This window comes from Variovorax robiniae (genome assembly GCF_037889955.1).
In the GTDB taxonomy this organism is placed as follows: domain Bacteria; phylum Pseudomonadota; class Gammaproteobacteria; order Burkholderiales; family Burkholderiaceae_C; genus Variovorax; species Variovorax robiniae.
The window spans coordinates 166449-390541 of the sequence record NZ_JBBKZS010000002.1 but is presented as its reverse complement, the minus strand read 5'-3'; the positions used below and the strand labels follow the sequence as shown (position 1 = coordinate 390541).

General features: G+C 66.8%; 213 protein-coding genes, 2 tRNA genes and 1 other RNA gene (2 of these 216 cut by a window edge). 81 read left to right on the top strand and 135 right to left on the bottom strand.

Going from position 1 to position 224093, the window contains the following annotated elements; translation table 11 throughout:
* Positions 1-974 carry the 3' portion of a DEAD/DEAH box helicase gene (locus WKW79_RS06030; protein ID WP_340334202.1) on the top strand. Its footprint begins 889 nt before the window's first position, so 974 of the gene's 1863 nt are visible here — the last part of the coding sequence; its start codon lies off the left edge, out of view; the stop codon is at positions 972-974.
* Between the two features lie 97 nt (positions 975-1071).
* On the opposite strand, the gene WKW79_RS06025 is transcribed toward WKW79_RS06030, so the two are convergent.
* Positions 1072-1629, bottom strand: a complete 558-nt coding sequence (locus tag WKW79_RS06025) for a GAF domain-containing protein (RefSeq protein WP_340334201.1) — start codon at positions 1627-1629, stop codon at positions 1072-1074.
* 114 nt (positions 1630-1743) lie between these two features.
* On the opposite strand from WKW79_RS06025, the gene WKW79_RS06020 reads away from it, so the two are divergent.
* On the top strand, positions 1744-1968 hold the full coding sequence (locus WKW79_RS06020) for a hypothetical protein (protein WP_340334200.1): 225 nt from the start codon (positions 1744-1746) through the stop codon (positions 1966-1968).
* A 109-nt stretch (positions 1969-2077) separates the two neighbouring features.
* Here the strand turns inward: WKW79_RS06020 and WKW79_RS06015 are convergent.
* Positions 2078-2153: transfer RNA gene (locus WKW79_RS06015), tRNA-Lys, on the bottom strand.
* 223 nt (positions 2154-2376) lie between these two features.
* Between WKW79_RS06015 and WKW79_RS06010 the strand changes: the two genes are divergently transcribed.
* Positions 2377-3084, top strand: coding sequence for an SDR family NAD(P)-dependent oxidoreductase (locus tag WKW79_RS06010; RefSeq protein WP_340334199.1), 708 nt, complete (start codon positions 2377-2379; stop codon positions 3082-3084).
* Between the two features lie 57 nt (positions 3085-3141).
* On the opposite strand, the gene WKW79_RS06005 is transcribed toward WKW79_RS06010, so the two are convergent.
* Positions 3142-3217, bottom strand: a tRNA-Ala gene (locus tag WKW79_RS06005).
* 88 nt (positions 3218-3305) lie between these two features.
* On the opposite strand from WKW79_RS06005, the gene WKW79_RS06000 reads away from it, so the two are divergent.
* The gene (locus WKW79_RS06000) at positions 3306-4175 is read left to right on the top strand and encodes an alpha/beta hydrolase (RefSeq protein ID WP_340334198.1); all 870 of its coding nucleotides are present in this window, start codon (positions 3306-3308) and stop codon (positions 4173-4175) included.
* Here WKW79_RS06000 and WKW79_RS05995 read toward each other — a convergent pair.
* Entirely contained in the window at positions 4168-5145 is a 978-nt protein-coding gene (locus tag WKW79_RS05995) for a GMP reductase (protein WP_340334197.1), read from the bottom strand. The genes WKW79_RS06000 and WKW79_RS05995 overlap by 8 nt on opposite strands.
* A 234-nt stretch (positions 5146-5379) precedes the next feature.
* Between WKW79_RS05995 and WKW79_RS05990 the strand changes: the two genes are divergently transcribed.
* Complete coding sequence (locus tag WKW79_RS05990; RefSeq protein WP_340334196.1) at positions 5380-7824, top strand: UvrD-helicase domain-containing protein; 2445 nt, start codon at positions 5380-5382, stop codon at positions 7822-7824.
* Between the two features lie 132 nt (positions 7825-7956).
* Here WKW79_RS05990 and WKW79_RS05985 read toward each other — a convergent pair whose 3' ends face one another.
* Genes WKW79_RS05985 through WKW79_RS05975 form a run of 3 tightly spaced genes read right to left on the bottom strand, consistent with a single transcriptional unit; the run spans position 7957 to position 10190 of the window.
* Complete coding sequence (locus WKW79_RS05985) at positions 7957-8760, bottom strand: BPSS1780 family membrane protein (protein ID WP_340334195.1); 804 nt, start codon at positions 8758-8760, stop codon at positions 7957-7959.
* Between the two features lie 2 nt (positions 8761-8762).
* A complete protein-coding gene (locus WKW79_RS05980; protein WP_340334194.1) occupies positions 8763-9809 on the bottom strand; it encodes a homoserine kinase in 1047 nt (348 codons plus the stop codon).
* Between the two features lie 6 nt (positions 9810-9815).
* On the bottom strand, positions 9816-10190 hold the full coding sequence (locus tag WKW79_RS05975; protein WP_340334193.1) for a hypothetical protein: 375 nt from the start codon (positions 10188-10190) through the stop codon (positions 9816-9818).
* Between the two features lie 98 nt (positions 10191-10288).
* Here WKW79_RS05975 and polA point away from each other — a divergent pair, with 98 nt between their 5' ends.
* From polA to WKW79_RS05960, 3 genes are all read left to right on the top strand, one after another.
* Positions 10289-13084: a DNA polymerase I gene (polA, locus tag WKW79_RS05970; RefSeq protein WP_340334192.1), complete on the top strand. Its 2796-nt coding sequence runs from the start codon at positions 10289-10291 to the stop codon at positions 13082-13084.
* Between the two features lie 91 nt (positions 13085-13175).
* Positions 13176-14075 carry a ZIP family metal transporter gene (locus WKW79_RS05965; RefSeq protein ID WP_340334191.1) on the top strand — a complete coding sequence of 300 codons (900 nt, stop codon included), beginning with the start codon at positions 13176-13178 and terminating at the stop codon, positions 14073-14075.
* A gap of 64 nt (positions 14076-14139) precedes the next feature.
* Positions 14140-14355 carry a hypothetical protein gene (locus WKW79_RS05960; RefSeq protein WP_340334190.1) on the top strand — a complete coding sequence of 72 codons (216 nt, stop codon included), beginning with the start codon at positions 14140-14142 and terminating at the stop codon, positions 14353-14355.
* An 11-nt stretch (positions 14356-14366) separates the two neighbouring features.
* Here WKW79_RS05960 and WKW79_RS05955 read toward each other — a convergent pair whose 3' ends face one another.
* Positions 14367-15086, bottom strand: a complete 720-nt coding sequence (locus WKW79_RS05955) for a hypothetical protein (RefSeq protein WP_340334189.1) — start codon at positions 15084-15086, stop codon at positions 14367-14369.
* Positions 15087-15203: 117 nt separating this feature from the next.
* On the opposite strand from WKW79_RS05955, the gene WKW79_RS05950 reads away from it, so the two are divergent.
* Positions 15204-16178, top strand: coding sequence for a DUF3616 domain-containing protein (locus WKW79_RS05950; RefSeq protein ID WP_340334188.1), 975 nt, complete (start codon positions 15204-15206; stop codon positions 16176-16178).
* Between the two features lie 67 nt (positions 16179-16245).
* On the opposite strand, the gene WKW79_RS05945 is transcribed toward WKW79_RS05950, so the two are convergent.
* The gene (locus WKW79_RS05945; RefSeq protein WP_340334187.1) at positions 16246-16452 is read right to left on the bottom strand and encodes a dodecin; all 207 of its coding nucleotides are present in this window, start codon (positions 16450-16452) and stop codon (positions 16246-16248) included.
* Positions 16453-16586: 134 nt separating this feature from the next.
* Here WKW79_RS05945 and WKW79_RS05940 point away from each other — a divergent pair, with 134 nt between their 5' ends.
* The gene (locus tag WKW79_RS05940) at positions 16587-17813 is read left to right on the top strand and encodes an FAD-dependent oxidoreductase (protein ID WP_340334186.1); all 1227 of its coding nucleotides are present in this window, start codon (positions 16587-16589) and stop codon (positions 17811-17813) included.
* A gap of 21 nt (positions 17814-17834) precedes the next feature.
* On the opposite strand, the gene WKW79_RS05935 is transcribed toward WKW79_RS05940, so the two are convergent.
* The 8 genes from WKW79_RS05935 to WKW79_RS05900 form a co-directional block, all read right to left on the bottom strand.
* A complete protein-coding gene (locus WKW79_RS05935; RefSeq protein ID WP_340334185.1) occupies positions 17835-19709 on the bottom strand; it encodes a DUF3300 domain-containing protein in 1875 nt (624 codons plus the stop codon).
* Positions 19710-19823: 114 nt separating this feature from the next.
* Entirely contained in the window at positions 19824-20420 is a 597-nt protein-coding gene (locus tag WKW79_RS05930) for a DUF3299 domain-containing protein (protein ID WP_340334625.1), read from the bottom strand.
* 44 nt (positions 20421-20464) lie between these two features.
* Complete coding sequence (locus WKW79_RS05925; RefSeq protein WP_340334184.1) at positions 20465-21727, bottom strand: ABC transporter permease; 1263 nt, start codon at positions 21725-21727, stop codon at positions 20465-20467.
* Complete coding sequence (locus WKW79_RS05920; protein ID WP_340334183.1) at positions 21724-22425, bottom strand: ABC transporter ATP-binding protein; 702 nt, start codon at positions 22423-22425, stop codon at positions 21724-21726. Before WKW79_RS05920 ends, WKW79_RS05925 begins: the two co-directional genes overlap by 4 nt.
* The gene (locus tag WKW79_RS05915; protein WP_340334182.1) at positions 22422-22964 is read right to left on the bottom strand and encodes a DUF2796 domain-containing protein; all 543 of its coding nucleotides are present in this window, start codon (positions 22962-22964) and stop codon (positions 22422-22424) included. Before WKW79_RS05915 ends, WKW79_RS05920 begins: the two co-directional genes overlap by 4 nt.
* A 116-nt stretch (positions 22965-23080) precedes the next feature.
* Positions 23081-23977, bottom strand: coding sequence for a sulfurtransferase (locus WKW79_RS05910; protein ID WP_340334181.1), 897 nt, complete (start codon positions 23975-23977; stop codon positions 23081-23083).
* 22 nt (positions 23978-23999) lie between these two features.
* Complete coding sequence (locus WKW79_RS05905) at positions 24000-24926, bottom strand: DMT family transporter (RefSeq protein ID WP_340334180.1); 927 nt, start codon at positions 24924-24926, stop codon at positions 24000-24002.
* Positions 24927-24982: 56 nt separating this feature from the next.
* Positions 24983-26152: an aromatic ring-hydroxylating oxygenase subunit alpha gene (locus WKW79_RS05900; protein WP_340334179.1), complete on the bottom strand. Its 1170-nt coding sequence runs from the start codon at positions 26150-26152 to the stop codon at positions 24983-24985.
* Between the two features lie 256 nt (positions 26153-26408).
* Between WKW79_RS05900 and xseB the strand changes: the two genes are divergently transcribed.
* Genes xseB through dxs form a run of 3 tightly spaced genes read left to right on the top strand, consistent with a single transcriptional unit; the run spans position 26409 to position 29468 of the window.
* A complete protein-coding gene (xseB, locus tag WKW79_RS05895; RefSeq protein ID WP_340334178.1) occupies positions 26409-26654 on the top strand; it encodes an exodeoxyribonuclease VII small subunit in 246 nt (81 codons plus the stop codon).
* Complete coding sequence (locus tag WKW79_RS05890; protein WP_340334177.1) at positions 26651-27568, top strand: polyprenyl synthetase family protein; 918 nt, start codon at positions 26651-26653, stop codon at positions 27566-27568. Before xseB ends, WKW79_RS05890 begins: the two co-directional genes overlap by 4 nt.
* Before the next feature lie 10 nt (positions 27569-27578).
* The gene (gene dxs, locus WKW79_RS05885; RefSeq protein WP_340334176.1) at positions 27579-29468 is read left to right on the top strand and encodes a 1-deoxy-D-xylulose-5-phosphate synthase; all 1890 of its coding nucleotides are present in this window, start codon (positions 27579-27581) and stop codon (positions 29466-29468) included.
* 58 nt (positions 29469-29526) lie between these two features.
* On the opposite strand, the gene WKW79_RS05880 is transcribed toward dxs, so the two are convergent.
* The 5 genes from WKW79_RS05880 to WKW79_RS05860 all read right to left on the bottom strand — a co-directional run bounded on the left by WKW79_RS05880 (position 29527) and on the right by WKW79_RS05860 (position 34071).
* On the bottom strand, positions 29527-30246 hold the full coding sequence (locus WKW79_RS05880; RefSeq protein ID WP_340334175.1) for an ABC transporter ATP-binding protein: 720 nt from the start codon (positions 30244-30246) through the stop codon (positions 29527-29529).
* Complete coding sequence (locus tag WKW79_RS05875; protein WP_340334624.1) at positions 30243-31028, bottom strand: ABC transporter ATP-binding protein; 786 nt, start codon at positions 31026-31028, stop codon at positions 30243-30245. Before WKW79_RS05875 ends, WKW79_RS05880 begins: the two co-directional genes overlap by 4 nt.
* Before the next feature lie 14 nt (positions 31029-31042).
* A complete protein-coding gene (locus WKW79_RS05870; RefSeq protein WP_340334174.1) occupies positions 31043-31906 on the bottom strand; it encodes a branched-chain amino acid ABC transporter permease in 864 nt (287 codons plus the stop codon).
* Complete coding sequence (locus WKW79_RS05865; protein ID WP_340334173.1) at positions 31903-32784, bottom strand: branched-chain amino acid ABC transporter permease; 882 nt, start codon at positions 32782-32784, stop codon at positions 31903-31905. Before WKW79_RS05865 ends, WKW79_RS05870 begins: the two co-directional genes overlap by 4 nt.
* A 129-nt stretch (positions 32785-32913) precedes the next feature.
* Positions 32914-34071: an ABC transporter substrate-binding protein gene (locus WKW79_RS05860; protein ID WP_340334172.1), complete on the bottom strand. Its 1158-nt coding sequence runs from the start codon at positions 34069-34071 to the stop codon at positions 32914-32916.
* Between the two features lie 194 nt (positions 34072-34265).
* Between WKW79_RS05860 and WKW79_RS05855 the strand changes: the two genes are divergently transcribed.
* Together WKW79_RS05855 and WKW79_RS05850 are read left to right on the top strand one after the other, a co-directional pair.
* On the top strand, positions 34266-35330 hold the full coding sequence (locus tag WKW79_RS05855; protein ID WP_340334171.1) for a TRAP transporter substrate-binding protein: 1065 nt from the start codon (positions 34266-34268) through the stop codon (positions 35328-35330).
* Positions 35331-35336: 6 nt separating this feature from the next.
* Entirely contained in the window at positions 35337-36611 is a 1275-nt protein-coding gene (locus WKW79_RS05850; RefSeq protein ID WP_340334170.1) for an SUMF1/EgtB/PvdO family nonheme iron enzyme, read from the top strand.
* Between the two features lie 55 nt (positions 36612-36666).
* On the opposite strand, the gene WKW79_RS05845 is transcribed toward WKW79_RS05850, so the two are convergent.
* The 3 genes from WKW79_RS05845 to WKW79_RS05835 form a co-directional block, all read right to left on the bottom strand.
* The gene (locus tag WKW79_RS05845) at positions 36667-39492 is read right to left on the bottom strand and encodes a PAS domain-containing hybrid sensor histidine kinase/response regulator (RefSeq protein ID WP_340334169.1); all 2826 of its coding nucleotides are present in this window, start codon (positions 39490-39492) and stop codon (positions 36667-36669) included.
* Positions 39489-40820 carry a PAS domain S-box protein gene (locus WKW79_RS05840; RefSeq protein ID WP_340334168.1) on the bottom strand — a complete coding sequence of 444 codons (1332 nt, stop codon included), beginning with the start codon at positions 40818-40820 and terminating at the stop codon, positions 39489-39491. Before WKW79_RS05840 ends, WKW79_RS05845 begins: the two co-directional genes overlap by 4 nt.
* 149 nt (positions 40821-40969) lie before the next feature.
* Positions 40970-43780 carry a hybrid sensor histidine kinase/response regulator gene (locus tag WKW79_RS05835; RefSeq protein WP_340334167.1) on the bottom strand — a complete coding sequence of 937 codons (2811 nt, stop codon included), beginning with the start codon at positions 43778-43780 and terminating at the stop codon, positions 40970-40972.
* Positions 43781-43928: 148 nt separating this feature from the next.
* On the opposite strand from WKW79_RS05835, the gene WKW79_RS05830 reads away from it, so the two are divergent.
* The 3 genes from WKW79_RS05830 to WKW79_RS05820 are packed head-to-tail and all read left to right on the top strand — an operon-like array spanning position 43929 to position 46203.
* A complete protein-coding gene (locus WKW79_RS05830) occupies positions 43929-44663 on the top strand; it encodes an ABC transporter permease (protein ID WP_340334166.1) in 735 nt (244 codons plus the stop codon).
* Positions 44660-45349 carry an ATP-binding cassette domain-containing protein gene (locus WKW79_RS05825; protein ID WP_340334165.1) on the top strand — a complete coding sequence of 230 codons (690 nt, stop codon included), beginning with the start codon at positions 44660-44662 and terminating at the stop codon, positions 45347-45349. Before WKW79_RS05830 ends, WKW79_RS05825 begins: the two co-directional genes overlap by 4 nt.
* Positions 45346-46203: an ABC transporter substrate-binding protein gene (locus WKW79_RS05820; protein ID WP_340334164.1), complete on the top strand. Its 858-nt coding sequence runs from the start codon at positions 45346-45348 to the stop codon at positions 46201-46203. Before WKW79_RS05825 ends, WKW79_RS05820 begins: the two co-directional genes overlap by 4 nt.
* Positions 46204-46263: 60 nt before the next feature.
* Here WKW79_RS05820 and WKW79_RS05815 read toward each other — a convergent pair whose 3' ends face one another.
* A complete protein-coding gene (locus WKW79_RS05815; protein ID WP_340334163.1) occupies positions 46264-47436 on the bottom strand; it encodes an aromatic ring-hydroxylating oxygenase subunit alpha in 1173 nt (390 codons plus the stop codon).
* 165 nt (positions 47437-47601) lie between these two features.
* Here WKW79_RS05815 and WKW79_RS05810 point away from each other — a divergent pair, with 165 nt between their 5' ends.
* Entirely contained in the window at positions 47602-47985 is a 384-nt protein-coding gene (locus WKW79_RS05810) for a nuclear transport factor 2 family protein (RefSeq protein WP_340334162.1), read from the top strand.
* Between the two features lie 112 nt (positions 47986-48097).
* Here the strand turns inward: WKW79_RS05810 and WKW79_RS05805 are convergent, their stop codons facing one another.
* From WKW79_RS05805 to WKW79_RS05780, 6 genes are all read right to left on the bottom strand, one after another.
* Complete coding sequence (locus WKW79_RS05805; RefSeq protein ID WP_340334161.1) at positions 48098-48610, bottom strand: sulfite oxidase-like oxidoreductase; 513 nt, start codon at positions 48608-48610, stop codon at positions 48098-48100.
* Position 48611: 1 nt separating this feature from the next.
* The gene (locus WKW79_RS05800) at positions 48612-49301 is read right to left on the bottom strand and encodes an ATP-binding cassette domain-containing protein (RefSeq protein WP_340334160.1); all 690 of its coding nucleotides are present in this window, start codon (positions 49299-49301) and stop codon (positions 48612-48614) included.
* The gene (modB, locus tag WKW79_RS05795; RefSeq protein WP_340334159.1) at positions 49301-49954 is read right to left on the bottom strand and encodes a molybdate ABC transporter permease subunit; all 654 of its coding nucleotides are present in this window, start codon (positions 49952-49954) and stop codon (positions 49301-49303) included. The genes WKW79_RS05800 and modB overlap by 1 nt, the downstream gene beginning before the upstream one ends.
* 6 nt (positions 49955-49960) lie before the next feature.
* On the bottom strand, positions 49961-50725 hold the full coding sequence (gene modA, locus WKW79_RS05790; RefSeq protein ID WP_340334158.1) for a molybdate ABC transporter substrate-binding protein: 765 nt from the start codon (positions 50723-50725) through the stop codon (positions 49961-49963).
* Between the two features lie 66 nt (positions 50726-50791).
* Positions 50792-51286, bottom strand: coding sequence for a tRNA (N6-threonylcarbamoyladenosine(37)-N6)-methyltransferase TrmO (gene tsaA, locus WKW79_RS05785; protein ID WP_340334157.1), 495 nt, complete (start codon positions 51284-51286; stop codon positions 50792-50794).
* Between the two features lie 92 nt (positions 51287-51378).
* Positions 51379-52248 carry an SDR family oxidoreductase gene (locus tag WKW79_RS05780; RefSeq protein ID WP_340334156.1) on the bottom strand — a complete coding sequence of 290 codons (870 nt, stop codon included), beginning with the start codon at positions 52246-52248 and terminating at the stop codon, positions 51379-51381.
* Positions 52249-52337: 89 nt separating this feature from the next.
* On the opposite strand from WKW79_RS05780, the gene WKW79_RS05775 reads away from it, so the two are divergent.
* From WKW79_RS05775 to WKW79_RS05765, 3 genes are read left to right on the top strand one after another with little or no spacing between them, the layout of a single operon-like run.
* The gene (locus tag WKW79_RS05775; RefSeq protein ID WP_340334155.1) at positions 52338-52757 is read left to right on the top strand and encodes a winged helix-turn-helix transcriptional regulator; all 420 of its coding nucleotides are present in this window, start codon (positions 52338-52340) and stop codon (positions 52755-52757) included.
* Positions 52757-53608, top strand: a complete 852-nt coding sequence (locus WKW79_RS05770) for a methylglyoxal synthase (RefSeq protein WP_340334623.1) — start codon at positions 52757-52759, stop codon at positions 53606-53608. The genes WKW79_RS05775 and WKW79_RS05770 overlap by 1 nt, the downstream gene beginning before the upstream one ends.
* Before the next feature lie 21 nt (positions 53609-53629).
* A complete protein-coding gene (locus WKW79_RS05765; RefSeq protein WP_340334154.1) occupies positions 53630-54382 on the top strand; it encodes a TOBE domain-containing protein in 753 nt (250 codons plus the stop codon).
* Here WKW79_RS05765 and WKW79_RS05760 read toward each other — a convergent pair.
* Positions 54325-55842: a TIGR01777 family oxidoreductase gene (locus WKW79_RS05760; RefSeq protein WP_340334153.1), complete on the bottom strand. Its 1518-nt coding sequence runs from the start codon at positions 55840-55842 to the stop codon at positions 54325-54327. The genes WKW79_RS05765 and WKW79_RS05760 overlap by 58 nt on opposite strands.
* A 3-nt stretch (positions 55843-55845) precedes the next feature.
* Positions 55846-56505 (bottom strand): DUF4166 domain-containing protein, encoded by a 660-nt coding sequence (locus WKW79_RS05755; RefSeq protein WP_340334152.1) that lies wholly within the window; start codon positions 56503-56505, stop codon positions 55846-55848.
* A gap of 196 nt (positions 56506-56701) precedes the next feature.
* Between WKW79_RS05755 and WKW79_RS05750 the strand changes: the two genes are divergently transcribed.
* Together WKW79_RS05750 and WKW79_RS05745 are read left to right on the top strand one after the other, a co-directional pair.
* Positions 56702-58516: a sensor histidine kinase gene (locus WKW79_RS05750; protein ID WP_340334151.1), complete on the top strand. Its 1815-nt coding sequence runs from the start codon at positions 56702-56704 to the stop codon at positions 58514-58516.
* Entirely contained in the window at positions 58500-59873 is a 1374-nt protein-coding gene (locus WKW79_RS05745; RefSeq protein WP_340334150.1) for a sigma-54-dependent transcriptional regulator, read from the top strand. Before WKW79_RS05750 ends, WKW79_RS05745 begins: the two co-directional genes overlap by 17 nt.
* A gap of 136 nt (positions 59874-60009) precedes the next feature.
* On the opposite strand, the gene WKW79_RS05740 is transcribed toward WKW79_RS05745, so the two are convergent.
* A complete protein-coding gene (locus tag WKW79_RS05740; RefSeq protein ID WP_340334622.1) occupies positions 60010-61131 on the bottom strand; it encodes a helix-turn-helix domain-containing protein in 1122 nt (373 codons plus the stop codon).
* 159 nt (positions 61132-61290) lie between these two features.
* Here WKW79_RS05740 and WKW79_RS05735 point away from each other — a divergent pair, with 159 nt between their 5' ends.
* From WKW79_RS05735 to WKW79_RS05695, 9 genes are all read left to right on the top strand, one after another.
* Positions 61291-61785 (top strand): (2Fe-2S)-binding protein, encoded by a 495-nt coding sequence (locus tag WKW79_RS05735; protein ID WP_340334149.1) that lies wholly within the window; start codon positions 61291-61293, stop codon positions 61783-61785.
* Positions 61786-61800: 15 nt separating this feature from the next.
* The gene (locus WKW79_RS05730) at positions 61801-64245 is read left to right on the top strand and encodes a xanthine dehydrogenase family protein molybdopterin-binding subunit (protein ID WP_340334148.1); all 2445 of its coding nucleotides are present in this window, start codon (positions 61801-61803) and stop codon (positions 64243-64245) included.
* Between the two features lie 20 nt (positions 64246-64265).
* Positions 64266-65054: an FAD binding domain-containing protein gene (locus tag WKW79_RS05725; RefSeq protein WP_340334147.1), complete on the top strand. Its 789-nt coding sequence runs from the start codon at positions 64266-64268 to the stop codon at positions 65052-65054.
* Positions 65055-65187: 133 nt separating this feature from the next.
* On the top strand, positions 65188-66108 hold the full coding sequence (locus tag WKW79_RS05720; RefSeq protein ID WP_340334146.1) for an AAA family ATPase: 921 nt from the start codon (positions 65188-65190) through the stop codon (positions 66106-66108).
* A 10-nt stretch (positions 66109-66118) separates the two neighbouring features.
* On the top strand, positions 66119-67312 hold the full coding sequence (locus WKW79_RS05715) for a vWA domain-containing protein (protein ID WP_340334145.1): 1194 nt from the start codon (positions 66119-66121) through the stop codon (positions 67310-67312).
* Positions 67313-67349: 37 nt separating this feature from the next.
* Positions 67350-67997 carry an SRPBCC family protein gene (locus WKW79_RS05710; protein WP_340334144.1) on the top strand — a complete coding sequence of 216 codons (648 nt, stop codon included), beginning with the start codon at positions 67350-67352 and terminating at the stop codon, positions 67995-67997.
* Positions 67998-68011: 14 nt separating this feature from the next.
* Positions 68012-69025 (top strand): XdhC family protein, encoded by a 1014-nt coding sequence (locus WKW79_RS05705; protein ID WP_340334143.1) that lies wholly within the window; start codon positions 68012-68014, stop codon positions 69023-69025.
* Between the two features lie 166 nt (positions 69026-69191).
* Positions 69192-70145 (top strand): JmjC domain-containing protein, encoded by a 954-nt coding sequence (locus tag WKW79_RS05700; RefSeq protein ID WP_340334142.1) that lies wholly within the window; start codon positions 69192-69194, stop codon positions 70143-70145.
* A gap of 149 nt (positions 70146-70294) precedes the next feature.
* Entirely contained in the window at positions 70295-70876 is a 582-nt protein-coding gene (locus WKW79_RS05695; RefSeq protein WP_340334141.1) for a murein hydrolase activator EnvC family protein, read from the top strand.
* Between the two features lie 11 nt (positions 70877-70887).
* On the opposite strand, the gene mnhG is transcribed toward WKW79_RS05695, so the two are convergent.
* The 21 genes from mnhG to gyrA form a co-directional block, all read right to left on the bottom strand.
* Positions 70888-71277, bottom strand: a complete 390-nt coding sequence (mnhG, locus tag WKW79_RS05690; protein WP_340334140.1) for a monovalent cation/H(+) antiporter subunit G — start codon at positions 71275-71277, stop codon at positions 70888-70890.
* A complete protein-coding gene (locus WKW79_RS05685; protein ID WP_340334139.1) occupies positions 71274-71552 on the bottom strand; it encodes a K+/H+ antiporter subunit F in 279 nt (92 codons plus the stop codon). The genes mnhG and WKW79_RS05685 overlap by 4 nt, the downstream gene beginning before the upstream one ends.
* Positions 71549-72037, bottom strand: a complete 489-nt coding sequence (locus tag WKW79_RS05680; RefSeq protein WP_340334138.1) for a Na+/H+ antiporter subunit E — start codon at positions 72035-72037, stop codon at positions 71549-71551. The genes WKW79_RS05685 and WKW79_RS05680 overlap by 4 nt, the downstream gene beginning before the upstream one ends.
* Positions 72034-73686 carry a monovalent cation/H+ antiporter subunit D gene (locus WKW79_RS05675; protein WP_340334621.1) on the bottom strand — a complete coding sequence of 551 codons (1653 nt, stop codon included), beginning with the start codon at positions 73684-73686 and terminating at the stop codon, positions 72034-72036. Before WKW79_RS05675 ends, WKW79_RS05680 begins: the two co-directional genes overlap by 4 nt.
* Before the next feature lie 38 nt (positions 73687-73724).
* Positions 73725-74087: a Na+/H+ antiporter subunit C gene (locus tag WKW79_RS05670; RefSeq protein WP_340334137.1), complete on the bottom strand. Its 363-nt coding sequence runs from the start codon at positions 74085-74087 to the stop codon at positions 73725-73727.
* On the bottom strand, positions 74087-77044 hold the full coding sequence (locus WKW79_RS05665; RefSeq protein ID WP_340334136.1) for a monovalent cation/H+ antiporter subunit A: 2958 nt from the start codon (positions 77042-77044) through the stop codon (positions 74087-74089). The genes WKW79_RS05670 and WKW79_RS05665 overlap by 1 nt, the downstream gene beginning before the upstream one ends.
* A gap of 66 nt (positions 77045-77110) precedes the next feature.
* A complete protein-coding gene (crcB, locus tag WKW79_RS05660) occupies positions 77111-77488 on the bottom strand; it encodes a fluoride efflux transporter CrcB (RefSeq protein ID WP_340334135.1) in 378 nt (125 codons plus the stop codon).
* A gap of 27 nt (positions 77489-77515) precedes the next feature.
* The gene (locus WKW79_RS05655; RefSeq protein WP_340334134.1) at positions 77516-78829 is read right to left on the bottom strand and encodes a TRAP transporter large permease; all 1314 of its coding nucleotides are present in this window, start codon (positions 78827-78829) and stop codon (positions 77516-77518) included.
* Positions 78830-78838: 9 nt separating this feature from the next.
* Positions 78839-79372 carry a TRAP transporter small permease gene (locus tag WKW79_RS05650; protein WP_340334133.1) on the bottom strand — a complete coding sequence of 178 codons (534 nt, stop codon included), beginning with the start codon at positions 79370-79372 and terminating at the stop codon, positions 78839-78841.
* A gap of 79 nt (positions 79373-79451) precedes the next feature.
* Positions 79452-80420: a TRAP transporter substrate-binding protein gene (locus WKW79_RS05645; RefSeq protein WP_340334132.1), complete on the bottom strand. Its 969-nt coding sequence runs from the start codon at positions 80418-80420 to the stop codon at positions 79452-79454.
* 172 nt (positions 80421-80592) lie between these two features.
* Positions 80593-81108: a ComEA family DNA-binding protein gene (locus WKW79_RS05640; protein ID WP_340334131.1), complete on the bottom strand. Its 516-nt coding sequence runs from the start codon at positions 81106-81108 to the stop codon at positions 80593-80595.
* A 112-nt stretch (positions 81109-81220) separates the two neighbouring features.
* Positions 81221-82402 (bottom strand): lipopolysaccharide assembly protein LapB, encoded by a 1182-nt coding sequence (lapB, locus tag WKW79_RS05635; protein ID WP_340334130.1) that lies wholly within the window; start codon positions 82400-82402, stop codon positions 81221-81223.
* Positions 82392-82730: a LapA family protein gene (locus WKW79_RS05630; RefSeq protein WP_340334129.1), complete on the bottom strand. Its 339-nt coding sequence runs from the start codon at positions 82728-82730 to the stop codon at positions 82392-82394. Before WKW79_RS05630 ends, lapB begins: the two co-directional genes overlap by 11 nt.
* A gap of 36 nt (positions 82731-82766) precedes the next feature.
* Positions 82767-83087 (bottom strand): integration host factor subunit beta, encoded by a 321-nt coding sequence (locus tag WKW79_RS05625; protein WP_213955638.1) that lies wholly within the window; start codon positions 83085-83087, stop codon positions 82767-82769.
* Between the two features lie 138 nt (positions 83088-83225).
* Positions 83226-84914 carry a 30S ribosomal protein S1 gene (rpsA, locus tag WKW79_RS05620; RefSeq protein ID WP_340334128.1) on the bottom strand — a complete coding sequence of 563 codons (1689 nt, stop codon included), beginning with the start codon at positions 84912-84914 and terminating at the stop codon, positions 83226-83228.
* Between the two features lie 190 nt (positions 84915-85104).
* Complete coding sequence (locus WKW79_RS05615) at positions 85105-87114, bottom strand: bifunctional 3-phosphoshikimate 1-carboxyvinyltransferase/cytidylate kinase (RefSeq protein ID WP_340334127.1); 2010 nt, start codon at positions 87112-87114, stop codon at positions 85105-85107.
* A gap of 2 nt (positions 87115-87116) precedes the next feature.
* Complete coding sequence (locus tag WKW79_RS05610) at positions 87117-87995, bottom strand: prephenate dehydrogenase (protein ID WP_340334126.1); 879 nt, start codon at positions 87993-87995, stop codon at positions 87117-87119.
* A gap of 13 nt (positions 87996-88008) precedes the next feature.
* Positions 88009-89133 (bottom strand): prephenate dehydratase, encoded by a 1125-nt coding sequence (gene pheA, locus WKW79_RS05605; protein WP_340334125.1) that lies wholly within the window; start codon positions 89131-89133, stop codon positions 88009-88011.
* Positions 89126-90244, bottom strand: a complete 1119-nt coding sequence (gene serC / locus WKW79_RS05600; protein ID WP_340334124.1) for a 3-phosphoserine/phosphohydroxythreonine transaminase — start codon at positions 90242-90244, stop codon at positions 89126-89128. The genes pheA and serC overlap by 8 nt, the downstream gene beginning before the upstream one ends.
* The gene (locus WKW79_RS05595; RefSeq protein ID WP_340334123.1) at positions 90244-90819 is read right to left on the bottom strand and encodes a DUF2059 domain-containing protein; all 576 of its coding nucleotides are present in this window, start codon (positions 90817-90819) and stop codon (positions 90244-90246) included. Before WKW79_RS05595 ends, serC begins: the two co-directional genes overlap by 1 nt.
* 14 nt (positions 90820-90833) lie before the next feature.
* Positions 90834-93464 (bottom strand): DNA gyrase subunit A, encoded by a 2631-nt coding sequence (gyrA, locus tag WKW79_RS05590; protein WP_340334122.1) that lies wholly within the window; start codon positions 93462-93464, stop codon positions 90834-90836.
* Positions 93465-93688: 224 nt separating this feature from the next.
* On the opposite strand from gyrA, the gene ompA reads away from it, so the two are divergent.
* The 15 genes from ompA (at position 93689) to ntrC (ending at position 108267) form a co-directional block, all read left to right on the top strand.
* The gene (ompA, locus tag WKW79_RS05585) at positions 93689-94336 is read left to right on the top strand and encodes an outer membrane protein OmpA (RefSeq protein WP_340334121.1); all 648 of its coding nucleotides are present in this window, start codon (positions 93689-93691) and stop codon (positions 94334-94336) included.
* Positions 94337-94406: 70 nt separating this feature from the next.
* The gene (gene ubiG, locus WKW79_RS05580) at positions 94407-95126 is read left to right on the top strand and encodes a bifunctional 2-polyprenyl-6-hydroxyphenol methylase/3-demethylubiquinol 3-O-methyltransferase UbiG (RefSeq protein ID WP_340334120.1); all 720 of its coding nucleotides are present in this window, start codon (positions 94407-94409) and stop codon (positions 95124-95126) included.
* Positions 95126-95794: an HAD family hydrolase gene (locus tag WKW79_RS05575; protein ID WP_340334119.1), complete on the top strand. Its 669-nt coding sequence runs from the start codon at positions 95126-95128 to the stop codon at positions 95792-95794. The genes ubiG and WKW79_RS05575 overlap by 1 nt, the downstream gene beginning before the upstream one ends.
* A 12-nt stretch (positions 95795-95806) precedes the next feature.
* Positions 95807-96193, top strand: a transfer-messenger RNA (tmRNA) gene (gene ssrA, locus WKW79_RS05570).
* A gap of 220 nt (positions 96194-96413) precedes the next feature.
* Positions 96414-98009 carry a methyltransferase regulatory domain-containing protein gene (locus WKW79_RS05565; protein ID WP_340334118.1) on the top strand — a complete coding sequence of 532 codons (1596 nt, stop codon included), beginning with the start codon at positions 96414-96416 and terminating at the stop codon, positions 98007-98009.
* A 143-nt stretch (positions 98010-98152) separates the two neighbouring features.
* Positions 98153-98884: a 16S rRNA pseudouridine(516) synthase gene (locus WKW79_RS05560; protein WP_340334117.1), complete on the top strand. Its 732-nt coding sequence runs from the start codon at positions 98153-98155 to the stop codon at positions 98882-98884.
* 75 nt (positions 98885-98959) lie between these two features.
* Entirely contained in the window at positions 98960-99952 is a 993-nt protein-coding gene (locus tag WKW79_RS05555) for a YncE family protein (RefSeq protein WP_340334116.1), read from the top strand.
* Complete coding sequence (locus WKW79_RS05550) at positions 99939-100733, top strand: polysaccharide deacetylase family protein (RefSeq protein WP_340334115.1); 795 nt, start codon at positions 99939-99941, stop codon at positions 100731-100733. Before WKW79_RS05555 ends, WKW79_RS05550 begins: the two co-directional genes overlap by 14 nt.
* Positions 100734-100746: 13 nt before the next feature.
* Positions 100747-101715, top strand: coding sequence for a sterol desaturase family protein (locus WKW79_RS05545; RefSeq protein ID WP_340334114.1), 969 nt, complete (start codon positions 100747-100749; stop codon positions 101713-101715).
* Between the two features lie 16 nt (positions 101716-101731).
* Entirely contained in the window at positions 101732-102616 is an 885-nt protein-coding gene (locus tag WKW79_RS05540; protein WP_340334113.1) for an EI24 domain-containing protein, read from the top strand.
* On the top strand, positions 102613-103413 hold the full coding sequence (locus tag WKW79_RS05535; RefSeq protein WP_340334112.1) for a competence/damage-inducible protein A: 801 nt from the start codon (positions 102613-102615) through the stop codon (positions 103411-103413). Before WKW79_RS05540 ends, WKW79_RS05535 begins: the two co-directional genes overlap by 4 nt.
* Positions 103414-103560: 147 nt before the next feature.
* Positions 103561-104976 carry a type I glutamate--ammonia ligase gene (gene glnA, locus WKW79_RS05530; protein ID WP_340334111.1) on the top strand — a complete coding sequence of 472 codons (1416 nt, stop codon included), beginning with the start codon at positions 103561-103563 and terminating at the stop codon, positions 104974-104976.
* Between the two features lie 128 nt (positions 104977-105104).
* Positions 105105-105605: a hypothetical protein gene (locus tag WKW79_RS05525; protein ID WP_340334620.1), complete on the top strand. Its 501-nt coding sequence runs from the start codon at positions 105105-105107 to the stop codon at positions 105603-105605.
* 5 nt (positions 105606-105610) lie between these two features.
* Positions 105611-106687, top strand: coding sequence for a nitrogen regulation protein NR(II) (gene glnL / locus WKW79_RS05520; RefSeq protein ID WP_340334110.1), 1077 nt, complete (start codon positions 105611-105613; stop codon positions 106685-106687).
* A gap of 23 nt (positions 106688-106710) precedes the next feature.
* Positions 106711-108267 carry a nitrogen regulation protein NR(I) gene (ntrC, locus tag WKW79_RS05515; protein WP_340334109.1) on the top strand — a complete coding sequence of 519 codons (1557 nt, stop codon included), beginning with the start codon at positions 106711-106713 and terminating at the stop codon, positions 108265-108267.
* A 63-nt stretch (positions 108268-108330) separates the two neighbouring features.
* Here the strand turns inward: ntrC and xth are convergent, their stop codons facing one another.
* Both xth and WKW79_RS05505 read right to left on the bottom strand, forming a co-directional pair.
* Positions 108331-109104 carry an exodeoxyribonuclease III gene (gene xth / locus WKW79_RS05510; protein ID WP_340334108.1) on the bottom strand — a complete coding sequence of 258 codons (774 nt, stop codon included), beginning with the start codon at positions 109102-109104 and terminating at the stop codon, positions 108331-108333.
* Positions 109105-109413: 309 nt separating this feature from the next.
* Positions 109414-110685, bottom strand: coding sequence for an MFS transporter (locus WKW79_RS05505; protein ID WP_340334107.1), 1272 nt, complete (start codon positions 110683-110685; stop codon positions 109414-109416).
* A 645-nt stretch (positions 110686-111330) separates the two neighbouring features.
* Here WKW79_RS05505 and WKW79_RS05500 point away from each other — a divergent pair.
* Positions 111331-112809 (top strand): coniferyl aldehyde dehydrogenase, encoded by a 1479-nt coding sequence (locus WKW79_RS05500; protein ID WP_340334106.1) that lies wholly within the window; start codon positions 111331-111333, stop codon positions 112807-112809.
* Positions 112810-112866: 57 nt separating this feature from the next.
* Here WKW79_RS05500 and WKW79_RS05495 read toward each other — a convergent pair whose 3' ends face one another.
* The 18 genes from WKW79_RS05495 to WKW79_RS05410 form a co-directional block, all read right to left on the bottom strand.
* Complete coding sequence (locus WKW79_RS05495) at positions 112867-113592, bottom strand: SOS response-associated peptidase (RefSeq protein ID WP_340334105.1); 726 nt, start codon at positions 113590-113592, stop codon at positions 112867-112869.
* Between the two features lie 116 nt (positions 113593-113708).
* The gene (dhaK, locus tag WKW79_RS05490) at positions 113709-114698 is read right to left on the bottom strand and encodes a dihydroxyacetone kinase subunit DhaK (RefSeq protein ID WP_340334104.1); all 990 of its coding nucleotides are present in this window, start codon (positions 114696-114698) and stop codon (positions 113709-113711) included.
* Between the two features lie 22 nt (positions 114699-114720).
* Positions 114721-115341, bottom strand: a complete 621-nt coding sequence (dhaL, locus tag WKW79_RS05485; protein ID WP_340334103.1) for a dihydroxyacetone kinase subunit DhaL — start codon at positions 115339-115341, stop codon at positions 114721-114723.
* Positions 115342-115363: 22 nt separating this feature from the next.
* Positions 115364-116395 carry an ABC transporter ATP-binding protein gene (locus WKW79_RS05480; RefSeq protein ID WP_340334102.1) on the bottom strand — a complete coding sequence of 344 codons (1032 nt, stop codon included), beginning with the start codon at positions 116393-116395 and terminating at the stop codon, positions 115364-115366.
* A complete protein-coding gene (locus tag WKW79_RS05475) occupies positions 116388-117512 on the bottom strand; it encodes an ABC transporter ATP-binding protein (RefSeq protein WP_340334101.1) in 1125 nt (374 codons plus the stop codon). Before WKW79_RS05475 ends, WKW79_RS05480 begins: the two co-directional genes overlap by 8 nt.
* An 11-nt stretch (positions 117513-117523) precedes the next feature.
* Positions 117524-117730: a hypothetical protein gene (locus WKW79_RS05470; RefSeq protein ID WP_340334100.1), complete on the bottom strand. Its 207-nt coding sequence runs from the start codon at positions 117728-117730 to the stop codon at positions 117524-117526.
* The gene (locus WKW79_RS05465) at positions 117727-118683 is read right to left on the bottom strand and encodes a carbohydrate ABC transporter permease (protein ID WP_340334099.1); all 957 of its coding nucleotides are present in this window, start codon (positions 118681-118683) and stop codon (positions 117727-117729) included. The genes WKW79_RS05470 and WKW79_RS05465 overlap by 4 nt, the downstream gene beginning before the upstream one ends.
* Before the next feature lie 7 nt (positions 118684-118690).
* Complete coding sequence (locus WKW79_RS05460; protein ID WP_340334619.1) at positions 118691-119647, bottom strand: carbohydrate ABC transporter permease; 957 nt, start codon at positions 119645-119647, stop codon at positions 118691-118693.
* A gap of 33 nt (positions 119648-119680) precedes the next feature.
* Positions 119681-121021: an ABC transporter substrate-binding protein gene (locus WKW79_RS05455; protein WP_340334098.1), complete on the bottom strand. Its 1341-nt coding sequence runs from the start codon at positions 121019-121021 to the stop codon at positions 119681-119683.
* Between the two features lie 56 nt (positions 121022-121077).
* Positions 121078-122103, bottom strand: coding sequence for a LacI family DNA-binding transcriptional regulator (locus tag WKW79_RS05450; protein WP_340334097.1), 1026 nt, complete (start codon positions 122101-122103; stop codon positions 121078-121080).
* 217 nt (positions 122104-122320) lie between these two features.
* The gene (locus WKW79_RS05445; protein ID WP_340334096.1) at positions 122321-123391 is read right to left on the bottom strand and encodes a phosphatidate phosphatase App1 family protein; all 1071 of its coding nucleotides are present in this window, start codon (positions 123389-123391) and stop codon (positions 122321-122323) included.
* On the bottom strand, positions 123391-124422 hold the full coding sequence (locus WKW79_RS05440; protein ID WP_340334095.1) for an NAD(P)H-dependent flavin oxidoreductase: 1032 nt from the start codon (positions 124420-124422) through the stop codon (positions 123391-123393). Before WKW79_RS05440 ends, WKW79_RS05445 begins: the two co-directional genes overlap by 1 nt.
* Positions 124419-124913, bottom strand: a complete 495-nt coding sequence (locus WKW79_RS05435; RefSeq protein WP_340334094.1) for a dihydrofolate reductase — start codon at positions 124911-124913, stop codon at positions 124419-124421. Before WKW79_RS05435 ends, WKW79_RS05440 begins: the two co-directional genes overlap by 4 nt.
* 64 nt (positions 124914-124977) lie before the next feature.
* The gene (locus tag WKW79_RS05430; protein ID WP_340334093.1) at positions 124978-125811 is read right to left on the bottom strand and encodes a thymidylate synthase; all 834 of its coding nucleotides are present in this window, start codon (positions 125809-125811) and stop codon (positions 124978-124980) included.
* Between the two features lie 15 nt (positions 125812-125826).
* On the bottom strand, positions 125827-126141 hold the full coding sequence (locus WKW79_RS05425) for a CcdB family protein (protein ID WP_340334092.1): 315 nt from the start codon (positions 126139-126141) through the stop codon (positions 125827-125829).
* 4 nt (positions 126142-126145) lie between these two features.
* Entirely contained in the window at positions 126146-126448 is a 303-nt protein-coding gene (locus tag WKW79_RS05420; protein WP_340334091.1) for a type II toxin-antitoxin system CcdA family antitoxin, read from the bottom strand.
* A gap of 58 nt (positions 126449-126506) precedes the next feature.
* Positions 126507-127928 carry an FAD-binding oxidoreductase gene (locus WKW79_RS05415; protein WP_340334090.1) on the bottom strand — a complete coding sequence of 474 codons (1422 nt, stop codon included), beginning with the start codon at positions 127926-127928 and terminating at the stop codon, positions 126507-126509.
* A complete protein-coding gene (locus WKW79_RS05410) occupies positions 127921-128334 on the bottom strand; it encodes a DUF2069 domain-containing protein (protein ID WP_340334089.1) in 414 nt (137 codons plus the stop codon). Before WKW79_RS05410 ends, WKW79_RS05415 begins: the two co-directional genes overlap by 8 nt.
* A 122-nt stretch (positions 128335-128456) precedes the next feature.
* Between WKW79_RS05410 and WKW79_RS05405 the strand changes: the two genes are divergently transcribed.
* Genes WKW79_RS05405 through WKW79_RS05395 form a run of 3 tightly spaced genes read left to right on the top strand, consistent with a single transcriptional unit; the run spans position 128457 to position 130716 of the window.
* Positions 128457-129653 carry a YihY family inner membrane protein gene (locus tag WKW79_RS05405; protein WP_340334088.1) on the top strand — a complete coding sequence of 399 codons (1197 nt, stop codon included), beginning with the start codon at positions 128457-128459 and terminating at the stop codon, positions 129651-129653.
* A gap of 26 nt (positions 129654-129679) precedes the next feature.
* The gene (locus WKW79_RS05400; protein WP_340334087.1) at positions 129680-130048 is read left to right on the top strand and encodes a thioredoxin family protein; all 369 of its coding nucleotides are present in this window, start codon (positions 129680-129682) and stop codon (positions 130046-130048) included.
* 2 nt (positions 130049-130050) lie between these two features.
* The gene (locus WKW79_RS05395) at positions 130051-130716 is read left to right on the top strand and encodes a Rossmann-fold NAD(P)-binding domain-containing protein (RefSeq protein WP_340334086.1); all 666 of its coding nucleotides are present in this window, start codon (positions 130051-130053) and stop codon (positions 130714-130716) included.
* Between the two features lie 6 nt (positions 130717-130722).
* Here the strand turns inward: WKW79_RS05395 and WKW79_RS05390 are convergent, their stop codons facing one another.
* Positions 130723-131037 carry a hypothetical protein gene (locus WKW79_RS05390; protein WP_340334085.1) on the bottom strand — a complete coding sequence of 105 codons (315 nt, stop codon included), beginning with the start codon at positions 131035-131037 and terminating at the stop codon, positions 130723-130725.
* A 113-nt stretch (positions 131038-131150) separates the two neighbouring features.
* On the opposite strand from WKW79_RS05390, the gene WKW79_RS05385 reads away from it, so the two are divergent.
* The gene (locus WKW79_RS05385; RefSeq protein ID WP_340334084.1) at positions 131151-131774 is read left to right on the top strand and encodes a response regulator; all 624 of its coding nucleotides are present in this window, start codon (positions 131151-131153) and stop codon (positions 131772-131774) included.
* On the top strand, positions 131774-133597 hold the full coding sequence (locus tag WKW79_RS05380; RefSeq protein WP_340334083.1) for an ATP-binding response regulator: 1824 nt from the start codon (positions 131774-131776) through the stop codon (positions 133595-133597). Before WKW79_RS05385 ends, WKW79_RS05380 begins: the two co-directional genes overlap by 1 nt.
* Here the strand turns inward: WKW79_RS05380 and rraA are convergent.
* The 16 genes from rraA to WKW79_RS05300 all read right to left on the bottom strand — a co-directional run bounded on the left by rraA (position 133501) and on the right by WKW79_RS05300 (position 150871).
* Positions 133501-134082, bottom strand: a complete 582-nt coding sequence (rraA, locus tag WKW79_RS05375; RefSeq protein ID WP_340334082.1) for a ribonuclease E activity regulator RraA — start codon at positions 134080-134082, stop codon at positions 133501-133503. The genes WKW79_RS05380 and rraA overlap by 97 nt on opposite strands.
* Positions 134083-134084: 2 nt before the next feature.
* Complete coding sequence (locus tag WKW79_RS05370; RefSeq protein ID WP_340334081.1) at positions 134085-135050, bottom strand: Bug family tripartite tricarboxylate transporter substrate binding protein; 966 nt, start codon at positions 135048-135050, stop codon at positions 134085-134087.
* Between the two features lie 28 nt (positions 135051-135078).
* On the bottom strand, positions 135079-137067 hold the full coding sequence (locus WKW79_RS05365; protein ID WP_340334080.1) for an aconitase family protein: 1989 nt from the start codon (positions 137065-137067) through the stop codon (positions 135079-135081).
* Positions 137068-137147: 80 nt separating this feature from the next.
* Positions 137148-138035, bottom strand: coding sequence for a LysR substrate-binding domain-containing protein (locus WKW79_RS05360; RefSeq protein ID WP_340334618.1), 888 nt, complete (start codon positions 138033-138035; stop codon positions 137148-137150).
* A 49-nt stretch (positions 138036-138084) separates the two neighbouring features.
* Positions 138085-139119, bottom strand: a complete 1035-nt coding sequence (locus WKW79_RS05355; RefSeq protein ID WP_340334079.1) for a phosphotransferase family protein — start codon at positions 139117-139119, stop codon at positions 138085-138087.
* The gene (locus WKW79_RS05350) at positions 139116-140327 is read right to left on the bottom strand and encodes an acyl-CoA dehydrogenase family protein (protein WP_340334078.1); all 1212 of its coding nucleotides are present in this window, start codon (positions 140325-140327) and stop codon (positions 139116-139118) included. Before WKW79_RS05350 ends, WKW79_RS05355 begins: the two co-directional genes overlap by 4 nt.
* 37 nt (positions 140328-140364) lie before the next feature.
* A complete protein-coding gene (phaC, locus tag WKW79_RS05345) occupies positions 140365-141504 on the bottom strand; it encodes a class III poly(R)-hydroxyalkanoic acid synthase subunit PhaC (protein ID WP_340334077.1) in 1140 nt (379 codons plus the stop codon).
* A complete protein-coding gene (locus WKW79_RS05340; protein WP_340334076.1) occupies positions 141501-142517 on the bottom strand; it encodes a poly(R)-hydroxyalkanoic acid synthase subunit PhaE in 1017 nt (338 codons plus the stop codon). The genes phaC and WKW79_RS05340 overlap by 4 nt, the downstream gene beginning before the upstream one ends.
* A gap of 22 nt (positions 142518-142539) precedes the next feature.
* On the bottom strand, positions 142540-143328 hold the full coding sequence (locus WKW79_RS05335; RefSeq protein WP_340334075.1) for an SDR family NAD(P)-dependent oxidoreductase: 789 nt from the start codon (positions 143326-143328) through the stop codon (positions 142540-142542).
* Complete coding sequence (locus WKW79_RS05330) at positions 143325-144968, bottom strand: acyl-CoA synthetase (protein ID WP_340334074.1); 1644 nt, start codon at positions 144966-144968, stop codon at positions 143325-143327. Before WKW79_RS05330 ends, WKW79_RS05335 begins: the two co-directional genes overlap by 4 nt.
* A 3-nt stretch (positions 144969-144971) precedes the next feature.
* Positions 144972-145511, bottom strand: a complete 540-nt coding sequence (locus WKW79_RS05325; RefSeq protein WP_340334073.1) for a carboxymuconolactone decarboxylase family protein — start codon at positions 145509-145511, stop codon at positions 144972-144974.
* A 32-nt stretch (positions 145512-145543) separates the two neighbouring features.
* The gene (pcaG, locus tag WKW79_RS05320; RefSeq protein ID WP_340334072.1) at positions 145544-146170 is read right to left on the bottom strand and encodes a protocatechuate 3,4-dioxygenase subunit alpha; all 627 of its coding nucleotides are present in this window, start codon (positions 146168-146170) and stop codon (positions 145544-145546) included.
* Complete coding sequence (pcaH, locus tag WKW79_RS05315) at positions 146167-146910, bottom strand: protocatechuate 3,4-dioxygenase subunit beta (protein ID WP_340334071.1); 744 nt, start codon at positions 146908-146910, stop codon at positions 146167-146169. The genes pcaG and pcaH overlap by 4 nt, the downstream gene beginning before the upstream one ends.
* A gap of 36 nt (positions 146911-146946) precedes the next feature.
* Positions 146947-148341: an MFS transporter gene (locus WKW79_RS05310; RefSeq protein WP_340334070.1), complete on the bottom strand. Its 1395-nt coding sequence runs from the start codon at positions 148339-148341 to the stop codon at positions 146947-146949.
* A gap of 417 nt (positions 148342-148758) precedes the next feature.
* Positions 148759-149565, bottom strand: a complete 807-nt coding sequence (locus WKW79_RS05305) for an alpha/beta fold hydrolase (RefSeq protein ID WP_340334069.1) — start codon at positions 149563-149565, stop codon at positions 148759-148761.
* Position 149566: 1 nt separating this feature from the next.
* Complete coding sequence (locus WKW79_RS05300; protein WP_340334068.1) at positions 149567-150871, bottom strand: O-acetylhomoserine aminocarboxypropyltransferase; 1305 nt, start codon at positions 150869-150871, stop codon at positions 149567-149569.
* A gap of 144 nt (positions 150872-151015) precedes the next feature.
* Here WKW79_RS05300 and WKW79_RS05295 point away from each other — a divergent pair, with 144 nt between their 5' ends.
* Complete coding sequence (locus tag WKW79_RS05295; protein ID WP_340334067.1) at positions 151016-151471, top strand: CBS domain-containing protein; 456 nt, start codon at positions 151016-151018, stop codon at positions 151469-151471.
* A 48-nt stretch (positions 151472-151519) separates the two neighbouring features.
* Here WKW79_RS05295 and WKW79_RS05290 read toward each other — a convergent pair whose 3' ends face one another.
* From WKW79_RS05290 to WKW79_RS05280, 3 genes are all read right to left on the bottom strand, one after another.
* The gene (locus WKW79_RS05290) at positions 151520-152083 is read right to left on the bottom strand and encodes a hypothetical protein (RefSeq protein WP_340334066.1); all 564 of its coding nucleotides are present in this window, start codon (positions 152081-152083) and stop codon (positions 151520-151522) included.
* 15 nt (positions 152084-152098) lie between these two features.
* The gene (locus WKW79_RS05285) at positions 152099-152797 is read right to left on the bottom strand and encodes a hypothetical protein (RefSeq protein ID WP_340334065.1); all 699 of its coding nucleotides are present in this window, start codon (positions 152795-152797) and stop codon (positions 152099-152101) included.
* A 197-nt stretch (positions 152798-152994) separates the two neighbouring features.
* Complete coding sequence (locus WKW79_RS05280) at positions 152995-154356, bottom strand: homoserine dehydrogenase (RefSeq protein WP_340334064.1); 1362 nt, start codon at positions 154354-154356, stop codon at positions 152995-152997.
* Between the two features lie 342 nt (positions 154357-154698).
* Between WKW79_RS05280 and WKW79_RS05275 the strand changes: the two genes are divergently transcribed.
* Positions 154699-154968: a hypothetical protein gene (locus tag WKW79_RS05275; RefSeq protein ID WP_340334063.1), complete on the top strand. Its 270-nt coding sequence runs from the start codon at positions 154699-154701 to the stop codon at positions 154966-154968.
* Positions 154965-155384 carry a putative toxin-antitoxin system toxin component, PIN family gene (locus WKW79_RS05270; protein ID WP_340334062.1) on the top strand — a complete coding sequence of 140 codons (420 nt, stop codon included), beginning with the start codon at positions 154965-154967 and terminating at the stop codon, positions 155382-155384. The genes WKW79_RS05275 and WKW79_RS05270 overlap by 4 nt, the downstream gene beginning before the upstream one ends.
* Before the next feature lie 7 nt (positions 155385-155391).
* Here WKW79_RS05270 and WKW79_RS05265 read toward each other — a convergent pair whose 3' ends face one another.
* The 7 genes from WKW79_RS05265 to WKW79_RS05235 form a co-directional block, all read right to left on the bottom strand.
* On the bottom strand, positions 155392-160491 hold the full coding sequence (locus tag WKW79_RS05265; RefSeq protein ID WP_340334061.1) for a malto-oligosyltrehalose synthase: 5100 nt from the start codon (positions 160489-160491) through the stop codon (positions 155392-155394).
* Positions 160484-162292, bottom strand: a complete 1809-nt coding sequence (gene treZ, locus WKW79_RS05260) for a malto-oligosyltrehalose trehalohydrolase (protein WP_340334060.1) — start codon at positions 162290-162292, stop codon at positions 160484-160486. The genes WKW79_RS05265 and treZ overlap by 8 nt, the downstream gene beginning before the upstream one ends.
* 32 nt (positions 162293-162324) lie before the next feature.
* Positions 162325-163179 carry a mechanosensitive ion channel family protein gene (locus WKW79_RS05255; protein ID WP_340334059.1) on the bottom strand — a complete coding sequence of 285 codons (855 nt, stop codon included), beginning with the start codon at positions 163177-163179 and terminating at the stop codon, positions 162325-162327.
* Positions 163176-166529, bottom strand: coding sequence for a maltose alpha-D-glucosyltransferase (gene treS, locus WKW79_RS05250; RefSeq protein ID WP_340334058.1), 3354 nt, complete (start codon positions 166527-166529; stop codon positions 163176-163178). The genes WKW79_RS05255 and treS overlap by 4 nt, the downstream gene beginning before the upstream one ends.
* Before the next feature lie 13 nt (positions 166530-166542).
* Positions 166543-168582: an alpha-1,4-glucan--maltose-1-phosphate maltosyltransferase gene (locus tag WKW79_RS05245; protein WP_422823818.1), complete on the bottom strand. Its 2040-nt coding sequence runs from the start codon at positions 168580-168582 to the stop codon at positions 166543-166545.
* A complete protein-coding gene (gene glgB, locus WKW79_RS05240; RefSeq protein ID WP_340334057.1) occupies positions 168575-170473 on the bottom strand; it encodes a 1,4-alpha-glucan branching protein GlgB in 1899 nt (632 codons plus the stop codon). The genes WKW79_RS05245 and glgB overlap by 8 nt, the downstream gene beginning before the upstream one ends.
* Before the next feature lie 126 nt (positions 170474-170599).
* Positions 170600-171820 (bottom strand): polyhydroxyalkanoate depolymerase, encoded by a 1221-nt coding sequence (locus tag WKW79_RS05235; protein ID WP_340334056.1) that lies wholly within the window; start codon positions 171818-171820, stop codon positions 170600-170602.
* 114 nt (positions 171821-171934) lie between these two features.
* Between WKW79_RS05235 and WKW79_RS05230 the strand changes: the two genes are divergently transcribed.
* Positions 171935-172591: a glutathione S-transferase gene (locus WKW79_RS05230; RefSeq protein ID WP_340334055.1), complete on the top strand. Its 657-nt coding sequence runs from the start codon at positions 171935-171937 to the stop codon at positions 172589-172591.
* Positions 172592-172607: 16 nt separating this feature from the next.
* Here WKW79_RS05230 and WKW79_RS05225 read toward each other — a convergent pair whose 3' ends face one another.
* Complete coding sequence (locus WKW79_RS05225) at positions 172608-173282, bottom strand: hypothetical protein (RefSeq protein WP_340334054.1); 675 nt, start codon at positions 173280-173282, stop codon at positions 172608-172610.
* Between the two features lie 325 nt (positions 173283-173607).
* Between WKW79_RS05225 and WKW79_RS05220 the strand changes: the two genes are divergently transcribed.
* Positions 173608-174696 carry a PA0069 family radical SAM protein gene (locus WKW79_RS05220; RefSeq protein ID WP_340334053.1) on the top strand — a complete coding sequence of 363 codons (1089 nt, stop codon included), beginning with the start codon at positions 173608-173610 and terminating at the stop codon, positions 174694-174696.
* Positions 174697-174699: 3 nt separating this feature from the next.
* Here WKW79_RS05220 and WKW79_RS05215 read toward each other — a convergent pair whose 3' ends face one another.
* Positions 174700-175260 carry a methyltransferase family protein gene (locus WKW79_RS05215; RefSeq protein ID WP_340334052.1) on the bottom strand — a complete coding sequence of 187 codons (561 nt, stop codon included), beginning with the start codon at positions 175258-175260 and terminating at the stop codon, positions 174700-174702.
* Positions 175261-175387: 127 nt separating this feature from the next.
* Between WKW79_RS05215 and WKW79_RS05210 the strand changes: the two genes are divergently transcribed.
* The 9 genes from WKW79_RS05210 (at position 175388) to WKW79_RS05170 (ending at position 182949) form a co-directional block, all read left to right on the top strand.
* Entirely contained in the window at positions 175388-176368 is a 981-nt protein-coding gene (locus tag WKW79_RS05210) for a dialkylrecorsinol condensing enzyme (RefSeq protein ID WP_340334051.1), read from the top strand.
* Complete coding sequence (locus tag WKW79_RS05205; protein WP_340334050.1) at positions 176358-177494, top strand: beta-ketoacyl-ACP synthase III; 1137 nt, start codon at positions 176358-176360, stop codon at positions 177492-177494. The genes WKW79_RS05210 and WKW79_RS05205 overlap by 11 nt, the downstream gene beginning before the upstream one ends.
* 2 nt (positions 177495-177496) lie before the next feature.
* Positions 177497-177892: a DarG family dialkylresorcinol biosynthesis protein gene (locus WKW79_RS05200; RefSeq protein ID WP_340334049.1), complete on the top strand. Its 396-nt coding sequence runs from the start codon at positions 177497-177499 to the stop codon at positions 177890-177892.
* Positions 177889-178869 (top strand): BtrH-related acyltransferase DarH, encoded by a 981-nt coding sequence (gene darH / locus WKW79_RS05195; RefSeq protein ID WP_340334048.1) that lies wholly within the window; start codon positions 177889-177891, stop codon positions 178867-178869. Before WKW79_RS05200 ends, darH begins: the two co-directional genes overlap by 4 nt.
* Positions 178870-178873: 4 nt before the next feature.
* Positions 178874-179785, top strand: a complete 912-nt coding sequence (locus WKW79_RS05190) for an ABC transporter ATP-binding protein (protein WP_340334047.1) — start codon at positions 178874-178876, stop codon at positions 179783-179785.
* 6 nt (positions 179786-179791) lie between these two features.
* Positions 179792-180955, top strand: a complete 1164-nt coding sequence (locus tag WKW79_RS05185) for an ABC transporter permease (RefSeq protein ID WP_340334046.1) — start codon at positions 179792-179794, stop codon at positions 180953-180955.
* Entirely contained in the window at positions 180952-181227 is a 276-nt protein-coding gene (locus tag WKW79_RS05180; protein WP_340334045.1) for a phosphopantetheine-binding protein, read from the top strand. Before WKW79_RS05185 ends, WKW79_RS05180 begins: the two co-directional genes overlap by 4 nt.
* A gap of 67 nt (positions 181228-181294) precedes the next feature.
* Entirely contained in the window at positions 181295-182368 is a 1074-nt protein-coding gene (locus WKW79_RS05175) for a beta-ketoacyl synthase N-terminal-like domain-containing protein (protein WP_340334044.1), read from the top strand.
* On the top strand, positions 182365-182949 hold the full coding sequence (locus WKW79_RS05170) for a hypothetical protein (protein ID WP_340334043.1): 585 nt from the start codon (positions 182365-182367) through the stop codon (positions 182947-182949). Before WKW79_RS05175 ends, WKW79_RS05170 begins: the two co-directional genes overlap by 4 nt.
* Here WKW79_RS05170 and WKW79_RS05165 read toward each other — a convergent pair.
* The 6 genes from WKW79_RS05165 to WKW79_RS05140 all read right to left on the bottom strand — a co-directional run bounded on the left by WKW79_RS05165 (position 182946) and on the right by WKW79_RS05140 (position 191207).
* Positions 182946-184106 (bottom strand): acyltransferase family protein, encoded by a 1161-nt coding sequence (locus tag WKW79_RS05165; RefSeq protein WP_340334042.1) that lies wholly within the window; start codon positions 184104-184106, stop codon positions 182946-182948. The genes WKW79_RS05170 and WKW79_RS05165 overlap by 4 nt on opposite strands.
* Positions 184107-184161: 55 nt before the next feature.
* Positions 184162-185568: an efflux transporter outer membrane subunit gene (locus tag WKW79_RS05160; RefSeq protein WP_340334616.1), complete on the bottom strand. Its 1407-nt coding sequence runs from the start codon at positions 185566-185568 to the stop codon at positions 184162-184164.
* Positions 185569-185609: 41 nt separating this feature from the next.
* Complete coding sequence (locus WKW79_RS05155; RefSeq protein WP_340334041.1) at positions 185610-186818, bottom strand: efflux RND transporter periplasmic adaptor subunit; 1209 nt, start codon at positions 186816-186818, stop codon at positions 185610-185612.
* 48 nt (positions 186819-186866) lie between these two features.
* Positions 186867-190067, bottom strand: coding sequence for an efflux RND transporter permease subunit (locus WKW79_RS05150; protein WP_340334040.1), 3201 nt, complete (start codon positions 190065-190067; stop codon positions 186867-186869).
* A 142-nt stretch (positions 190068-190209) separates the two neighbouring features.
* A complete protein-coding gene (locus WKW79_RS05145; RefSeq protein WP_340334039.1) occupies positions 190210-190503 on the bottom strand; it encodes a 4-oxalocrotonate tautomerase in 294 nt (97 codons plus the stop codon).
* Positions 190449-191207 carry a class II aldolase/adducin family protein gene (locus tag WKW79_RS05140; protein WP_340334038.1) on the bottom strand — a complete coding sequence of 253 codons (759 nt, stop codon included), beginning with the start codon at positions 191205-191207 and terminating at the stop codon, positions 190449-190451. The genes WKW79_RS05145 and WKW79_RS05140 overlap by 55 nt, the downstream gene beginning before the upstream one ends.
* Before the next feature lie 127 nt (positions 191208-191334).
* Here WKW79_RS05140 and WKW79_RS05135 point away from each other — a divergent pair, with 127 nt between their 5' ends.
* From WKW79_RS05135 to WKW79_RS05125, 3 genes are all read left to right on the top strand, one after another.
* A complete protein-coding gene (locus tag WKW79_RS05135; protein WP_340334037.1) occupies positions 191335-192063 on the top strand; it encodes an alpha/beta fold hydrolase in 729 nt (242 codons plus the stop codon).
* A 134-nt stretch (positions 192064-192197) separates the two neighbouring features.
* Positions 192198-192419 carry an AbrB/MazE/SpoVT family DNA-binding domain-containing protein gene (locus WKW79_RS05130; protein WP_340334036.1) on the top strand — a complete coding sequence of 74 codons (222 nt, stop codon included), beginning with the start codon at positions 192198-192200 and terminating at the stop codon, positions 192417-192419.
* Entirely contained in the window at positions 192419-192820 is a 402-nt protein-coding gene (locus WKW79_RS05125; protein ID WP_340334035.1) for a PIN domain-containing protein, read from the top strand. The genes WKW79_RS05130 and WKW79_RS05125 overlap by 1 nt, the downstream gene beginning before the upstream one ends.
* A gap of 1 nt (position 192821) precedes the next feature.
* Here the strand turns inward: WKW79_RS05125 and WKW79_RS05120 are convergent, their stop codons facing one another.
* The 11 genes from WKW79_RS05120 to WKW79_RS05070 form a co-directional block, all read right to left on the bottom strand.
* Positions 192822-193376 (bottom strand): GNAT family N-acetyltransferase, encoded by a 555-nt coding sequence (locus tag WKW79_RS05120; RefSeq protein WP_340334034.1) that lies wholly within the window; start codon positions 193374-193376, stop codon positions 192822-192824.
* A 110-nt stretch (positions 193377-193486) separates the two neighbouring features.
* Complete coding sequence (gene gnd / locus WKW79_RS05115; protein WP_340334033.1) at positions 193487-194920, bottom strand: decarboxylating NADP(+)-dependent phosphogluconate dehydrogenase; 1434 nt, start codon at positions 194918-194920, stop codon at positions 193487-193489.
* Positions 194921-195053: 133 nt separating this feature from the next.
* Positions 195054-196031, bottom strand: coding sequence for a tripartite tricarboxylate transporter substrate binding protein (locus WKW79_RS05110; protein WP_340334032.1), 978 nt, complete (start codon positions 196029-196031; stop codon positions 195054-195056).
* 177 nt (positions 196032-196208) lie between these two features.
* The gene (locus tag WKW79_RS05105) at positions 196209-196649 is read right to left on the bottom strand and encodes a DUF6691 family protein (RefSeq protein WP_340334031.1); all 441 of its coding nucleotides are present in this window, start codon (positions 196647-196649) and stop codon (positions 196209-196211) included.
* Positions 196650-196651: 2 nt separating this feature from the next.
* Positions 196652-197083 carry a YeeE/YedE family protein gene (locus WKW79_RS05100; protein WP_340334615.1) on the bottom strand — a complete coding sequence of 144 codons (432 nt, stop codon included), beginning with the start codon at positions 197081-197083 and terminating at the stop codon, positions 196652-196654.
* 19 nt (positions 197084-197102) lie between these two features.
* Positions 197103-197735: a 3'-5' exonuclease gene (locus WKW79_RS05095; RefSeq protein WP_340334030.1), complete on the bottom strand. Its 633-nt coding sequence runs from the start codon at positions 197733-197735 to the stop codon at positions 197103-197105.
* The gene (locus WKW79_RS05090; RefSeq protein ID WP_340334029.1) at positions 197732-198202 is read right to left on the bottom strand and encodes a TfoX/Sxy family protein; all 471 of its coding nucleotides are present in this window, start codon (positions 198200-198202) and stop codon (positions 197732-197734) included. The genes WKW79_RS05095 and WKW79_RS05090 overlap by 4 nt, the downstream gene beginning before the upstream one ends.
* Before the next feature lie 31 nt (positions 198203-198233).
* A complete protein-coding gene (locus tag WKW79_RS05085) occupies positions 198234-198707 on the bottom strand; it encodes a GNAT family N-acetyltransferase (RefSeq protein WP_340334028.1) in 474 nt (157 codons plus the stop codon).
* 1 nt (position 198708) lies between these two features.
* Positions 198709-199572, bottom strand: a complete 864-nt coding sequence (gene fghA, locus WKW79_RS05080) for an S-formylglutathione hydrolase (RefSeq protein ID WP_340334027.1) — start codon at positions 199570-199572, stop codon at positions 198709-198711.
* Positions 199569-200477, bottom strand: a complete 909-nt coding sequence (locus tag WKW79_RS05075) for an alpha/beta fold hydrolase (protein WP_340334026.1) — start codon at positions 200475-200477, stop codon at positions 199569-199571. The genes fghA and WKW79_RS05075 overlap by 4 nt, the downstream gene beginning before the upstream one ends.
* 24 nt (positions 200478-200501) lie before the next feature.
* Positions 200502-201608 (bottom strand): S-(hydroxymethyl)glutathione dehydrogenase/class III alcohol dehydrogenase, encoded by a 1107-nt coding sequence (locus WKW79_RS05070; protein WP_340334025.1) that lies wholly within the window; start codon positions 201606-201608, stop codon positions 200502-200504.
* Between the two features lie 256 nt (positions 201609-201864).
* On the opposite strand from WKW79_RS05070, the gene WKW79_RS05065 reads away from it, so the two are divergent.
* The 5 genes from WKW79_RS05065 (at position 201865) to WKW79_RS05045 (ending at position 206281) form a co-directional block, all read left to right on the top strand.
* Positions 201865-202224, top strand: a complete 360-nt coding sequence (locus tag WKW79_RS05065; protein WP_340334024.1) for a hypothetical protein — start codon at positions 201865-201867, stop codon at positions 202222-202224.
* Positions 202224-203141, top strand: coding sequence for a zinc ribbon domain-containing protein (locus WKW79_RS05060; RefSeq protein WP_340334023.1), 918 nt, complete (start codon positions 202224-202226; stop codon positions 203139-203141). Before WKW79_RS05065 ends, WKW79_RS05060 begins: the two co-directional genes overlap by 1 nt.
* A 133-nt stretch (positions 203142-203274) precedes the next feature.
* Positions 203275-204108, top strand: a complete 834-nt coding sequence (locus tag WKW79_RS05055; protein ID WP_340334022.1) for a shikimate dehydrogenase family protein — start codon at positions 203275-203277, stop codon at positions 204106-204108.
* A 30-nt stretch (positions 204109-204138) separates the two neighbouring features.
* The gene (gene aroQ, locus WKW79_RS05050) at positions 204139-204588 is read left to right on the top strand and encodes a type II 3-dehydroquinate dehydratase (protein WP_340334021.1); all 450 of its coding nucleotides are present in this window, start codon (positions 204139-204141) and stop codon (positions 204586-204588) included.
* 142 nt (positions 204589-204730) lie between these two features.
* Complete coding sequence (locus WKW79_RS05045) at positions 204731-206281, top strand: serine hydrolase (RefSeq protein ID WP_340334020.1); 1551 nt, start codon at positions 204731-204733, stop codon at positions 206279-206281.
* 18 nt (positions 206282-206299) lie between these two features.
* Here the strand turns inward: WKW79_RS05045 and dnaJ are convergent, their stop codons facing one another.
* From dnaJ to WKW79_RS04980, 13 genes are all read right to left on the bottom strand, one after another.
* Positions 206300-207439 carry a molecular chaperone DnaJ gene (dnaJ, locus tag WKW79_RS05040; protein WP_340334019.1) on the bottom strand — a complete coding sequence of 380 codons (1140 nt, stop codon included), beginning with the start codon at positions 207437-207439 and terminating at the stop codon, positions 206300-206302.
* Between the two features lie 84 nt (positions 207440-207523).
* Positions 207524-209467, bottom strand: coding sequence for a molecular chaperone DnaK (gene dnaK / locus WKW79_RS05035; RefSeq protein WP_340334018.1), 1944 nt, complete (start codon positions 209465-209467; stop codon positions 207524-207526).
* A gap of 118 nt (positions 209468-209585) precedes the next feature.
* Complete coding sequence (gene grpE, locus WKW79_RS05030; protein ID WP_340334017.1) at positions 209586-210158, bottom strand: nucleotide exchange factor GrpE; 573 nt, start codon at positions 210156-210158, stop codon at positions 209586-209588.
* 277 nt (positions 210159-210435) lie between these two features.
* Positions 210436-210786 carry an FKBP-type peptidyl-prolyl cis-trans isomerase gene (locus tag WKW79_RS05025; RefSeq protein ID WP_340334016.1) on the bottom strand — a complete coding sequence of 117 codons (351 nt, stop codon included), beginning with the start codon at positions 210784-210786 and terminating at the stop codon, positions 210436-210438.
* 109 nt (positions 210787-210895) lie between these two features.
* Entirely contained in the window at positions 210896-211252 is a 357-nt protein-coding gene (locus WKW79_RS05020) for a winged helix-turn-helix transcriptional regulator (RefSeq protein ID WP_340334015.1), read from the bottom strand.
* 166 nt (positions 211253-211418) lie between these two features.
* Positions 211419-212282 (bottom strand): archaetidylserine decarboxylase, encoded by an 864-nt coding sequence (asd, locus tag WKW79_RS05015; protein ID WP_340334014.1) that lies wholly within the window; start codon positions 212280-212282, stop codon positions 211419-211421.
* Between the two features lie 151 nt (positions 212283-212433).
* Positions 212434-213426, bottom strand: coding sequence for a Bug family tripartite tricarboxylate transporter substrate binding protein (locus WKW79_RS05010; protein WP_340334013.1), 993 nt, complete (start codon positions 213424-213426; stop codon positions 212434-212436).
* A gap of 112 nt (positions 213427-213538) precedes the next feature.
* The gene (locus WKW79_RS05005; RefSeq protein ID WP_340334012.1) at positions 213539-214303 is read right to left on the bottom strand and encodes an SDR family NAD(P)-dependent oxidoreductase; all 765 of its coding nucleotides are present in this window, start codon (positions 214301-214303) and stop codon (positions 213539-213541) included.
* Between the two features lie 99 nt (positions 214304-214402).
* Positions 214403-215698: a TRAP transporter large permease gene (locus tag WKW79_RS05000; RefSeq protein WP_340334011.1), complete on the bottom strand. Its 1296-nt coding sequence runs from the start codon at positions 215696-215698 to the stop codon at positions 214403-214405.
* Positions 215699-215702: 4 nt separating this feature from the next.
* Positions 215703-216191, bottom strand: coding sequence for a TRAP transporter small permease (locus WKW79_RS04995; protein WP_340334010.1), 489 nt, complete (start codon positions 216189-216191; stop codon positions 215703-215705).
* Between the two features lie 121 nt (positions 216192-216312).
* Positions 216313-217290 (bottom strand): TRAP transporter substrate-binding protein, encoded by a 978-nt coding sequence (locus WKW79_RS04990; protein WP_340334009.1) that lies wholly within the window; start codon positions 217288-217290, stop codon positions 216313-216315.
* 39 nt (positions 217291-217329) lie between these two features.
* Complete coding sequence (locus tag WKW79_RS04985; protein ID WP_340334008.1) at positions 217330-218226, bottom strand: SMP-30/gluconolactonase/LRE family protein; 897 nt, start codon at positions 218224-218226, stop codon at positions 217330-217332.
* A gap of 11 nt (positions 218227-218237) precedes the next feature.
* Entirely contained in the window at positions 218238-219059 is an 822-nt protein-coding gene (locus WKW79_RS04980) for an NAD-dependent epimerase/dehydratase family protein (RefSeq protein ID WP_340334007.1), read from the bottom strand.
* Between the two features lie 53 nt (positions 219060-219112).
* Here WKW79_RS04980 and WKW79_RS04975 point away from each other — a divergent pair, with 53 nt between their 5' ends.
* The 5 genes from WKW79_RS04975 to WKW79_RS04955 form a co-directional block, all read left to right on the top strand.
* A complete protein-coding gene (locus tag WKW79_RS04975) occupies positions 219113-219964 on the top strand; it encodes a FadR/GntR family transcriptional regulator (RefSeq protein ID WP_340334006.1) in 852 nt (283 codons plus the stop codon).
* 114 nt (positions 219965-220078) lie between these two features.
* Entirely contained in the window at positions 220079-221050 is a 972-nt protein-coding gene (locus WKW79_RS04970; protein ID WP_340334005.1) for a Bug family tripartite tricarboxylate transporter substrate binding protein, read from the top strand.
* 164 nt (positions 221051-221214) lie between these two features.
* The gene (gene kdgD / locus WKW79_RS04965; RefSeq protein WP_340334004.1) at positions 221215-222132 is read left to right on the top strand and encodes a 5-dehydro-4-deoxyglucarate dehydratase; all 918 of its coding nucleotides are present in this window, start codon (positions 221215-221217) and stop codon (positions 222130-222132) included.
* Between the two features lie 93 nt (positions 222133-222225).
* On the top strand, positions 222226-222678 hold the full coding sequence (locus tag WKW79_RS04960; protein ID WP_340334003.1) for a nuclear transport factor 2 family protein: 453 nt from the start codon (positions 222226-222228) through the stop codon (positions 222676-222678).
* A gap of 77 nt (positions 222679-222755) precedes the next feature.
* Positions 222756-224093, top strand: partial view of an aldehyde dehydrogenase family protein gene (locus WKW79_RS04955; protein WP_340334002.1) — the 5' portion only. Its footprint extends 99 nt past the window's final position; the window shows 1338 of its 1437 coding nt (coding positions 1-1338); its start codon is at positions 222756-222758; its stop codon lies off the right edge, out of view.

Sequence of the window (224093 nt, the reverse complement as noted above, 5' to 3'; positions counted from 1 at the left end):
GCGTGATGCGCGCGCCGCAAAAGGTGCAGATCGATTCGCCGCAAGAGAAGCACGCGAACATCAAGCAGTCGCTGTACTGGGCCGACAACATGGTCCACAAGCGCAAGATGCTCGACCACTGGCTGCGTGACACCACGATCAACCAGGCGATCGTTTTCGCCAGCACGCAAGTCGAGTGCGACGGCCTCGCCAACGACCTGCAGCAAGATGGCTTCAGCGCTGTCGCACTGCACGGCGCCCTGAGCCAGGGCCTGCGCAACCGCCGCCTGATGGCCCTGCGCCAAGGCCAGGTGCAGATCCTCGTCGCGACCGACGTGGCTGCCCGCGGCATCGACGTGCCGACCATCACGCACGTGTTCAACTTCGGCCTGCCGATGAAGGCGGAGGATTACACCCACCGCATCGGCCGCACCGGCCGTGCCGGCCGCGATGGCATCGCTGTCACGTTCGCCGAGTTCCGCGATCGCCGCAAGATCATGGACATCGAGCACTACAGCCACCAGAACTTCAAGGCCGAGACCATTCCTGGCCTGGAACCGCAGCAGCGCATGCCGCAATCGCGTCCGCAAGGCTTCGGCGGTGGCCGTGACCGTGGCGATTCGCGCGACTTCCATTCGCGTGACCGCAAGTTCGGCGGCGGCAATGGCGGTGGCCATCGTGGCGGCCCGAGCGGCGGCTATGCCGGCGCCAGCGGCTTCAACGACCGTGGCGCACGCCCCCCGATGGGTGCCGGCGCTCCGCGCGGCTTCGGCGGCGGTCACAACGCCGGCTTCGGTGGTGATCGCGACCGTGGTGGTGAAGGCAACTACGGCCGCAAGCCGGGCTGGGGCGACAACGCCGCCCCGCGCGGCAACTTCGGCGGCGGTGGCCGCAATGAAGGCTTCGGCGGCGCGCCCCGTGGCCACGGCGGTGGCGGCAAGGTCTTCGTGCCGCGCGACGCGCAGCAGAAGCGCGGCTTCAAGCCCAGCCGCTGATCAGGCGATAGCACCATGACAAAGGCCCGCTTCCGAAAGGAGCGGGCCTTTGTTCATTGGGCATTGGCGACTTTTGCGCCAGGCGCCGTGCCGGCGATCAACGCCGACGGGCGAGTTCCTGTTGCGGTTCGAGCGACCAGTTCGCCATGGCCTTTTCGGCTGCACGTGCGTTCTCCTGGTCGATGCGGCGCGCCGCAAGCTGGGCGGACATCTCCAGCTTCTTCAGGTCGCGTTGCGTGAGTTCGTCGTTGGGTGCGAAGCTGAAGCAGCAGAGCGTGCCGTACACGCGCCCATCGTTCAGGATGACCGGCGTGCTCAGGTGTGCGCCGACCGGGAAGGGCGTTTCGGGCAGGCCGGCCGAGACGACGTAGTCCGCGGTGTTGCTCACCATGCGAGGCAGGCGGCCGTCGATGACGCGCTGGCAGAAGCTTTCTTCAAGTGGGTCAGACTGGCCGACTTCGATGGGGCGCTTGCCCGGTGCTGTCTCCACGCGCCGGAACACGCGCCGGTTGTCCACGAACTCCGAGACGAACACCACGTCCATCTTCAGGTGCTCGCGCAACAGGCGCAGGACATCGGGAACCACGTCGCTGATCAGGTCGTCGCCCCCTTCGGGCGTGGCCACCAGCAGTTCGGAGATGCGGACTTCCAACATGTCCGGTTCGTATCCGTGGTCTTTGGTTAACAAGTTCAATGAAATGGTCCTCAGGCTTGGTCGATCGATCAAGTTTAGACAAGGAAACAATGATTTCGCCAGCATACTGGTGCCGTGGCCCTCGACCTTTTGCACCGATTGTCCGAACTGACGCTGCCTGTTGCCGTGACGCATGGAAGGGATGTGGACGCGGTGCGCGTGCTGGCGCTGGCCGGGCACATCAAGGCAACGATTCCGAAGCCGGTGCGAACGCTCGATGGCTACGATCAGCCGCCCGCAGTCGTCGCCTCGATCACGTCGTTGGGGCGCAGCATGATCAAGCGCTTTCCTCGGCGTTGAGTTCGGGGGGAGGAGTCTTGGGCGGCGGTGGCAACGGCATCGTGGCGACGTTGGCCGCGCCAATGAAAAAAGCCTGCTACCGATGAAGTAGCAGGCTTTTCATTGTTGGTGGTGGGCCCTGAGTGACTCGAACACTCGACCTACGGATTAAGAGTCCGCTGCTCTACCAACTGAGCTAAGAGCCCCTGAGCTCACATTGCTGTGATCAGGTTTGGATGCCAGCGATACATTGCTGTGTCGTTAACTTCCAAGCCCACGAGTATAGCATGACTTTTGAAGGGGTTACGCCTCTTACAAGGTTCGGATCACATTTATCTGACGCGGGAATCCATGCTGCACTGTCGAAGGAGGCGCGGCGCTAGGATGCGCGCCTTCCGCACCTTTGCGCACTTCTCAAGGACACCTCCCATGACCGAGCCTGCTTCCACTCCCGCACATGTCGTGCTCACCGGCGCCGCAGGCGCGCTGGGCCGTGCGGTCGCGCAACAATTCCTCGACTTGGGCGCTCGCATCGCCTTGCTCGACCACCATGCCGACAAGCTGGCCGAGGCCTTTCCCGGGCTCGACAACTCGGCGCACTTGCTGATGGCCTGCGATGTGACCTCCGCGCAGTCGATGGGCGAGACGGCGGCGAAGGTGCTGGCGTCGTTCCAGCACGTCGATGCGGTGGTGCATGTGGCAGGCGGCTTCGAGATGGGAGCGCCGGTGCATGCCTTGGAGCGCGCAAGTTGGGATCGCATGATGAACCTCAACGCCTGGTCCTTCGTCGCAGTAAGCCAGGCCTTCGTGCCGGCGATGATCGAACGCAAGAGCGGTTGCGTGGTCGCGGTCAGCGCCGGGTCGGCCTCGCGCGGGCTGGCGGCGATGTCGGCCTACGTGGCATCGAAGAGTGCGCTGCAGCGCCTGGTGGAAGCATCGGCGGCGGAGTTGAAGCCACACGGCATCCGCGTCAACAGCATCGCGCCGACGATCCTGGACACGCCGGCCAATCGGCAGGCCATGCCGGACGCCAATCCGGCCGATTGGGTGTCGACGGCGGTGGCGGCGCAGACCGTCGCGTATCTGGCGTCGGCGGGCGCGGAGGCGCTGCACGGACAGCATCTCTTGCTGGACTGACCGAAGGGTCCGCCAAAGGAAAAGGCCCTGGCGGATGCCAAGGCCTTTTGGATTCGTTGGTGGAGAGGAGGAGGATCGAACTCCCGACCTCCGCATTGCGAACGCGGCGCTCTCCCAGCTGAGCTACCCCCCCAACGCGGTGCGAGTGTAGCGCGATTCACGCGTATTCGCGTGGCGTGCAAAGATCATGACCCCTTCGTCCGCATCACAAGGAATTGCACATGGCGCCGCATGACGATCCCGCCTGGCTCGACCGCATGTACGACAACCGGGCGCGTGTGCCCGGACATCCCGCGTACTTCGCGCGGTGGGCGGAGTTTTCGGCCCGCGTCCGGGCGGCCCAGCCGGAGGGTGTCGACCTGCGCTACGGCGACGGCGCCAACGAAACGCTCGACGTGTTCCGCGCGGCCGATGCAAACGCACCGGTGCTGGTGTTCATCCATGGGGGCTACTGGCGTGCGCTGGACAAGCGCGACCACTCGTTCCTGGCGCCCGTCTTCAACAAGCGAGGCGTCTGCGTAGTGGTGCCCAATTACGCGCTGTGCCCGGGAGCTGTCGAGCAGCCCGTGACGATTCCCGATATCGCCCTTCAGATGGTGAAGGCGCTGGCCTGGACCTCGCGCCACATCGCGGAACACGGTGGCGATCCGGCGCGCATCACGATCGTCGGCCATTCCGCGGGGGGCCATTTGGCGGCCATGCTGCTGGGCTGCGACTGGAAGGCGCTCGGGCTGCCCGTGCTGACGGTGCGCAATGCACTGTCCCTGTCGGGCTTGTACGAGTTGCTGCCGCTGATGCACACGCCTTCGCTGCAGATTTCGCTCCGGCTGACCGAGGAGGATGCGCGCCGCGCCAGCCCGGCGTTGTGGAAGGCGCCCCGGAACGGACACCTGTACACCGTGGTCGGTGCGGAGGAGAGCGAGGAGTTCCTGCGCCACAACGTGTTGATCCGGCGCGCCTGGGGCCGGCGCGCCGTGCCCGTCTGCGAGGCGCTGCCGGGGCTCCACCACTTCAGCATCGTCGATGCGCTGGCAACGCCGGACCACAGGCTCCATCAACTGGCGATGGAGCTGCTGCTGCAAGCTACATGAGCAGGTGTTCGCCGGCGTTGTCGCCGCCGAGGGTCACGTAGTTGACCTTGCGGATGTCCATCAGCTTCTTGCCGCCGGCGTAGCTGATCGAGCTCTGCACGTCCTGCTCCATCTCGACGAGCGTGTTGGCCAGCTTGCCCTTGATTGGCTCCAGGATGCGCTTGCCTTCGACGTGCTTGTACTCGCCCTTGTTGAAGTCGCTGGCCGAGCCGTAGTACTCCTTGAACAGCACGCCGTCCACCTCGACCGTCTTGCCGGGCGATTCCTCGTGGCCCGCGAACAGCGAGCCGATCATCACCATCGAGGCGCCGAAGCGGATGCTCTTGGCAATGTCGCCATGGTCGCGGATGCCGCCGTCGGCAATGATCGGCTTGGTGGCCACGCGCGCGCACCACTTGAGCGCCGACAGTTGCCAGCCACCGGTTCCGAAGCCGGTCTTGAGCTTGGTGATGCAGACCTTGCCCGGGCCGATGCCCACCTTGGTCGCGTCGGCGCCCCAGTTCTCGAGGTCGATCACGGCTTCGGGCGTGCCGACGTTGCCGGCGATCACGAAGGACTTCGGCAGCTTCTCCTTGAGGTAGCCGATCATGTTCTTCACGCTGTCGGCATGGCCGTGGGCGATGTCGATGGTGATGTACTCGGGCACCAGGCCCTTGGCGACGAACTGGTCGACCGTGTCGTAGTCGGCCTTCTTCACGCCGAGCGAGATGGAGGCGAACACGCCCTTGGCCTGCATGTCCTGGACGAACTTGACGTTGTCGAGGTCGAAGCGGTGCATCACGTAGAAGTAGCCGTTCTGCGCCAGCCAGAGGCAGATGGTCTCGTCGACCACGGTCTTCATGTTGGCCGGCACGACCGGGATGCGGAAGCTGCGGCCGCCCAGCTCGACGCTGGCGTCGCACTCGGAACGGCTTTCCACGCGGCACTTGCGCGGGAGCAAAAGGATGTTGTCGTAGTCGAAGATTTCCATGATGAACCAGGCTCCTGAAAGGATCGTTTGATTGAACGAATGAGCGCTTGGTCCGGCCGGCCTTTGCGACGCCCCGCGAAGGGACGCCCACAAAAAACCGGGCGCAAGAAACTTGGGCCCGGTGTCTGATTCTACGCCATCGCATCGGGGCGGACTCAAAGCGTGTTCGTATACCCCCTATACGCCGCGCAGATGCGCCGCGACCGGGGTGGGCGCGCTTCCTACAATCGAAGGATGCTCACCGAACTTGCGCCACAGACTGGCTCGCCCCTGCTGCAGAACCTCAATCCGGAGCAACTGGCCGCCGTCACTCTGCCCGCGGGCAACGCGCTGATCCTGGCGGGCGCCGGTTCCGGCAAGACCCGCGTGCTGACCACGCGCATCGCATGGCTGATGCAGACCGGGCAGGTGTCGCCGGGCGGCATCCTGGCCGTGACCTTCACCAACAAGGCCGCCAAGGAAATGATGACGCGGCTGTCGGCCATGCTGCCGGTGAACGTGCGCGGCATGTGGATCGGCACCTTCCACGGCCTGTGCAATCGCTTCCTGCGCGCGCACTGGAAACTGGCCGGGCTGCCGTCCACCTTCCAGATCCTGGACACGCAGGACCAGCTCTCGGCCATCAAGCGGCTGATGAAGCAGTTCAACGTCGATGACGAGCGCTTTCCGGCCAAGCAGACGCAGTGGTTCATTGCCGGCGCCAAGGAAGACGGCCTGCGTCCACGCGACGTCGAGGTGCGCAGCGAGGACGATCGCAAGAAGGTCGAGCTCTACCAGCTCTACGAGGAGCAATGCCAGCGCGAAGGCGTGGTCGACTTCGGTGAACTGATGCTGCGCAGCTACGAACTGTTGCGCGACAACGACCCGGTGCGCGAGCATTACCAACGCCGCTTTGCGCACATCCTCATCGACGAATTCCAGGACACGAATCGCTTGCAGTACGCCTGGATCAAGATGCTTTCTGGCGTGACTGTCGAAGGCACTTTCCGTCCCGGCAGCAACAGCGTGGTCGCGGTGGGCGACGACGACCAGAGCATCTATGCCTTCCGCGGCGCGCGCGTGGGCAACATGGCGGACTTCGTGCGCGAGTTTGACGTGCAGCAGCAGATCAAGCTGGAGCAGAACTACCGCAGCTACAGCAACATCCTCGACTCGGCCAATGCGCTGATCGGCCACAACACCAAGCGGCTCGGCAAGAACCTGCGCACCGAGCAGGGGCCGGGCGAGCCGGTGCGGGTGTATGAATCGACCAGCGATTTCGCCGAGGCGCAATGGATGGTCGACGAGATCCGGCAACTGGTGCGCGACGGCATCGACCGCAGCGAGATGGCGGTGCTCTATCGCAGCAATGCGCAGAGCCGGGTCATTGAAACTGCGTTGTTCAATGCCTCGGTGCCGTACCGCGTGTACGGCGGGCTGCGCTTCTTCGAGCGCGCGGAAATCAAGCATGCGCTGGCCTACTTGCGCCTGCTAGAGAACAAGGACGATGACACCAGCTTCCTGCGCGTGGTGAACTTCCCGCCGCGCGGCATCGGTGCGCGGAGCATCGAGCTATTGCAGGATGCGGCGCGGGCGCGCGGGCAGTCGCTGCACGATGCGGTCTCGGCGTTGCCGGGCAAAGCCGGTTCCAACCTGTCCGCCTTCGTCTCCAAGATCGACGTGCTGCGCGAGCAAACGCAGGGCATCTCGCTCAAGGAAATCATCGAGCTGGTGCTGGACCACAGCGGCCTGGTCGAGCACTACAAGGCGGACCGCGAAGGCGCCGACCGGCTGGAGAACCTGGACGAACTGGTGAACGCGGCCGAGAGCTTCGTCACGCAGGAAGGCTTTGGCCGCGATGCGGTGGCGCTGCCGGTGGACGAATTGCGCCAGAGCGCCGCCAGCCAGGGCATCGATCCCAGCCGGCCACTGCTGGACATCCCGCTGGCCGACCTCACGCCCGATGCCGACACCGGCGAGACGTTGAGCCCGCTGGCCGCCTTCCTCACGCATGCGGCGCTCGAGTCCGGCGACAACCAGGCCAAGGCCGGGCAGGACGCGGTGCAGCTGATGACCGTGCACGCCGCCAAGGGGCTGGAATTCGATTGCGTGTTCATCACCGGCATGGAAGAGGGCCTGTTCCCGCACGAGAACTCGATGAGCGACCGCGACAGCCTGGAGGAAGAACGCCGGCTGATGTACGTCGCGATCACGCGTGCGCGCAAGCGGCTGTACCTGAGCCATTCGCAGACGCGGATGCTGCACGGGCAGACGCGCTACAACTTGCGCAGCCGCTTCTTCGAGGAGTTGCCCGAGGGCGCGTTGAAGTGGCTGACGCCGAAGCAGCAGGGCTTCGGGGGATACGGCGGCTCGGCGGGCGCGGGGCGTTCGGGCGGTGGCGCTTCGGGGAATCGCTACGGTTCGGGCTCAGGCTATGGCGGCAGCGGTGGATACGGCAGTGGCGGTTACGGCGGCGGCAGCCGCGCCCCTGAAACCTATGGCAGCGGCCCCGTGCCGGTGCAGAAAGCCGCCCCCTCGCACGGGCTGCGCATCAGCCAGCAGGTGTTCCACAACAAATTCGGCGAAGGCACGGTGATGGCGCTCGAAGGCAGCGGGGACGATGCGCGCGCGCAGATCAAGTTCTCGCGGCACGGGATCAAGTGGCTGGCCTTGTCGGTGGCGAAGCTCACACCGGTTTGACCGCGCCGTTTGAACTCACGAACAGAGCAAGCAACGCCGAACTCTTTTCGTGGGCGCCCGTGGAACCGGCTTTGCCGGGCCACCGGGTGCGCCCCCTTGAGGGGGAGCGCCGAAGGCGCATTCGGGGGTGAGTCAATCCCCTTCGAAAGTGTCGCGAAAGCTGAACCAGGTGGAGCTGAGTGGCATCGCCGCCAGCGACAGCGCGCAGGCGATCATGAGCGCGCCGCCCAGCACCGACGCCGCATCCCCCAGCGCCAGCGCGCCGACACCCACCAGCAGCGTCGCGATCAGCGCAAAGCCAACCGCGGCGATCATGCAGACGCCGAACCAGCACAGCAGGAACATCGCGTAGGCGCTGAAGTTGCGAAACAGCGCCACCAGGCTGAAGAACAAACTCTTGACCGGCTCGACGCCGTGCCAGTGCACGAGCCCCGGCGCATGCCACATGGCCAGCGACAGCGGCAGGTTCAGGCACATCACGAACAACTGGGCCAGCTGGAAGCGCTTGCCGGCCATGACTTCCGGCGTGAGGTTGTTGTTGAGCAGGTAGGCGCCCGCGACCAGGCCGCCATCGATGATCGCGGAAAGCCCGACCACCACCGCGAAATAAAGGGCCGAGATGACGCCCAGCACCATCATCGGCCGCCAGCGCAGGCGCAAGGCCTCGATGGCCGCGCGGAACATGGCGGGGCCGACGGGCTTCGGCGTCTCGGGGTTGCTCGCCACCGAGGCGGCAACCATCATGCCCAGCGTCAGCACCGGGACGAACAGGAAGGGCAGGAAGCCGCCGAGGAAGGGCACCTGCGCGACGATCGAGATCAGCGCCATCAAGGCGAAGAACAGCGAGATGAAGGCCAGCGGCTGACCCCAGAATGTGCGCAGGCCGAGGCGGACCCATTCGACGCCTGAGCGGGCTGGGACGAGGTGAAGTTTCATGGTCAGGCGGCCTGCAATGGGGGCCGCACGTGGATCGGATCGTCAAGTTGCCGGACGCGCTGCCGCAGCACGCGTTCGAAATGCGTGGGGTCGTGCGGCTTGAGCATGCTGGCTTCGCGCGGCAGGTGGAAGTCCCACAGGCGCGAGATCCAGAAGCGCAGCGCGGCGGCGCGCAGCATGGCGGGCAGCAGCTTGCGTTCGGCCGGGTTCAGGGGGCGCACGGCGCAGTAGGCGTCGAGCAGGGCGGCGGTGCGATGCGCGTCGGGTGTACCGGTGGGCAGGTCGATGGCCCAGTCGTTGAGGCACACCGCGAGGTCGAACAGCCAGGTGTCGGTGCCTGCGAAGTAGAAGTCGAAGACGCCGGTGAGGTGCGGATTGCCGTCGTCGTCCACCGAGAACATGGCGTTGTCGCGGAACAGGTCGGCATGGATCGGGCCGCGCGGCAGGGCCTGGTAGGCGGGGGACTCGGCCACGTGGTTCTGGTAGGCCAGTTCGCTCTGCAGCAGGGCGGATTGCGGGGCGTCGAGGTAGGGCAGCACCACGGGCGTGGTTTCGTTCCACCAGGGCAGCCCGCGCAGGTTGGGCTGGATGCGCGGGAAGTCGCGTGCCGCGAGGTGCATGCGTGCCAGCAGGCGACCCAGTTCGTTGCAATGCGCGGCGGTCGGCTGGAGTTCGCTGTGGCCGGCCAGCTTCTGCACCACCGCCGCCGGCTTGCCCTGCACCGTGTGCAGCAGCTCGCAAGGCGCGTTGGCGGCGCGTTCCAGGGCGTGGCCCATCGGCGCGAGGTGGATGGCCGGGTCGGCGGCCGGTGCGGGCACCGGAATGCCGCGTTCGGCCAGGTGCTGCATCAGGCAGAGATAGTAGGGGAGCTGGTCGAAGTGCAGGCGCTCGAAGAGCGTCAGCACGTATTCGCCGCGGTCGGTGGTGGCGAAATAGTTGGTGTTCTCGATACCGCCCTGGATGCCGCGCAGTTCGCGCAGTTCACCCAGGTCCAGGCGCTGGAGCAGCGCGCGCGCTTCGTCCGGCGCGACTTCCGTGAAGACAGCCACGGACGTTCAGAACTTGAAGACGTTCCAGACGCGCGGGCCATTGCCCCCGGCGTCGGACTGGCCAGGCTGGCCCTGCTGCACGCGGGCGCCGGTGCCCGGCAGCACCTCGTACTCGGGCGCGGTGCCCTTGGGCTTGACGGTGATGCTCTGCGTCTGCCCGCCATAGCGGACTTCGTCGACCGTGGCGTTGCCGTCCTCGACGTGGATGTTCTCGATCTTCTGGTTCTGCCGGCCCGATGCGCCGTCCGGGACGGGCCGCTGGTCCGGCGCGGGCTGCGCCGGCGCCGGGGATGGGGTCTGGGCCTGCACTGCGGCCAGCGGCAATACACAGGCGAATACCGCAAGGGTATGGCGAACGGGCGGCAAATGGAGTCGGCGCATGACCCGGATTGTAGGCCGCCGCTCATGCCCGCGTTGCCAGAAGGTGTGGGTGGCGCGCGTCAGCCGGGGACGCTTTCGGCGCCGGGCAAAATGGCCCGATGACCGACAAGAAAACGCTGCTGCTCGTCGACGGATCGAGCTACCTTTACCGTGCCTTCCACGCCATGCCGGACCTGCGCGCCGTGCCCGGCGACGCGACCAGCCCCGCCACCGGCGCCATCCGCGGGATGATCAACATGACCCAGGCGCTGCGGCGCGAGGTTCGGGCCGACTACGCTGCCTGCGTCTTCGACGCGCCGGGCAAGACCTTTCGCGACGACTGGTATGGCGAGTACAAGGCCAACCGCTCGCCCATGCCTGATGACCTGCGCAGCCAGGTGGCGCCGATTTACGAGGTGGTGCGTTTGCTCGGCTGGCCGGTGATGGTGGTGCCGGGCGTGGAGGCGGACGACGTGATCGGCACGCTGGCCCGCACCGCCGCCGACCAGGGCGTGGAGGTGATCGTTTCGAGCGGCGACAAGGACATGAGCCAGTTGGTGGACGAGCACATCACGATCATCGACACGATGAACGGCAAGAAGCGCGACGTGGCTGGCGTGACGGCCGAATTCGGCGTGCCGCCGAACCTGATGATCGACTATCAGACGCTGGTGGGCGATTCGGTGGACAACGTGCCGGGGGTGGAGAAGGTCGGGCCCAAGACTGCTGCCAAGTGGCTGCTGGAGTACGGATCGCTCGATGGTCTGATTGCGCGTGCGGCGGAGGTGAAGGGCCAGGCCGGTGAGAACCTGCGCAAGGCGCTGGACTGGCTGCCGCAGGGCAAGCGACTGGTGACGATCCGCACCGACTGCGATCTGGCCGAGCATGTGAGCGGGCTGCCCGCACTGGACGCGCTGGTGCCCGGCGCACAGCAGGTGGATGAGCTGAAGACCTTCTATGAGAAGTACGGTTTCAAGAGCCTGGTGAAGACGCTGGAAACGCATGCCGTGCCGCCGGAACTCATCGAGGAGAGCAGCAAGGGTGAGAAGGGTGCCAACCCCAATCCGGGCCTGTTCGACGAGCCGGCGATGGCAGCGGCAGAGAAGGTCAGCAACCTGGCCTACGACACCGTCATGACGTGGGAGATGTTCGACGCCTGGCTCGCGAAGATCGAGGCCGCCGAATTGGTCGCGATCGATACCGAGACCACCTCGCTCGACGAGAGCCGCGCCGAAATTGTCGGCATCAGCTTCAGCGTGAAGCCGGGCGAGGCCGCTTATGTGCCGGTCGGTCACAACTATCCCGATGCACCGGCGCAACTGTCTCGCGACGAGGTGCTCGCGAAGCTCAAGCCCTGGCTCGAGAACGGCGCGAAGAAGAAGCTCGGCCAGCACGTCAAGTACGACCGCCACGTGTTCGCGAACCACGGCATCGAGGTGCAGGGCTATGCGCACGACACGATGCTGCAGAGCTACGTGCTCGAAGTGCACAAGCCGCACGGACTGGCGAGCCTGGCCGAGCGCCACCTGGGCCGCAGCGGCATCGACTATGAAGACCTCTGTGGCAAGGGTGCGCACCAGATCTCGTTCAGCCAGGTGGCGATCGACAAGGCGGCCGAATATTCCTGCGAGGACAGCGACCAGACGCTCGACGTGCACCTCGTGCTGTGGCCGCAGTTGCAAGCCGACGAGAAGCTGTCATTCATCTACCAACTGGAGATGGACAGCAGCGAGGCGTTGTATCGCGTCGAACGCAACGGGGTGCTGATCGACGCGGCGCAGCTGTCGGCGCAGAGCCACGAACTCGGCACCCGCATCATGGCGCTGGAGCAGGAGGCCTACGAGATCGCGGGCCAGCCGTTCAACCTCGGCTCGCCCAAGCAGATCGGCGAGATCTTCTTCAACAAGCTCGGCCTGCCGGTGATCAAGAAGACGCCGAGCGGCGCGCCCAGCACGGATGAGGAGGTGCTCGAGAAGCTGGCCGAGGACTACCCGCTGCCGGCCAAGATCTTGGAGCACCGCGGCCTGTCGAAGCTCAAGGGCACGTATACCGACAAGCTGGGCCAGCTCGCGAATCCGCGCAGCGGCCGCGTGCACACGCACTACGCGCAGGCGGTGGCGGTGACGGGGCGCCTCAGCAGCAACGACCCGAACCTGCAGAACATCCCGATCCGCACGCCCGAAGGCCGCCGCGTGCGCGAGGCCTTCGTGGCGCCGGCCGGCAGTGTGATCGCGAGTGCCGACTACTCGCAGATCGAGCTGCGCATCATGGCCCACCTGAGCGACGACGCTTCGCTGCTGCGTGCCTTCACCGACGGCATCGACGTGCACCGCGCGACCGCCGCCGAAGTCTTCGGCAGCACGCCGGACCAGGTGTCGAGCGAGCAGCGGCGTTATGCCAAGGTGATCAACTTCGGGTTGATCTATGGCATGAGCAGCTTCGGCCTGGCGCGCAACCTGGGCATCGAGAACAAGGCGGCCGCGGCGTATATCGACAAATACTTCCAACGCTATCCCGGGGTAAAGGTCTACATGGACGAGACCAAGGCGCTGGCCAAGGAAAAGGGCTACGTCGAGACAGTGTTCGGCCGCCGCCTCTACCTGCCCGAGATCAATTCGCCCAACGGCCCGCGCCGCGGCGGCGCCGAGCGGGCCGCCATCAACGCGCCGATGCAAGGCACGGCGGCCGACCTCATCAAGCTGAGCATGGTCGAGGTGCAGCGTGTGCTCGATGCCGAGCAGCGCGGCACGAAGATGATCATGCAGGTGCACGACGAACTGGTCTTCGAAGTGCCCGAGGCCGAGGCCGACTGGGTTCGCACCGAGATCCCGCGCATCATGGCCGGGGTGGCCGCGTTGAAAGTGCCGCTGCTGGCCGAGATCGGCTTCGGACCGAACTGGGACAAGGCGCACTGAGCCGCTTGACACGATTGATAAGATGAAAACCGTCCGGCATTCGCGCTGAGCGCATTTGAGCCGTCCTTCGGGGCGGCTTTTGTTTTGACCCATGAACCTGATCGCCATCATCGTTGCCACCCTGGTCGCCGGCATCGGCAGCGTCTGGATTGCGGCCCTGCTGCTGCGCCTGGGCGTGCAGCGCAACGACAGCGCCCACGGCGCCCAATACCTGCTGAGCCTGGCGGCCGGCGCACTGCTGGCCACCGCCTTCATGCACCTGCTGCCCGAGGCCTTCGAAAGTGGCCTGGAGCCGGCCACGCTGTTCGCGATGCTGCTGTTCGGGCTGGTGGTGTTCTTCCTGCTCGACAAGGCTGAGTTGTGGCATCACGGGCATGAGCACCATCACGACCACGGCGAGGCGCATCACGACCACGGCCATGGCCATGCCCATGCGCATGCGCACCACCATGACCAGCCGCGCGCGGGCGGCTGGGCCGTGCTGACCGGCGACAGCGTGCATTGCTTCGGCGACGGCGTGCTGATCGCTTCCGCCTTCATCGCCGACCTGCGCCTGGGCATGGTCGCCGCGCTGGCGGTGCTGGCGCACGAGGTGCCGCACCACATTGGTGACCTGGTGGTGTTGCGCCAGACCTCGGCCAACCCGCGTGCCGCGCTGGTCAAGGTGTCGCTGGCGGGCACCATGACGGCCCTGGGCGGGGTGGTCGGCTGGGCGTTGGTCGACTCGCTGCACGGCCTGCTGCCGTACTTCCTCGTGCTGGCCAGCAGCAGCTTCATCTACGTGGCGCTGGCCGACCTGATCCCGCAGTTGCAGAAGCGCCTGACCACGCGCCAGACCGCGGCGCAGATTGCCTGGCTGGCGGTCGGGATCGTCCTGGTCACAGGTGTGAGCCGCCTGGCGCATGGCGGGCATGACCATGACCACGGGCATGGCCATGGCGAGCCGCACGCGGCGTATCGTCCGACGACATCGGAACCTGCTCGGATTTAACCTTTGGAGCCAAATCAGGCGCACCATCGGGGGGTCTGAGAGGAAAAATCCAAGGAGCACGATCATGAGCAGGGCCCCATCCACCCGCCGTACCGTCAAACCGCCCCCTGGCGCGCCCGACGTTCCCATGCTTGGCGATGGCCTGGACGCGTCCGAGGACGACCTGGCCGGCGAACTGGAAGAAGAAACCGGTATCGACCTGAGCGATGCCAGCGAACTCGATGCCGACAATGTGCCGATCGACGAGGAGTTCGATCGCGTGATGCAGGCGCCTGATTAGTTGCCGCGCCCTCAGGCGTTGCGGACCGCCGCGCGCACGGCGGCCTTGACGGAGGGCCGGTCGGCGTAGAAGTGAAGGTCTTCCACGCCTTCCGATGTGGCCTTGGCGGCGTAGGCCGTGATTTCCGCGGCCGTCACCTTGTCCAGTTCGCCGGCCATCGGCACGATGAGGTCGTGTTCGGCGCCGGCTGCCTCCCACAGCCTGATCGAGGTGGCATAGGTGTCGGCCGGGTCGCCGTGCCCCACCTTTCCCTTGGCGCCGCGCCAGCATGCGAGCGGCAGCAGCACCGTCGCATGCGCGAAGAACGCGGCCCAGGGCAGGTGCGGGTGCTGCGCCATCGCGCGGTAGTGCGAGGTCACGCCGAAGGGCCGGCCGTTGGCCGCACTGCTGACGGTCTCGCAGAAACTGGTGGCCAGGTCCGCGAGGCCCGGGCGGTCCCAGTCGCAGGTGGCCTGGCCCGGCGCACCTTCGGGGCCGACGTAGTAGCCGTCGAGGCCGTGCGCGAAGAGTTCGACGGCCCCTTGCGCTTCCCGCATGGCCGGATCCCGCAAGGCCGAGGGCCGGCGCCACGCGTAGACCGCCATGCCCGCCGCGTGGAACACGTCGATGGCCTTGCGCACGTCATTGTCGGTGTGGATCGCCACGCCTGTCGCGCCGTACTGCCGCGCGCTCTCAAGGAAGCCGTTGACGTCGTCGTAGTGGACGACCCAGAGAACCTTTTTTCGAGACATGACAAGGCCGCCCGTCAGCATGGGATGAATGGAGCGTCCAGCGTGCGCGCGCTGGCGCGATTCGGCATCCCTTCTGCTGGGGAGTCCGCGGATATGTCGAGCTCATAGCATTCAAGGATGGCCAAATTCGCCATGCGCGCCGTCTCCCTCGCTCTTGCGGGTGCGGCCACGCTGTGCGTTGCTGCGGCGCCGGCACGGGAGGTGATGGTCTACCGAGGCACCTGCGATGCGTCGGCCGCCTCGGCGCTGGGCCCGGATCACTTCGTGGTGGCGAGCGACGAGGACAACATCCTGCGCATCTACCGCAACGGCCAACCGGAGGCGGTTTCGACCCTTCCGCTGGCCACGTTCCTCGGCAGCAGCGACGAGGAATCCGACATCGAGGGCGCAGCCACGGTCGGCAACCGCATCTATTGGATCAGCTCGCACGGCCGCAACAAGAATGCGAAGCCGCGTCCGGCGCGACAGCGCTTCTTCGCGACCGATATTGATGCGTCGACCACGCCCCCCACGCTGCGTCCCGTCGGCAAGGCCTATGCGGGACTGCAGGCGGACCTGCTGGCGACGCCGGCGGGACAGCAACTGGGCCTGGGACAGGCCGCACAGCGCGCACCGGAAGCGGAGGGCGGCTTCAACATCGAGAGCCTGGCGGCGACGCCGCAAGGGCCACTGCTGGTGGGATTTCGCAATCCATTGATCGGCCGCGATGCGCTCGTGATGCCGCTGCTGAATCCGCTGGAGGTGCTGGAAGGCCGGCCGTCCGCATGGGGCGCGCCTGTCAAGCTGCCGCTGGGCCGGCGTGGCTTGCGCAGCATGGAAACGACTGGCGAAGGCTACCTGCTGGTCGCTGGCCCGACCGCCGACACGGGCACCTTCGCGCTCTTCCGCTGGTCGGGGAAGGCGGCGGATGCGCAGGTGCAATTGAGTCACGTGGACCTCGGCACCTTGCGTCCCGAGGCGCTCTTCACCATCCCGGGCAGCAAGGAGATGCAATTGCTCAGCGACGATGGCGGCCTGACCTCGGGCGGTGTCGAATGCAAGGACCGCCCGCCGGCCGAGCGCACGTTCCGGAGCCTGCGCTTCAGCCCCTAGCAGGGCGTGAAGATCTCGCAGGGAGGGCCCCAAGATCGGGTCGCGGAGCGGAACCGTACTCCAGCGATCACTCGAGGGTGAAGCCGACCTTCAGCGTCACCTGCCAATGCGCGACCTTGCCATCCTTCACATGGCCGCGCGTTTCCAGCACTTCGAACCACTGGATGTTGCGCACCGATTCGCTGGCCTTGGCGATCGCGTTCTTCACCGCCTCGTCGCTGCTGCTCGGGGATGAGCCGGTGAGTTCGATGTGCTTGTAGATGTGCGTGCTCATGGTGTCTCCGTCGGGTTGGAAAGCAGACTCGATCCATCTTATGACCGATGACGCTGTCAGTACATGCCGACAGACAGTTGCCTGGCGTTGCGGCCCAATTCGGCATGACTGCAAGAGACCCCACGGCGACGCCCATGGATCCCGCACGCTGCTGCATCGTCGGCGGCGGGCCGGCCGGCATGATGCTTGGATTCCTGCTCGCGCGTGCCGGCGTGCCGGTGGTCGTGCTGGAGAAGCACAGCGACTTCCTGCGCGACTTTCGCGGTGACACGGTGCATCCGTCCACGCTGGACGTGATGGCCGAACTGGGGCTGCTCGACCGCTTCCTGGCCCGGCCGCATGACGAGGCGCACAAGTTGCGCGCGCATGTCTCGGGGCAGGAGATCGGCCTGGCGGATTTCACGCACCTGTCGACGCGCTGCAAGTTCATCGCGCTGATGCCGCAATGGGACTTCCTGGATTTCATCCGCGACGAAGCTGAGCAGTACGCGGAATTCCGCCTGATGCTGGACACCGAAGCCACCGGGCTTGTCGAGCGCGATGGGCGCGTGGTGGGTGTGCAGGTCATCACTCAGGAGGGTGCATCGCAGGTTGTCTGTGACCTGGTGGTGGCGGCGGACGGGCGCCGCTCGGTGTTGCGCGGTGCGGCCGGGCTGGTGGTGCGCGACATCGGCGCGCCCATCGACGTGCTGTGGATGCGCCTGCCCAAGCGCCCCGACGACCCGGACGGATCGGGCGGCTACATCGACGCGGGTCGCTTCATGGCGACGATCGACCGCAGCAGCTACTGGCAATGTGCCTACGTCATTGCCAAGGGCGGGATCGCGGCGATCCAGGCGCGCGGGATCGATGCCTTTCGCGCCGACGTTGCGGCGATCGTGCCGACCTTCGCCGACCGCATGGACCAGATCGCGAGCTGGGATGACGTGAAGCTGCTGAGTGTGACCGTGGACCGGCTCGAGAAATGGTGGAAGCCGGGGCTGCTGTGCATTGGCGATGCGGCACATGCGATGTCTCCGGTGGGCGGTGTCGGCATCAACCTCGCGGTGCAGGATGCGGTGGCCGCGGCCAACATCCTGCGTGATGTGCTGGCCGATCCGAACGAGGGCACCCATGCCATCACGGCGCTGCTGGCGCAAGTGCAGGAGCGGCGCGAGTTTCCAGCCAAGGTGACGCAAGCGGTGCAGGTGGCGGTGCAGAACCGCGTGCTCGCGCCGGTGCTGAAGGGTGGCGCGGAGAAAGGCCAGCGATTCACGGTGCCGTGGATCTTGCGGCTGGCGCAGCGCTATCCGATCCTGCAGGGCATTCCGGCCTATGCAGTCGGGATCGGCGTGCGGCCCGAGCACGTTCGGAAGGGGTAGGCCGCCGCCGACCGGTCGGCGTCACCGGTTGTTCGGGTCGTCGGGTCGTTGACCGGGTCGGCCCGCGTTGCCGCGCGCCTGCTGTTCCTGCGCACGGTGCTGTTGCGCCTGCTGAGCCTGAGCCTGGCGGGCCTGGGCCAGCTGTTGCGCTTGTTGTTGCGCCTGTTGTTGCTGGGCCTGTTGCTGTCGCAGCTGCTGTTGAGCCGCTTGTTGCTGGCGCTGGGCCTGTTGCTGTTGAGCTTGTTGCTGCATCTGCTGCTGCCGTTGCGCCTGTTGTTGCTGCATCTGCTGCTGACGTGCCTGCTGGGCGTGCTGCTGTTGCTGCCGCGCCTGATCCTGCTGCGCCTGGAGTTGACGCGCCTGCGCTTGCTGAGCCTGCTGCGCCTGTGCTTGCTGGCGGCGTGACTGCTCCTGAAGCTGCCGGGCCTGTTGCTGGCGTGCCTGGTCTTGCTGCTGCGATTCCCTTGCCTGCCGAGCTTGCAACTGTTGCTGCTGCTGTTGCTGCTGTTGCGCCTGTTGCCTGCCCTGCTGCTGCGCCTGCTGTTGGCGAAGCTGCGCCTGTCGAGCGTCGTTCTGCGCCTGCCTGGCCTGTTGCGCCTGCTGCGCCTGGAGTTGGCGTGCCTGCTCTTGCTGCTGGCGCAACTGGTGCTGTTGCTGTCTGGCCTGGGCTTGCTGCGCCTGCGCCTGTTGCCGGCTGGCCTGTTCCTGCTGGGCGCGCTGCAACTGCTGTTGCTGACGCTGCATCGCCGCCTGCTGCTGTTGCGCCTGGGCTTGCTGCGCCGTCTGTTGCCTGCGGATCTGGTCGATTTGCGCCTGTTGCTGCCGCTCCTGGGCCTGTTGTGCCTGCAACTGTTGCGACCTGGCGCCGTTGTTGCCGTTGAAGAAGTTGTTGCGCGTGTTGTTCTGGATCACCGTTTCCGAGCGCGACACGTACGCCGTGCGGTTGTAGACCACGGTCGGTCTCTCATAGACCGGCGCAGCATGGGGCGGACGCGCGCCGCGCGGGTAGGGAGCCGGCCGGCCCCAGTTCATGTTCCAGGCGTTCCAGCCCCAGTCGTGCCGCTGCAGCGCGGAGCCGACCACCACGCCGGCGCCGAACGTCAGCAGGCCGGCGGTGGCGATCTGCGCATTGCTGTAGCGCGGCTCCGCGTACACCGGTGGCGACCAGGCATAGCCGGGGTACACGGGAACCGGTTCGCCATAGATGACTTGCGGGTCGTAGCTCGGCACGTAGACCATGTCAGGTTGGGCGGGCGCGATGGTGATGTAGGCATCGGGCCCCGGTGCGGCGGCGACGCGCAGCTTGGGCGTACTCTTGAGCTTGCCGGCCCGCGACGCGCGCTGGCGCATCGTCTGGATGGCGGCCAGCGTGCCGTCCGGGTCGTTGTAGTAGGCCTGCCCGAGCGCGGTCGTCCACGGCAGGTTGTTCGCCATCTGGTCGAGCACGGGGCGGAAGGCGGTGAGGGACTTGATGCTCGGGTCCCAAGGCTGCAGTTCAGCGGCGTCGGCCAGCGGGCCGGCCTTGAGCGTCCGGTTCTGGTCCAGCCATTGGTCGGCGGCGCTGACTTGGTCGGGCCAGGCGGCGCCGGCGAGGACCTGCGCGACCAGCTTGTCGGGATAGAGCGCGATCGGGGCCACAAGCTGGTCGAGTTGTTCCGCCGTGGGCGGCGTCCAGGCCGGTGGCTGCGCCGGTGCCGCGACGGTGACGGCCTGCGGTGCCGGTGCGGCCGACGGAGGTGCCGCCTCGGAACTCGGGGCAGGCGCCGGCGGCGCGGTGGGATTGGGGACGCCCTTGAGCTTGTCGCAGCCGGCCAGCGTCAAGGCGCCTGCGCAGATGGCCAGAACCAGGAGTTTGGAGGCGGGGGCGCCGGAGAGGGGAGAGGGAGCAGAGGTCATCGCGTCATTCAAGGATGTCGTCGTGGTCCTCCCCAGCTTTCAACGTGGATCCTCCGCCACCGGACGACACGGCGCTGACAGCCGGTGCCGCCGCCCCTTGTCGGCGCAGCGCGACTACTTCGAGCCGCTGGTGTACTTGGTGACGCTGTCGGCCGTGACGTGGTAGCCGCTCACGCCCATCATGGAATCGTTGCGCAGGGTTTCCATCTTGCCGGTGACCCAGATGGTGTCCATCGCGCGCAAGCCCTTGTCGGCCTTGGAGGTTTGCACATGGATGATCTGGTTGGCCGGCGGCGGCGGCGTGTGGATGCAGGCGCCGAAGTAGGGCACCAGCAGGAACTCGCTGACCTGGCCGTTCTTCTCCTCGAGCGGCACCAGGTAGCCCGGGATCTTGACCATCACGCCGTTCATCGCGGGATTGGTGGGCGCGTTGTCGGAGGCCTTCTGCAGCTTCATCAGCATCTCGTTGGCGCGCGGGTCGTTGTCGTCGAGCTTGCTGAAGTCGATGCCCTTGAAGGCCTTCATCGGGTCCCAGTCCTTCGGCACAAGTTCTTCCCAGGCGATCAGGCGCGGTTGACCCGGCGCGACCTTGGCGGGCGCGGCCTTGCCGCCGAGCGGATTGGCGGCGCTGGTGCCCGTGGGCGCGGGGTCGGCGGCCCAGGCGGCGGCGGTGAGCGAAATGAGGAGGGCACTGGCGAAGTGGCGCAGCATGTTGTTCAAGTCAAGGTCAGTGGTTCAGCGGCGTCGCTGGTAGGTCATATTCTTGGAGAGAGGCCATCGGCGAGCGACAGCCGATAGGCGCGAATCCCGGGCAGCAGCCCCGCCAGCCAGCCTGCCAGCAGCAGGCCGCCCAGGAGCCACCATTCGTTCAGTGTAGGTTCCGACAGGTGCAAGGCCAGGCCGAACTGCGATTGCAGCCACGGTGACAGCAGGGCGATGCCCAGTGCGGTCATGAGCACGCCCAGCAGCACCCCGAGCAGTGTGACGATGCCGCCTTCCAGGGCCAGCAGCGCCAGCACGTGGCGCAGTCCGGCGCCGACCGCGCGCAGCACCGCCAACTCGCGCCGGCGCTCATTGAGCCCGGCGAGTACCACCGACACCAGGCCGCCCAGGCTGACCAGTGCGACCAGTGCCGACATCAGCATCAGCGCGTTTTCGCCGACACCCACGACGCGCCACAACTCGTCGAGCGCCACGCCGGGCAGGATCGCCATCAGCGGCTCGTCGGGATAGCCCGACACCCAGCGCTGCACGGCGAACACCGCGGCGCGGTTCTTCAGCCCGACCAGCACGGCCGTCACCGTCTTGGGCGTGAGGTCGAACTTGCGCACCGCATCGGCAGGGATCTGCACGCCCGGCATCGGCGCGCCGCCGGCCCAGTCGAGGTGGATGGCTTCCATCGCGCCCAGGCCGATGTGCACCGTGCGGTCGACCGGCGTGCCGGTGCGCGCGAGCACGCCGACCACGGTGAAGGGCTTGTCGGCATGCGCCGTGGCTTCGAGCTCGCCGCCGCCGTGGGCGAGTGTGATCTTCTCGCCCAGGCGATAGCCGAGTTGTGACGCCACCTCGGCACCGATCACGGCTTCGAAGATCTCGCTGAAAGGCTTGCCTTGACTCAGGACCAGCGGCTGCCTGTCGCCGTAGCGAAAGCGCGTGAAGTAGTCGGGCGTGGTGGCCAGCACCGGAAAGCCGCGATGCGAGTCGCCGAGCGACAGCGGCACGACCCAGGCCACGCCCTTGTGCTCGGCCAGCGCCTGCACGCTCTTCCAGGAAACGTTGCTGGTCGCGGCGCCGATGCGGAACACCGAATACAGGAGCAACTGCGTCGAGCCCGTGCGCGAGCCGACGATGAGATCGGTGCCCGACACCGACGACGCGAAGTTCTGCCGAAGCTCCGTGCGGATGCGCTCCACGCCAAGCAGCAGGCAGGTCGACAAGGCGATCGACAGCAGCGTGAGCGCCAGCGTGAAGCGGCGGTTCCAGGCGCTGCGCCAGGCGATGCTGAACAGCGTGCTCATTGGCTTTCGCTCGCGAGCGCCGCCCGGTTGATGTCGGGGAGCCAGACATGCCGGCCGAAGCGCTCGGCGATGCGCCTGTCGTGGCTGACGAAGACGAGCGCGCTGCGGTTCGCCTCGCAAGCACTCATCAGGGTGTCGAGGAAGGCCTCGCGCCGGTCTTCGTCGAGCGCGGAGGTGGGCTCGTCGGCAATGACAAGTTCAGGATGGCCGATGAGGGCGCGGGCCGCAGCCACGCGCTGTTGCTGGCCGACCGACAGTTGCAGCGCCGGCCGTTGCCACAGCGCCTTGTCCAGGCCCATGCGTTGCAACAGTTGCTCGGCGTGCGCTCGCGGCGTGCCATCAGCCCGCGATGCGCGGCGCGGGGAGAAGCGGCAGGGCAGCAGCACGTTGTCGATCACGCTCAGGTACGACAGCAGGTTGAACTGCTGGAAGATGTAGCCCACATGCGCCACGCGCGTGCGGTCGCGCTGGCGGCGGGTGAGCTTGCCCCAGTCGTGGCCGAGCAGCTTCGCATGGCCCGCGTCCGCCACCAGCACGCCGGCCATCAGCGACAGCAGCGTGCTCTTGCCGCAGCCGCTGGGTCCGTGCAGGAACACCGCTTCGCCGGCATCCACCGACAGCGTCTCGATGTCGAGCATCGGCGCCTCGTGGCGGGGCCAGGCGAAGCGCAGTTGGTCGACGCTGAGGACTGGGATCACTGCCGGCCCCAGCTGAGGCGACTCGAGGGCCGCTTCAGAGTGCGCTGGTACTGGCCATCGGGCGTGGCAATCTGCACGTCGATCTGCCGGATGGCGGGGAAGGCGTCAAACAGCCCGACATCGATGTAGCGCGCCAGCACCGGGCTGCGGCATTCGAAGACGATGTTGCCTTCGAGGTCGCCATGGCCCGCTGCCTGACCCGGCCGCGCCTCGCCGAACCCGAGCGCCGGTGCATCCAGGTCGACCTGGCTCAGCGTGCACGCGGCGACCGGGTCGATCGTGAACAGCTTGCCGGCGGTGCGGAGCTGCGCCAGGGCCTGTTGCGCTGTCTTGCGCTCGGCATCGGTACGCGGCGCACGCTCGAAGCCGACGATGCTGTCGAGCGGGGCATCGACGTGGATCGTGATGGCCTGCACGTCGATGGCGACGTCGAGCTTGACCTGGCCATGCACATGCGCATGGCCGGGTTGCGCCTGCGCGTTCAGCAGGCAAAGCGCGAGCAGGGGCGCCGCTGCGGCGCGAGGAAGGAAACGATTCATGCGGGCTGTGCCTGTCGGCTTGCGTTGATGCGTGACCGCTGTGCGAGTCTCATGCGCCGCAGCCGGTTCCCTCGACCGCGCCGCTGGTTGCAACGCTGACGGTGGCCTGACGTTGCTCAGCCCTTGGCCACCGGCCTTGCGGCGTCGCTGCACCACTCGCTCCAGCTGCCGGCATAGAGGCCGGTCGGTCCATAGCCTGCGACGCGCATGGCCAGCAAGTTCGGCAGGGCGCTCACGCCACTGCCGCATTGATGCACCACGCCGGCCGGATCGCGCCCGGCCAGCAAGGCATCGAACTCCTGGCGCAATTGCGCGGCCGGCTTCATCCGCCCATCGGCGCCGAGGTTCTCAGCGAAGGGCCGGTTCAGCGCACCGGGGATGTGACCGGCCACTGGGTCGAGCGGCTCCACCTCGCCGCGATAGCGTGGCGCGGCGCGCGCGTCGATGACGGTCTGGCCGCTGTCGCCCAAGCGTTGCAGCACCGTGCCCGTCACGACCAGCCGCGCCCGTTCCGGCCCCAGCACGAAGTTGGTCTGGAAGTGCGAAGCCTCCTCGCGCCCGGTGACTTCGCCCCCCGACGACTGCCAGGCCTGCAAGCCGCCATCGAGCACGGCCACCGCCTCGTGCCCCACCCATTGCAGCATCCACCAGAGCCGACCGCAGTAGTTGAGGCCGTTGCGGTCGTACACCACGGCCTGCATGTCGTTGCGGAATCCGACGCTGGACAGCCACTCGGCAAATCGTTCGCGGCTCGGCAGCGGATGGCGGCCGCCCGAGGCCGGCAGGCCCATGTCCGCGGCGATCACCGTGCCACCCTTGCCCGGCACGCCGTGCGGTGCGCTCAGGTCGGTGTCGAGGTTGGCATACACGGCGCCGGGGATGTGGGCCTCGCGGTATTGCTGCGCGCCGGCATGCGGCCGGCCCAGGTCGAAGGTGCAGTCGAACACCATCACGGGCGTGCCGGCGGCCTGCAAAGCCTTCAGTTGCTCGACGGAAATCAGGGTCGTGTACATCGCAATCGGTCCTTCCTTCAATTCAATGTTCTTCTGCCGGCGCCTTCGGCACGGCGCGCTGACGAAGGATAGTCGCGACGATGCCGCTGGCCACGATCAAGGTCATGCCGCCCCAGCCCAGCCCGTCGATGTGGTCGCCGAACAGCGCCACACTGTAGATCGCCGCGAAGACGATGCCGGAATATTGCAGGTTGGCCACCAGCAGCGTGCCGCCCGGCGTCTTGGCGCGCGAGTAGGCGCGCGTCATGCACAACTGCCCGAGGGCGGCCAGCACGCCGACCGGCAACAGCCACATCGCATGCAGGCCGCCCGGCCAGTCCGAGAAACCGGTCACGACCGTGCCCATGCCGCCAGCCACTGCCGAACCCACCGCAAAGTAGAACACCGTGCGCGACTCCGGCTCGCCCAGCTTCGAGAGCGCCACCACCTGCATGTAGGCAAAGGCGGCCGTCAGTCCCGACATCAGGCCGACCAGCCCGGCAAAGGCCTGCCTGTCGCCGATCGTCGGTCGCAGCATCATGACCACGCCGCCAAAGCCGACCACCACCGTAAGCATCAACGCCCCCTGCAGCGGCGGTCGCCGCAAGCGGCCGTCGCGTCCCGGTAGCGGCACCCACGCGAGCAGCGTGCCGCCGATCAGGAACACCGCGATCCACACGCTGCTCATGTAGTTGAGCGTCATCGCGGTGGCCAGCGGCAGGTGTGCGATGGAATAGAACCAGGCGCCCAGCGACACCACGCCGATGAAGCTGCGCCAGGCATGCATGCCGGGGTACTGTGTGCGCAGCGAAACACCCTGGTTGCGCGCCAGCAGCGCCAGGAAGACGATCCCGATGAGGCCGCGGTAGAAGACCAGTTCAGCGGGATTGAACCACTCGGAGGCGATCTTCACGCAGACCCCCATGGTCGCGAATATCAGTGCGGCCAGCACCATCCAGAGCGCTTGCATCTTGCCTCGAACGTAGGGAAAAAAAGGAAAGCGGCGCCGACGGCGCCGCGCAGGGGTCAGGCCGAGAGTGCCTGTTGGGGACGGGTGTCCGCCGGCAACATCGCGCGCCGATACCACTCGTGGAAGTGCTCCATGCCGTCTTCCATCGGGCTCTGGTACGGGCCGCTCTCGTCGTCGCCGCGCAGCATCAGCGCGCGGCGGCCGGCGTCCATGCGCTCGGCGATCTCGTCGTCTTCCACGCAGGTTTCCATGTAGGCGGCCTGCTGGGCTTCGACGAACTCGCGCTCGAAGGCGACGATTTCCTCGGGGTAGAAGAATTCCACCATGTTCAGCGTCTTCTGCGGCCCGATCGGGTGCAGCGTGGACACGGTCAGCACGTGCGGATACCACTCGACCATCACGTTCGGATAGCAGGTGAGCCAGATCGCGCCGTACTTCGGCGGCTTGCCCTCGCGGTACTGCAACAGTTGCTCCTGCCACTTCTGGTAGACCGGACTGCCCGCACGGCCGAGCCGGTTGGCCACGCCCACCGTCTGCACCGAATACTTGTCGCCGAACTCCCAGCGCAAATCGTCGCAGGTGACGAAGCTGCCCAGCCCGGGGTGGAAGGGGCCGACGTGGTAGTCCTCCAGGTAGACCTCGATGAAGGTCTTCCAGTTGTAGTTGCACTCGTGCAGCTCGACGCGGTCGAAGGCGTAGCCGGTGAAGTCGAGGTCGGCGCGCGGGCCCAGCGTGGCCAGGTCGGCCGCGATGCTGCGGCGGCTGCCGCCGGGGCGCGTCTCGAACAGCAGGCCGTTCCAGGCCTCCAGCGGATAGTTGTGCAGGTTCAGGCAGGGGTCCTGCGCGAAATGCGGCGCGCCGATCAGCGTGCCGGTGGTTCGCGGGTCGGCCGCGGCATAGGTCCAGCGATGCAGCGGACAGACGATGTTGCCGCCGGTCTTGGCATCCAGGGCGCCGCGGCCTTGCAGGATCACGGCCTGGCGATGACGGCAGACGTTGGAGATCAGCTCCACGCCCTTGGGCGTGTGCACGAGGGCGCGGCCTTCGTGTTCCTGCGGCAAGGTGTGGTAATTGCCCAACTCCGGCACCGCGAGCTGGTGGCCGACGTAGCGCGGGCTGTCGGCAAAGAGCGTCGCCATTTCGCGGGCGTAGAGCGCCTCGTCGAAATAGGAGGAAACATGAAGAGGGCTGGAGGCCTGCTGCAGTTGAAGACTTAAATCAGACATGAGGACCTGACCAAGCTCCCCACAGGGAGAAAAATGGAAAACGGGAGACGCCGTTGCGGACGAAGAAACGGCCCCAAAAAGCGATCGGCAACCTGCCGGGGCAGGAACGCGGGATTGTACCCGCGGGGTTTCATTCCGGCCTCCGCCGGTCGTACCATGCGGTTCGTCACGCTGTGGTACCGGAGGCGAACGGCTTCGGGTCGGCCCCGATTGCAGCCGCCACCCTAAAATGCCCGGTTTGACCGACGATCCCCGCATGCCCAAGCCAACCTCTCCCGACGCGCCGGCCGCTCCGTTGCCGGCCAGCTACGAAGCCGGCCTGCAGGAACTCGAACAACTGGTGGCCGCCCTCGAATCGGGCCAGCTGCCGCTGGACGAACTGCTCGGCAGCTACCAGCGCGGCGCTGCCCTACTGCAGTTCTGCCGCGAGAAGCTGCAGGCGGTGGAAGACCAGATCAAGGTGCTGGATGCCGGCAGCCTGAAGGCCTGGGCACCCGAATGAGCGTTCAACAACTCGAATCCTGGGACGCAGCCCGCCTGGCCGCTTGGTGCAACCCGTTGCTGGCCGATGTCGAGGCGGCGCTGTCGCGCTGGGTCGGCATCGACGGCCCGCCGCCGCTTGGCGACGCGATGCGCTATGCCGTGCTCGACGGTGGCAAGCGGCTGCGTCCGCTGCTGGTGCTGGCCGCGAGCGAGGCGGTCGGTGGCGAACCGCAGGCCGCCTTGCGCGCCGCTTGCTCGACCGAGCTGATCCACGCCTATTCCCTGGTGCACGACGACCTGCCCTGCATGGACAACGACGTGCTGCGCCGCGGCAAGCCGACCGTGCACGTCAAATTCGGCGAGGCCGATGCGCTGCTGGCCGGCGATGCCTTGCAGGCCCTGGCCTTCGAACTGCTCACCCCCGGCGACGGCAGCGTGGCCGATGCCGTGCAGGCGCGCCTGTGCCGCCTGCTGGCGCTGGCGGCCGGCAGCCACGGCATGGCCGGCGGCCAGGCCATCGACCTGGCCAGCGTCGGCCTGGCCCTGACCGAGCCGCAACTGCGCCGCATGCACCAGCTCAAGACCGGCGCGCTGCTGCAGGCCAGCGTCGAGATGGGCGCGTCCTGTGCCGAAGGCGTTTCCGCAGCAGCCATGAAGGCCCTGCGCGAATACGGCGCGGCACTCGGCCTGGCCTTCCAGGTGGTCGACGACATCCTCGACGTGGTGGCCGACTCGGCCACGCTCGGCAAGACGGCCGGCAAGGACGCCGAGAACGACAAGCCCACGTACGTATCGCTGCTCGGCCTCGATGGCGCCCGCGCCCGTGCGCAAGCGCTGTTGTCCGACGCGCTGGCGGCCCTGGAACGCAGTACCCTGCCGGACACGGCGGCTTTGCGCGCGCTGGCCCACATGGTCGTGGACCGCGACCGCTAAAAGAAAAGACATGGCTCCGCTCCTCCCCACATTGAACGACCCCTCGGCCCTGCGCCGCTTCGACCGCGTCCAGCTCAAGCAGCTGGCCGACGAGGTGCGCGACTGCGTGCTCGACAACGTGTCGCGCACCGGCGGGCACCTGAGCTCGAACCTCGGCACGGTCGAGCTGACCGTGGCCCTGCACCACGTCTTCAACACCCCGCATGACCGGCTGGTGTGGGACGTGGGCCACCAGACCTATCCGCACAAGATCCTGACCGGCCGGCGCGACCGCATGCCGACGCTGCGTCAACTGGGCGGCCTCTCGGGCTTCCCGCAGCGCGGCGAGAGCGAATACGACACCTTCGGCACCGCCCATTCGTCGACCAGCATCTCCGCCGCGCTCGGCATGGCGATGGCGGCCAAGCAGAAGGGCGAGGACCGCCACTCGATCGCGATCATCGGCGACGGCGCGCTCACGGCCGGCATGGCGTTCGAGGCGCTCAACAATGCCGGCGTCTGCGACTGCAAGCTGCTGGTCATCCTCAACGACAACGACATGTCGATCAGCCCGCCGGTCGGTGCGCTGAACCGCTACCTGGCGCAGCTCATGAGCGGCCAGTTCTACGCCGCGGCCAAGAACGTCGGCAAGACCGTGTTGCGCGGCGCGCCGCCGCTGTTCGAATTCGCCAAGCGCTTCGAGCAGCATGCCAAGGGCATGGTCGTGCCGGCCACGCTGTTCGAGAAGTTCGGCTTCAACTATGTCGGCCCGATCGACGGCCACGACCTCGATTCGCTGATTCCCACGCTGGAAAACCTCAAGCACCTCGAAGGCCCGCAGTTCCTGCACGTGGTCACGAAGAAGGGCCAGGGCTACAAGCTGGCCGAGGCCGATCCGGTGGCCTACCACGGGCCTGGCAAGTTCGATCCGTCGGTGGGGCTGGTCAAGCCTGCGACCGCGCCCAAGCAGACTTTCACGCAAGTGTTCGGCACCTGGCTGTGCGACACGGCCGCGAACGACGGCCGCCTGGTCGGCATCACGCCGGCGATGCGCGAGGGCTCGGGCATGGTGGAGTTCGAGAAGCGCTTTCCGGGTCGCTACTACGACGTCGGCATCGCCGAGCAGCATGCGGTGACCTTCGCCGCCGGGCTGGCCTGCGAGGGCCTGAAGCCGGTGGTGGCGATCTACTCGACCTTTCTGCAACGCGCGTATGACCAGTTGATTCACGACGTGGCGATCCAGAACCTGCCGGTGGTGTTCGCGCTGGACCGTGCCGGACTGGTCGGCGCCGATGGTGCGACGCATGCGGGCGCCTACGACATCCCGTTCCTGCGCTGCATCCCGAACATGAGCATCGCCTGCCCGGCCGACGAGGCCGAGTGCCGGCAGTTGCTGACCAGCGCCTACCAGCAGAACCATCCGGTGGCGGTGCGCTATCCACGTGGCGCCGGCGCGGGGACCACGCCGCATCTCACGCTGGATGCGCTGCCCTTCGGCAAGGGCGAGATCCGGCGCAAGGGCGAGCGGGTCGCGATCCTCGCCTTCGGCACCTTGCTCTACCCCGCGATGCAGGCGGCCGAGGCCTTGGGTGCCACGGTGGTCAACATGCGCTGGGCCAAGCCGCTGGACGTCGACCTGTTGTTGCAGGTCGCCAAGACGCACGAGGCCATCGTGACGGTGGAAGAGGGCGCCGTGATGGGCGGCGCCGGCAGCGCGGTGACCGAGGCGCTGAACGCGGCTGGCCTGTTGCGGCCGGTGCTGCAACTGGGCCTGCCGGACCAGTTCATCGAGCATGGCGATCCGGGCAAGCTGCTGGCCTTGCAGGGGCTGGATGCTGAGGGCATCGAAGCCAGCATCCGTGGGCGCTTCCCGAAGCCGCGCCTGGAGTCCGTGCCCTCGGTCGCCGCTCAAAAGGTGTGAAACTTTCGGATGAGGACACCGACTTCGGCGTCCTCACTGCGAAGTCTTCACACCTTTTTCAGTTGCCCAGATAGGCGTCCTGCACGCGAGGATTGCCGAGCAGCTCCCGTCCGCTGCCCTCCAGCACGATCTCACCCGTCTCGATCACATAGGCCCGATCGGCAATCTTCAGCGCCTGGCGCACGTTCTGTTCCACCAGGAAGATCGTCAGGCCCTGCTTGTTGATCTCGCGCAGCGTGCGGAAGATGTCCTGCACGATGATCGGCGCCAGGCCCATCGAGGGTTCGTCCAGCAGCAGCACGCGCGGCTTGGCCATCATGGCGCGGCCGATCGCGAGCATCTGCTGTTCGCCGCCGGAGAGGTTGCCGGCCAGCCCTTCTGAGCGGTCCTTCAGCACCGGGAACAGCGTGAAGATGCGCTCCATGTCCGCGGCCCGTGCTGCCGCCCCATCGCGTCGCGTGTAGGCGCCGAGTTCCAGGTTCTCGCGCACCGTCAGCGTGGTCAACGTGGCGCGGCCCTCGGCCACCTGCACCACGCCGCCCGAGACGATCTTGTGTGGCGCCAGCCCGGTGATGTCTTGGCCATCGAACGTCACGCGGCCGGCGGTCTTCTTCACGAGGCCCGACAGCGCCAGCAGCGTGGTCGACTTGCCCGCGCCATTGGCGCCGACCAGCGTGGTGATCTGGCCTTCATGCAACTGGAAGTCGATGCCCTTCACGGCCTCGACGTGGCCGAAGGAAACCTTGAGCCCCTCGACCTTCAACAGGGGCGCGCTCATGCTGCAACTCCTTCGTTTGTCGCTTCGTCGTCTTCACGACCCAGGTAGGCCTCGATCACCTGCGGATCATTGCGGATCTCCTCCGGCCCGCCGCGCGCGATGATGCGGCCGAAGTTCAGCACGGCGATCTGCTCGCACAGGCCCATCACGAAGCGCATGTCGTGTTCGATCATGAAGATGGTGTAGCCGCGTTCGGCGATGTTGCGGATCTCGTGCATGAGGTCCGTCTTCTCGCTGCTGTTCATGCCGGCGACCGGTTCGTCGAGCAGCAGCAGGCGGGGTTCGGTGGCGAGCGCGCGGGCGAGTTCCAGCTTGCGCTGGTCGCCGTAGGAGAGGTTGTCGGCGAGCTGGTCGGCCTTGTGGTCCAGCTTGACCCAGCTCAGCAGTTCACGCGCACGGTCGCGCGCGCGGCGCTCCTCGCTGCGGAAGATTCCGGTGCTGGCCAGCAGGCCGAAGGCGCCGTAGCGCAGCTTCGCGTCCATGCCGACGATCACGTTCTCGGTCAGCGACATTTCCTTGAAAACGCGGATGTTCTGGAAGGTGCGGGCAATGCCGCCGCGCGTGATCTCGAAGGGCTTGCGGCCGGCCAGGTCCTGTCCGTCGAAACGGATGGTGCCGCTGGTCGGCGGCAGCAGGCCGGTGATGAGATTGAACACCGTCGTCTTGCCGGCGCCGTTGGGACCGATCAGGCCGAACACGCCCTTGTCGGGCACGGCCAGGTTCACGTCCTGCAGGACCTTGAGGCCGCCGAAGTGACGCGAGATGCCCGAGAGTTCGAGCAGGTTGTTGGTCGTGCTCATGCGGCTTCTCCCTTGCGGCCGAACCATTGGCGGAATCGCATCGGATCCCAGATGCCCTTGGGCAGGAACAGCACGATCAGCACCAGCACCAGGCCGTTGACGACCAGGCGGAAGCCGCCGAGGCCGCGCAGCATCTCCGGCAAGATCGTCAGGATCACGCCGCCGAGCACCGGGCCGGTCAGCCCATTGATGCCACCGAGGATGGTCATGGTGAGGATGTCCACGGCGCGGTTGAAGCCGTACTCGCCGGGGCCGATGAAGAAGGTCAGGTGCGCGTTCAACGTACCGGCGAGGCCCGCGATGGCGGCACCCAGCACGAAGGCCAGCATCTTGTGGCGGCCGACGTCGATGCCCATGAGGCCGGCGGCCGTCTCGTCTTCCTTGATCGCCTCGAAGGCCCGGCCCACCTTGGAGCGGCGCAGGCGCCACAGCACCAGCAGCGTGACAACCAGCGCCAGCAGCACATGCCACCACTGTGTGAGTTGCGGAATGCCGTTGAGGCCCAGCGCGCCGCCCGTGAGCGACTCCGTGTTGAGCACCGCGATGCGCACGACTTCGCCAAAGGCCAGCGTCGCCATCGCCAGGTAGACGCCCGACAGGCGCAGCGTCGGCCCGCCCATGATGGCGGCGACCAGCGCCGGCAAGGCCATGCCGGCGACGATGGCAGCCGGATACGGCACGCCGTAATTCAGCGTGAGGATGGAAGAGGCGTATGCGCCCAAGCCCATGAAGGCCGCGTTGGCCATGGACAGCATGCCGCACGCGAGCGTGAGCCAGATGGAAAGCGCCAGCAGCCCGTTGATGCCCAACGAGAGCACCAGGTTGCTGTAGACCGCCCAGAAGTTGTCGAACCCGCTCATACCTTGCGCTCCTGCAGGGAGCCGAACAGGCCCTTCGGCCGCACCAGCAACACCAGGAACAACAAGCCGAAGGCCACCGCGTCGCGCATGCTGGAGCCGATGTAGGCCACCGACAGCACTTCCGCAAAGCCGAGGAACAGGCCCGCCAGCATCGCGCCGCGGATGTCGCCCATGCCGCCCAGGATGATCACGGCGATGCCCTTCTCGAGCATCGGCTGGCCCATCAGCGGGAACAGCGCGTTCGAGTACAAGCCGATCAGCACGCCCGCCAAGCCGCCGAGGCCGGCCGCGATGAACGAGGTCATGTAGAACAGCCCTTCGACATTCACGCCGACCAGGTACGCCGCCTTCGGCGACTCCGCGATCGCGCGCAGCGCACGGCCCATCTGCGTGCGCTTGAGCGCCAGCATCAGCACGCCCATCAGCACGAAGGACACCAGCACGATGCCCAGTTCCAGCACCGTGACGTGGATGCCGGCGAACTCCAGCGCGTCGTCAGGAATGGTGCCAGCCGGGAAGCGCAGGTTCTCCGCGCCGAAGATGGCCTGCACGCCGTTGTTCAGGATGATCGCCACGCCGATGGTCGCGATCATCGGGATCAGGTGGGGCGCATTTCGCTTGCGTAGCGGCTTCAGCACCAGCACGTCGATGACGAGGCCGAACACGCCACTGAACAGGAAGGCGCCGAGCAGGCCCATCCACAGTGGCAGCGAGAACAGGCGCATGAAGGTGGCGGCCGCATAGGCGCCCACCATGAAGATGGCGCCGTGCGAGAGGTTGATGACCCCGAGCACGCCGAAGATGAGGGTGAAGCCGAGCGCGAAGAGTGCGTAGACGCACCCCAGCGAGAGGGCATTGACGAGTTGCTGATCGAGCACGATGGGCTCCTGGCATTCACGGCCGCCGCGTGGGGCCATGACCTGTAAAAAAGAAAACGGCGCAGATGTCTGCGCCAGAAGCAAGGACCGCATGCAGGGCCGCGGAGGCGACCCTGCGGCGAGACGGTCTTACTTTTCGATCTCGAACTGCGTGCCCTTGGTCACGCTGACGATGGCTTGCTGCTTGGCGTCGTAGCCAGCCGGCTTGCCGGCCTTGTCATTGGCGCGGGTGAAAGTGAAGGCACCCGTGGCGCCGGTCCACTTGACGTTGGGCAGCGCGTCGCGCAACGCGGCACGGTCGGCCGGCAGCGCGCCGGTGAGCTTGGTCGCCTTGAGCGCCTGCGCGGCGATGTACATGCCGTCGTAGGCCTGCGCGGCGAACTGGTCGGGCGCGCCGTTGTACTTGGCGGTGTAGGCCTTGATGAACTTGGTGTTCTCCGGCGTCGCGTTGCTGGCCGACCAGGGGCTGCCGACGTAGAGCTTGTCCGATGCGCCCTTGGCCAGGTCGAAGATCTTGACCGAGTTCATGCCGTTGCCGCCGATGAAAGGCACGTTGATGCCCAGCTGGCGGGCCTGCACCATGATCGGCGCGCCTTCGGCGATGAGGGCCGACAGCACGATCGCATCCGGGTTGGTGGCCTTGATCTTGGTCAGCTGCGCCTTGAAGTCGACGTCGCCCTTGGCGAAGGTCTCGGTGGTGGTCACCGGCATCTTCGCGTCTTCCAGCGCCTTCTTGAAGTTGTCGTAGCCGCTCTTGGTGAACACGTCGTCGTTGCCGTAGAGCACCGCGACCTTCTTCAGGTTGGCATGCTTGGTGGCCACGCGCAGCGTCTCGGGCAGCACGTCGGCTTCGGTGACCGAGTTGCGGAACACGTAGTCGCCGATGGAGGTGATGCCGTCAGCGGTGTTCGACGTGCCGAAGGCCACGGTCTTGGCAGCCTGGGCGATCGGGTCGGCGGCCTGGGCCGAGTTCGACAGCGTGGGGCCGAAGACCATCAGCACGTTGTCCTGGAAAATCAGCTTCTTGAAGACGTTGATCGCGTCTTCCTTCTTGCCCTGCTCATCCTCGACCACCAGCACGATCTTGTTGCCGTTGATGCCGCCGGCGGCATTGATCTCGTCGGTCGCCAGCTGGAAGCCGTTGCGAATGGCCGTGCCGTACTGGGCGGCGCCGCCGGACAAGGCTTCAGCGACACCGATCTTGATGTCGGCGGCCTGGGCGGCGCCAACAAATGCGGTGGCGGCGAAGGCCGCGAGAAGCGCAGGTCTGAATCGGGTTGAGTTCATCTTTGATGGCACTTTGGATAGAGTTGAAGATAAGCGGGTTGACATTTTAAGACGTGGCTGTAGACGCAAAGTCTGCAAGCGCACATTCGCAGTGCATGGTTACCCTCGACGCCGGCCCAGCATGGTCCATGATGGCGCGCTGCACTGCCTTGATCACATGGATGGAGAACGATTCGATGGACCGTCGCGGGTTGATGAGAAACGCAGGCGTCGCGGGTGTGCTGGCCGCGGGCCTGGCGCCGGCCGTCCATGCGCAGGCGTCGGTGCGCTGGCGCCTGGCGTCGAGCTTTCCGAGTTCGCACAGCAACCTGTTCGGCGCGGCGGCCGCCTTTGCCGATGCGGTACGCGCCATGACCGGCGGCCGCTTCGACATCTCGGTGCACGCGGGCGGTGAACTCATGACCTCGCAGGGTGTGGTCGACGCGGTGCAGCGCGGCTCGATCGAGATGGCCCACACCTCGACCTCGTCCTTCTACGAGAAGAACCCGGCCTTCGCGATCGGCGGGGGATTGCCCTTCGGCCTCGACGGCGCACAGACGGCCGCCTGGATGCAGGCGGGCAATGGCCGCAAGCTGATGAACGGCTTCTACGCGGCGTATTCGATGGTCGGGTTCGATGCGGGTAACACGGGGCTTCAGATGAGCGGCTGGTATCGCAAGCCGATCCGCAAGGCGAGCGACTTCAAGCTGCTGACGGTGCGCGTCACCGGCGGCCCGATGGATGCGGTCATGGAGCGCCTGGGCGCCGTGCCGGAACTGGTGGCAGTGCCCGAGTTGCGCCAGGCGCTGGCCAAGCGCCGCATCGATGCGGCCGAGTGGCTGGGGCCGAGCGACGACTTGGCCCTGGGCCTGCCGGGCGCGGTGCCGTACTACTACGGTCCGGGCTGGTGGAACGGTGGCCAGAACATCAGCTTCCTCATCAACCAGAAGGCGCTGGCTGCCTTGTCCGCCGAAAACAAGGCCATCGTCGAGGCTGCCGCAGCGCAGGCGGCCGCGGCGATGCGGGCGCGCTACGACGTGTCGAATGCCAACGCGCTGAAGGATCTCGCGGCGCGCCGCATCGCCGTCCAGAACTTCCCGCCGTCGGTGATCCGCGCGGTGTACGCGGCGGCAAGGGAGGTCTATGACGAGAACAGCGAGAAGAGCCCCGAGTGGAAGAAGATCCATGCGGACTACCTGGCTTTCCAGCGCTCGCAATTGCGCCTGGCCAGCCTGGGCGGTGCGCACATGGAAGTCTTGACGTCGAAGAAGCAGCGTTGACCTGCCATGTCCACATCGTCCTTCACCGACCTGCCCGATTCGATCGACTCGCCCTCGATGCGCCGCGCTGGCCGCGAACTGCTGTCGCTCGCATTGATCGATGCGCGCAATCACACGCTGCACCTGCTGTCGCTCTACGAACAGGCGATGGGCACGGCCACGCTGCCGGTCGAGCGCCTCGATGGCGTACTGCCGCCGATCTGGCTCGCGGGTCACGTGGCATGGTTCGCCGAATGGTGGATCGGCCGCAACACGCAGCGCGCCTTCGGCCTGGAGTGCCCGTCGCGGCCCACGCGCCTCGCGGCCATCGACCCGCAGGCCGACGAATGGTGGAACCCGCAGCAGCGCGGCGCCGAAGGGCCGTGGTCGAGCGACATCCCGGACCTGGGCCAGACCAAGGCCTACCTGCTCGAGACGCTGGAGAGCACGCTGGAACTGCTGGAGCGCGCCGCCGAGACCGATGCCGGCCTGTACTTCTACCGGCTCGCGCTGTTCCATGAGGACATGCGCGGCGAGCAACTCGTGGTGATGGCGCAGACGCTGGGCTTGCCGATCGGCGTCGAGCTCGCGCCCGCGCCGCCGCAGCGCGAACCGCTGCTGGTGCCGGGCGCGCGCTGGGAACTGGGCCTGCCCGCGCAGGGGTTTTCATTCGCACAGGAACAGGGCTTGCACGAGGCCGAGGTGCCCGAGTTCGAGATTGATGCGCAGCCGGTCACCTGGAGCCAGTACGCCGAGTTCGTCGATGACGGCGGCTATGACCGCAACGAGCTCTGGTCGCCCGAAGGCTGGGACTGGCTGGCGCGCCATGCCGAGGAAGGCCGGCGCGGGCCGCGCCATGTCGAGCAGATCGGCGTGGAGCGGCATGGCACCGGCGGGCAGGTGCTGCAACACCGCTTCGGCCGCACCGTGCGCGCGGCGGGGCATCAAAGCGCGGTGCACCTGAGCTGGTGGGAGGCCGATGCCTGGGCGCGCTGGTCCGGGCGCCGCATCGCCACCGAGGTCGAGTGGGAGATCGCCGCCGAGACCGCATCGCGCCGCGGCTTCCGATGGGCGGACGTGCATGAGTGGACCGCCGGCACGCTGCGGCCCTGGCCCGGTTTCCGCGCTGACCCGTGGAGCGAGGGCACGCCCTTCGACCCGGTGCCGGCTTTCGGCCAGGCGCGCGTGCTGCGCGGCGCCTCGCTGGCCACGCGGGCGCGGCTGCGTTCGACCCGGGCGCGGGGTTTTGCGCTGCCGGGGCGGGACGAAGGCTTCTACGGGTTTCGCACCTGCGCGCTCTGATCGTCGACGACACGCGTGCAAGAACGCGGCCGCTGGCGGGCGGCCGCGCGGGAGCCTATTCGACCGGCCTGTCTCGCATGGCCTGCTGCACCAGGCTCGCAAAGTCCTCCACCGTGAACGGCTTGGCAATCATCTGCATGCCCGGCGCCAGGAATTCGGCGCGCGTGCGCACGTGCTCGGCATAGCCTGTCATGAAGACCACCGGCAGGCCGGGCCGGAGCCCGCGTGCGATCTCGGCCAACTGGCGCCCGTTGATGCCGGGCAGGCCCACGTCGCTCACCAGCAGGTCGATGCGCGCCGCCGATTGGAGGATGGGAATGGCGCCGGTTCCGTCTTCGGCGCGAAGGGTGCGATAGCCCATTTCATTCAGGACGTCGAGCACCAGGAGGCGGACGGCCGGATCGTCTTCGACCACCAGCACCACCTCGCCCTGGCCTTGGGGGAGCGCGGCATCGCCGGGGACGCAGGCGATGCTGGCGCGGGGGGCACGCTCGCCCGCAGGTGCGCGCGGCAGGTACAGGGTGACCGTGGTGCCAACGCCCGGCTGGCTCTGGATCTGCACGAGGCCGTGCGACTGCTGGGCGAAACCGTAGACCATCGACAGGCCAAGCCCCGTGCCCTGGCCGATCGGCTTGGTCGTGAAGAAAGGATCGAAGGCCTTCGCCAGCACCTCGGGCGTCATGCCGGCGCCACTGTCGGCCACGGAGATGGTGCAGTAGCGTCCGGGCGCCAGGTCGAGGCGCTGCGCCTGCGCCTCGTCGAGCAGGACGGCCGAAGTGCCGATGCGCAACTCGCCGCCGTAGGGCATGGCGTCGCGCGCATTGATCGCCAGGTTGAGGATGGCGCTCTCCAACTGGGCGGCATCGCCGAAGGCGGCGCCCGTGGCCGCATCGGGCGTGATGGAAAGGCGCACCTGCTCGCCCAGCGTGCGGCGCAGCAACTCGTCCATCGATTCGATGAGTTCGTTCACGTTCATCGGCCGCGGGTCCAGCGTCTGGCGCCGCGAGAAGGCCAGCAGCCGCTGGATCAATGAAGCGGCGCGGCGGGCCGACTGCGCAGCCGCATCCATGTAGCGCTCCATGCCTTCGGTGCGGCCCAGGGCCATGCGCCGGCGCATGAGTTCGATCGGCCCGGTGATGCCCTGCAGCAGGTTGTTGAAGTCGTGCGCGATGCCCCCGGTGAGCTGGCCGATGGCCTCCATCTTCTGGCTTTGGCGCAGGCGCGCTTCGGACTCGCGCAGGGCGGTGACATCGCGACCGACCGCGTGCAGCAGTTGGGCATCGGGCACTGCGGTCCATGACACGATGCGATAGCTGCCGTCCAGGTGCCGCACCCGGTTCTCCATGTGCGAGTGCTCGAGGCGGGAATTCGTCCGTCCGGCCCGCAGGCGGCGCAGTTCGGCCACCGCGGTCGCCACGTCGCCCGGGTGCAGCAGGCGCAGGAACGGCCGTCCCAGGAGCTGCGCCTCGCGCCAGCCCAGCAATGCCTGCCAGGCCGGGTTGACGGCCACGATCCGCCCCCGTGCATCGGCCATCAGCATGATGTCGGCCGAGAGCTGCCACAGGCGGTCGCGGTCGCGTGTGCGCTCGGCCACGCTCTGCGCGAGACGGTGCTGTGCGGACTTCTGGTCGTCGATGTCGGTGTTGATGCCGACCCATCGCACCGAAGGGTCCAGCCCATCGCTCTCGTCCGCCGGCTGGACGCGTGACAGATGCCAGCGCCAAGTGCCGTCGTGGCGGCGCAGCCGCGCTTCGTTCTCGTAGGCGGTACGCGTTGCCAGCGCCTGGCGCCATGACCAGGCGCGCGGCAGATCATCGGGGTGAACGATCCGGCTCCATCCGTCGCCGAGCAGATCTTCGAGGCTGAGTCCGGAATAGGCGCTCATGCTCTCGCTGGCCCAGTCGAGCCGGCCGTCGGCCGTGGCCGTCCAGACCTGGTTGGACATGGCCCGCGCCAGCACGCGAAAACGCGCCTCGCTCTGACGCAGCGTGGCTTCGGCTTGCTTGCGATCCGTGATGTCCTGCACCACGCCACGCATCAGCACCGGCTTGCCGGCGCCGTCGCGCACGAATTGGCAGCGGCGATGGATCCAGCGCGGGGCGCCGTCGTTGGCACGCCGGATCGGGTACTCCGCCTCCAGCGGAACCGACCCCTCGACACGCATCGCGCGCGTGGCGATCGGATCGTCCTGGCCCATGCACAGCCGCCCGAACGCGTCGTACGGATATTCCTCGTGCACCGGCATGCCGAAGATGCGGCAGAGCTCGCTCGAGACGCGCAAGGTGTCGCTCTCGATGTCGAGCGAGAAGACCCCGATCCCGCCAGCCTCCTGCGCCATCTGGAGTTGCTCGCCACGCTCGCGCGCCTTCTTCTCGCTGGCCGAGAGGGCCTGCGTCGCGCGGACGCGCTCGGTGGTCTCGGTGGTGATGCAGAGTACGCCGCCGATGCGCCCGTCGTCATCGAACACCGGAGACCATGCGTAGTCGAAGTACGAGGGCTCCAAGGCCCCGCGGCGATCGAGGGTGAAGTGCCTGTCGCGGCCGCTCGCACACGCGCCACGGTGGAAAACCTGGTCGAACCCCGGCTTCAATTCATCCCACAGTTCCTTCGAATACTCCACGGCCGGGCGCCCCAGGTTGCCCGGGTGCTTGTTGCCGATGGTCCTGGCATGCGTGTCGTTGTAAAGGGCGATGTAGTCCGGCCCCCAGTAGACGGCCATCTCGGCCGATGAGCGCAGCAGTACGTCGACGATGCTGCGCAGCGCTCGGGGCCAGCCATCCGGTGCGCCGAGCGGCGTCGAGTCCGGGCCGAGCTTGCGTATCAACCCGGCGCACTCGCCCCCGCACGCGGGCCATTCGCCCGCTTGTTCGAACGCGCTCATGTCACCCCGGACTCCCGTGACGCCTGGCCCGTGCCGATCGTCATCGCATGTTCCCGCAGGGCCGGGTGGTCGTGGATGTCGGTGTTGATGCCGACCCAGCGCACCTTCAGGCCGGTTTCCTCCAGGCTCTGCACAGGCTGCGCGCGCGAGAAGTGCCAGCGAAATTCGCCGTCGTGGCGCCGAAGCCTGGCGCCGACTTCGTAGGGCCTGGTATGGGCCAGGGCCTCGGCCCAGCACCTTTCCACACGTGGCAGGTCTTCCGGATGCATGATGCGACGCCATCCATCGCCGAGCAGCGCCTCGCTCGGGAGGCCGACATAGGCGCACATGCCATCGCTCGACCAGTCCGTCTGCCCGTCCGCGGTCGCGGTCCAGACATGGTTCGGAACGCCCTGGGCCAGGGTTCGAAAGCGGGCCTCGCTCTGGCGCAGCGTGGCCTCGGCCTGCTTGCGATCCGTGATGTCCTGCACCACGCCGCGCGCCAGCAATGCCTTGCCGTTTGCGTCCAGCACGATCTCCGCGCGGCGCCAGATCCAGCGCACCGCGCCATCGCTCGGGCGTCGGATGCGGTATTCGACATCCAGTTGCGCGGTGCCGGCGCTGCGGCTCTCGCGGGTCGACATGGGGTCGTCCGGGTCGACCCGCAATGGCTCGAGCTCTCGCATGGGCCATGTCTCGCGCTCCGGCAGGCCGAAGATGCGACAGAACTCGCTCGACACGCTCAGCGTGTCGGTCGCGCCATCGAGCACGAACACGCCGATGCCGCCGGCCGCCTGGGCCATCTGCAGCCGTTCGCTGAGCTCGCGCGCCTTGCGCTCGCTGGCGACCAGCGTGCGCGCCGCGCGCACGCGTTCGGTGACGTCGACCACCACGCACAGCACGCCGCCGATGCTGCCGTCGTCGTCGAGCACCGGCGACCAGGAGAAGTCGCAGAACACGGTTTCAGGCGTGCCACTGCGGTTGAAGACGAAGGGCCACTCCCGGGCGCTCAGGGTCTTGCCCGACTGGCGAATGCTGTCGAATGACGTTTCCAGCGTACCCGTCAGGTCCGGCGATTGCTCGATGGCGGGACGGCCAAGGTTTGCCGGATGCATGTGGCCAATGTGCAGGGCGTAGGCATCGTTGTAGAAGGCGATAAAGCGTGGGCCCCACAAGACGACCATCTGGAATGTGGAGGGCAGTATCAGGTCGATGGCATTGCGCAATGCCTTCGGCCATTGATCCGGCGGGCCGAGCGGCGTCGACTCGGCCGTCATGTTGCGAATCAGCTTCGCGGCTTCGCCTCCCCACTGCGGCCAGCGGAACTGTCGATCGTTCTTCTTGCTCATGAGCGCGGACCCTCCCTGACTGTTTGGCCCAAGCCTGACTGTATGCCTCCGCGGCAAAGTGTGCAGCCGTGCTTGTCCTGAGTTGTGGGTGCGCCGTGGAGGAGTATTGGAACTTCTTGTATTCGGTGGCGTGTGCATTCGCGCCCGGGTCAGGCAGCGCTCCCGGCCACGCTGTGAATGGCCTGCTGCACCAGGCGCGCGAAATCGTCGATCTCGAAGGGCTTGGAAATCATCTGCATGCCCGGCGCGAGGAACTCGGCCCGGGTGCTTGCATGTTCGGCATAGCCGGTCATGAACACCACCGGCAGGTCGGGCCGGAGCCCGCGCGCGATCTCGGCCACCTGGCGGCCGTTGATGCCGGGCAGGCCGACGTCGGTCACCAACAGGTCGATGCGCGCGGTCGAACGCAGGATCAGGATGGCCGATGCGCCGTCGTGCACATACAGCGTCCGGTAGCCCAGGCCGTCCAGCACATCCAGCACCAGCAGGCGCACGGACGGATCGTCCTCCACCACCAGCACCACTTCGCCCTGGCCCTGGGGCAGGGGCGGGGCGCCGATGGGGCCCGCGGGCGAGGCGCTTTCGTCCGCATGCGCACGCGGCAGATACAGGGTGACGGTGGTGCCGGCACCCGGCTGGCTCTGGATCTGCACGAGGCCGCGCGACTGCTGCGCGAAGCCATAGACCATCGACAGGCCCAGCCCCGTGCCCTGGCCGATCGGCTTGGTCGTGAAGAAGGGATCGAAGGCCTTGGCCAGCACCTCGGGCGTCATGCCGGTGCCGCTGTCGGCCACCGAGATGGCGCAGTAGCGGCCGGGCGACAGGTCCAGCTGTTGCGCCTGCGCCTGGTCGAACAGCACGGCCGAGGTGCCGATGCGCAATTCACCGCCCTCGGGCATGGCATCGCGTGCGTTGATGGCCAGGTTGAGGATGGCGCTCTCCAACTGGGCCGCATCGCCGAAGGCGGCGCCCGTGGCCGCGCCGGGCGTGATGGAAAGGCGCACCTGTTCGCCCAGCGTGCGGCGCAGCAACTCGCCCATGGAGGCGATCCGCTCGTTCACGTTCATCGGCTTGGGGTCGAGCGTCTGGCGCCGCGAGAAGGCGAGCAGCCGCTGGATCAATGAGGCGGCGCGTCGGGCCGACTGCGCGGCCGCATCCATGTAGCGCTCCATGCCCTCGGTGCGGCCCAGGGCCATGCGCCGGCGCATGAGTTCGATCGGCCCGGTGATGCCTTGCAGCAGGTTGTTGAAGTCGTGCGCGATGCCTCCGGTGAGCTGGCCGATGGCGTCCATCTTCTGGCTCTGGCGCAGGCGCGCCTCCGACTCGCGCAGTGCCGTCACGTCGCGGCCGACCGCGTGCAGCAGTTGCGCATCGGGCACGGCGGTCCACGACACGGTGCGGTAGCTGCCATCCACGTGGCGCACGCGGTTCTCGATCCGGGAGTGCATCTGGCCACCCTGGAGTCGCCGCAACTCGGCCACGGTGGGCGCGACATCGCCGGGATGCAGCAGGCGCATGGCGCGCATGCCAAGCAATTGCGCCTCGCTCCAGCCCAACAGCGCCTGCCAGGCCGGATTGACGGCCAGGATCCGCCCCCGGACGTCGGCCATGAGCATGATGTCGGCCGAGAGCTGCCACAGGCGGTCGCGGTCGCGCGTGCGTTCGACTACGCGCTGCGCGAGGCGGTGCTGGGCCGCCTTCTGGTCCTCGATGTCTGTGTTGATGCCGATCCAGCGCACCGACGTGCGCAAGGCGTCGCTGCCCTCCACCGGCTGGACGCGCGCGCGATGCCAGCGCCAGGCGCCGTCATGGCGGCGCAGCCGCGCTTCGTTCTCGTAGGCCGTGCGGTTTGCCAGCGCCTGGCTCCACGCCTGGGTGGCGCGCGGCAGGTCTTCGGGGTGCATGGTTCGCCGCCAGCCGTCGCCGAGCAACTCGGCCTGGCCGAGTCCGACGAAGGTGCACATGCTTTCGCTGACCCAGTCGATCCGGCCATCGGCCGTGGCGGTCCAGACGTGGTCGGGCATCGCGCGCGCCAGGACGCGGAAGCGCGCCTCGCTTTGCCGCAGCCTGGCGTCGGCCTGCTTGCGCTGGGTGATGTCCTGCACGACGCCGCGCATCAGCACGGGCTTGCCTTCGCTGTCCCGCACCAGTTCGGCACGGCGCGAGATCCAGCGCACCGCGCCATCGTTGGCGCGACGGATCGGATACTCCACATCGAGCGGCGCCATCCCGGCGACGAGGCCCGCGCGCGTCGTCATGCGATCGTGCGGGTCGAGGCGCAGCCGGCCGAAGGCGTTGCACGGATGGACCTCGCACTCCGGCACGCCGAAGATGCGGCAGAACTCGCTCGACACGCTCATCGTGTTGCTCTGGATGTCGAGCGAGAACCCGCCGATGCCGCCGGCGGCCTGTGCCATCTGGAGTTGCTCGTCGCGCTCGCGCGCCTTCTTCTCGCTGGCCGCCAGGGCCTGCGTCGCGCGCACGAGTTCGGTGGTCTCGGTCATGATGCAGAGCACACCGCCGATGTGGCCGTCTTCCTCGCGCACCGGAGACCAGGAAAAGTCGAAATACGATTGTTCTGACTCGACCCCGCGCTGGATCGTGAAGGGCATGTCGCGTCCGCTGATGGTCTCTCCCCTCAAGCGGACGCGCTCGAACCCTTCCGCTACCTCCGGCCACATCTCCGGCGCATTGAGGCTGGTCGGTCGGCCCATGGTGCCGGGATGCTTGTTGCCAAGGCTGCGTGCGTGCGCATCGTTGTAGAAGGCCAGGTAGTCCGGCCCCCAGAGCACGACAATCTCGGCCAGCGATGGCAGCATGAGATCGATGACGTTCCGCAGCGCCTTGGGCCATTGGTCCTGCGGGCCCAGCGGCGTTGCATCCGCAGGCAGGTGGCGTATCAGGTCGGCAGCCTCGCCGCCGCAGGCCGGCCAGCGGTTGAATTGATTGCTGGTGCTCATGACGCGCCGCCTCCCTGGCTGTTGCTGGTCCGGACATGACTCTAGGCGTCTGAGGCATCATCCGCAGCCGTGCTTGTCCCGACTTGTGAATGCCTCGCAGAGTGATTAGAACTTTTGAATTCCACAGCGCGCCGGTGGGCGTCCTCGCATGAACACCTTCGCACAGAGCGCGCTGTCGGCGTGGCAACTGGTTGTCTCCGGCGACCCGGTGCTGCTGGCCATCGTCGGACGCTCGCTGGCCGTGAGCGCCAGTGCCTGCGCCATCGCGTGCGGCTTCGGGCTGCTGCTGGGTGCCTGGCTGGGTGTCGCGCGCTTCCGCGGACGTGCGCTGGTGCTGACCTTGCTGAACACCTTGCTCGCGCTGCCCTCGGTAGTGGTGGGGCTGGTGGTGTACCTGCTGCTGTCGCGCTCCGGGCCGTTCGGCGCGCTGGGTTGGCTCTTCACCTTCAAGGCGATGGTGCTGGCGCAGGCCGTGCTGGTCCTGCCAGTGGTGACGGCGCTCACCCGCCAGACCATCGACGATGCCGACCGCGCGCACGGCGAGCAGTTGCGCTCGCTCGGCGCCGGTCCGCTGGTGCGCGCGGTGCTGCTGGTGTGGGATGAGCGCTATGCGCTGGTCACCGTGCTGATCGCCGCGTTCGGGCGCGCCGTGTCGGAAGTCGGCGCGGTGATGGTGGTCGGCGGCAACATCGATGGCTTCACGCGCGTGATGACCACGGCCATCGCGCTGGAGACCAGCAAGGGCGACCTGCCGCTGGCGCTGGCGCTCGGACTGCTGCTGCTCGTGGTGGTGCTGGTCTTGAACGTCCTGGTCGCGCTGGTGCGCACTTGGCGCGAACGCGTGGATGGCGGCGCCGCGGTGGCCATGCGGGTGAGCGCATGACGCGGCTTTATTCACTGGATGGTGTCGACGTGCGCTTCGGTCGCGTCACGGCTTTGCACGGCGCCTCGCTGGCCATCGATGCCGGAGAACGCGTCGCGCTGATCGGCGCCAATGGCAGCGGAAAGAGCACGCTGTTACGCCTGCTGCACGGCCTGGTGCCGCATGCGGCGGGGCAGTTCACCAGCCATGCGCCGCAGCGCGAACAGGCGATGCTGTTCCAGCGACCGCACATGCTCCGTGCGACTTCTGCCACCAATGTGGCGCTGGCGCTGTGGCTGCGCGGGACGCCGTGGCGCGCAGCCCGCGAGGCCGCGGGGCCGGCGTTGGCGCGCGTGGGGTTGGAGGGCGTGCTGGCGCGCAACGCGCGCACCTTGTCCGGCGGCCAGCAGCAGCGCCTGGCGCTGGCCCGTGCCTGGGCCCTTCATCCGCAAGTGCTGCTGCTGGACGAGCCGACCGCCAGCCTCGACCCGACTGCCAAGCGCGAGGTCGAAGCCCTGCTGGCCGAGGCGGCCAACGGCCGCACGCTGGTGTTCGCCAGCCACAATCTCGGCCAGGTCAAGCGACTGGCCAGCCGTGTGGTCTACCTGGAGCACGGCCGCATCCTGGCCGACCTGCCGGTGCATGATTTCTTCCACGGGCCCTTGCCCGAGGAGGCGCGTTTGTTTGTCAAAGGAGAGTTGGTATGAAGGAGTTTTACAAGCGCTTCGGCACGGGCCCGTCGGCGCAGGCGATCGTGGCGGTGGTGCTGCTGGGCGCGAGCATCCTGGTGGCACGGGCGGAGAGCATCACGATGGCCTCGACCACGTCGACCGAGCAGTCGGGCCTGTTCGCCCACATGCTGCCGGCCTTCAAGCAGGCCAGCGGCGTCGACATCAAGGTGGTGGCGGTGGGAACGGGCCAAGCCATCGACATGGCGCGCCGCGGCGACGCCGACGTGCTCTTCGTGCACGACACGGTGGCCGAGGAAAAGTTCGTGGCCGAGGGCTACGCGGCCAAGCGCTGGCCGGTGATGTACAACGACTTCGTGCTGGTCGGGCCGAAGAACGATCCGGCCGGCGTCAAGGGCAACGACATCGTCGCGGCGCTGAAGAAGCTGGCGGCGGGCAATGCATCCTTCGTCTCGCGCGGCGACAAGAGCGGCACCGACGCGGCCGAGCGCCGTCTCTGGAACCAGACCGGCCTTGGCGATGCCAGCCAGCCCCTGGCCAATGACAAGAAGGGCAGCGGTTACAAGGAATGCGGCTGCGGGATGGGGCCGGCGCTGAACATCGCGGCCTCGACTGGCGGCTACGTGCTGTCGGATCGAGGCACCTGGCTCAGCTTCAAGAACCGCGCCGACATGGCCGTGCTGGTGGAAGGCGACAAGCGCCTGTTCAACCAGTACGGCGTGATGGTGCCGAGCGCCGACAAGTTTCCGAAGCTCGACCATGCCGGCGCGCAGAAGTTCGTCGAGTGGGTGATCTCGCCTGCGGGGCAGGCCAACATCGCGGCCTACAAGATCAACGGCGAGCAGCTCTTTTTCCCGAACGCGGTCAAGTAGCCTCCCGCGCTTCGCGCAGCACCCGCTGCGCGAGGCGCGCGAAATCGCCTGCCGGAAGCGCTAGCGCTCCGCAGGCACCAGCGACCCCGCGATGGCTGCATCCACGCCGCGGTGGAACCGCAGCACCTCGCTCTCCAGGCGCCCCGCGATCAACCCCGCGTTGGCCCCGCTCAGCAGGCCCTTCTGGATGCCCACGGCGGTGGCGATGTCCTCCTGCTGGAACACCGTCTTCTCGATCAGGTTGAAGGTCTTCTCCCAATGCGCGTTCCAGTCGTCGCCGGTGCGCTCGGGCGGGACCAGCATCGTGTGCACCCAGCGCACCTCGTCGGGCGCGGGCGAGAACATGCCGATCAGGCTCACGTAGTCGGGGTGCCAGATGAGGAAGGAATTCGGAAACAGGAACTGCGTCGGCGTCGACAGCTTGCACAGGGCGGCGCGGTCGCGCGGCGTCTCGAAGCCATCCAGTGCGGCGCGGCGCGCAACCAGCGAGTCCTGGTGCGGGCCGGCGCGCAGGTTGACGGTGATCGCGTCGGCGAAGAAGGGGTAGATGGTGTCGCGATGCAGCACGCGGATGTGATAGCCCTCGAGGAAGGCGTCGGCGGTGAGCTTCCAGTTGGCGCGGTAGACGTGGTCGACCTTGCGATAGACCTTCATGTCGGCCAGGCCCATCCAATCCATGTGCTGGTCGAGCCCTTGCAGGAAGGCGGCTGCAGAGAACCCCGGGCCGGGCGTGCGCTTCACGAAGATCAGGCCGCCCGCTTCGTCGCAGGGCAGCTCGACCAGGTTCAGCGTGGCGGTGTCGATGCCGTCGAAGGTCTCGGCATGGAGGCGGTGACGCAGGTGGCCGTCGAGTTCATAGGTCCAGCCGTGGTACGGGCAGACCAGGGCCTTGCACGGCGTGGCCTTCGGCGGCGCCGTCCCCTTCTGCGTGATGAGCGCCATGCCGCGATGCCGGCAGACGTTGAAGAAGGCGCGTGCGCGGCCGTCCGTTGAACGTGTGATGACGATGGGCACGCCCAGCGCATCGAAGGGCAATGCCGACCCCGGGGCGAGCTCCGCGCTGTGCGCGGCGGCGATCGGCCAGTGCGCGCGGTCGGTGTAGTGGGTGGCGGGCACGCTGCCCGTTTCCTCGCCGAGTTCACGCGTCCCGTCGCGGCAGACGGTTTCGAAACGAGCGATCAATTGCGCCAGCGTGGCCGGCACGGTGTCTTTGGCCATCGTGAGGTCTGTCAAGTCCGGTGCTCCCAAAACCTCATCGTATGCCGCGGGATGTCACCCGCGCCAAGGCGGATACCCGAGGGACATGACCTCCGGAGTCATCGACGCGACACCCTTCGTTCGCGAACATGCCTTCACCCCGCGACGTTGCGGGCATCCACCCTCGAAAGGATTCGCACCATGAACACCGCCACTGCCACCCTGGACGCCGCCGCAATTGCCCAGCGCTACATCGCGCTCTGGAACGAGACCGATGCCGCACGTCGGCAGCAGATGCTGGAAAGCGGCTGGGCCGAAGATGCCCGCTATGTCGACCCGATGGGCCAGGCCAGCGGACGCGAGGAGATCAGCTCGATGATCGGCGTCGTGCATGCGCACTACCCGGGCTTTCGCTTTGCGCTCGCGGGCAAGGCCGATGCGCATGGCGACAACCTGCGCTTCAGCTGGACGCTGGGGCCGAGCGGCGCGGCCGACCTGATCCAGGGCACGGACTTCGCGCGGCTCGATGACGGCAAGCTGCAATCGGTGACCGGCTTCCTCGACAAGGTGCCCCAGAAGGCGTGAATCTTCCTACTGCGGCCACCGATCTCGGGCTTCCGGTGCTCACCGTACTGGAGTACGGCTCCGCTCCTCAGCCCGACCTCGGCGCCCTCGCTACGGAATCTTCAAGCCTTCTTCAGTCGATGGGGCGTACTTCAATGCGCATCAGGTTGCGCACATGGCGCGGACCGAGGCTGCGGTCCGCTGTCGACAGGAGCGCGATGCGGCCCTCGCGGTCGTCTAGTGGCTTGCCATCGCGCTCGAACAGCACCAGCACGCCCTCGCCGACAGGCGTGTTGCTGAGCTCGGGCCAGGAGAACACGGCGCGATAGCCATCGGTCGCGGTGGCCACGACCATCAGGGTCTTCCAGCCGTCGCGGCCCTTCGTCGCCAGGCTTGCGCGTTCGATGAGCGCGGCCAGCTTGACGCCGCGCACGGTACTCCGGGTCTCGACGCCTTGGGATGTACGCGTCTGCGTGAAGCTGCCGATCTGCTGCGCGTCCGATGCGGCGAGCGCGGCGGCATCGAGCTTGAGCGATTGCTGCACCGCGCCCGACACTTCGAGTTGCATACTCACCTGTGCGAAGGCGCAGGTGCACAGTGCGCAGAGCGCGATGAAGGCCGTGGCGAAGCGAATCCAGCGTGTCATCTCAGGCTCCTGTTGGTTCCGCTGGCACGACCCGGCCATTGTCCAGTTCGATCGTGCTCTGTGCCAGCGCTTCCACATCGTGCGGATCGTGCGTGACCAGCAGCGTCGGCACCCGCACGCGCTCCAGCATCTCGGCCAATTCGGCGCGAAGCCGAGTACGCAGCGTGGTGTCCAGCGCGGACAGCGGCTCGTCCAGCAGCAGCAGGCGCGGGTTCGGCGCCAGCGCGCGGGCCAGCGCCACGCGCTGCTTCTGGCCGCCGGAGAGGTGCCGCGGGTAGGCGCGGGCGAGCTTGTCCAGGTCGAACTGGCGCAGCAGTTCGCCGATGCGCGCCATGGTCGCCGGCGGCACGGCGGCGCCGAGGCGGTGCATGCCGAACAGGATGTTGCGCTCGACCGTCATGTGCGGGAACAGCGCGTAGTCCTGGAACACGAAGCCGATGCGGCGCTCGCGCGCGGGCAGGTCGATGCCGGCCGCGGTGTCGAGCAAGGTGGTGTCGCCGAGTCGCACATGGCCCTTCGCGCCTGGAACGAGTCCGGCGACCGCCAGCAACACGGTCGACTTGCCGGCCCCCGACGGCCCGAGCAAGGCCGTGCGCATCGATGGCGTTGTGAAGCGCGCATGCAGCTGGAAGTCGCGCTCGTCCGAGCGCAAGGCGACATGCAGGTCGACGTCGAGCAGGGCGGTCGTCATCAATGCTTCGCCTGCAACAGCCGGCCCGAAATCACCAGCACCACGATGCACACCACCGAGATCACCGCGGTGAGCCACAGCGCCTGCGCGTCATTGCCGGCCTGCACCGCGTCATAGACGGCGATGGAGAGCGTCTGCGTCTTGCCCGGCAGGTTGCCGGCGATCATCAGCGTCGCGCCGAACTCGCCCATGGCGCGCGCAAAGGCCAGCATCAGGCCGGCCGCGATGCCGCGCACCGCGAGCGGCAGGCTGACACGCAGGAACACTTCCAACTCGCCGGCGCCGAGCGTGCGTGCCGCATGCGCGAAGCGGCTGTCCACGTCCTCGAAGGAGGCGCGCGCCGCCTTGTAGATCAGCGGCAGCGACACGATCGAGGCTGCGATCACTGCGCCCTGCCAGGTGAAGATGAGGTTGATGCCGAACCAGCGGTCCAGGTACTGGCCGAACACGCCGTTGCGGCCGATCAGCACGATCAGGTAGTAGCCCAGCACGGTCGGCGGCAGCACCATCGGCAGCATCAGCACGGCATCGACGATCTCCTGCCCGACAAAGCGCCGCCGCGACATCCACCAGCCCATGCCGACGCCCGCCGCGCCCGCGATCAGCGTGGCGATCAGCGCGACCTTGAGCGTGAGCCAGAGCGGGGCGAGCAAGAGGCGTCAGGGCTTCGAGAAGCCGTAGCGGCTGAGGATCTCCTGCCCCTCGGCGCCGCGCACGAAGGCGACGAAGGACTTGGCCGTTGCCGCGTTCTTGCTGGCGGCCAGTTGCGCGATCGGGTAGCTGATCGGCGTGCTGGTCGGCACGGTCAGGGCGACCTTTGTCTTGTCGCGCTCGATCATCGCGTCGGTGCGGTAGACGAAGCCTGCATCGACCTCGCCGCGCGCGACATAGTTGAGCACCTGGCGCACGCTCTCGCCGTAGATCCATTTCGGTTCCAGCGCGGCGGTGAGGCCGGCTTGCTGCACCGACTCCATCGTGTAGCGCCCGACCGGCACCGAGGCGGGCGTGCCGGTGGAGATGCGCTTGTAGGCATCACCGGTCAGGTCGGCCAGCTTCTGCGGCGGGTTGGCCGCAGTGGCCGGGACGATCAGCACCAGCGTGTTGTGCACGAAGTCGGCACGCGTGCCCTCGGCGATCAGCTTGGCGGTGACGGCGCGGTTCATGGTCTCCTGGTCGGCGGAGGCGAACACGTCGACCGGCGCGCCCTGCGTCATCTGTGCCAGCAGTGCGCCGGAAGCCGCGAAGTTGAAGGTTACCTTGGCGCCGGGCTGGGTCTTCTCGAAGGCCTTGCCGATGTCCTGGAAGGCGTTGGTCAGGCTCGCCGCGGCCGAGACGACGATCTCCTGCGCCTGTGCGGCGATGCTGCCGAGCGAGAGGGCTGCCAGCACGGCGGCGGTACGCAGCCAGCGAGGGGCGGTGGTCATGTGCAGTGGCCTTTCCGATGCGATTTCAACCGCTATTCATGGATGGAATAGCGCATGATCATATCGTCAGGTCATGCGCCGATCGGACAGGGTTGATGCGAGGGCCTCGATCCTTTGGGTGAACCAGCCGATGCGTTCCGTCTCTCGCACGTCGAAGCGCGGCACGTAGGGCTTGATGTCGAGCACCGGCGTGCCGTCGACCATGTCATTGCCGGAGAAATGCAGCACGGACCCCTCGACCCGCAGCAGCCGCACGATCGACAGGCCGAGCCGGTTCGGCCGCGTCGGCGAGCGGGTGGCGAACACGCCGTGCGTCGCGTTGTCGAGGAAGGGCGTGACCTCCAGCGGCTCGCGCGTGCACAGGTGCATGTGCGTGATGAAGATCAGGTAGTCGAAGCCTTCGATGTCGCGCAGGCCGGGGGCGAAGTCGGCGTGGACTTCAAGGCGCGCGATGTCTTGCGACGCGGCGGCCTGGATCGGCATGCCCTCGACCTGCTTGAAATTGCTGAACACGGTGCCGATGGGGCGGCAGGTGACGGTCTCGAGGTCTGTGGTGGTCATGGCGGTTAGAGCCCGCGGATCGACGGGCATTGCAGAAGGCGCCTTCCCGCGGTGCAGGAGCCTGCACCTTCGGGTTGGCGGATCGCAAAAGTTTAGGTGCGGGCGATCGTGCGCGCCAATGCGTCGCCCACGGTGTTCTCGATGGGTGTCGTCATGCGGCCGATCAGTCGGCTCAGTTGCTGGCCATCGTCGTACAGCGCGCCCTTGGCCGCGCCTGCGTCAGAGTCGGCGAGCATGGCCGCGACCGGTTCTGGAAGGGCGAATTGCATCAGCGCGGCCTTGTGCTCCGCCTCGGACATGTTCTTGTAGACCACGACCGTGTCCGTTTGCGAGGTGATTTCGTTGGCGAGTCCGGTCAGGGTGTAGGCATCGTCGCCCGCGAGTTCGTAGATGGCGCCGGCCTGGTTGTCGCGGGTCAGCACCGCGGCGGCGGCTTCGGCGTAGTCGGCGCGTGCGGCCGAGGAGATCAGACCGTCGCCGGCGTTGCCGATCAGCATGCCGAGTTGAAGGACGATGTCCATCGAACGGGTGTAGTTCTCGGTGTACCAGCCGTTGCGCAGCAGCACGAAGGGCACGCCCGATTCCTTGAGCATGACCTCGGTTGCCAGGTGCTCCTTGGCCAGGCCGAGCGGAGACGTGTCGGCCCGCAGGATGCTGGTGTAGGCGATGAGCTTCACGCCGGCCGCCTTGGCCGCATCGATGACGGCGCGGTGTTGCGCCACGCGTTGGCCGATCTCGCTCGACGAGATCAGCAGCAGCTTCTCGGCGCCTGCGAATGCGGTGCGCAGGGTGTCGGGCCGGGTGTAGTCGGCCTCGCGGACTATCACGCCGAAATCGGCGAGGTCCCTCGCGTTGTCGGGACTGCGCGTGGCCGCGACGATCTGGTTGCGGGGAACGACGCGCATCAGCGCCTTGATGACGAGGCGGCCCAGTTGGCCGGTGGCACCTGTGACGACGATCATGATTCGATTTGCCTTGTGATGAGGAGGAGGGAGAGGCAGAATAGCTCTCTAACTCACTTTTTGTAAGTACGCACCAAAAGGTTAGCTAGATGAAATCTTCAAGGCTCGAAACGCCCGGCACGATGGCCGATGTGATCCGGCGCGGCGAACTGCTCTCGGCCGCATGCCCCTCGCGCGAGGTGTTGAAGCACGTGACCAGCCGCTGGGGCGTCCTGCTGCTGGTGGTGCTGCTGGGCGGCACGCATCGCTTCAGCGAATTGCGGCGCAAGATCGGCGGCGTGAGCGAGAAGATGCTGGCGCAGACGCTCAAGTGGCTGGAGCAGGACGGCCTGGTGCTGCGCAAATCCTTCGCCACCGTGCCACCGCATGTCGAGTACAGCCTCACGCCGCTGGGTGTCGAGGCAGGCAAGCGTGTCGAATCGCTGGCCGACTGGATCGAGTTCAACCTGCCGCGGATCATGGAAGTGCGGCAGCAGCAAGGCGAGCCGTTGGAAGAGGGGGTGTCGTGATGCGCTTCGGACTGGTCGCTCATCGCCTGCATCGGCAGCGCGTCGATGGTGCGCTGGTGCGCTGGGCGCGCGCCTGCGAGGCCGACATCCGCACGCTGGGGCTGGGACTGCATGCGGTCGGCGGCACCTATGACGCGTTGGTCGGGCAACAACTGCTGGCGGGCGCGGCCTCGCTGGTGCGGCTGCCTTCCGGCGTGGAAGGCGGCGTGATGCGGCTGGCTTCGTGCATCGCGGGTGGGCTGACGCCGGCGGATGAACTCGACGGCGTCATCTATTTCATCGATCCGGTCGACCCCTCGTCGCTGTACCCTGAGACGCAGGCGCTCAAGCGCCAATGCGTGATCCACGGCAAGCCCTTCATCTCCACTGCGGCGGGCGCGATGGAGTGGGTCGCGGTGGAACTGGCACTCGCCGGCAAGGGCGATACGGGCTTTGCGGCAGCCACAGGCAAGCAGACCGTGGCGTTGATCGCGCACGACGCGCTGAAGCAGCGCATGGTCGAGTTCGCGGCCACGCATTTCGACCTGCTCTCGCGCTTCGCGACGCGTATCGGCACGGGCACGACCGGCGGGTTGCTCAACGACCTGGCCTGGTCGCGCGGCTGGCCAGCCGGCGTGCCCTGGGTCACGCGCTACCTGAGCGGGCCGATGGGTGGCGACGCGCAGATCGCGGAACTGGTGCTGGACCGGTGCTGCGACAAGGTCATCTTCTTCGAGGATCCGCATGTCGCGCGCCAGCACGAGGCCGATATCCAGTTGCTGGAACGCGCCGTCTGCGCCGCAACGCACGACACCACCTGCTTCAACTCGCCGGCCACGGCCGAGCGTTGGGCCTGCGCCGTTGCTTCGTAGCCGACCCGCACAATCCGGGGCATGACAGTCCCCCGTTTCAGCGATGCGCTCGGCCACGGCATGAGCGACAAGCGCATCGACATCCTGCGCGGCATCGGCCGCACCGGCAGCATCTCGCAGGCGGCGCGTGACGCCAGCGTCAGCTACAAGGCGGCCTGGCAGGCCATTGCCACGCTGACCAACCTGGCCGGCGTGCCGCTGGTCGCACGCTCGGTGGGCGGCGCGGGCGGCGGCGGGGCGGTGCTGACGGAGGAAGGCCGGCAACTGCTGGTGCTGGCCGATGCGCATGAGGCGGCTCGGCGCGCGGTGCAGTCGGGCGGCGCCGCATCGACGGCGATGGCGCGATTGGCAATTCGCACCAGCATGCGCAACCAGTTGCCCGCGACGGTCAGCGGGCTGGACGTCACGGGTCGGGTCGTCCGGGTGCGCATGGCATTGCCGAACGGCGATGGCATCGCGGCGCGCATCACGCGGGAGAGCGCCGAGTTGCTCGGGCTCGCCGCAGGCATGGTGGTGATCGCGTTGTGCAAGGCAACGGCGGTACAGGTGCGGCGCGCGGGCGATGGCGCAGTGCCCGGCGGCAACCAGCTGGTCGGCATCGTGGCCCGCGTCGCGCGCGGCAACGACGGCGAATCGGGCGACGAGATCGTGATGGCGTTGGCCGATGGCTTGCAGGTGGTCGGCTTCGCGCCAGGGGGCAGCGGGCTGCGCGCGCGTCAACGCGTGACGGCTGTGGTGGACGAGTCGGCAGTGGTGGTCGCGTTGCCGGGCTGAGGCGCGGCCAGGTCGGCGAACGCGCCTTCGAGCAGCGGATGGCGGAAGGCATAGCCGGCAGCCAATGCGGCACGCGGCACGGCGTTCTGGCCGTCGAGAAGAATTGTGGACATCTCGCCGACGAGCGCGCGCAGCGGTGCCGCCGGCATGCGCAGCCGCACGCGCCGGCCGAAGGATGCGGCCAGCGATCGTGCAAAGCGAGCTTGCGGCGGCGTGTCGGGCGCGACGGCATTGACCGGGCCGCTGAGGCTGTCATGGGCCATCGCGAAGCGGATCAGGCCTACGGCGTCATCCTGGTGAATCCACGGAGCCGGTTGGCAACCGTTGCCAAGCACCGCGCCCAGGCCGAGACGCGCGCTCAAGGCCAGCATCGGATAGGCGCCGTCGCCACGGCCGAGCACGACACCGAAGCGCATCCGCACCACGCGCACCTTCAGCGCCTCGGCGCGGCGCGCCTCATGCTCGATGGCCGCGCACAAGTCGGACTGGGACTGGCCGGGCCGCGCCGGACTGTTCTCGTCGAGTACCTCGAAAGCGGCGGGCTGCGCAGCGCCGTAGTACCCCACCGCCGATGCGCTGACCAGCACGCGCGGCGGCTGTTGCAGGCGCCGCATCAAGTCGACCAGCGCGGCCGTCACGTCGACGCGGCTCGCGAGCAGTTCGCGGCGCCGCCCGGTGGTCCACGGCATGCCGAGGATGCGTGCGCCGGCCAGGTTCACGATGGCGTCGATGCGCGTTTCAGACGGGATGGCGTCGAGGCTCCCGACCACCCACACGTCCGGCCCGAAGCTTGCGCGCGCCTGCCTGCCGTCGCGCGACAGCACGATCAGCCGCCGACCTTCACGCCGCAGTTCGGCCATCAGCGCGCCGCCGACGAAGCCGGTGGCGCCGGTGACCAACACCGCGGGTGCGATCAGGTGACCATGCTGCCGTGCGAGTGCGGATGACGCCGCGCACGCATTCGCGAGCCGGTTCAAGCGGCGCACGGCCAGCGCGTTGCGCACGCTCCAGGCCAGCACGCCGAAACCGCTGGCGCTGAAAAACCAGGAAATCCAGCCGTGCGGCGTCAGGGCCAGTGCCGTGGCCGATCGCGACCAGTCGATCAGCACCGGCGCAAAGAGTCCGATGAACAGCCCGTAGCCGACCGTCAGCACCGTGTGCAGTCCGCGCTCGAAGCGCGACAGCCGTCGCGTGCGGTCTTCTTCGTGGAAGTCCGCCAGGGTGATCGCCACTTCCACCAGCAGCAGCGCGGCGAGCACGAAGCCGAAGAGGCCGCGCCATTCGAACCACGCCAGCCCGATGAACACGACGCCATAGATCGCCTCGCGCGCCGCATGCAGCGCCAGTTCGCGCCGCGCCGAGATCCGCTGCGGCAGCTTCGCCTCCAGCTCGTGATGCCAGAGGTTGTCGAAAGCGCCCATCAGCACCTGGAGAAAGAGCAGGGTGAAGATCGCGTTCATGGTTCAGTTCTCCGTAGCGGCGGGGTCCGTGAAGACACCGGTCTGGCGGAAGGTCTCGCCCCACAGCGGATGCACCATGGTCAGCGTGAAGCGGAAGCGTCCTTCGCCCAGGTCGGTGTGCGCGACGCGGCACACGCCGGGTGTCAGCAGGGCCGGCACGGCGATGCGAACGCGGCCCCACACCAGTTGGAAGCGCCGGCTGCGAAACACCAGCGAGCCGGCTTCCTCGAACACGTCGAGCGACATGCTCAGTCCGCCGTCGGTGCGCTCCAGCAGGCCGCCGTCCGCGCCGATCTCCTTGGTGGAACGCACGATGCGGTCACCGCCGATGCCGCCGCGATGGAAGCTGCGTTCCCACACCACGCCGCCGCGGCCGTTGTCGCTCACGCGCACGGTGGTCGGCACGGCATCGGCATTGATGCGTGTCAACGGGCCGCCGAAGAGATGCGCAACGCGTGCATACAGGCGGCCGATGCGCGAGCAGTGCAGGTCCATGTGGCCGATGTAGGTCACGTCGGCATGGCCTGCGGCGAAGCGGCGTTGCACGGCGGCGGGCAGGCGCGCCCAGCCGGCAGCGCCAACCAGGGCGGGGAGGTCCAGAGGCGCGACGGGAGCGGAAGCGCCGTTGGAACGGAGGGGAAGGCGTGACAGCAAGGCATTCATGTGAGGCTCGATTCAGGTGGTTGTCGACCTCTCCATTGCCAAAACCGGGCCAGCCCGCTGACGCCACGCAAGTCTTTGATTTCATTGGAAATTGCTTTTGAATCTGCATACTTCGTATACAGTCCGCGCAAGCCCGATCGTCAACGCCGTTGACAGGCCCCCACCCGCGTTTCGACCCGCCCGCGAAGCCGCCTTCATGCTCATCCACGCCGTCCTCGCCTTCGCACTGTTCGAGACGCTCGCGCTCGCCGGCGTGCTGCTGGTGTGGGCGGACCGGGTCGCCGGCGCACGCCTGCTCGCGGTGTTCCTGGCGGGCATCGCCGTGTGGATCACGGGCAATGAGTTGCCCAACTGGTTCGGCCCTGAGACCGAGCACACGGCGATCCGGCTGCTGGCGACGGCGCCGCTCACCTCAGCCTTCTTCTTCCACTTCTGCACGGTGTTCTGCCGGGTCGACATCGGCCGCGTCGGCGTCGCGGCCGCTTATGCGCTGGGGGGAGGGGCGACGCTGCTGGCGGAGATCTTCCTGCCGGGCCACATCGTCCAGCAGCGCTACATCGGCTGGATCGCGGTCGCCAATCCGGTCGGCACGGTGGCCAGCCTGGCTTGGGTGATCCTGGGCGTGGGCGGCGTCACGGTGCTGGTGCGATCGCTGATGCGCGCCACGCGGCCGGCTTACAGCCAGATCGCTGCCGTCACTGCGTCCTGCCTCTGGGGCATGGTGTGCCTCAGCGGCTACGGCATGGCGGTGCTCGATTGGCCGGTGTATCCGTTCCCATTGCTGGGCTTGCCGCTCTATCCGCTGATCCTGGTCTACGGCATCCTGCGCTACGGCGTGTTCGTCGCCAACGCCTGGGCCCGGCGCGCGCTGGTATGGGCGCTGCTGCTGGCGCTGGGCGCGGGCATCGTGGCGCTGATGCCGCTGTTGCCGATCGAATCGCGCTGGCTGGGCGGACTGGTGGTCGCGGCCAGTTGCCTGGCGTTGAACGGGCCGGTGCGGCGCTTTGCCGAACGGCTGGTCTATCCCGGTGGCGACGTGTCGGTGGCGGACCTGGGCGAGTGGCGGCGCGTGCTGCAGTCTGCGGAGACGCCGCAGGCGCTGGCGCAGCAGTCCGCCACGCTGCTGGGCGAGCGCATCGGCACGAGGGTGGATGTCCGCGTCGGCGAAGCGCGCAGCGACGACAGCGGCGCGCCGCAATTGATCTGCGTGGATGCAGGTGATGGCTGGCGGTCCGCGCTGAAAGGCTGGGAGGCCGCGCCGCCCGGGTTGCGCCATGTCGCCGAACTGTTCGGCACGGTCGTCGCGGAGGCGGCGATGCGCGTCGAGCAGACGCAGCACATCGCGGCGCGCGAACGCGAGCGGCAGTTGCAGGCGCGTCTCGCGGAACTCGGCTCGCTCGCGGCCACGGTGGCGCATGACATCCGCAATCCGCTCAACATCATCGCCATGGCCGTGGCGGGCGCGCCCAGCGAAACGCGGCGCGAAGTGGCCGACCAGGTGGCTCGCATCTCGCACCTGACGCGTGACCTGCTGGACTATGCCAAGCCGTGGAAGCTCGCGCCGACGCGCATCGACCTCGCCGCCCATGTGCGCACTGCGGCAATGCGCCTGCCCGACGTGAGCCTCGGCGCCGGACTCGAGCAGGCCCTGATGGTGGAGGCCGACCCGCGGCGCCTCGACCAGGCCTTGACCAACCTGTTCGAGAACGCGCGCACTGCCACTGAATCCGGCGCCACCGACATGCCGGCACAAGGCCACGTCCACATCGACGCTGAAATCACCGATGGCGCCGTCCTGCTGCACGTCTGCGACGACGGCCCCGGTGTCCCGCCCGAGATCCGCGACCGCCTGTTCGAGCCCTTCGCCTCCCGCAGCCCCGGCGGCACCGGCCTGGGCCTGGCCATCGTCGCCCGCATCATGAACGCCCACGGCGGCTCGGTCGCGCTGACCGAGCGCCCGCCCTGGCGCACCTGCTTCACGCTGAGATTCCCCCATGTCCGAAACACCTGAATCCGGCCGCGTCCTGCTCGTCGATGACGAGGCCGCCTTCCAGCGCCTGGGCGGCTCCTTCCTTCGCGGCTTGGGCCATGAAGTCTCGATCGCGGGCGATGGCGAGCAGGCCCTGGCCGCCTTTGCCCGTCAGAAGCCGGAACTGGTGCTGCTCGACCTGGCCATGCCGCCACACATGGACCCGGAGATCGGCCTGGAACTGATCCCGCGCTTTGCCCGCGTGCCGGTCGTCGTGCTGACCGGCCACGGCGAGCACGACCTGGCCTTGCGCGCCACCGAACTCGGCGCCTGGGATTTCCTGACCAAGCCGATCGACCCCGACATGCTGCGCATCGTCGTCGCGCGCGCGTTGCGCAAGGCGCGGCTCGATGCCGAACTGATCACGCTGCGCGCCGAGCAGGCCACGGACGACCTGGGCATGGTCGGCCAGGCGCCGGCCACGATCCAGTTGCGCGCCCTGGTCCGCCGCGTCGCGCAGACCACGGTCAGCGTGCTGGTGCTCGGCCCGACTGGCACGGGCAAGGAACTGGTGGCCCGCGCGTTGCATGCCTGCAGTGCGCGCAGTGGCGGGCCCTTCGTCGCGATCCATTGCGGCGCGCTCTCCGCCGAACTGCTGGAGAGCGAGCTGTTCGGCCACATGAAAGGCAGCTTCACCGGCGCCTACCGCGACCAGCCCGGCCTGGTCGAAGCAGCGCATGGCGGCACGCTGTTCCTCGACGAGGTCGGCGAGATGCCGCCGCCGATGCAGGTCAAGCTGCTGCGATTCCTGCAAGAGGGCGCCTTCGTGCCGGTGGGCGGCAGGGCGCAGAAGCATGCCGATGCCCGCGTGGTCGCCGCCACGCACCGCGACCTCGAAGCCATGGTGCGCGACGGCAGCTTCCGCGAAGACTTGTTCTATCGACTCAAGGGCGTGGTGCTGCGCACGCCCGCGCTGTTGGAGCGACCCGGCGACGTGCCTGTGCTGGCGACGCGCTTCCTGCACCGGGTCGCACCGCGCGCCGGCCTGTCCGCCGGTGCCCTGGCTTGGCTCACCACACGGGACTGGCCGGGCAATGTGCGTGAGCTGAAGGCGGTCGTCGAATCGGCCGGCGCGCTGTTGCTGCCCGACCAGCGGGAGGTCGATGCGGAACTGCTGCGCCTGGCCAGCGGCGACATGTCCGAAGGCCCACGCACGGAGCCCGCTTCTTCATCCAGCGAAGGCGCCGGTGCACTCGATGCCGCCATCAACGAACTCGAATTGCGCCTGGTGCGCGATGCGATGGCCGCAGCCGGCGGAAATCAATCAGAAGCCGCACGGCGGCTGGGGATCTCGCGGGTGGGATTGATCAAGAAGCTGACGCGGCTGGGGTTGCGGTGATTCAACGGTGAACAGGCAGGACGGGGGACTGTTGGGGTCCACCTTTCACTGAAACCTCGAACTTCAGCGTTCTGTGAAATTGGAGTCTCCAGTGAATTGTCGGTCGCTCGTTCAACAAGGACCGTCGACAAGTGCGCTATCCCCCGCGCCGCCCCAGCTTGCGATATACGGTCGCCCGGCTGATCCCGAGCACACGTGCCGCCTCGGCCACATTGCCGCGGGCCTCGGCCACGGCCGTTCGGATCAGCGCCGTCTCGACATCGCGCAGCCGCTGGCGCGGCACGGTGTCGCCAGCGGCCGCCATCGCATCGTCATTCCCGCGCCCCACCAGCGGCAGCGCCTGCAAGCGCAAGCCTGACCACAGCGGCACCTCGATCGGCGTTTCGTCGGCGCGGCGCGCGGCGTCCCACAACAAGGTCCAGGGCAGGGCGAACAGGTCGCTGGCGTGCAACGGTGACGAAGAAGCGGCCATCGCGGACTGGTTCACCATCTCCCGCGCCGCCGCGTTGCTGGCCGTCACATGACCGTCACGGTCCAGGCACAGCAGCCCTTCGGATTCCGCATGCCCGCCCCAGCCCGGCCAGTTCAGCCGCACCAGAAGGTCATGCGGTTGCCGCAACACCAGCGCGTTCTCGATGCTGCGTGCCGACAGCGCCGCCAGTTGCTTGAGTTCCGGCCGTTCCACCGCATTCACCGCACTCAGGTCCAGCATGCCGACACAGCTTCCGTCATGCCCGAACAGCGGCGCGCCTGCGCAACTGAACACGCTGGTGTCGTCGAAGAAGTGTTCATTGCGGTGCAGCCACACCGGCTGCAACTCCGACAGCGCGGCGCCGATGGCCGTGGTGCCGACAGCCCGCTCCGAGAGATCGACGCCGATGCGCGCAATGTTGGTAGCCACTCGCTCCGCGTTGGCCAGCAGCCCGCGCGTATCGATCACCACGCCGCGCGCATCCGTCAGGATCGCGAAGTAGCCGGTGTCCGCAATCGCCCGCGCCAGCCGGTCGAGCACCGGCCGCGCCGCGTCGACCAGGCCCCGATTGCGCTCGGCCATGCGACGCGCATGCTGCGCCGACACGGCATCGAAGCTCACCCGCTGCTGCGGCCTGTGGCCGGCCGAAAGGCAACGCTGCCACGAGCGCGAAATCCAGGGGGCGACACGCGGGCTGTCGATGGCGGCGGCGTCGATCACTTCGAGTCGCGCCTGGGCAATCTGCGCGGTGCGCTCAGTCGGCGGAAGGGGAATGGAAAGGTGCATCAAGGGGGACTTTGTAGGCGCGCGCTGTTGCATTTTGAGAATTTCAAAGCAAGCCTGCAATCGTCTAGGGTTTTGCCTAGCAGCCGCCTGCGGACCCGCACCGAAGATTCAGATCGCCGAATTCGGCCATCAGCCATCCCCATAAAAGGAGTCAGCCACATGCAGGTCAAGCTCACGGTCAACGGCCGCGCGGTCACGGTCGACGCGCCGCCCAACACCTTCCTCGTGCACGCCATCCGCGAGCATCTCCACCTGACCGGCACCCACGTCGGTTGCGACACGGCCCAGTGCGGCGCCTGCACCGTCCACGTCAACGGCCGCGCGGTCAAGTCCTGCAACGTGCTGGTCGGCCAGGTCGCCGGCGCCCAAGTCACCACCATCGAAGGCATCTCCCAGCCCGACGGCACCATGCACCCGATGCAGGCCGCGTTCAAGGAATGCCACGGCCTGCAATGCGGCTTCTGCACGCCCGGCATGGTCATGAGCGCCATCGACCTGTGCACCCACCATCCCAAGTCCAGCGAGACCGAGATCCGCTCGCTGCTCGACGGCAACCTGTGCCGCTGCACCGGCTACCAGAACATCGTCAAGGCGGTGCAGATGGGTGGCGAGGCGATGCTCGCCGCGCCCGCCAAGGCCACCGTCTCGGCATAAGCAGGAGCACACGACATGGGTGCTTCCGACTTCTCCAAGCTGCCGCACATCGGCGAGGCGCTGCGCCGCAAGGAAGACTATCGCTTCCTGACCGGCTCGGGCAACTACACCGACGACGTGACCATGGCCAACCAGGCCTATTGCGTCTTCCTGCGTTCGCCGCACGCGCACGCCACGATCAAGTCCATCGACACCTCCGGCGCCGCCGGCATGCCCGGCGTGGTCGGCATCTTCACCGGCAAGGACATCGAGGGAAAGATGGGCGGGCTGCCTTGCGGCTGGCTCATCAACAACCCCGACGGCACGCCGATGAAGGAGCCGATGCACCCGATCCTCGCGATCAACAAGGTGCGCTACGTGGGTGACCACGTCGCCATGGTCGTGGCCGAATCGGTCGAGCAGGCCAAGAACGCGGCCGAGGCCATCAGCGTCGACTACGACGTGCATCCCGCGCTGGTCAGCGTGGCCGACGCCGCGAAGAAAAGCAGCGGCGTCACCCTCCATGACGAGGCGCCCGACAACCAGTGCTACAAGTGGGCGATCGGCGACAAGGCGGCGGTCGACGCGGCCTTTGCCGGCGCGGCGCATGTCACGAAGCTGGACCTGGTCAACAACCGGCTCATCCCGAATCCCATCGAGCCGCGCGTCGCCATCGGCAGCTACAGCCGTTCGAGCGAGGAATACACGCTCTACGTGGCCAACCAGAACCCACACGTCGAGCGCCTGCTGATGTCGGCTTTCGTGCTGGGCCTGCCGGAGCACAAGGTGCGCGTGATCGCGCCGGACGTGGGCGGCGGCTTCGGGTCGAAGATCTTTCTCTACGCGGAAGACGTGTGCCTGACCTGGGCATCGAAGCAGCTCAACCGCAGCATCAAGTGGACGGCCGAGCGCTCCGAATGCTTCCTCAGCGACGCTCATGGCCGCGACCATGTGAGCCATGCCGAAATGGCCATGGACAGTCAAGGCAAGTTCCTCGCCATGCGGGTCCACACCGACGCCAACCTCGGCGCCTACCTGTCGACCTTCGCGACCGCGGTGCCGACCATCCTCTACGCCACGCTGCTCGCCGGCCAGTACGCGACGCCGCAGATCTACGTGGAAGTCGATGCCTGGTTCACCAACACCGCGCCGGTCGATGCCTACCGCGGCGCGGGACGGCCGGAGGCCACCTACTTGCTGGAGCGCCTGGTCTCGCGCTGCGCCTGGGAAATGAACCTCGGCCAGGACGAGATCCGCAAGCGCAACTTCATCACCACCTTCCCGTACCAGACGCCGGTGGCGCTGCAATACGACACGGGCGACTTCCATGCCTGCATGGACAAGTCGAAGGCTTTGGCGGACGTGGCCGGCTACGAGGCGCGCAAGTCCGCGAGCGCGGCGCAGGGCAAGCTGCGCGGCATCGGCTACTCCAGCTACATCGAGGCCTGCGGCATCGCACCGTCGAACATCGCGGGTGCGCTCGGTGCGCGCGCGGGGCTGTTCGAATGCGGCGAGATCCGCGTGCATCCGACCGGCAGCGTGACCGTGTTCACCGGCTCGCACAGCCACGGCCAGGGCCATGAGACGACCTTTGCGCAGGTCGTGGCGGCGCGCCTCGGCATCTCGCCGGAAGCGGTCGACGTGGTGCATGGCGACACCGGCCGCGTGCCTTTCGGCATGGGCACCTACGGCTCGCGTTCGATCTCGGTCGGCGGCGCAGCCATCATGAAGGCGCTGGACAAGATCGAGGCCAAGGCCAAGAAGATCGCGGCCCACCTCATGGAAGCCAGCGATGCTGACATCGAGTTCGCCAACGGCGAGTTCACCGTGAAGGGCACCGACAAGAAGATCCCCTTCGGGCAGGTGGCGCTGACGGCCTACGTACCGCACAACTACCCGCTCGACAAGCTGGAGCCGGGCCTCAACGAAGCCGCGTTCTACGACCCGACCAACTTCACCTTCCCGGGCGGCACCTACATCTGCGAGGTGGAGATCGACAAGGGCACCGGCGAGGTCAAGGTCGACCGCTTCACGGCGGTGGACGACTTCGGCACCATCATCAACCCGATGATCGTGGAAGGCCAGGTGCATGGCGGCATCGTGCAGGGCATCGGCCAGGCGCTGATGGAGAACTGCGTGTACGACAACACGACGGGCCAACTGCTCACCGGCAGCTTCATGGACTACGCCATGCCGCGTGCCGAGGACTTCCCGCAATTCAAGCTCGACACCGTCTGCACGCCCTGCACCCACAACGCGCTGGGCACCAAGGGCTGCGGCGAGGCCGGTGCGATCGGCTCGCCGCCGGCGGTTGTCAACGCCGTGCTGGATGCGCTGGCACCGCTCGGCGTGAAGGACATCGACATGCCGGTGTCGCCGCATCGCGTGTGGGAGGCCATGCAGAAGGGCAGCACCACGCCCACGCAGCAACCCCAAACTCCGTCGCTGGCCGCCAGCACCCAGGGCCGTCCGGCCGCCTGATCAGGAAGGAACCTCACACCATGTACGCCTTCACCCTCGAACGTCCCGCCACCGTCGCCGATGCCGTCAAGCTGGCTGGCGCAGGCGGCAAGCCGCTGGCCGGCGGCCAGACGCTGCTGGCCTCGATGAAGCTGCGCCTGTCGGCACCCGAGCAACTCGTCGACCTCGGCGGCATCGCGGAACTCGCCGGCATCAAGAAAGACGGCAACACGCTCGTCGTCGGCGCCATGTCGCGCCACCTCGACGTGGCCAACAACGCCGACGTCAAGGCCGCCTACCCGGCGCTGGCCAACCTGGCCTCGCGCATCGGCGACCGCCAGGTGCGTGCCATGGGCACCATCGGCGGCTCGGTGGCCAACAACGACCCGGCCGCCTGCTATCCGAGCGCGGTGCTCGGTTCGGGCGCGACCATCGTCACCAGCAAGCGCGAGATCGCGGCGGACGACTTCTTCCAGGGCCTGTTCACCACGGCGCTGGAAGAGGGCGAACTGATCACCGCGATCCGCTTCCCGATCCCGAAGAAGGCGGTGTACGAGAAGCTGCGCCAGAAAGCCTCGCACTTCCCGCTGGTCGGCGTGTTCCTCGCGCAGTACGACAGCGGTGTGCGCGTGGCCGTGACCGGCGCGGGCAACGGCGTGTTCCGGCACAAGGGGCTGGAGAATGCGCTGAGCAAGAGCTTCACGCCGGAGTCGGCAGCCGCCGTGAAGATCGATGCGAGCGAGCTCAATTCGGACCTGCATGCGTCGGCGGCCTATCGCGCCAACCTGATCAGCGTGCTCACGCAACGCGCGGTCCAGGCGCTGGCATAGCCCAGGTCGCTGCGCTTTCGCTCGCGGCTTTCACCCTTCGGCCATGGGAGCACCTGCGGGCCGGCGATGCCGGTCCCGTGGTGTTTCCCGAAGTCCAGAGGGGTTGCGAGCGAACTCGCGGTAAAAAGACAACATGACTCCTGAAACCCCGACCGCTCCCTTTGCCACCATCGACGCGGTCTCGCAGGCCCTGCAAGCCGCGGGCTACTTCGCGGACCGCCGCCTGGCGACCGCCGTGTTCCTGGCGCTCAAGTTGCAACGCCCGCTGCTGCTGGAGGGCGAACCCGGCGTGGGCAAGACCGAACTGGCCAAGGCGCTGTCGAAGGCGCTGGAGCGAGAACTGCTGCGCCTGCAGTGCTACGACGGCCTGGAGCAGCGCGAGGCGCTCTACGAATGGAACTACGCCGCGCAACTGTTGCACATGCGCGCGGCCGAGGCGCATGGCGCGTCGAGCGACATCGAGTCCGAGGTCTACCAACCCCGCTACCTGGTGCGTCGCCCCTTGCTGCAAGCCTTGCAGGCCCCCATCCCGGGCGCCGTCCTGCTGATCGACGAAGTCGACCGCGCCGACGAGCCCTTCGAAGCCTTCTTGCTCGAATACCTCGGTGAATACCAGGTCAGCATCCCCGAACTGGGCACGGTGCGCGCCATCGTGCCGCCGGTCACGATCCTCACCAGCAACCGCACGCGCGACCTGAACGATGCCGTCAAGCGCCGTTGCCTCTACCACTGGCTCGACTACCCCGAGCGTGAACGCGAACTGGCCATCGTGCGAGCCCAGGCGCCGCAGGCAGGTGACGTGCTGTCGGAGCAGGTGGCCGCCTTCGTCGGCAAGCTGCGCTCCACGCCCTACAACAACGCCTTCCAGCGCGCCCCCGGCATTGCCGAAAGCGTCGAATGGGCCAAGGCCCTGGTCGCGCTGGACACGCTGGAACTGGACCCCGAAGTCGTGGTCGACACAGCCGGCATCCTCTTCAAGCAACGCGACGACGTGGCCGCGTTGACCCATGAGCTCGCCACCGACCTGCTGAAGCCGGAGGAGGCAGGGGCATGAAGACGGGAACATGCAGCAACTAGGCGACGCCCGCCGCGGCAAGCTCGCCGGCAACATGGCGAGCTTCGGCCGCGCATTGCGCCGTGCCGGCGTGCGCACCGATTCGGCGCGCATCGCGCTGGCGGCCGAGGCGGTGATGCTGGTCGGCGTCGACAACCGCCTGGACTTCGCCGCCGCGATGGAATCCGTGATGGTCAGCCGCGAGCAGGACCGCATGGTGTTCCGCGAACTGTTCGATGCCTGGTTCCGCGACCCTGAGCTGGCCAAGAAGATCCTGCAACAGATGCTCCCCAGCGCCGAGGGCAAGGCCGAGCCAGTCAAGCGCCGCCCGCGCGTGCGCGAAGCCTTGGCCGCACCGCGCGCCAAGGTCATGCCGGCGAAGAACGAGCGTGAAGTCGAGTTCGACACCACCATGACAGCCAGCGATCGGCAGCGCATGCAGCATGCCGACTTCAACGCGCTCGGCGCCGCCGAATACCGCTTGGTCGAGCGCCTGGCGCGTGACATCGCCTTGCCCGTGCCCAAGCTGCCCGCGCGCCGCCTGCGCGTGGCCACCGGCGCCGGCACGCATTCGCGCATGCACTGGCCCGGCGTGCTGCACCAGGCCGCGCGCTCTGCCGGCGAGTTGATCCGCCTGCCGCGCCTGGAGCGAAGCAAGAAGCCCTTGCCGCTGCTGATCCTGGTCGACGTGTCGGGCTCCATGGAGCGCTATGCCCGCCTGCTGCTGGCCTTCCTGCACGCGGCCACGCGCCGGGCTGGCCAGCGCGACGTGTTCGCCTTCGGCACGCACCTGACGGACCTCACGCCCGCCTTCCGCATCGCCGACACCGACGCCATGCTCGAAGCCGCGAGCGCCGCCATCGACGACTTCGCCGGCGGCACGCGCCTCGGCGGATCGCTGACCCAGCTGCGCCGCAAACACGCCCGGAGACTCGTCGGCCGCCGCACCCTGGTGCTCGTCATCAGCGACGGCCTCGACACCGGCGAGCCGGCCGAACTGGAGCAGGAACTGCTCTGGCTCAAGCGCCATTCGCGCAAGCTGCTGTGGCTGAACCCGCTGATGCGCTACGAGGGCTATGCGCCCCTTGCGCGCGGGGCGGCATTGCTGCACCGCCATGCGGACGCGATGCTCGCGGTCCACAATTTGAGCGCGCTGGAAGAGTTGGCCGCGAGCCTTGCCGCACTCATGCGGGCCAGCCGATAGGCCCGGCCACAACGACAGGACAGAAGAAGGAAACACCATGGAAATGCTCGGCACCCGCCAACTTGGCGTCACTCAACAACAGGCCTGGGAGGCGCTCAACGACCCGGCCACGCTGAAGGCCTGCCTGGCAGGATGCGACAAGTTCGAGCCCGCCGGCGACGACAACTATGTCGTCGGCATGGCGGTCAAGGTCGGCCCGGTGTCGGCCAAGTTCACCGGCAAGGTCGCGCTGACCGAGATCGTGCCGCCGCAGAGCTACAAGCTCTCCTTCGAAGGACAAGGCGGCGTCGCGGGCTTCGGCAAGGGCGCGTCCAGCGTCACGCTGACGCCGAACGCGGAAGGCTGCGAGCTCGGCTACACCGTGCAGGCCCAGGTCGGCGGCAAGATCGCGCAGCTGGGCCAGCGCCTGGTCGATGGCGCCGCCAAGTCGATGGCCGATGACTTCTTCAAGCGTTTCGATGCGCTGATGGCGGAACGCTACCCGGCACCGGCCGCCGCCGTCGCCGCCAACGACGAGGCGGAGGAAGAGGGTGGCACCTCCTTCGGCAGCATCGATTCGCTCGCGCCGCGCACCCGGCCGATGCCGGCCTCGGCCGCACCCGCCGGTGGCTCGAGCCAGAAGTGGATCTGGGTCGTCGTGGCCGTGGTGGTGGCCATCGGCGCCTACATGTACCTGCGCGGCTAGGAGGACAGGCGGCCATGGAAAACCTGGATGTGATGGTGCTGCGGCACCTGCGCGACTGGCGCCTCGCTGGCCGCCGCGCCATGCTGACGACCGTGGTGCGCACCTGGGGCTCGTCGCCGCGGCCGGTCGGCTCGATCATGGCGCTGGCGGAAGACGGCGCGGTGTCCGGCTCGGTCTCCGGCGGCTGCATCGAGGACGACCTCATCGCGCGCTACTCGCGCGCCCACGGCGGGCCCGGCACCATGCCGCACGGCAAGCCGGCGCTCGTCAAGTACGGCATCACGGCGGACGAGGCGCACCGCTTCGGCCTGCCGTGCGGCGGCACGCTGGAACTGCTGCTCGAGTACGACCCCGATGCCGCGTCGCTGCAGGCGCTGGTGGCCGAGCTGGAGCAAGGCAGGCTCATGCAGCGCACCGTGTCGCTGGCCGACGGCAGCGTCAAGCTGGCAGCGGCCTTGTCGCCGGCTGCGCTCTCCGTCGACGAGCGCGAACTCGTCAACACCTTCGGCCCTGAATACCGCATGCTCCTGATCGGCGCCGGCCAGCTCGCCGAGTACCTGGCCACCATGGCGAGCTTCAGCGGCTTTGCCGTCACCCTGTGCGACCCGCGCGACGAATACCGCAGCGAGTGGTCCGTGCCCGGCGTGACCATCACCACCGAGATGCCTGACGACGCCGTCACCGCCTTCCGCCCCGATCGGCGCAGTTGCGTCGTCGGCCTCACGCACGACCCCAAGCTCGACGACCTGGCGCTGCTGGAGGCCTTGCAGTCCGAGGCCTTCTACGTCGGCGCCATCGGCTCGCGCCGCAATGCCGAGGCGCGGCGCGAACGCATGATCGAGCACTTCGACCAGACCGAGCAATCATTGGCACGCCTGCGCGGCCCGATCGGCATCTACATCGGCAGCAAGACGCCGCCCGAGATCGCGGTCAGCGTGATGGCGGAGATCCTGGCCGTCAAGAATGCGGTGACCTTGCCGCGCGAAGCTGAAGTGGCGCATGCCAAGGCGCTGCAGGAAACAGATTGACCCTCAAAATTTCACGGGTTTACGGCTTCGTCTGACAAGCGGGGCGGATTCGGCCGTTCAGCATAGTAAATTTGGCTGGTCTCGCTCGGTGCCAAGCTGAATTGGTGGCGTAGCTCCAGTTCACCTGCTTGTGCCCATGTTCCGCGACCCTCTCCATGATCTATCCGTGACTGTCCCGCCAGCGGTCGATTTCTCGGGCCGCCGTTGGGTGGATTCACGGGACCCCGCCCGCTGGCGCCAGGTTGGCGAGCAGTCGTTTTCCTTTCACCACAACCTCGCCAGCCATCCCCTGTTTGAAATCGATCGACTCGGCTCGCTGGTCGAGAAGACCGTCGACCAGTCCAACTGGATGCGCGATTTCACGCCTGAGCAGCGCAGGCTGGGCCGTGAGACGCTGCGAGACCACCTGCGCGATTCGGTGCTGGACATTGCCGCCAGTGACGAATGGGTGGTACTGAACTTCGTCGACCAGGCCGACCCCGAATATCGGGCCTTGTACGAGCAGGTGCTGGCCGACATCGAGCGGGCCGCGGGCACCGAGTTCCGTCAGCAGATGACCTGGGCCGGGATGAGCATCGTCATCCAGCCGCCCGGCTTCGAGGCACCGTATCACTTCGATCATTCGAACACTTTCATCCTGCAGGTCCGCGGTGCGAAGAACATGCAGGTGTTTCCGAACGAGCGCCACGTCGTCACCGAGGAAGAGATCGAGGACTACTACCGCCACAACCCTCTGGCGGCAAAGTTCCGCAGCGAACTGGACGGCGCCGGCACCGACTACCTGCTGCGGCCTGGCGTGGGGGTCTACAACCCGCCGTTGTCGCCGCGCGTGACCCGCACCGGCGATGAAGTGTCGGTGAGCATCTCGATCCACTATTCGCTGCCCGAGGCCGATGCACGCGCGGCGGTCTACCAGGCCAACTATGTGCTGCGCAAGCTCGGCCTGCGGCCCACGCCGCCCGGCCGCTCGCACAGGCTGGACAAGGCCAAGCGCCGCTTCATCGGCGCGCTGTCGAAGTCGAGGCCGGGCAGCTACGAGGAAGCGATCTTCTCAGGCGTCGACCGCCTGGGCGCGCCGCTTCGAATGGCCAAGAAGATCGTCCGCAAGTTCCGGCGCTGACACGAGGCCGCCGTGCGGCGCGTGATGACAAAGCCTGCGGCAGCGATGTCGGGCGTGCGCATGTTGTGGACCGCAGGGATGGGTTGTGAGGTATAAAACCTTGCTCTTTGTCCCACCAGATCGTCCAGCCATCCAGGCCGGCAGGCACTATGCACCACCCACGCAGTCCTTTCGGTTCTTTCTTCGGCAGCCTCCGCAACGGCCTGTGCGTCGTCGCGGCCCTGGGCCTGGCGGGCTGCGCCACGGAGCGGGTCCCCTTGCCGCCGCTGCCGCCATTGCCCTCTTCGAGCGCCCCGGCGCCACCGGCCGCCCCGGCGGCGCGCCCCGCGCCTGCACCACCCGTCGTTGCGCCCCGCCCAGGAGCCGCCTATGTCCGGCCGGCGCTGGGTCCGATCCTGGCCCGGTACGACCGCGAGCGCAACAAGGGGCTCGACTTCGCGGGCGTCGCGGGTGATCCGGTGGTGGCCGCGCGCGATGGGCGCGTGGTCTTGGTCAGCAGCGCCTTGCCCGAATACGGGACGATGATCGTCGTCAAGCATGACGACACCTTCATCACCGCCTATGCCCACGTGGGCAAGGTACTCGTCAAGGAAGACGACGCGGTCCGCCAGGGCCAGCCGATCGCCGAGATGGGCAGCACCGGCACCAACCGCGTGAAGCTCCATTTCGAGATCCGCAAGCAAGGCGTCGCGCAGGATCCGGAGCCCTACCTCAACGGCGACGTGCGCTGAACGGCGCCCGGTCAGGCGCTGTCCGGTGCGACGGCTTCCGGCGCCTCGCGGCCTTGGGCGGCCGCAGCTTCGGCGGCCACGCGGTCCTCCTTGCGGGCGCGGAACAGTGCCGCACGCATGAGGAAGATCGTCGTGATCGGCGCCGTCAGTGCGACGAACAGGGAGATGAGGCCCGCATGCAGGAACAGGTGCAATCCTTGCACCGAGAAATAGATGCCGGTTGCCAGCGTGATGCACCACACGCCGAAGGTCGCGCCCAGCGTCGGCGCGTGGATGCGGCGGAAGAAGGTCGGCAAGCGCACCAGTCCGAAGGAGCCGATTGCGGCGAAGGCGGCACCGAGCACGGCGAACACCGCGGTCAGCACCTCCGCCCACAGCGGCAATGCATCGCTGGGGTTCATTCGATCACCTCGCCACGCAGGAGGAATTTGGCCATCGCCATCGACCCGACGAAGCCGAACAGCGCGATCAGCAGCGCCGCCTCGAAGTACACGTCGCTCGCGTAGATGATGCCGAGCACCAGCATCATCAGCATGCCGTTGATGTAGAGGCAGTCGAGCGCCATCACGCGGTCCTGCGCGGTGGGCCCGATCAGCAGGCGGGCCAGCGCGCAGAGCATGCCGACCGCGAGCAGGAACAGCGCCGCCTTCAGCGCCCAGAGCAAGACGGGTGTCATTCGAAGATCTCCATCAGCGGGCGTTCGTAGCGCTGCTTGATCAGCGCGATGAAGGCCTCTTCGTCGTCCAGGTCGAACACATGGATCAGCAGCGTCGACCGGTCCAGCGCCAGCTCCGCCCAGGCCGTGCCCGGCGTGAGGCACAGCACCATGGCCAGCATGGCCAGCCCGCTCGGATCGCGCATGTCCAGCGGCACCCGCACGAAGCGCGCCGAGATGGCGGCCGTGCGGCGGGTGAGCAGCAGCCGCGCCACCTCGAAGGCCGACGCCACCAGGTCCACCGCCACGCGGCCCGCCAGCCTGAACAGCAGGCCCGGATGGCGTACCCGCGCCTGGGCGGGTCGCAGGCTCCGGGTCAGCATCGGCACCGCAATGGCCAGCACCGCGGCCAGCAGCAAGGTGGCGGCGTCCACCGACTGGTTCAGCAGCACCCACAGGACGAAGAGGACCACCGACAGCGGCGGGGATGACAGCCAGCGATTCATGGCGCCTGCCTTTCGGCAACGGGGTTGGGCACCTGCCGCGCACCCATCACGGCCTTGCGGTAGGCGGTCGGGGTGAACAGGCCCTTGGCCGTCGCCGTGGCGTGCTGCATCACCGGGCCTGCCTGGGTCGTCAGTGCCACGCAGCAGAACAGCAGCGCCGCGGCCGGCAACACCTCGACGGCGCGCAACGCGGGCGGCGCCTCCACGGGCTGGGTCCAGAAGTGGCGGATGCCGGTGCGGGTCATCGCCACCAGCGTGAAGAAGCCCGACACCAGCAGCAACAGGATGAACATCCATCCCGAGGCCCCCATCTCGCGCGCACCAAGGAGGCCCGAGAGCATCGCGAACTTGCCGAGGAAGCCCGACAAGGGCGGCATGCCCGCGAGCAACAGCGTGCAGCAACCGAAGCCCAGCCCCAGCAGGGCGACGCCCGCCGGAATGGCTCGACCGAGGATCGCCTGCTCCTCGTCGTCGAGGTTCACGCCATCCAGGGGCCGCAGGTCGGGGGCGAGGAAAGGCGCGTGGTCGGCGATCTCGTGCGGCGCGATGCTGGCGCCCAGGTTGCGCCAGCGCTCGATCATGTCGATGAGCAGGAAGAAGGCGCTCACCGCCAGCGTCGAACTCAGCAGGTAGTAGATCGCCCCGGCCCACACGGCGGGCTGTCCGAGGCCGATGGCCGTCAGCAGCGTTCCGGCCGACACCAGCACGCTGAAGCCGGCCAGGTTCGACATGCGCTGCGTGCCGACAATGCCCAGCGCACCGACAAACAGCGTCATCATGCCGAGCGCCATCAGCACGTTGTGGCCGAACTGCGCCGAAGCCCCCGTGTCCGGCGCGAACATCAGCGTCCACAGGCGCAGGATGGTGTAGATGCCGAGCTTGGTCAGCAGCGCGAACACCGCGCTGACCGGCGACACGGCCGCGCTGTAGGCCGGCACCAGCCAGAAGTTGAGTGGCCAGGCGCCGGCCTTGGCCAGGAAGGCGGTGAAGAGGATGGCCGTCGCCGCATGCACCAGTCCGCGGTCGGCCGGCGCGATCTGCGCGATACGCATGCCGAGGTCCGCCATGTTCAAGGTGCCGGTGGCGCCATAGAGCATCGACGCGCCGATCAGGAACAGCGAGGAGGCGGCCAGGTTGATCGCGATGTAGTGCAGCCCTGCCTGCACACGCAGCCGGCCCGAGCCGTGCAGCAGCAGGCCATAGGACGCGGCCAGCATCACCTCGAAGAACACGAAGAGGTTGAACAGGTCGCCTGTGAGGAAGGCGCCGTTCAGCCCCATCAATTGCAACTGCAGCAGCGCGTGGAAGTGCACCCCCGCGCGGTCCCAGCGCGAGGTCGAGTAGATCGAGGCCGCGAAGCCGATCACGCCCGTGAGCGCCACCATCAGCGTCGAGAGCCGGTCGGCCACCAGCACGATGCCGAAGGGAGCGCGCCAGTTGCCCGGCAGGTACACCCCGATGGAACCGGCCCCGCCGCCCACGTCGGGAGCGTTCACCCAGCGCAACAAGGCCAGCGCGGAGATCATCCCGATCAGGCCCGACACCACGCTCAGCACCGCCTTCTCGCGGCGCCGCTTCTCGTTGAGCAGCAACATGAGCGCCGCCGTGAGCATTGGCACGAGGATTGGCACGGCCACCAGGTGCGGCATGGTGGCGTCCAGCAAGCGGTCGAGCAGTTGCGTGACGTTCACGGCTCGGATTCCTCGCTGTCCGCCCGCTTGTCGCCGTCCACATGGTCATTGCCCGCGAGGCCGCGCGATGCCAGCATCACCACCAGGAACAGGGCGGTCATCGCGAAGCCGATGACGATGGCGGTGAGCACCAGTGCCTGCGGCATCGGGTCGGCGGTGTTGGCCAGCGTGGCGCGGATGCCCGGCGTCAGAACCGGCTCGCTGTCGACCATCAGCCGGCCCATGCTGAAGATGAACAGGTTCACCGCATACGACACCAGCGTGAGCCCCATGATCACCTGGAAGGTGCGCGGCCGCAGCAGCAGGTATACGCCCGACCCGGTGAGCACGCCGATGGCGATGGCGAGCACGGCTTCCATCAGCGGGTACCTCCGGCGTCGGCGGATGCGGTGGCAGCAGCGGCCAGGCGCTCCGCCTCCTTTTCCTCCTGCTCCGCCACCCAGCGATGGCTGCGAATCGACTGGTGGGCGAGCGCCAGCAGGATCAGCATGGTCGAGCCCAGCACGATCGAGAACACGCCGACGTCGAACAGCGCCGCGCTCGGAACGTGGATCTCGCCGAGCAGCGGCAGATGCAGGTGGGCGGTGTGTGTCGTCAGGAAGGGATAGCCCAGCAGCACCGACCCGCCGCCGGTCGCCAACGCCACCAGCATGCCGACCGCGATCCACCTGCGCGGATAGATGCGCAGATGCTCCTCCACCCACTCCGTGCCCGACACAATGAACTGCAGCAGCAGCGCCACCGACATCACCAGCCCGGCAACAAAGCCGCCGCCCGGCGCGTTGTGCCCGCGCATGAAGAAGTAGACCGACACCAGCACCGACACCGGCAGCAACAGCCGGATCAGCACCGCCGGCACCATCAGGTAGCCCACGGCCGTGTCCTTCGCGAGCCGCGGGTTCAGCAGGTCGCTGCTGCCGTCATCGCCTTGCTCGCGCTGCTGCGAAGGCAGCGCCATCGACTCGGGCGCGGGCCGGAAGCGCCGCAGCAGCGCATACACCGTGAGCGCCACCACGCCGAGCACCGTGATCTCGCCGAAGGTGTCGAAGCCGCGGAAGTCGACGAGCATCACGTTGACCACGTTGGCCCCGCCGCCCTCGGTCATCGCGCGGTCGAGGAAGAAAGGCGAGATGCTGAGCGGGAAAGGCCGCGTCATCATCAGCCAGGCCAGCAGCGCCATCCCGCTGCCGGCGCAACCGGCCACCAGCAGGTCGCGGCCGCGCCGGCCCCAGAGCCGCAGGCGCGCATGCATCGGTTGCACCGTCGCCTTGCGCAGCGGCAGCCAGCGCAGGCCCAGCAGGATCAGCACCGTGGTCACCGCTTCGACCACCAGTTGCGTCAGCGCGAGGTCGGGCGCGGAGAACCAGATGTAGGTGATGCAGCAGGTGAGCCCCGCGCCCGCCGCCAGCATCAGCGACGCCAGCCGGTGGAACTTCGCCTGCCATGCGGCAGCCACGGCACAGGTACAGCCAATCAACCACGTCATCGCGAACATCGTCGAGAAGGGCAGCAGCTCTCGCGTGCCACGCGATGCCGGCGTCAACCACAGCGCCATGGCTGCCAGCACCATCGCCACCAGGATCAGCAACAGCAACTGCGGCTGCAGGCGGCGCGTGCTCAGCAGCCTTCGGCCGCGTCGCCCCGCCTCGCTCATCCGCGCGATCATGTTCTCGAAGATGCGCTGGCCGTCGAAGTGATGCAGGAACGGCGTGCGTGCCAGCCCGCCTTGATCGCGTCGTCGTCGTTGCAGCATGAACAAGGCAAGGCCGCCCGCCAGCGCGATGAAGCTCATCAGCAAGGGCAGGTTGAAGCCATGCCACAAGGCCAGGCTGTACTCGGGCAACGTGCCGCCCACCACCGGCCGGGCGGCGGCGGCCAGCAACGGACCCACCGACCATGCCGGTGCCACGCCCACCACCAGGCACAGCAGCACCAGCAACTCGACCGGCACGCGCATCCAGTGCGGTGGTTCGTGCGGCGTCTTCGGCACATCGTCGCCGCAGGGCGGGCCGAAGAAGACGTCGAACACGAAGCGCGACGAGTAGGTGACGCTGAAGATCCCGCCCAGCGTGGCGATGACGGGCAGCGTCCATTCGACCCAGGGCGCTGCCTCGACCAGCACCGCCTCGGCGAAGAACATCTCCTTCGACAGGAAGCCGTTGAGCAGCGGCACGCCTGCCATCGCCGCGCTCGCGATGATCGCCAGCGTGCCGGTGATCGGCATCAGCTTGAGCAGGCCGCTGAGCTTGCGGATGTCACGGGTGCCGCTCTCGTGGTCGATGATGCCGGCGGCCATGAACAGCGAGGCCTTGAAGGTCGCGTGGTTCATGACGTGGAACACCGCGGCCACGGCGGCCAGCGTGGAGTTGAGCCCCAGCAGCAGTACGATCAGCCCCAGGTGCGAGATCGTCGAATAGGCCAGCAGCGCCTTCAGGTCACGCTGGAACATCGCGACGAAGCCGCCCAGCAGCAGCGTGATGGCGCCGGCGCCGCCGACCATCCAGAACCATTGGTCGGTGCCCGACAGCACCGGCCACAGGCGCGCCAGCAGGAACACGCCCAGCTTCACCATCGTGGCCGAATGCAGGTAGGCCGACACCGGCGTCGGCGCGGCCATGGCGCGCGGCAGCCAGAAGTGGAAGGGAAACTGCGCGCTCTTGGTGAAGGCGCCCAGCAGCACCAGCACCAGCATCACCGGATACAGCGCGTGCGCCCGGATCTTCGCGCCCGAGGCCAGCACCGCATCGAGATCGTAGCTGCCGACGATGCGCCCCAGCACCAGCACGCCCCCCAGCAGGCACAGCCCGCCCGCGCCCGTCACGGTCAGTGCCATGCGCGCACCGCGCCGCGCGTCCCGGCGGTGGTGCCAGTAGCCGATCAGCAGGAAGGAGAACAGGCTGGTCAGCTCCCAGAAGACCACCATCTGCACCAGGTTGCCCGACAGCACCACGCCCATCATGGCGCCCATGAAGGCCAGGAAGAAGGCGAAGAAGCGCGGCACCGGGTCCGACGGCGACATGTAGTAGCGCGCATAGAGCACCACCAGCGCGCCGATGCCGAGCACCAGCATGCAGAAGAGCCAAGCGAAGCCGTCGAGCCGGAAGACCAGGTCGAGCCCGAGGGAGGGCAGCCATTCGAAGCGCTCGCGGATCACCTCGCCGCCGGCCACGCGAGGGAACAGCCAGGCGACCTGTGCCGCGCAACCCAGCGCAACCAGGCCCGCCAGTGTCGACTCCCGATTGCGCGCGTCCGATGGCATTGCAGCCGCCAACACGCTGGCAATGAAGGGGAGGGCGACGAGGAGGACCAGTGGCATTGCGGTCGATTATTGATCGACCGTTTTGCACTTCAGGGATAAATGCCCCTTGAAAGGCCCGAGGACTTACGCGACGACGGCCTGCACGGTCCGGATACCCAGCCACGTCAGGCACAGCGACCCGCCCAGGTGCAAGGCGATGGTGGCGAAGGCGAGCCCCAGGCGCCCGTTCATCAGCATGGCCACCGTCTCCGCCGAAAAGCTCGAGAAGGTGGTCAGCGTCCCGAGGAAGCCGGTGATGACCATGAGCCGCCAGGCCGGATCGAGATCGGGCATGCCCTGGAAGAAGCCGATCGCGATGCCGATCAGGTAGCCGCCGATGAGGTTGACCGCGAGCGTGCCCCACGGCAACACGCTGCCGGGGTTGAGCCAGGTCGCGAAGCCCCATCGCATGAGAGCGCCGACACAGGCGGCGGAACAGATCACCAAAGCGTTCAGGAACATGCGGGCGATTATCCCCAGCCGACCTGACTACTTCTCCGCCCCCATCACCAGGTCGGGCAGGCTGGTCACGATGCCGGGGAACAGCGTGATCAGCGCGATGCAGACCACAAGACAGAAGAAGAACGGGATCGCCGCCTTGGCAATCAGGTTGCTGTCCTTCCCGGTCATGTTCTGCAGCACGAAGAGGTTGAAGCCGACCGGTGGCGTCACCTCGGCGATCTCGACCAGCAGGACGATGAAGATGCCGAACCAGATCAGGTCGAAGCCGGCCTTCTGGATCATCGGCAGCACTACCGCGCTGGTCAGCACGATCATCGAGATGCCGTCCAGCGCGGTGCCCAGCACCAGGTAGACCAGCACCAGCGCGCCGATCAGCGCGTAGGGCGACAGGTGCATGCTGTCGACCCATTCGGCCAGCTCGCGCGGGATGCCGGTGAAGGCCATGGTCTTGGTCAGGAAGGCCGCACCCGCGAGGATGAACATGATCATGCAACTCGTGCGTGTCGCGCCCATCAGCGCATCCTTGAAGTTCTTCCAGTTCAGGCTCTTGCCCCAGGCGGCAATGGCCAGCGAACCCAGCACGCCGAAGGCCGCGCATTCGGTGGCCGTGGCCCAGCCCGCGATCAGCACCCACACGATGAAGACGATCAACAGCGCGCACGGAATCAGGTTGCCCGAGAGACGGATCTTCTCCATGAACGTCGTCGGCGCATCCGGCGGCGGTACCTTGTCGGGATGGCGCAGGCTCCACCAGGCGATGTAGCCCGAGAACAGCAGCATCAGCAGGAAGCCCGGCAGGAAGCCCGCCAGGAAGATGCGGATGATCGACGCGTCGGCCGCGACGGCATACACCACCATCGTGATCGACGGCGGGATCAGGATGCCCAGCGTGCCGGCCGTGGCGAGCGAGCCGATCGCCATCTGCTCGTCATAGCCTCGGCGCTTCAGCTCCGGCAGCGCCACCTTCGCGATGGTTGCGCAAGTCGCCGCCGAAGACCCGGACACCGAGCCGAACACCCCGCAGCCGAGGATGGTCGTGTGCATCAGCCGGCCCGGCACGCGGTTGAGCCAGGGCCGCAGTCCGTCGAACATCTCTTCGCTCAGCTTCGTGCGAAACAGGATCTCGCCCATCCAGATGAAGAGCGGCAGCGCCGCCAACTCCCAGCTCGCGTTGCTTTCCCAGAAGGACGAGAACAGGTTCTTGGCCGGCAAGGTGCTGGTGAAGAAGGCCTGGCCGACCCAGCCGACGATCGCCAGCGTCATGGCGATCCACACGCCGCCCGCCAGCAGCACCAGCATGATGACGAGCAGCAGCCCGCCCATCCACAAGGTTTCGGTCATGGTGGCGGCCTACACGTCGGAGGAGAAGTCGCCGGCGGCATGGCGCTCCTCGATGGCGCGCTGGTAGCTGGGCTTGTGGCCAAGGACCACGCCAACCAGTTCGTCGACCATCGCAATCAGCAGCAGCCAGCAGCCCACCACGAAGGTCGATTGCGGAATCCAGATCGGGATCACCACCAGCCCGGTCGCCATCTCGGCAAACTCGTAGCTTTCCCAGGTGAAGCTGGTCGCCGAGTAAGTGAGGTAGGCCACAGCCACGGAGGCGATCAGCAGGCAGGTGACATCGAGGGCGCGTCGCATCCTCGGGCTGACCTTGTCGAGCACCAAGGTCACCCGCACGAAGTCGCCGTGCCGGAATGCATGGGCCATCGCGAAGAAGGCAGCCGAGGCGCACAGCCAGGCCACCACGTCATTGAGGCCGCTCACATGCCAGTTCACCTGGCGGCCGACGCCGGCCACGATCATCAGCACGAAGATCAGGAACACGCAGAACGCGGCAAGCGCGCCTGCACCGTCATACAGGCGGTCCAGCAGGCGGCGCATGGTCAGGTCGCTCGCCGCACTGTCGAAGGGGCGTCAGCTCCGTCCGGGGCCGGCAGAAGGAAGGCGGGCGATTGCTTCATCATGGCTTCTTGTAGGCGTCCAGGATCGCGGCGCCATCCGCACCGGCCACCTTCAGCCAGTCGGCCTGCATGATGCCGCCGACCTGCCGCATGTCGGCGTCGAGCTTGGGCGAGGGCTTGTGGATCTTCATGCCCCGCTCGGTGAGCAGGCGCTTGTACTCGCTGTTCTTCTCTTCCGCCACCTTCCAGCCGCGCGCCTCGGCATCGGCCGCCGCCTTGAGCACGCCGGCCTTGGCCGTGGCCTCGAGCGCGTCGAAGGACTTGGCGTTCACCAGCACCGCGTTCTTCGGGATCCAGGCCTGCGTGTCGTAGAAGTTCTTGAGGCTCTCGTAGGTCTTGGTGTCGTAGCCGGTCGAGCCGGAGCTCATATAGCTTTCGATCACGCCCGTCGCCATGGCGGCACTGAGTTCGGCCTGCTGGATCTGCACGGGTTGCGCCCCGACCAGTTCCGCGATCTTTGCCGTCGCCGGACTGTACGCGCGCCACTTGATGCCGCGCAGATCGGCCACCGAGCCGATCTCCTTCTTCGTGTAGATGCCCTGTGGCGCCCACGGCACCATGAAGAGCAGCTTGATGCCCTGTGCGGCCAGCAGCTTCTCGATGGCGGGCTTCGATGCGGCGTAGAGCTTCTTCGCCTCGGGATAGGTGGTCGCGACGAAGGGCACGCCATCGAGCGCGTAGATGGGGTTCTCGTTGGCGAAGTTGGCCAGCAGGATCTCGCCGGCCTGGGCCTGGCCGCTTTGCACGGCGCGCTTGATCTCGGGCGCCTTGAACAGCGAGGCATTGGCATGCACCGCGATCTTGACCTTGCCACCGGTGGCCGCATCCACGTCCTTCGCAAACTGCGTGATGTTCTCGGTGTGGTAGTTGGTGGCGGGGTAGGCGGTCGGGAGGTCCCACTTGGCTTGTGCCATCGACGTGGCAGCGAGGGTGAGGCCGGCAACGGCGATGCTGAACTTGCGAATCATGGGCTCTCCAGAAGCGGATGGGGGTGAATGCATCAGGAGGTTACGTGCAATTACCGGGCCATCGTTGAGGTGTTTCCCTGCCACTTTCGGACTGACGGGTGCCTGATTCACACGGCGCCTGGGCACAAAAAAACCGCCCGAAGGCGGCTTGAGGCGTTCAGCCAGTCGCGGCTTACTTGCTCGCGGCAGCCTTCGCGGCCGGTGCGGTGGCTGCGGATGCGGCGGGAGCGGCCGCCGCGGTGGCGGGCGCGACTGCCGGGGCCACGGCTGGTGCAACCGCCGGCACAACAGCGGGCTTGACCGCAGGGGCTGCGGTCGCAGGTGCTGCCGCGACCGGGGCGGGCGCTGCGGCGGGAGCTGACGCGACGGCGGCCATGGCGTTCTTGTCCTTCTTCGTCTTGCCCTCGCCCTTCGCCATCGGTGTGAAGGCCTGGCCATTGATCGTGAGGCCCTCGTTCGACAGCTTGGTCGCGGACTTCTCCTTCACGCCTTTGACCCGGCTCATGAAGTCGGCCCAATCCTTGAACTCGCCTTGCGCGCGTGCATCGACGATGCGCTTGGACATGGCGGGGCCAATGCCCTTGAGGCCGTCGAGCTCGGCGGCGGTGCCCTTGTTGGCCTCGACCGCGGCAAAGGTCGAGATGGCAAACAGCGCAGCGGCAAACGCTGCCGCAATCTTCTTGAACATGTGAAAACTCCCTGGGATTTGTTGAAATGAAACTGCCGGCGTAACTCGCGCGGCAGCTTCGTTTCAACGGCGCCCGCCGCCGGTGCGTTGACCGGGTGGTGCGCCGCCGGGCCTATAACTCTTCGACGCGCCGCGGCGGATAGCTGTCCCACGCCTGGCACCCGGGGCAGTGCCAGAAGTACTGGTGCGCCTCGAAACCGCAGGCCGCGCAGCGATACCGCATCAGCGGGCGCGTGGCCTGATCGAGCGCGCGCTGCACCTGCGGGTGGAATTGCTCGCGGTTGAATTGTTCCTTGGCGAGCCAGCGCGATGCAGCCACCAGCGAAGGATGGTGCGTCAGATGCGCGATGTAGCCGTCGCGGGGCTCTGGCGGCGTATCCGCAGGCGGGTCCTGGTCTGGCACCTTCGGGCTTCCGCCCATCGCGATGATCGCTTCCAGCACATCGATCGAGGGCGACGCGGCATAGCGCCGTTGCAGCAGCGCGATCGCTTCACCCGTGCGTTGCGAGGCGATGGCGGCTTGCTGCAAGGCCGCCGCGAACAGCGGCAAGGCCAGCGGCGCGATGTCGCAGAGATTGGCCAGCGTATCGAAGGCGGCCGCCGCCTCGCCGTTGCGCAACTGGAGGTTGGCCGTGTCGATGGCCGGCCGCGGCGCCTGCGGGGCAAGTTCCACCGCCTGCCGCAACAGTTCGCCGGCCGCGTCGAGGTCGCCTGCCGCGGTCCGCTCCGCCGCCTGTTCACACAGGTGGTGGGCGCGTCGCGTGGCATAGCTCGCCTGGTCCGATTCGTCGAGCTTCTGCGCCACCGTCGCAGCCTGCGCCCATTCGCGGGAACGCTCGTAGATCGCCAGCAGGGCCAGGCGCGCCTCGGTCTCGTAGCGCGTGCCTTCCAGTTTCTGCAAGGCGGCCTCGGCCCGGTCGAGCAGCCCGGCGCGCAGGAAGTCCTGCGCCAGCGCATGCTGCGCCCGGTCGCGGTCCTCACGGCTCAAGTCGCCGCGGCCCAGCAGGTGCTCATGCACGCGCACCGCGCGCTGGTATTCGCCGCGACGGCGGAACAGGTTGCCCAGCGCGAAGTGCAGTTCCTGCGTGTCGGGGTCGTTCTGCACCGCCTCGATGAAGGCGTCGATGGCCTTGTCCTGCTGCTCGTTCAGCAGGAAATTGAGGCCCCGGAAATACGCCTTGGGCGCCTGGCGGTTTTCCATCTTCAACTGCCGCAGGTCGAAGCGCGAGGCCAGCCAGCCCAGGACGAAGGCCAGTGGCAGGCCGGCCAGCAGCCATGTGTAGTCAAAGTCCATGTTGGCGCACGATCGGCAGGTCGGTGGCAGGAGGCGCGGCTTCGGCGGACGCGGCTGGTGTTGGCTCGGGGACAGAGATGGATGCGGAAGAGGACTCGGCGAGCCGCTGGTTCGCGGCGCTGCTGCGGTGCTTCCACCAGCCCGGGAGCATGCCCAGCGCGCCCACCACCAGCCCGCCCGCGAAGGCGACGAGCACCACCAGCACCAGCGGCGCGCGCCAGTAGGTGCCGAAGAAAAAGTTCACCGTCGCATCGTGCTGGTTGTTCAGCGCAAAGGCGAAGAGGGTAAAAAAAATGGCTGCCTTGAGCAGCCACAGGATGTATTTCATCGGGTTCCCCGTTGGCGGCCCGATTCTAGTTTGGCCTCAGGGTTTGCCGCGCTGCGCCTGGGCATCGAGCTCGGCGGTGCGGGCGTCGACGGCTTCGCGCAGGGCCTTGCCCGGCTTGAAGTGCGGCACGCGCTTCTCGGGCACCTGCACGCTTTCGCCGGAACGCGGATTGCGGCCGATGCGCGGCGGCCGGCGGCTCACCGAGAAGCTGCCGAAGCCGCGGATCTCGATCCGGTGTCCGCGCACCAGGGCATCGCCCATGGCGTCGAGGATGGTCTTGACGGCGTACTCGGCGTCGCGGTGCGTCAGTTGCGCAAAGCGGGCGGCGAGTTCTTCGACGAGGTCGGAGCGGGTCATGTAGTCAGTATCAGCAGAAAACCGGAAGGCAAAAAAAGGGACAGAGCGGCGAGCTTAACGCCCACCAGTCTGTCCCGTCCGACGGCAATCGATTTCTTCTCCGGACCGGCCGCTTGCACGGCCGGTCCGGATTCGAAATTACTTGTTGTCGTTGTTGTCCAGCTTGGCGCGCAGCAGGGCGCCCAGGCTGGTGGTGCCGGCGTTTTCACGCGACGACTGTTGGCTCAGCGTGGCCATGGCGCCTTGTTCGTCGGCCATGTCCTTCTGCTTGATCGACAGCTGGATGTTGCGGGTCTTGCGATCCACGTTCACCACCACGGCCGTGACTTCGTCGCCTTCCTTGAGCACGTTGCGTGCATCTTCCACGCGGTCGCGGGAGATTTCGCTGGCGCGCAGGTAGCCGATGATGTCGTCGCCGAGGTCGATTTCAGCGCCACGAGCGTCCACGGTCTTGACCTTGCCGGTCACGACCTGGCCCTTGTCGTTCACGGTGGTGAACGTCGTGAAGGGGTCGCTGTCGAGTTGCTTGATGCCCAGGCTGATGCGTTCGCGGTCGACGTCGACGGCGAGCACCAGCGCTTCAACTTCCTGGCCCTTCTTGTAGTTGCGAACGGCGGTTTCGCCAGCTTCGTTCCACGAGAGGTCGGACAGGTGAACCAGGCCGTCGATGCCGGCAGCCAGACCCACGAACACGCCGAAGTCGGTGATCGACTTGATCGGGCCCTTGACGCGGTCGCCGCGCTTGGTGTTCTGCGCGAACTCTTGCCACGGGTTGGCCTTGCACTGCTTCATGCCCAGGCTGATGCGGCGCTTGTCTTCGTCGATTTCGAGGACCATGACTTCGACTTCGTCGCCCAGCGAAACGATCTTGTTCGGAGCGATGTTCTTGTTGGTCCAGTCCATTTCGGAGACGTGCACCAGGCCTTCGATGCCGGGTTCGAGTTCGACGAACGCGCCGTAGTCGGCAATGTTCGTGACCTTGCCGAACAAGCGGGTGCCTTGCGGGTAGCGGCGCGAAACGCCCATCCACGGGTCGTCGCCCATTTGCTTGAGACCCAGCGAGACGCGGTTCTTTTCCGTGTCGAACTTGAGGATCTTGGCGGTGATTTCCTGACCGGCTTGCACCACTTCGCTCGGGTGGCGGACACGGCGCCATGCCATGTCGGTGATGTGCAGCAGGCCGTCGATGCCGCCGAGGTCGACGAACGCACCGTATTCGGTGATGTTCTTGACGACGCCGCGAACGACTGCGCCTTCCTTCAGGGTTTCCATCAGCTTGGCGCGTTCTTCGCCCATGCTGGCTTCGACCACGGCACGACGCGACAACACGACGTTGTTGCGCTTGCGGTCGAGCTTGATGACCTTGAATTCGAGGGTCTTGTTTTCGTACGGGGTCAGGTCCTTGATCGGACGCGTGTCGATCAGCGAGCCCGGCAGGAATGCGCGGATGCCGTTGACGAGGACCGTGAGGCCGCCCTTGACCTTGCCGCTGGTCGTGCCAGTGACGAAGTCGCCAGATTCCAGAGCCTTCTCGAGGGCGAGCCACGAAGCCAGACGCTTGGCGGTGTCGCGCGAGAGGATGGTGTCGCCGTAGCCGTTTTCGACGCTGCCGATGGCAACCGAAACGAAATCGCCGGCCTGGACTTCGAGTTCACCCTTGTCGTTCTTGAACTCTTCGATCGGCACGTAGGCTTCGGACTTGAGGCCTGCGTTGACCACGACGTGGTTGTGTTCGACACGCACGACTTCGGCGGTGATGACCTCGCCGGTGCGCATTTCGGAACGCTTCAGGGATTCTTCGAATAGGTCGGCAAAAGATTCAGACATGTATGTTCCTTCCGTCAGGCAGGGTTTGCAGCAGCACCATTGCCACTGGCTTGGATCTGTAGACGGCGGTTGTGGGCTTTGGGGCCCGGTTGAGTTGCAAAAACCAGCAAGCCGATGCGCTGTCGCGCGGCGGGGACCTGCTGGACCGAAATACCCGCCGGCGGACCGGTGGGCTGTACTGACTACCTTTTCAGGGGCTGGCCTTTGTCGGAGCCGCCTGGAAAGGTTGTGCTTGCTGCCACCAGTTCAAGACCTGGTCGACCGATTGCTCGATCGACAGCGTGGAGTTGTCCAGGCGGCGGGCATCTTCTGCCGGCTTGAGAGGCGCGACGCTGCGGGATGAATCGCGCAGGTCTCGTGCTTCCAAATCGGAGCGAAGACTGTCGAGTGTAGTTGAAATTCCCTTTGAAATCAACTGCTTATGCCGCCGCTCGGCGCGCTGGGCGGCGCTGGCGGTCAGGAAGACCTTGAGCGGTGCGTCCGGGAAGATCACCGTGCCCATGTCGCGGCCATCGGCCACCAGCCCTGGCAGCCGGCGGAAGCTGATTTGCAGTTCCGTCAGGGCCGCGCGCACGGCGGGCAGGGCGGAGACGCGGGAGGCGTCCATGCCGGCGGCTTCCGAGCGGATCGCGTCGGTCACGTCCTCGCCAGCAAGCATCGCCTTGCCCGCGTCGAAGCGCAGTGGCAGGGTGCGGGCCAGGTCGGCGATCTGCGTTTCGTGGGCCGGGTCCGCGTCCAGCCCCGCGCGGCGCATGGCCAGCCCGGTCACCCGGTACAGCGCGCCCGAATCGAGGTAGTGGTAGCCCAGTTCATGCGCGACTTCCACGGCCAACGTGCCCTTGCCGGAGGCGGTCGGGCCGTCGATGCAGATCACCGGCACGCTGAGCGGCTTGACCACCGAGAAGAGCGTCTCGAAGTAGTCCGGGAAGGTCTTGGCCACGCAATGGGGGTCGAGGACGCGAACCGGGATCGACGCTGGATTGAAGGCTGCCAGCGAGAAGCACATGGCCACCCGATGGTCGTCATAGGTCTTGATGCTGGCCGCACGCCAGCCGTCGGCGGGCAGCGGGAACACGCGGATGAAGTCCGGCCCGGCCTCGACCTTGGCCCCGAGCTTGGCCAGTTCGTTGGCCATGGCGTCGATGCGGTCGGTTTCCTTGACGCGCCAGCTTGCGATGTTGGTCAGCGTGGTCGGCCCGTCGGCGTACAGCGCCATCACGGCCAGCGTCATGGCGGCGTCCGGGATGTGGTTGCAATCCAGCGTGATCGCCTTCAGCGGCCAGGCGCCGCGCGAGACCTGGAGCCAGTTCGGACCGCTCTGGATCCGCGCGCCCATCTGCGCGGCGGCTTCGACGAAGCGGATGTCGCCCTGGATCGACTCGGCGCCCACGCCCTCGATCCGCAAGCCCTCGCTGGCGATCGCGCCCAGCGCGATGAAATAGCTGGCCGACGACGCATCAGCCTCGACATGGATTTCGCCCGGGGACTGGTACTGGCTCCCGGCCGGAATCGTGAAGCGCTGCCAGCCTTCGCGCCGGACGTGGATGCCGAAGCGCGCCAGCAAGTTGAGCGTGATCTCGATGTAGGGCTTGGAGATCAGTTCGCCGACCACGTCGATCGTGATGTCTCGGTAGCTCGCCAGCGGCAGCGCCATCAGCAAGGCGGTGAGGAACTGGCTCGACACGTCACCGCGCACGCGGATCGGCGCGTCGAGGTGCAGCGACTGCAGCGTCACCGGATGGATGCGAAGCGGCGGATAGCCGGGGTTGCCGAGGTAGTCGATGTGGCAGCCGAGTTGCGTGAGCGCATCGACCAGGTCACCGATCGGCCGCTCGTGCATGCGGGGCACGCCGCTGAGCTCGAAGTCGCCGCCCAGCAAAGACAGCGCCGCCGTCAGCGGCCGCATCGCGGTGCCTGCATTGCCCATGAACAGCTTGGCTTGCGGTGTCGACAGCTTGCCGCCGAGTCCGGTGATCCGCAGCGTGCCGTCGCCCTGTTCGATGCGGCAGCCCAGTTGCGCCAGTGCAGTGAGCATGACGCGCGTGTCGTCGGAATCGAGCAGGTCGTGCACCGTGGTCGTGCCGCTGGCCAGCGCGGCCAGCAGCAGCACGCGGTTGGAAATGCTCTTGGAGCCCGGCAGGCGAACCGTGCCGGCCGCCTCCGTCAGGGGCGGAATGTCGAGAAATTCAGTGGAGAACATGTTCAGTCGGCCGCCGTGGCGCCGCCGGATTGCCATTGGGCACGCACGCGCCGGGCCGATTCGATGGCGTTCTCCAGGCCCTGCGCGTCGCCGGTGGCGACCATGAGTTCGAGGCTTTCGAGCGCCTCGCGAAAGCTTCGGGCCTGGGCCAGCACCTGTTCGCGGTTGGCCAGCAGGATGTCGCGCCAGACGGCCGGGTCGCTGGCCGCGATGCGCGAGAAATCGCGAAAACCCGGCCCGGCCAAGCGCAAGAAGCGATCGCCGTTCTCCTGTCCCGCGATGCCATTGATGAAGGCGAAGGCGATCAGATGGGGAAGGTGGCTGACGGCGGCAAAGGCGCTGTCATGGTCCTCGTGCGTCATCTGGATGACGTCGGCGCCGACGGCTGTCCACGTGCGCGTCGCGGTCTGCACCAGTGAACGCCGCGTGGCCTTGACCGGCGTCAGCACGACCTGCCGGCCCTTGAACAGGCCAGCTTCCGCGTGCTCGATGCCCGAGACTTCCTTGCCGGCGATCGGGTGCGCCGGCACGAAGCAGCCGAACTGCTCCTGCAAGCCGCGCCGCGCCGCCTCGATCACGTCACCCTTGGTCGAGCCCACGTCCATCACCAGCGTGCCATCGGAAATGCCGTGCCGGATCGCCTTGAAGGTGGCTTCGGAAGCAGAGACCGGCACCGCGATCAAGACCAAGTCCGCACCCGACACGGCCAGCAGCGCCGAGGGTGCCGCCACATCGATTGCGCCCAGTTGCTTGGCCCGCTCTGTCGTCGAAGGCGACTTGCTGTAGCCGACGACTCGCTTGACCAGCTTGGCCTTCTTCAGCGCCAGCGAGAAGGAGCCACCTATCAGGCCGCAGCCAATCAGTCCGAGTTGCTCGACCATGAGGAGAAGGGATTCAGGCGGTCACGGGGTAGGCGCCCAGGACCTTGTAGAAGGCGCACAGGGTTCGCAGTTCGGCCAGTGCGGCCGCGACATGCGGTTGCGACGGATGGCCGTCGAGGTCGATGTAGAAGTAGTACTCCCACTGCCCGGTACGCGCGGGCCGCGACTCGAAGCGCGTCATCGACACGCCGTTGGTCTTCAGCGGCACGAGCAGGTCATGCACCGCGCCCGGCCGGTTCGGCACCGAGACGATGAGGCTGGTGCAATCACGCCCCGAAGCCGGCGGCATGGCCAGCGTCTGCGGCAGGCAGATGATGGCGAAGCGCGTGCGGTTGTAGGCATCGTCCTGGATCGCATGGGCCACGATGTGCAGCCCGAACCGTGTCGCGGCGCGCTCGCTGGCCAGTGCCGCCCACGCCGGGTTCTCCGCGGCGAGCCGCGCGCCCTCCGCGTTGCTCGACACGGCACGCCGTTCCACGCCGGGCAGGTGCTTGGACAGCCAGCTCTGGCACTGCGCCAACGCTTGCGGATGGGCCAGCACCGCCTCCACGCCGTCGAGCGAGTTCTCCTTGCGCATCAGGTTGTGACGCACCAGCAGGCTGACTTCGCCGACCACATGCGTCGGCGTATGCAGGAACATGTCGAGCGAGCGCGTGACCACGCCTTCGTTCGAGTTCTCCACGCCGACCACGCCGTACTGCGCACTGCCGCTGGCAGTCGCATGGAACACTTCGTCGAAGTTGGCACAGTAGACCAGGTCGGCCGCGCCGCCAAAGAATTCGATGGCCGCCTGTTCGCAGAAGGTGCCTTCGGGTCCCAGCACCGCCACGCGTTGCGGCGACTCGAGCGCGAGGCAGGCCGACATGATCTCGCGCCAGATGGCGGCCACATGCGGTGCCTTCAGCGGCCCAGGGTTGCTGCGCTCCATCTTGTCGATGACCTGCGCGACGCGGTCGGGCCGGAAGTAGGGCGTGCCCTCGCGCTTCTTGATCTCGCCAACCAGTTCGGCCACATGGGCGCGTTCGTTCAGCAGGGCGAGCAGCTTCTGGTCGAGCGCGTCGATCTGTACGCGCAGCCCGGCGAGGCTGGCAGAGTTGTCGACAGGCTGGGAGGAGGGGGGTGGGGCGTTGTCAGGCATGCGATTGCTCAAATTCTCGCATGCAGTCGACCAGCGCCTGCACGCCCGAGAGCGGCATCGCGTTGTAGATGCTGGCCCGCATGCCACCGACCGACTTGTGGCCCTTCAACTGCAACAGGCCGGCCTCGCGTGCCTTGGCCAGAAAGGCTTCGTTGCGGCTCTCGTCGGCCAGGAAGAAGGGCACGTTCATCCGCGAGCGGCAATCCGGGCTCACCTTGTTCAGGTAGAAGCTGGAACCGTCGATGAAGTCATAGAGCAGCTTCGCCTTGGCGATGTTGCGCTGTTCCATCGCCTCGACGCCGGTGAGCGCGCCTTCGGTCTGCTCGCGCAGCCACTGGAAGGTGAGCCCGGCCATGTAGATGCCCCAGGTCGGCGGGGTGTTGTACATGGACTGGTTGTCGGCCACCGTCCGGTAGTTGAAGGCGCTGGGGCAGATCTTCAGCGCATGGCCGAGCAGATCGTCGCGCACGACGACGATCGTCAAGCCGGCGGGACCAAGGTTCTTCTGTGCCCCGCCAAAGGCCAGGCCGACACGGGTCCAGTCGACCGGGCGCGAAGCCACGTGCGACGAGAAATCGATCGCCAGCGGCGCCTTGCTGCCGAGCGCCGGCAGGTCCGGCAACTCCTGGAATTCGATGCCGTTGATGGTCTCGTTGGTGCAGACATGCACATAAGAGGCATCGGCGCCGAGCCGCCAGCTCGCAGCATCGGGCAGGGCCGTGTGGCCGTCGCCAGCATTGCTCGCAGCGATGCGCGCGTCGCAATAGCGCTGCGCTTCCTTGTGCGACTTGATGCTCCAACTGCCGGTGATCACGAAGTCGGCCTGCGTGCCGCGCGACAGGTTGAGCGGCACGATGGCGTTCTCGCCCAGCCCGCCGCCCTGCATGAACAGGACATGGAAATGCTCGGGGATCGCCAGCAGGGCGCGCAGGTCGCTTTCGGCCTGCGCCAGGATGATGCCGAATTCCTTGCCGCGATGGCTCATCTCCATCACGCCCATGCCGCTGCCGTGCCAGTCGAGCATTTCGTCGGCGGCGCGGCGCAGCACGGCTTCCGGCATGGCGGCCGGGCCGGCGGAGAAGTTGTATGGACGCTTGCCCGTCGCGGGCATCACTTCTTGGCGGGCGCCTTGCCAGCCGCGGCGGGGGCCGGGCCGGTGGGTGCGCCGAGGGCCTTGGCCACGGCGGCATCCAGCGCGCGCATCTTCGGCTCGATGGTCGGCTTGGTTTCAGCCACGAGCTTCTCGGTCAGGGCATTGCGAAGCTTGGGATTGACTTCTTCGTACTTCTTGCTCAGCGGCGATTGCAGCCAGTCGATCAGTTGCTTGAGTTCGGCTTCCGTGAAGGTCTCGCTCAGGACCGGGCCCAGAGCGGCAGGGGCCAGTGCCACGGCCTTGTCGCGCACGTAGGGGTAGGCGTCGTCAAAGTACTTCTTGAGCTCGGCGTCGGCCGCCTTGGCAGCTGCCTCTCGCTTCTCGGCCGGCACCTGCGTCTGCAGGTAGCCCGAGCCGGCTTGCGCGATCTGGGCGCTGGAGTCTTCGACCAGTACGCGTGCCAGCACTTCGATGCCGGGGCGTTGCAGGTCGATGAACTGCTTGACCAGGGCGGCCTTGCTGTCTTGTGCCCAGCCGATGGAGCTGGTGGCGGCCATGGCGGTGGCGAGGATGGCGAGCTTGAGTTTTTTCATTCGGTAAGTTCCGTTCAGGATGTTGGATTGCTATCTTCAGGATTGGAGTCGGCGTCGGTGTTGGCGTCGTTCTCCACGATGCGCTGCAGCCCGCTGAGCTTTGCGCCTTCGTCGAGTCCGATCAGCGTGACGCCTTGCGTGGCACGTCCCAGTTCGCGGATTTCCGCGACCCGGGTGCGCACCAGAACACCCTTGTCGGTGATCAGCATGATCTCGTCGTCGGCATGAACCAGCGTCGCCGCGACGACCTTCCCATTGCGCTCGCTTTGTTGAATCGCAATCATGCCTTTGGTTCCCCGGCCATGACGCGTGTATTCGGTAATGCTTGTACGTTTACCGTAACCATTTTCCGTGGCCGTCAGCACGCTTTGCTGCTCGTCCTCGGCCACCAGCATGGCGATCACGCCCTGGCCGTCTTCCAGCATCATGCCGCGCACGCCGCGGGCATTGCGGCCCATCGGGCGGACGTCGTTTTCATCGAAGCGCACGGCCTTGCCGCCGTCGGAGAACAGCATCACGTCGTGCGCGCCGTCGGTCAGCGCGGCGCCGACCAGATAGTCGCCCGGGTCGAGGTCGACCGCGATGATGCCGGCCTTGCGCGGGTTGCTGAATTCGTCGAGCGTGGTCTTCTTGACCGTGCCCATCGAGGTGGCCATGAACACATACTGGTTGGCCGGGAAGGTGCGCTTCTCGCCCGTGAGCGCCAGCACCACGTTGATCTTCTCGCCTTCCTGCAACGGGAACATGTTGACGATGGGCCGCCCGCGCGAGCCACGCGAGCCCGCCGGCACTTCCCACACCTTGAGCCAGTACAGCCGGCCACGGTTGGAGAAGCACAGGAGGTAGTCGTGCGTGTTGGCGATGAAGAGCTGGTCGATCCAGTCGTCTTCCTTCGTCGCCGTGGCCTGCTTGCCGCGGCCGCCGCGCTTTTGCGAGCGGTACTCGCCCAAGGGCTGGCTCTTGATATAGCCGCTGTGCGAGAGCGTGACGACCATGTCGGTCGGCGTGATCAGGTCTTCAGTGGACAGGTCGAAGGCGCTGTGCTCGACCTGGCTGCGGCGCGCGCCCAGCTTGGTCTGCCCGAACTCGGTCTTGATGGTGCCCAGTTCGTCGCCGATGATGATCGAGACGCGCTCGGGCTTGGCCAGGATGTCGAGCAGGTCCTCGATCTCGGCCATGACTTCCTTGTATTCGACGACGATCTTGTCCTGCTCCAGGCCGGTCAGGCGCTGAAGGCGCATCTGCAGGATTTCCTGCGCTTGCGTTTCCGACAGGCGATAGAGGCCGTCGCTGCCCATGCCGAATTCGGCTTCGAGGCCGTCCGGGCGATAGTCGTCGGCATTGACCACGCCGCCGTCGGCGCGGGTGCGGGTGAGCATCTCGCGCACCAGCTTGCTGTCCCAGCGGCGCGTCATCAGCTCGGCCTTGGCGACCGGCGGGGTCGGGGCATTGCGGATGATCGCGATGAAGTCGTCGATGTTGGCCAGCGCGACCGCCAGGCCTTCCAGCACATGGCCGCGCTCGCGGGCCTTGCGCAGGTTGAACACCGTGCGGCGGGTGACGACTTCACGGCGGTGCTGCAGGAAGACCTGGATCAGGTCCTTCAGGTTGCACAGCTTGGGCTGGCCGTCGACCAGCGCCACCATGTTCATGCCGAAGGTGTCCTGCAGCTGGGTCTGCTTGTAGAGGTTGTTCAGCACGACCTCTGGTACCTCGCCGCGCTTGAGCTCGATCACCAACCGCATGCCCGACTTGTCGGACTCGTCCTGGATGTGGCTGATGCCCTCGATCTTCTTCTCGTGCACCAGCTCGGCCATGCGCTCCTGCAGCGTCTTCTTGTTCACCTGGTAGGGCAACTCGTCGACGATGATGGCCTGGCGCTGGCCGCGGTCGATGTCCTCGAAGTGGCAGCGTGCGCGCATCACGACCTTGCCGCGGCCGGTGCGGTAGCCTTCCTTGATCCCGTTGATGCCGTAGATGATGCCGGCCGTGGGGAAGTCGGGCGCGGGCACGATCTCCATCAGGTCGTCGATGCTGGCGTCGGGGTGGCGCAGCATGTGCAGGCAGGCGTCGACGACCTCGTTCAGGTTGTGCGGCGGGATGTTGGTGGCCATGCCGACCGCAATGCCGCCGGCGCCATTGACCAGCAGATTTGGCAGCTTGCTCGGCAATACCGCGGGCTCTTTTTCGGAGCCGTCGTAATTGTCCTGAAAATCGACCGTTTCCTTGTCGATATCGCCCAGCATTTCATGCGCAATTTTGGCGAGGCGGATTTCGGTATAGCGCATTGCCGCGGCCTGGTCGCCGTCGACCGAGCCGAAATTGCCCTGGCCGTCCACCAGCATGTGGCGCATCGAGAAGTTCTGCGCCATCCGCACGATGGTGTCGTAGACCGACTGGTCGCCGTGCGGGTGGTACTTGCCGATGACGTCGCCGACGATACGGGCCGACTTCTTGTACGGCCGGTTCCAGTCGTTGTTGAGTTCATGCATCGCGTAGAGCACGCGACGATGCACCGGTTTGAGGCCGTCCCGGGCATCCGGAAGGGCGCGGCCGACGATCACGCTCATCGCGTAATCGAGGTAACTGCGGCGCATCTCCTCTTCGAGACTGATAGGTAAGGTTTCTTTGGCGAACGAGGTCATGAGCAGTACGCAGACAGCAAGGAGGCGAAATTTTACGCCCCGGCGGGTGTCGCACCGCCGCAACACAAGGCGCCTATTCGGGCTCCGTCCGGCGATTCCGGGCGCCGCAGCGCCCTGTTTGCCGAGGTCCATGTGGCAGAATCGTCCCAACGTTTTGGGTGGTGGTCACTTAAAGCGTCCTTGATTCGCAGCGCGGCTGCGGCTTTTTCCCCAAGAGGAGAACCATGAAGAAACTGAATAAAGTGGCGATGATGTTTGCAGTCGCTGCGCTCGCCACTGCCGCCGGCGCGCAGACCCGTGTCACCGCAGCAAACGGCGGCCCTGTGATCGACAACTGGCAAGACAGCGCTGGTCAACTGGTCTGGAAGAACGGCACGAACGAACTGTGCTGGCGCGATGCGAACTGGACGCCTGCCACCGCTGCTGTCGGTTGCGACGGTGCCCTGGTTCCCGCTCCCCCGCCGGTCGCTCCGCCTGCTGCGGTCGTGCCGCCGGCTCCGCCCGCACCGCCAGTCGCTTCGAAGGTCACCTTCGCTGCTGACGCATTCTTCGACTTCGACAAGTCCGTGCTCAAGCCGGAAGGCCGCGCCAAGCTGGACGACCTGGTCTCGAAGATCAAGGGTGTGAACCTCGAAGTCATCATCGCCGTCGGCCACACCGACTCGATCGGCTCCGACGCCTACAACCAACGCCTGTCGGTCCGCCGCGCAGAAGCCGTCAAGGCCTACCTGGTCTCGAAGGGCATCGAACGCAACCGCGTCTACACCGAAGGCAAGGGCGAGAAGCAACCTGTTGCGGACAACCGCACCAAGGAAGGTCGCGCCAAGAACCGTCGCGTGGAAATCGAAGTCGTCGGTACCCGCGCCAACTAAGCAAATCCGCAAGGATCTTGAGGAACCCCGCCACGGCGGGGTTTTTTTATGCGCCATTCATAATCACGGGATGACTAATAGCTTGAATGCGGACCCGGCCGAATTGGCCAAGTTTTCGGAACTGGCACATCGCTGGTGGGATCTGGAGAGCGAATTCCGGCCGCTTCACGAAATCAATCCATTGCGGCTCGACTGGATTGACGGAATTTCCCCGATCGGCGACAAGCGCGTGCTCGACGTCGGATGCGGTGGTGGCATCCTGGCGGATTCGATGGCGCGCAAGGGCGCCGACGTGCTCGGCATCGACCTGGCCACCAAGGCGCTCAAGGTGGCGCAACTGCATGCGCTGGAAGCCGGCACGCGCAACGTCAAGTACCGCGAGGTGAGCGCCGAAGCCATGGCGGCGGAGGCGCCAGCCTCATTCGACGTCGTGACCTGCATGGAGATGCTGGAGCATGTGCCGGACCCGGCTTCGGTCGTGAAGGCCTGCGCGACGCTGGTGAAGCCCGGCGGCTGGGTGTTCTTCTCGACCATCAACCGCAACCTCAAGGCATTCATGCTGGCCATCGTCGGGGCCGAATACCTGCTCAACATGCTGCCGCGCGGCACGCACGAGTACCAGAAGCTGATCCGCCCGAGCGAACTCGCCGCGCACTGCCGCGCCGCCGGCCTGGTGCTGCGCGAGACCCGGGGCCTGCAGCACAACCCGATCACGCGCCGTTACTGGCTCAATGACGACACCAGCGTGAACTACATGTTTGCGACCCAACGACCGCCTGCCACCCTGTGATGCCATTCCATGATGTTCAAGCCGTGCTGTTCGACCTCGACGGCACGCTGATCGACAGCGCGCCCGACCTGGGCGCCGCCGCCGACAAGATGCGCACCGACCGTGGCATGCCTTCGCTGGACCCGTTGTTGTACCGGCCGATGGCCGGAGCGGGCGCGCGAGGCATGCTGGGGATCGCCTTCGGCATCACGCCCGAGGCGGCCGAATTCGACGAACTGCGCGAAGAGTTCTATGTGAACTACGAGACGCGCATGCTGGCCAACACTTTCATCTTCGACGGGGTGCCCGAGTTGGTCGAGGCCCTGTGCGCGCGCGGGCTCGGCTGGGGCGTGGTGACGAACAAATCGGAGCGCTTCACGGTGCCGCTGACGCGCGCGATCCCGCTGTTCGCCAGTGCCGGCGCCATCATCAGCGGCGACACGACGCCTTTTGCCAAGCCGCACCCGGAGCCCTTGTTCGAAGCGGCACGCCGTCTCGGCATCGACCCGGCCCGATGCATCTATGTAGGCGATGACTACCGCGACATCCAGGCCGGGCGCGCCGCGGGAATGCAGACCGTCGCGGCCACCTACGGCTATCTGGGCGAGGAGGCCGACGCCACCGCGTGGCAAGCGAATGCGGCCATTGCTTCACCCTTGCAACTGTTGCAGGTACTGAAGCAAGCCTAGAATGGGGGGCTTGGGGCTGCACTGGTTTCGACGTGGGTTCGGAATCGCAGCGGGGCATGTCGAGCTGAATGCGCTCGTAAAACAGATTCAAACAAACTAACTGCAAACGACGAACGTTTCGCACTCGCTGCTTAATTGCCAGTGAGCTTTGCAACAGCAGGCCGATGGGCTGGGCAAGGGGGTGAAGGGGCAACCTGACACCTCCCGGCTGCAAAGATAATTACATGGGCTGGCTCCGATCCGGGTACCTTGGGTCGGGGCGAGAAAATAGGGTGCTGGCGTCCGGTTCAGCGTGTGACTGCGCGGCTCCGGAGGTGAGATTCAAATCAGATCACTAAACATGTAGAACTGCGCGACGAAGGCTTGCGGACGGGGGTTCAAATCCCCCCAGCTCCACCAAACCCCCAGAGGGCCCGGATGATCTCCGGGCCCTTTTTCTTGCCCGAAATCCCGGCGCCACGTTGCGGCTGACCTGGCGTGCTGCGGCTGGAAGCGCTGCGGCAGGTCCGCGAAGTGCCGTGTGGCGGCCATGATGGTTTCTTGACCCGCGGGACTATATTCGGCACTGCCCCGGGCCCGAGCGCTGCCGGCCTGTCTTTCTTCTGCCCAGGAAAATCGCATGCCGGACACCCTGACGACCGCGATCACGAAGTACTACGACGCGGTACCGTACGACTCGCATCCCTTTCCGCAGTCGGCGGCAGAGCACCTGGAAGCGCTGGCGTACCTTTTCGGTCTCGAGGCCGAGCCGCCTCCCGTCGCCCGGGTGCTGGAGTTGGGCTGCGCGGCCGGTGGCAACCTCATTCCCTTCGCGGCGCGGCATCCCGGAGGCAGGGCGATTGGCGTGGACGTTTCGTCGGTACAGGTCGCGCAAGGCGCCGCTGCCATCGACCAGGCGGGGCTGAGCAATATCGACCTGCGAGCCTTCGACATCAACGACATCGACGCTTCCTTCGGCAAGTTCGACTACATCGTCTGCCATGGCGTCTACAGCTGGGTGCCGCCCACGGTCCAATCGGCGATCCTGCGGGTGTGCGCCGAGAACCTTGCGCCCAATGGCGTGGCCTATGTGAGCTACAACGTCTATCCGGGCTGGAAGGCGCGCGAGATCGTGCGCGACGCCATGATCCTGCGCGGCGGGCCGCGCGATGCGCCGGGGGAGAAGCTGTCGTTCGCACGCGGCATGCTGGAGTTCCTGGAGCAATCGGCCAGGAAGGACAGTGTGCTGGAGAAGACGCTCGAGGAGTCGATGCCGATCGTGCGCAATGCGAGCGACGCCTACCTGCTGCACGAGTTCCTCGAACCCTGCAATGCGCCGTGCTACTTCAAGGAGTTCGTCGAGCGCGCCGGCACGCACGGGTTGGCCTACCTGGCGGATGCGGAGCCTTCGACGATGTTCGTGCAGAACTACGGCGAGAAGGTGCGCGAGCCGCTGTTGCGCGAATGCGGCGGCAGCCAGGTCATGATGGAGCAGTACCTCGACTTCCTGATCAATCGCACCTTCCGGCAGACGCTGCTGGTCAAGAAGGAGCGCGTGGGACAGGTCCGCTATCGGCTCGATCCGGTGCGCCTGCGCGCGATGGCTTACGCGGGGGTGTTCCTGCCGGACGATGGCGGCACCATCCGGCTCGACGGGCCCGAGCAGCCATGCACCGCGTTGCGCAACCAGAAGGTCACCTTGCGCCTGCCGGTCCACAAGGCGGTGGCGCAGGTGCTGGATCAGAACTATCCGGCGGCTGTCCTGCCCGAGGAGTTGTTCGACGAGGTGGCCGTGCGCACCGGCGAGCCGCGCGATGCTGTCGAGCCGTTCGTCATGTCGATGCTGGAGGAGTTGCTCATTCTCGGCGCGGTGCGCTTGCGCCGGAGTCCGTTCGGCGCAGCCGCGACGGTGGCGGAAAGTCCGCGCGCGTTGTCGGCCGTGCGCAGCTTGCCAGGTCTTGCGCTGCACACCGGCCCGAGTGCCCAGGCTTGCAACCTGTGGCATGAGAGCGTCGCGCTGTCGCCGCTCGAGCGTTGCCTGTTGCCCCTGCTGGACGGAGGTCACGGACATGCTGCACTGGCAGACCATCTCGTCGAGGAGGCGCGTGCGGGACGCATCCGCTTCATCAAGGATGAGCAGCCCTTGACGGATGAATCGATGTTGCGCGAGTTCGCCGCGCAGCAGGTGGCGCTGGCACTGAAGGACCTGCGTCGCAAGGGATTGCTGGCGGCCTGAATCGGGGGCGCTGACTCTTGCGGGGCCGCCGCGAAATGCTGCGACGCCACCACCCGTGGGCGGGCGACGGCGTCGGCAACAATCGCTGCTTCGGCGGCGCGAATGGATCGCGCCACAACATCGCTCTCCGGATCATTCGAATCGTGCAACTCCAGGAAATTCTTTATTGCCAGGGCTTCGGCACCCGCCGCGTGTGTGCCGGCCTGGTGCAGCAAGGCCATGTGTCGATCGCCGGCGCCGTCGAGACGGATCCGTTCATCGACCTGGAACCCACGGGACTGCACTACAAGGTGCAAGGCACCGAGTGGGCGTTCCACGAGAAGGCCTATCTGATGCTGCACAAGCCCGCGGGTACCGAGTGCTCGCAGAAGCCGTCGACCTGGCCCAGCATCTACACGCTGCTGCCGTCGCCCCTGCGTCTGCGCCCCAACAAGGGTGCGGTGCAGGGCGTGCAGGCCATCGGTCGGCTCGACCAGGATACGACCGGCCTGCTGCTTCTGACCGACGACGGCCAATTCATCCACCGGATGGGCTCGCCCAAGCACCATGTGCCGAAGGTCTACGAAGTCACCGTGAAGCATCCGCTGGACGATGCCCAGGTGCAGAAGCTGCTGGCCGGCGTGGTGCTCGATGATGACCCGAAGCCTGTGCGCGCAGCGGCTTGCGAGGCGGTCGCGCCGCTGCACCTGCGCCTGACGCTGACCGAAGGCAAGTACCACCAGGTCAAGCGGATGGTGGCGGCGGTGGGCAACCGGGTCGAGGGTTTGCATCGCTCGTCGATCGGGCGGCTCGCACTGCCGTCGGACCTGGCGCCGGGCCAGTGGCGCTGGCTCACGGCCGAAGAGGTCGAGTCATTGCGCCAAAAACAGCACTGATTGGGGGTGGATGCTGGTCAGCCGGAGGTCTGCCCGGCCCGTTAAAATTCGATGGCACTCTTACGGAATCTCCCCTTGCGAATTTCTGCTTCCCCGACTGGCCGCATCGCGGCCTTTTTGTTGTCCCTGGCCGCCTCCCTGTCGCCTGCCTTCGGGGCGGAGCCGCCACCGGTCTTCGTGCTGAATTCGCTCGACGCCACGGTCAGCGTGATCGACCCTGTCAGCTGGGCCGAGAAGCAGCGCATCCCGACCGGCAAGGAGCCGCATCACCTGTACCTGACGCCCGACGAGCAATCGCTCATCGTGGCCAATTCGGCCGGCGATTCGCTGACTTTCCTGAACCCGCGCACGGCCGAGGTGCAGCGCGTGGTGCACGGCATCATCGATCCGTACCAGTTGCAGTTCTCGCGCGACATGAAGTGGTTCGTGACCGCCGGCAATCGGCTCAACCATGTCGACATCTTTCGCTGGGACGGCAAAGAGCTGAAGCTGGCCAAGCGCATTGCCACCGGCAAGACGCCGAGCCACATCTGGATCGACAGGACCAGCACGATCGCCTATGTCACCATGCAGGACAGCGACGAGCTGATCGCGGTCGACCTGGCCACCCAGGCGATCAAGTGGCGTACGCCTACCGGCGCAATGCCGGCGGACATCTACGGCATCAACGGCGACAAGACGCTGCTTGTGGGCCTGACCGGCAGCGATGGCGTGCAGGTGTTCGACGTGTCCGGCCCGCAGCCCAAGGCCATCGGCAAGATCCTCACCGGCAAGGGTGCGCATGCGTTCCGCGCGGCGGGCGATGGCAAGTCGGTGTTCGTGAGCAATCGCGTGTCGAACAGCATCAGCCGCATCGACATCCAGACGCTCAAGGTGACCGATGACTATCCGGTGCCGGGCGGCCCGGATTGCATGGACGTGTCGGCCGACGGCAAGACGTTGTTCGTGACCTCGCGCTGGGCCAAGAAGCTCAGCGTGGTGGACCTGGCGGCGCACAAGGTCGTTCGGCAGGTCAATGTGGGTCGCTCGCCGCATGGCGTCTGGACGCTGGACCATGGCGCTCGCTAGGTCCTTGCGTGTTGCCGGCCTGCTGGGTGCGGCCTTCGCAGCCGTCGCCGGTGCGGCGGCCCAAACCTGCGACAAGCCGGTCTACCTGACGGTCGACACCGGTCACATGGGCGTGGCGCCGCTGTTCGCCGACGTGCTGAAGCGGCAGAACGTGCGGGTCACCTTCTTTGCCGCCGCCGAGCGCACGCAGACCGATGGCGACAGCCTCGACAACCACTGGGCGGCCTGGTGGAAGGCGCGGGCCGCCGAAGGCAATGAGTTCGGGTCGCATACCTACGACCACGTCTATTGGCGCGGCGACGAGAAGAGCATCGAGCCGCGCTTCCGCGTTCGGCCGTCGATGGGTGCTTTCGCGGGCCGCGAATTCACCTGGACCGCGGCGCAGTACTGCGAAAACATCACCAAGGCCGCGGATCGGCTGGCCTATGTCACCGGCAAGAAGCCGCTGCCGCTGTTCCGCGCGCCGGGTGGCAAGACCTCGCCGAAGCTGCTAGCCGCCGCCAAGGCCTGCGGCTACGAGCATGTGGGCTGGTCGCCGGCCGGCTTCCTGGGCGACGAGTTGCCGAGCGAGACATACAGCAACGAAAAGCTGCTGGCGCAGGCGCTCGAGCGCATCCGTCCGGGCGACATCCTGCTGGCGCACCTGGGCATCTGGTCGCGCAAGGACCCATGGGCGCCGGCCGATCTGGAGCCGCTGATCGTGGGCCTGAAGGAGAAGGGCTTCTGCTTCCAGACGCTGCGCCAGCATCCCGACTACAAGGCCTGGATCGCTGCGCATTGACGAGACGGCTGCAATGGAATGGCTCACTGACCAATTTGCCGCCTTGCAGCAGTGGCTGTTCGAGGCGGCGGTGCAGCCGCTCGTCTATGCAGTGGGTCTGGGTGGCCTGGTCGAGGATGCGTTCGATGCGACGGGCTGGCTGCTGGTCGGCCTGATCCAGATCGGCATCCTGATTGCGCTGATCGGTCCATTGCAGCGCTGGCGACCGGTCGAGGCGGTGACGGACCGGCATGCGATCCGCGTCGATGTGCTCTACACGCTGGTCCATCGGCTCGGGCTGTTCCGGCTCGGGATGTTCTTCCTGTTGCAGCCGTTGTTCGATGACGTGCTCGGCATGTTGCGCATCGACGGCTGGGGCGCGCTGCATCTGGACGACCTCTGGCCGGGCGTCACCGATATCCCCTGGGTTGCCTTTGTGATCTACCTGGTGGTGCTGGATTTCGTCGAGTACCTGATCCACCGCGGCCAGCACCGCTTCAACTGGTGGTGGGGCCTGCATTCGCTGCATCACTCCCAGCGCCAGATGACCATGTGGAGCGACAACCGCAACCACCTGCTGGACGACGTCATTCACGATGTGATCATCGTGGTGGTGGCGCAGTTGATCGGCGTGGCGCCGGGGCAGTTCATCGCCATCGTCGCCTTCACGCAGCTCAGCGAGAGCCTGCAGCATGCCAACCTGCGCCTGTCCTTCGGCGCCATCGGCGAGCGGCTCTGGATCAGCCCGCGCTTTCACCGGGTGCATCACAGCATCGGCATCGGCCACGAGTCGAATGGCCCGACGACGCTGGGCGGGCACAACTTCGGCGTGCTGCTGCCTTGGTGGGACATGCTGTTTCGCACGGGTGATTTCACGCATCGCTATGAGCCCACCGGCATCCGGGACCAGGTCGAGCCCGGCGCGTCGGGCCGGGTGCGGGAGTACGGGCGCGGCTTCTGGGCGCAGCAATGGCTGGGGTTGCGGCGCATGGCGGGGCGGTAGCGTATCCTCGCCATCGATGCGAATTCTTCTCGATTCTTTCTGGCGCGCGGTGGCGTATTGCTTGCGCCCGCGAGTGATCCTGCTGTCGTTCCTGCCCCTGGTGCTGATGGTCGGGCTGGCAGCGGGGCTGGGCTATTTCTTCTGGGATCCGGCGGTCGCCTGGACGCGTTCGACGCTGGATTCCTGGCCGCTGCTGGCGAACTTCTGGGGCTGGATCGGCAACTTTTTTTCCAGCGATTTCTCGGCCACGCTGGCCCAACTGGTGGTGGTGCTGGCGGCGACGCCGGCCATCGTGCTGGTCTCGCTGCTGGTCGTCTCGGGGCTCATGGCGCCGGCGCTGACGCGGCTGGTGGCCACGCGGCGCTTTCCGGAGTTGGAGCACAAGAAGGGGCCCTCGCTGATCTGGAGCGTGATCCGGTCGCTGGGGCTGACGCTGCTGGCCCTCGTTGCGCTGGTGGTGTCGATGCCGCTGTGGCTGGTGCCGCCGCTGGTGCTGGTCCTGCCGCCGCTGATCTGGGGCTGGCTCACCTACCGCGTGATGAGCTTCGATGCGCTGTCCGAGCACGCCGACACCGAGGAGCGCGCGACGATTCTGCGCACGCACCGGCTGCCACTGCTGGCCATCGGCGTGCTGTGCGGCTACCTTGGCGCCGCGCCGAGCATCGTCTGGGCCTCCGGGCTGCTGTTCGCCGCCGGCTTCTTCATCCTGGCGCCGATCGCGATCTGGATCTACACGCTGGTGTTCGCGTTCTCGGCACTGTGGTTCGCGCACTACTGCCTCGATGCATTGGCGCGACTGCGCGCGGAACGTGCGGCGCTGGCCTTTGCCGTCGCCCAAGGCCCGGCCACCTTGTCGCACGATGCGGACCGGGCCATCCAGACGCAATGGGGAGCTCCATGAATCGGACTTTCGGCCTGATCGTCGTCGGCGACGAGATCCTCTCGGGCAAGCGCCTCGACAAGCACATGCCCAAGGTCATCGAACTGCTGGCGGCGCGCGGCCTGCAACTGGACTGGGCGGAGTACGTCGGCGATACGCGCGATCGCATCACAGCGGTGCTCAAGCGTGCCTTTGCATCCGGCGACATCGTCTTTTCCACCGGCGGTATCGGCGCCACGCCGGACGACCACACGCGCCAGTGCGCCGCGGCGGCGCTCGGCCGGCCGCTGGCTCTGCATCCGGAGGCGGAAGCCCTGATTCGCGAGCGCATGCGCGACACCGCGGCCGAGCAGGGCATCCCCTACGAGCCCGACCGCCCCGATAACGTGCATCGGCTCAACATGGGCGTGTTCCCGGAAGGCGCGACCATCATCCGCAATCCGTACAACAAGATTCCGGGCTTCAGCGTGGCCGACGTGCACTTCGTGCCCGGCTTTCCGGTGATGGCCTGGCCGATGATCGAATCGGTCCTGGAGGATCGCTATGCCGACCTGTTCGCCCACGGGCGCAGCGCCGAGAAATCCGTGATCGTCTATGGGGCGATGGAGGCCACGCTCACGCCCCTCATGGAAGCCGTCGAGCGCACGCATCCGGGCGTCAAGGTGTTCAGCCTGCCGAGCGTCGATCATCCCGAGCACGGCCGCCACATCGAGCTCGGCGTGAAGGGCCATGCGGACGGCCTGGAAGCCGCGTACCAGCAGCTCATCGACGGCCTGCACGGTTTTAATGCACGACTTGGCCCCGAAATGGTGCGTTGAAAAATCGCGCACCAAAAGAGGAGAATAGGCGCCCCGACGGGGCCAAAAGACGTATTCGAGGCCCTTGTCGCATGCGGCGAGAATGGGCACAGAAACTGCATTCCCACCCCCTGAATTTCTAACCACCCCCATCGCAAGGAGAATTTGATGGCAAAGACCGTCGCCGACGTACTCAAACTCGTGAAGGAAAACGAGGTCAAGTTCGTCGATTTCCGCTTTACCGACACCCGCGGCAAAGAACAACACGTTACCGTGCCGGTCTCGCACTTCGATGAAGGCAAGTTCACCGACGGTCACGCCTTCGATGGCTCCTCGATCGCTGGCTGGAAGGGCATCGAGGCTTCGGACATGCAGCTCATGCCCGACCCGAACACTGCGAACATCGACCCGTTCTTCGAAGAGACGACGATGATCCTGACCTGCGACGTGATCGACCCGTCGGACGGCAAGCCCTACGAGCGCGACCCGCGTTCGCTGGCCAAGCGCGCCGAGGCCTACATGAAGGCTTCGGGCCTGGGCGACACGGCCTATTTCGGTCCGGAACCTGAATTCTTCGTGTTCGACGGCGTGCGCTGGAAGAACGACATGTCGGGCTGCTTCGTGAAGATTGATTCCGAAGAAGCGTCGTGGAACACCGACAAGGAATTCGAGCACGGCAACACCGGCCACCGTCCCGCCACCAAGGGCGGCTACTTCCCGGTGCCCCCGGTCGACAGCTTCCAGGACATGCGTTCGGAAATGTGCCTGGTGCTCGAATCGCTCGGCATCCCGGTCGAAGTGCATCACCATGAAGTGGCCAACGCTGGCCAGATGGAACTCGGCACCAAGTTCAGCACGCTGATCCAGCGCGCCGACTGGGTCCAGCTGCAGAAGTACGTGATCCACAACGTGGCCCATGCCTACGGCAAGACCGCGACCTTCATGCCCAAGCCCATCGTCGGCGACAACGGCTCGGGCATGCACGTGCACCAGTCGGTCTGGAAGGATGGCAAGAACCTGTTCGCCGGTGACGGCTATGCAGGCCTCTCCGAGTTCGCGCTGCACTACATCGGCGGCATCATCAAGCACGCCCGTGCCCTGAACGCCATCACGAACCCCGGCACCAACAGCTACAAGCGCCTGGTGCCCGGCTTCGAAGCCCCGGTGAAGCTGGCCTACTCGGCCAAGAACCGCTCGGCCTCGATCCGCATCCCGTTCGTGGCCAACCCGAAGGGCCGCCGCGTCGAAGCGCGCTTCCCGGATCCGCTGATGAACCCGTACCTCGGTTTTGCCGCGCTGCTGATGGCCGGCCTCGACGGCGTCGAGAACAAGATCGATCCGGGCGAAGCCGCGAGCAAGGACCTCTACCACCTGCCGCCGGAAGAAGACGCGCTGATCCCGACCGTCTGCCACAGCCTCGACCAGGCGCTGGAATACCTGGACAAGGACCGCGCGTTCCTGACCAAGGGGGGTGTGTTCACCGATGCGTACATCGATGCCTACATCGACCTCAAGATGCAGGAAGTGACCCGCTTCCGCATGGCGACGCATCCGGTCGAATTCGACATGTACTATTCGCTCTGATCCCCGGGTCAAGCAATGCAAAAAAGGACGGCTTCGGCCGTCCTTTTTCGTTGACGGGGAACATGCGAATGCCCATCGCATCCAAATGCAACGAAAATGTTTCCCAGCCGCGCACTCCCTACATGAACATGAAACCTGTCTCGATCCTGTTGTTGCCCCTGGCCCTGTTGGCCGCCTTGCCGGCGTTGGCCCAGGAGCGGGTCTACCGCTGCGGCAACGAATACACCAACAACGCCACCGAGGCGCAGAAGCGCGGGTGCAAGGTGATGGAAGGCGGCAACGTCACCGTGGTGCAGGGCGGCCGGCCGGCCGCTGCAGCATCGTCGACGGCCGGCGCCGTGAAGTCACCGCCCGGCAGCCCGCGCGTCGAGACCGCCGACCAGCGCGCCCGTGACGGCGAGGCGCGCACGGTGTTGCAGAGCGAGTTGAAAAAGGCCGAGGCGCGCCAGGTCGAACTGCTCAAGGAATACAACAACGGCGAGCCCGAGAAGCAGGGCAGCGAAGCCCGCAACTACCAGAAGTACCTGGACCGCGTGGCTGAAATGAAGGCCAACATCGCCCGCAACGAGAGTGACATCGCCGGCATCCGCCGCGAACTGGGTCGCCTGCCGCCGCCGGCCAATCCGTGATCGCCATGGCCTTCGGCAAGGCCGCGGCGAACAACAAGCGCTTCCAGTCCTTCGACCTGCTCGCCACGATGATTGCCGTGGTGAAGCCGGACGGCTCGGTGCTGTTCGCCAACGCGGCCCTGGAAGACGCACTGGGTACCTCGCGCCGCACGCTCGAGGGTTCGCAGTTCGGCGCCTGCTTCCATGAACCCGCCGTGCTGCGCACGGCCATCGACGGCGCCTGCACGCATGAATTCGCCACCTTGCGCTACGAGGCCTTCCTGCGCCGCGTCAACCATGAGTTGATGCCGGTGCAGGTCACGCTGTCCCGTGCCGACAAGACGGGCGAGTTGATCATCGAGATGCTGGCCATCGAGAACCAGGTGCGCCAGGACCGCGAGGAGCGCCTGATCGACCAGGCGCAGGCCAACAAGGAGCTGATTCGCAACCTCGCGCACGAGATCAAGAACCCGCTGGGCGGCATCCGTGGGGCGGCGCAGTTGCTTCAGATGGAGGTCGAGTCACGCGACCTCATCGAGTACACGCAGGTCATCATCCATGAGGCCGACCGGCTGCAGACGTTGGTGGATCGGCTACTGGCGCCGCATCGTCGCCCGCATGTGGTCGGTGACGTCAATATCCACGAGGTGTGCGAGCGCGTGCGTTCCGTGATCCTCGCGGAGTTCCCGCGCGACCTGCACATCGAGCGCGACTTCGACCCGTCCATCCCGGAGTTCCGCGGTGACCGCGAGCAGCTGATCCAGGCCACGCTCAACATCGTCCACAACGCGGCGCAGGCACTGGCCGAGCGTCGCGCCGCGGGCGATGCACGCATCACCTTCAAGACGCGCGTCGCACGTCAGGTCATCTTCAACAAGCAGTGGTATCGACTGGCACTGGAATTGCATGTCATTGACAATGGACCGGGCGTGCCGGACGCGATCAAGGACCGCATCTTCTACCCGTTGGTATCGGGCAGGGAAGGCGGGACAGGGCTGGGACTGACGCTGGCGCAAACCTTTGTGCAGCAACACCACGGCGTGATCGAGTGCGACAGCGTCCCGGGCCGGACCGATTTCAGGATATTGATACCGCTGCCTTAGCAGCCAGGCCGAACAGGAGTTGCATGAAGCCGATCTGGATAGTGGATGACGACCAATCGATACGCTTTGTGCTTGAGAAAGCGCTGCTGCGTGAAGACATGCCGACACGCAGCTTCACCAATACGCGCGAAGTGCTGGCGGCGCTCGAAGCCGCCAAGGAAGACGAGTCGCAGGGGCCTCAGGTCCTGGTGAGCGACATCCGCATGCCGGGCGGCTCGGGTCTCGAGTTGCTCGACAAGATCAAGCTCACGCACCCCGGTCTGCCGGTCATCATCATGACCGCGTTCTCCGACCTGGACAGTGCCGTGTCGGCCTTCCAGGGCGGTGCGTTCGAATACCTGCCGAAGCCATTCGATTTGCCGCGTGCGGTGGAGTTGATCCGCCGTGCCGTCGATGAAAGCCAGCGCGAGGAAGTGGCCGAGGAACGCATGGTGGCCGCGCCCGAGATGCTGGGCCAGGCGCCCGCGATGCAGGACGTGTTCCGTGCGATCGGCCGCCTGTCGCAGAGCAATGTGACGGTGCTGATCACGGGCGAATCGGGCTCGGGCAAGGAGCTGGTGGCGCGTGCATTGCACAAGCATTCGCCGCGCACCGATGGACCCTTCGTGGCCATCAACACGGCGGCCATCCCCAAGGATCTGCTGGAAAGCGAACTGTTCGGCCATGAGCGCGGCGCCTTCACAGGCGCGCAGACCATGCGGCGCGGACGCTTCGAGCAGGCCGATGGCGGCACGTTGTTCCTCGACGAAATCGGCGACATGCCCTTCGACCTGCAGACGCGCCTGCTGCGCGTGCTGAGCGACGGGCATTTCTATCGCGTGGGCGGGCACAACGCGGTGAAGGCGAATGTGCGCGTGATCGCGGCGACGCACCAGGACCTGGAGCAGCGCGTCAAGCAGGGCAACTTCCGGGAGGACTTGTTCCATCGCCTGAACGTGATCCGGCTGCGGCTGCCGGCGCTGCGCGAGCGCCGTGAGGACGTGTATGCGTTGACGCGGCATTTCCTGCAGCAGAGCGCCAAGCAACTGGGCGTGGACCCCAAGCGCATTTCCGATGCGGCGCTGGCGCAGCTGTCGACCTTCAACTTCCCGGGCAACGTGCGGCAGCTGGAGAACATCTGCCACTGGCTCACGGTGATGGCGCCCGCGCAGTTGATCGAGCCGAAGGATCTGCCGCCCGAGGTGATTGCGGGTGCGCCGGTGGAAGGGCCGGCGGCCACGCATCAACCGCCCGCATCATCGGCTGCGTTGCCCGCCATTGCGCCGGTGGAACACGAGCCCTTCGTCGAAGCGTTCGCCGCGCACGTTGCGACCCCGCCCGCGCCTGCGCTGGGTGAGCCTGTGCCTGCGCCCGTCGGTGGCGGTGTCGAGGCATGGGAGACCGGGCTGGAGCACGAGGCGCAAGCCCTGCTTGCGGCCGGTCGTCACGATGTGTGGGATGCGCTGTCGCGCCGCTTTGAATCCCGGCTGATCCTGACCGCGCTGGCCAGCACGCGAGGCCGCCGCATCGAGGCAGCGCAGAAGCTCGGCATCGGGCGCAACACGATCACGCGGAAGATCCAGGAGTTGGGGATCGAGTAGCTGGGACGGAGGGGGCAGAGCCGCTGAATGCGCCCGACTGTCCGCCCCGCATTCAACAGCCCGTCAAATCTCCAGCACCACTGGCGCGTGGTCGCTCGGCGTCTTCCATTTGCGCGGCACGCGGTCGATCACGCAACTCTTGGCCAACGGCACGAGCGGGGCGCTGACGAGGATGTGGTCGATGCGCAGGCCGCGGTTCTTCTGGTAGCCGAGCATGCGGTAGTCCCACCATGAGTAGCTTTTTTCCGGCTGGTCGAACAGGCGGAACGCGTCGGTGAGGCCGAGCGAGAGCAAAGCCTTGAACTGGTCGCGCTCGGCGGTCGTGTGATGGATGGTCTCGGCCAGGCCAACCGGGTCGAAGCTGTCGCGGTCTTCCAGCACGATGTTGAAGTCGCCGAGCAGCACCAGGTTGGGATGCGCAACCATTTCCTGGCGCAACCATTCGCGCAGCGCGTTCATCCACTTCATCTTGTAGTCGAACTTCTCGGAGCCGGGCGCCTGGCCGTTGACGAAGTAGCCGTTGACCACGCGCACTTCGCCTGCGGGCGTGTCGATGGTGGCGGCGATCACGCGCGATTGCTCGTCGGTGAAGCCGCTGATGTTCTTCACCACGTCGCGCACCGGTTGCAGGCTCAGGATGGCGACGCCGTTGTAGGTCTTCTGTCCGAACACCGCGGCTTCATAGCCGGCCGACTTCAGCACCTCGAGCGGGAACTTGTCGTCGGTCATCTTCAGTTCCTGAAGACAGAGCACGTCGACCGGATTGGCGATCAGCCAGTCCAGCACATGCTGCAGACGGGCGGTGAGGGAGTTGACGTTCCAGGTGGCGATTCGCATGGATGGATCGGGCTGATGTTGGGTGGCGAATGGGCCGGATGGCAGAAGCATCGTCGGATGGCCTTGCGTCCGGCAGCAGGCGAGCGCGCTGCGCCGCCCATTGTGCCTTCCCGCAGGGCTCAACCGGTTTCGCGGCCGTGGTTCGCTGCGAGACAAGTCTGAAGGCGGCTCCCGCGGCTTCGATCTGGCAGGGCTTCTGGCAGGCAAGAAGAAAGAGGACCCGTGGGTCCCCTTGGTGGTGCATGGACTGGTCGGCGCGCGGCGAGTCCACCCAGAAGCGTAGCCTTGTCCCGACGGCCCTTTGCTTCCTCAGCGGGCCTTGGCCAGCTTGAGGATGGACCCCTCCGGATTGACGACCATCCAGCCGATGATGCCGCCCAGGATCATCAGGACGCCACTGACGAAGAAGCCCATCTCGTAGCCACCCGCGCCGGTGCCGGACTGGATCAGCTTGCCGAGGATGGGCGGCGCCAGCAGGCCGGCCAATGCCGCGATGGAATTGTCCAATGCGAGCACGGCGCCGCGCTTCGACCCCGGCGCGACCTGGGCCAGCATGGCCGGGCCCAACGAATAGATGGCGGTCGTGCAGCCCAGCGAGACGGCGAAGAAGCCGATGCGCATGGCGTTGCTCGGGTCCTTGAGCATCATCATCATCATCATGAGAACGCCGGCAATCATCAGTGCCGCGCTGGCGAAACGACCGCGCGCATTGCGCGAACTCCAGCCCTTGTTGAGCAGCTTTTGCGACAGGATCGAGGCGATCAGCACCAGCGGAATGCTCACGCCAACGACGATGCCGTAGATGCGGCCCGCGGCGATGTTGTCGTAGCCCAGGCCCTTCTGGAAGTAGGCCGGCAGCCAGGTCAGCGTGGCAGCCAGGCCCCAGTACGCCACGAAGTGCAGCAGGAAATTGCCCCAGACGGTGCCGTCGATCAGCAGGCGTTTCAGGGGCACGTCGTCATTCTTCTTGACGTCGACCTTCGCGCCTTGCGCGTGCGCGCCGATCGGGCCTTCGGCGCCGATCAGGAGCCACAGGACGCCCCAGATCACGCCGACGGCGCCGAGCACCAGGAAGCTGGCGCGCCAGCCGTAATGGGCCGTGATCAGGGGAATCGTCAAGCCTGAAAGCAGCAGGCCGACGGCGCCGCCCTGCGAGAACAAGGCCACCGGAAGGTTTCGCTTTTCATCCGGAAACCACTTGTAGGCGGCATGGACCGTGACGGGCCACGCCGGACCTTCGCCGATGCCCAGCAGCACGCGCGCGGCGATGATGACAGCGATCGACGAGCTGTATGCCATCGGCAACTGGCACACCGACCAGATCACCGCCATGGCCAGCAGCAGCCACTTGGCCTGGAAGCGATCGGCCAGGAAGCCGCCGGCGATGCCGGAAAACGTGAACAGCCAGAAGAAGCTGCTGCCGATGACGCCGAACTCGGTGGGGGTGAGTTTCAGGTCCTCCATCATCGGGACGGCGACGAGGCCCAGGACGATCTTGTCGGCGAAGTTCACCACCATGAACAGCGTCAACATGGCCGCGATGCTCCATGCGCGCGCGGGCCGGAATTCTTGTGTAGTCAAGTTGTAGTCTCCAGTGTTTTTATGACGAGGCGGAAAGTGGTGCGGCGGGCGGCGGGGTGCGCGGTCGCGCCCGGACCGCGCATGGGGCATGCGGCTTTTTCAAGCATCAGGCTGCCGCCGATCGATGGGGTGTCCTGTGCCGCCGGCAGAAAGCGGGGCCTGCATTTGTCCAAATGCAGCAATGGAAGCTGGGTCGCAATGACCCTCCCTTTTCTTATGTGTCATGGCCTTGACTACTTTTGTTTGGCGCGAGTTTGGGCTCGGAGCGCTTTTGCCGTCTGTCCAAAAACCGACAAATCCTCTAGTGGGAAACCATGATCCCCGTGGCTCCTGCGCCATGCGCGGCGCGTCAGGTCATGGGGACGCGAGCCAGCGTTCTCGACGTGGACAACGCCTTGACGCCACGATCGCAAGGACGCACGATGTTTGATCGAGGCCCCACGCGGGCCTGGTCGTCAGGATTCGACACGCCCTGCCTCGCAAGGTGGCTCGCTACGGCGTCGATGGTGAGGTTGGCAGGATTCCACCTCATATTTGTCGGAGTCGAACCTAGGCATACGGCTGGGTGATCTGGAGAATGCGCCACGTGTCGAGGCGCGCCGACATCCCACCCAGCGCCCATGCCCCTCCCACTGGAGACACTCCATGAACAACGCCCCATTCCAAACCCCCGCTGCGCTCGAAGCCAACGAGCGCGTCGCACGCCTCTTCGCGGCGCAGCAAGCAGCCTTCCGGGCGCAGCCCTATCCCTCGGCCAGCGAGCGCGTGGCGCATGTGAAGGCGATCAAGACGCAGATGCAGCGCTACCAGGACGTGCTGGCCGACGCGATGAGCAAGGACTTCGGCTTCCGCTCGCATGCCGAGTCGAAGATGCTCGACCTGCTGGGCTGCACGATGGAAGCCAGCCATGCCATCTCGCACCTGAAGCGCTGGATGAAGCCGAGCCGCCGCGCGACGGAACTGCTGTTCAAGACCAACAGCGTGTCGGTGCGCTACCAGCCCAAGGGCGTCGTCGGCGTGGTCACGCCGTGGAACTTCCCGATCTACCTGTCGATCGGCCCGGCAATTGCGGCACTGGCGGCCGGCAATCGCGTGATGATCAAGATGCCCGAGGCCACCCCGGCCACCAACGTGGTGCTGCGCAAGATGCTGGCCGAAGTCTTCCCGGAAGACCGCGTGGCCGTGGTCGGCGAGGAACTGGTCGACCCCAGCGTCTTCACCACGCTGCCCTTCAACCACATCGTGTTCACCGGTTCGCCCGCGGTTGGCAAGATCGTGATGCGTGCGGCGGCGGCCAACCTGACGCCGGTGACGCTGGAACTCGGCGGCAAGTCGCCGGCGCTCGTCACGCGCAACTATCCCGTGGCCGATGCCGCCAAGCGCATCACGCACGGCAAGACGACCAATGCCGGCCAGATCTGCGTGTCGCCGGACTACGCGCTGGTGCCGCGCGAGAGCGTCGACGAATTCATCGCGGGCGTGCGCAGTACCGTGCAGGCCTTCTTCAAGGGGAAGGCATCGGGGAACCCCGACTACACCTCGGTGGTCGATGACCGGCAGTTCAAGCGCATCGGCAGGCTGCTGGACGATGCTCGCGAGAAGGGCGCGAAGATCGAATCATGCGGGCCGATGCCGACGGGCGCCGACCGCGCGCTGCCCCTGCAGATCATCACGAACCTGCGGCCCGACATGCTGGTGATGCAGGAGGAACTGTTTGGTCCGCTGCTGCCGGTGGTGCCCTACGACACGATGGAAGAAGCCATCAACTACATCAACGACCGCGAACGGCCGCTCGCGCTCTACTGCTTCAGCCACGACAGCGCCGAGCGCGACCAACTCCTCACGCGCACCCATTCGGGCGGCGTGTCGGTCAACGACTGGGGCTGGCATGTGGTGAACCACGATGCGCCCTTTGGCGGTGTCGGGAACTCGGGGATGGGCAACTACCACGGCGAGGAAGGCTTCCGCGAGCTGTCGCACGCGAAGACGGTGTTCAAGCGGCACCGCTTCTTCCCGGTGGACCTGTTCTATCCGCCGTATGGCAACCTGGCCCAGCGGATCACGATGAAGTACTTCCTCGGGGATGCAGACCCGAGCCTGGGCGGCTCCACAGGCAAGCACTGAGCGTTGGCCGCGGGCACCTTGGCGCAGGGTGCCGGTGCAGCGGCGGTGCTCGGCGCCTCACCAGAGGCTAGGCTGCTGCGGCGGCGCCGGCGGTGGCGTCTGCTTTTTCGGCGGCGGCGCGGGCGCAATGGACGGCGCTCCGATAAACACATCCACCGGCGCGAGGCGCAGCAATTCGGTCGCTTCCTTCACGGTACCGGCCAGCCACTGGTCGACGTCGCCACGCTCGATCGGTATCACGCTGCGCTTGTCCTGCTGGTCGGGGCCGACCTTGGGGTCGGGCTTGTGCATGCGGTTCATCAGCGGATGCGCGTCCGCGTTGATGGTAAGCATGGTGTAGCTCTCGTGCACCTCGCCGGTGAGCTTGTCGGTCCAGACGTTCCACAGGCCGGCCAGGCCCCAGGGCGCGCCGTCGGCGCGGCTGAAGGTCCACCAGACGTTCTTGCCAGTTTCCCAGTTGGGTTCGTCGAAGGTGTTTGCCGGGATGATGCAGCGCTGGCCGCGCGCCCACGGCTGCTTGTAGCTCGCCTTTGCCGACAGTTCCTCGGAGCGCGCGTTGCTGGTGGGGAACTTGAGCTTGGGCTCGGTCGCGAACCAGGGGATCAGGCCCCATTGGCCGACGACGAGTTCGCGCGCGTAGTCCACTTCGTCGCGTGCGCGGCGGATGAAAGGGCCTGGCGAGCGCGGGAAGATCTCGGCGGGCCAGGGCGGCTGGTTGCGGGCGCCGATGAGCCACTCGCGCTCGATGGCGGCCCAGTCGGGCGGGGTGTAGCGGGTGCACATGGGAAAGGGATTGTGCCGCGCGAAGTTGACGGCGTTTTAAAACCGTCGAGGTCTCGCCGGCCTGCATTCCGATCGGGCGGGCGCTGTTGCTGCACAGCGCCCGGAGGGCCGAACGATCAGACGCCCCAGCGCAATGCTGGCGTATGCACCGGCGCATCCCACAGCGCCAGCGTGGCTGCGTCGGCGGCGGTCACCGTCACGGAGCAACCGGCCATTTCCAACGACGTGACGTAAGGCCCGGTCAGGAAGCGTGCGACCTTCAGCCCATGGTCACCCAGGATCTTGCGCACAGAATTCACCATCAGGTACAGCTCCATCAAGGGCGTGCCGCCGAAGCCGTTCACCAGCAGGATCACTTCCTGCCCAGCCTTCAATGAAAGGTCCTTGAGGATCGCGCCGGTCAGTTCCGCCGCGATGTCGTCGGCCGATGCCAGCTTGACCCGGCGGCGCCCCGGCTCGCCATGGATACCGACACCCATCTCCATCTCGTCGGGCCCGATCTGGAAAGTCGGCTTGCCGGCAGCCGGCACGGTGCAGGAGGTCAGCGCCACGCCCATCGAGGCGGTGGCCTTGTTGACCGCATCGCCGAGCGCCTTCAGTTGCTCGAGCGAGTCGCCGCGCTCGGCCGCGGCGCCGACGATCTTCTCGACGATCAAGGTGCCGGCCACGCCGCGCCGACCGGTCGTGTACGTCGAGTTCTCCACGGCCACGTCGTCGTTGACGATGACCGTCTCGTTGTCGCAGTCGACCATCTCCGCGGCCATCTGGAAGTTCATCATGTCGCCGGAGTAGTTCTTCACGATGAACAGCACGCCGGCGCCGGTGTTGACGGCCTGCGCGGCGGCCAGCATCTGGTCGGGCGTGGGGGAGGTGAACACCTGGCCGGGGCAGGCCGCGTCGAGCATGCCATGGCCGATGAAGCCGGCATGCAGCGGTTCATGGCCCGAGCCGCCGCCCGAGATCAACGCCACCTTGCCGGGCTTGGGTGTCTTGCGCCGCACGAACAGGCCGCCCTCGCCGAGCGTCACGATATCGGCATGCGCAGCGGTGAAGCCGTCGAGGGATTCGGTCAGGATGTTGTCGACGTCGTTGATGAGCTTCTTCATTTGGCGAGGGCTTTCTGGCGATTCAGGCGGAGAGGGAAGAGGTCGGCGCGGGCGCGGAAAGGCTGTCACAGATCGCGCCGATGATCAATGCCATCGAACGCGAACCCGGGTCCACATGGCCCAGCGCGCGATCGCCGAGGAAGGAGGCGCGGCCCTTGATGGCGTCCATCGCGGCAGTGGCGTCGGCGCTCTTGAATGCGCAGTCGCGGACGCGCGCGGTGAGGTTGTCGCCGCCCTCGGCCAGCACCTTCTGCACAGGGTCCAGCACGTCGAGCAAAGTCTTCTGGCCGACCTCCGCCTTGCCGAGCCGTGTCAGGGCCTTGATGCCGGCGTCGACCGCGCTGGCCAGTGCGGCGGCGGTGGGTGGGTCGGGCAGTTCCTTGCCGAGCGTGATCATCAGCGTGCCGAACACCGGCCCCGACGAGCCGCCGATGGTGGACATGCAGGTCATGCCCATGGTGCGCAGCGCTTCGTTGAGCGACTGGCCGGCCATGTCGTCGAGCTTGCCCTGAATGGCGAGCGCACCGCGGCGCATGTTGAGGCCGTGGTCGCCGTCGCCGATGGCCTGGTCGAGTTCGGTGAGTTCGTCGACGTGGTCGATCAGTGTTTGCGTGGCGTTGCGGATGAGGTCGGTGTACGGCATGTCTTTCTTCCCTGGTTGTGTTTCATGTGGTGGCGATGCGCTGGCCTTCGGCGTCGAACCAGAGCGGGCGCATCAGTTCGACGCGCACCACATCGTCGGGCGCAAAGCTGTCGCCGCCGGGGGCGGAAACGATCAGTTCCTGGTCGCTGTCGTCGAGGCCGACATGCACCAGGTGCTGGTCGCTGAGGCGCTCGATGCGCTTGACGCGGGCGCTTCGGTGCGCGGTGTTGCTTGCATCGCGATGGATGCGCAGGTGCTCGGCGCGCACGCCCACGGTCACGGCCTGCTGTGGCCCAGCCACGCCCGGCACCAGCGCGCGCGGAAAGAGGTTGATGCGCGGCGAGCCGAGCCGGGCCGCGACATGGCTGCTGCGTGGATCCTCGTAGATCTGCTGCGGCGTGCCGACCTGCACCAGCACCCCGGCATCGAGCACGCCGATGCGCGTGGCCATGGTCATCGCCTCGATCTGGTCGTGCGTGACGTAGAGCATGGTCGCGCCGAGGTCCTGCTGGATGCGCTTGAGTTCGAGGCGCAGGTCGTTGCGCAGCTTGGCGTCGAGCGAGGAGAGCGGCTCGTCCATGAGGTAGAGCGACGGGCTGCGCACGAGGGCGCGGCCGATGGCGACGCGCTGCATCTGGCCGCCCGAGAGCTTCGTCGCGGGGTTCTTCAGCTTGTCGTGGATGCGCAGCATCTGCGCGACTTCCTCGACTTTGCGGCGGACCTCTGGCTCGGGTGTCGGGCGCAGGGGCGATCGCAGGGGGAATGCGAGGTTGTCGAAGACGCTCAGGTGCGGGTAGAGCGAGTACTGCTGGAACACGAAAGCGACATCGCGCAGGGCCGGAGCGAGCGTTGTTACATCGCGCCCGCCGATGTAGACGTTGCCGGCATCTGGCTGCTCCAGGCCTGCGACCAGGCGCAATGTGGTGGTCTTGCCGGCACCGCTCGGGCCGAGCAGCACGAAGAACTCGCCGCTCGGGATGTCGAGGTACAGCCGATCGACCGCCTGGATCGCGCCGAAGCGCTTGCCGATGTGGGTGAGGCGCAGTTCAGCCATGACGGGCTCCCTGGCGTCGTACGGCGTGCGGTTGGTCGTCGCGCGCGGTGCGCAGCGCGCGGCCGGATGCCGCGTCGAACAGCGACACGGCGCGCGCATCGAACGCGAGGCCCACGTGGTCGCCGCGCCGCGCGGGATTCGCGACGTCGACCTTGGCCCGAACCGTGGCACCTTGCGCGGTGGCCAGCGTGACAACGGTGCTGGTGCCGAGGTATTCGGTGCCGAGCACTTCGGCGCGCAGCATGGAGTCGTCGTGGAAGCGCACGTGCTCGGGCCGAACGCCGCACAGCAGGTTGCGCGCGGAGATGTCCTCGCGTGCGGCAGGCACGGCGACCTTCGCGGGGCCGATGTGGATCGCATCGTCACCGCTGGCCATCGCCGCCTCGAAGGGCAGGAAGTTCATCGACGGTGCGCCGATGAAGTCCGCCACGAACACGCTCGCCGGTCGCTCGTACACCTCCAGCGGTGCGCCGAGCTGTTCGATCACGCCCTCGTTCATGATGGCGATGATGTCGGCCATCGCCATCGCTTCCATCTGGTCGTGCGTGACGTAGACGGTGGTGGCATGCAGGCGGTCGTGCAGGGCGCGAAGCTCCTGGCACATGACTTCGCGGAACTCGGCATCGAGTGCGCCGAGTGGCTCGTCCATGAGGAAGGCCAATGGCTGGCGAACGATGGCGCGGCCGAGCGCGACGCGTTGCCGGTCGCCGCTGGACAGGCCTGACACCGGCTTGTCGAGCAGGTGCGTGATGCGCAAGGTGCGCGCAGCCTGTTCCACGGCCTGGTTGACTTCGTTGCGCGGCATGCCTTGCGACACCAGCGGAAAGGCGATGTTGCGGCGCACGTTCATGTGCGGATACAGCGCGAACATCTGGAACACGAAGGCGATGTCGCGTGCCGATGCGCGCTTGAAGCTCACGTCCTCGTCGCCGAGGAAGATCTGGCCGGAGGTCGGCAACTCCAGCCCCGCGATCATGCGCAGCGTGGTCGTCTTGCCGCAGCCCGAGGGGCCGAGCAGGCAGAAGAACTCGCCGTCGTGCACGGTGAAGGTCGAGTCCTTGACCGCCGTGAAATCGGCGAAGGCCTTGTGGAGGTGGTGGACGCGGATGTCGGCCATGTCGACCTCGGCTACTCGGGGAACTTTGACACGACCATGAACAGCAGCGTGCCGAACAGCGTCGTCACGAAGGACCAGGTGTAAAGCACCATCGCCAGCGGCTGCAGCATCATCACCAGCCCGGCCGTGATGACGATGCAGGCGGTGATTTCCATCGGGCCGCGTCGCAGCCAGCGGGGCCAGCGGCGTTGTTCGTGCGTGGCGGTGGGCGAGTTCATTTGCGCACGGCTCCGAATGTGATGCCGCGCAGCAGATGCTTGCGCAGCAGGATCGTGAAGACCAGGATCGGGATCAGGAACAGCGTGGTTCCCGCTGCGACGGCAGGCCAGTCTTGGCCACCCTCGCCGATGATGATCGGAATGAACGGCGGGGCCGTCTGCGCCGTGCCCGACGTCAGCAGCACCGCAAACGCATATTCGTTCCACGCGAAGATCAGGCAGAAGATCGAGGTGGCCACGATGCCCGTTGTCGCCTGCGGCAGCACCACCTTGCGGAAGGCTTGTAGCCGCGTGTACCCGTCGACCATCGCGGCCTCTTCGTACTCGCGCGGAATCTCGTCGATGAAGCCCTTCAGCAGCCACACCGCGAGCGACACGTTGACCGCGCTGTAGAGCAGGATCATGCCCAGCCGCGTGTCGGACAGGCCCAGCTCGCGGTACATCAGGTAGATCGGAATCGCCACCGCGATCGGCGGCATCATGCGCGTCGACAGGATGAAGAACAGCAGGTCGTCCTTCAACGGCACCTTGAAGCGCGAGAAGGCATAGGCCGCCATCACGCCGAAGCCCACCGACAGCACGGTCGAGCCGAAGGCGATGATGAGCGAGTTGATGAAGCGCGGGATGTAGTTCGACGGCCCTGCGATCACCATGTTGTCGGCGCGTGCGACCTTGTCGCAGGTTTCCGTCGCAGGAGGCAGCGCGGCGACGTATTCGGGCGTCTGGCGCGAGCGTGTGGTGAACAGGTTGCAGTAGCCCTGCGGCGAGGGCGTGAAGACGATCTTCGGCGGATAGCTGATCGAATCCGGTGGTGTCTTGAAGCCGGTCAGGATGATCCACACCAGCGGGATCATCGTGACCAGCGCATAGAGCACGACCACGGAGCCCGCGAACCAGCGCGTGCGTGAACTCGGCTCGACGACGGAATGCGCGGTGCTGATGCCTTGGCTCATGGTGACCTCAGCGGTTCTTCACGTGGTTGAGCGCCTTCACGTAGATGTTCGCCAGGCCGAACACCGACACGAAGAGGATGATTGCGAACGCCGACGAATAGCCCGTGCGCCATTTCTCGAAGGCCTCGCGCTTGAGTGTGATCGACGCGAGTTCGGTGGCCGACCCGGGGCCGCCCGAGGTCAGCAGGTTCACCATGTCGAACATCTTGAAGTTCTCGATGCCGCGGAACAGCACGGCCAGCATGATGAAGGGCAGCACCATCGGCAGCGTGATCGACCAGAACTGCCGCCACTTCGAGGCGCGGTCCACCTCGGCCGCCTCGTAGATGTAGTCGGGGATGGAGCGCAGGCCCGCCAGGCAGATCAGCATCACGTAGGGCGTCCACATCCACGTGTCCACGATGATGATGGCCCACGGCGCCAGCTTGACCGATCCGATCATCTCGAAGGAAGACGCCGGCACGCCCGTGAGGAAGGACACCGCGTAGTTGAACAACCCGATCTGCGGCTGGTAGAGAAAGGCCCAGAAGTTGCCGACCACCGCGGGCGACAACATCATCGGAATCAGGATCATCGTCGTCCAGAAACCGTGGCCGCGGAACTTGCGGTCGATGAGATAGGCCAGCGCAAAGCCGATCACCATCTGCAGGAAGATCGTCCAGAACAGGAAGTGCGCGGTGGCCTGCATCGCCAGCCAGATGTCCGGGTCCGTGAGCACCGACACGTAGTTGTCGATGCCCACGTCCAGCACGTTGGCGTTGGGCCGGTTGGCCCGGTAGTTGGTGAACGACAGCTTGATCGTCCAGATCAACGGGAAGATGTTGATCGCCAGCAGGAGCACCATCGTCGGCCCGACGAAGAGCCACGCGATCGCCCGGTCCGACAAGCCGCGCATGCGCATGGCCACGGCCGGTGGCGTGGCTTCGGCAACGCGGGCGACGATTCCTGGTGTCGGGCTCGGCATCGGTGGACGGATGGCGCTCACGGTCGTTGCGCCTTACTTGGACTTGCCATCGTCCTTGAACACCTTGCCCCAGTCAACGACCAGCGCATCCAGTGCCTCCTTGGCGGTGCCCTTGTCGGCAACCACGTAGTCATGCACGCGCTTTTGCATGGCGAGCATCAGTTGCGCGTAGGAAGGCTCTGCCCAGAAGTCGACCACCATGCCCATCGAGTCGAGGAAGGGCTGCGCGAAGGGCGAACTCTTCGGGTAGGCCGGATCGTCCAGCACCGCCTTGGCTGCCGATGAGCCGCCGATGGCCTGCCACTTCTTCTGCACGTCGGGGCTCGCGAACCACTTGATGTACTGCAGCGACTCGTTGCGGTTGGCCGAGTACGACACCACCGAAATCCCTTGGCCGCCCAGCTGCACGCCCTTGGTCTTGTCGGAAGGATTGGTGAAGAAGCCGATCTTGTCGCCGCCCACGTTCGGGTCCTTGTAGAGCCCCGGGAAGAAGGCGAACCAGTTCATCATCATCGCGACCTGCCCGGACTTGAAGGCGTCCAGCCCCTCGCCCATGTACGCGTTGGTCAGGCCGGGCGGGGTGCTGCCCTTGTAGAGCGCCTTGTAGAACTCCAGCCCACGCACCGCGTCGGGCGAGTTGACGAAGCCTTGCATCGCATACGGCTTCTTCGGGTCTTCGTACTTGAAGCCCATCGGGTAGAGCACGTTGGTCACGCCCATGGTGATGCCTTCGGAGCCGCGCTCGGTGAAGATGTAGGCGCCGTAGACCTTCTTGCCGTCGATGGTCTTGCCCTGGAAGAACTCCGAGACTTCCTTGAACTCGGTCCAGGTCTTGGGTGGCGCCAGGTCGCGCTTGTACTTGCCCTTGAACTCGGCCTGCAACTCGGGCTTGGCGAACCAGTCCTTGCGATAGGTCCAGCCCACCGCATCGGCCATGGCGGGGAGGGCCCAATAGTTGGGTGTGTTCTTCGGCCACTCCGCATAGCCCACCACGGTGGCGGGCGCGAAGTCGGTCATCTTGATGCCTTCCTTGGCGAAGAAGTCATTGAGCTTGACGTAGTGGCCCTGCTCGGCCGAGCCGCCGATCCACTGGCTGTCGCCGATGATCAGGTCGCACAGTTTGCCCTTGGAGTTGAGCTCGTTGAGCATGCGGTCGGCGAAGTTGGTCCACGGGACGAACTCGAACTTCATCTTCACGCCGGTCTTGGCGGTGAAGTCCTTCGAGAGTTCGACCAGCGCGTTCGCCGGGTCCCATGCCGCCCAGCACAGGGTGATGGTCTTGTCCTGCGCCTGCACCTGGGTGCTGGTGAGGCCGAGAACGGTGGCCGTCGCCAGGGCGAGCACCCCCGGCAGCATCTTCGAGATCGATTTCATGAGCAGTCTCCAGAAAAACAAGGGGTTTCAAGGACACATACCCGGCTGCCGAGCACCTAATGCAGGTTCTCGGCCGTCAGGATCTCGATGCGCGGCTGAACCACGTTGAGTGCGCCGCGGACGTTCTCGCACAGGGCGCGCAACACGCGCGCCGCCGTCAAAACACAGTAGTGGATGTCCTGGTGCAGGACGTAGCTGAGCGCGTTCGCTGAGAGGAGCGAACCGTGCTCGTCGGTGAAGTCGTGGGCGACCACGCCGGCCTGCAGGCCCGCTTCGGCGAATGCGCGGGCGACACCGGCACTTCCGGAGCCGACGTTGTAGATGCCGGCCACGCGCGCCGGGTCGATGTCGTCCTGCAAGGCGAGCAGCAGGGCGTCGCAGGCGCCGTCGTTGTGCGGCGGCAGGTCGGGCGTGCGTTGCAGCTTCAGCGCGGGGAAGCGCTCCTCGATGACCTGCGCGAAGCCGATGCGCCGCTCGATCTCGGAACTGAGGCGCGTGGCCTGCGAGGACAACAGCAGCGTGTCGCGCTGGCCGCCGCATGCCATGCGCCCGAGCAGCAACCCGGCGGTGCGCCCGGCGGCGCGGTTGTCGGCGCCGATGCAGGTCTCGCGCATGGAGCCGGCCACGTCGGAGAACAGCGTCACCACATGCACGCCGGCCCGCACCAGCTCGTTGATGGCGCGCTTGATGGGCGGCAGGTCTGGCGCCATGAGTGCGATGCCTTCGCAGTCGCCGACCTGGGCCAGCTCCTCGGCGAAGCGTACCGGGTCGGTGGTGTCGATGCGGTGAGTGATCTCCGTGATATGGGCGTGGCGGAAGTCGCCTGCAGCCTGCGCGATCTGGCGTTCGACCAGGTCGACGAAGGGCGATTCGTCGGCCGGCAGCACGAAGGCGAAGCGCGCGTTGGCGCCTTTGCGCGGCCGCCCGGGCTGCTGCGGCGTGCCCACCTCTTCCACCACCTGCATGACGCGCTGCACCGTCTCTGCATTGACGCCGGGGCGGCGGTTCAGCACCCGGTCGACCGTGGCCGTTCCCACGCCGGCGATGCGGGCGATGTCGGCAATGGTGGGGGCGGTGGACATGCTTGATGTCGTATTTGGTTTTTCCATGCTATTAACATCAATAAATAAATCAATCAGGGTTTTGGAGCATTCGACAAGGGATGGCGACGGTCCACCACGGAGCGGAAGGATGGCCGGGGGGAGGGCCGTCTGCGATCGAGGAGCAACCGGCAGAAAGCGTCGAAGCGCGAGAGGTCGCGCCCGACGGTTCTTCGGTTGGTCGCTTGATGTGGGGTGCTCAGCGCGGCAACGCGGGCCATGCCGCGCCGTCGACCAGCACATGCCAGCGCGCCGGGTCCACATCTTGGAAGGCGCTGACGTAGCGGGGCGACTCGCGCGTCTCGTCGGTCACGTCGCGGATGAGGACGGCGACGACGCGCGTGGGATGCCGGCGCGCGAGCTCGGCATAGGTCTCGGGGTCCGACTCGCCCGAGTCGCCGACCAGCAGGAAGCGGCGCTGCGGAAAGTCCTGCATCAGGCGTTCAACGGCGGCCAGCTTGTGCGCCCGCGTGGCATCCGTTGTCAGCAATGTGCGCCAGGTGGTGCTCTCGCGCAGGTGCACGCTGCCCGGCGGAAAAGCACTGTCGCGCAGGAAATCGGCCAGCGGCGGATAGAGTTGGATCGGACTGCCGGAGACGTAGTGGAAACGCGTGTTGGCATCGGCCGCCGACAGCAACCGGAACCTCAGCGCCATGTCGGGCACCGGCTTGAACTGGCGCGCGAAAGTGTTCAGCAGCATCTCGTGCCGGTCGCGCACGTGGGTCTTCTTGATCGTGTCGTCGATGTCCGAGACCACCGACAAGCCTTCCGGCGGAACCAGCAGGGCCTGGCCCTGGAATCGGCGCGAATCACCGACGGCGGTCCATGCATGGAAGCGCACGAACGGGTCCTTGCTGCGGACCTGGGCGGCTGCCACGACGACCCGGGCGTTGCTGCGGCCGTTGTCCTCGGTGCGTGGCAGGGGAAGTGGTTCGGTCGCGCCGTCCAGCACGATGCTGATGTGTCGTTCATCGTTCGACTCGGTGTGGAACAGGCCGGTGCGTTCCTCGAAACGCCCGCGCGCGGCCGGTGTCAATTGCGGCAGGTCGATGTCCAGGAAATGGGCCAGCGCCCTGTTGACCCCCCGGATGCGTGACTTGTGATACAGCCAGGCATGCACGTCGAGTTCGTATTGCCCGTCGGGGAGGACGCGCGCCGTGCCCGGCATGAACAGCACCTGGTCCTTGGGCCGCAAAGGCGCGGCTTGCAGCGCGGTGGCGGCCAGCGCGAGCGCCAAGCAGGCCAGCAGGTGCCTCACGGCAAACCGCATCACGGGATCAGTGAGCGCAGCAATTCAGCCGCCGGAATGGCGCGGCAGCCCGTGGCGTTCTGGCCCGACCACAGCGATGAGAAGTCGTCGCGGCCCAGCTTTTCGGCGGCCGCTTTCAGCGGCGCCAGCGCCGCTGTGGCAAAGGGGAAGGCGGGCGGCGCGTCGCTCAGCGCACCCAGCTCCTTCATGATCCGGTTGTACATCCCGCGTGCCGGCCGGCCGGTGAAAACGTTGGTGAGGGTGGTGTGCTCGGCGCGCGGGCCTTGCAGCGCGGCGCGGTGCATCGGCGTGACCGTCGCCTCGGGGCACAACATGAAGGAGGTGCCGATCTGCACGCCGGCCGCGCCCAGCGCCAATGCGGCCACGACGCCCTGGCGATCGGCAATGCCGCCGGCGGCGATGACGGGCACTTTCACCGCGCGCACCACCTGCGGCAGCAGCGCCATCGTGCCGACCTGCGTCGTGAGGTCGTCGCTCAGGAAGATGCCGCGATGGCCGCCGGCTTCCACGCCTTGCGCGATGACGGCATCGACGCCGTGGGCTTCAAGCCAGCGCGCCTCCTCCACCGTCGTGGCCGAGGCGATCACCTTGGCGCCCCAGCCCTTCACGCGGTCGAGCAGGTCTTGTGGTGGCAGGCCGAAGTGAAAGCTGAGCACGGGTGGCTTGAACTCGGCGATGAGCTCGGCCACCTCGGCCGAGAAAGGCGCACGTCCGCCACCCGTGGGGACGGTCGCCGGGTCGATGCCGAACTCGGCGTAGTAAGGCGCCAGGGCGGCACGCCATTTCGCCTCGCGCGCCGGATCGGGTGCGGTGGGCTGGTGGCAGAAGAAGTTGACGTTGTAGGGCCGCGTGGTCTGCGCGGCGATGGCCTTCAGTTCAGTGCGCAGGCCATCGGGCGTGAGCATCGCGCAGGGCAGGGAGCCGAGGCCGCCGGCGTTCGACACGGCAATGGCCATCGCGCTGGTCTGCACGCCGGCCATCGGCGCCTGGATGATCGGCAACTCGATGCCGAACAACTGCTGGATGTTCATGTCGGGTCACTCCTTTGCAGCGTCACGAAGCTGTAGGGCAGGCCGTTGGTCGAGACGGCCGATTCGCGGGCCACTTCGCGCCAGCCAACGCCGAGTTCCGGCGCATGTGCATCGCCTTCGAAGTCGCGGCCGATCTCGGTGACGACGGCGCGGGTCGCGAGTGGCGCCGCCTCGGCGTAGATCTGGGCACCGCCGATGACCCAGACGTCGGTACCGGCGTCGCAGATCGCCAGTGCCTCAGGCAGGCTCGATGCACGTTGTGCGCCGCTATCGTGCCAGTCCGTCTGGCGTGTCACCACGATGTTGGTGCGGCCCGGCAGCGGCCGGAACTTCGGGGGGATCGAATCCCAGGTTTTCCGACCCATGATGACCGGGCAGCCGACCGTCGTACGCTTGAAGTGGGCCAGGTCTTCGGGCAGGTGCCAGGGCAGTTTGCCGTTGATGCCGATCACGCCGTTGGCGGCGCGGGCGTAGATGAGATTGAGGGTCATGAGGCGCGGCGGATGTTCACGGGGAATCGATTGTGCCCACGTTCATCTGCGCGCCCGCCCGTCGCTACACCGCGACCGGCGCCTTGATCGCCGCATGGTGCTGGTAGTCCAGCACCTCGAAGTCTTCGTATTCATAGTCGAAGATCGACGCCGGCTTGCGCTTGATGTGCAGCGTGGGATACGGATGCGGCGTGCGGCTCAGTTGCAGCGCGACCTGCTCGGCATGGTTGCTGTAGATGTGGCAGTCGCCGCCGGTCCAGATGAAGTCGCCGACGTCCAGGTCGCATTGCTGCGCGATCATGTGCGTCAGCAGCGCATAGCTCGCGATGTTGAAGGGCACGCCCAGGAAGATGTCGGCGCTGCGCTGGTAGAGCTGGCAACTGAGCTTGCCGCGCTCGCCCTCGGCCTGCGGCGGTGCGACGTAGAACTGGAAGAAGGCATGGCAGGGCATCAAGGCCATCTTCGACAACTCGGCCACGTTCCAGGCGCTCACGATGATGCGGCGCGAATCGGGGTTGCTCTTGAGCGTCTTGATGACGTCGCTGATCTGGTCGATGTGGCCGCCGTCGGGTGTGGGCCAGCTGCGCCACTGCACGCCGTAGACCGGGCCCAGGTCGCCGTCCTCGCGCGCCCATTCGTCCCAGATGGTGACGCCGCGCTCCTTGAGCCAGTTGTTGTTGCTGGAGCCGGTGAGGAACCACAGCAGTTCCTGGATGATGGACTTGAGGTGCACCTTCTTGGTGGTGACCAGCGGAAAGCCTTCGTTCAGGTCGAAGCGCATCTGGTAGCCGAACACGCTCTTGGTGCCGGTGCCGGTACGGTCGGCCTTGAACACGCCGTGCGTGTCGACGTGGCGCATGAAGTCTTCGTATTGGGAGCGAATGGGGCGGGGGGTCATGCTGTCGAGGCGTTGTCAATAGGAGCCGAAAAGGGCATCGAGTGCGTCTTGCACCTGATGCTGCTCGCTGCGCAGGCTGGCGATGGGCGTGCGCAGCCAGCCGCGCGGAAATGTTGCCATGGTGGGCGTGTCCAGTACCACGTCGCGCTCCTGGATGCGAAAGAGCGGATGGACTCGTTCAAGGCGGTCGCCATGCAGGCGCGCGTCGCGCAAGGGAATCACGACCCGGGTCTCCACGCCGCTCAAGTGGTCGTTCTGGACATCCAGGATGAAGGGAGTGTGCCGGTGCTCCGATTTTTCCGGATTGGCATAAACGTCGTAGCGCGCCATGTTCTCAGGCAGCCTTTTTCTTGCGCGGCTCCACCTCATCCGCAACACGACCATCGCCAAGACTGCGCGCAAAGGTGCGGTACTTCGCGCCCCAGATGCCATCGCGGCGGATGCGCTCGTTGTATTGCTCGATGGCGCCCTTGTTGCGTTCTGCCCATTGTTCCCAATAGCGGCGCTCGACTTCCTGTGCGAGCAGCGTGTCGACCGTTTGCGAGACGTTCATGCCCAGCTCGCGTGCCATTTCAAGCACCTTGCTGTTCAGTGAAAGGTTGGTTGCCTTCTTGGGCGCATTGTCGAAACGAGGCATTTCGGATTCCTTGCCTGTGAATCATGCGCATAGTTTACGCGCATGATTCCTGTGGCGCTCAAGCCCGCAGCACCCGTCCCGGATTCAGGATGTTCTGCGGATCCAGCCCGCGCTTGATGGCGCGCATCATGCCGAGCGCGACCGGCGACTTGTGCTTCTCCAGCTTGTCGACCTTGAGCGCGCCGATGCCGTGCTCGGCCGAGAAGGAGCCGCCGAACTCGGCGACCGCTTCATACACCAGCGTGTTCACGCGGGCTTCCTCATCGCGCAGGAAGGCCTTCGAGTCGCCATCGGCCGGGGCCTGCACGTTGTAGTGGAGATTGCCGTCGCCGAGGTGGCCGAAGTTGACCAGGCGCACGCCGGGAATCTCGCGCTGCAACAGCGCGTCCGTGGAGGCGACGAAGGCGGGGATGCGCGATACGGCGATCGAGATGTCGTGCTTGATGTTCAAGCCTTCCTCGGCCTGCGCGAGTGGGATGCTTTCGCGGATGTGCCAGAGCTGGTGGGCCTGCGTGAGGTTCTCGGCGACGACGGCGTCGGTGATGCAGCCGTCTTCGAACGCCTTTTCCATGAGTGCTTCGAAGCGTGCGCGGGCATGGTCTTCGGATTCGCTGTCGGAGTTCTCCAGCAAGACGCAGTACGGGGCCGAAGGCTCGCCGGCAAAAGGCACGCGCATCGCAGGGAAGTGCCTCACCACCAGGCTCAGCGCGAACTGGCCCATCACCTCGAAGCCAGTGAGCCCTGCGCCCAGGTACTGGTGCGCGAGGCCCAGCAAGGTCACCGCACGGTCCAGCGATGGCACTGCCGCCCAGGCCGTGAGTTGCGCGGCGGGCATCGGATAGAGCTTCATCGTTGCGGCAGTGATGATGCCCAGCGTGCCTTCGCTGCCGATCAGGAGGTCGCGCAGGTCGTAGCCGGTGTTGTCCTTGCGCAGGCCACTGGTGCCTTCCCAGATCTCGCCCTGCGGCGTGACCACTTCCAGGCCCAGGCACAGGTCGCGCGTGTTGCCGTAGCGCACGACCTGCGTGCCGCCGGCATTGGTCGCGAGGTTGCCGCCGATGGTGCAGCTGCCTTCGGCGGCCAGGCTCAGCGGGAACAGGTAGCCGGCCTTCTCGGCGGCCTCCTGCAGCGCCTGAAGCACGCAGCCTGCCTCGACCGTCACGGTCATATTGGCGCCGTCGATCTCGCGCACCGCGTTCATGCGTTGCAGGCTCAGCACGACCTGCTGGCCGCTCGCATCGGGCGTCGAGCCGACCGCGAGGCCGGTGTTGCCGCCCTGCGGCACCAGCGAGGTGCCGGCGGCCGCACAGGCCTGGACCACATCGGCCACCTGCCGCGTGTTGCCCGGCCGCACCACGGCCAGCGCCTTGCCGCGGTCGCGCTTGCGCCAGTCCTGCTCGTAGGCGGTGAGGTCACCGTCGGTGAGCACGTTGGGCGCGCCAACGATGGCGCGCAGTTGGTCCAACAGCAAGTCACTCATGGGCGGGTGCCTCGTTCAGGGGTTGTTGTTGCGCGGCGGCGTTGCGCAGGCGCAGCCGCACATGCCAGGCGCAGGCGGCGAAGAGGACAAGGCACAGGGCCACTTCCAGCAGCGCCAGCGCGCGGCTCAATGGCAGCACGTCGCTCCAGGCGCGCACCACGCCTTCGGTGAAATAGAGCCAGATCATCAGGCTGACCCAGCGGTAGGTGTACATGCGGTTCTTCATCAGCCCGGCCAGCGGCACGATCAGCGGCAGCACCTTGAGCGCCAGCCAGGAGCCGCCGGGGCGCACCGGCGCCAGCCACATCTCCCAGGCCAGCCCGAGCACGATGAGGCCGACCAGGCTGCCCACGGCCAGGAGGCGGGTCAGGGCGACGGAAGAGGAGGGCGTTGCGGTGGTTGTCAATTCGGGTGCTTGCAGGTGGCCGGCGCTGCTCCAGGAACGCCGCGGAACCGGTCTCGCCGGCCCCGTGGTGTTGCCCCGGTGAGAAGGGGTGGTGCAGTGCCGGGCAGCCGGGAGGGGCACCTATGATACCGGCCATGAATCCCCGGCAGTGGCTGCAAGACCTCTCTCAATTTCCCTGGCGCAACACGGCCGCTGTCCTCGGCAAGCGATTCCGCGAAGACCGGCTGGGCCTGACGGCCAGCAGCCTCACCTTCACCACCACCATTGCGCTGGTGCCCTTCTTCACCGTGGCGCTGGCCCTGTTCACGGTCTTTCCGATGTTCGCGTACATGCGCGGGCGGCTGCAGCGCTGGCTGATCGAGAGCCTGATCCCCGAGAACATCGCTCGCCAGGTGCTGGACTACCTGAACCAGTTCTCCAGCAAGGCCAGCGGGCTGGGCATCGTCGGCCTGCTGATCGTGCTCGCGACGGCGGTGGCCTTGATGCTCACCATCGACAAGACGCTCAACGCCATCTGGCGCGTGCCCCGGCCGCGGCCCCTGGCGCAGCGCGTGCTGATCTACTGGGCGGCCATCACGCTGGGGCCGCTGGTGTCGTCGACGAGCCTCTATGTGTTCTCGGCGCGGACCTTCGTGGGGGCCGATTCGCTGGTCAACCTGGGCTTCGACCTGTTCGAGTTCCTGCTGTTCGCGGGCGGACTGGCGGCGCTCTACCGCTTCGTGCCGAACACCTCCGTCAAGTGGACGCATGCCTGGGCCGGCGGGATCTTCGTGGCGGTCGCAATTGCCATCGCCAAGCGCCTGCTGGCCTTCTACCTGAGCCTGATGCCGACCTACTCGGTGCTGTACGGCGCCTTCGCGATCGTGCCAATCCTGTTGATCTGGATCTACATCGCCTGGGTGATCGTGCTGCTCGGCGCCGTCATCGCGGCCTACCTGCCGAGCCTGATGATGGGCGTGGCGCGTCGCGGCAGCGCGGCCGGCTGGCGCTTCCAGCTGGCGCTGGAGGTGCTGCAGAACCTGCACAAGGCCCAGTCGACCCCGGCGCGCGGACTTGGAGGCAGCGAACTGGTGCAGCGCATCCGCGTCGACGCACTCCAGCTTGCGCCGGTGCTCGAGGCGCTGGTCGCGATGGACTGGATCGCGCGACTGGCAGAGGAATCCGACAAGGACGACCCGCGCTTCGTGCTGCTGGCCGACCCGGATCGCACGTCGCTGGTTCCCCTGATCGGACGTCTGTTGCTGCCGCCCGCGGACAGCTTGCAGATGGTCTGGCAGAAGGCCCCGCTGGCGGAACTGAGCCTGCGCGATGCACTGTAATTTCTCCCGGTCAATAATCCGCTGCCTTGAATGCCGTACTCCAATCCCCCGCCGATGACGCCCTTTGGGTGGTGTGCCTTTGCGCCGAATGGTGCGGAGCCTGCCGCGAATACCGTCCGCTGTTCGAGCAGGTGGCCCGGGCGCATCCTTCCTTGCGCTTCGCCTGGGTCGACATCGAGGACCATGCCGATCTGGCCGACGACTTCGATGTAGAGACCTTCCCGACCATCCTGGTCGCGGGCACGCAAGGTACCCATTTCGTCGGCCCGATGCTGCCGCATGCCGAGACGCTGTCGCGCATGCTCGCGTCGCTGCAATCGGCCCGCGCGGCCGACCCCGAGGTGAACACGCTGCTGGCGGCGTTGCGCGACAAACCCGAACAATTCGAGGTCTGACCATGAAAGTCCTGCTTTTCGGCTCCAGTGGCATGGTGGGGCAGGGCGTGCTGCGGGAATGCCTGCTCGACCCCGACGTGAAGCGCGTGGTGGCGGTGGGGCGCAGTCCGCTCGGCCAGTCGGACCCCAAGCTCGGCGAATTGATCGTCACCGACTTCTACGATTACGCGGCTGTCGAATCGAAGCTCAAGGGCTTCGACGCCTGCTTCTTCTGCCTGGGCGTGTCGTCGGTGGGCATGTCCGAGGCCGAATACCGCCGGCTGAGCTACGACCTGCCGCTGGCCGCGGCCACGGTGCTGGCGCGGCTCAATCCGCAGATGACTTTCACCTTCGTGACCGGCGCGGGCTGCGACAGCAGCGAACGCGGGGCGATGATGTGGGCGCGGGTCAAGGGCGCGGCGGAGAACGCGTTGCTGAAGCTGCCGTTCAAGGGGGCGTACATGTTCCGGCCCGGCATCATCCAGCCGCTGCATGGGGTGCGATCGAAGACGCCGCTGTACCAGACCGCCTATAACGTGGCCGGGCCGCTGTTCAGCGTGATCGGCATGTTCGCGCCGAACAAGGTGACGACCAGCGAGAAGGTCGGCCGCGCGATGTTGGCCGTGGCCAAGCGCGGCGCGCCGTCGCCGTTCGTGGAGATGGCGGACATCAACCGGCTCGGAGGGTGAACGGATTCAGCCCGGCCGAAAGTGCTGCCGGATCCGTTGTGCCACGTTCGCCGGCTGGCGCCGCAGCGAGTCTGTGCGGCAAGGGCCGATGAGCAGGCCGTCCAGGTTGAGCAGCACGCTGGTGAAGTAGTTGTCCAACGATGCGCCGGCATCGAAGAGGCAATGCTCCAGCGACGCAAAGATGCCGCTGTCGGAGGCCAGCTTGGTGTCGCGGGCGAAGGCGCGCACCTGATAGCCGTAGCCGTCCGTCCCGAAGCGCTGGAGTTCGACGACGGGCCTCATCTCGCGACGGGCAGGAGCGGTGGAGGTGGAATCAGGCACGGTGCAATGGTCGCCCGTGGCGGTCTCGGCGTAAATAGTCCATTTGGACCGGGCGCCGCGCCGGCCCCTTGGGCACAATGCGAGGCGCCCGCCGGGCGCTTCGTTCCGACTCCATGCTGCCTCCCAGAATTCTTCTCATCGACGACCACTCGCTGTTCCGTTGCGGGCTGCGCATGGTGCTCGGCGCCGCCATTCCCGGCCTGGAGGTGACGGAGGCGGCTTCGCTGGAAGAGGCCATGCGCTCGCCCATGGCCGATCCCGCGCTGGTCCTGCTCGACATCCAGTTGCATGGACTCAACGGACTGGAGGGCATCGGCCTGGTCAAGCGCAGGTGGCCGGAGGCCGCGGTGGTCATGCTGTCTTCCGTCGTCTCGCCCCAGAAGGTCCGGGAGGCGATGGAGCGCGGGGCGGTCGCTTTCGTTTCCAAGGCCGATCCGGCGGACAAGATCCTCTCTGTGATCGCCCAGCTCCGGCAGGGCCTGCCGGTCGCTGGCGATGCGTCGCAGGAAGTGGCGCGGGCCGACGAGGAGGGCGCGCAGCAACCGTTGCTGACCCCGCGCCAGAGCGAGGTGCTCGACCTCCTGTGCCAGGGCCTGTCGAACAAGGTCATCGGCCGACGCCTCAACCTGTCGGAAAACACGGTGCGTGGGCACGTGCAGGCGGTGCTGGCGGCCTTGCAGGTGTCGAGCCGGTCCGAGGCCGGCTTTGCCGCGCGGCAACGCGGGATCGTGACCTGATGGGCCAGCGCAGGGCCTTGCCCGAGGACCGCATGCTGGTGGAGCAGTTGCGCCTGCAACTGGGCAACATCGGCAGCTCGGTGATTCCGACACTCGTCGTTGCGGCAGTGCTGGTGGGGGTCCTGCACAACGAAGCGAACGAACTGGCGTTGAGTGCGTGGTGCGCGGCCATCGTCATCTTCAAGCTGTTCCTCGCATGGGACGCCCGGCGCCTGCTCGCGTCGACCATCGACCCGGCCGACGCGCGCAGGCTGCTGTGGCGCAAGGTGGGGCTCAACCTGGTCGACGGCGTGGCCTGGGGCGCGCTGGCCTGGGCGGCGCTGGGCAGCACCACCGTGGCCGGCAGCGTGCTGGTGGTGGCGGTGCTGGCCGGTGTCGCGGGCAGCTCGATGTCATCCCTCGCGCCTATCTTCCCGGCCTTCGTGGCTTTCGGCGTGGCCGAACTGCTGCTGCTCTCCAGCAAGCTTTGGCAGATGGACGACCCGGCCTACAAGACCCTGGCCGGTGCGTCGGTCCTGTACATGGTGGCGCTGCTGGGCCAGGCACGCAACGGCTCGCGTGCCGCGCGCCGCGCCATCGCGCTGGGCTTCGAGAACCTGGACCTGGTCGAGCGTCTGCGTGTCGAGACCGACCACGCGCAGGAAGCGCAGCGCGTGGCCGACGAAGCCAACCTGGCCAAGTCCAGGTTCCTCGCCGCCGCGAGCCACGACCTGCGTCAGCCCATCCATGCCCAGGGCCTGTTCCTCGAGGTGCTGGCGCGCAGCAGGCTCTCGCCCGAGCAGGCCGACGCGCTGGCCAACGCGCGCGCCACCTGGCAGGCCTCGGCGGAGATGCTCGACACGTTGCTGGATTTCTCGCGCCTCGAGGCCGGCGTGGTGGAACCGCAATGGCAGGTGTTTGCGCTGCAGCCCCTGTTCAACAAGATCGAGAACGAACTGGCGCCGCAGGCCGACGCCAAGGGCATCGTCTACCGCTCGCGCGAGACCCATGCGGTGGTGCATGCCGACCCGGCGCTGGTGGGCCTGATCCTGCGCAACCTGGTGTCCAACGCCATCCGCTACACCGAGCAGGGCGGCGTGCTTGTGGCCTGCCGCATGCACGGCGAGGAAGCCGTCCTGGAGGTTTGGGACACCGGTGTCGGCATCGATCCCTCGCAGCACCGCGAGATCTTCCGGGAGTTCCACCAACTCGGCAATGCGGAGCGTGACCGGCGCAAGGGGCTGGGGCTGGGCCTGGCCATCGCGCAGGGACTGGCGCGTGCGCTGGGGCAGGAACTGACGCTCGCGTCCGTACCGGGCCGCGGCAGCGTGTTCCGGTTCAAGCTGCCCCTGCAACGCGGCGGCGTCGTCATCGAGGACGGCAGCGGACGCGATGCGACATCGGCGCGCGCCTCCTTCGATGCGCGCGTGCTGGTCATCGACGACGACGAAACCATTCGCACGGGCATGCGGCAACTGTTGCGTGCCTGGGGTTGCGAGTGCGATGTGGCCGATTCCATCGAGGAGGCGCAGGCGCTCGCACGCGTGCACCGGCCGGACATGGTGATCATCGACTACCGCTTGCGCGAACAACGCAGCGGCGCTGGCGCGGCCGCCGCGTTGCGCGCGGAGTTCGGCGACGACCTGCCGATGCTGCTCATCACCGGCGACACCGCACCCCAGCGGCTGCGCGAGGCGCGTGCCACAGGCGTGCCGCTGCTGCACAAGCCGGTGCTGCCGGCACAGCTTCACCGCGCCATGACGGCGCTGCTGCAGGGGCGCGAACTGGACTCGACATTTGCCTGGTTGCGCTCGGCGGATGGGGAGAGGGTCGAAGCCCCCTGAGCGGCCTTCGGCAACACGACGACGCCGTCGCGATCGAGGCAGATGAAGCTGCCCGGCGTGAACACCGCGCCGCCGAAGCGGACTTCGATGTCGCATTCACCGATACCCGATCCGCCGCCGCGCACGGGCACGGAACCGAGGGCCCACAGGGCCAGGTCCATCGATGCCAGCTTGCCGACATCGCGCACGGCGCCGTTGATCACCAGTCCCTGCCATCCGTTCTGGATGGCGAGGCGCGCCATGTGGTCGCCGAGGATGGCGACGCGTTCGGAGGCACCACCGTCCACGACGAGGATCCGGCCTTCGCCCGGCGTTGCCAGTTGCGCCCGCACCAATGCCGCGTCCTCGAAGGTTCGAAGGCATGCGATGGTGCCGGCGGCCTCGCTGCGTCCGCCCCAGGGCCGCAGGGGCGCGCGGCAGACCTGGGCTTCATCGCCGAATCGATCGCAGAGATCCGCCGTCGCGAAGGCGTTTGGGGTCGCCATGCTCAATCCAGCGTCGCGCCGGACTGCTTCACGAGTTTCTGGTGCTTGACCAACTCGGCCTGGAAGAAGGCCGGGGCCTGGTCCGGGCCCATGTTGAGCACCGTCAGCCCCTGCGCCGCGAGCACGGTCTGCGCCTCGGGCGAGGCGATGGCCGCCTTCACCGCGGCGTAGTCGCTGTCGACGATGGCCTTCGGCAAGCCGGCCGGCCCGATGAGTGCGATCCAGGCATCGAAGCTGTACTTGGGCACGCCGGATTCGGCGAGTGTCGGCACATCGGGCAAGGCGGGCGAGCGTGCTGGCGTCGACACCGCCAGCGCATGCAAGGTGCCGGCCTTCACCTGCGGCGCGACCTGCGAGATCGAGACGAAACCCAACTGCACCTGGCCGCCGATCAGGTCGGTGATGAGGGGGCCGGTGCCGCGGTAGGGCACATGCTTCATGTCGATGCCGGTCTCGCTGGTGAGCAATTCGCCCGCAAGGTGCAGCGTGCTGCCGTTGCCCGCGGAGCCGTAGTTCAGCTTGCCGGGGTTGGCCTTGGCATAGGCGAGCAATTCCTTGACGTTCCTGGCCGGCAAGGATGGGTTGACCACCAGCACCAGCGGCACTGTGGCCAGCACGGCGATGGGCGTGATGTCCTTGAGGCTGTCGTAGGGGATGCTCTTGTAGATGCCGGGATTGATCACGTGGTTCGACGAGATCATGCCGAGCGTGAGGCCGTCCTTCGGCGCCTTGACGACCTGGCCCGTGCCGGGGATGCCGCCGGCGCCGACCACGTTCTCCACCACGATCGGATGGCCCGTGGCCTTGCCGAAGCCGGGCGCGATGGCGCGTGCGACCGCGTCGACGGTGGAGCCGGCGGCCAGCGGCACGACGATGCGCAGCGGCTTGTCGGACTGGGCGTGGGCGCCGCCGAGGCAGGCGAAGGCCAGCAGCGCAGCCAGCGCCGCGCGGCGAGAGGTCGTATTCATGGGAAGTCTCCTGTCGTTGTCGATGAGTTCAGGCGTGCCGCTGCTGCAGGGTCTCGAATGAAACGAGCTCGCCGGCAATGGCGCTAGCGGCCACGGTGGGCGGGCTTGCGAGCCACACCTGGCCCGGTCCGCCGCGGCCGGGGAAGTTGCGGTTGATGGCGCTGACGGTGACCTGTTCCTTCGTCGAGGAACCGCCGGGCCCGCAGTTGCCGCAGGCGCCGCAGGACGGTTGCAACATGCGCGCGCCGACCTTTTCGAAAGCGTCCATGTAGCCCTGCGCGATGCAGTGGTCGCGGACCGCCGTGGTGCCGAACTGAAGGAAGAGTTGTACGTTGGGCGCGATCCTCAGGCCGCGGTCGGCGGCCCAGCGAAGCACCGCGTGATAGTGGTCGAAGTCTTCGCGCTTGCCGGCGGTGCAGGAGCCGCCGTAGGCGATGTCGATGCGCACCGGCTCATTTACGTCGTTGAGCGGCAGGCCGTTGCCGGGATCGCCGGGGCGGGCCACCATCGGCCGCACGGCGGCGCCATCGACCTGGAGGGTCGCGGCATACGCGGCGCCATCGTCGCTGCGCATCCACGGCTCCAGCACGAAGTCAATGCCGCGCCGTTCGCGCAGGAAGCGGACCGTCTCCGCGTCGGGTGCGACGATGCCGGTGAAGCCGCCGAGCTCGGCCGTCATGTTGGTCAGCGTGGCGCGCTCGTCGGTGGACATGGCAATGATGGCCTCGCCGCAGAACTCGAACACCTTTCCGACGCCGCCGCCCGCACGGATGAAAGGCAGGGCCAGCAGGTGCAGCACGATGTCCTTGGCGGTCACGCCAGGCGGCAGGTGCCCGTCGAGCACGATGCGCAGCGACTGGGGGACTGTGAGGCGGACGGCGCCCGTCACGAAGGCGTTGGCCATGTCGGTGGTGCCGACGCCGAAGGCCACGCAGCCCAGCGCGCCGCTGTGTGGCGTGTGCGAGTCGGTGCCGACGACCATCTGGCCCGGCAGCGCATAGTGCTCGGCCACCATGGCATGGGAGATGCCGGCGACGTTGCTGCCGTCGTCCTGGCCAGCTTCCAGCTCGGTGAGCGTGCGGTGCGAGCGCAGGCCGTAGGTGGTGGCGAACTCGCGCTGCGCCTGGACCATGCGGTGCACATTGGGCACCAGGCCGCCGCGCACATGGGCAGGGCTCTCCTCGACATAGGAGGTGTGGTCCTCGAACACGATGATCGACGCGGGATCGTGCAGCGCCAGCGGCCGGCCGAAGGTGGCGTGCAGCATGTGCGCGGCCATGCCGGTGTAGTACTCGTGGATGAAGCGCCAGTCGGCGCGCACGAAGGCGCCGTCGCCAGCAGTTGGATGCGCCGACGTGAGTTCGGTGGCGAGGGCATGGCGCGCCACGATCTTCTCGAACAGCGTGCGTGGCTTGGGGGATGGCGCGTCCGGCGCGGCGCTGATGTCGCGCATGAATCGCTGGCCGAAGCGCAGCAGGCCGCCGTTCTGAAGGATGGCCGCGGCCAGTGCGTCGCGGCCTGCCACCAGGTCGTCGAGGGGGATCGCCTTGCCGGCCTGGATGCGATCGATGAGGCTGAAGTCCGTCGATGTGAAGAGGCCGATGTTGTCGGCGTTCTGGCGGTAGATGCGCTCGAAGCTCTCGGCGATCACGAGGCGGACGCCGGCCAGCTTCTCCGCGGCCGGGCTGTGCTCGCGCGAGGAGCCCTTGCCGTAGCGCTTGCCGGCGACGACGACCTCGATCTTGTTGTTGCGGATCGCGTCGGTGCCGATGGGCGTGGCGTCGCCGGCGCGGAAGCCGGTGTAGGGGTAAAGGCCGAGTTTCTCGTCGTAGTGCGTGAGGATCGGCAGTGGGGTGATCTCGTCGGTGGAGACGTCGTCGCGCAAGGGGCTTGCGTCGCCTAGCAACAGTTGCTCGCCATGCAGGCTGCGCTCGACGACGCTGGCCGACTGGCTCAGGAAGAGGACGCGGGGCGCGAAGCTGATCGCTGGGGTGCTGGCTGGCGAGGTGGCTGGCATGGAGCGATCTTCGCGACGTCAGCCATCGCCGAAAAGCGCCGATTGGGCAGACGGGCTCTCGCAAAATGCGAGAGCTGGGTTTACCCGCCCAGGCTGTCGATCAACGCCGCGACAGCCCGCGGTCGCGGGGACTTGCGCAGCGCATACATGCACAGCTGACGATTGGCCCAGGCTTCGTCGAGCGGCCGGCGCACGAAGCGCGGATTGCCCGCATAGGCGGCCGCCGCGCTCTGCGGAATCACCGCGATCCCAAGCCCGGCCTCGACCATGCGGCAGACCGCATCGAAGCTGCTCACCGACACGGTCGGCGCGAAGGACCGGTGCAGCGCGGCGGCACGCTCGTGCAGCGAGCGATCCAGTGCGCCGCCCTGGTGCACGCCGATGAGCGGATGTTCCAGCGCCTGTGCAAAGCCCAGCGACTTGTGGCGAGCCAGCGCATGGCCGGCGGGCAGCACCACCTGCAAGGGATCGGCCGCGAAGGGCCAGGACTCCAGGCCCGTGGGCACCGGCACGTCGACGCCGATGCCCACGTCGGCCCGGTCATCGAGGCAGGCACGGATCACGTCGCGCGTGTCGTTCTCCTGCAGCGAGACCTCGACCTCCGGGAAATCGGCCATGAAGGCGCGCAAGCGCTCCGGCAGGAAGCCGATCACGGCCGACATGTTGGCGTAGAGCCGCACGGTGCCGCGCACCGCGTCGCCCTGGGTCTGCACCTCGCGCACCATTGCCTGCAAGTCCTCGTCGATCTTCTCGCCGCGCGCCAGCACCATGTGCCCGGCTTCGGTCAGCGTGACGCCGCGCGGTGAGCGGATCAGCAGGGGCGTGCCAAAGGCATGCTCCAGGTCGGCGAGCCGGCGACTCAGTGCGGAAGGGGCGATGTGCTCCTGCTCCGCGGCGCGCACGATCGAGCCCGCCCGCGCGGCGGAAACGAACAAGCGGACGCTGTAGGGATCGATGCGGCGGGCCATCATGGGCGAGAGGAGTGGAGCGCCTATTCTTGCAGCGCCCCGCCCCAACTCACCGGGCCTTTTGCGCCTGCCCCCAGGCCAGCTCCGCCACGCGCTCGAACTTCGACGACAGCGCCACCGCCTCGGCGCTCGACGCCGTGCCGCGCAACACACGCCCGCGGATGCCGTGCAGGATGGCAGCGAAGCGGAACATGTTGAAGGCAACGTAGAAGTCCAGGTCGTCGATGCCTTCGCGCCCCGTGCGCTCGCAATAGTTGCGCACATAGGTCGCCTCGTCCGGCAGCTGCGAGGCCGCCAGGTCCACGCCCATGATGCCGCCCAGGATGTCCGGTGGCATGCGGTACATCATCGCGTGGTAGGCGAAGTCGGCCAGCGGATGGCCCAGCGTGGACAACTCCCAGTCGAGCACCGCGATGACGCGCGGCTCGGTCGGGTGGAACATCAGGTTGTCGATGCGGTAGTCGCCGTGGACGATGGAGGTCTCGTCACCTTCCGGGAGGTGCTTCGGCATCCATTCGACGAGCAGGTCCATTTGCGCGTTGCGGCCCGCGGCCTCGTCCTCGAAGTACTGCTTCGACCACCGCTTGACCTGCCGCTCCACGTACGCACCCGGACGGCCATAGTCACCGAGCCCGATCGCGGCATAGTCCACGCGATGCAGTTGCGCCATCGTCGCGTTCATCGCATCGAAATACGCGGCGCGTTCAGCGGCCGGGAGCTTCGACAGCGTCGCGTCCCAGATGATCCGGCCTTCCATCATTTCCATGACGTAGAACCAGCTGCCGATCACCGCATCGTCCTGGCACAGGCCGTAGATGCGTGGCACCGGAAAGCCTGCGCCGTGCAGCGCGTTCATCACGCAGGCCTCCCGCTCGACCGCATGCGCGCCCTTGAGCAAGTGCCCCGAAGGCTTGCGCCGCAGCACGTAGTTGCGCGTCGGCGTCGTGAGCTTGAAGGTCGGGTTCGACTGGCCGCCGGCAAAGCGCTCGGCCGTGATCGGGCCTTCGAAGCCTTCGACGTTGGCCGTCATCCATTGCGCCAGGCCCTCGCCCGTCAGTTCCTGCTGCAGAGACACCTTGCTCATCCGTTTCCCTTTCCCAGCGCATCGCGCTTGATCTTCTTGGCCAGCGACCACTTGTGCACCTCGGTCGGGCCGTCGTAAATCCGAAAGGCGCGCACCTCGCGGAACACCTGCTCCACGATGCTGTCGCGCGTGACGCCCGTGCCGCCCATGACCTGCACGCAGCGGTCGGCGATGCGGAACAAGAGGTCCGACACCGCCACCTTGGTCATCGAGCTTTCCGTCGTGCCCAGCGAGCCCGAGTCGAGCACCGTCGCGCACCAGTCGATCATCAGTTCTGCCTGCTTCAGGTCGATCATGTTTTCAGCGAGCATGAAGCCGACGCCCTCGTGGTCGACCAGCAGCTTGCCGAAGGCCTTGCGACGCACGGCATAGGCGGTGGCGATCTCCTGCGAGCGCACCGCGGCGCCGAGCCAGCGCATGCAGTGCGACAGGCGCGCCGGGGACAGCCGCACCTGCGCATAGCGAAAGCCTTCGTCCACCTGCCCGAGCACCTGGTCGTCGGCGACTTTCAGGTTGTCGATGAGGACCACCGCATGGCCGCCGGGCATCGAGCTGTCGATGGTGTCGAGCACGCGTTCGACGCGGATCGCCGGATCGGGCAGGTCGACCAGGAACATGGTCGCGGTGGTCTTGTCGCCGGTGCTGGTGCGCGCCATGACGATGCCCACCGATGCGCCCACCGCGCCGGTGATGAAGGCCTTGCGGCCGTTGATGAGCCAGCCGTCGCCGTCGCGCACGGCCGTGGTCTGCAGCATCGATGGGTCGGAGCCCGCGCCGCCTTCGTCGGCCGGCTCGGTCATGAAGAAGGCGGACCGCGCCTCGCCGCTGACCACCTTGGCGAGGAAGCGCTCTTTCTGCGCCGGCGACGCGACCTTGCCGAGCAGGAACATGTTGCCCTCGTCGGGCGCGGCCGTGTTCACGGCCGTGGGGCCCAGCGTCGAGAGACCACTGAAGCGCAGCACATGCGCCGTCTCCAGTTGCGTCAGGTGGTCGCCGCCGTCGAGGATGTGCGGCGTGAGCACGCCGGCCTCGCGGGCCTTGGCGCGCAGCTCCTTGACCAGGTCTTCGCTCGGGCCGTGCGGCCCGCAACGTGGGTCGCGCTCGTACGGAATCACGACATCGCGGACGAAGGCCTCGACGCGCTTGCCGATGGCGTGGGCGCGCTCTGTCGGGAGATGGCCGATGTTGGAGGGTGGCTGGGTCGTCATGAGGTGGGCTCCGCGCTGCGCGCCGTGATGCGGGCGCTCATTCTTCCACTCCTTCGTTGCGCTCCTTCAGCCACTTCGCAATCGAAGGCGCCAGCACCTTCTGCGCCTTGCCACCCACGAAGGTCCCGATGTGCCCGCCGGGCACCGACAACTCGCTGTAGTCGTCCGTGCCGAACTCGTCCCCCATGTCGCTGGAGCAGCAGGTCGGCACGACCACGTCGTCCTGCGCATAGACATTCAGCACCGGCATGCGGATGTTGTTCATGTCCACGCGCCGGCCACCGAGCATCAGCTCGCCGCGGATCAGCTTGTTCTCCTGGTAGAGGTCCTTGAACCATTGGCGCAGCACCTCGCCGGGGTGCCCCGGCCGGTCCGCGATCCAGCGCTCCATGTGCAGGAAGCCGAGCATCTTGTCCTCGTCGTCGAGGATGTCGACCAGCTCGGTCGTGTACTTCGTCATGTTAAGCACCGGGCTCATCATGAGGAAGGACAGGCCGACCGATGCACCCGGCGCCACGCCAGTGGTTTCCACCATCAGGTCGATGTCTTCCGGCTGCACCGCACGGGCCCAGAGGTTCATGTAGCCGGAGCCCGGCTCGGGCGGCAGGTCCTTGTCGCCGTGGAAGTCGAGCGGCGTCACCGTGATGACGAGGTTCTTGATCTTTTCCGGGAACAGCGCCGCGTAGCAGGTGCAGAAGACGCCTCCCTGGCATACGCCGAGCAGGTTGATCTGGTCGACACCGTGGCGCTCACGGATCACGTCGACGCAATCGTCCAGGTAGCCGGAGACGTAGTCGTCGATGGTGAGCCAGCGCTGCGCACGCGTGGGATGGCCCCAGTCGATGACGTAGACATCGAGCCCCTCCGCGAGCAGCTTGCGCACGAAGGAACGTTCCGGCTCCAGGTCGATCATCTGGTAGCGGCCGACCAGCGCGTAGGCCAGCAGGATCGGCGGACCCACGGGCTTGTCGACGGTGGGGCGGTAGCGGTAGAGACGCACGGTGTCCTGGCGCCAGACCTCGTCCTTGGGCGTGGTCGCGATGGCCAGCTGGTCCTCGGTGTAGGAGGCCAGGCGCTGGCTGCCGCGCGTGATGTTCTCGCTGACGCGTTGCAGTTCGCGCATCACGCCTTCGGGGGTGAGGCTGATCGGCAGCGTGGCGGTTTTCGTGTCGGTCATGCTTTCTTGCCCTTTGAAGTGGTGATGCGCTTGGCAGCGGCGGGAATGGATCGCGTGCGCTTGGCCGCGGGCTTTGGCTTGGGAGCGGCAAGCGCCGCGCTGGCGGGCGTGTCGACCGTCGCTGGCAAGGGCTTGCGCAGGCGGCGAACCTGCCGCTTGAGTTCCTGGATCTCGCGGTAGGCGTCGTCGACTTCCGCGCGGGTCGGAATGTTCAGCGCCTCGCTGGCGATGGCGACGATGCGCTGTTTCTGCTGCCGGGTGCGCGCACGTGCCCGCACCAGTTCGGCGGTGGCTGCGAGCGCATCCGGCCCCTGCATTGCGCCGTGCATGGCCTGGTCGAGCGCGCGCGCCCACAGCCGCACCAGCTTCAGCAGCGAGTCGACGGACTCGCCGCGCTCGCCCATCTCGCGCAGGTCCTTCAGCAACATGTCGTTGCCCTTGGCCAAAGCTGCGACGACGATGCTCATGTATTGCGCCTGTGCCTGCTGCTTGTCGAGTGAAGCAGCCGCGAGTTCGCGCGCCGCACCCTGGATTTCACGCGACGGCGCGAGGCCGAAGGCATCGGCCAGGCCGCCATAGGCGCGCTCCAGGTTGAGCGACAAGGGTGCCAGCGCGTGGTTGAACATCTCCATGGGCGCGCCGATGAGGCCCACGCCGTCGGTCAACAAGGTCTTGGCGGTCCCGAGGCCCGGCGCCATCGCACTCAGCGCATCCGAGACACTCTGCATCTGCCGGCGCAACATGTCCTGCAGCGAGATGAAGGCCTCGCCCGGGTTCGGGTTGGCCAGCAGCGCCTGGAAGTAGCCCTGATACAGCGGCCCGATGAGTTGCTGCGTGAGTTGCAGCGCCTGCGCCACCTGGCCGACCGGAAAGGGCAGCCCGTTCGCAGCAGCGTCTGCAGCGGCGCTGCCGTTGGGCTTGGCGAGCCCTGCCAGGTTGGCGATCTGGTCGCGCCACCATTCGAAGAGCTGGCCGGCGCCGTTGCGGGGTGCGTTGTCCGTGTCGACAGTCATGTGTGTCTTTCTTGTGCAGTGATCAGAGCGAACTGACGAGGTGCCCGCCGTCCACCGCGAGGATCGCGCCGGTCATGTGGGAGCCCGCGGGGCTGGACAGCAGCAGCAGCGGCCCGTCCAGGTTTTCGAGTTGGCCGAAGCGGCGTGTCGGGATGCGCGCGCGCAACTTCTCGCCGGCCTCGCTCTGGAGGAAGTCGCGGTTCAGGTCGGTGACGACATACCCCGGCAGGATTGCGTTGACGCGGACGTCGTAGCGGGCCAGTTCGAGCGCCATCGCCTTGGTCGCCTGCACCACGCCGGCCTTGGAGATCGCATAGGGCGCGACGCCACCTGCCACGCGCTCGCCGAGGATGGACGCGATGTTGATGATGCTGCCGCCCTTCTTCGCCGCGACCATGCGGCGCGCCGCTTCCTGCGCGACCATCCAGCCGCCCTTGAGGTTGGTGCCGACCACGGCGTCCCAGTCCTCCTCGGTGTGCTGCAGGATCGACTTGGTGACGGTGACGCCCGCGTTGTTGACCACGATGTCGGCCGGCCCACCGCAGGCGCGCTCGAGTTCGTCGAAGCAGGCGACGATGCTGGCGCCGCTGGTCACGTCCAGGCTCAGCGCCGTGCATTGGCCGCCCAGCGCCTGCACCTCTTCGACGAGGGCGCCGAGCTTGTCGGCCCGCCGTGCGACGACAACGACTTCGGCCCCGGCCTTCGCCAGCGTGAGTGCGAAGCGGCGGCCGAGTCCACTCGATGCGCCGGTCACCAGCGCGCGCTGGCCGTCGACGCGGAACATGTTTTCGATGTGGGGTTGGGTGGTCATATCAGGGCTGCCTGTTCGCGCAGGATGTTCTTCTGGACTTTGCCGGTCGCCGTCTTCGGCAGTTCGCCGAACACCACGTTCTTCGGGCACTTGAAGCCGGCCAGGCTGGCACGGCACCACTTGATGATTTCGTCTGCGCTCACCTCGCCCGCATCGGCGCGCAGGGTGACGAAGGCGCAAGGCGTCTCGCCCCATTTCTCGTCGGGCTTGGCGACCACGGCCGCATCCATGACCTTGGGATGGCGGTAGAGCACTTCCTCCACTTCCAGCGTCGAGATGTTCTCGCCGCCGGAGATGATGATGTCCTTCAACCGGTCCTTGATCTCGATGTAGCCGTCGGGGTGCATCACGGCCAGGTCGCCGGAGCGGAACCAGCCGCCCTTGAAGGCTTCCTCGGTGGCCGTGGGGTTGTTCAGGTAGCCCTTCATCACCGTGTTGCCGCGGATCGCGATCTCGCCGACCGTCCTGCCGTCGGCCGGTGCACGCGCGCCGGTGTCGATGTCGAGCACGGCGATCTCCTGCTGCGTCGGCATCGCGACGCCCTGGCGTGCCATCTTGCCGGCGCGCGCGGTCAGGTCGAGGTCGTCCCAGTCGTGCTGCCAGGCGCACAGCGTGGCGGGGCCGTAGGTCTCGGTCAGGCCATAGAGGTGCGTGATCTTGAAGCCGATGCGTTCCATCGCCTCGATCACCGCGCTCGGTGGCGCGGCGCCGCCGGTCGCGACTTCCACGCGATGGTCGTAGCGCTCCTTCGGCAGGGCCGGCGAATGCAGCAGCATGTTGAGCACGATCGGCGCCGCGCACATGTGCGTGATGCGTTCGCTGCCGATGAGTTGGAAGATCTGCGCCGGGTCGACCGTGCGCAGGCACACGTGGGTGCCGCCGACCAGCGTCACGGCCCAGGTGTAGGTCCAGCCGTTGCAGTGGAACATCGGCAGGGTCCAGAGGTACGCCGTGTCCGCTGTCAGGCCGAAGGCCAGCGCGTTGCCCATGGCATTGAGGTACGCGCCTCGGTGGTGGTACATCACGCCCTTGGGGTCACCGGTCGTGCCCGAGGTGTAGTTGAGCGCGATGGACTGCCACTCATCTTCCGGCAGCTTCCATTCGAAATCGGCGTCGCCCTGCGCGAGGAAATCCTCGTAGCTGAGCGTGCCGACCGCCATCGAAGCGCCATGCCCGTCCTTGCCCGTCGCGGTGTCGACGATGTCGATCACCAGCGGCGGCGATTCCAGTCCCTGCAGCGCCTCGCGCATCGGCTTGAAGTAGTCGCGGTCCGCGATCAGCACCTTGGCCTGGCTGTGCTTCAGGCCGAAGCCGATCGCCGGGCCGTCGAGCCGCGTGTTGATGGTGTTGAGGATGGCGCCCGCCATCGGCACGCCGTAGTGCGCCTCCAGCAGCGCCGGCACGTTGGGCGCCATGATCGCCACCGTGTCGCCGAGGCCGACGCCGGCCTTGGTCAGCGCCGATGCAAAGCGCTTGCAGCGCGCATACAGCTCGGCATAGGTGATGCGCCAGTCGCCATGCACCACCGCCGTCTTGTTCGGGTAGACCTTGGCGGCGCGTTCGAGGAAGCTCAGTGGCGAGAGGGGGACGTAGTTCGCCTCGCGACGGGGCAGGCCGTCGTCTTTTGTGGGGGTGGTCATGCGTTATTCCCCGGACGCGTCGATGTCCAGCACGACCAGGAAGCGCGACACCATGTTGTAGCCCGCGATGGTCCCCATCAGCTCGACCAACTGTTGCTCGCCGAACAGCACGCGCGCCTTCTCGATGATCTCCTTGCGCACCTTGACCTGGCGCGTCATGTCCAGCGTCAGCCGCAGGGCGATGCGCTCGTGCTCGTTGAAGAGGGCCGTGTCGTAGCAGGCGGCGGTGACGTCATCCAGCGCGTCGAGCTGCGCTTGCGTGCCGTTGGCGGCCAGGAATTCCGGCGCATGCTGGATCCATTCGTAGTCCGCGTTGTTGAGTCGTGCGACGGCACAAATCGCCAACTCGTTGATGTGACGCGGCACCTGCAACTGGTTGCGAATCGCAGCGAACATCGAATTCCAGCCACGGGCGAAGGCCGGAGAGTGCAGCAGCATGCGGTCCAGGTTGAGCAACTTGCCGCTGGCGCGGCGGTTGCGGATGGTCGAGACCAGTTCGGCGATCTCGGGATCGTCGACGTTGCAGTAATCGATGTTCGGCACAGGGTGTCTCCTGGTATTGGTTTCGTGAATGTTCAGATGTCGAAGAAGACGGTTTCACCGTCGCCTTGCAGGCGGATGTCGAAGCGGTAGACCACTTGGCCGTCGCGCGTCTCGCGCTGCGCGATCAGGGTCTTGCGGCGCACTTCCCATTCAATGAGGTTGAGCACCGGGTCCTTGGCATTGGCCTCGGCCTCGTCGCTGAAGTAGAGGCGCGTGTGCAGCCCCAGGTTGATGCCGCGCGCAACGATCCACAGCGCGATGTGCGGCGCCATCGGCCGGCCCTTGCGGCCCTCCACCACGCCGGGCTTGATCGTCTCGATGGTGTAGACGCCGGTGTCGAAGTCGCTGCACGAGCGCCCCCAGCCGCGGAACGATGGGTCGGGCGACTTGCCGGGCTGCTTGTCGGCGGGATGGTTGTACGCGCCATCGGCATTGGCCTGCCAGGACTCGATCAGCACGTCGCGCACGGGCGTGCCGGAGCCGTCGTACACGATGCCCTCGATGCGGATGCGTTCGCCCTTGGTCTCCGGCGTCGTCAGCACGTTGCCGAAGTTCTTCTCGAAGATGTCGAAGCCGGCCTGGTTGGGCGCGAGGCCGATGTGGACGTACGGGCCGGCGGTCTGCGAGGCGGTCTCGCGCAGGAGTTTGGTGGTGTTCATGCCTTGGCTCCTTGCACGAAGTTCTCGAACAGCGTGGCCCGGTGGCCGCGCAGGGTGATGTCGAACCGGTAGGCGCGGCTGTCCAGTGGCACGAAGGCGCTGGTGTCCTGCATCGCGATCAGGCCGCGGATCTGTTCCTCGCTGGGCACGATGCCCAGGATCGGGCAGGCCCAGATCAACGGATCACCTTCGAAGTACATCTGCGTGATGAGCCGCTGCACCCAGCCGTCGCCCGAGATCGCGTAGTGGATGTGCGCAGGGCGCCAGTCGTTGACCCGGTTGCGCCATGGATAGGGGCCTGGGCGGATCGTGCGGTAGGCGTAGTAGCCGTTCTCGTCGGTCAGCATGCGTCCGCAACCGCCGAAGTTGGGGTCCATCGCGCCGATGTACTGGTCCTTCTTGTGGCGGTACCGGCCGCTCGCATTGGCCTGCCAGACCTCGACCAGCGCATTGCGCACCGGCCGGCCGAACTGGTCACGCACATAGCCGTGCACCACGATGCGCTCGCCGATGGGCAGGCCATCCTTGGAGGCATTCATGATCAGGTCGTTGTCGAGCGGGCCGAGTTCCTCGGGGCGGAACACCGGCGCGGTCACTTCGGTCAGCGACTGCTGCAGCGAGATCAGTGCGTTGCGCGGGCTGCGCAGCACGCTGGTCTTGTAGGCCGGGGCATAGGCCGCGGGATGCGATGCGGTGTCGCGCATCATGAATTCATCGCCGGGTGCGGCGGCATGCGTCATCTCTGTCTCCTTGATGTGGTCGAGGTGATGAGCGCGTCAGGCCTTGCCGCCCGCGATCGCCTGCTCCCGCAGCCGGTCGTATTCGTCCTTGGGCACGGGGATCGCGTTGGGGTTGCCCAGGTCGTTCATGTGGACGCGGTAGGTTTCGCGGGCAGTCCAGGCGGCGATCGCGGCGACGGCGCAGATGGCCAGGGTGATGCAGCCGATCGTGACCGGGATGTTGGTCGCGCCGGGAGGCGCCACGGCGACGAACAGGGCCGGCAGCAGCGCGCTCACGGCGGTGCCGAGGTTCTGCGAGATGGCCATGCCGGAGACGCGGGTGCGGGTCGGGAACATCTCGGGGTAGAAGCTCGGGAACACGGCGTTGTAGCCCTGGTAGACCACGCCCCACATCAGCAGCGAGAAGACGATCGCCAGCGTCACGTTGTGGATGCTGATGGCGTAGAGGTAGCCGAAGGAGAGCAGGCCCGCCAGCAGCGCGCCGACGATGATCGGAATGCGGCGGCCGATCTTGTCGGACAGGTTGCCGACGAAGGGGATCACGATCACGGCCAGGATGTTGCCCATCACCGGGATCCAGAGGTAGACGTCCTTCTCGAAGCCGATGCCGTAGCCCGGTTGCACCGCGTAGGCCGCGCCGAAGATCGTTGCCACCACAGGGATGACGTTCATCAGCGAGCACAGCATCACGCGGATCATGTCGCGCCAGCTTTCGGTGACGGCCTGGATGACGGGCGCCTTGGGCACTTCGCCATGCGCGCCTTCTTCAGTGAAGGCGGGGGTCTCGTCGACTTCCTTGCGGATGATGTAGCCGGCGATGATGACCACGAAGCTCAGCAGGAATGGAATGCGCCAGCCCCAGCTGTTGAAGGCGTCCTTGTCCATGTAGTGCGCGAGCGGCAGGAACACCGCGGCCGCCATGATCTGGCCGGCCTGCACGCCTTGCAGGGTGAAGCTGGCGAAGAAGCCGCGTCGCCCGAAGGGCGCGTGCTCCAGGATCATCGAGCTGGCGCCGGAGATTTCACCGGCCACCGCGAAGCCCTGGATCAGCCGCAGCACCACCAGCAGCGCCGGTGCCCAGAGGCCGACCTGCGCATAGGTCGGCAGCAGGCCGACGGCGATGGTCGAGAAGCCCATCAGGAACATGCAGACGATCAGCACCATCTTGCGGCCATGGGTGTCCCCCCAGTGGCCGAGCACGAAGGCGCCGATGGGGCGGGCGATGTAGCCCACGCCGTAGGTGGCCAGCGACGCGATGATCGCGACCTTGGGGTCGGTGTTCGGAAAGAAGATCTGCGGGAAGATCAGCGACGCCGCGGTCGCATAGATGAAGAAGTCGTAGTACTCGAGCGCCGAGCCGATCCAGCCGCTGGCCGTGGCCTTTTTGGTCTGGTGCCTTGCTTGGGGCTCGTGGGAAGAGGTGCTTGCCATCGTTGTCTCCGGTTGAGGTTGTTGAACTCTTTTGGGGGGCGCCCCGTAAGGTATTCAACCGGCCCTCCGGTCGCAATGAATGCTTTGGCGGCAGCGGCGTTCATCGACCGCCCTGCGCGATGAACGAACGTTTTAATGGTTTCTACTAGGGTTTTCGCTGGACTCGGGCCATGGCCGGCGCTGGGATTTCGGTCGATTTGCGGTCGAATTACCGGTTTTGAGGCGCACGGAAACCTTCTGGACACGATCCGGCGGTCTGGCGTGGTGCAGAGCAGGCAATCCAGCACCGCCGGCCCACGGTGGCGCGAGTCGGTGATTGCGAATGAAGGGTTGCCGCGAGCGGAGTTGGGTCCGCCGCGAGCGGGGGGGGGGCGGGCATTGCGCCCGCAGCGTTCATTTTTCCAGGAGCGCCGGCCCTCAAGCGCCCAGGAAATCCTTCAAGGCGAACAGCGTCTGCTCCGGCGCCTCGGTCATCAACGCATGGCCCGCCGGAACGGTGACCACCTTCGCCCCGCGCGCCTTCGCCGTCAGCAATTTGGCGGCGCGCGGCGGTGTCATCTGGTCCGACTCCCCGAGCACGAACAGCACCGGGCAGCTCACCGCCGCCATCGCCGCCTCGCCGTTCGCGTAGTCGTTGCAGGCCTTGAAGCCGATGTGGAACACGTTCGCCTCGCGGTTGCTCGCGAGCACCCGCCGCATCAGTGCGCGCGAGCCGCCCTGCAGCCAGGTGCCGGGCCCGAGCGAGGAGGGCGGCGGCGCCAGCAGTGAATGCGAGAAGGTGTTGACCATGTCGATGGCACGCTGCGGTGCGTTGATCGCGCCGTCCAGCAAGGCCGGCGACACCGTCATCGGAAACGCGGTGCCGACCAGCGCCAGGTGCGACACGCGCTGCGGCGCCCGTGCCGCCGTCTCCAGCGCGATCAGCGAGCCGAAGCTGTGCCCGACCAGCGCGGCCTTGTCGATGCCCGCCGCATCGAGCAGCGCCAGCACGAATCCGGCTGCCTCTTCCACGCTCGCCGGTGGCTTGCCCTCGCTGCGGCAATGGCCCGGCAGGTCGACCGCCAGCACGTTCCAGCCGTGGTTGGCGAACCATCGGCTTTGCAGGATCCACACGCTGTGGTCGTTGAGCACGCCGTGGATGAACACGACGGTGGGCTTGCCGGCGTCGAAGGACTTGCCGCCGGTGTAGCAGTAGGTGGTGTGGCCGTTGACGGTGTAGTTCATGTCACGCCTTCTCCGCGGCCTTGAGTGCGCGCTTCAGGTCATCGATGAGATCGGCAGGGTCCTCCAGCCCGATCGACAAGCGGATCGTCCCCTGCGAGATCCCCGCACCCGCCAGCGCCTCGTCCGTCATCCGGAAATGCGTCGTGCTGGCCGGATGGATCACGAGGCTGCGGCAGTCGCCCACGTTCGCCAGAAGGCTGAACAGCTTCAGCGCCTCGATGAATTTCTTGCCCTGTTCGCGCGTGCCCTTGAGGTCGAAGCTGAACACCGCGCCCGCGCCCTTGGCCCCATGGCGCAGCAGCTTGCTCGCCAGCGCATGGCTCGGATGCGACTCGATCAGCGGATGCCCGACGTGCGACACGAAGGGATGCGAAGCCAGGAACTCGACCACCTTCTGCGTGTTGTCGATGTGCCGCTCCATGCGCAGCGGCAGCGTCTCGATGCCCTGCAGGATCAGCCAGGCCGTGTGCGGGCTCATCGACGCGCCGAAGTCGCGCAGCCCTTCGCGCCGCGCGCGCAGCAGGAAGGCGCCGACCGTGCTTTCCTCGCTGAACACCATGTTGTGGAAGCCGTCATAGGCCTGGGTCAACTCGGCGAACTTGCCCGAGCGCTCCCAGTCGAAGCTGCCGCCATCGACCACCACGCCGCCGATCACCGTGCCGTGGCCGGACAGGAACTTGGTCGCCGAGTGATAGACCAGGTCCGCGCCCCAGTCGAAGGGCTTGATGAGGTAGGGCGAGGTCAATGTCGAATCGACCAGAAGCGGCACGCCGGCCGCATGCGCGATGTCGCTCACGGCGGGGATGTCGAGCACGTCCAGCCCCGGATTGCCGACCGTCTCGCCGAACAGCAGCTTCGTCTCCGGCCGGATCGCCGCGCGCCAGCCGTCCAGGTCGCCGGGCTTGACGAAGGTGGTCGAGATGCCGAAGCGCCGCATCGTGTAGTGCAGCAGGTTCTGCGAGCCGCCATAGAGCGCGGTGCTGGCCACGATGTGCGAGCCGGCGCCCATCAGCGTCGCGATGCTCAGGTGCAGCGCGGCCTGTCCGCTGGCCGTGGCGATGGCGCCGATGCCACCTTCCAGTGCGGCCACGCGTTGCTCCAGCACCGCGTTGGTCGGGTTGCTGATGCGGCTGTAGACATGGCCGGCGCGCTCCAGGTTGAACAGCGCCGCCGCATGGTCGCTCGACTCGAAGACGAAGGAGGTGGTCAGGTGGATCGGCACGGCGCGTGCGCCGGTGGCGGGGTCGGGCGCGGCGCCGGCATGCAGCGCGAGCGTGTCGAAACCGGGATCGGAATAGCCTGGCATGAGGGTCTTTGGTTGGGGCGGGAAATCGGCATGGCCCGACGACCCCTGCGATGAAGCGGTGGGCCATGCGGGCTGCGGGACGGCCGATGATTGTGGGCTATATTCAATTCGCAATCGCCATCGCCCAGCAGAGGAAAAACCACCATGAAAGTCAGCGACATCCTGCGCGTCAAGGGCAGCACGCTCTTCACCGTCACGCCCGACGAGTCGTTATCGGTGGCAGTCACCACGATGGCCGAGAAGGACATCGGCTCGCTGGTCGTCATGGAGCATGGCGACCTGGTGGGGATGCTCACCTTCCGCGAGGTGATCCAGGCCATCGTGGCCAATGGCGGAACCGTCGGCACGACGCTGGTGCGCAAGGCGATGGACGACCATCCCGTGACCTGCACCATGGAAACCGAACTCGACGAGATCCGCCGCATCATGCTCGAGCAGCATGCGCGCTACATGCCCGTGATGGACCAGCGCATGCTGATGGGCGTGATCAGCTTCTACGACGTGGCCAAGGCGGTCGTCGACAGCCAGAACTTCGAGAACAAGATGCTCAAGGCCTACATCCGCGACTGGCCAGCGGAAGACGCGTCCGGCAGCAACTGATACGACTTCGCCTTCAACCGCATAACTGCGTTGGATCGCCTTGCCGTGCTACAGCACTGTCTGCGGCGCTCCGCCTTGTTCTGCGATTGAATGCAAAGCCGTATGAGCCGGCTGGGTCGTCGGAGACTCGAAGCCGCCGATCCTGTCACGCCCCTTCGCAAGCACTGCCGCGCTCCGGGCGCGAGGCGATGGCAGCCTGAACTTGCCCGCGCACTTGTGGCAGGCACAGTCGGTGGCCACCGACAGCCACATTCCGCCATCGGTGGCGCGCACCGAAATCAGGTCGTTGCACAGCGGGCAGGTCTGGCTCACACCACCGGAGCGGCCGTATTGGGCGATGGCGCGTGCGCTGGCGTCTTCGCAGGCGATTTCCCAGGCGGCCTCGGGCATGGCGGCCTGTTGCTGGAGCTTCTCGGTGTCGGGGCCGGCGAAGCGTGCCAGCAGGGGATAGGCGGACCACACGAGCAGCAACGCCGCCACGTAGCCCATGGCACTCGACGGGTCCAGGTCGCCGGAGCTGCCGCCGACATACCGGTGATACGCGTTCCACCCCACCAGCAGCAGGCCGCTCATCACGGCGCGGCCCAGGGTCTTGGCGATGACTTCAAGCATGGCGGACTGCTCCGTTCAGCCCTGGTCCTTGATGTTGCGCGCCACCCGTTGCGCCAGGCCCTGGATGCCGGCGTCGAGGCTGGCGACGACCTCCGCCGGGCGGTCCACCAGCGATGCGAAGTCAGGGAAGCGGAAGCGCTCGGGCGCGGGCACGCTCCACGAGGCCTCGCCACGCGCATCTGCGCCGTAGTAGATCGACTCCTCATACAGCGAGCCGACATCGCCGCGGCCGACCAGGTTCGCGCTGATGTTGACGCGCGGCTGATAGAAGCTGGACAGCCGGGCGGAATCCATCCCCGTGTCGCCGAAGTAGACGTGCAGGACCGGATCGGTGCCGGGCAGCTTGTCGATGTCGAGCGTATAGGGGTCTTTCGGCTGGTAGCCGAGCACGTCGGCGTCATAGCCTTCGCGGCGCAGATGCTCGACCAGCGCGGCCGTGAGCTTCGGGCCCATGGCCTGGCGCTCGGCGACCATCTTCTCCTCGAAGATGTTGCTCTTGATGCGGTTGGCGACGGCCGATGGAATGGCGGCGAAGCCCAGGACCCAGTTGTTGTAGGTCCAGAAGCGGTCCGGCGGCAAAACCGGCATCACGAGAATCTTCCTGACCACCGGCCGCGGCGCCTCGGGCATGGAGCTGCGCGAGCAGCCCGTCAACGCAACGGCGCCAAGCGCTGCGGCAGCGGCCGACAGCACGAACCTTCTTGTCGAACTCATCTCGTTTTCTTCCCTGAATACGTCCCTGGAGCGGCGATGCTATCGAGGAAGAAGAGGGTTGTGGCACCGTCGCTTGGCAATTGTTCACGGCTGAGACACATTAAGGTGTGAATGTTTCTCGATGGCCGTGCGTGATTTGGAAACTGCCAAATAAGTCACCGGCTGTGGCGCGCGCGACGGCACCCTGTTGTCGCGCGTCAGGCCATCCAGTCCTCCACCCGCAGCGTCGCGACCGGTCCTGTGGCCATCGGATGGGTATGCAGCGCTTGCACCACCCGATCCATGTCGGACTGCTTCACCACATCAGTCAGCACCAGTATCTGGGCGCACACGTCGGGCTGCACGGTGGCGACCTCGACGCGGCGCACGGGCACCTGAAGCGTGGCCAGCAACGCTTCCACGGCGTCGGCTTGATCGACATCAGACACGGGTACCCGGAGGTAGTACGCACCACGCACGTCAGTACGCCGGATGACCGGCAGGTCGCGCACCGCATGCGCCTGGAAGCCGAGGTGCGGCACGCGTTGCGCCGCAAGGGTACCGTCCAGCCGCGCGACGTCCACCAGGTCGGCGATGACCGCGGAGGCGGTCTGCTCGGAGCCGGCGCCCGCACCGTAGTACATCGTGAGGCCTGCCGCATCGCCCTTGACCATGACGCCGTTCATCGAACCGTGCACCTGCGCCAGCATGTGCGTGGCCGGCAGCAGTGCGGGCTGCACGCGCAACTCCACGCCGTGCGCGTGCCGGCGTGCGATGCCCAGCAACTTGACGCTGAAGCCCAGTTGCCCGGCGCAGGCCACGTCCAGGCGCGAGAGCGAGGTGATGCCCTCGACCTGCGCGTCGGCAAACCGGATCGGCATGCCGAAGGCGTTGGCGGCCAGCAGTGCGAGCTTGTGCGCGGCATCGGTGCCTTCGACGTCGAAGGCGGGATCGGCCTCCGCATAGCCCAGCGCCTGGGCTTCGGCGAGCGCGGTCTCGAAGTCCAGCGCCTCGTCGCGCATCTTCGAGAGGATGAAGTTGCTGGTGCCGTTGATGATGCCGGCGACCCATTCGATGCGGTTCGCGGCCAGTCCTTCGCGCAGCGCCTTGACGATGGGGATGCTCACAGCCACCGCGCCTTCGTAGGCGACGGCCACGCCTTGCTGGTGCGCGGCCTCGAGGATTTCCGCGCCGTGCACGGCCAGCAATGCCTTGTTGGCCGTGACGACGTGCTTGCCATGCGCGATGGCCGCCAGCACCCAGTCGCGCGCGGGGCCGGTGCCGCCGGCGACTTCGACGACCACGTCCACGTCGGGATGGCTGGCCACCCGCAGCGGATCGTCGGTGAGTTCAACGCGTTCGCCCACGATCTCCGCCGCCCGGCCCAGGTTGCGCGCCGCAACGATCACGATCTCGATGCCGCGCCCGGCACGCGCGAGGATCTCGCCCTGGTTGCGGCGCAGCACGCGGAAGGTGCCGGCACCGACGGTGCCGATGCCGATCATGCCCACGCGAAGGGGGCGAAGGCTGGCCGGCGATGGATGCTCGGACTGGAAGGACTGGACGGGATCGCGATACATGGACTTCTCCTGGCAAATACAAAAAAACCCGGCTGCCAGAGCTGGGTTTCTTGGGATCGCTGGAGAAGCGGAAGAGACACCAGGTGGCTGCCGAAGCGGCCACCTGCGCGTGCTCAGGTGGCCGCGGCGGTCATGGTGGTAATCATTCGTGCATCCACTGCGCGCGGGAAGGCGCGCGGCATCGCATGGCCTGCGTGGGCGGGGCTGGATGCGAGGGGGAGTGGATGGGACGGCATGAGGGGGCTAGTCTAATGCAGGTTGCGCCGGCCTCGTTGCACGCTTTCGTCAAACCTGCGGTACAACCCAGGGAATCAACCACGCGCACCCGGCAAGGAACAACGTATGACGATCTTTCAATTCAACTTGCCCGACGCCCTGGCCCAGCGCGCGCGCAGCGAAGGACTCCTGTCCGATGCGGGCATCCAGCGCCTGCTGGAAGAGGCCATGCGCCGTCAGGCCGGGCGCCGGCTGATGCAGGTGGCGGAGCGCCTGCACGCCGCCGGCATCGAGCCGATGAGCGAAGAAGAGATCGAGGCCGAGATCCAGGCCAGTCGCGCCGAGCGCCGTGCCCGCCAGGCTGAACAGCCCAAGCCGCCGCACGACAAGCAGTGAAGCTCGTCCTGGACACCAACATCGTTGTTTCCGCGCTGATCTGGGGAGGAGAGCCCTACAAGCTGATCCGTGCAGCCACCGAGGGGGACATCGAGCTGTATACATCTCCCGCGCTGCTGGCCGAGCTTTTGGACGTGCTCGGCCGCGGACACCTGGCCTCGCGACTTGCCGCGCAACGGTCCTCGGTCGAGCAAGCGATCAAGCTCTATGGTGATCTGGCCATCAACGTCTCGCCCTTGGCCACACCCCGCGCGGTTCCCGGCGACCCCGACGACGATCACGTCATCGCGGCAGCCTTGGCCGGCCTGGCCGACCTGATCGTCAGTGGCGACCGACATTTGCTGAGCATGAGCCGTTACCAGGGAATCGACATCGTGAGGGTGGGGGAGGCCCTGGGGCGCATCGCCCACGCATAGTCGTCAGCTACGCCGCAGGCAAGGTGACCAGCGCAGCAGCCGGCAGGCTGGCAAACGCATCGCCGACGCGCACTGATCCGTCCGCGACCGCTAGGACTTCATCGGTCAGCACATTGCGAAAGCGCGTTCCCTCCGGCCAGCCTGGCAGCCTGACCACGGTGTCGCCCCAACTCGCGCTACCCAACGGCAGGCGTTGCTCGGTGGCGGCGGCTGCGTCCTCTTCCAACCCGGCGAACAAGCGCCCGGCAACAACCACCAGCGCCTGACCCCGGTGGTGCCGCGTGTAGGCCACGACGTGCTGCGCCTTCGCGCCCCGGGCGTGCAGCGCCGTGTAGGCACCCTCGCGGAAGAGCACGGGCATTTCCTTGCGCAAGCCCATCAGCCGCCAGGTCAGCCATAGCTTTGCGCGACCATCGTGCGGCGCCTCGGCGAGTCGGCGGACCATCGCCGCGACGCCGGGTTCGCGCGCCTGCGCCGCCAGTGCGGCCAGCCATTCGGATCGCAGCGCGTAGTCGACAGGCCGGCGGTTGTCCGGGTCGACCAGGCTCAGGTCCATCAGCTCGTTGCCCTGGTACAGGTCGGGCACGCCGGGCGACGTGTACTTGATCAGCGTCATCGACAGGCTGTTGAGCGCGCCGAACCAGGCGACCGTGGCGCTCATCGCCTGCAGGTCGGGCAGGAAGGCGTTGTCATCCGCCGGGGTCAGCAGGCGCTGCACGAAGCCGGTCAGCGCAGTTTCGTAGTCGGTGTTGGGATTGACCCAACTGGTGAACTCCTTCGACTCGCGCGCGGCCTTGAGCATGTAGCGTTCGATGCGGGCGATGTACGGCGCACGGGTGTCATCGTCGAGGCCGCCGGCCGGCAGTGTGCCGAGCAGGGTCTGGTAGAGCAGGTACTGGTGCGCCGCGCTTGGCAGGTCCGTGCCCTCGGGCGCCGCGTTCATCTCACGCCAGCGCCGCAGCGCCAAGCGCCAGGCCGCGGGGAATTCAGACAGCACGTTGATGCGGTTGCGCACGTCTTCCGAGCGCTTGTTGTCGTGCGTGGACGTGGCCAGCATGGTGTGCGGCCAGCGCTTCGAGCGGTCGGTGCTGGCCTCGTGGAAGGCCGGCACGGTCATGCCGAAATGCGCGGGTTCGCCGCCGACCTCGTTCAGTGAACTCAGCGGAAAGTAGCGGTAGAAGGCCGTGTCTTCCACGCCCTTGGCGGTGACGGGTGCGCTGAACTGCTGGAAGCGGATGGCGAAGCGCAGCACGCGCTCGCGCAGTTCGGCCGGCGCGCCGGCCACGGCCTCGCCCAGCAGCGTGCGGCGCACGAAGTCGAACACGGAGCCATCGGCCTCGGGGCTCTGCTGCAGTGCCTGTGCGACGGCCTGCTCGATGTAGTGGAAGTCCTGGGCCGAGGGCGCGTCGATGATGTACGTCCGATAGACCTGCAGGCAGGCCGCCACCTCGGCCAGCGCGCGGCGCAGCGTGTTGAGCGTGTAGTCGCGCGTGTGGCGGTCGGCGCGGGCGATGCGCAGCAGCTCGGTCGAGAGCACGTTGAGCTCCGACGACAGTGCGTTGCGCATGATGGCGTGCTTGCCGCGGAAGGCGAGCTGCGCGAAGGAGGCCTCGACATCGGTGAAGCTGCGCCAGATGCGCGTGAAGCGTTCCGCCGCCGCGGTGTCGACCAGCACGCCGTTGACCACCATCGCAAAGCGGTAGCCGGTGGTGCCGTGCACATGCCATTGCTCGGGCACTTCCTCGTGCGAGGCGGCGATCTTTTCCGCGACGACGTAGAGCGGACGTGCCGGCCTTCCGTCCGCGTCCGGGCCCGGCAATGCGAGGCCGGCACGCCGTGCAAAGCCGCGCTGCAGACGCTCGAAATACTGGGCCGGGTCGTAGAGGCCGTCCGGATGGTCGATGCGCAGGCCGTCGACCAGACCGGCCGCCGCCAGGTCGAGCGCCATGCCATGCGTGGCCTCGAACACCGGCTCGCGCTCGATGCGCAGGGCGGCCAGGTCATTGATGTCGAAGAAGCGGCGGTAGTTGATCTCGTCGGCCGCCACGCGCCAGTAGGCGAGGCGATAGGCCTGCGCGTCGAGCAGTTCGTGCAGGGCGTCGCGCTCGCTGGCGCTGTTGAACTCGGCGACGGCCGAGGCCATGGCATGCGCCACGCCGTGCTGGCGGGACACGAGGCGTGCGAGTCGGCTCTTGAGCACCTCCTTGTCGCGTGCGCGCTCGGCCACGGCTTCAGGACTGGTGGCGGTGCGCTCCGGCAGGTGGCCGAACGAGGCCGCGATGCTGGCCAGGCTGGCGCTGAGGTCGGCATCGTCGATGCGGGCCTCGGCGCGCTGCAGCACGCGCGGAAAGGTTTCCGGTGCGAGCGGGAAGCGGTGTTCGTTGTAGTGCAGCGCGAAGGTGCCTGCGTCTTCGTCGAACACCAGCACCAGTTCGCCGCGCGCCAGCACGTCGCCGTAGTGGTCGCCGAGCACGGGCAGCAGCACCTTGTCCTGCAGCTCGATGTTGAGCGGATGCCAGTCGATGTCGAAGTGCTGCGCGTAGAGCGACGACGGGCCGTTCTCCAGCACGTCGCTCCACCAGGCGTTGTCGGCCCCGAGCACGCCCATGTGGTTGGGCACCAGGTCCAGCAACTGGCCCATGCCATGCGACTTGAGCGCGGCGCTGAAGCGCTCGAAGCCTTCGCGACCACCCAGCTCCGGATTGATCTCGTCGTGCGCGACCACGTCGTAGCCGTGCATGCTGCCGGGCCGCGCGCGCTGGATCGGCGAGCAGTAGATGTGGCTGACGCCGAGCCGGGCCAGGTAGGGCAGCACGGCGATGGCGTCGTCGAAAGTGAAGTCCTTGTGGAACTGCAGGCGGTAGGTGGCGCGCGGGATCACCGCCACGGCGCCGCGCCGCGTACCGGCCTGCGGCACCGGATGCGGGCGGATGGCGGCGAGGGCCTCGCACAGTTGCAGCGTCGGCACGTCGGCGGCAAGCTGCGGCAGGTCGAGGCGCAGCTTGCGGCGCCAGTTGGGTTGCGAGTCGGTGGTGCCGGGCATGTTGGCCTGCTCCAGCATGCCGACGGTGTCTTCCAGCTGCACCATCATCACCTGCGACGGCGTGCTCGCGAGGTAGGCGTGGATGGCGGTGACGGTCGCGGTGGACAGCGTCTGCGCGCCGGTGGCCTCGACCACGGCATCGGCCGACAGCAGGCCGGCACGTTGTACCGCGAGCAGCAGGCGAACGCGCTCCTGCGCGCGGTCGAACAGTTGCTTCTCGAAGATGGCCTGGCTCGGGAACAGCCCCAGCGTCAGCCGCAGGCGCAGGTCGTGGCCGGCCCACCAGCCGGTGAGCGTGGCCAGGTCGTGCGTGCTGATCGCCACCAAGGCATGGCGCGGATATTCGGAAGGCGGCTTGAAGTCGCCCTCGTGGTTGCGCTCGAAGTACAGCAGGCGGTACGACAGCACCTGGAAGCGGGCCAGCGCGCCGTGCATCTCGTCGGCCACGGTGCCGAGGTCCTCGCCGATGATCATGCAGCGCTGGCGCTGGCTCTCGATGGCGACGATGGCCAGCATCTCGTGCAGCGCGTAGTGCACGTAGGCGCCATCCTGGGGCGTCTTCTCGGGCGGGATCCAGAACAGGCGCATGAGGCCCATCACATGGTCGATGCGCAGGGCGCCCGCGCCGCGCATGCTGCCGCGCAAGGTCTCGATGAAGAAGCGGTAGCCGGTGGTGCGCAGCCGGTCGGGACGCAGCGGCGGCAGGCCCCAGCCCTGGCCGTTGGGATTGAACTCGTCGGGCGGCGCGCCGACGCTGGCGCCGAGGGCAAACAGCTCACGCTCGCACCAGGCGTCGGAACCGGCGCGGTCGACCGACACGGCCAGGTCGAGGTAGAGGCCGACCGCCATGCCCAGGGCCTGGCATTGCTCGCGCACGTAGCCGAGTTGCCGCGCGGCCTGCCATTGCAGGTATTCGAAGTAGCCGATGCGCTCGACATGCGATTGGGCGAAGGCCGCGACCTCGGGCGTGTCGGGCGAGCGGAAGGCCTCGGGCCACACGGGCCAGCCCCAGGTGGCGGGATCGGCGCGATGGAAGTGCTCCTGCAGCGCCTCGAACAGCGCGTGCTTGCGCAGGGCATCGCCACGCTCGGCGCGGAAGGCATCGAAGGCCGCGGCGCCGGCCGTGGCGTTGGCGATGTGCTGCGTGCGGAAGTGCGTGTAGAGCAGTTCCAGCACCTCGAACTTGGCCGCCGCGACGCCGGGGTAGTCGACCAGTTCGGTGTCGCGCAGTGCCGCGAGGCGTGCCTGGAATTCCGGGGAGCGCACGCGCTGCTGCGCGGGCTCGCATTCGCGGAACTCGTCGATGGCCTCGACGTCGAGGTAGAGCACGTCGAGTTGCACGCGCGAGGACGGGCTGTAGGGACTCGCATGCGCCGGGTTGTGCGGGAACAGCGCATGCAAGGGATTGAGGCCCAGGATGCCGGCGCCGCGCTGTGCGGCCTGCTGCGCGAAGCGGGTCAGGTCGGTGAAATCGCCGACGCCCCAGTTGCGGTTGGAGCGCAGTGCATAGAGCTGCACCGCGGGGCCCCAGACGCGCACGTCCTCCTTCATGGCCGGCGGGTTGTAGCAATGCGGCGGTGCGCTGATGAGCAGGGTGTCGCCGGGCAGGTCGTCCAGCGTCAGGCGGTGGTAGCCCATCGGCAGCGCGAGCATGAAGGCGACGCGGCGCTCGCAATGGGGGACGCCACCGACATCGGTGCGCGCTTCCTCGTGGAAGTCGTGCAGGCGCGCATGGCCGCGGTGCCGCGTGCCGCCTTCTTCCACGATGGTCCAGTGCGCTTCGGCCAGGGCGGCGGGCACGCGCAGCGTGAGCGCCCAGTGCGACTGTCCCGCGTCGATGGCGGCGGCGGGCGGAAGCGCAAGTTTCCATGCGGCCGAGCGCAGTTCGATCAGGCTCTGTTGCAACGGAAGCGTGAGGTCGATCCCGAAGGTGCCGAGCAGCGCGCGCAGGTTGGCGGGCGCGATGACATGCCGGTGGCCGAAGATGTCGTGGTAGTCGGTGGCAATGCCGAAGTGGGCGCACAGGGCATGCAATGCCTCGTGTTCGCCGGGAGCCTCATCCATGGTTCATTTCCTGCAGCGTGACGCAGACCGCGCCAGGTGCCAAGCGTAGCGTTTCGTTGTGGCCGGACGGCACGAGGCCGGTGGCGTAGATGGTTTGTCCCAGGATGGGCTGGACGCCTGTCGCCGGCTTCTTGCCGAAGTTCGCCAGCATGCGCAGGCGGGCGCCGTTGAGCGACCAGTCGAGCCGAAGGATGTCGCCCTCGCACCAGTGCTGTCCGCCGCCGCGCTGCGTGGCCAGGTGCGGCACCACCATGCGCCGGCGGATCGCCAGCAACTCGGAGATGAAGGCGAGGAAGTCGCGATGCGGACCGTGCAGGCGCTCCTGCCAGTTCAGCTTCGATGCCTCGAAGGTCGAGGTCGCATTCGGGTCGGGGATGCGCGCGCGTGCGGCTTCGTCCGCGAAGGCCGCGAACTTACCGAACTCGGCGCGACGACCGGCCGACACCGCGGCCGCGAGCTCGTGGCCGAAGTCGCAGAAGTAGAGGAAGGGCGTCGAGGCCGCGTACTCCTCGCCCATGAACAGCATCGGCACATGCGGCGACAGCAGCAGGCAGGCATAGGCCGCACGCAGCAATGCGGGGTCGGCCAGGGCATCGATGCGGTCGCCGAAGGCGCGGTTGCCGACCTGGTCGTGGGTCTGCAGAAAGGACACGAAGGCGTTGGAGGGCAGGTGCGTGCTCGGCTCGCCACGCAGCTCGCCGCTTCGAAAGGCAGAAGCCTGGCCCTGGAACACGAAGCCCTCCGCGAGTGCGCGGCCGAAGTGGCCGAGGGGATTGTCGGCATAGTCGGCGTAGTAGCCGTCGGTGTCGCCGGTGACCAGCACATGGGCCGCATGGTGCAGGTCGTCGTTCCATTGCGCGGTGGCGGCCAGGGGCTTGCCCGCGGCATCGCGTGCCAGGTAGCGTGCGCCGTTGGCATCGTTCTCCAGCACGATGTGGACGTGGCGCTCGCGGCCCGGTCCATTGCGCAGCGCGCTGCAGATCTCCTCGACGATGTCGGGCCGGCTGTCGTCGCGGATCGCGTGGATGGCGTCCATGCGCAGGCCGTCGAAGCGGTATTCCTCGACCCAGAACAGCGCGTTGTGGACGAAGAAGTCGCGGACCGTGCGCGCCTGCTCTCCGTCGTAGTTGATCGCGGAGCCCCAGGGGGTCTGGTGCGCGGCGTTGAAGAAATGCGGGCTGCCCGCGTGCAGGTAGTTGCCCTCTGGGCCGAAGTGGTTGTAGACCACGTCCAGCAGCACCATCAGGCCGAGGTCGTGCGCGGCGTTGACGAAAGCCTTGAGGTCGTCGGGCGTGCCGTAGGAGGCATCGGGTGCGAACTGCAGCACGCCGTCGTAGCCCCAGCCCCGGTGACCTGGCGAGGCGGCGACCGGCATGATCTCGACCACGGTGATGCCGAGCGCGGCCAGGTCGATCAGGTGCTTGCGTGCCGCGGCGAAGGTGCCTTCGGGCGTGAAGGTGCCGATGTGCAGCTCGTAGATGATCGCCTCGGTCCAGGGGCGTCCGCGCCATGGGTCGTCGTGCCAGGCGTAGCTGCGCGGATCGACCACCTCGCTGGCACCGTGCACGTCGTCCGGGTTGCGGCGCGAGGCGGGGTCGGGCACGCGCGTGCCGTCGGGCAGGCAGAAGCGGTAACGGTCGCCGGCGCGGGCCTGCGCGACATCGAGGCGATGCCAGCCATGAGGCTTGCGCTTCATGACGATCGGCTTTTCGGTGCCGAGTTCGAGCGCGATGTGGGGGGCGTCGGGGGCCCAGTAGCTGAATCGCACGCCAGCATCGAGCACGGTGGCTCCGAAGGGCATGGCGTGGGCAACTTCCAATTCGAGATTCCGATTCAAAGTGGCGGCGGCGGATCGGCGGGGCGGCTCTGGATGAGCGGCCGGCCGCGCGGGCGCAGCGTGGTCACGTGGCTGGTCGCGGTGGCCTGCTCCGGGACGGGCGACGGCGCTTCGAAGGCATCTTCCGCTGCCTGCACCGGCACATCGCGCTTCGGTGTCGTCGTGGGCGCGGGTGGCACGACGCGGTCGCCTTGCGGCCACCATTGCGAGATGCGGTCCGCCGCCCAGTCCTTGCCGGCCAGGCCGAAGGCCAAGGCCAGCGCGAACACCACGCCCGCCAGGATCACCAGGAAGCTCTCGCGCACGATGTCGCCGCCCACCTTCACATGGTCCAGCGCGATCAGCACCACGAAGATCATGATCGCGTACCGCACCACCTTGCCGAAGAAGACGGCGTCCGCCAGCTTGTTGCCGCGGCCGTAGTGGATCACCGCATCGCCCACGAACTTCGCGAAGTAGGAGCCGAAGGCCAGCACCATCATCGCAACGAAGACGTTCGGCACGAACCACATCACGCGCCCGAGCAGGTCGGTGATGTAGGTCAAGCCCAGGCCATTGAAGGCGATGATCAGCGCGGCCAGCAGCACCATGCCGTAGGCCAGCAGGCCGATAAGGTCGCTGGTGTCCTTGTTGAGGCCACCCTGCTTCAGGAAGTTGTCCATGCCCGAGCGCTGCGTCAGCACGCCGAAGTTGGCCGCGCGCAACCCCTTCGTGACGGCGAAGCGCACCACCTTCGCGATGAGCCAGCCGGCCACGATGACCACGGCCGCGAAGAACAGCCGCGGCAGGTAGGCGCCGATCTGGAACAGGAAGGCACGCAGCGGCTCGAGGCTGATGTCAAACTGGTTCATTGCGCAACTCCTCTTGCGATGTCGGTGGCGTTCGTCCCGGCGAGCGATTGCAGGCCCTGCATCGGCACCTGCACCCAGTCGACGCGGTTGTTCAACTCATAGCGAAGCTCGTACATGGCCTTGTCGATCTCGAACAGCGACAGCAGGTCGGTCTCAGGCGGCGGTGCATTGGCCGCGGCCAGCGTGTCGACATAGCCACCGAGGAAGGCCTTGCGCACCTGCTGCTCCCAGTCGGCGGCGGTCACGTCGAGGCGCGCCAGTTCTTCCGGGTTCTGCGCGTTGCGCTTGAGCGCGGACCAGCGGGCGTAGTTGAAGGAACGCAGCATGCCGGCCACGTCGCGCAGCGGGGAGGTCTTGGCACGTCGTTCCTCGAAGCTGCGCGCCGGCTCGCCCTCGAAGTCGATGATGACGAAATCGTTGCGCGAGACCAAGACCTGTCCCAGGTGGTAGTCGCCGTGGAAGCGCGACTTGAAGGCGGCCGGTCCGGCGGACTCAACAGGAAAGGATTCGATGCGTTGCAGCAGCGCCGCCTCGCGCGCCAGCAATCGTGACGCATCCTGCTGCACTTCCGGTGGCAGGCCGTGCATGCGCTCGCGCAGCATGTCGAAGCTGCGGCGCGCCTCGGCGGCGGAACCGTCGCGGAAGGCGGTGCGATCCGCGGCCGCCAGCGGCTCGGGGTCGAAGGCCGGATCGCCTTGGGAGCGGGCGAAGGCCAGGTGCAATTCGGCCGTGCGTTGGCCCAGCACGCGCATCAGCTTGAGGAAGGCGCCATGGTCCACGAGCGCGCCGCCTTCGGGCAGATCGCGCTGCGCCGACAGCGCGCGGTCCAGGTAGTCCAGCGTGTAGTCCCAGGCATCGCCCTGGTTCGGCACATAGGCCTGCAGCAGCGCGAGCGTCATCACCTTGCCGTCCTTGCCGTGGTACTCGATGGCGCCGGCGACAGGAACGCAGTTGGCGAATCGCGCCACCTGAGTGAGGTAGCGGCCCACGTCGAGTTCCGGGTTCACGCCCTCATGCAGGTGCCGATAGCCCTTGAGGAACAACTGGTCGCCCAGCGTGATGACGGTGTTGCTGCTCGCGGCACTGGGCTTGCTGACATCGAGCGCGTCGATGTCCTCGTCCGTCACGTCGACCAGGGCGCCGGTCGAGGTGAAGCGGATCTCGCCCTGCTGTGCAGGCAGCACCAAACCTTGCGCAATTCCAAGCACCACCGCGCGGCAGAAGGACTCGTCATAGAAGGCGTCGCCCATCAGGCCCACCTCGGCCTGCTGGCGCACCTTGGCAATGACGGCCTGCGTGAGCTGCTTCATGCGCTCCTCGTCGTGGTCTTCCCAGGCCAGGGCGAGCGGCATGAAGTAGGTCGAGCGGGCGTCCTCGGTCTGCACGTCGAGCAGCGGCAGCATCCAGCGCATGCGGCCGCGCTCCCACACCGCATGCTCGCCAATGGTGGTGCGCACGATGGCGCTGCCCTTGGATGCGTACCAGCGCTGCGCCTCGATGTGGCGCGCGAACAGGTCGGCCTCGACCTGCTCGCGCAAACGGTCGGCCATGGCCATGCGCCACGGCATCACGCGCTCGCGGAACAGGCTGGTCCAGCCGTCGAAGAGCACCAGCGTGGGCCGGTCGCGCAGGCCCACTTCCTCCTGGTGCCACACCGGCATCGGTGCATCGGTGGTGAGCTTGAACCAGTAGAAGCCGTACGAGGGCATCGTCAGCAGGTACGGCAGCTCGCCGATGGGCGGGAAGGTCGTGCGCCCGAGCATCTCCACCGGCACGCGCGTCTTGTAGGCCGACAGGTCCAGCTCCACCGGCTGCGCCGCGCGCGAGAGGTTGAACACCTGGAGGATCACGTCGTCCTCGAACAGGCTCAGGTAGGCCAGTACCTTGCGGTTGCCGGGCCTGAGGAACACCTTCTTGCCGCGGCCGAAGGCGCTGCTGGTCTTGCGCACGGCCAGCATGCGGCGCGTCCAGTGCAGGAGCGAACTGTTGTCGCGCAACTGGGCCTCGACGTTCACCGACTCGTAGCCGTACATCGGGTCCATGATCGGTTGCAGGTAGAGCCGCTGCGGGTCGGCGCGCGAGAAGCCGGCGTTGCGGTCGGGCGCCCATTGCATCGGCGTGCGCACGCCGTTGCGGTCGCCGACGAAGACGTTGTCGCCCATGCCGATCTCGTCGCCGTAGTAGATGATCGGCGAGCCCGGCATCGACAGCAGCATGCCGTTCATGAGCTTGATGCGGTCCTTGTCGTTGTCCATCAGCGGCGACAGGCGCCGGCGGATGCCGAGGTTGATGCGCGCTCGCTTGTCGGCCGCATAGGTGGTGTACATGTAGTCGCGCTCGCGGCTGGTCACCATCTCCAGCGTGAGCTCGTCATGGTTGCGCAGGAACACGGCCCACTGGCAGCCCTCGGGGATGTCGGGTGTCTGCTGCATGATCTCGACGATCGGGTCGCGGTCTTCCTGCGCGATCGACATGTACATGCGCGGCATCAACGGGAAGTGATACGCCATGTGGCATTCGTCGCCATTGCCGAAGTATTCGCGCACGTCTTCCGGCCACATGTTGGCCTCGGCCAGCAGGAAGCGGTTCTTGTATTCGGCGTCGATGGCGGCGCGGATCTTCTTGATGACGGCATGCGTCTCGGGCAGGTTCTCGTTGCTGGTGCCGTCGCGCTCGACCAGGTACGGAATCGCATCGAGCCGGAAGCCGTCCACGCCCATGTCGAGCCAGAAGCGCATGGTCTTGAAGATGGCTTCCAGCACGGCCGGGTTGTCGAAGTTGAGGTCCGGCTGGTGGCTGAAGAAACGGTGCCAGAAGTATTGCTTGGCCACCGGGTCCCAGGTCCAGTTGGAAGTCTCGGTGTCGGTGAAGATGATCCGCGTACCCTGGTAGATCTGGTCGGTGTCGCTCCACACGTAGAAGTTGCGCTCAGGCGAGCCGGGCGGCGCGTTGCGCGCGGCCTGGAACCACGGATGCGCGTCGGAGGTGTGGTTGATGACCAGCTCGGTGATCACGCGCAGGCCGCGCTTGTGGGCCTCGTCGAGCATCTCCTTGAAGTCGGCCAGCGTGCCGTACTGCGGATTCACGTCCTCGTATTCGGCGATGTCGTAGCCGTCGTCGCGCAGGGGCGAGGGATAGAAGGGCATCAGCCAGATCGTGTTGACGCCGAGGTCCTTCACGTAGTCGAGCTTGGCCGTCACGCCCTTGAAGTCGCCCATGCCGTCGCCGTCGGTGTCGAAGAAGGCCTTGACGTTGAGCTGGTAGATCACCGCGTCGCGGTACCACTGCGCGTCGCCGGCGAGGTCGACTTCGGGGGTTTCCAGGGCGATGGCGGGGACGTTGGCGTTCATGTTCTTCTTGGCCCTACAGGTAGTAGTCGAAGTCTTGCTCGCTGCGCGTGCGGCGGCGCACGACCATGATGTGCGCGGGCGTGTGGTGCGGGTCGAGCCGCACGTAGTGCCAGTCGCCCTGCCACTGGTAGCGCTCGTCGCTGAGCAGATCATGCATCTGCCAGGTGCCGCCCGGGTCCACGCCGATCGAATGCGGCTCGAGTCCGATCCAGCCGTACTGCGCGTTGTGCGGGTCGAGGTTGACCACGGTGACGATGATGTTCTGTCCGTCCTCGGACTGCTTGGCATAGGCCAGCAACTGGTCGTTCTCCACCGCCAGGAAGCGCAGGCTGCGGTTGAATTGCAAGGCGACGTTGTCCCGGCGGATGCGGTTCACGCGCTCGATCAGGGGCGCGATGCTGTCGGGCTGGTCATGGTCCCAGGCTCGGATCTGGTACTTCTCGGAGTCCAGGTATTCCTCGCTGCTCGGTCCGCGCGGCAGGTGCTCCAGCAATTCGTAGGCGGGGCCGTAGATGCCGTAGCTCGCGGCCAGCGTGGCGGCCAGCACCAGGCGCAGCCGGAACATGCCGGGACCGCCGGTCTGCAGTTGCTCGTGCAGGATGTCCGGCGTGTTGGGCCAGACGTTGGGGCGGAAGTATTCGTAGCCCGGGCCCTGCGTGAGTTCGGTGAAGTACTTGGTCAGTTCTTCCTTGGTGTTGCGCCAGGTGAAGTAGGTGTAGGACTGCGAATAGCCGAGCTTGGCCAGCCGGTGCATCACCTTGGGCCGCGTGAAGGCCTCGGCCAGGAAGATCACGCCGGGATGCTCGCGCTTGATCTGCGTGATGCACCACTCCCAGAACGGAAAGGCCTTGGTGTGCGGGTTGTCGACGCGGAAGACTTTCACGCCTTCGTGGATCCAGTGGTCGAACACGCTCTTGAGCTCGACCCACAGGCCCTGCCAGTCGTCGCATTCGAAGTTGAAGGGATAGATGTCCTGGTACTTCTTCGGCGGGTTCTCCGCATATTGCACGGTGCCGTCCGGCCGCCAGCGGAACCAGCCGGGATGCGCCTTGACGTAGGGATGGTCGGGCGCGCACTGGAAGGCGATGTCGAGTGCGATGTCGATGCCGTGGCCGGCTGCGGCAGCGACGAGGTGGCGGAAATCTTCGGCCGTACCCAACTCGGGCAGGATCGACTTGTGCCCGCCCTCGGCCGCGCCGATGGCCCAGGGGCTGCCCACGTCGCCGGGCTCGGTCACGAGCGTGTTGTTCTTGCCCTTGCGATCGATGCGGCCGATGGGATGGATCGGCGGCATGTAGAGCACGTCGAAGCCCATCTTCGCGATGGCGGGCAGGCGGCTCTCGACATCGCGCAGCGTGCCGTGCGTGCCCGGTGCGCCGGTGGAGCGCGGGAACAGTTCGTACCAGGTGCTGAAGCGGGCACGCACACGGTCGACGATGAGCGGCAACTCCGCGGAGGTGGTCTGGAAGCGCCGGTCCGGGTAGCGGCCGGCCAGTTCGGCCAAGTCCCGGTCGAGCGCCTGCGCCTTCAACGCCGTGCCGTCGATGTTGCGGTCCGCTGCATCATGGTCGAGCGACTGGGCCCACTGGGTCAATGCCTGCCGGTCCGCACCCGTGGCGCGGCTCGATGCTGCAGCTACCTCGATGGCGCCGACCTGCACCGCGACGCGGATGTCCTCTTCATCGACGCGGCGCGTGAGTTCATGCCGCCATGACGCAAAGGAGTCGACCCAGGCCACCACGCCGTAGCTGTAGCGGCCGGGTGTTGGCGGCGTGAACTCGGCCTCCCAGATGTCGTTGTTGAGCAGCACCATCGGCACTTCATGCGTGGCGCCGCCGTCGGCGCGCCACAGCAGCAGCACGCGCAGCACGTCGTGCCCGTCGGCGAAGCAATGTGCCTTCACCTCCAGTTTTTCGCCGGCAGTGCGCTTGACGGCAAAGCGTCCGCCGTCGACCACCGGCAACACCGCGTCGATGACCGCGCGCGCATGGCCGTCGTCAGGCATGCCTGGCAGCGTGGGCGTCAGAAGAACGGGTGTGTGCATCTCAGTCATTGGCGGCAGGCCTCAGGATGAGTGTGGACAACGGCGGCAGCGTCAGGGTCAGCGAATAGGGCTGGTGGCCTTCAGGGAGCGGTGCAGCCTGCACGCTGCCCAGGTTGCCCCAGCCCGCACCACCGAACTCCTTCGCATCGCTGTTGAGCAATTCGCGCCAGACACCACCCGTGGGCACGCCCACGCAACGGTTTGTACGCGGCATCGGGGTCAGATTGCAAGCGATGAGCAACGGCGCACCGCCCAGAAGCGGCTTGCGCAGGAAAACGAACACGCTGGTCTCAGCCTCGTCGGCCTGCAGCCATTCGAAGCCGTCGGGCGAAAAGTCGAGCTGATGCAGGGCCGGCTCCTCGCGCAGCACGCGGTTGAGTTGCCGCACATAAGCCTGCAGGCCCGCATGCTCGGCCAGCTCCGTCACCCACCATTCCAGCTCGCCGTCATGCGTCCATTCACGCCGCTGGCCGAACTCGCCGCCCATGAACAGCAGCTTCTTGCCGGGATGCGTCCACATGTAGCCGAACAGCGCGCGCAGGTTGGCGAACTGCTGCCAGCTGTCGCCCGGCATCTTGTTGAGGAGCGAGCCCTTGCCGTGGACCACTTCGTCATGCGAGAGCGCGAGCACGAAGTTCTCGCTGAAGGCATAGATCAGCGAGAAGGTCAGCTGGTTGTGATGGTGCTTGCGGTGGATCGGGTCCTTGGCAAAGTACTTCAGCGTGTCATGCATCCAGCCCATGTTCCATTTCATGCCGAAGCCGAGCCCGCCCATGTCGACCGGCCGCGTGACCAGCGGCCAGGAGGTGGACTCCTCGGCGATGGGCACGGTGTCGGGCTGCTCGCGGTAGATGGCCTGGTTGAGGTCTTGCAGGAACTCGATGGCTTCGAGGTTCTCGCGACCGCCGTGCTTGTTGGGAATCCATTCGCCATGCTTGCGCGCATAGTCGAGGTAGAGCATCGAGGCCACAGCATCCACGCGCAGTCCATCGAGGTGGTAGTGCTCCAGCCAGAACAGCGCCGACGAGATCAGGAAGCTGCGCACCTCGTTGCGGCTGTAGTTGAAGATGCTCGAGTTCCACTCCGGATGAAAGCCTTGCCTTGGGTCGGCGTGCTCGAACAGGTGCGTGCCGTCGAAGTAGCCGAGTCCGTGTTCGTCAGTGGGGAAGTGCGAGGGCACCCAGTCCAGCAGCACGCCGATGCCACGCTGGTGCAGGTGGTCGACGAAGGCCATGAAGTCCTGCGGCGTGCCGTAGCGCGCGGTCGGTGCGAAGTAGCCCGTGGTCTGGTAGCCCCAGGAGCCGTAGAACGGGTGCTCGGTGACGGGCATCAGCTCGACGTGCGTGAAGCCCATATCGGTCACGTACTCGGCCAGGCGGTGCGCGATTTCCTGGTACCCGAGCATCTGGCCGTCACGGCGTTTCCACGAGCCGAGGTGCACCTCGTACACGGACATTGGCGCATCGAGCGCATTGCAGGCGCCGCGCGTGGCCATCCAGTTGCCGTCATGCCATTCATGGTCCAGCGACCACACGCGCGAGCCCGTGGCCGGCGGCGCTTCGCTGCAGAAGGCGAAGGGGTCGGCCTTGTCCACGACGTAGCCGTTGAAGCGCGAGAAGATGCGGTACTTGTAGACCTGTCCCTGCGTGGTCTTGGGTGCGATGGCTTCCCAGATGCCGCTGCCGTCGGGCCGCGGATGCATGCGAAGGGCCGTCTCGTCCCAGCCATTGAAGTCGCCGATGACCGACACGGCCTCTGCGTTGGGCGCCCACACGGCGAAGGTGGCACCACTGCCATCCGCATGCACGTGGCAACCGAGGTTGTCATGCATGCGGGCATGGGTGCCTTCGCGAAAGAGCCAGCTGTCTTGCTCGCCGAAATGCTGATGATGGATTTGCACTGTGTTCCCTGTGACCGGACGGATTGATTCGTCCTTGGGCTTGCGAGCGATTCATTGAAACGCAGGCCCTCGAAGGGCGCAAGGCGCGTCTGCGACTTGTTGTGTCAGACGTTGACTACAGGCGGATCAACGAATGATTTCGGCGGCCGCGTGGATCGTCTCGCGCACCCGCGGATAGATCTGCGTGTTCCATCGACTGCCGCTGAACACGCCGTAGTGGCCCACGCCGGCTTGGAGGTGGTGTGCCTTCAGGTAGGGCCGGATGCCGCTGCACAGGTCCTGCGCGGCCACGGTCTGGCCCACGGAGCAGATGTCGTCGCGCTCGCCCTCGACGGTGAGCAATGCGGTGCGTCGGATGGCTGCGGGATTGATCGTGCGCTCGCCCACCGTGAGCACCCCACGCGGCAGGTCATAGGTCTGGAAGATGCGCTCGACCGTCTCCAGGTAGAACTCGGCCGGCAGGTCGTTCACCGCAAGGTACTCGTCGTAGAACTCGCGGATGTTGTTGGCCTGCGCCATGCGGCCTTCCACGAGGTGCGCGTAGAGGTCGCGGAACTGCTTCTTGTGCCGGTCCATGTTCATGCTCATGAAGGCGCTCAGCTGCAGGAAGCCGGGGTAGACCTTGCGCCCCGCGCCCGCATGCGGCCAAGGCACGCGGCTGATCAGGTTGCGCTTGAACCAGCCGATCGGCCGCTCCGTCGCCAGTTCGTTCACCCGGGTCGGGTTGATGCGGCAATCGACCGGGCCGGCCATCAGCGTCAGGCTGCGCGGCGTGGCGGGATGGTCGTCCTCCGACATCAAGGCCGTTGCGGCAATCGCGGCCACGCAGGGCTGGCACACCGCCACCAGGTGCACACCGGGGCCGATGGCGGCCATGAAATCGATCAGCGTCGTGGTGTATTCGTCGAGGCCGAATTGGCCTTGCCACAGCGGCACGTCCCGCGCGTTGTGCCAATCGGTCACATAGACGTCGTGGTCGCGCAACAGCGTGCGCACGGTTTCGCGCAGCAGCGTCGCGAAGTGGCCCGACAGTGGTGCGGCCAGCAGCACCGGTGGATGCACCGCCTTGGTGTCCTTGCGGAAATGGAGCAGGGTGCCGAAGGGCGCCTTCAGGATGGGCTCCTCGTGCACCGCCGATTCCTCGCCGTCGACCATCACAGTGTCGATACCCCAACGTGGCCGCGTGTGAGTAAGCCGCATGCGCGAGAACACCTCCATCTGCGCCGAGATCTGCCGCACCGCGGTGCGCTCGGAGCCTTCGCTCCACAACGAGGCCCCCAGGAACTGCGCACCGAGCCGCAGCGGAGACAGCATGTCGGTGTGGTTTTGGTAGGCCCGGTAAAGCATGGGAGCCTGAAGGCAAGTTGCGGGCCAAGCAGCGTATCGACCGAAGTGTGTGGCATGGGCCTTGCACGGCCACAGGCCGGAGACCGGCACCACCACAGCCCCAGGAGCATCCCGATGTCCAAACCCGTCCTCACGATCAGCAGCAAGAACTACGGCGCCTGGGCCTTGCGCGGCTGGCTCATGTGCCGGCTGGCCGGTCTCGATTTCGTCGAAAAGGTCATCCCGCCCGACGACCCGGCGATGAAGGCCGAGATGCTGCTGCTCTCCTCATCGATGCTGGTGCCCTCGCTGCAGCACGAAGGGCTCAAGGTGTGGGACACGCTGGCCATCGGCGAATACCTGCACGAGATCAAGCCCAGGGCCGGCCTGCTGCCCACCGATGTCAAGGCCCGCGCCCATTGCCGCGCCATCTGCGGCGAAATGCATTCGGGCTTCGCCAGCATGCGCGGCGCGCTGCCGATGAACGTCAAGGCCCGCTTTCCCAACTTCAAGATCTGGTCGCGCGCGCAGGGCGACATCGACCGCATCGTGGAGATCTGGAAGGAGTGCCTGGCGAAATACGGCGGGCCGTATCTTTTCGGCAAGAAGCCCGGGCTGGCGGATGCGATGTATGCGCCGGTGGTCACGCGCTTCGTCACCTACGACGTGAAGCTGCCACCGGCCTGCGCGGCCTACGTCAAGCACATGATGGCGTTGCCGGAGATGCAGGAGTGGATCGCCGCGGCAAGGGAGGAGCCGGAGGCCATCGACGAGCTGGAAGCGGAGTTCTAGCCCACCGGGGTCCGATCTATCGCGACAACGCGGCCCTTTCGTCGTCTTCCGCCGCAACCGTCCGGATGTGCGGATACGAGGTGTCCGCGCGCTGCGCCTTGACTTGGGTGATGTCACGTTGCCGGCGATTCTCGAGTTCCTTTGCTTCGGCGTCCCGGCGCGACGTCTCGACCAGGTGCGCCTCGATCATCCGCTGGTGCTGGGCTTCCGCGAGCGCCTGCTGCCGCGCGCTTTCACGGGCCCTGACCACGGCGGCCTCGGCGGCGGCCCGGTCGCGCTGGTGCTCTAGGTACCACGCGCCGCCGCCAATGACGGCCAGCAACAGGGCGAAGAGCATGATCGTGCGCGCCCATCGGGATGGCGCCTTGCCCTCGGGATAGCGGATCTCGACCCAGGAGGAAACAACGGGCGCCGACGACACGGCCTGCGCCAGCTTGCGGTCATGCGCGGCACGCATGTCGGGGTTGTGAAGCACCTTGTAGGCTTCCATGACATCCGCCAGTTGCGCGCCTGCGCTCGCATCCGAACGGAGGCGCTCACGCGTGAATGTCGCCAGCGCCTTGTTGAACGCGCGTTCGATCTCCCAAGGCTGCGCGTTGCCCTGGACGCCCAGAACGCGGTATGCAGATCTCATCACTTCCCCCTGCGGGCAAGGACGGTCCCGGCGACCTGCCGCGACATCGATCCGCACCCTGTATCTTATGTATCGCGATGTTACGCGTCGTCCAGGGAGACTGCAATTAGGACGGAGGGCCACACGCCGGCATGGCCGCCGGCGAACCAAGTCGAAAGTCCTAATCGGAGGACTTGTCCATCGTGACGAAATAAGAAGCGACGACAACACCCACGCTCACGAGACAAGCAATGGCGATCGGCATGGTGAACCCTCTCTAATGTTTGACGGAAATTAACATTTTAGGGGTAAACCCTAGAGGCGCCGACGAGGGGAATGGACTTGGGCGCTGGCGTTCGGACACGGGTAGAGAGATACTGTGAATACATCCAGTATTTCAGCCATGACCGAGACCTTCATTCCCGTCCATGCCCTCAAGGGCCGCGGCGCGGCGACGCGCATACCGCATCGCTTCGAGAAGAATGCGCGCGACGCGTACGACGACGGCTGGGGCACGCTGGAGGAAGGTGCTTCGGAAGAAAGATCCGCGCCGCAGACCGAGGTCCGCTTCGAGGATGCCAAATCCGTGATCGGCGAAAACGATTCGCCCGACGTTCCCTTCGACCGCTCGCTCAATCCGTACCGCGGATGCGAGCACGGCTGCATCTACTGCTTCGCGCGGCCGACGCACAGCTATCTCAACCTGTCGCCGGGCCTGGACTTCGAGACCAAGCTCATCGCCAAGCGCAACGTCGCCGAAGTGCTGCGCGCCGAACTCGGCAAGAAGAACTACCGGCCCAGCCAGATCGCGATCGGCACCGCCACCGATTGCTACCAGCCGATCGAGCGCGAATTGCGCCTGACGCGCTCCGTCATCGAGGTGATGAACGAAACGCGCCACCCCTTCGCGATCGTCACCAAGTCGAGCGCCATCGAGCACGACCTGGACCTCATCGCGCCGATGGCGGCGAAGCGTCTGGCTGCCGTCTACATCACCCTGACGACGCTCGACGGCGATCTCGCGCGCAAGCTGGAGCCGCGCGCCGCCGCGCCGCACCGTCGGCTGCGCACCATCCGCACGCTGGTCGATGCGGGCGTGCCGGTCGGCGTGAGCGTCTCGCCGCAGATTCCCTTCGTCAACGAGGACATGGAGAAGGTGCTCGAAGCCGCCTGGGAGGCCGGCGCACGGCGCGCGTTCTACAACGTGATCCGATTGCCTTGGGAGGTCGCGCCACTGTTCAAGGAGTGGCTCGAACTGCACTACCCGCAGCGCGCGGGCCGCATCATGGCGCGCATCCGCGACATGCGCGGCGGCAAGGACTACGACGCCGACTTCGCCACGCGCATGAAGGGCAGCGGCCTGTGGGCCGAACTGATCCGCCAGCGCTTCGAGAAGGCGACCCAGCGCATCGGCTTCAACCGCGAGCGCATTCCCATGGACTTGGAGGCCTTCCGCCCGCCTGGGGCTCTGGGGCAGGGGAGCCTGTTCTGATATTCACAGCACAAACGGGATGAAGCGCCGCGTCCCGCGCATGTACGCCCGGTAGGCCTCGCCGAAGTGCTGCAGGCACTCCTTCTCGTCCCGCAGGGCGGTGATGAACAGCAGCACCGTCGCGGCCAGCACCAGCACCAGTCCGAACCACGAGAACTGCTTGAGGAAGGCGCCCCAGGCCAGGAAGATCAGCGCGGCATACATCGGGTGGCGGATGTAGCGGAAGGCGCCGCTGGTGACCAGGGTGCTGGTCTTCTCGAAGCCGAGCAGGGCCTCGTCCTTGCGCTCCTCCGTCGGCTGGCCAACGCGCTTGAGCAGGCGCACCGCATGCACCGGCAACCATGCGGAGGCGACCAGCAAGACCCACGACAACAGTTGATGCGGTGCCAGCGGATCGTCGCCCCAGACCGGCAGGTTCAGCAGCACCAGCAGCAGGATGCATTCCCAGGCGAAGAAGCGATAGAAGCCGTGCGATCCGGGTTGCCGCAGCGCCCCGCGTGAGACGTGCAGCAGCGCGGCCGATCCGGCGAGGAAGGCCGCTACAAAGGCGGGAGAGAGGAGCATGGCGCCGAATCTACACGCGCCGTCGAGAGGGCAGCAGCGCACCGCAGTGTCGCGCCCTGTGGACGCCACAGAGATTTCACAATGTCACATCCCCTACACTCGGAAGTCCTCCCCGCCTCTTGCCCTTGTGACTTCCCTTCCGCTGAGCGCGACCGCGCCACCCAAGCGTGTGCTCGCCATTCGTTATTCCCAGACGGGGCAACTCGACGCCGTTGCAGACCAGATCCTCCAGCCTCTGCAGGCGGATCCCGGCATCCAGGTGCACGTGGAGACGCTGCAGCCCTTGCAGCCGCTGCCGTTTCCCTGGCCCATCCTGGCCTTTTTCGACGCCTTCCCAGAGACGGCGCACATGCGCCCGCCACCGCTCGCGCCCCTGTCGCTGACGGGGGACGAGGCGTTCGACCTGGTCATCCTCCCATGGCAGGTCTGGTTCCTGGCGCCGTCGCAGCCCATCACCGCCTTCCTGCAGCATCCGGTGGCGGCGCGCCTGCTGAAGGGCAAGCCGGTGGTCACGGTGATCGCCTGCCGCAACATGTGGCTCACGGCGCACGAGAAGCTCAAGACGCTGCTGGCCGCAACCGGCGCGCGGCTGATCGACAACGTGGTGCTGACCGACCCCGGTCCCACCCTGGCCACCTTCATCACCACCCCGGCCTGGCTGCTGTTCGGCCGCAAGCGCGGCTTCTGGGGCATGCCGGACGCGGGCCTCACGCAAGCACAGATCACCGGCGCACGCCGCTTCGGCCTCGCGCTGCGCGACGGCCTGCATGGCGACGCCGAAAAAGGCACGCAACCGTTGCTGGCCGGCCTGGGCGCCGTGGTGGCCGAACCCAGGCTCTACGTCAGCGAGAAGGCCGGCACGCGCAGCTTCTTCCTCTGGGGCAAGCTGATCATGGCGGTGGGGCGGCCCGGCAGCGTGCAGCGCCGGCCGCTGGTGCTGGCCTATGTGCTGTTCCTGTTCGCGCTCATCGTCACACTTGTGCCCGTGAGCCTGGGCCTGCAGGCCTTGCTGCGACCGCTCTTCAGGGGGCAACTGACTAAAATCAAGACCCGCTTTGAGCTGCCCTCGGGCTCGGCCACAGACCGATGCCACCGTTATGACAGTTGATGTATTCCTGACGCGTTCCGCAGCTTATTTGCCCTTCTCGCCGGTCTCCAACGACGAAATCGAAGATGTCCTTGGCCGCATCGGCGGCAAGGATTCGCGCGCGCGCCGCCTGATCCTGCGCAGCAACGGCATCCAGTCGCGCCACTACGCCATCGATCGCGCCACCGGCAAGGTGGCCATGACCAACGCCCAGCTCACCGCCAATGCCGTTCGCGCATTGGGCGAGGACATCGGCCCGGTGGATTGCCTGGCCACCGGCACCACCTTGCCCGACCAGCTCATCCCCAATCACGCGGTGATGGTGCATGGCGAACTGGGCTGGCCGCGTCTTGAAGCGGTGTCCTGCGCGGGCGTCTGCCTGTCCGGCACGGCGGCGCTGAAGCATGCCTGGCTGTCGGTGCGGGCTGGCGATGCGCGGCGCGCCGTGGCCACCGGCTCGGAACTGGTGTCGCCGCTGCTCATGGCCGCGAACTTCGAGGCCGAGCTCGCGCACAAGGTGCAACTGCTCGAAGAGCGGCCCGAGATCGCCTTCGAGAAGGACTTCCTGCGCTGGATGCTGTCCGACGGCGCGGGCGCCGTGCTGCTGGAACGCGAACCGCGCGGGCCCTTGTCGCTGCGCGTCGACTGGATCGAACTGTCTTCCGCCGCGAATGAACTGCCCGTGTGCATGTACGCCGGCGCCGACCGCGATGCCGGCGGCGCGCTGCAAGGCTGGATGCAGACGCCGTCCCAACAATGGCATGCGCAGTCCATCTTCTCCATCAAGCAGGACGTGCGCCTGCTCAACGAGAACATCGTGCGCGCCACCATCGAGGAACCCTTGCGCGACATCATCGCGCGGCGTGGCCTCAAGGTGGAGGAGATCGACTGGTTCCTGCCGCACATGTCCTCGCACTTCTTTGCGCAACCCATCGAGCAGTGCCTGCGGGAAGTGGACCTGCCGATCCCGTGCGAGCGCTGGTTCAGCAACCTCAGGCAGATGGGCAACACCGGCGCTGCCTCGCCCTTCATCATGCTGGATGCGCTGTTCAAGTCCGGCCGCGTGCGCAAGGGCCACAAGCTGCTGATGTTCGTGCCGGAGAGCGGTCGCTTCTCCAGTGGCTTCGTCCACCTGGAAGCCGTGTAGCGATGGACATCGACGCCGTCCCGCAAGAGGGCAATGCGACGCTCAACGGGCATCGCAAGCTCATGTACGCGCGCGACGCCAGCGGTCATACGGTCACCGTCGGCTCGCGTGGCTGGGAGGCGGAGGAGATCGTCACCACGCATGCAGTGGACGCGCTGGTCGCGCAGGCGGAGGATGCGCGTGCGCGCGTGCTCGCGGGCGCGGCGGCCCCGCTGGAGTTCTGGATGTACGAGCGCCGCATGGACGTGGCGCTGTTGTCGCAGACCAGCGGCTTCTGGCAATGGCGCGTGCGGCGCCATCTGCAACCCACTCATTTTGCGGCGCTGTCGCCATCGCAACTGGCGCGCTATGCCGATGCGCTGGGTCTTTCGGTCGAAGCCTTGAAGCGCCTGCCATGAAGTTCGAACACCGGCATGCCGCGCACTGCGAAAGCGGCGTCATCTCCAACATGCTGCGCCACCATGGCGTGCCGATGACGGAGAGCCTCGCCTTCGGGCTCGCGTCGGCGCTGACCTTCGCGTACTTCCCGTTCATCAAGCTGTCGGGGCTGCCGCTCATCTCCTACCGCATGCCGCCGAAGTCCATCATCAAGGGCATGCTGGCGCCGCTGGCCGCGCGCTTCCAGTTCGAGACCTTCGGCAGTCCGCAAGCCGGACAGGCGCGCCTCGATGCGCTGCTGGCCGAGGGCCAACTCGTCGGCGTGCAGACTTCGGTCTACTGGCTGCCGTACTTTCCGCCGCAGATGCGCTTCCACTTCAACGCGCACAACCTGCTGGTGTACGGCAAGGACGGCGACGACTACCTGGTCAGCGATCCGGTGTTCGAGACGCCGATGCGTTGTGCCACTGCGGACATGGCGCGTGCGCGCTTCGCCAAGGGCGTGCTGGCGCCGAAGGGGTTGCTGTACTACCCGCAGAAGATCGAGCGCAAGACCATCGAGCCGCAGGCCATCGTCAAGGCCATCCGCAAGACCGTGCGCACCATGCAGGCGCCGGTGCCGCTGATCGGCGTGCGGGGCATGCGGACGCTGGCGAAGAAGCTGGCGAGTCTGCCTGCGGGCGAAGCGCACACGGTCGACTACATCGGCCACATGGTCCGCATGCAGGAGGAGATCGGTACTGGCGGCGCAGGCTTCCGCTTCATCTACGCGGCCTTCCTGGAAGAGGCGGCGCAGATCGCATCGATGCCCCAGCTGATCGAGTTCTCCAATCGGATGACCGAGATCGGCGACGGCTGGCGACGCTTCGCGCTCAAGGCGGCGCGCATGGTCAAGGGGCGCGAGCCGGTCGACCCGCTCGCGCTGGCTGGCCTGCTGCGCGGCCAAGCCGACCAGGAAGAAGTCTTTTTTCGCGACCTGAAGCGCGCCGTCGCTTAATACCGTGCTCGCGCTCGAACACCTGAGCTACCGCTACTCCGGTGCGGCGCAAGCCGCGCTCGACGATGTGTCGTTGACGGCCCGGCGCGGCAGCGTGCTCGGGCTGCTGGGGCCCAACGGTGCGGGCAAGACCACCTTGATCTCGCATGTGTCCGGCGCGCTCGCCGTGCAGGGCGGGCGTGTACTTGTGGATGGCGAGCCATTGCAGGCCGTGCGTGCGCGCACGCCCACGCGCATGGCCGTGGCGCCGCAGGACCACGCCTTCTATCCGATGCTCACGGTGACGGAGAACCTCGCATGCTTCGCGGGTGCGGCTCGGCTCGACGGTGCGCGCAGGAAGGAGCGCATTGCGGCTTGCATCCACTTCGCACAGCTCGAATCCTTTGCGACGGTGCGTGCCGAGCGCCTGTCGGGCGGACTGAAGCGGCGGCTCAACCTGGCGATCGCCTTGCTGGCGGAGCCCGAGTTGCTGCTGTTCGACGAGCCGACCGTCGGCGTCGACCCGCAGTCGCGCGCCTTCGTGCTGGACGCCATCAAGACACTGGCCGCCAACGGCGCGGCAGTGATCTATGCCACCCACTACATGGAAGAAGTGGAAGCCATCGCCGATCGCGTGGCGATCCTCGACAACGGCCGCGTGCTGCGCGACGACACGCTGGAAGCCCTGCTGTCGGAGGGCGAGCGCGTGCTGACGGTGCGTGCCGAGGGCGTCGATGCCGCGATGCTCGCGCGCTTCGGCGAGGTGGAGCAGGGACCGGACCACTGGCGCGTGCGCCTGGCCGCCGATGCGAGCCCGGCCCAGGTGCTGGCCGCGCTCGATGCATCGGGAGTGATCGTGCGGCAAGCCGAGTTCGGTCGCTACAACCTCGAGCAGTTGTTCATGGCGCTCACCCATCGCTCCCTGCGTGATGCCTGAGGTCGCATGACGATGCTGCTCGCGCTCATCAAGAAGGAACTGATCGCCCTTGGGCGTGACGTGCATGGGCTGGCCGCCTTGTTCCTGATGCCGGTGATCTTCATCGTCGTGATGTCGCTCGCGCTCAAGGACTACTACAACCCGAAGCTAGCGGCCTTGCACTATGCAGTCGACCAACGCGACACCGGCATGCCCGCGCAGTCGATCCTCGCCGACTGGAAGCGCACGCATGGCATGCCGCAGCCCTTGCCGGCCGACTGGCAGGCGCAGTTGACGAACGGACAACTCAAGTACGTGATCGTGCTGCAGCCGGGCTTGTCGGACGCACTGCATGCGGATGCATTGCCGACTGCGGCGCACATGAGACTGCTGGCAGAACCGGGCATCGACGGCAACCTGTTCAATGCCCTGCGCGCCGAACTGGTCGGCGTGGCCGGCGAGGTCAAAGGCCGGCTGGAGGCCACCGTGTCCGGCGGCCCGCCGCCGCCGCCCGGCGCATCGATGGCTACGTTGCTGCAGGCCGAGCGTTTCGCCCCGAGCGGCCCGCGCCCGACCGCGGTGCAGCAGAGCGTGCCGGCCTGGTTGGTGTTCGGCATGTTCTTCGTGGTGGCGTCGATGTCGAGCCTGTTCATCCAGGAGCGCGCGTCGGGCACGCTGGGGCGGTTGCGCAGCCTGGGTGTGCCGACCGGCATGCTGCTGGTCTCCAAGGCCTTGCCCTATCTTGGCGTGAACGCCCTGCAGGCCGCGCTGATGCTGGCCGTGGGCATATGGCTCATGCCCGCGCTGGGCGGCGATGCGCTGTCGCTGGCGGGCGTCCATTGGGGCGCGCTGGTGGTGGCGCTGGCGGCCATCGGCCTTGCCGCTGTGAGCCTGTCGCTGGCGCTGGCCTGCGCGGTGCGCACGCATGCCCAGGCCGCGACGGTCGGCCCGGTCGCCAACGTGCTGATGGCGGCGATCGGCGGGATCATGGTGCCCAAGTTCGTGATGCCCGCGGCGATGCAACATGTCGCCGAATGGTCCCCGATGAACTGGGGCCTGGAAGCGTTGCTGACGGTGCTGCTGCGTGGCGGCGGCCTGGCGGCGATGGTGCAGGACCTGGTGCGACTGCTGGTTTTTTCCGCGGCCATGCTGGCATTGGCCGCCCTGTTGTTTCGAAGACGTGTCGCATGAACGAGAGCCTGTCGCTGCCTGACCTGATCGCCGAGCTGAAAGCGCTCGTGCTCGACGCCGTGGAAAAGTCCGCGCCCGAAGGCGGCCTGTCCGACGACGAGCCCCTGTTCGGCCCCGACGCCCGGCTCGACCTCGACTCGCTCGACGCATTACAGGTGTCCATGGCGATCCAGCAGCGCTATGGCGTGCGCATGCCCGACAGCAAGGAGACGCGCCGCGCGCTGACTTCGATTGCGCACCTGGCAGGACATCTGAACGCGAGCCGGCGATGAGTGCGATGTCGAAGCCAAGCTGTGCCCATCGAGCGGTGCCGAGCGCCGGACGGAGGGGGGTCAGGCGATGACCGCCGCGGTCTATCTCGCGGGCACCGGCCTCGCCTGCGCGCTCGGCCTGGACCTGCCGCAGTCCCTGGCCGCGTTGCGGCGAGGCGGCGTCCCCGCGACGCCCACCACGGTCCCGGGCGGATTCACCTGGCCGCTGCATGCGCTGCCGCCGGCCGAGGGCGACTGGGTGCGGCAATTGCGCCGCACCGTGCGCCGGGTGGTCGCGCAATGCGGCCTGCCGTGCCACCTGGCGGCGCCGGAGATGCCGTTGTTCGTGGCCTCGTCCTCACTCGACGTGGGTTTCGAGGAGCAAGCCGGTTGCTTCGCCGGTGACGTGCAGGTCTTTGCAGACCTGGTGGCCGAGGCGATCGGCTGGCGCGGACCGGTGTTCACCGTGTCGACGGCGTGCACCTCGGCGGTCAATGCGGTGCTGGCAGCCGCCGACCTGATCCGCGACGGCGCCGTGCCGCATGCGCTGGTGTTGGGCATCGAGTTCAGCAACCGCCTCACGCTGGCCGGCTTCGGCGGCATGCAGTTGCTCTCGCCCGATCGCGCCTTGCCATTCGGCGCCGGGCGCGATGGACTGGTGCTTGGCGAAGCGGTGGCCGCGATGGTGTTGAGCAGCACGCCTTCGCGCTGGCGCGTGGCGGGTGGCGCCAACGTGGTGGCTGGCGACACGCCAACCGGCGCCGACGCCGGGGCCATCGTCGCGGTGACGCGTGCCGCGATGCAACGGGCGGGCGTGCGCGCCGAGGACATCGACCTCATCAAGCCGCAGGCCGCCGGAAGCCCGGCCAACGACGCCATCGAGGCCGCGGCACTGAAGACCGTGTTCGCCAGCCTGCCGCCGATGGTTGCACTCAAGCCGCTGATCGGCCACACGCTCGGCGCGGCCGGCGCGGCGGAACTGGTGCTGCTGCTCGGCTGCATCGAGGCCGGTGCGTGGCCCGCCGGGGACTACCCGCTCGATCCGACCCTGGACGTGACGCTTGCCGCGCAGGCACCGACGCGATTGCGGCACATCCTGTTCAGCGCCATTGGATTCGGCGGAGGGCATGCGGCGCTCGTGGTGGAGGACTGCCCGTCATGAAATCGGCACCGCATTTCGTCGACACCTCGGGGGCGCGGGGTGAATCCGCGGGGCCAGGCGTTGCGCCGGCAATGCGCGAAGCCGGTGAATCCGTTCCCGGTTGGCGCCTCGCCGCCCATGTCGTGGCCGACCCGCCGCCGACCGGTTGGCGCGATGCATTGGCCGCGCGGCTCGGTGCGCGCCCGCGTCGCATCGGCGTGTGGGCCGAGCTGGCGCTCTACGGCGCCTGGCAATGCCTGGACGCCGCCGGCGAGTCTGCCTTGCCGCCCGGCGCCCGGCTGCGGGTCGCCAGCCTGAGCGGCCCCCAGACCGCCACGCGCGACAGCATGACGCAACTGCGCACCGGCTTGCCGATGCCTTTCGATTTCATGCAGAGCCAGTCGGGATTGATGCTCGCCGCACTGGCCAAGGGGCTGGGCTGGCAGGGCGACGCCAGCTTCATGGTGTGCCGCGATGTGTCCTTGCTGATGCGCGTGGCTTCCAGTGGCGCGGGGCCGGATGGCTTGTTGCTGGGCTGGATCGAGCAGGACGGCGATGCGCTACGTGGCGAGTGGTGGCGCTGGCTACCGCAACCGACTTAACTGGCGCGAAGATAGCGCTTCGGCAGGCCCGCAACGAAGCGCCGCACCTCATCGGTCTTGCGCTCGAACAGCCACCAGAACACGCCGCCCACCGCCAGCAGCAGCGCCAGCCATCCGGTGAACTGCAGGAGGCCGAACACGTCGGGGCGCAGCCGCGTCGTGCCGTAGCCCAGGGCGCCGATCAGCGCGACCAACGGAAAGTGCGACAGGTACAGCGAGTACGAAAAGGTCGACATGCCGTGGCTCAGCTTCACGAACATCGAATTCATGTTTTTCGGCATCGGCAGGTTGGCCAGGGCCACGCACAGGACGCAGAAGCACAGGCCGATGATCGGGTCCGAGGGCCAGCCGAGGCGTTCCTGCAAGGTGTCCGACTTGCTGTAGCCCAGTGACGCGGCAAAGGCCACCAGGCCCACCACCATCACGATGCGGCGCACGGTGGGCGACAGCCGGCCACGGCTGAAGTAGACGACCAGGCCCATCAGCCAGATCGAGTAGGCGTCGCGGATGTCCTTCGGCAGCCAGTACAGGATCGCGATGGCCAGCGCGCCCGTCAGCACGCGCGGCACGATGGTGGCGGCCTCGCGCCGCACCGACCAGCCGATGGCGATCGAGCACAGCGGGAACAGCACGTAGTACCAGAACTCGTTAGCGAGGCTCCACAACGGCCCGTTGATGCCGAACACTGGCGTCAGGATGGTCTGCAGGAACAGGAGGTTGCCGAGCAGGGTGCGCCAGCTGCTCGAGTATTCGGTGGCATCCACGGGGCCCGAGTTCCAGATCGGCTTGTAGCCGCCGCTCAGCACCTCCGGCGCCATGCTGGCAAGCACCTGGCCGACCACGGCGGTGAGCAGCAGGGCGGGCAGTAACACCACCCACAGGCGCGACAACCGGGCCAGCGCATACCGGCCCCCGTTGAAATTCTCCCCGCTGCGCAGCACGGAGCCACCGACGAAGAAGCCACTCAGCACGAAGAACACCATCACCGACTGATGGCCGAGTCCGGTGGCGACATAGAAGGCCTGTTGCAGCAGGTTCCCGCGCCCGAGTTCGGCGTAGTCGACGATGGTTGCGGCCCGCAAATGGCCGGCGCAAACCGCAATCGCGGACAGTCCGCGAACGAAGTCCAGCCAGACGAATTTGTGTTCAGTGTTCAATGGGGAAAAGCACCGCGAAGGGTGTGCCTGTGTCGAGTTGACATTGTGCCGCCGCCTATCCGCAGCCCGGCGCCGCGTCCCGTGACGTACTGCACCAATCGCCACCCAAAGCCTTCACCAGGAACACCGAAGTGACCAGCCGTTGCCCCAGGACCTGGGCCGCTTGCCGTTCGGTGTTGAGCACGGCCTGCTGTGCGGTGATGACGTCGAGGTAGGTCGAGGCGCCGCCCTCGTAGCGTGTGGTGGACATCTCGAGCACGCGCCGCGACGCGGCCACGGCCGACAGCGCCTGCCGGCCCGCGTTGTCAAGCGCGGCGAGGCCGCTGATGCCGTCCTCGACTTCCTGCATCGCGGTCAGCACGACGCGCCGGTAGTTGGCCACCGTGGCCTCGTAGCCACCCTGCGCGAAATTCACGTTGGCCTTCAGTCGGCCGCCGTCGAACAGCGGCTGCGTGGCCGAGACACCCACTGACCACAGCAGGCTGGGCGCGTCGAACAGCGTCTCGATCATGCGGCTGTCGACGCCGACCGTCGGCGCCAGCGTGACGCTCGGATAGAAGGCTGCGGTGGCGATGCCGATCTGCGCATTGGCCGCCGCCATCGCGCGCTCCGCCGAGGCCACGTCGGGCCGGCGTTGCAGCACTTCCGAGGGCAGGCCCAGCGGAATCGCCGGCGGCGTCACGGGCCGGAGGTCGGGCGCCACGGAGAAGGCCGGCGCCGGCGTGCCGGTGAGCGTGGCCAGCGCATGCTCGTACTGCGCGCGCTGCTTCTTCAGCAGGTCGACCTGGGTCAGCGTGTTCTCCAGCAACGCCTGCTGCTGCGCGACGTCCAGTCCCGACACGGCGCCCAGTTCATGCCGTGCCGTCACAAACTCGAGCGCGCGGCGCTGCAGTGCGATGCTGCGGGTCACCACGTCGAGTTCGATGTCGGTGGAGCGCAGGTTGAAATAGTTGGTGGCCAGGTCCGCGGAGAGCAGGAGGCGCGCATTGGCCAGGTCCGCGGCCGACTGTTCGGCGGCGGCGGTGGAGCCTTCGACCAGCCGCCGCACACGGCCCGCAAAGTCGATCTCGTAGCTGGCCGTGAGGGACAGCGCGAAGTCGTTCTGCACCGTCTCGAAATTGGGCGAGTTGTAGTTCGTCAGCGGCCGGTTCCCGGAGATCTTGAAGCGCTGCGTGCGTGCGCCAATGCCGACCTGTGGATAGCGCGCGGCACTGCTGGCGTCCAGCGTCGCTCGCGCCTGCGTCAGCCGGGCGACGGCGATGGCCACCGTCGGGTTGTCGGCCAGCGCCTTCTGCTGCAGGGCGTCGAGCTGCGGGTCCTTGTAGCGCTCCCACCAGCGGCCCTTGTCCATCGCGTCGCCGGGCTCGGCCTGGCGCCATGGATGCTCGACCTGCCAGGTCACCGGCAGGTCTGGCGTGGTGGGCGGGCGGTAGTCGGGGCCGACGGCGCAGCCGGCGAGCATCGCGGCCACGCCGAATGAGACGGCAGCGCGGCGCAAGGCCTTCACGGGCTTTCCTTGGCCAGCGCCACGACGTCGCCTTCGGCCAGCGAGTCGGACGGGTTGAGCACGATGCGATCGGTCGGCGCGAGGCCGTCGATCAGTTCCACGGTCTCCCCGTAGTTCCGGCCCAGGGTCACCGTGCGCAGGCGCACCGTGTTGTTGGCATCGACAAGCGCGACGCGTGTGCCCTCGGCGCGGAACAGCAAGGCGTTCGCCGGCACGGTGAGCGACTGGCTCGGCGCGAGCGGCAGCGACACCTGCACATAGGCGCCCGGCAGCAGGATGCCTTCGCGATTGGGCAGCGAGACCTCGACCTGCATCATGCGCGTGGCGGCATCGATGGCGCCCGACGAGCGTGCGACCTCGCCCTTGAAGGTCTGGCCGCGCAGTTCGGCCTGCGTCACGACCACCGGTTGCCCGGCCTTGATGAGCTGGGCGTAGGCTTGCGGGACGTTGATGTAGACGCGCAGCGGATCGGTCTGCGAGAGCAGGAACAGCGGCCGGCCGCCGTTGCCTGCGCCGGCGTCGATCAGGTCGCCGACGTCGACATTACGCCGCGTGATGACCCCGGCGAACGGGGCCAGCACGCGCTTGAAGCCCTCGGTCTGCTTCAGGCGCTGCACGTTGGCATCGGCCGCGGCCAGGTTGGCCACCGCGGAGGCGACCGCGGCGCGGCGCTCGTCGAGGTCCTGTTGCGAGACCACGTCCTTCTGGCGCAGCGCTTCCCAGCGTGTGACGGTGCTCTTCGCTAGCGACAGGCCGGCGGCGGCCTGCTCGCGCGCGGCGACGGCTTGCGAGAGTTGCTGGTCGACTTCCGGCGTCTCGATCTCGGCCAGCAGCTCGCCTTGCTGCACACGCGCACCGATGTCCTTGGTCCAGCGCTTGAGGTAGCCGCTGGCGCGCGCATTGATCGGCGACTGCACGAAGCCCTGCAGGGTGCCGGGCAGCGCCAGCGTCTGGCCCGCGGTGGGCTTGGTCGGCAGGGCGGTCTTGACGTATTGCGTGGCGCGCTCGGCGGTGCCGGCCTGCAGTTCCTTCGCATTGGACATGCGCACGAGCACCGTGCGCGTGGCGCCGATGCCCAGCAGCACCAGCACGATGAGCACCAGCCAGCGCGTACGCCGCACGATCTGGCGGCGCCGCAGCAGTTCGTGGTGGTCGTCGGTTTCGCCGCCGTGGATGGACAGGCCGGCGTGGCGTTCCTCGCTCATGACCGGGCCCCTGTCTGGTCGCTGTGGAAAGGCGTGGGCTTCATGACGTCAGTTCTCCTGGGGCGCCACGTTGGCGGGCGGCATCGGATGGGTTTGTTCGCGGGCCGCCTTGCGATGCGCAAGCCGGCTGTGCACGCCGGCGAATACCGCCGGCACGAAGAAGAGGGTGGAGACGGTCGCGAACAGCAGGCCGCCGATCACGGCGCGCCCCAGCGGGGCATTCTGCTCCGCGCCTTCGCCGAGGCCCAGCGCCATCGGGATCATGCCGATGATCATGGCCAGCGCCGTCATCAGCACCGGCCGGATGCGCGTCGCGCCGGCTTCCAGCGCAGCCGACAGCGGCGGCACGGCGGCCGCGAGCCGCTCGCGCGCAAAGGCCACCAGCAGGATCGAGTTGGCCGTGGCCACGCCCATGGTCATGATCGCGCCAGTCAGTGCCGGCACGCTCAGCGTGGTGCCGGTGATGAACAGCATCCATGCAATGCCGGCCAGCGCCGCCGGCAGCGCGGTGATGATGATGGCCGCGTCGATCCAGGACTGGAAGGTCACCACGATCAGCAGGTACACCAGCACGATCGCCATCGCCAGGCCCACGCCCAGGCCGATGAAGGAATCCTGCATCGTCTGCACCTGTCCGCGGATCGTGACCTGGTTGCCGCGCGAGAGCTTCGGCCGCATCTCGTCCACCAGCTTCTTCACCTGTCCGGCCACGTTGGCCAGGTCGGTGCCCTGCACGCTGACGTACACGTCGATGACCGGCTGGATGTTGTAGCGCGACACCACCGTGGGCATGCGCGCCGCGCGTGCGTCGACCAGGTTGCCGAGCAGTTGCGGCTGCTGGCCCGCTTGCCCGGCACCGCCGACGGGAATGTTCAGCAGCGCGTCCAGCGAATCGATGTTGTACTGCGGCGCCTGCACCGCGACGTTGTAGACCACGCCGTTTGCCGGGTTGAGCCAGAAGGCCGGCGCCGTCTGCGAACTGCCCGACAGCGCGATCAGCACGTTCTGCCCGACGTTGGATGCCGTCAGGCCGTACTGCTGCAATCGCGTGCGGTCCATTTGCAGGGCGAGGCTGGGCGCGTCCAGGCGCTGGTGCACGTGCGCATCGACCGCGCCGGGGATCATGCGGATCTGCTTGACAAGCTCGGCCGCGCGGGCGCTGTTGCCGGCCTGGTCGTTGCCGCTGAACTGCACGTCGATGGCGGCGGGCAGGCCGAAGTTCAGGATCTGCGTGACGATGTCGGCCGGCTGGAAGAAGAACTCGGTGCCGGGGAAGCGCTTGGGCAGTTCGGCGCGCAGCAGGGTCACGAATTTCTCGGTCGGCTCGTGGCCCTCCTTCAGCGACATCAGGATCTCGCCATCCAGCGTGCCGATCGTGCCGGCGTTGCTGTACGACAGGTTGATGCCGCTGTTGGGCACGCCGAGGTTGTCGAGGATGGTCTCCAACTGGTCCTTCGGGATCAGTTCGCGGATCGCCTGCTCGACCGCGTCGGCCAGGCGCGCGGTTTCCTCGATGCGCGTGCCGGTGGGCGCGCGGATGTGCAGGCGGATCTGGCCGCCGTCCACGCTCGGGAAGAAGTCGCGACCCAGCACGCCGAACAGCCCGCAGGAGAGCACGCAGAAGCCGAGGAACAGCGCGATGAACGGGCCGCGCCGGGACAGCACGGTCGACAGCACCAGCGTGTAGGCGCGCCGCACGCGCTCGAACTGCCTGTCGAAGCTGCGGTACATGCGCTGCAGCAGGCTGGGCTTCGCAGCGTTGGCGTTGGCCTCATGCACGCCACCCATCAGCAGCATCACCAGCGTCGGCACCAGCGTGCGCGACAGGATGTAGGAGGCGAGCATCGCGAATACCACGGCTTCCGCCAGCGGCACGAACAGGAAGCGCGCCACGCCGGTCAGGAAGAACATCGGCACGAACACGATGCAGATGCACAGTGTCGACACGAAGGCCGCCGCACCGATCTCGCCCGCGCCGGTCTCGATCGCCTCCTTCAGCGGCGTGCCCATGTGCAGGTGCCGCTCGATGTTCTCGATGGTGACGATCGCCTGGTCGACCAATATGCCCACCGAGAGCGCGAGCCCGCCCAGCGTCATGAGGTTGAGCGTCTCGCCGAGCGCGTAAAGCACCAGGATCGAGGCCAGGATCGACAGCGGAATCGTCAGCGCGATGATCAGCGTGCTGCGCCAGTTGCCGAGGAACAGCAGCACCATCGCGGCGGTCAGTGCCGCCGCCAGCGCGGCCTCGGCCACCACGCCTTGCACGGCCGCCTTGACGAAGAGCGACTGGTCGAACAGCGGCGTGATCTTGATGTCCTGCGGCATGCTCTGCGCCGCCGCCGGCAGCAGTGCGCGCAGGTTGGCGACGATGTCCAGCGTGGAGGCGCCGCCGTTTTTCAACACCGACAGCAGCACGCCGCGCACGCCGTCCTGCCGCACGATGTTGGTCTGTGGCGAGAAGCCGTCTCGCACCTGGGCCACGTCGCGCAGGTAGGTGGTGGCGCCATTGACGGTGCGCACCGGCAGGTCGTTGAGCCCGACGATCTCGTCGGGCGAGCCGTTCATGCGCACGTTGTATTCGGTGCCGCCCAGCTTCACGGTGCCCGAGGGCAGGATCAGGTTCTGCGTGTTGACCGCATTCACCACGTCGGCCGGTGACAGCCCTCGCGCCTGGAGCGCCTTGGTGTCGAGGTCGACCGAGATCACCCGGTTCTTGCCGCCGTACGGGAAGGGCACGGCTGCGCCGGGAATGGTGATGAGCTGTGGCCGCAACTGGTTGATGGCCGCGTCGAAGAGGGAGTTCTCGGCACGCGTCGGGCTGGACAGCGCCAGCTGGATCACCGGAATGCTGGAGGCCGAGTACTTGATGACGAGCGGCGGCGTGATGCCGGGCGGCAGCTGGCGCACTTGGGTCTGCATCGATGCCACCACCTGGGCGATCGCGGTCTCGATGTTGGCGGTCGGCTGGAAGAAGACCTTGATGACCGAGATGCCCGCCAACGACTGCGACTCGATGTGCTCGATGTCGCTCACCGTGGTGGTCAGCCCGCGCTCGCTCTGGCCGGAAATGCGCTGGCCCATTTCCTGCGCCGGCAGGCCGCCGTAGTTCCAGATGATGCTGATCACCGGAATGTTGATTTCCGGAAAGATGTCCGTGGCCATGCGCAGCAGCACGAAGGGCGTGGCCAGCACGATCAGCATCGCCATCACGATGAAGGTGTAGGGGCGGCGCAGGGCGAGTTGGACCATGGAAACCAATTGTTACGTCATTCGATGACGGGCGCCATCATACGGACGGCATGCAGCACTCTTTGTGCCCGCCGTCAGCTTTACGTTCCCGAAATAAATCCACCCCGAATGAGTCGCGGGTCACGCGATTGCGTGATCAGCTTCAGCCGCCCGGTGGCGGCGGGTCGCTCCAGAGCGTGCCGCCGGTGGCCCAGTCGTGCTTGGCGATGTCGTAGAAGAGGATGTCGACCGAGCCGGGCGACCCGCCGAGCGTGCGGACGGTGGCTTCGGTCAGGGCCGCGGCAAGGGCGCGCTTCTGCTCGACGGTGCGGCCTTCGAAGAGTTCGACGCGGATGGTGGGCATGTTTTTTCTCCTGTGGATGTGTGGGTGTGAGTGTCCGATCAATCGCGATACCCCGGGTCGCTGCGGTCCAGCCGACGCAGCAGAGCCGGCCATTCGACATCGCCGTCCCACTCGCTGCCGTCCCCCACCCATTCGGCGTAGGTGCGCGCGGCCAACGTGTCGCTGACGACATGGACCGCGCAGCCCGTCGCTGCCATCGCGCGCAACTGCGCCTTGGCGGCGCGCTCCAGCAGGTGCATCAGCATCCAGGCCTCGGCGACGGTGCGCCCCACGAGCAGCGTGCCGTGGTTCTCCAGGATCAGGCCGTCGAGCGCGCCGAGGTCGGCGACCAGCCGCTTCTGCTCGTCCGCGCCGAGCGCCAAGCCTTCGTAGGCGTGGCGGCCGAGCCGGTTGTACAGGCGCATCGCGTACTGGGAGGTCGGCTGCAGTCCGCCAGGCAGCATCGACAGGGCCACGCCCCAGGGCGTGTGCAGGTGGATCACGCATTCGACCTCGGGCCGCGCCGCATGCACCGCGCCGTGGATTGCGAAGCCGCTCGGATTGACGCGCGCGCCCGAGCCGTCGACCACCTCGCCGCGCACGTTGACCTTGACCAGGCTCGATGCGGTGATCTCGTCGAAGGTGGCGCCGAAGGGGTTCAGCAGGTAGTGGCCGGGCTCGCCGGGCACGCTGGCGGAGAGGTGCGTGTAGACGGTGTCGTCCCAGCCGTTCTGCGCGGCCATGCGGTAGGCGGCGGCGAGGTCGGTTCGGACTTGCTGCTCGGTGCGGGCCGGGCGTTGGCGGCTGTCGGGGTTCATGCGAGGCAGGCGGTCACATGGCGAAGGGAGCGCCACTTTAGCGCCGCGCCGCGGCACGCGCGCGCCGAGCGCATTCGGGTCGATTCCCGTACGATTTCCCCCGCTCAAAACCACAACGGAGACATGCATGCCTGACACCTATGTTCTTGTCCACGGCGCCTGGCACACCGGCGCCGAGATCGAAGCCGTCGCCGAAGTCATGCGCGAGGCCGGCCACACCGTGCTGTGTCCGACCGTCGCCGGCAACCGGCCCGGCGACGACCGCGCGACCACCGGCCTGGCGCAGGCGATCGATTCGATCGTCGCCTTCATCGAGGAGAAGAACCTGAGTAACGTCCGGCTCGCCGGCCACAGCTACGGCGGCATGGTGATCTCCGGCGTGGCCGACCGCATCGCGGCGCGGCTGAAGCGGCTGGTCTACATCAACGCCTTCGTGCCGCTCGACGGCGAGTCGCTCAACGACATGGTGCCGCCGCACTACGTCGCGATGTTCGACGCCATCGCCGGCGCCGGCAACAACGCGGTCAACCTGCCCTTCGAGATCTGGCGCGACGCCTTCATCAACGACGCCGACATGGTGACCGCGCAGGCCGCCTATGCGAAGCTGAACCCGCATCCCTACGCCACCTTCACCGACAAGATCAAGCTGAGCCAACCGCTGGCCGCGCTGGCGCTCGGCAAGTCCTACGTCAATTGCCAGCAGGACATCGCGCTGCCGCACAGCATGCCGTGGCATCCGCGGCTGTCCGAGCGGCTGGGACTGTTCAGGCTGGTGGAATGCCCGGGCAGCCACGAGATGTTCTTCTCGAATCCGAAGCGGCTGGCGCAGGCGATCCTGGAGGCGGGGCGGGATTAGGGGCTGGCGGGCAAGTCCAGTTGCAGCCGGACTCGCCGGTGCGGCCCCTGGGCACCCTGAGAATTGGCAAGCCCTGCTCGTTGCCGGGCTTGCCAGTATTCCTTACAATTAGATAAAAAGTAAGGATAACATCAATGACTGAGTCCACCATTACCGCCAAGGGTCAGACAACCGTCCCTGCCGACGTCCGGGCGCTCGTCCATGCCACGGCTGGAACGCGCCTGGTCTGGTCGGTGATGCCCGATGGCACCATCATTGTCCGGGCCAAGACCAAGTCCATTCTCGACATGGCCGGCATGCTGAAGGCCCCGAAGGGCAAGCGTGTCAGCATCGAAGACATGAACCCCTGGCGCTGATGCCGGCACTCGACACCAATGTCCTGATCCGATACCTCGTGCAGGACGACGAGGCGCAACTGGCGGCGGCGAGGAAGCTCATTCGCAAGTGCGTCAGGGAAGGGCGGACACTCTTCGTGCCGGTGACGGTCGCGCTCGAATTGGAGTGGGTGTTGCGTTCCAGCTTCGAGTACGCGAAAGATGAAGTGATGGAGGCCTTGTCGAGCCTGTTCTCGGCCGCGGAGCTGACCTTCGAGTCCGAGCGCGCGCTGGAGGCAGCCTTGCAGTTGTACCGCGGTGGCTCCGCCGACTTTGCGGACTGCCTGCACATTGCGCTGGCAGCACAGGCGGGAGAACTGCCGCTGTGGACCTTCGACAAGCGTGCAGCCAAGGTCAACGGGGCGCAGCAGCCAGGTTCATAAGCTACGCGCGTCCGGAATCACCCCTCAGATCCAGCCGTAGCCTGGTCACATTCGGATCGCCCGGATCGCGCTGCGCCTTGAACCCCAACTTGCGCGCCAGCGCCAGCATGCCGCGGTTGTCGTAGAGGGTGATGTCGGCCAGTCGCTTGACGCCGGCTTGCTCTGCTGCGGCAATGAGGCGGCGCATGAGTTTCTCGGCCAGGCCGCGGTGCTGCCAGGCGTCGGCGATCACGATGGCGAACTCGGCGGTGTCGAAGGTCTCGGGCGTGTCGCCGCGCACGTAGCGCGCGACGCCGACTTCATGCACCTTGCCGTCGGCTTCTTGCGCCAGCGCGATCAGCGCGAGTTCGTGTTCATAGTCGACGTCGGTCATGCGGCGCAACTCGGGCTCTTCCGGGATGCGCGGCGACAGCAGCCGCGCGAAGCCGGTGGCCGGCGACAAGTGGTGGACGAAGTCGGTGTGCAGCGCCAGGTCGTTGGCGCGGATCGGCCGGATGCGGCACTGCGTGCCGTCGGCCAATTGGAAGTCTTCCGAGAGGTGACCAGGATAGTCCATGCTGCCTCCATGCCAGAAACACCGAGGGACCGGATTCGCCGTGCCGCAGTCGGAGGACCCGGCGAGAGGTGGGCGGCCTATTTGAAGCGAGGCCGCCCGGGGCATTCAGGTCAGCCGATGACCTCGGGCCAGTCGGTATGGAACCACTGGCCTTCAGGCTTGTCAGTGCGTTCGTAGGTATGCGCACCGAAGAAGTCCCGCTGCGCCTGCAACAGGTTGGCCGACAGCCGCGCCGAGCGGTAGCTGTCGTAGTAGCCCAGCGATGCGCTGAAGGCCGGCACCGGAATGCCGTTGGTGACAGCCAGCGCCACCACCTCGCGCCAGTTCTGCTGCGTGCGGTTCAGCAGGTCCTTGAAGAAGGGCGCGAGCATCAGGTTGGCCAGTTGCGGGTCGCTGCGCCAGGCCTCGGTGATGCGGTTCAGGAAGCGCGCGCGGATGATGCAGCCGCCACGCCAGATCGACGCGATGCCGCCGTAGTCCAGCCCCCAGTTCTTCTTCTCTCCCATGGTCTTGATGAGGTCGAAGCCCTGCGTGTAGCTGATGACCTTGGAAGCGTAGAGCGCGTCGTGCACCTTGGCGACGAGTTCCGCCTTGACCTTGTCGAGCGCCGGCTTCGGGCCTTGCAGTTGCGTGCTGGCCGCCACGCGCTGCTTCTTCTGCGACGACAGCACGCGCGCCTCTACGGCGGCGTTGATGGTGCTGATGACGACCGCGTTCTCCGCCGCATTGAGCAGCGTCCACTGGCCCGTGCCCTTCTGGCCCGCCTTGTCCAGGATCAGCTCGACCAGGGGCTTGCCGGTTTCCGCGTCGATCTGCTCCAGCGCCTTGCCGGTGATCTGGATCAGGTAGCTTTGCAGCTCGCCTTCGTTCCACTCGTTGAAGATTGCGGCCATCTCCGCGTTCGTGAAGCCGGCCGCCTTGAACAGGCTGTAAGCCTCGCAGATCAACTGCATGTCGCCGTACTCGATGCCGTTGTGGATCATCTTCACGTAGTGGCCCGCGCCGCCGGGGCCGATGTGGATCACGCAGGGCTGGCCGTCCACCTTGGCCGCGATGCTCTCGAAGATCGGCTTCATCACTTCCCAGGTGGAGGCGGGGCCGCCCGGCATGATGGCCGGGCCCTTGCGCGCACCTTCCTCGCCGCCGGACACGCCCGCGCCGATGAAGCGCAGGCCCTTGCTGGTCATGTACGCGTCGCGGCGCTCGGTATCGGTGTAGAGGCTGTTGCCGCCGTCGATGACGATGTCGTCCTGTTCCAGCAACGGAATGAGTTGCTCGATCACCTGGTCGACCGGCGCGCCGGCCTTGACCATGATCTGGATCTTGCGCGGCCGGGCCAGGCTCTGCACGAAGGACTCGAGCGTGTCGCAGCCGACCAGCTTCTTGCCCGGATGCTTCGCCACGAACTCATCGGTGATGGTGGCGGTGCGGTTGTAGACGCTGACCTGGAAGCCGCGGCTTTCCACGTTCAACACAAGGTTCTGGCCCATCACGGCCAGGCCGATCAGGCCGAAGTCGCTCTTCTTGTCAGTGCTGCTGCTCATGTTGTCCCTAGTGAGTTGGGCAGGTGCCCGTTGGTTTGCGTAGAGCCGAGCATTTTGCCGGGCCTTGCGCCGCCGTGCCTCACCGGGGTCGAGCGCGCGCCGCCGTTCGATCCGGCAGCGGCCCGCCTTCGCCTTATTGCGGCTGCAGGTTGATCGCCTTGGCGATCGCGCGATAGCGGGCGGTTTCCGCCTCGAAGAACTTCGCGGCTTGCGCGACCGAAACAGGTGCCGAAACCGTCTGCATCTGCACTGCCATCTGCGAACGGACGGACTCGTCCTTCAGCGTGGTCTGGATGGCCGCATGCAGGCGGTCGACGACGGCGTCCGGCGTGGCCTTGGGCACGAAGAAGCCGCTCCAGATCGTGTATTCCAGCTTGGGGAGCTCCTTGCCTTCCGAGGCCGTGGGCACGTTCTTCAGGAAAGGCGAACGCGTGGCGCCGAGCTGGCCGATGATCTTGAGACGGCCCTGTCCAGCCAGTGCGCCCATGGCCGAGCTGTAGACCAGCACCGCGAAATCCACTTGCCCGCCGCCCAGGTCCTGCAGCAGGGGCGCATTGCCCTTGTACGGCACATGGCTCAGCTTGACGCCGGTGCGCTGTTGCACGTCCTCGAGGATGAAGTGATAGAGCGAGCCGATGCCCACGCTGCCGTAATTGAGCGGCTTGTCGGCCGACTTGCGCGCCAGCGCGATCAGTTCGTCGACGCTGTTGGCTGGCAGGTCCTTGCGCGCGACGAACACCATCGTGGCGTCGGTCATGGGGTGCACCAGCCGGAATTCCTCGGCCTTGAGCTTGATGGCCGCATTGGCCAGCGACGCGAGGATCACCTCGTTGGGGCTGCCCTGGAAGATGTAGCGCCCGTCGGCCGGCGCAGACAGCACCTTCTGCGCCGCGATCGAGCCGCTGGCCCCGCCCAGGTTCTCCACGATGACCTGCTCCTTGAGCGCGTTGCCGAGCGGCACGCTCACGATGCGGGCCGCGGAATCCGACGGTCCGCCCGCCGGATACGGCACCATCAGGTTGACGGGTTTGCCGGTGCCTTGCGCGTTCACGGCGCCCACGGCCAGCAGCAGCCCTGCCAGCAGCGCACCGAGTTTCTTGAGATGGGTCATGTATTGCCTCCTGAGTGAGTTTTAGTTGGATTGCCATGCTGATGCCAATGCAAAGTTTTCGATGCATTCCACGATGACGTTCGCGAGGATATGAGTGAAAAACCGCATGGGCCAGCGGATAAACGCGATGCCGGTCAGGCGCGGCTCAGCTTGGCGCGGGGCGGGAGGGCAGAGCCGTTATGTCGCCGTCGTTTCGATGTTCCGGCGGCGCAACCATTCCAGCACTTCGAAGCCGGCCATCCCCAGCCCCATCGCCAGCACGAAGACCAGCGCCTTGGGCTCGCCCAGGCCCAGCGCCACCAGGCCGGGACCGGGGCAGAAACCGGCAATGCCCCAGCCCACGCCGAAGACCAGGCTGCCGACGACCAGCCGTCGGTCGATGTGCCCGGCGGCGGGTAGCTTCATGTCGGCGCCCAGCACGGACCGGCCGCGCCGCCGCGCCGCCAGGAAGCCGAGCGAAGCAACCGCGATCGCGCCACCCATCACCAGCAGCAGCGACGGATCCCAGCGTCCGAACAGGTCGAGGAAGCCCAGCACCTTCGCCGGATTGGCCATGCCAGACACCAGCAGTCCGATGCCCAACACCAGGCCCGCGATGAACGAAGCCAATGCCTGCATGTTCAGCCCCAAAGGTGCCGCAGTACGAACACGGTGACAAAGCCGGCCGCCGTGAAAGCCAGCGTCGCGACCATCGAGCGCGGCGACAGGCGCGACACGCCACACACGCCGTGCCCGCTGGTGCAGCCCGACCCATAGCGCGTGCCGATGCCCACGAGCACGCCCGCCACGGCCACGCCGACGAAGCCCATGTCGACCTGCACCGGCGTCGCTGCGCCGAAGAACGTGAAGACGAGCGGCGCGACGACCAGCCCGAGCAGGAAGGCCAGCCGCCAGCCGATCTCGCCGCGCGCGGGACGGAACAGCCCGCCCATGATCCCGCTGATCCCGGCGATGCGGCCATTGAACAAGGCGAACATGCCGGCGGCCAGCCCGATCAATGCGCCCCCGGCCAGGGCATGCCACGGCGTGAACGCGGCCCAATCGATGGCAATGCGGAGGTATGACATCGCGTCAGCCTTGTACCGCCGAGGCGGACGGCGCCGGCCTCAGCCCCAGCGCCTCGTACACCCGCATCGCCGCCCAGGCATCGTTTGCCGCATAGCGGAGCTGCCCTTCGCTCAGGTGGCGGGTGGACCAGTTCGAGGTGCTCTGCTTGCGCGACTTGGTGAAGCGCTGACTGAACACCAGCGCCACCGCGGTCTTCACGCCGACCGAGTTCTTGTAGCCGCGCCGCCGGAACACCGTGTCCAGGTCGATCACCGCCTGCGGCTCCACGCCGAGCTTCGCGCGGATCTGCGTGCGGTCACTGGAGAGGCCGAAGCCGACCTTGGTCAGCGCGCTCGATGCCAGCAGGCTCGCGGCGGCGGCGCGGCAATCGGGATCGTGCAACTGGAACACCCAGGCATGGTCGAGCGTGGCCAGTTGCAAGGTGTGCGGACCGGTCGACGCCTCGTTCTTCTGGAAGGTGGGCTTGGATTCGGTGTCGAAGCCGACCACGTCGAAGCGGCCCAGCGCGGCAAGTGCGCGGGCCGCGTGTTCCGCGGTGGCGACCAGTTCGATGTCGGGCATGTCGAGCGCGGGGAACTCTTCGAGCAGCGCAATTTCCTCGCGGGTGGGCAGCGGGGGCGGCGGTGCGAGGCTCATCGGACGGCGGCCTTGCGAGGCATCTTGGCGGCCGTCGTGGTCTTCGTGCGCTTTGGGGCCTTTTTTGTGGTCTTTGTGGTCGCGATCTTCGCAGCCTTGGTGGTCGTCGCCGCTTTCGGCTTCCGGGCGCTCCTGGCCTTGGGCACATGGCCCGACCGCAACGCTGCCTCCCAGGCGAGGCGGCCCCAGGCCGCCGCTTCCTCGCGGTCCTCGAACACGTCGGCCGGCGCCTGCCGGTAGGACGTCTGCATCATCTTGCCGGCCCGGAGGTATTCGAAGTGCGGCAGGTGCAGCCTGTCGAAGTGCGCGACGTTGTCGGCATCGGACTTGAGGTAGAGCGTGTCGGCGATCACCAGGCCGATCATCCGGCCCTCGTGAAAGACACCGTGGCCGCCAAACATGCGCCGCGCCTCGATGCGGCCGAAGCGCTCGAAGACTTCATGCAGGCTGGAAACAAACTCGCTCATGCACGGATCCTTGCTGCGGTGAATGGGCGCGTCATCGCTCGCCCGGAACGCAATGGTAGGCAACCCGCGGCACGCCGGTGCCGGGGTGCCGGTCGATCGCGCCGGGCGTCAAGCCGCAATGCGCGTAGAAATGCTGTGCCTTGACGTTGTCCAGGGCCACGTGCAGCTTCCAACCTTCCGGCATGCGGCGGCTGGCTTCGTCGAGCAACATGCGCCCGAGCCCTTGGCCTTGCACGTGCCGATCCACATACAACTGCGCGACATAGCGGTGTGCCGTGTGCAGCACCATGAATCCCAGCACCTGCTTCTCGCGTTCGACCAGCAGAAGTTCGCTCGGTGGTTCGAATTCCGCCTTGACGCGCCCGAGCCAGTGGCCGATCGGCTCCACCACCATCGCATCGTGGCGCGCCGCGGACCACGCGCGGCGCCAGATGCCGGCCACGGCGACGGCTTCCTCGTGCGTGAAGCGGCTGTCGCGGATCTGGCAGGTGGGCGCCGGTGTCATGTCATGCCGGCGTGTGCAGTGCCCGCGCATGATGCGCCAGGTGGTCGGCCATGAAGCTCTGGATGAAGTAGTAGCCATGGTCGTAGCCTTCATGCCGGCGCAGCATGAGCGGCTGGCCGATGGCGGCGCAGGCCCCTTCCAGCAAGTGCGGATGCAACTGCTCCGGCAGGAATTTGTCGGCCAGGCCCTGGTCGATGAGGATGCCGCCGGGGTAGGGTGCGACGGGCTGGTGCTGCATCAGCACGGTCGCGTCATGCTCGATCCAACGCGTGCTGTCGGCGCCCAGGTAGCCGGTGAATGCCTTCTCGCCCCAAGGGCATTGGGTGGGTGCGCAGATGGGGGCGAAGGCCGACAGCGACTTGAACAGGCCCGGATGCCGCAAGGCCAGCGTCAGCGCGCCATGGCCTCCCATCGAGTGGCCGAAGATGCCGAGCCGCTGCATGTCGAGCGGCAGGTGGGCGCCGAGCAGCGACAGCAACTCCTTGATGAGCCAGCTCTCGATCCGCCAGTGCTTCGCCCAGGGGGCTTCGGTGGCGTCGAGATAAAAGCCGGCGCCCACGCCGAAGTCCCAGCTGTCGGCCTCGCCCGGCACGTTGGCGCCGCGCGGGCTGGTGTCGGGCGCGATCAGCGCGATGCCGAGGTCGGCCGCCATGCGCTGGGCGCCCGCCTTGACCATGAAGGTTTCCTCGTTACAGGTCAGGCCCGCCAGGTACAGGAGCGCCGGCACCTTGCCGATCGCGGCCTGCGGCGGGAGGTAGATCGAAAAGCGCATCGGCAGGCCGATCTCACGCGATTCGTGTTCCAGGAAACGCTGCATGCCGCCGAAGCAGCGGTGTTCGGAGATGAGCTTGAAGGGAGAGGTCATGTGTGAAGGGCGGCGAGTTCCAGGACGGCATCGGCGAAGACGCGCGGTGCTTCCTGCGGCATGTTGTGGCCGACGCCCGGCACGATGTGGTGCGAGCGCGGGCCGGTGAAGCGGGCGGCATGCACCGAGGCATCCGACGGATCGCGCACACCGTCGTCGGCGCCGTCGAAGGTGATGGTCGGCACGGTGATGGCGGGTTGCGCGGCAAGCCGGCGTTCGATCTCGGCATAGGCCGGATCGCCCGGCGCCAGGCCGAAGCGATGACGGTAGGACTGGATCACCACGTCGACGAAATCCGGGTTGTCGAAGGCCGCGGCGCTGCGCTCGAAGGTGGCGTTGTCGAAGTGCCAGGTCGGCGACCAGAGCTTCCACAGCAGCCTGGTGATGCCGCGCCGGTCCTTGGCCAGGCCGGCCCGGCCGCGTTCGCAATGGAAGTAGTACTGGTACCAGAGGCGGTGCTCGTTCACCGCCGTGTCCGGTTCCATGCCGCGCGCGATGTCCTGGATGTTGTAGTTGTTGTACGAGACCAGTCCCGTGCAGCGCTCCGGCCACAGCGCCGCGACCACGCAGGCCGCGCGGCCGCCCCAGTCGTAGCCGGCCAACACGGCGCGAGGGATCTGCAGCGCATCCATCAACGCGAGCAGGTCGGCGCCGAGCGCGGCCTGCTCGCCGGAGCGCGGCGTCGCGGTATCGAGGAAGCGCGTGCCGCCATAGCCGCGCAAGTACGGCACGATGACCCTGCAATTGGCCGCCGCCAGCATCGGCGCCACATCGATGTACGCGTGGATGTCGTACGGAAAGCCGTGCATGAGGAACACCGGCCTGCCGTCGGCTGGGCCGGCCTCCACGTAGGCGATGTCGAGCACGCCGGCCTCGATGTGCTTCAACGGTCCCAGTGTTTCCATCCAACGATCCTCGCAGGGCGCGAGTCAGTAGATCACCACGCCCCGGATCGACTCGCCGCGCTTCATCAGGTCGAAGCCCTTGTTGATGTCCTCCAGCGGCATCGTGTGCGTGATCAAGTCGTCGATGTTGATCTTGTTTTCCATGTACCAGTCGACGATCTTCGGCACGTCGGTGCGCCCACGTGCGCCGCCGAAGGCCGAGCCTTCCCACTTGCGGCCGGTGACGAGCTGGAACGGCCGCGTGCTGATCTCCGCGCCCGCCTCGGCCACGCCGATGATGATGCTGCGGCCCCAGCCCTTGTGCGTGCATTCCAGCGCCTGGCGCATCACCTGCGTGTTGCCGATGCATTCAAAGCTGTAGTCGGCGCCGCCGTCGGTCAGTTGCACGATCGCGTCGACCACGTTCGGCACGTTCTTCGGATTGATGAAGTGCGTCATGCCGAACTTGCGTGCCATCGCTTCGCGTTCGGGGTTCAGGTCGATGCCGATGATCTTGTCGGCGCCCACCATCTTCGCGCCCTGGATCACGTTGAGCCCGATGCCGCCCAGGCCGAACACCACCACATTGGCGCCGGCTTCCACCTTGGCCGTGAAGATCACCGCGCCGATGCCGGTGGTCACGCCGCAGCCGATGTAGCAGACCTTGTCGAAGGGCGCGTCCTCGCGGATCTTGGCCATCGAGATTTCCGGCGCGACCGTGTAGTTGCTGAAGGTGGAGGTGCCCATGTAATGGAAGATGGGCTTGCCGTCGAGGCTGAAGCGGCTGGTGGCATCGGGCATCAGGCCCTTGCCCTGCGTGCCGCGGATCAGCTGGCACAGGTTGGTCTTGCGGCTCAGGCAGAACTTGCACTGGCGGCATTCCGGCGTGTAGAGCGGGATGACGTGGTCGCCCTTCTTCAGCGTGGTCACGCCGGGACCGACGTCGACGACGATGCCCGCGCCCTCATGGCCCAGGATGGCCGGGAAGATGCCTTCCGGGTCGGCGCCGGAAAGGGTGTAGTAGTCGGTGTGGCAGATGCCCGTGGCCTTGATCTCGACCAGCACTTCGCCGAACTTCGGCCCCTCCAGGTCGACGGTTTCGATGGTCAGCGGGGCGGCGGATTTCCAGGCGACGGCGGCTTTGGTTTTCATGGGTGATGGGGCGGTTGGGCGGTGGATGACAGCGCCGACTATAGAGGGGAGTTCCTGTCGGCATGACGACGCGCGGGCGAAAAAGGAGCCCCCGCTTGGCTCTGACTTGGGCGGCTTCGAAGCTGAAGGGCTTCGTGCGCTTGCTCTTTACAGATTGCAAACTAATGTGTCTAAATGTGTCTTAGTGCACACAGCGAACCGGCCATCGAATGGCACGATTCCCGTCAACCCAACACCGCGTATTCCGCAACCCGCGATGACCACCATCTCCGAGCGAGCCCTTCTGGAGCGTGCCCTGATCGCCATCGAGCAAGTCATGGCCCGTAACAATGCGACCGGCCGTGCGGCCGATACGCCCGCCCGCCAGGCGATCGAGATGTGCCTGACCTCCGCCGCCGCGCTGGTGGACGTCGCGCAGGCGCTGCTGCGCGACGCCGCATCGCGCTCGCCCGAAGCCTTGGCCAGCGAGTGGCAGACCTTGATCGGCCACACCAAGACGGCCAGCCGCACGGCGCACCAGGCGGTGCTGGTGCTTTCGGCACAGCGGGATCTGGTTGCCGCGCAGGATGGCGTCCGAATCGCCGGCGAGTCGGCGGTGCCCGAGCACGCGCACTGATGGCCCTGGTCTGCCCGGCTTGCGGGACGGAAAACCGCTCTGTCGCCAAGTTCTGCATCGAGTGCATCGGCGCGCTGCCGGTGGGCTTCGAGCCGACGCAATTGGCGTCCCGGCCTGGCCCCGACGCTTCGGACGGCATGCCTTCGGCGCTGGCTGCATTCGCGGCGACTCCGTCACTACCGCCGTCGCAGGGCAGGGTGGATGCCGCTGTGCCACCTTCGGCGCGGGACAGGCTGAGTGCTGCCGCGCCGCCCCCGATGCATGAGACGAAGGGCCGCAAGGGCCTGTGGGTCAGCGTCGGCGCGTTGGCCATCGCGCTTGTCGTCGGCGCAGCGGGCTGGGCCGCCGCGGGCGCGGGGGGCTGGTACATCTACAAGGAGAAGGGCGGCAACGGGGGCGAGGAGCGCGAGCCGGTAGCGATTGTGACGACACCTTCCATTGCCGAACCAGCGCGTGCGCCGATCGCCATTGCCACAACCCCGGAGGCTTCGGCGCCATCCGCCAGGCCCGTCGTCGCATCTGCATCCGTACCTGCGCCGACCGCTTCGGCACCGGCCAGCGCCGCGCCAACTCCCTCCGTGCCGACGGTCGCATCGTCACTGTCGCCTGGCGAGGTGCTGGTCGCGGCGTCGCCAGAGGCAGGGCAGAACGTCGCGCCGCAGATTGAAAGACATTCGGGCACACCCGTCGCAACGGCTCCGGCGCGCGTTGCGCACAAGCCGCAAGCGGCACCGGCATCTGCCCCGCCCGCTTCCTCGCTGGCCAAGGCATGCGGCGACATGAACTTCATCGCCTCCGCGCGCTGCAAGGTGGCCGAATGCGCCAAGCCCGCGTTGCGCCAGACGGCCGAATGCAGGGTCGTGCAGGCGCAGCAGCGCCTGATGGAAGAAAAGCGCAACCCGACCCTGTCCAATTGAAGGGGTAAACCCCAAAAAAGATCGATAAACGATCAGTCACTTGCGCTGATCGATCGCCATGTGAACTGCCGGTGTGTACGTCGTGGAGCGAGCCTCCTAAAGTTGCGCTCCTACCAATCGGAGACACAACACCATGATCAGCGGCAAGACCACCCTCATCGCTCACATCGGCTACCCGACCGAGTCGTTCAAGGCGCCGATGATCTACAACCCATGGTTCGACGCCAAGGGCATCGACGCCGTGGTGATGCCGATGGGCGTCAAGCCCGACGACTACCCGGCCTTCCTGAAGACCCTGGCCACCGTGACCAACCTGCGCGGCGCGCTGGTCACGATGCCGCACAAGGTCACGACGATGAGCCTGGTCGACGAGGTGACGCCGACGGCGAAGATTGCCGGCGCCTGCAACGCCATCCTCAAGCGGCCGGACGGCACGCTGCTCGGCGACCAGTTCGACGGCGCCGGTTTCGTGCGTGGTGTCGAGCGCAAGGGCCGAGCGCTCAAGGGCACGCGCGTGCTGGTCTCGGGTGCTGGTGGTGTCGGGTCGGCCATCGCGGCCTCGCTGGCCGGTGCCGGTGTGGCCGAGTTGTCGCTGTTCGACATGAACACCGCCTCGGTCGAGGCCCTGGCCAATCGCCTGCGCGAACACTATCCGCAACTGGTGGTGAAGACCGGCTCCAAGGACCCGGCCGGCTTCGACGTGGTGGTCAATGCCACGCCGCTGGGCATGAAGGAGGGCGACCCACTGCCCTTCGACATCGACCGCATCGCGCCCACGACCTTCGTCGGCGAGGTGGTGATGAAGAGCGAATACACGCCGCTGCTGCAGGCCGCCAAGGACAAGGGCTGCGCGATCCAGGTCGGTACCGACATGCTGTTCGAGATGATCCCGGCGTACCTGGAGTTCTTCGGCTACGGGACCAGCACGCCAGACGAGTTGCGTGCCACCGCGCAGATTCAATATTGAGCAGAGACGACCACCCGACAATCAACGACCATGAAAAAAATCCTCGTCCTCAACGGCCCCAACCTCAACCTGCTCGGCACGCGCGAACCCGCCCAATACGGCTATGAAACGCTGGCCGATGTCGAGCGCATGTGCGCGGAGGCTGGCGACAAGCTCGGCGTCGCGATCGAATGCCGCCAGTCGAACCATGAAGGCCAACTGATCGACTGGATCCATGAGGCGGGCCGCGAGATCGCCGCTGGCAACATGATCGGCGTCGTGATGAACCCCGGCGCCTACACGCACACCTCGATCGCGCTGCACGACGCCATCAAGGGCGCGAGCGTGACGCTGATCGAACTGCACATCTCCAACGTGCATGCGCGCGAGGAGTTCCGCCACCACTCGTACATCTCGCCGGCCGCGCGCGGGATCATCGTCGGGCTGGGCGTGAAGGGCTATCCGCTGGCGATCGAAGCGCTGGTTCGCCTGGCTTCCTAATGCAAGTGGGGACTTGCTGCCGTCCGACGCAAGCCCTATGCACGTTGGCTGAATTGCGCCGGCCGCTTCCCGGCTGAAAAATCCCGGCTCGACCCGTGATCCCGGCGAACCCCGCCGGCGACGCGTGGCCCGGAGGGCCGACATGACGACACGACTGCGGCAACGTCGCGAGTTCCTTGGCGCCCTGGCAGCCTTCGGGCTCGTGGGATGCGGTGGAAGCGGTGGGCACAACCAGTTCGTTGTCGCGAACAGTTCCGCCGATGACGCGAGGCTCCAGGCCGCCGTCGACCAGATCGACGGCATGGCCAATGCGCTGATGCAGAAGTCGGGCCTGCCCGGCATGGCGGTCGCGGTGGTGCGCGGGGATCGGACGATCTATGCCAAGGGTTTCGGCACCCGGGTCGCCGGCACGCAGGCGCCGGTGGATGCCGACACGGTGTTCCAGCTTGCGTCGATGTCCAAGTCGATCGGCGCTTCCGCCGTGGCGCAGCAGGTCGGGCTGGGCGGCATCGCCTGGGACACGCCGGTGCGGCGCAACCTGCCGTGGTTCGAACTGAAGGATCCGGCCGTGAGCGCGCAACTCACCATCGGCGATCTCTATTCGCATCGTTCCGGCCTGCCCGAATTTGCCGGCGACCGGCTCGAGGACATGGGCTACGACCAGTTGCAGGTGCTCCAGCGCCTGCGCTACCTGCCGCTCGACCCGTTCCGCAACACCTACCACTACACCAACTTCGGGCTCACGGCCGGGGCCACCGCCGTTGCGACCGCGGCCGGCATGGACTGGGCGAGCTTGTGCGAGCGGGCGATCTACACGCCGCTGGGCATGAGCCGGACGAGTTCGCGTTTCGCCGACTTCCAGACACGGTCGAACCGCGTGGTGGGGCATGTCAAGGCCAACGGCGTCTATGTGCCGGGGCCTGTGCGGATGCCGGACGCGCAGGCGCCGGCCGCGAGCGTCACCTCGTCGGTGAACGACGTCGCGCGATGGCTGTCGATGATGCTGGGCCAAGGCGTCTACGCGGGCAAGACCATCGTCGACGCCTCGGCGCTGGCGGCCGCCGTGTCGCCGCAGATTCAGACCTCGCCCGCCAGCGCGGACCGTCCGGCGGGGCACTACGGCTTCGGCTTCAACGTCGGCACGACGGCGGCGGGCCATGCCTCGTTCAGCCACTCGGGCGCATTTGCGCTCGGGACGGGAACCGCCTTCACGGTGGTTCCGGCCACCGGCGTCGGCATGGTCGCGTTGACCAATGCCACGCCGATCGGCATCCCCGAGACGCTGGTGGCGCAGTTCTTCGACCTGGTGCAGTTCGGCTCGATCCAGCGGCCCTGGGCAGACATCCTCACCAACGCGTTCGCGCCATTTGCCGAGCCGGAAGGCTCGTTGGTCGGCATCGCGCGACCGACCCAGCCTGCGCCGGCGAAGGCGTTGTCAGCCTATGCCGGCACCTACGGCAACGCGTACCACGGCCCGGCGCAGGTGGTGCAGGAGGGTGGCGGCCTGGTGCTGGTGCTCGGCCCGACGCCGCTGCGGCTGCCGCTGACACATTGGGACGGCGACGTCTTCACCTTCACACTGTTCAACGAGAACGCTACGCCCGGCACGATTTCGAAGGCCAGCTTCGCGGGCGACCGCGTGACCTTGGAATACTACGACCGCCAAGGCCTCGGAACCTTCGTGCGCGGCTAGCGCGCCGCGCACGTCCGATCAGCTGAAGAACTCTTTGGCGCGATCGAACCAGCCCTTGTCCGTCGGGCTGTGCTTGTTCCCGCCCTTCTTCAGCGACTCGTCCAGTTCCTTCACCAGCTTGCGCTGGTGCTCGGTCAGCTTCACCGGCGTCTCGACGCGCACGTGGCAGTACAGGTCGCCCGGATAGCTCGAGCGCACGCCCTTGATCCCCTTCCCGCGCAGCCGGAACTGCTTGCCGCTCTGCGTGCCTTCGGGAATGTCGATCGCTGCCGCGCCCTTCAGCGTCGGCACGTTGATCTCGCCGCCCAGCGCCGCCGTCGTCATGCTCACCGGCACCACGCAGTGCAGGTCGTCGCCTTCGCGCTCGAACATGTCGTGCTTCTTCAGGCGGATCTCGATGTAGAGATCGCCCGGCGGGCCACCGTTGGTGCCGGGCTCGCCGTTGCCGGTGCTGCGGATGCGCATGCCGTCGTCGATGCCGGCCGGGATCTTCACTTCCAGCGTCTTGTTGTTCTTGAGCTTGCCAGCGCCGTGGCAGGTCGCGCACGGCTCGGGAATGATCTTGCCGCTGCCGTGGCATTGCGGGCAGGTCTGCTGCACGCTGAAGAAGCCCTGGCGCATCTGCACCGCGCCCTGCCCGTGGCAGGTGGTGCAGGTGATGGGCTTGGTGCCGGGCTTGGCGCCGCTGCCGTGGCAGGTGCCGCATTCGTCCCAGCTCGGGATGCGGATCTGCGAGTCCTTGCCTTCGGCCGCTTCCTCGAGCGTGATCTCCATCGCGTAGCTCAGGTCGCTGCCGCGGAACACCTGGCGCCCGCCGCCGGCGCGTCCGCGGCCCGCACCGCCGCCGAACACGTCGCCGAAGATATCGCCGAAGGCTTCCGCAAAGCCGCCGAAGCCTTCCGCGCCCGGCCCGCCGCGCATGTTGGGGTCGACGCCGGCATGGCCGTACTGGTCGTAGGCCGCGCGCTTCTGGCTGTCCGACAGCATTTCATAGGCCTCTTTCACCTCCTTGAACTTGATCTCGGCGTCCTTGCTGTCGCCGTGATTGCGGTCCGGGTGGTGCTTCATCGCGAGCTTGCGATAAGCCTTCTTGATTTCATCCTCGCTCGCGTTCTTCGGGACGCCGAGGGTTTCGTAATAGTCGCGTTTGGTGGCCATGTTCTGTCCGTGCGGGCTTCTCTACAAGCGGAAAAGGCTGGACCACCTTGGAGGGTGTTCCAGCCTTGATTCGGGGCTGCGGAATCAGCCCTTCTTGACTTCCTTGACTTCAGCGTCCACGACGTTGTCGTCGGCGGGCGCGCTGTTCGCGGCGTGCTGTTCCGCACCAGCGCCCGGACCGCCGGCGGCACCGCCGGCAGCGGCTTGCGCGTCGGCGTACATCTTCTCGCCGAGCTTCTGGCTCGCGGTCATCAGCGTGGCGGTCTTTTCCTCGATCGCGGCCTTGTCTTCACCCTTCAGGGCTTCCTCGACATCCTTGATCGCGGCTTCGATCTTTTCCTTCTCGCCGGCTTCCAGCTTGTCGCCGTGCTCGCCGAGCGACTTCTTCACGCTGTGAACCATGGCTTCGCCCTGGTTGCGGGCCTGCACCACTTCGACCTTCTTCTTGTCTTCCGCGGCGTTCAGCTCGGCGTCCTTCACCATCTTCTGGATCTCGTCTTCCGACAGGCCCGTGTTGGCCTTGATGGTGATCTTGTTTTCCTTGCCGGTGCCCTTGTCCTTGGCGCCGACGTGCAGGATGCCGTTGGCGTCGATGTCGAAGCTCACCTCGATCTGCGGCGTGCCGCGCGATGCCGGCGGGATGCCTTCGAGGTTGAATTCACCGAGCAGCTTGTTGCCCGAGGCCACTTCACGCTCGCCCTGGAACACCTTGATCGTCACGGCCGGCTGGTTGTCTTCCGCGGTCGAGAAGGTCTGCGCGAACTTGGTCGGGATCGTGGTGTTCTTCGTGATCATCTTGGTCATCACGCCGCCCATCGTCTCGATGCCGAGCGACAGCGGGGTCACGTCCAGCAGCAGCACGTCCTTGCGGTCGCCGCTCAGCACCTGGCCTTGAATGGCGGCGCCGACGGCCACGGCTTCGTCAGGGTTCACGTCCTTGCGCGGTTCCTTGCCGAAGAATTCCTTCACCTTTTCCTGCACCTTGGGCATGCGGGTCATGCCGCCGACCAGGATCACGTCGCTGATGTCGCTCACGCTCACGCCGGCATCCTTGATGGCGGTGCGGCAGGGGGCGATGGTGCGCTCGATCAGTTCGTCGACCAGCGATTCGAACTTGGCGCGCGTCAGCTTGATGTTCAGGTGCTTCGGACCCGAGGCATCGGCCGTGATGTAGGGCAGGTTGACGTCGGTGGCCGGGCTGTTCGACAGCTCGATCTTGGCCTTTTCCGCGGCTTCCTTCAGGCGTTGCAGCGCGAGCACGTCCTTGCTCAGGTCGACGCCCTGTTCCTTCTTGAACTCGCCGATGATGTAGTCGATGACGCGCTGGTCGAAGTCCTCGCCGCCCAAGAAGGTGTCGCCGTTGGTCGACAGCACTTCGAACTGCTTCTCGCCGTCCACGTCCGCGATCTCGATGATCGACACGTCGAAGGTGCCGCCGCCGAGGTCATACACGGCGATCTTGCGGTCGCGCTTGTCCTGCTTGTCCAGGCCGAAGGCCAGCGCCGCGGCGGTGGGTTCGTTGATGATGCGCTTGACGTCGAGGCCGGCGATGCGGCCGGCATCCTTGGTGGCCTGGCGCTGGCTGTCGTTGAAGTAGGCCGGCACCGTGATCACGGCTTCGGTCACGGTCTCGCCGAGGTAGTCTTCGGCGGTCTTCTTCATCTTGCGCAGGATCTCGGCGCTGACTTGCTGGGGCGCCAGCTTCTTGTTGCGGGCTTCGACCCAGGCGTCGCCGTTGTCGGCCTTGATGATGGCGTAGGGCATCAGGTCGATGTCCTTCTGCACTTCCTTCTCGTCGAACTTGCGGCCGATCAGGCGCTTGACGGCGTACAGCGTGTTCTTGGGGTTCGTCACGGCCTGGCGCTTGGCCGAGGCGCCGACCAGCACTTCACCGTCTTCCTGGTAGGCCACGATCGACGGCGTGGTGCGCGCGCCTTCCGAGTTCTCGATCACACGCGTGGTGTTGCCTTCCATGATCGACACGCACGAGTTGGTGGTGCCGAGGTCGATGCCGATGATTCTGCCCATTTGATAGCTCCTGAAATCTGTAAGAGTGAGGTTGTGTAGAACGTGTGGATAACCGCGCGGGATTCAAGGGATGAAGCGGGGGTTTCCTGTGGATTCGTCTGTATGGAACGGCGTCGGGTCAGCCAGCCTGGCTGACCGTGACGAGCGCGGGGCGCAGCACGCGCTCGGCGATCGTGTAGCCCTTCTGCAGCACCGTGACCACGGTGTTGGCTTCCTGCTCCGGCGCCGGCACGACCGAGATGGCCTGGTGCTGGTGTGGATCGAACTTGCTGCCGGCGGCCGGCGCGATCTCGATGACCTTGTTGCGCTCGAGCGCGCTCTTCAGTTGGCGCAGCGTGGCTTCGGCGCCTTCGCGCATCTGCTCGGGGGTCGCGTCGGCATGCGACAGGCCGGCTTCGAGGCTGTCGGTGACGGGCAGCAGGCTTTCGGCGAAGGCCTCGACCGCGAACTTGCGCGCCTTGGTGATTTCTTCGTCGGCGCGGCGGCGGGCGTTCTGCACGTCGGCCTGGGCCCTCAGGACCTGGTCCTTCATCGTCGCGTTTTCTGCTTGCAGCGCGGCCAGCTCGGCCTGTGCCACGGTCAGGGCGTCTTGCGCCTCGGCGGCGGTCGCGGCCTGAGCGGCTTCAATCTCTTCGGGGCTGGGTTCGCCCGTGAGCTGATAGGGATCGATGGGGGTTGTTTCTGCTGACATGGTCTAAAAACAGTGGATTCCGCCCGAAGTGGGGCCGTTTGGGGCCGTTTCAAGCGAAAAAATGCGTTGTGAGACGCTTTTTGGGCCGGCGGACCTGGCTTTCCAGAAACGCCGCCGAAGCGGCTTGGCCGGGCCACAGGTGACGCCCCGGCAGACGAGGGCGACACGCAGTGGCGGGAAGCTTGGCGGACGAGCGATGGATCGCCGGGCCGCTGTGATTGCTCCGGGCGGGAGAAGTGGCGACCCCGAGAGTCGCGATGCCCGGGGCGGGCCTGGTTCAGTGTGCGTCGAGCAGCTCGACGTCGAACTTCAGCGTGGCGTTCGGCGGGATCACGCCGCCGGCGCCGTGTGCGCCATAGCCCAGCGAAGCCGGGATGATCAGCGTGCGCTGGCCGCCGATCTTCATGCCGGCCACGCCTTCGTCCCAGCCCTTGATGACCTGGCCCGCGCCCAGCGAGAACGCGAAGGGGTCGTTGCGGTCGCGGCTGGAGTCGAACTTGGCGCCTTGCACGCCGTCGTTGTAGAGCCAGCCGGTGTAGTGCACGTGCACGTGGTGGCCAGGCTTGGCTTCGGCGCCGTCGCCGGTCTTGGTGTCTTCGAATTGAAGGCCGGAGGGGGTGGTAGGCATGGAGGTCTCCTGGACGGTCGGAAAATGCGGAACCGCGCAGTTTAACGGCCTCAGGTGCCAGTTCCTGCCGCTTGCCCCCGAGGGCAGCGGCTTCGGTGCCGTGTCGCGTTTACTTGAGGAGGGGGGCGCTGCTGGTCGCTGCCGCTGCGGCCGCGGCAGCCGCCTTTTTGGCCGGTCCGCCCTGCCACTTGCCGGCGAAGGCCTGCAGGTCCGACAGGCGCTTGAGCAGATCCTGCCCGATCAGGGTGAGGCTGTAGCCGTCGCTGCCGTGGTGAACGATGCCGGCCTCGCGCAATTCCTTGATGCGGGTGTTGAGCGTGTTGGGGGTGATGCCGCCGACGCTGTCCTGCAGCAGGCGGAAGGTTTGCGCGTGGCCGTCGCGCAGGGCCCAGAGCACGCGCAGTGCGTAGCGAGCCTCGAGCAGCGCCAGCAACTGGCTGACGGCTGCGTTTTCCTTCATGCTCATCGGCACTTGTCTCCTTGGGAAAGGCGGTCTGCTGGCGGTGCTCACTCGCTGGGCCGCGCATCTCCGCTGCCCGGACCGGACGGGGACTATATCCCGGAAGGAAATCTGCTGCTACAAGTTTTATAGCTAACCAAGCCCACTGCATGCGGGCTGTGGCGCCGAAGCATCATTGCGTATCGGACGGCGACACGCGGTTGGCCATGACCTCGCCGAGCCGCACCGGCCGCGCCGGAACCCAGACCGGGTTGAACGCGAGTTGCGGGGCCGGGAACAGCAGGACGACGGTCGAGCCCAGCAGGAAGCGACCCATTTCCTCGCCCTGCTGCAGCACGATCTGCTTGTCTTCGTAGCGCCATTCGCGCGGCGTGCCGTGGCGCGGCGGATTGACCACGCCGTGCCATGTGGTCGCCATGCTGCCGACGATGGTGGCGCCCACCAGCACCAGCGCGAAGGGACCGAGTTCCGACTCGAACAGGCAGACCACGCGCTCGTTGCGCGCGAACAGCCCGGGCACGCCGCGCGCGGTGGTGGGGTTGACCGAGAACAGGTCGCCCGGCACATGGGTCATCCGCAACAGGCGCCCGGTGCAGGGCATGTGGATGCGGTGATAGTCCTTGGGACTCAGGTAGATGGTGGCGAAGCTGCCGTTGTTGAACTGCCTGGCCAGGTCCTCGCCGCTGGCGAGCAGCGCGGCGGTGCTGTAGTGATGGCCCTTGGCCTGGAAGACCTGGTCGCCCTCGATTCGGCCGAACTGGCTGATGGCGCCGTCCACTGGGCAGACCAGGTCGGCCTTGGCCAGCGGACGCGCGCCGGGCTTGAGCGCGCGCGTGAAGAACGAATTGAAGGTCTTGTAGGCGCGGATGTCACTCTCGAGCGCCTCGCTCATGTTCACGCCGTACTTGGCGACGAAGCGCTTGATGATCCAGGTTGTGACCTCGCCGCGTTCCTTGCCGGCGACCCAGCCCGCGAAATTCGTCAGCGCCTGCTTGGGGATCAGGTACTGGGGCAGGACGGCAGTGCGGTCGGACAAGATGAAGGGCCTGGATTGCGGAGAGAGGGCGCATTCTAAGGAAAGGGCCGCGATGTTCCCTTCCTTCGTACTGCGCGTTTCCCCTGTACTCAGCGCGTCCGGCAGCGGATTGAAGTGCCTCCCGATGCAGGCCGAGGACGCGTCGCCGGGACTACTCGGGCTTGATGTTCGCGGCCTTGATGACCGCCGCCCACTTGTCGACTTCCGCCTTCTGGAAGCTCGCGATCTGCGCGGTCGTCATGTCGGCCGGCGCCATGCCGAAGCTGGTGAGCTTCTCTTGCATGTCGGGCTTGGCGAGGATCTTGCGGATCTCGGCGTGCAGCCGGTCGATGACCGGCGCGGGCGTGCCGGCCGGCACGAAGATGGCCTGCCACGACACCACCTCGAAGTCCTTCAGGCCGTTGATGCCGGACTCGGCCACGGTCGGCACGTCGGGCATCGAGGGCAGGCGCTTGGCCGAGGTCACGGCGATCGCGCGCAGCTTGCCGCTCTGGATGTGCGGGCCGGCCACGACGGTGGTGTCGAACATCATGTCGACCTGGCCGCCGATCACGTCCTGGATGGCCGGGCCGCTGCCCTTGTACGGGATGTGCGTGAACTTCACGCCCGACTTGTAGGCCAGCAGTTCCAGCGCCAGGTGCTGCGAGGTGCCGGTGCCGGCCGATGCCGACGAGAGCCCGCCGGAGCCCGCCTTGGCCTTGCTCGCGTCGATCACGTCCTTCAGCGTCTTGTACGGGCTGGCCTGGTTCACCACCAGCACCACCGGGTTGGTGCCGATGAGCGTGACCGGCGCGAAGGACTTCTGCGGGTCGTAGCCCAGCTTGGGATACAGGCTCACGTTGATCGCGTGCGAGCTGATGGTGCCGCCCAGCATCGTGTAGCCGTCCGGCGCCGCGCGCGCCGCGATCTCGGAGCCGACGCTGCCGCCCGCGCCGCCCTTGTTGTCGATGATGACCGAAGTGCCCAGCGCGGTGCCGAGCTGCTGCGCGATCAGTCGGGCCAGCACGTCGGTGGTGCCGCCGGCCGGGAAGGGCACGATGTAGGTGATGGTCTTGCCCGTGGGCCATGCGCCTTGCGCGAAGGCGGGGAGGGCGCCCGTGGCGAGGGAGGCGATGGCGGACTGGACGAGGGTGCGGCGTTGCATGGATATGTCTCCCGGATTTCGGGTCTCGATAGGAACTGAAATGGGCCCGCGGCTCCCTCGGCGTCCGCGGGTGGCGCTGTTGTTATTTTTGCGTCTTGCGAGCGATGGGGGCTCAGGGCATGTACTGGCCGCCGTTGACTTCGAGGATCTGTCCGGTCACGTAGCCCGACAGGCTTTCCGAGGCCAGGTACAGGAAGGCGCCGACGCATTCCTCCGGCTCGCCGATGCGGCCCAGCGGGATCGCGCCCTTGAAGGATTCGAGCATCGCAGGGGTCGAGAAGCGGTCATGGAAGGGCGTCTGGATCACGCCGGGCGCGACAGCGTTGACGCGGATGTTGTCGGGCGCCAGTTCCCTCGCGAGACCGTGCGTTGCGGTGCTGACGAAACCCTTGGCGCCGGCATAGAGATATGCACCCGGTCCACCGCCGGTGCGTGCCGCCACCGACGACACGTTGATGATGCTGCCTCCCTTCTTGCGTGCGCGCATCAGCGGCACCACTTCGCGACAGAAGGCGAGCACGGAGCGGGCGTTGATGTGCATGACCTCGTCGAACAAGGCGTCGTCGAGGTCGGCGATCGGTACGCGCTTGACCAGGCTGCCGGCGTTGTTGACCAGCACGTCGACGCCGCCCAGCTTGTCGTTGGCCTCCTGCGTGGCGGCCTTGATGGCGGCGGTGTCGCGCACGTCGGCGCGCAGGGTGAAGGCGTCGCCGCCGGCGGCCTTGATCGTGGCGACCACCTTCTCCGCCGCATCGGCCGAGCTGTTGTAGTGCACCGCCACGCGCATGCCGCGCGCCGCATAGGCGATGGCCACCGCTGCGCCGATGCCGGTGCTGGCGCCGGTGATCAATGCTGTCTTGCCCTTGAGATCGTCCATGTCGTTCCTTTGCTCTTGTTCAATGCTGCGTCGGCTTGCCCAGGGAACACCGCAGACCCGGGCTTGCCGGACCGCGGGTGTTGCCGCTGGGAGCGAACCTTATTTCACCACCATGTACAGACTCGGCAGCCAGGTCGAGAACGCCGGCACGAAGGTCACCACGCCCAGCGCGAAGATCAGCGCGCCGTAGAACGGCCAGATCGTCTTCATCACCGTGCCCACCGACACGCCGCCGATCGCGCACCCCACGAACTGCGTGGTGCCCACGGGGGGGGTATTCAGGCCCAGCGCGCAGTTGATCAGCATCACCACGCCGAACTGCACCGAAGTCATGCCGTACTGCTGCGCGATCGGCAGGAAGATCGGCGTGCACAGCAGGATGGTCGCGGCCATGTCCAGGAAGGTGCCCAGCACGAACAGGATGATGTTGATCAGCAGGAAGATCATCCACGGCGTGGTCGTGATCTGGGACAGCATCTGGCCCGTAAGTTCGGCCACGCCGTACAGGCTGATGAGGTAGCCGAAGGTGCTGGAGATGCCGATCAGCAGCAGGATCACGCCGGTGGTGCGCACCGCCTTGGAGGCCGCCTTCACGAAGTGCTCCCACTTCAGCGTGCGGTACACGAAGATCGTGAGCGCCAGCGCATAGAGCACCGCCACGGCCGCCGATTCGGTCGCGGTGAACACGCCGGACAGGATGCCGCCGAGGATCAGCACGACGATGAACAGGCCCGGCAATGCGGCCGCGAACGAGCGCGCCACGATGCTCCAGCCCGGGAAGCTCCCGGCCGGATAGCCGCGCTTCACGGCCACCAGGTAGGCCGCCGCCAGGTTGCTGATGGTCAGCACCGCCGCCGGCGCCAGGCAGGCCAGGATCAGCGCCGCGATCGACACCTTGCCGCCCGCCGCGAGCGAATAGATGATGAGGTTGTGGCTGGTCGGCATCAGCGCGCCGACGAGGGCCGCGTGCGTCGTCACATTGACGGCGTAGTCGGCGTGATAGCCCTCCTTCTTCATCATTGGGATCATCACGGCGCCCATGGCCGAGACGTCCGCCACGGGCGAGCCTGAGACGCCACCGAACAGCGTGCAGGCCACCACGTTCGACATGCCCAGGCCGCCGCGCACGTGCCCGATCAGCGCACGCGCGAAGTTGACGATGCGATCTGCAATGCCGCCATAGAGCATCAGCTCGCCGGCAAAGATGAAGAAGGGAATGGCCAGGAACGAGAAGATGCCCATGCCCGAGGTCATCTGCTGGAAGCCCACCGCCAGCGGCAGGCCTTCATACAGCAGCGTGGCCAGGGCCGACAGCCCGATCGAGAAGGCCACCGGCACGCCGAGCAGCAGGAACAGCGTGAAGGACACGCACAGGATCAACAGAGGAATGGTCATGGCTTCAGCCCCAGGCGGGTTCGACTTCGCCGCCCTTGGCCAGCGCGATGATGTGTTCGATGGAGAACATCACGATGAGCACGCCCGCAAAGGTGGCGGGCACGTATTTCCAGCCTTCGGAGATCCACAGCGTCGGCAGGCGGTAGTCCCACACGGAGATCGCCAGCTCGCCGCAGCCCATGGCCATGGCAAAGCCGAACAGCAGGATCAGCGCGTGGATGAGGTATTCCATCTTCAGGCGCAGCCAGTCGGGCGCGAGCACCAGGAAGGATTCGAGGCCGATGTGGCCCGCGTCACGCACGCCGACGGCCACGCCTAGCATCGTGACGTAGAGCACCAGCAGCAGCGCCAGGCTTTCCGCCCAGGTGGGGGTGTTGTTGAGCACGTAGCGGCCGAACACCTGCCAGCTCACGCAGCAGATCACTGCCACGAGACCGAAGATGCCGAGCCACATGCAGGCACGCGCGAGCGTGCGGCAGAGTTTGGTGTACATGGTTTATTTGTTTCTCCCTCCCCCCTTGGGGGAGGGTAGGGGTGGGGGCATGCGGTGCGTCGTTGGGGCGCAGGTTTGCCCCCATCCCGACCTTCCCCCAAAGGGGGAAGGAGTGAAGGCACTACTTCGTGTCCTGCACCCGCTTGACCAGATCCTTGAGCTTGGCATCGGTGATGAACTTGTCGTACACCGGCTTCATCGCGGCCTGGAACGGCGCCTTGTCCACGTCGATGATCTCGGCGCCGCCGGCCTTCACGGTGGCGAGCGACTTGACCTCACGCGCTTCCCACTGCTTGCGCATGTAGGGCACCGACTCCTTGGCCGCCTGGCGCAGCCAGCCTTGCTCTTCGGGCGAGAGCTTGTCCCACACGCGCTTGGAGAACAGCAGCACTTCCGGCGCCATCGAATGCTCGGTCTTCGAGTAGTACTTGGCCACTTCGAAGGCGCGCGCGCTTTCATAGGTGGGGTAGTTGTTCTCGGCGCCGTCGATCAGGCCGGTCTTCAGGCCCGTGTAGACCTCGCCCATCGGCATCGGCGTGGCGTTGGCGCCCATGGCTTCGAGCATCGACACCCACAGGTCGGACTGTTGAACGCGGATCTTCAGGCCCTTCATGTCGGCGAAGGAGCGCACCGGCTTCTTGGCGGTGAACATCGAGCGTGCGCCGCTGTCGTAGTAGGCCAGGCCCACGAAGCCCTGCTTCTCGCAGGACTTCAGGATCTCCTCGCCGACCGGGCCGTCCAGCACCTTGTGCAGGTGGTCGACCGAGCGGAACAGGAAGGGCATCGTCGGCACTTGCGTTTCCGGGCAGATGTTGTTCATCGGCGCGATGTTCACGCGGACCATCGACAGGGCGCCGATCTTGGTCTGCTCGATGGTGTCCTTCTCCTGGCCCAGCGCGCTGTTGTTGAAGACCTTGATGGTGTGCTTGCCGCCGGAGAGTTCCTTCAGGCGCTCGCCCATGAACTTGACGGCCGTCACGGTCGGGTAGTCATCCGGATGGATGTCGGCCGAGCGGAACTCCGTGGCCTGGGCGGAAACGCCGGCCAGTGCGGCGAACGCGCCGGCAGCCAGGGCGATCAGGGATTGCTTCAATTTCATGTTGTCGTCCTCGGGTTGGTGCTATCGAAAATCACAGGGTCAAAAAACACATTCGGGCTCGGGCAGGCCTTGCACGCCGGGGCGCAGTGCGAAGAGGCCGCCGGCCAGGGGTTGGTCGCTCAGGTCGCCGCCGGGGCGGATCGAGGTGACGTACAAGGTGTCGAGTCGGGCGCCGCCAAAGGCGCACATCGCGGGCTTCTTGACCGGCACGGCGAGCGAGCGGTCCAGCTTGCCCTCGGGCGTGAAGCGATGCACCAGGCCGGCGTCGTTGCCGCAGATCCAGTAGCAGCCGTCGGCATCGACGGCGGCGCCATCGGGGCGGCCGGGCAGGGGATTCATGTCGACGAAGACGCGTCGGTTGTGCGGCGTGCCGCTGGCGGTGTCGTAGTCGAAGGCCCAGATGGTCTGCACGTTGGGATGCGAGTCCGACAGGTACATGGTCTTGCCGTCGGGGCTGAAGGCCATGCCGTTGGGGACGATCAGGTGCTCGAGTTGCAGGCGCAGCGCGACCTCGGCGTTGACGTCGCGCTGGTAGCGGTAGACACGGCCGACATCGCGTGCCGCGGCCATGTCCATCAGCATGGTGCCGGCCCAGAAGCGGCCCTGCCGGTCGCAGCGGCCGTCGTTGAAGCGCATGCCGTGCTGGGCATGGGCCACGCCCGCGACGGACGAGGTGGCGAGCGTGCCGTCGTCGCGGGTGCCGATGGCGAAGATGCCGCTTTCCATGCCGGCGATCCACTGGCCGGGATGGCCCTTGCGCGGTGCGATGCAGGCGAGCATCTCCTCGCCGGTCCAGACGGTGTGCGCGCCGGCCTCGTCGATGCGATGGAGTTGCTTCGCAGGAATGTCGACCCAGTAGAGCGCCTGCTCGTCGGCACGCCACACCGGGCTTTCACCGGTGCCGTTGCGCGCATCGAGGACGAGTTCTGCTTGCATCGCGCGCGTGCTCAATCGCCGAACGGGCCTTGCGCCGTGAAGGCGCCGCCCTGGTAGATGGCGTTGGGGTCGGTGGGCGCAACCGGCGGCTGCGCCTCGACCTTCTCGCGGAACGGTTCCGAGCTGTCCTGCGGCGCGAAGCCCAGCTTCGCGGCGGCGCTGTTGTCCCACCACACGACCTTGTTGTCCGACATGCCGTAGACCACGGTGTGCTTCACGTCGGGCGTGAACAGGCATTTCTCGATCAGCGTCGTCAGGTCGCGATAGCTGAGCCAAGAACTCATCATCCGGCGGTTGAGCGGCTCGGGGAAAGACGAGCCGATGCGGATGCTCACGGTCTCGATGCCGTAGCGGTCGAAATAGAACTGCGCCATGTCTTCGCCGAAGGACTTGGACAGGCCGTAGTAGCCGTCGGGCCGGCGATGGGCATGGGCGTCGATGTGCTCATCCTGCTTGTAGAAGCCGATGACGTGGTTGGAACTGGCGAACACCACGCGCTTGACATCATGGCGGCGAGCGGCCTCGTAGACATGGAAGATGCCGCGGATGTTGGCTTCCAGGATTTCCTCGAAGGGGCGCTCGACCGAGACGCCGCCCAGGTGGACGATGGCGTCGCAATCGGCCAGCAGCGCGTCGACCGCCTGCTTGTCCGACAGGTCGCAGGGCACCACTTCCTCGTGCGGGCCGGCGGCGGGCGCCATGCCGGCGATGTCCGACAAGCGCAGCACGTCCGCATAGGGTTGCAGGCGCTCGCGCAGCACCTTGCCGAGTCCGCCGGCAGCGCCGGTCAGGAGGATTCGGTGCAGCTTGTTCGGGGTCTGAGAATTCGGCATAGAGATGTAACTTAACTGTTGTCGTACAACGAGTGGCGGATTATCATCGTTGCATGGTCGCCAGTGTTACGGGTAATTACCTAGTCAATGAGCCTCCTGCGACAGCGCCGCAGGAGGTCCCCCATGCCGTTGCCACGGAGTTCGTCGGACAGCCGCGGCGCCGCGCGCGCGGGCTGGCGCACGGCCTCGTCGAGGATTTGAGCGACAAGATCCGCAACCAGGTGCTGCGCCCCGGCGACAAACTGCCGACCGAATCCGAAATCATGCAGGCCTACAGCGTCAGCCGCACCGTGGTGCGGGAGGCGCTGTCCAAGCTGCAGGCGGCGGGGCTGGTCGAGACGCACCACGGCGTGGGCACCTTCGTGCTGCAACCGCGGGCGGGCGGGGTGTTCCGGCTCGACCCGGGCGAGATCGCCGCCTCGGTCGACGTGCTGGCGGTGCTCGAGTTGCGCATCAGCCTGGAAACCGAATCCGCCGGCCTGGCCGCGAGCCGGCGCACCGAGGAGCAACTCGTCGCGATGCGGCAGGCTCTGGAAGACTTCCAGCACAACGTGGCGACGGCCGGCGACACCGTCTCGCCCGACTTCCGCTTCCACCTGCAGATCGCGCAGGCCACGGGCAATCCGTACTTCGCGGACATCATGAGCCACCTGGGCACCACGATCATCCCGCGCACGCGCATCAGCGCGATCCGCAACATCGACCGTGGCGGCGCCTACCTGAGCCGGGTGAATCGCGAGCACGAGGAAATCTACGCCGCCATCGCGCGGCGCGACCCCGAGTCGGCCCGGGCCGCCATGCGCATCCACCTGACCAACAGCCGCGAGCGCCTGCGCGTCGCGCAGGAAGAAGCGCAGAAGGCCGCCGCGCCGGCTTCGCCAGCCGCGCCTCCGACAGAAACCTGAAGTTTTTTTGGGGCAATCCGCTGGACGGGTTGTATTTTTAGTTGTACGATGACTGACAACTTAGGATCGCGCTGAAATGAGCCGGCGCTTGCACTCACTTTCAAGGAGACAACCATGAGCACTACCCGTCGCACCCTTCTTGCCGCCGGCCTGCTGGCCGCGGCGCCCTTCGCGGCCCTGGCGCAAGCACCGGCCTGGCAGCCCACCAAGCCGATCAAGATCATCGTGCCGTACCCGGCGGGTGGCTCGTCGGACATCATTGCGCGCGCCATCAGCCAGCCGCTGTCGGTGGCGCTGGGCCAGCCGGTCATCGTCGAGAACAAGGCCGGCGCGAATGGCAACCTCGGCGCCGACTTCGTCGCCAAGTCCACGCCCGATGGCTACACCATCCTGTTGTGCGACGTGGGCGCGCTGGCGATCAGCCCGTCGGTGTTCAAGCTGTCATTCGATCCGTCCACGGACTTGCGCGGCGTGACCATGCTGGCCTACTCGCCGCACCTGTTGGTGGTGCATCCGTCGGTGAAGGCCAACAACCTGAAGGAACTGGTCGCGTTGTCCAAGAGCAGCGACATGAACTTCGCCGTGACGGCGACCGGCAGCGCGCCGCACCTGGCCGGCGTGGCACTGCAGCGCGCCGTGGGCGCCAAGTGGACCTACGTGCCCTACAAGGGTGGCGTGCAGGCAATCCAGGACACCGTCGCCGGCCAGACCCAGATCCTCATGAACGGCATGCTGGCCACGCTGCCGCAGGTGCAGGGCGGCAAGCTCAAGGTGCTGGGGGTGTCGAAGGCCACCCGCATGCCGCTGCTCGGCGACGTGCCCACCATCGCCGAACAGGGCGTGCCCGGATACGAGACCGGCACCTGGCAAGGCGTTCGCGTCGCCAAGGGCACGCCGGACGCGATCATCCAGCGCCTGAACAAGGAACTGATCACGATCATCCGCTCCGCCGACATCCGCTCGCGCCTGGCTGCGCAAGGCGCCGAGGTCGTGACGATGTCTCCCGCCGAAGAAGAAGCGTTCTTCAACAAGGAACGTGCGCGCTGGGCCAAGGTAGTCAAAGAAGCCGACATCAAACTGGATTGAGTCACGAATCTTCCTACTGCGGCCACCGATCTCGGGCCTGCGGTGCTCGCCGCACGGGAGTGCGGCTGCGCTCCTCGACCCGACCTCGGTGCCCTCGCTACGGAATCTTTGCGACTCAACGGCCCCGTTTTTTCTGTCAACACCACCACTGAACGTTTTCACAAATGAACCCGCAAGAACTCAAGACAATCATGGGCTCCGGCCTGCTCTCGTTTCCGCTGACCGACTTCGATGCGAACGGCGACTTCAACAAGAAGGGCTATGAAAAGCGCCTCGAATGGCTGGCGCCGTATGGTGCGAGCGCGCTGTTTGCCGCTGGCGGCACGGGCGAGTTCTTCTCGCTGACCGGCGCGGAATATCCGGGGATCATCAAGACGGCAGTGGACACCTGCAAGGGCGTGGTGCCGATCATTGCCGGCGCGGGCGGCCCGACACGCTTTGCGATCGAATGCGCACAAGCCGCCGAGAAGGCCGGCGCGCACGGCATCCTGCTGCTGCCGCACTACCTCACCGAAGCCGGCCAGGAAGGCCTGGCGGCCCACGTGGAGGCGGTGTGCAAGAGCGTGAACTTCGGCGTGATCATCTACAACCGCGGCTCGACGCGCTTCAAGCCCGAGACGCTGGCCAAGCTGGCCGAGCGCAACCCGAACCTGGTCGGCTTCAAGGACGGCATCGGCGACATCGAGACCATGGTTGCGATCTACCAGCGCATGGGCGACCGCTTCGCCTACCTGGGTGGCCTGCCGACCGCCGAGGTCTATGCCGCCGCGTACAAGGCGATGGGCACGCCGGTGTATTCGTCGGCTGTCTTCAACTTCATCCCGAAGACGGCGATGGATTTCTACCACGCGGTAGCAAACGATGACATGGCCACGCAGCATCGCCTGCTGAAGGACTTCTTCATGCCGTACCTGGACCTGCGCAACCGCACGCAAGGCTACGCGGTCAGCATCATCAAGGCCGGCGCCAAGATCGTCGGCCACGATGCCGGCCCGGTGCGCACGCCGCTGACCGACCTGAAGGCGGACGAGATGGAAATGCTCAAGGCCCTCATCGACAAGCTCGGCCCGCAAGGCCTGTAATCGGCCCGGCGTCGCGGACCGGCACAGCGCCGGTTCCGTGATGTCCCCTGAAGAGATCCGCCAAGAATTGACAACAACCGAAGGAGACTCCAGATGCTGAAGAAACTGATCCTCATCGCGACCGCTGCGTTCGCACTCGCCGGCTGTGCCGGCATGTCCGGCGGCGCCTCGCCGGGCGACGAGCAGGCCGTGGCCGCCGCGGCCGAGAAGCTGCGCGTGGCGATGATCGACCCGACGCCCGCCGCGCTCAATCCGCTGCTGGCCGACGACCTGAGCTACGGTCATTCGGGCGGCAAGGTCGACACGAAGACCACCTTCGTCGCCGACCTGATGAGCAAGGCCTCGGACTTCGTCACCATCGCGATCACGGACCAGACCATCAAGGTGGTCGGCAACGCCGCGATCGTGCGGCACACGCTCACGGCCGACACGCTGGATGGCGGCAAGCCCGGCAAGGTCAGCATCAAGATCCTCGGCGTCTGGCAGAAGCAGGGCGGCGAATGGAAGCTGCTCGCGCGCCAGGCCGTGCGGCCGCCGGCGCCGTGAACGCGATTCAATAGTCAGCAAGGCCGAGGCGGCATACGCTTCGGCCTTCCCGTTTTCCACACCAAGGACACGCACACATGCAACAACACGACAACCTCATCGGCGGCCAGTGGACCAAGGGCAACGCCTACAGCCCCAACCTGAACCCGTCGAACCTCGGCGACACGATCGCCGAGTACACGCAGGGCGATGCCACCCACGTCGAAGCCGCCGTGGCCGCCGCCACCGCCGCCTTCCCGGCCTGGGCCACGGGCAGCATCCAGGCACGCTCGGACGCACTCGACAAGATCGGCACCGAGATCCTCGCGCGCCGCGAAGAACTCGGCACGCTGCTGTCGCGCGAAGAAGGCAAGACCAAGGCCGAAGGCATCGGCGAAGCCACGCGCGCCGGCCAGATCTTCAAGTTCTTCGCCGGTGAATGCCTGCGCCTGTCGGGCGAGACGCTGCCCTCGGTGCGCCCGAACATCGGCGTCGAGATCACGCGCGAGCCGGTCGGTGTCGTCGGCCTGATCACGCCGTGGAACTTCCCGATCGCGATCCCCGCCTGGAAGATCGCGCCGGCCCTGGCTTTCGGCAACTGCGTGGTGCTGAAGCCCGCCGACCTGGTGCCGGGCTCCTCGTGGGCGTTGGCCGAGATCATCAGCCGCTCGGGCATCCCGGCGGGCGTGTTCAACCTCGTGATGGGCCGTGGCAGCGTCATCGGCAACGCGTTGGTGAACCATCCCGGCATCCATGCGATCAGCTTCACCGGTTCGGTGGGCGTGGGCCGCAACATCGCGATCCAGTGCGTGACCAACCACAAGAAGGTGCAACTGGAGATGGGCGGCAAGAACCCGCAGATCGTGCTGGACGATGCCGACCTGGCGCAGGCCGTCGAACTCAGCGTGCAGAGCGCCTTCTATTCGACCGGCCAGCGCTGCACCGCATCCAGCCGCCTGATCGTCACCGAAGGCATCTACCCCAAGTTCATTGCCGCGATGCAGGAACGCATGGCGAAGATCAAGGTGGGCGATGCGCTGGCCGCTGGCACGGACATTGGCCCCGTGTCGAGCCAGTCGCAACTGGACCAGGACCTGGAGTACATCGCCATCGGCAAGGGCGAAGGCGCCACGCTGGCTGCGGGCGGCGAACGCCTGAAGCTGGGCACCGAGGGCTACTACATGTCGCCGGCGCTGTTCAGCGAATCGGTGGCGTCGATGCGCATCAACAAGGAAGAGATCTTCGGCCCGGTGGCGAGCGTCATCCGGGTGAAAAACTACGAGGAAGCACTGGCCACGGCCAACGACACCGAGTTCGGCCTGTCGGCGGGCATCGCCACCACGAGCCTGAAGTACGCGACGCACTTCAAGCGCCACAGCCAGGCCGGCATGGTGATGGTCAACCTGCCGACGGCGGGTGTGGACTATCACGTGCCC

What these genes read in the sequence shown, in the direction of transcription:
- WKW79_RS05235 (WP_340334056.1), bottom strand. Translation starts at nt 171,820, where the DNA reads ATGCTTTACCGGGCCTACCAAAACCACACCGACATGCTGTCTCCGCTG.
- treZ (WP_340334060.1), bottom strand. Translation starts at nt 162,292, where the DNA reads ATGCCCTTCGGAGCCACCGTGCTCGATGCTGGCGTGCGATTCAGCTAC.
- WKW79_RS04970 (WP_340334005.1), top strand. Translation starts at nt 220,079, where the DNA reads ATGAGCACTACCCGTCGCACCCTTCTTGCCGCCGGCCTGCTGGCCGCG.
- WKW79_RS05475 (WP_340334101.1), bottom strand. Translation starts at nt 117,512, where the DNA reads ATGGCCGACATCCGCGTCCACCACCTCCACAAGGCCTTCGCCGATTTC.
- tsaA (WP_340334157.1), bottom strand. Translation starts at nt 51,286, where the DNA reads ATGACCACCACAGACCTCGAGACCGTCACCTGCCGCCCCATCGGCACC.
- WKW79_RS05935 (WP_340334185.1), bottom strand. Translation starts at nt 19,709, where the DNA reads ATGACCTCTGCTCCCTCTCCCCTCTCCGGCGCCCCCGCCTCCAAACTC.
- xseB (WP_340334178.1), top strand. Translation starts at nt 26,409, where the DNA reads ATGCCCAAGCCAACCTCTCCCGACGCGCCGGCCGCTCCGTTGCCGGCC.
- treS (WP_340334058.1), bottom strand. Translation starts at nt 166,529, where the DNA reads ATGAACGCCAACGTCCCCGCCATCGCCCTGGAAACCCCCGAAGTCGAC.
- WKW79_RS05625 (WP_213955638.1), bottom strand. Translation starts at nt 83,087, where the DNA reads ATGACCCGCTCCGACCTCGTCGAAGAACTCGCCGCCCGCTTTGCGCAA.
- kdgD (WP_340334004.1), top strand. Translation starts at nt 221,215, where the DNA reads ATGAACCCGCAAGAACTCAAGACAATCATGGGCTCCGGCCTGCTCTCG.
- WKW79_RS05150 (WP_340334040.1), bottom strand. Translation starts at nt 190,067, where the DNA reads ATGGTCCAACTCGCCCTGCGCCGCCCCTACACCTTCATCGTGATGGCG.
- pheA (WP_340334125.1), bottom strand. Translation starts at nt 89,133, where the DNA reads ATGCCTGACAACGCCCCACCCCCCTCCTCCCAGCCTGTCGACAACTCT.
- fghA (WP_340334027.1), bottom strand. Translation starts at nt 199,572, where the DNA reads ATGACCTCTCCCTTCAAGCTCATCTCCGAACACCGCTGCTTCGGCGGC.
- WKW79_RS05695 (WP_340334141.1), top strand. Translation starts at nt 70,295, where the DNA reads ATGCACCACCCACGCAGTCCTTTCGGTTCTTTCTTCGGCAGCCTCCGC.
- WKW79_RS04985 (WP_340334008.1), bottom strand. Translation starts at nt 218,226, where the DNA reads ATGCAAGCAGAACTCGTCCTCGATGCGCGCAACGGCACCGGTGAAAGC.
- WKW79_RS05645 (WP_340334132.1), bottom strand. Translation starts at nt 80,420, where the DNA reads ATGATTCGCAAGTTCAGCATCGCCGTTGCCGGCCTCACCCTCGCTGCC.
- ompA (WP_340334121.1), top strand. Translation starts at nt 93,689, where the DNA reads ATGAAGAAACTGAATAAAGTGGCGATGATGTTTGCAGTCGCTGCGCTC.
- WKW79_RS05990 (WP_340334196.1), top strand. Translation starts at nt 5,380, where the DNA reads ATGCTCACCGAACTTGCGCCACAGACTGGCTCGCCCCTGCTGCAGAAC.
- WKW79_RS05575 (WP_340334119.1), top strand. Translation starts at nt 95,126, where the DNA reads ATGCCATTCCATGATGTTCAAGCCGTGCTGTTCGACCTCGACGGCACG.
- WKW79_RS05950 (WP_340334188.1), top strand. Translation starts at nt 15,204, where the DNA reads ATGGCCAAATTCGCCATGCGCGCCGTCTCCCTCGCTCTTGCGGGTGCG.
- darH (WP_340334048.1), top strand. Translation starts at nt 177,889, where the DNA reads ATGAAGTTCGAACACCGGCATGCCGCGCACTGCGAAAGCGGCGTCATC.
- WKW79_RS06010 (WP_340334199.1), top strand. Translation starts at nt 2,377, where the DNA reads ATGACCGAGCCTGCTTCCACTCCCGCACATGTCGTGCTCACCGGCGCC.
- WKW79_RS05820 (WP_340334164.1), top strand. Translation starts at nt 45,346, where the DNA reads ATGAAGGAGTTTTACAAGCGCTTCGGCACGGGCCCGTCGGCGCAGGCG.
- WKW79_RS05220 (WP_340334053.1), top strand. Translation starts at nt 173,608, where the DNA reads ATGACCGAGACCTTCATTCCCGTCCATGCCCTCAAGGGCCGCGGCGCG.
- WKW79_RS05460 (WP_340334619.1), bottom strand. Translation starts at nt 119,647, where the DNA reads ATGCCGAGCCCGACACCAGGAATCGTCGCCCGCGTTGCCGAAGCCACG.
- WKW79_RS05350 (WP_340334078.1), bottom strand. Translation starts at nt 140,327, where the DNA reads ATGACGACCCAGCCACCCTCCAACATCGGCCATCTCCCGACAGAGCGC.
- WKW79_RS05285 (WP_340334065.1), bottom strand. Translation starts at nt 152,797, where the DNA reads ATGAGTTCGACAAGAAGGTTCGTGCTGTCGGCCGCTGCCGCAGCGCTT.
- WKW79_RS05385 (WP_340334084.1), top strand. Translation starts at nt 131,151, where the DNA reads ATGCTGCCTCCCAGAATTCTTCTCATCGACGACCACTCGCTGTTCCGT.
- dhaK (WP_340334104.1), bottom strand. Translation starts at nt 114,698, where the DNA reads ATGAAGAAGCTCATCAACGACGTCGACAACATCCTGACCGAATCCCTC.
- WKW79_RS05810 (WP_340334162.1), top strand. Translation starts at nt 47,602, where the DNA reads ATGAACACCGCCACTGCCACCCTGGACGCCGCCGCAATTGCCCAGCGC.
- WKW79_RS05740 (WP_340334622.1), bottom strand. Translation starts at nt 61,131, where the DNA reads ATGCACCTTTCCATTCCCCTTCCGCCGACTGAGCGCACCGCGCAGATT.
- WKW79_RS05355 (WP_340334079.1), bottom strand. Translation starts at nt 139,119, where the DNA reads ATGAGCAAGGTGTCTCTGCAGCAGGAACTGACGGGCGAGGGCCTGGCG.
- grpE (WP_340334017.1), bottom strand. Translation starts at nt 210,158, where the DNA reads ATGTCAGCAGAAACAACCCCCATCGATCCCTATCAGCTCACGGGCGAA.
- WKW79_RS05860 (WP_340334172.1), bottom strand. Translation starts at nt 34,071, where the DNA reads ATGAACTCAACCCGATTCAGACCTGCGCTTCTCGCGGCCTTCGCCGCC.
- WKW79_RS05735 (WP_340334149.1), top strand. Translation starts at nt 61,291, where the DNA reads ATGCAGGTCAAGCTCACGGTCAACGGCCGCGCGGTCACGGTCGACGCG.
- gnd (WP_340334033.1), bottom strand. Translation starts at nt 194,920, where the DNA reads ATGAGCAGCAGCACTGACAAGAAGAGCGACTTCGGCCTGATCGGCCTG.
- WKW79_RS06025 (WP_340334201.1), bottom strand. Translation starts at nt 1,629, where the DNA reads ATGTTGGAAGTCCGCATCTCCGAACTGCTGGTGGCCACGCCCGAAGGG.
- WKW79_RS05305 (WP_340334069.1), bottom strand. Translation starts at nt 149,565, where the DNA reads ATGAACTACACCGTCAACGGCCACACCACCTACTGCTACACCGGCGGC.
- WKW79_RS04975 (WP_340334006.1), top strand. Translation starts at nt 219,113, where the DNA reads ATGGTCGCCAGTGTTACGGGTAATTACCTAGTCAATGAGCCTCCTGCG.
- WKW79_RS05290 (WP_340334066.1), bottom strand. Translation starts at nt 152,083, where the DNA reads ATGCTTGAAGTCATCGCCAAGACCCTGGGCCGCGCCGTGATGAGCGGC.
- WKW79_RS05770 (WP_340334623.1), top strand. Translation starts at nt 52,757, where the DNA reads ATGCGCTTCGGACTGGTCGCTCATCGCCTGCATCGGCAGCGCGTCGAT.
- WKW79_RS05000 (WP_340334011.1), bottom strand. Translation starts at nt 215,698, where the DNA reads ATGACCATTCCTCTGTTGATCCTGTGCGTGTCCTTCACGCTGTTCCTG.
- mnhG (WP_340334140.1), bottom strand. Translation starts at nt 71,277, where the DNA reads ATGAACCCCAGCGATGCATTGCCGCTGTGGGCGGAGGTGCTGACCGCG.
- WKW79_RS05245 (WP_422823818.1), bottom strand. Translation starts at nt 168,582, where the DNA reads ATGACTGAGATGCACACACCCGTTCTTCTGACGCCCACGCTGCCAGGC.
- WKW79_RS05480 (WP_340334102.1), bottom strand. Translation starts at nt 116,395, where the DNA reads ATGGCTGAACTGCGCCTCACCCACATCGGCAAGCGCTTCGGCGCGATC.
- WKW79_RS05340 (WP_340334076.1), bottom strand. Translation starts at nt 142,517, where the DNA reads ATGACTGTCGACACGGACAACGCACCCCGCAACGGCGCCGGCCAGCTC.
- WKW79_RS05495 (WP_340334105.1), bottom strand. Translation starts at nt 113,592, where the DNA reads ATGTGCACCCGCTACACCCCGCCCGACTGGGCCGCCATCGAGCGCGAG.
- WKW79_RS05855 (WP_340334171.1), top strand. Translation starts at nt 34,266, where the DNA reads ATGAGAAACGCAGGCGTCGCGGGTGTGCTGGCCGCGGGCCTGGCGCCG.
- ubiG (WP_340334120.1), top strand. Translation starts at nt 94,407, where the DNA reads ATGACTAATAGCTTGAATGCGGACCCGGCCGAATTGGCCAAGTTTTCG.
- WKW79_RS05330 (WP_340334074.1), bottom strand. Translation starts at nt 144,968, where the DNA reads ATGACCACCCCCACAAAAGACGACGGCCTGCCCCGTCGCGAGGCGAAC.
- WKW79_RS05055 (WP_340334022.1), top strand. Translation starts at nt 203,275, where the DNA reads ATGATCAGCGGCAAGACCACCCTCATCGCTCACATCGGCTACCCGACC.
- WKW79_RS06000 (WP_340334198.1), top strand. Translation starts at nt 3,306, where the DNA reads ATGGCGCCGCATGACGATCCCGCCTGGCTCGACCGCATGTACGACAAC.
- rpsA (WP_340334128.1), bottom strand. Translation starts at nt 84,914, where the DNA reads ATGTCTGAATCTTTTGCCGACCTATTCGAAGAATCCCTGAAGCGTTCC.
- WKW79_RS05665 (WP_340334136.1), bottom strand. Translation starts at nt 77,044, where the DNA reads ATGCCACTGGTCCTCCTCGTCGCCCTCCCCTTCATTGCCAGCGTGTTG.
- WKW79_RS05880 (WP_340334175.1), bottom strand. Translation starts at nt 30,246, where the DNA reads ATGAGCGCGCCCCTGTTGAAGGTCGAGGGGCTCAAGGTTTCCTTCGGC.
- WKW79_RS05010 (WP_340334013.1), bottom strand. Translation starts at nt 213,426, where the DNA reads ATGCAACGCCGCACCCTCGTCCAGTCCGCCATCGCCTCCCTCGCCACG.
- WKW79_RS05930 (WP_340334625.1), bottom strand. Translation starts at nt 20,420, where the DNA reads ATGCTGCGCCACTTCGCCAGTGCCCTCCTCATTTCGCTCACCGCCGCC.
- WKW79_RS05615 (WP_340334127.1), bottom strand. Translation starts at nt 87,114, where the DNA reads ATGTTCTCCACTGAATTTCTCGACATTCCGCCCCTGACGGAGGCGGCC.
- WKW79_RS05395 (WP_340334086.1), top strand. Translation starts at nt 130,051, where the DNA reads ATGAAAGTCCTGCTTTTCGGCTCCAGTGGCATGGTGGGGCAGGGCGTG.
- WKW79_RS05900 (WP_340334179.1), bottom strand. Translation starts at nt 26,152, where the DNA reads ATGTCTGATTTAAGTCTTCAACTGCAGCAGGCCTCCAGCCCTCTTCAT.
- WKW79_RS05780 (WP_340334156.1), bottom strand. Translation starts at nt 52,248, where the DNA reads ATGATCGTCGTCACAGGTGCCACCGGCCAACTGGGCCGCCTCGTCATC.
- phaC (WP_340334077.1), bottom strand. Translation starts at nt 141,504, where the DNA reads ATGACCGACACGAAAACCGCCACGCTGCCGATCAGCCTCACCCCCGAA.
- aroQ (WP_340334021.1), top strand. Translation starts at nt 204,139, where the DNA reads ATGAAAAAAATCCTCGTCCTCAACGGCCCCAACCTCAACCTGCTCGGC.
- WKW79_RS05910 (WP_340334181.1), bottom strand. Translation starts at nt 23,977, where the DNA reads ATGTACACGACCCTGATTTCCGTCGAGCAACTGAAGGCTTTGCAGGCC.
- WKW79_RS05435 (WP_340334094.1), bottom strand. Translation starts at nt 124,913, where the DNA reads ATGACCCTCAATCTCATCTACGCCCGCGCCGCCAACGGCGTGATCGGC.
- WKW79_RS05185 (WP_340334046.1), top strand. Translation starts at nt 179,792, where the DNA reads ATGACGATGCTGCTCGCGCTCATCAAGAAGGAACTGATCGCCCTTGGG.
- WKW79_RS05265 (WP_340334061.1), bottom strand. Translation starts at nt 160,491, where the DNA reads ATGGATGAGGCTCCCGGCGAACACGAGGCATTGCATGCCCTGTGCGCC.
- WKW79_RS05965 (WP_340334191.1), top strand. Translation starts at nt 13,176, where the DNA reads ATGAACCTGATCGCCATCATCGTTGCCACCCTGGTCGCCGGCATCGGC.
- WKW79_RS05540 (WP_340334113.1), top strand. Translation starts at nt 101,732, where the DNA reads ATGCGAATTCTTCTCGATTCTTTCTGGCGCGCGGTGGCGTATTGCTTG.
- WKW79_RS05145 (WP_340334039.1), bottom strand. Translation starts at nt 190,503, where the DNA reads ATGGCCGGCTCTGCTGCGTCGGCTGGACCGCAGCGACCCGGGGTATCG.
- WKW79_RS05545 (WP_340334114.1), top strand. Translation starts at nt 100,747, where the DNA reads ATGGAATGGCTCACTGACCAATTTGCCGCCTTGCAGCAGTGGCTGTTC.
- WKW79_RS05745 (WP_340334150.1), top strand. Translation starts at nt 58,500, where the DNA reads ATGTCCGAAACACCTGAATCCGGCCGCGTCCTGCTCGTCGATGACGAG.
- WKW79_RS04960 (WP_340334003.1), top strand. Translation starts at nt 222,226, where the DNA reads ATGCTGAAGAAACTGATCCTCATCGCGACCGCTGCGTTCGCACTCGCC.
- WKW79_RS05500 (WP_340334106.1), top strand. Translation starts at nt 111,331, where the DNA reads ATGAACAACGCCCCATTCCAAACCCCCGCTGCGCTCGAAGCCAACGAG.
- WKW79_RS05025 (WP_340334016.1), bottom strand. Translation starts at nt 210,786, where the DNA reads ATGCCTACCACCCCCTCCGGCCTTCAATTCGAAGACACCAAGACCGGC.
- WKW79_RS05230 (WP_340334055.1), top strand. Translation starts at nt 171,935, where the DNA reads ATGTCCAAACCCGTCCTCACGATCAGCAGCAAGAACTACGGCGCCTGG.
- WKW79_RS05870 (WP_340334174.1), bottom strand. Translation starts at nt 31,906, where the DNA reads ATGAGCGGGTTCGACAACTTCTGGGCGGTCTACAGCAACCTGGTGCTC.
- glnA (WP_340334111.1), top strand. Translation starts at nt 103,561, where the DNA reads ATGGCAAAGACCGTCGCCGACGTACTCAAACTCGTGAAGGAAAACGAG.
- WKW79_RS05720 (WP_340334146.1), top strand. Translation starts at nt 65,188, where the DNA reads ATGACTCCTGAAACCCCGACCGCTCCCTTTGCCACCATCGACGCGGTC.
- WKW79_RS05755 (WP_340334152.1), bottom strand. Translation starts at nt 56,505, where the DNA reads ATGAATGCCTTGCTGTCACGCCTTCCCCTCCGTTCCAACGGCGCTTCC.
- WKW79_RS05705 (WP_340334143.1), top strand. Translation starts at nt 68,012, where the DNA reads ATGGAAAACCTGGATGTGATGGTGCTGCGGCACCTGCGCGACTGGCGC.
- WKW79_RS05550 (WP_340334115.1), top strand. Translation starts at nt 99,939, where the DNA reads ATGGCGCTCGCTAGGTCCTTGCGTGTTGCCGGCCTGCTGGGTGCGGCC.
- WKW79_RS05170 (WP_340334043.1), top strand. Translation starts at nt 182,365, where the DNA reads ATGAAATCGGCACCGCATTTCGTCGACACCTCGGGGGCGCGGGGTGAA.
- WKW79_RS05805 (WP_340334161.1), bottom strand. Translation starts at nt 48,610, where the DNA reads ATGACACGCTGGATTCGCTTCGCCACGGCCTTCATCGCGCTCTGCGCA.
- WKW79_RS05730 (WP_340334148.1), top strand. Translation starts at nt 61,801, where the DNA reads ATGGGTGCTTCCGACTTCTCCAAGCTGCCGCACATCGGCGAGGCGCTG.
- ntrC (WP_340334109.1), top strand. Translation starts at nt 106,711, where the DNA reads ATGAAGCCGATCTGGATAGTGGATGACGACCAATCGATACGCTTTGTG.
- WKW79_RS05750 (WP_340334151.1), top strand. Translation starts at nt 56,702, where the DNA reads ATGCTCATCCACGCCGTCCTCGCCTTCGCACTGTTCGAGACGCTCGCG.
- WKW79_RS04980 (WP_340334007.1), bottom strand. Translation starts at nt 219,059, where the DNA reads ATGCCGAATTCTCAGACCCCGAACAAGCTGCACCGAATCCTCCTGACC.
- xth (WP_340334108.1), bottom strand. Translation starts at nt 109,104, where the DNA reads ATGCGAATCGCCACCTGGAACGTCAACTCCCTCACCGCCCGTCTGCAG.
- WKW79_RS05765 (WP_340334154.1), top strand. Translation starts at nt 53,630, where the DNA reads ATGACAGTCCCCCGTTTCAGCGATGCGCTCGGCCACGGCATGAGCGAC.
- rraA (WP_340334082.1), bottom strand. Translation starts at nt 134,082, where the DNA reads ATGGCGACCCCAAACGCCTTCGCGACGGCGGATCTCTGCGATCGATTC.
- WKW79_RS05310 (WP_340334070.1), bottom strand. Translation starts at nt 148,341, where the DNA reads ATGGCAAGCACCTCTTCCCACGAGCCCCAAGCAAGGCACCAGACCAAA.
- WKW79_RS05130 (WP_340334036.1), top strand. Translation starts at nt 192,198, where the DNA reads ATGACTGAGTCCACCATTACCGCCAAGGGTCAGACAACCGTCCCTGCC.
- WKW79_RS05830 (WP_340334166.1), top strand. Translation starts at nt 43,929, where the DNA reads ATGAACACCTTCGCACAGAGCGCGCTGTCGGCGTGGCAACTGGTTGTC.
- WKW79_RS05045 (WP_340334020.1), top strand. Translation starts at nt 204,731, where the DNA reads ATGACGACACGACTGCGGCAACGTCGCGAGTTCCTTGGCGCCCTGGCA.
- WKW79_RS05110 (WP_340334032.1), bottom strand. Translation starts at nt 196,031, where the DNA reads ATGACCCATCTCAAGAAACTCGGTGCGCTGCTGGCAGGGCTGCTGCTG.
- WKW79_RS05840 (WP_340334168.1), bottom strand. Translation starts at nt 40,820, where the DNA reads ATGAGCAAGAAGAACGATCGACAGTTCCGCTGGCCGCAGTGGGGAGGC.
- WKW79_RS05975 (WP_340334193.1), bottom strand. Translation starts at nt 10,190, where the DNA reads ATGCGCCGACTCCATTTGCCGCCCGTTCGCCATACCCTTGCGGTATTC.
- WKW79_RS05430 (WP_340334093.1), bottom strand. Translation starts at nt 125,811, where the DNA reads ATGACCCCCCGCCCCATTCGCTCCCAATACGAAGACTTCATGCGCCAC.
- WKW79_RS05760 (WP_340334153.1), bottom strand. Translation starts at nt 55,842, where the DNA reads ATGAACGCGATCTTCACCCTGCTCTTTCTCCAGGTGCTGATGGGCGCT.
- WKW79_RS05360 (WP_340334618.1), bottom strand. Translation starts at nt 138,035, where the DNA reads ATGGCCCGCCGCATCGATCCCTACAGCGTCCGCTTGTTCGTTTCCGCC.
- WKW79_RS05940 (WP_340334186.1), top strand. Translation starts at nt 16,587, where the DNA reads ATGGATCCCGCACGCTGCTGCATCGTCGGCGGCGGGCCGGCCGGCATG.
- WKW79_RS05960 (WP_340334190.1), top strand. Translation starts at nt 14,140, where the DNA reads ATGAGCAGGGCCCCATCCACCCGCCGTACCGTCAAACCGCCCCCTGGC.
- WKW79_RS04990 (WP_340334009.1), bottom strand. Translation starts at nt 217,290, where the DNA reads ATGAAATTGAAGCAATCCCTGATCGCCCTGGCTGCCGGCGCGTTCGCC.
- WKW79_RS05120 (WP_340334034.1), bottom strand. Translation starts at nt 193,376, where the DNA reads ATGGACTATCCTGGTCACCTCTCGGAAGACTTCCAATTGGCCGACGGC.
- WKW79_RS05275 (WP_340334063.1), top strand. Translation starts at nt 154,699, where the DNA reads ATGACGATCTTTCAATTCAACTTGCCCGACGCCCTGGCCCAGCGCGCG.
- WKW79_RS05685 (WP_340334139.1), bottom strand. Translation starts at nt 71,552, where the DNA reads ATGACACCCGTCTTGCTCTGGGCGCTGAAGGCGGCGCTGTTCCTGCTC.
- WKW79_RS05800 (WP_340334160.1), bottom strand. Translation starts at nt 49,301, where the DNA reads ATGACGACCGCCCTGCTCGACGTCGACCTGCATGTCGCCTTGCGCTCG.
- WKW79_RS05095 (WP_340334030.1), bottom strand. Translation starts at nt 197,735, where the DNA reads ATGAGCCTCGCACCGCCGCCCCCGCTGCCCACCCGCGAGGAAATTGCG.
- WKW79_RS05670 (WP_340334137.1), bottom strand. Translation starts at nt 74,087, where the DNA reads ATGGAAGCCGTGCTCGCCATCGCCATCGGCGTGCTCACCGGGTCGGGC.
- WKW79_RS05070 (WP_340334025.1), bottom strand. Translation starts at nt 201,608, where the DNA reads ATGAAAACCAAAGCCGCCGTCGCCTGGAAATCCGCCGCCCCGCTGACC.
- WKW79_RS05295 (WP_340334067.1), top strand. Translation starts at nt 151,016, where the DNA reads ATGAAAGTCAGCGACATCCTGCGCGTCAAGGGCAGCACGCTCTTCACC.
- crcB (WP_340334135.1), bottom strand. Translation starts at nt 77,488, where the DNA reads ATGTTCCTGAACGCTTTGGTGATCTGTTCCGCCGCCTGTGTCGGCGCT.
- WKW79_RS05370 (WP_340334081.1), bottom strand. Translation starts at nt 135,050, where the DNA reads ATGAATACGACCTCTCGCCGCGCGGCGCTGGCTGCGCTGCTGGCCTTC.
- polA (WP_340334192.1), top strand. Translation starts at nt 10,289, where the DNA reads ATGACCGACAAGAAAACGCTGCTGCTCGTCGACGGATCGAGCTACCTT.
- WKW79_RS05680 (WP_340334138.1), bottom strand. Translation starts at nt 72,037, where the DNA reads ATGAATCGCTGGCTGTCATCCCCGCCGCTGTCGGTGGTCCTCTTCGTC.
- WKW79_RS05280 (WP_340334064.1), bottom strand. Translation starts at nt 154,356, where the DNA reads ATGTATCGCGATCCCGTCCAGTCCTTCCAGTCCGAGCATCCATCGCCG.
- WKW79_RS05835 (WP_340334167.1), bottom strand. Translation starts at nt 43,780, where the DNA reads ATGAGCACCAGCAATCAATTCAACCGCTGGCCGGCCTGCGGCGGCGAG.
- WKW79_RS05925 (WP_340334184.1), bottom strand. Translation starts at nt 21,727, where the DNA reads ATGAGCACGCTGTTCAGCATCGCCTGGCGCAGCGCCTGGAACCGCCGC.
- WKW79_RS05595 (WP_340334123.1), bottom strand. Translation starts at nt 90,819, where the DNA reads ATGAAAAAACTCAAGCTCGCCATCCTCGCCACCGCCATGGCCGCCACC.
- WKW79_RS05155 (WP_340334041.1), bottom strand. Translation starts at nt 186,818, where the DNA reads ATGAGCGAGGAACGCCACGCCGGCCTGTCCATCCACGGCGGCGAAACC.
- WKW79_RS05470 (WP_340334100.1), bottom strand. Translation starts at nt 117,730, where the DNA reads ATGAACTCGCCCACCGCCACGCACGAACAACGCCGCTGGCCCCGCTGG.
- WKW79_RS05825 (WP_340334165.1), top strand. Translation starts at nt 44,660, where the DNA reads ATGACGCGGCTTTATTCACTGGATGGTGTCGACGTGCGCTTCGGTCGC.
- WKW79_RS05450 (WP_340334097.1), bottom strand. Translation starts at nt 122,103, where the DNA reads ATGTCCACCGCCCCCACCATTGCCGACATCGCCCGCATCGCCGGCGTG.
- pcaG (WP_340334072.1), bottom strand. Translation starts at nt 146,170, where the DNA reads ATGAACACCACCAAACTCCTGCGCGAGACCGCCTCGCAGACCGCCGGC.
- WKW79_RS05180 (WP_340334045.1), top strand. Translation starts at nt 180,952, where the DNA reads ATGAACGAGAGCCTGTCGCTGCCTGACCTGATCGCCGAGCTGAAAGCG.
- lapB (WP_340334130.1), bottom strand. Translation starts at nt 82,402, where the DNA reads ATGGACTTTGACTACACATGGCTGCTGGCCGGCCTGCCACTGGCCTTC.
- WKW79_RS05140 (WP_340334038.1), bottom strand. Translation starts at nt 191,207, where the DNA reads ATGAACCCCGACAGCCGCCAACGCCCGGCCCGCACCGAGCAGCAAGTC.
- WKW79_RS05200 (WP_340334049.1), top strand. Translation starts at nt 177,497, where the DNA reads ATGGACATCGACGCCGTCCCGCAAGAGGGCAATGCGACGCTCAACGGG.
- WKW79_RS05160 (WP_340334616.1), bottom strand. Translation starts at nt 185,568, where the DNA reads ATGCTCGCCGGCTGCGCCGTCGGCCCCGACTACCGCCCGCCCACCACG.
- WKW79_RS05215 (WP_340334052.1), bottom strand. Translation starts at nt 175,260, where the DNA reads ATGCTCCTCTCTCCCGCCTTTGTAGCGGCCTTCCTCGCCGGATCGGCC.
- WKW79_RS05710 (WP_340334144.1), top strand. Translation starts at nt 67,350, where the DNA reads ATGGAAATGCTCGGCACCCGCCAACTTGGCGTCACTCAACAACAGGCC.
- serC (WP_340334124.1), bottom strand. Translation starts at nt 90,244, where the DNA reads ATGCCCGCGACGGGCAAGCGTCCATACAACTTCTCCGCCGGCCCGGCC.
- pcaH (WP_340334071.1), bottom strand. Translation starts at nt 146,910, where the DNA reads ATGACGCATGCCGCCGCACCCGGCGATGAATTCATGATGCGCGACACC.
- WKW79_RS05105 (WP_340334031.1), bottom strand. Translation starts at nt 196,649, where the DNA reads ATGCAGGCATTGGCTTCGTTCATCGCGGGCCTGGTGTTGGGCATCGGA.
- WKW79_RS05020 (WP_340334015.1), bottom strand. Translation starts at nt 211,252, where the DNA reads ATGAGCATGAAGGAAAACGCAGCCGTCAGCCAGTTGCTGGCGCTGCTC.
- WKW79_RS05075 (WP_340334026.1), bottom strand. Translation starts at nt 200,477, where the DNA reads ATGGAAACACTGGGACCGTTGAAGCACATCGAGGCCGGCGTGCTCGAC.
- WKW79_RS05640 (WP_340334131.1), bottom strand. Translation starts at nt 81,108, where the DNA reads ATGTTCAAGAAGATTGCGGCAGCGTTTGCCGCTGCGCTGTTTGCCATC.
- WKW79_RS05955 (WP_340334189.1), bottom strand. Translation starts at nt 15,086, where the DNA reads ATGTCTCGAAAAAAGGTTCTCTGGGTCGTCCACTACGACGACGTCAAC.
- WKW79_RS05065 (WP_340334024.1), top strand. Translation starts at nt 201,865, where the DNA reads ATGACCACCATCTCCGAGCGAGCCCTTCTGGAGCGTGCCCTGATCGCC.
- WKW79_RS05335 (WP_340334075.1), bottom strand. Translation starts at nt 143,328, where the DNA reads ATGACCACCCAACCCCACATCGAAAACATGTTCCGCGTCGACGGCCAG.
- WKW79_RS05725 (WP_340334147.1), top strand. Translation starts at nt 64,266, where the DNA reads ATGTACGCCTTCACCCTCGAACGTCCCGCCACCGTCGCCGATGCCGTC.
- WKW79_RS04995 (WP_340334010.1), bottom strand. Translation starts at nt 216,191, where the DNA reads ATGTACACCAAACTCTGCCGCACGCTCGCGCGTGCCTGCATGTGGCTC.
- WKW79_RS05420 (WP_340334091.1), bottom strand. Translation starts at nt 126,448, where the DNA reads ATGCCTCGTTTCGACAATGCGCCCAAGAAGGCAACCAACCTTTCACTG.
- dhaL (WP_340334103.1), bottom strand. Translation starts at nt 115,341, where the DNA reads ATGCCGTACACCGACCTCATCCGCAACGCCACGCAAACACTGATCGAC.
- WKW79_RS05380 (WP_340334083.1), top strand. Translation starts at nt 131,774, where the DNA reads ATGGGCCAGCGCAGGGCCTTGCCCGAGGACCGCATGCTGGTGGAGCAG.
- WKW79_RS05005 (WP_340334012.1), bottom strand. Translation starts at nt 214,303, where the DNA reads ATGGACGATCTCAAGGGCAAGACAGCATTGATCACCGGCGCCAGCACC.
- WKW79_RS05715 (WP_340334145.1), top strand. Translation starts at nt 66,119, where the DNA reads ATGCAGCAACTAGGCGACGCCCGCCGCGGCAAGCTCGCCGGCAACATG.
- modA (WP_340334158.1), bottom strand. Translation starts at nt 50,725, where the DNA reads ATGACCACCGCCCCTCGCTGGCTGCGTACCGCCGCCGTGCTGGCAGCC.
- glnL (WP_340334110.1), top strand. Translation starts at nt 105,611, where the DNA reads ATGGCCTTCGGCAAGGCCGCGGCGAACAACAAGCGCTTCCAGTCCTTC.
- gyrA (WP_340334122.1), bottom strand. Translation starts at nt 93,464, where the DNA reads ATGACCTCGTTCGCCAAAGAAACCTTACCTATCAGTCTCGAAGAGGAG.
- WKW79_RS05650 (WP_340334133.1), bottom strand. Translation starts at nt 79,372, where the DNA reads ATGCGCCGCCTGCTGGACCGCCTGTATGACGGTGCAGGCGCGCTTGCC.
- WKW79_RS05630 (WP_340334129.1), bottom strand. Translation starts at nt 82,730, where the DNA reads ATGAAATACATCCTGTGGCTGCTCAAGGCAGCCATTTTTTTTACCCTC.
- WKW79_RS05655 (WP_340334134.1), bottom strand. Translation starts at nt 78,829, where the DNA reads ATGACCGAAACCTTGTGGATGGGCGGGCTGCTGCTCGTCATCATGCTG.
- WKW79_RS05465 (WP_340334099.1), bottom strand. Translation starts at nt 118,683, where the DNA reads ATGAGCCAAGGCATCAGCACCGCGCATTCCGTCGTCGAGCCGAGTTCA.
- WKW79_RS05890 (WP_340334177.1), top strand. Translation starts at nt 26,651, where the DNA reads ATGAGCGTTCAACAACTCGAATCCTGGGACGCAGCCCGCCTGGCCGCT.
- WKW79_RS05775 (WP_340334155.1), top strand. Translation starts at nt 52,338, where the DNA reads ATGAAATCTTCAAGGCTCGAAACGCCCGGCACGATGGCCGATGTGATC.
- WKW79_RS05405 (WP_340334088.1), top strand. Translation starts at nt 128,457, where the DNA reads ATGATACCGGCCATGAATCCCCGGCAGTGGCTGCAAGACCTCTCTCAA.
- WKW79_RS05440 (WP_340334095.1), bottom strand. Translation starts at nt 124,422, where the DNA reads ATGAACATCCAGCAGTTGTTCGGCATCGAGTTGCCGATCATCCAGGCG.
- WKW79_RS05425 (WP_340334092.1), bottom strand. Translation starts at nt 126,141, where the DNA reads ATGGCGCGCTACGACGTTTATGCCAATCCGGAAAAATCGGAGCACCGG.
- WKW79_RS05675 (WP_340334621.1), bottom strand. Translation starts at nt 73,686, where the DNA reads ATGCCGCACCTGGTGGCCGTGCCAATCCTCGTGCCAATGCTCACGGCG.
- WKW79_RS05090 (WP_340334029.1), bottom strand. Translation starts at nt 198,202, where the DNA reads ATGAGCGAGTTTGTTTCCAGCCTGCATGAAGTCTTCGAGCGCTTCGGC.
- WKW79_RS05850 (WP_340334170.1), top strand. Translation starts at nt 35,337, where the DNA reads ATGTCCACATCGTCCTTCACCGACCTGCCCGATTCGATCGACTCGCCC.
- WKW79_RS05565 (WP_340334118.1), top strand. Translation starts at nt 96,414, where the DNA reads ATGCCGGACACCCTGACGACCGCGATCACGAAGTACTACGACGCGGTA.
- dnaK (WP_340334018.1), bottom strand. Translation starts at nt 209,467, where the DNA reads ATGGGCAGAATCATCGGCATCGACCTCGGCACCACCAACTCGTGCGTG.
- WKW79_RS05125 (WP_340334035.1), top strand. Translation starts at nt 192,419, where the DNA reads ATGCCGGCACTCGACACCAATGTCCTGATCCGATACCTCGTGCAGGAC.
- WKW79_RS05445 (WP_340334096.1), bottom strand. Translation starts at nt 123,391, where the DNA reads ATGCGGTTTGCCGTGAGGCACCTGCTGGCCTGCTTGGCGCTCGCGCTG.
- WKW79_RS05525 (WP_340334620.1), top strand. Translation starts at nt 105,105, where the DNA reads ATGAAACCTGTCTCGATCCTGTTGTTGCCCCTGGCCCTGTTGGCCGCC.
- WKW79_RS05205 (WP_340334050.1), top strand. Translation starts at nt 176,358, where the DNA reads ATGACAGTTGATGTATTCCTGACGCGTTCCGCAGCTTATTTGCCCTTC.
- dnaJ (WP_340334019.1), bottom strand. Translation starts at nt 207,439, where the DNA reads ATGGCCACCAAACGCGACTATTACGAAACCCTCGGCGTCCCGAAGAAC.
- dxs (WP_340334176.1), top strand. Translation starts at nt 27,579, where the DNA reads ATGGCTCCGCTCCTCCCCACATTGAACGACCCCTCGGCCCTGCGCCGC.
- WKW79_RS05535 (WP_340334112.1), top strand. Translation starts at nt 102,613, where the DNA reads ATGAATCGGACTTTCGGCCTGATCGTCGTCGGCGACGAGATCCTCTCG.
- WKW79_RS05985 (WP_340334195.1), bottom strand. Translation starts at nt 8,760, where the DNA reads ATGAAACTTCACCTCGTCCCAGCCCGCTCAGGCGTCGAATGGGTCCGC.
- WKW79_RS05455 (WP_340334098.1), bottom strand. Translation starts at nt 121,021, where the DNA reads ATGAAATCGATCTCGAAGATGCTGCCGGGGGTGCTCGCCCTGGCGACG.
- WKW79_RS05945 (WP_340334187.1), bottom strand. Translation starts at nt 16,452, where the DNA reads ATGAGCACGCACATCTACAAGCACATCGAACTCACCGGCTCATCCCCG.
- WKW79_RS05610 (WP_340334126.1), bottom strand. Translation starts at nt 87,995, where the DNA reads ATGGTCGAGCAACTCGGACTGATTGGCTGCGGCCTGATAGGTGGCTCC.
- WKW79_RS05135 (WP_340334037.1), top strand. Translation starts at nt 191,335, where the DNA reads ATGCCTGACACCTATGTTCTTGTCCACGGCGCCTGGCACACCGGCGCC.
- WKW79_RS05365 (WP_340334080.1), bottom strand. Translation starts at nt 137,067, where the DNA reads ATGCCAGCCACCTCGCCAGCCAGCACCCCAGCGATCAGCTTCGCGCCC.
- WKW79_RS05300 (WP_340334068.1), bottom strand. Translation starts at nt 150,871, where the DNA reads ATGCCAGGCTATTCCGATCCCGGTTTCGACACGCTCGCGCTGCATGCC.
- WKW79_RS05175 (WP_340334044.1), top strand. Translation starts at nt 181,295, where the DNA reads ATGACCGCCGCGGTCTATCTCGCGGGCACCGGCCTCGCCTGCGCGCTC.
- WKW79_RS05995 (WP_340334197.1), bottom strand. Translation starts at nt 5,145, where the DNA reads ATGGAAATCTTCGACTACGACAACATCCTTTTGCTCCCGCGCAAGTGC.
- WKW79_RS05845 (WP_340334169.1), bottom strand. Translation starts at nt 39,492, where the DNA reads ATGAGCGCGTTCGAACAAGCGGGCGAATGGCCCGCGTGCGGGGGCGAG.
- WKW79_RS05915 (WP_340334182.1), bottom strand. Translation starts at nt 22,964, where the DNA reads ATGAATCGTTTCCTTCCTCGCGCCGCAGCGGCGCCCCTGCTCGCGCTT.
- WKW79_RS05085 (WP_340334028.1), bottom strand. Translation starts at nt 198,707, where the DNA reads ATGACACCGGCGCCCACCTGCCAGATCCGCGACAGCCGCTTCACGCAC.
- WKW79_RS05255 (WP_340334059.1), bottom strand. Translation starts at nt 163,179, where the DNA reads ATGAACCAGTTTGACATCAGCCTCGAGCCGCTGCGTGCCTTCCTGTTC.
- WKW79_RS05415 (WP_340334090.1), bottom strand. Translation starts at nt 127,928, where the DNA reads ATGAGTGACTTGCTGTTGGACCAACTGCGCGCCATCGTTGGCGCGCCC.
- WKW79_RS05060 (WP_340334023.1), top strand. Translation starts at nt 202,224, where the DNA reads ATGGCCCTGGTCTGCCCGGCTTGCGGGACGGAAAACCGCTCTGTCGCC.
- WKW79_RS05905 (WP_340334180.1), bottom strand. Translation starts at nt 24,926, where the DNA reads ATGCAAGCGCTCTGGATGGTGCTGGCCGCACTGATATTCGCGACCATG.